Annotated in this window: 200 protein-coding genes and 3 pseudogenes (2 of these 203 cut by a window edge); 115 read left to right on the forward strand and 88 right to left on the reverse strand. The window is 71.4% G+C overall.

Annotation, left to right across the window (positions count from 1 at the left end; genetic code table 11):
• A protein-coding gene (locus tag EDC02_RS02945; RefSeq protein WP_123600622.1) for a LuxR C-terminal-related transcriptional regulator crosses the window boundary here: on the forward strand, window positions 1-1,532 show its 3' portion. 1,348 nt of this gene lie to the left of the window's left edge; 1,532 of the gene's 2,880 nt are visible here — the last part of the coding sequence; its start codon lies off the left edge, out of view; its stop codon occupies window positions 1,530-1,532.
• Window positions 1,533-1,573: 41 nt separating this feature from the next.
• Here EDC02_RS02945 and EDC02_RS02950 read toward each other — a convergent pair whose 3' ends face one another.
• Genes EDC02_RS02950 through EDC02_RS02960 form a run of 3 tightly spaced genes read right to left on the reverse strand, consistent with a single transcriptional unit; the run spans window position 1,574 to window position 4,815 of the window.
• Window positions 1,574-2,692 carry an alcohol dehydrogenase catalytic domain-containing protein gene (locus EDC02_RS02950; protein WP_123600623.1) on the reverse strand — a complete coding sequence of 373 codons (1,119 nt, stop codon included), beginning with the start codon at window positions 2,690-2,692 and terminating at the stop codon, window positions 1,574-1,576.
• On the reverse strand, window positions 2,689-4,107 hold the full coding sequence (locus EDC02_RS02955) for an aldehyde dehydrogenase family protein (RefSeq protein ID WP_123600624.1): 1,419 nt from the start codon (window positions 4,105-4,107) through the stop codon (window positions 2,689-2,691). The genes EDC02_RS02950 and EDC02_RS02955 overlap by 4 nt, the downstream gene beginning before the upstream one ends.
• A 42-nt stretch (window positions 4,108-4,149) precedes the next feature.
• On the reverse strand, window positions 4,150-4,815 hold the full coding sequence (locus EDC02_RS02960) for a TetR/AcrR family transcriptional regulator (protein WP_123600625.1): 666 nt from the start codon (window positions 4,813-4,815) through the stop codon (window positions 4,150-4,152).
• Between the two features lie 95 nt (window positions 4,816-4,910).
• Between EDC02_RS02960 and EDC02_RS02965 the strand changes: the two genes are divergently transcribed.
• From EDC02_RS02965 to EDC02_RS02985, 5 genes are read left to right on the forward strand one after another with little or no spacing between them, the layout of a single operon-like run.
• Window positions 4,911-6,080 (forward strand): acyl-CoA dehydrogenase family protein, encoded by a 1,170-nt coding sequence (locus EDC02_RS02965; RefSeq protein ID WP_123600626.1) that lies wholly within the window; start codon window positions 4,911-4,913, stop codon window positions 6,078-6,080.
• Between the two features lie 13 nt (window positions 6,081-6,093).
• A complete protein-coding gene (fabG, locus tag EDC02_RS02970) occupies window positions 6,094-6,852 on the forward strand; it encodes a 3-oxoacyl-ACP reductase FabG (RefSeq protein ID WP_123600627.1) in 759 nt (252 codons plus the stop codon).
• Between the two features lie 24 nt (window positions 6,853-6,876).
• A complete protein-coding gene (locus EDC02_RS02975) occupies window positions 6,877-8,049 on the forward strand; it encodes an acyl-CoA dehydrogenase family protein (protein ID WP_123600628.1) in 1,173 nt (390 codons plus the stop codon).
• Entirely contained in the window at window positions 8,046-8,510 is a 465-nt protein-coding gene (locus tag EDC02_RS02980) for a MaoC family dehydratase (RefSeq protein ID WP_123600629.1), read from the forward strand. The genes EDC02_RS02975 and EDC02_RS02980 overlap by 4 nt, the downstream gene beginning before the upstream one ends.
• The gene (locus tag EDC02_RS02985) at window positions 8,507-10,075 is read left to right on the forward strand and encodes an AMP-binding protein (protein WP_123600630.1); all 1,569 of its coding nucleotides are present in this window, start codon (window positions 8,507-8,509) and stop codon (window positions 10,073-10,075) included. The genes EDC02_RS02980 and EDC02_RS02985 overlap by 4 nt, the downstream gene beginning before the upstream one ends.
• Before the next feature lie 51 nt (window positions 10,076-10,126).
• Here the strand turns inward: EDC02_RS02985 and EDC02_RS02990 are convergent, their stop codons facing one another.
• On the reverse strand, window positions 10,127-10,405 hold the full coding sequence (locus tag EDC02_RS02990; RefSeq protein WP_123600631.1) for a YggT family protein: 279 nt from the start codon (window positions 10,403-10,405) through the stop codon (window positions 10,127-10,129).
• A gap of 162 nt (window positions 10,406-10,567) precedes the next feature.
• On the opposite strand from EDC02_RS02990, the gene EDC02_RS02995 reads away from it, so the two are divergent.
• The 9 genes from EDC02_RS02995 (at window position 10,568) to EDC02_RS03035 (ending at window position 19,590) form a co-directional block, all read left to right on the forward strand.
• On the forward strand, window positions 10,568-11,815 hold the full coding sequence (locus EDC02_RS02995; protein ID WP_123600632.1) for a winged helix-turn-helix domain-containing protein: 1,248 nt from the start codon (window positions 10,568-10,570) through the stop codon (window positions 11,813-11,815).
• Window positions 11,816-11,906: 91 nt separating this feature from the next.
• A complete protein-coding gene (locus EDC02_RS03000; protein WP_123600633.1) occupies window positions 11,907-12,506 on the forward strand; it encodes a DUF2752 domain-containing protein in 600 nt (199 codons plus the stop codon).
• Window positions 12,507-12,601: 95 nt separating this feature from the next.
• Window positions 12,602-13,357, forward strand: coding sequence for an FAD-dependent thymidylate synthase (thyX, locus tag EDC02_RS03005; protein WP_199757484.1), 756 nt, complete (start codon window positions 12,602-12,604; stop codon window positions 13,355-13,357).
• Window positions 13,358-13,417: 60 nt separating this feature from the next.
• A complete protein-coding gene (gene dapA / locus EDC02_RS03010) occupies window positions 13,418-14,341 on the forward strand; it encodes a 4-hydroxy-tetrahydrodipicolinate synthase (protein ID WP_123600634.1) in 924 nt (307 codons plus the stop codon).
• Entirely contained in the window at window positions 14,338-16,026 is a 1,689-nt protein-coding gene (locus EDC02_RS03015; protein ID WP_123600635.1) for a ribonuclease J, read from the forward strand. The genes dapA and EDC02_RS03015 overlap by 4 nt, the downstream gene beginning before the upstream one ends.
• 92 nt (window positions 16,027-16,118) lie before the next feature.
• On the forward strand, window positions 16,119-17,036 hold the full coding sequence (locus EDC02_RS03020; RefSeq protein ID WP_158632037.1) for a helix-turn-helix transcriptional regulator: 918 nt from the start codon (window positions 16,119-16,121) through the stop codon (window positions 17,034-17,036).
• A 90-nt stretch (window positions 17,037-17,126) separates the two neighbouring features.
• On the forward strand, window positions 17,127-17,324 hold the full coding sequence (locus EDC02_RS03025; protein WP_123600637.1) for a DUF397 domain-containing protein: 198 nt from the start codon (window positions 17,127-17,129) through the stop codon (window positions 17,322-17,324).
• A 176-nt stretch (window positions 17,325-17,500) separates the two neighbouring features.
• Window positions 17,501-19,084, forward strand: a complete 1,584-nt coding sequence (locus tag EDC02_RS03030; RefSeq protein WP_123600638.1) for a S1 family peptidase — start codon at window positions 17,501-17,503, stop codon at window positions 19,082-19,084.
• Between the two features lie 131 nt (window positions 19,085-19,215).
• Window positions 19,216-19,590, forward strand: coding sequence for a DUF2784 domain-containing protein (locus EDC02_RS03035; RefSeq protein ID WP_123600639.1), 375 nt, complete (start codon window positions 19,216-19,218; stop codon window positions 19,588-19,590).
• Here the strand turns inward: EDC02_RS03035 and EDC02_RS03040 are convergent.
• From EDC02_RS03040 to EDC02_RS03050, 3 genes are read right to left on the reverse strand one after another with little or no spacing between them, the layout of a single operon-like run.
• Complete coding sequence (locus tag EDC02_RS03040) at window positions 19,547-21,118, reverse strand: YbjN domain-containing protein (RefSeq protein ID WP_123600640.1); 1,572 nt, start codon at window positions 21,116-21,118, stop codon at window positions 19,547-19,549. The two genes, EDC02_RS03035 and EDC02_RS03040, sit on opposite strands and share 44 nt — an antisense overlap.
• Complete coding sequence (locus EDC02_RS03045) at window positions 21,115-22,941, reverse strand: HSP90 family protein (protein WP_123600641.1); 1,827 nt, start codon at window positions 22,939-22,941, stop codon at window positions 21,115-21,117. Before EDC02_RS03045 ends, EDC02_RS03040 begins: the two co-directional genes overlap by 4 nt.
• 5 nt (window positions 22,942-22,946) lie before the next feature.
• Entirely contained in the window at window positions 22,947-23,417 is a 471-nt protein-coding gene (locus tag EDC02_RS03050) for a YbjN domain-containing protein (RefSeq protein ID WP_123604438.1), read from the reverse strand.
• A 237-nt stretch (window positions 23,418-23,654) separates the two neighbouring features.
• On the opposite strand from EDC02_RS03050, the gene EDC02_RS03055 reads away from it, so the two are divergent.
• The 7 genes from EDC02_RS03055 to EDC02_RS03085 all read left to right on the forward strand — a co-directional run bounded on the left by EDC02_RS03055 (window position 23,655) and on the right by EDC02_RS03085 (window position 31,577).
• Complete coding sequence (locus tag EDC02_RS03055; RefSeq protein WP_123600642.1) at window positions 23,655-26,162, forward strand: DNA translocase FtsK; 2,508 nt, start codon at window positions 23,655-23,657, stop codon at window positions 26,160-26,162.
• An 89-nt stretch (window positions 26,163-26,251) separates the two neighbouring features.
• Window positions 26,252-27,775 (forward strand): 30S ribosomal protein S12 methylthiotransferase RimO, encoded by a 1,524-nt coding sequence (gene rimO / locus EDC02_RS03060; RefSeq protein ID WP_123604439.1) that lies wholly within the window; start codon window positions 26,252-26,254, stop codon window positions 27,773-27,775.
• A 4-nt stretch (window positions 27,776-27,779) separates the two neighbouring features.
• The gene (gene pgsA, locus EDC02_RS03065; RefSeq protein ID WP_123600643.1) at window positions 27,780-28,382 is read left to right on the forward strand and encodes a CDP-diacylglycerol--glycerol-3-phosphate 3-phosphatidyltransferase; all 603 of its coding nucleotides are present in this window, start codon (window positions 27,780-27,782) and stop codon (window positions 28,380-28,382) included.
• A gap of 83 nt (window positions 28,383-28,465) precedes the next feature.
• Complete coding sequence (locus tag EDC02_RS03070) at window positions 28,466-28,963, forward strand: CinA family protein (RefSeq protein WP_123604440.1); 498 nt, start codon at window positions 28,466-28,468, stop codon at window positions 28,961-28,963.
• A gap of 166 nt (window positions 28,964-29,129) precedes the next feature.
• Window positions 29,130-29,642, forward strand: a complete 513-nt coding sequence (locus EDC02_RS03075) for a helix-turn-helix domain-containing protein (RefSeq protein ID WP_123600644.1) — start codon at window positions 29,130-29,132, stop codon at window positions 29,640-29,642.
• Window positions 29,643-29,874: 232 nt separating this feature from the next.
• A complete protein-coding gene (locus EDC02_RS03080) occupies window positions 29,875-30,756 on the forward strand; it encodes a PspA/IM30 family protein (RefSeq protein WP_123600645.1) in 882 nt (293 codons plus the stop codon).
• A gap of 35 nt (window positions 30,757-30,791) precedes the next feature.
• Entirely contained in the window at window positions 30,792-31,577 is a 786-nt protein-coding gene (locus EDC02_RS03085; protein WP_123600646.1) for a hypothetical protein, read from the forward strand.
• Here the strand turns inward: EDC02_RS03085 and EDC02_RS03090 are convergent.
• The 4 genes from EDC02_RS03090 to EDC02_RS03105 form a co-directional block, all read right to left on the reverse strand.
• On the reverse strand, window positions 31,480-32,325 hold the full coding sequence (locus EDC02_RS03090) for a DNA-formamidopyrimidine glycosylase family protein (RefSeq protein ID WP_123600647.1): 846 nt from the start codon (window positions 32,323-32,325) through the stop codon (window positions 31,480-31,482). The two genes, EDC02_RS03085 and EDC02_RS03090, sit on opposite strands and share 98 nt — an antisense overlap.
• A gap of 98 nt (window positions 32,326-32,423) precedes the next feature.
• Window positions 32,424-33,155 (reverse strand): DUF4142 domain-containing protein, encoded by a 732-nt coding sequence (locus EDC02_RS03095; RefSeq protein WP_123600648.1) that lies wholly within the window; start codon window positions 33,153-33,155, stop codon window positions 32,424-32,426.
• Between the two features lie 337 nt (window positions 33,156-33,492).
• A complete protein-coding gene (locus EDC02_RS03100) occupies window positions 33,493-33,732 on the reverse strand; it encodes a CPCC family cysteine-rich protein (protein WP_123600649.1) in 240 nt (79 codons plus the stop codon).
• 138 nt (window positions 33,733-33,870) lie between these two features.
• Window positions 33,871-38,520 carry an ATP-dependent helicase gene (locus EDC02_RS03105; protein ID WP_233605705.1) on the reverse strand — a complete coding sequence of 1,550 codons (4,650 nt, stop codon included), beginning with the start codon at window positions 38,518-38,520 and terminating at the stop codon, window positions 33,871-33,873.
• 187 nt (window positions 38,521-38,707) lie between these two features.
• Between EDC02_RS03105 and EDC02_RS03110 the strand changes: the two genes are divergently transcribed.
• The 10 genes from EDC02_RS03110 to EDC02_RS03155 all read left to right on the forward strand — a co-directional run bounded on the left by EDC02_RS03110 (window position 38,708) and on the right by EDC02_RS03155 (window position 48,720).
• Window positions 38,708-39,055, forward strand: coding sequence for a hypothetical protein (locus EDC02_RS03110; protein ID WP_123600651.1), 348 nt, complete (start codon window positions 38,708-38,710; stop codon window positions 39,053-39,055).
• A gap of 166 nt (window positions 39,056-39,221) precedes the next feature.
• A complete protein-coding gene (locus EDC02_RS03115) occupies window positions 39,222-39,689 on the forward strand; it encodes a hypothetical protein (RefSeq protein ID WP_123600652.1) in 468 nt (155 codons plus the stop codon).
• A 182-nt stretch (window positions 39,690-39,871) separates the two neighbouring features.
• A complete protein-coding gene (locus EDC02_RS03120; protein WP_123600653.1) occupies window positions 39,872-42,820 on the forward strand; it encodes a Na+/H+ antiporter subunit A in 2,949 nt (982 codons plus the stop codon).
• 1 nt (window position 42,821) lies between these two features.
• Complete coding sequence (locus EDC02_RS03125) at window positions 42,822-43,307, forward strand: Na(+)/H(+) antiporter subunit C (RefSeq protein WP_123604441.1); 486 nt, start codon at window positions 42,822-42,824, stop codon at window positions 43,305-43,307.
• Window positions 43,304-44,950: a Na+/H+ antiporter subunit D gene (locus tag EDC02_RS03130; RefSeq protein ID WP_123600654.1), complete on the forward strand. Its 1,647-nt coding sequence runs from the start codon at window positions 43,304-43,306 to the stop codon at window positions 44,948-44,950. Before EDC02_RS03125 ends, EDC02_RS03130 begins: the two co-directional genes overlap by 4 nt.
• On the forward strand, window positions 44,947-45,549 hold the full coding sequence (locus tag EDC02_RS03135) for a Na+/H+ antiporter subunit E (RefSeq protein WP_123600655.1): 603 nt from the start codon (window positions 44,947-44,949) through the stop codon (window positions 45,547-45,549). Before EDC02_RS03130 ends, EDC02_RS03135 begins: the two co-directional genes overlap by 4 nt.
• The gene (locus EDC02_RS03140) at window positions 45,546-45,836 is read left to right on the forward strand and encodes a monovalent cation/H+ antiporter complex subunit F (RefSeq protein ID WP_123600656.1); all 291 of its coding nucleotides are present in this window, start codon (window positions 45,546-45,548) and stop codon (window positions 45,834-45,836) included. The genes EDC02_RS03135 and EDC02_RS03140 overlap by 4 nt, the downstream gene beginning before the upstream one ends.
• Window positions 45,833-46,216 carry a monovalent cation/H(+) antiporter subunit G gene (gene mnhG / locus EDC02_RS03145; RefSeq protein WP_123600657.1) on the forward strand — a complete coding sequence of 128 codons (384 nt, stop codon included), beginning with the start codon at window positions 45,833-45,835 and terminating at the stop codon, window positions 46,214-46,216. The genes EDC02_RS03140 and mnhG overlap by 4 nt, the downstream gene beginning before the upstream one ends.
• 105 nt (window positions 46,217-46,321) lie before the next feature.
• Window positions 46,322-47,659 (forward strand): hemolysin family protein, encoded by a 1,338-nt coding sequence (locus EDC02_RS03150; RefSeq protein WP_123600658.1) that lies wholly within the window; start codon window positions 46,322-46,324, stop codon window positions 47,657-47,659.
• On the forward strand, window positions 47,656-48,720 hold the full coding sequence (locus tag EDC02_RS03155) for a hemolysin family protein (protein WP_123600659.1): 1,065 nt from the start codon (window positions 47,656-47,658) through the stop codon (window positions 48,718-48,720). Before EDC02_RS03150 ends, EDC02_RS03155 begins: the two co-directional genes overlap by 4 nt.
• A gap of 68 nt (window positions 48,721-48,788) precedes the next feature.
• Here the strand turns inward: EDC02_RS03155 and leuE are convergent, their stop codons facing one another.
• Entirely contained in the window at window positions 48,789-49,463 is a 675-nt protein-coding gene (gene leuE, locus EDC02_RS03160) for a leucine efflux protein LeuE (RefSeq protein WP_123600660.1), read from the reverse strand.
• Between the two features lie 43 nt (window positions 49,464-49,506).
• Window positions 49,507-50,199, reverse strand: a complete 693-nt coding sequence (locus tag EDC02_RS03165) for a pyridoxamine 5'-phosphate oxidase family protein (protein WP_123600661.1) — start codon at window positions 50,197-50,199, stop codon at window positions 49,507-49,509.
• A 38-nt stretch (window positions 50,200-50,237) separates the two neighbouring features.
• On the opposite strand from EDC02_RS03165, the gene EDC02_RS03170 reads away from it, so the two are divergent.
• The 7 genes from EDC02_RS03170 (at window position 50,238) to rny (ending at window position 58,444) form a co-directional block, all read left to right on the forward strand.
• Window positions 50,238-51,587 (forward strand): aminotransferase class I/II-fold pyridoxal phosphate-dependent enzyme, encoded by a 1,350-nt coding sequence (locus EDC02_RS03170; protein WP_123600662.1) that lies wholly within the window; start codon window positions 50,238-50,240, stop codon window positions 51,585-51,587.
• Between the two features lie 77 nt (window positions 51,588-51,664).
• The gene (locus tag EDC02_RS03175) at window positions 51,665-52,354 is read left to right on the forward strand and encodes a UdgX family uracil-DNA binding protein (protein WP_370461511.1); all 690 of its coding nucleotides are present in this window, start codon (window positions 51,665-51,667) and stop codon (window positions 52,352-52,354) included.
• The gene (locus tag EDC02_RS03180) at window positions 52,351-53,691 is read left to right on the forward strand and encodes an MFS transporter (protein ID WP_123600664.1); all 1,341 of its coding nucleotides are present in this window, start codon (window positions 52,351-52,353) and stop codon (window positions 53,689-53,691) included. The genes EDC02_RS03175 and EDC02_RS03180 overlap by 4 nt, the downstream gene beginning before the upstream one ends.
• Before the next feature lie 9 nt (window positions 53,692-53,700).
• Window positions 53,701-53,901 carry a DUF3046 domain-containing protein gene (locus tag EDC02_RS03185; protein ID WP_123600665.1) on the forward strand — a complete coding sequence of 67 codons (201 nt, stop codon included), beginning with the start codon at window positions 53,701-53,703 and terminating at the stop codon, window positions 53,899-53,901.
• Between the two features lie 506 nt (window positions 53,902-54,407).
• Window positions 54,408-55,454, forward strand: coding sequence for a recombinase RecA (gene recA, locus EDC02_RS03190; protein ID WP_123600666.1), 1,047 nt, complete (start codon window positions 54,408-54,410; stop codon window positions 55,452-55,454).
• Between the two features lie 5 nt (window positions 55,455-55,459).
• Entirely contained in the window at window positions 55,460-56,164 is a 705-nt protein-coding gene (locus EDC02_RS03195; RefSeq protein WP_123600667.1) for a regulatory protein RecX, read from the forward strand.
• A gap of 501 nt (window positions 56,165-56,665) precedes the next feature.
• On the forward strand, window positions 56,666-58,444 hold the full coding sequence (gene rny, locus EDC02_RS03200) for a ribonuclease Y (protein WP_123600668.1): 1,779 nt from the start codon (window positions 56,666-56,668) through the stop codon (window positions 58,442-58,444).
• Between the two features lie 36 nt (window positions 58,445-58,480).
• On the opposite strand, the gene EDC02_RS03205 is transcribed toward rny, so the two are convergent.
• The 4 genes from EDC02_RS03205 to EDC02_RS03220 form a co-directional block, all read right to left on the reverse strand.
• Window positions 58,481-59,509 carry an amino acid ABC transporter permease gene (locus EDC02_RS03205; protein ID WP_123600669.1) on the reverse strand — a complete coding sequence of 343 codons (1,029 nt, stop codon included), beginning with the start codon at window positions 59,507-59,509 and terminating at the stop codon, window positions 58,481-58,483.
• Between the two features lie 49 nt (window positions 59,510-59,558).
• On the reverse strand, window positions 59,559-60,266 hold the full coding sequence (locus EDC02_RS03210; RefSeq protein WP_123600670.1) for an amino acid ABC transporter permease: 708 nt from the start codon (window positions 60,264-60,266) through the stop codon (window positions 59,559-59,561).
• 99 nt (window positions 60,267-60,365) lie between these two features.
• Window positions 60,366-61,256, reverse strand: coding sequence for a glutamate ABC transporter substrate-binding protein (locus tag EDC02_RS03215; protein WP_123600671.1), 891 nt, complete (start codon window positions 61,254-61,256; stop codon window positions 60,366-60,368).
• A gap of 101 nt (window positions 61,257-61,357) precedes the next feature.
• Window positions 61,358-62,110, reverse strand: coding sequence for an amino acid ABC transporter ATP-binding protein (locus EDC02_RS03220; protein ID WP_123600672.1), 753 nt, complete (start codon window positions 62,108-62,110; stop codon window positions 61,358-61,360).
• 164 nt (window positions 62,111-62,274) lie between these two features.
• On the opposite strand from EDC02_RS03220, the gene EDC02_RS03225 reads away from it, so the two are divergent.
• Together EDC02_RS03225 and miaB are read left to right on the forward strand one after the other, a co-directional pair.
• The gene (locus EDC02_RS03225) at window positions 62,275-62,772 is read left to right on the forward strand and encodes a hypothetical protein (protein ID WP_123600673.1); all 498 of its coding nucleotides are present in this window, start codon (window positions 62,275-62,277) and stop codon (window positions 62,770-62,772) included.
• 37 nt (window positions 62,773-62,809) lie between these two features.
• On the forward strand, window positions 62,810-64,309 hold the full coding sequence (gene miaB / locus EDC02_RS03230; RefSeq protein WP_123600674.1) for a tRNA (N6-isopentenyl adenosine(37)-C2)-methylthiotransferase MiaB: 1,500 nt from the start codon (window positions 62,810-62,812) through the stop codon (window positions 64,307-64,309).
• A 118-nt stretch (window positions 64,310-64,427) separates the two neighbouring features.
• Here miaB and EDC02_RS03235 read toward each other — a convergent pair whose 3' ends face one another.
• The gene (locus tag EDC02_RS03235; RefSeq protein ID WP_123600675.1) at window positions 64,428-65,636 is read right to left on the reverse strand and encodes a DUF349 domain-containing protein; all 1,209 of its coding nucleotides are present in this window, start codon (window positions 65,634-65,636) and stop codon (window positions 64,428-64,430) included.
• Between the two features lie 266 nt (window positions 65,637-65,902).
• On the opposite strand from EDC02_RS03235, the gene EDC02_RS03240 reads away from it, so the two are divergent.
• The 4 genes and pseudogenes from EDC02_RS03240 to EDC02_RS42635 form a co-directional block, all read left to right on the forward strand.
• Window positions 65,903-66,706, forward strand: coding sequence for a class III extradiol dioxygenase subunit B-like domain-containing protein (locus EDC02_RS03240; RefSeq protein ID WP_123604442.1), 804 nt, complete (start codon window positions 65,903-65,905; stop codon window positions 66,704-66,706).
• Window positions 66,703-67,644: a tRNA (adenosine(37)-N6)-dimethylallyltransferase MiaA gene (miaA, locus tag EDC02_RS03245; protein ID WP_123604443.1), complete on the forward strand. Its 942-nt coding sequence runs from the start codon at window positions 66,703-66,705 to the stop codon at window positions 67,642-67,644. The genes EDC02_RS03240 and miaA overlap by 4 nt, the downstream gene beginning before the upstream one ends.
• Window positions 67,645-67,770: 126 nt before the next feature.
• The gene (locus tag EDC02_RS03250; RefSeq protein ID WP_370461512.1) at window positions 67,771-69,144 is read left to right on the forward strand and encodes a transposase; all 1,374 of its coding nucleotides are present in this window, start codon (window positions 67,771-67,773) and stop codon (window positions 69,142-69,144) included.
• A pseudogene (locus EDC02_RS42635) lies at window positions 69,044-69,426 on the forward strand (transposase); the annotation flags it as partial. The gene EDC02_RS03250 and the pseudogene EDC02_RS42635, both read left to right, overlap by 101 nt.
• Before the next feature lie 90 nt (window positions 69,427-69,516).
• Here EDC02_RS42635 and EDC02_RS41240 read toward each other — a convergent pair.
• A complete protein-coding gene (locus tag EDC02_RS41240) occupies window positions 69,517-70,902 on the reverse strand; it encodes a transposase (RefSeq protein WP_233605706.1) in 1,386 nt (461 codons plus the stop codon).
• 224 nt (window positions 70,903-71,126) lie between these two features.
• Window positions 71,127-72,659, reverse strand: coding sequence for an NAD-dependent malic enzyme (locus EDC02_RS03260; protein WP_123600676.1), 1,533 nt, complete (start codon window positions 72,657-72,659; stop codon window positions 71,127-71,129).
• 384 nt (window positions 72,660-73,043) lie between these two features.
• On the opposite strand from EDC02_RS03260, the gene hflX reads away from it, so the two are divergent.
• Both hflX and EDC02_RS03270 read left to right on the forward strand, forming a co-directional pair.
• Entirely contained in the window at window positions 73,044-74,447 is a 1,404-nt protein-coding gene (gene hflX / locus EDC02_RS03265) for a GTPase HflX (protein ID WP_233606332.1), read from the forward strand.
• A 94-nt stretch (window positions 74,448-74,541) separates the two neighbouring features.
• On the forward strand, window positions 74,542-76,392 hold the full coding sequence (locus EDC02_RS03270; RefSeq protein WP_233605707.1) for a hypothetical protein: 1,851 nt from the start codon (window positions 74,542-74,544) through the stop codon (window positions 76,390-76,392).
• A 47-nt stretch (window positions 76,393-76,439) separates the two neighbouring features.
• On the opposite strand, the gene lexA is transcribed toward EDC02_RS03270, so the two are convergent.
• Window positions 76,440-77,234, reverse strand: coding sequence for a transcriptional repressor LexA (gene lexA, locus EDC02_RS03275; protein WP_370461412.1), 795 nt, complete (start codon window positions 77,232-77,234; stop codon window positions 76,440-76,442).
• Between the two features lie 429 nt (window positions 77,235-77,663).
• Here lexA and nrdR point away from each other — a divergent pair, with 429 nt between their 5' ends.
• The 3 genes from nrdR to EDC02_RS03290 all read left to right on the forward strand — a co-directional run bounded on the left by nrdR (window position 77,664) and on the right by EDC02_RS03290 (window position 85,974).
• Window positions 77,664-78,161 (forward strand): transcriptional regulator NrdR, encoded by a 498-nt coding sequence (nrdR, locus tag EDC02_RS03280; RefSeq protein WP_123600677.1) that lies wholly within the window; start codon window positions 77,664-77,666, stop codon window positions 78,159-78,161.
• A gap of 156 nt (window positions 78,162-78,317) precedes the next feature.
• A complete protein-coding gene (locus tag EDC02_RS41245; protein ID WP_370461413.1) occupies window positions 78,318-84,941 on the forward strand; it encodes an LAGLIDADG family homing endonuclease in 6,624 nt (2,207 codons plus the stop codon).
• 88 nt (window positions 84,942-85,029) lie between these two features.
• Window positions 85,030-85,974, forward strand: coding sequence for a DUF2332 family protein (locus tag EDC02_RS03290; RefSeq protein WP_370461513.1), 945 nt, complete (start codon window positions 85,030-85,032; stop codon window positions 85,972-85,974).
• A gap of 21 nt (window positions 85,975-85,995) precedes the next feature.
• Here EDC02_RS03290 and EDC02_RS03295 read toward each other — a convergent pair whose 3' ends face one another.
• Window positions 85,996-87,219 (reverse strand): MFS transporter, encoded by a 1,224-nt coding sequence (locus EDC02_RS03295; protein WP_158632038.1) that lies wholly within the window; start codon window positions 87,217-87,219, stop codon window positions 85,996-85,998.
• Between the two features lie 902 nt (window positions 87,220-88,121).
• Entirely contained in the window at window positions 88,122-89,204 is a 1,083-nt protein-coding gene (locus tag EDC02_RS03300) for a TauD/TfdA family dioxygenase (RefSeq protein WP_123600680.1), read from the reverse strand.
• 920 nt (window positions 89,205-90,124) lie between these two features.
• Between EDC02_RS03300 and EDC02_RS03305 the strand changes: the two genes are divergently transcribed.
• The 6 genes from EDC02_RS03305 (at window position 90,125) to EDC02_RS03330 (ending at window position 95,377) form a co-directional block, all read left to right on the forward strand.
• Window positions 90,125-91,090: an ABC transporter substrate-binding protein gene (locus EDC02_RS03305; protein ID WP_123600681.1), complete on the forward strand. Its 966-nt coding sequence runs from the start codon at window positions 90,125-90,127 to the stop codon at window positions 91,088-91,090.
• 55 nt (window positions 91,091-91,145) lie between these two features.
• Window positions 91,146-92,006 (forward strand): ABC transporter permease, encoded by an 861-nt coding sequence (locus EDC02_RS03310; RefSeq protein ID WP_123600682.1) that lies wholly within the window; start codon window positions 91,146-91,148, stop codon window positions 92,004-92,006.
• Complete coding sequence (locus tag EDC02_RS03315; RefSeq protein ID WP_123600683.1) at window positions 92,003-92,848, forward strand: ABC transporter permease; 846 nt, start codon at window positions 92,003-92,005, stop codon at window positions 92,846-92,848. The genes EDC02_RS03310 and EDC02_RS03315 overlap by 4 nt, the downstream gene beginning before the upstream one ends.
• A 43-nt stretch (window positions 92,849-92,891) precedes the next feature.
• Window positions 92,892-93,737, forward strand: a complete 846-nt coding sequence (locus tag EDC02_RS03320) for an ABC transporter ATP-binding protein (protein ID WP_123600684.1) — start codon at window positions 92,892-92,894, stop codon at window positions 93,735-93,737.
• A gap of 125 nt (window positions 93,738-93,862) precedes the next feature.
• Window positions 93,863-94,861 carry an RNA polymerase subunit sigma-70 gene (locus EDC02_RS03325; RefSeq protein WP_123600685.1) on the forward strand — a complete coding sequence of 333 codons (999 nt, stop codon included), beginning with the start codon at window positions 93,863-93,865 and terminating at the stop codon, window positions 94,859-94,861.
• 63 nt (window positions 94,862-94,924) lie between these two features.
• A complete protein-coding gene (locus EDC02_RS03330; protein ID WP_123600686.1) occupies window positions 94,925-95,377 on the forward strand; it encodes a DUF6069 family protein in 453 nt (150 codons plus the stop codon).
• Window positions 95,378-95,655: 278 nt separating this feature from the next.
• Here EDC02_RS03330 and EDC02_RS03340 read toward each other — a convergent pair whose 3' ends face one another.
• Window positions 95,656-96,507 (reverse strand): NAD(P)H-binding protein, encoded by an 852-nt coding sequence (locus EDC02_RS03340; RefSeq protein ID WP_123600687.1) that lies wholly within the window; start codon window positions 96,505-96,507, stop codon window positions 95,656-95,658.
• A 26-nt stretch (window positions 96,508-96,533) separates the two neighbouring features.
• Window positions 96,534-97,247, reverse strand: a complete 714-nt coding sequence (locus tag EDC02_RS03345) for an SDR family NAD(P)-dependent oxidoreductase (protein WP_123600688.1) — start codon at window positions 97,245-97,247, stop codon at window positions 96,534-96,536.
• 129 nt (window positions 97,248-97,376) lie between these two features.
• Here EDC02_RS03345 and EDC02_RS03350 point away from each other — a divergent pair, with 129 nt between their 5' ends.
• Window positions 97,377-98,222 (forward strand): helix-turn-helix domain-containing protein, encoded by an 846-nt coding sequence (locus EDC02_RS03350; protein WP_123600689.1) that lies wholly within the window; start codon window positions 97,377-97,379, stop codon window positions 98,220-98,222.
• A gap of 227 nt (window positions 98,223-98,449) precedes the next feature.
• Here EDC02_RS03350 and EDC02_RS03355 read toward each other — a convergent pair whose 3' ends face one another.
• A complete protein-coding gene (locus EDC02_RS03355) occupies window positions 98,450-100,381 on the reverse strand; it encodes an FtsX-like permease family protein (protein WP_123600690.1) in 1,932 nt (643 codons plus the stop codon).
• A complete protein-coding gene (locus tag EDC02_RS03360; RefSeq protein WP_123600691.1) occupies window positions 100,378-101,115 on the reverse strand; it encodes an ABC transporter ATP-binding protein in 738 nt (245 codons plus the stop codon). Before EDC02_RS03360 ends, EDC02_RS03355 begins: the two co-directional genes overlap by 4 nt.
• Window positions 101,116-101,223: 108 nt before the next feature.
• On the opposite strand from EDC02_RS03360, the gene EDC02_RS03365 reads away from it, so the two are divergent.
• Window positions 101,224-102,453, forward strand: a complete 1,230-nt coding sequence (locus EDC02_RS03365; protein WP_123600692.1) for a sensor histidine kinase — start codon at window positions 101,224-101,226, stop codon at window positions 102,451-102,453.
• Window positions 102,454-102,470: 17 nt separating this feature from the next.
• Window positions 102,471-103,124 (forward strand): response regulator transcription factor, encoded by a 654-nt coding sequence (locus EDC02_RS03370; protein WP_199757796.1) that lies wholly within the window; start codon window positions 102,471-102,473, stop codon window positions 103,122-103,124.
• Window positions 103,125-103,227: 103 nt separating this feature from the next.
• Here the strand turns inward: EDC02_RS03370 and EDC02_RS39445 are convergent, their stop codons facing one another.
• The 3 genes from EDC02_RS39445 to EDC02_RS03380 form a co-directional block, all read right to left on the reverse strand.
• A complete protein-coding gene (locus tag EDC02_RS39445; protein ID WP_148083315.1) occupies window positions 103,228-104,580 on the reverse strand; it encodes a hypothetical protein in 1,353 nt (450 codons plus the stop codon).
• Window positions 104,581-104,852: 272 nt separating this feature from the next.
• Complete coding sequence (locus EDC02_RS03375; RefSeq protein WP_123600693.1) at window positions 104,853-106,070, reverse strand: DUF4429 domain-containing protein; 1,218 nt, start codon at window positions 106,068-106,070, stop codon at window positions 104,853-104,855.
• A 159-nt stretch (window positions 106,071-106,229) separates the two neighbouring features.
• The gene (locus tag EDC02_RS03380; protein ID WP_148083316.1) at window positions 106,230-106,589 is read right to left on the reverse strand and encodes a hypothetical protein; all 360 of its coding nucleotides are present in this window, start codon (window positions 106,587-106,589) and stop codon (window positions 106,230-106,232) included.
• A gap of 672 nt (window positions 106,590-107,261) precedes the next feature.
• On the opposite strand from EDC02_RS03380, the gene EDC02_RS03385 reads away from it, so the two are divergent.
• Window positions 107,262-107,792, forward strand: coding sequence for a GNAT family N-acetyltransferase (locus EDC02_RS03385; RefSeq protein ID WP_233605708.1), 531 nt, complete (start codon window positions 107,262-107,264; stop codon window positions 107,790-107,792).
• Window positions 107,793-107,801: 9 nt separating this feature from the next.
• On the opposite strand, the gene EDC02_RS03390 is transcribed toward EDC02_RS03385, so the two are convergent.
• Genes EDC02_RS03390 through EDC02_RS03400 form a run of 3 tightly spaced genes read right to left on the reverse strand, consistent with a single transcriptional unit; the run spans window position 107,802 to window position 110,357 of the window.
• The gene (locus tag EDC02_RS03390) at window positions 107,802-108,551 is read right to left on the reverse strand and encodes a 5-formyltetrahydrofolate cyclo-ligase (RefSeq protein WP_123600695.1); all 750 of its coding nucleotides are present in this window, start codon (window positions 108,549-108,551) and stop codon (window positions 107,802-107,804) included.
• Complete coding sequence (locus EDC02_RS03395; RefSeq protein WP_123600696.1) at window positions 108,544-109,080, reverse strand: flavoprotein; 537 nt, start codon at window positions 109,078-109,080, stop codon at window positions 108,544-108,546. The genes EDC02_RS03390 and EDC02_RS03395 overlap by 8 nt, the downstream gene beginning before the upstream one ends.
• Window positions 109,081-109,082: 2 nt before the next feature.
• A complete protein-coding gene (locus tag EDC02_RS03400) occupies window positions 109,083-110,357 on the reverse strand; it encodes a hypothetical protein (RefSeq protein WP_148083317.1) in 1,275 nt (424 codons plus the stop codon).
• Window positions 110,358-110,770: 413 nt separating this feature from the next.
• Here EDC02_RS03400 and EDC02_RS41250 point away from each other — a divergent pair, with 413 nt between their 5' ends.
• Entirely contained in the window at window positions 110,771-111,154 is a 384-nt protein-coding gene (locus EDC02_RS41250; protein ID WP_233605709.1) for a hypothetical protein, read from the forward strand.
• The gene (locus EDC02_RS03405) at window positions 111,151-111,906 is read left to right on the forward strand and encodes a GPP34 family phosphoprotein (RefSeq protein WP_158632040.1); all 756 of its coding nucleotides are present in this window, start codon (window positions 111,151-111,153) and stop codon (window positions 111,904-111,906) included. Before EDC02_RS41250 ends, EDC02_RS03405 begins: the two co-directional genes overlap by 4 nt.
• 77 nt (window positions 111,907-111,983) lie before the next feature.
• Here EDC02_RS03405 and EDC02_RS03410 read toward each other — a convergent pair whose 3' ends face one another.
• Both EDC02_RS03410 and EDC02_RS40025 read right to left on the reverse strand, forming a co-directional pair.
• Window positions 111,984-113,126, reverse strand: coding sequence for a glycoside hydrolase family 11 protein (locus tag EDC02_RS03410; RefSeq protein WP_370461414.1), 1,143 nt, complete (start codon window positions 113,124-113,126; stop codon window positions 111,984-111,986).
• A gap of 221 nt (window positions 113,127-113,347) precedes the next feature.
• Complete coding sequence (locus EDC02_RS40025; protein ID WP_158632041.1) at window positions 113,348-113,515, reverse strand: hypothetical protein; 168 nt, start codon at window positions 113,513-113,515, stop codon at window positions 113,348-113,350.
• 410 nt (window positions 113,516-113,925) lie between these two features.
• Here EDC02_RS40025 and EDC02_RS03415 point away from each other — a divergent pair, with 410 nt between their 5' ends.
• The 5 genes from EDC02_RS03415 (at window position 113,926) to EDC02_RS03435 (ending at window position 118,292) form a co-directional block, all read left to right on the forward strand.
• Window positions 113,926-115,530 carry a ricin-type beta-trefoil lectin domain protein gene (locus EDC02_RS03415; protein ID WP_233606335.1) on the forward strand — a complete coding sequence of 535 codons (1,605 nt, stop codon included), beginning with the start codon at window positions 113,926-113,928 and terminating at the stop codon, window positions 115,528-115,530.
• A 44-nt stretch (window positions 115,531-115,574) separates the two neighbouring features.
• Window positions 115,575-116,909 (forward strand): cellulose binding domain-containing protein, encoded by a 1,335-nt coding sequence (locus EDC02_RS03420; RefSeq protein WP_123600700.1) that lies wholly within the window; start codon window positions 115,575-115,577, stop codon window positions 116,907-116,909.
• Between the two features lie 293 nt (window positions 116,910-117,202).
• The gene (locus EDC02_RS03425; RefSeq protein WP_123600701.1) at window positions 117,203-117,583 is read left to right on the forward strand and encodes a DUF2089 domain-containing protein; all 381 of its coding nucleotides are present in this window, start codon (window positions 117,203-117,205) and stop codon (window positions 117,581-117,583) included.
• A complete protein-coding gene (locus EDC02_RS03430) occupies window positions 117,580-117,840 on the forward strand; it encodes a hypothetical protein (RefSeq protein WP_123600702.1) in 261 nt (86 codons plus the stop codon). Before EDC02_RS03425 ends, EDC02_RS03430 begins: the two co-directional genes overlap by 4 nt.
• On the forward strand, window positions 117,837-118,292 hold the full coding sequence (locus EDC02_RS03435; protein WP_233605710.1) for a hypothetical protein: 456 nt from the start codon (window positions 117,837-117,839) through the stop codon (window positions 118,290-118,292). Before EDC02_RS03430 ends, EDC02_RS03435 begins: the two co-directional genes overlap by 4 nt.
• Window positions 118,293-118,349: 57 nt before the next feature.
• Here the strand turns inward: EDC02_RS03435 and EDC02_RS03440 are convergent, their stop codons facing one another.
• The 4 genes from EDC02_RS03440 to EDC02_RS03455 all read right to left on the reverse strand — a co-directional run bounded on the left by EDC02_RS03440 (window position 118,350) and on the right by EDC02_RS03455 (window position 121,168).
• Complete coding sequence (locus EDC02_RS03440; RefSeq protein ID WP_233605711.1) at window positions 118,350-119,018, reverse strand: class I SAM-dependent methyltransferase; 669 nt, start codon at window positions 119,016-119,018, stop codon at window positions 118,350-118,352.
• Window positions 119,019-119,026: 8 nt separating this feature from the next.
• Window positions 119,027-119,737, reverse strand: coding sequence for a DNA alkylation repair protein (locus tag EDC02_RS03445; RefSeq protein ID WP_123600704.1), 711 nt, complete (start codon window positions 119,735-119,737; stop codon window positions 119,027-119,029).
• 34 nt (window positions 119,738-119,771) lie between these two features.
• Window positions 119,772-120,311 carry a zinc-binding alcohol dehydrogenase family protein gene (locus EDC02_RS03450; protein ID WP_123600705.1) on the reverse strand — a complete coding sequence of 180 codons (540 nt, stop codon included), beginning with the start codon at window positions 120,309-120,311 and terminating at the stop codon, window positions 119,772-119,774.
• Window positions 120,312-120,499: 188 nt separating this feature from the next.
• The gene (locus EDC02_RS03455; protein WP_123600706.1) at window positions 120,500-121,168 is read right to left on the reverse strand and encodes an NADPH-dependent F420 reductase; all 669 of its coding nucleotides are present in this window, start codon (window positions 121,166-121,168) and stop codon (window positions 120,500-120,502) included.
• 144 nt (window positions 121,169-121,312) lie between these two features.
• On the opposite strand from EDC02_RS03455, the gene EDC02_RS03460 reads away from it, so the two are divergent.
• Both EDC02_RS03460 and EDC02_RS03465 read left to right on the forward strand, forming a co-directional pair.
• Window positions 121,313-121,885: a TetR/AcrR family transcriptional regulator gene (locus EDC02_RS03460; RefSeq protein ID WP_123600707.1), complete on the forward strand. Its 573-nt coding sequence runs from the start codon at window positions 121,313-121,315 to the stop codon at window positions 121,883-121,885.
• Window positions 121,886-122,027: 142 nt separating this feature from the next.
• Window positions 122,028-123,920, forward strand: a complete 1,893-nt coding sequence (locus EDC02_RS03465; protein WP_148083319.1) for a transglycosylase domain-containing protein — start codon at window positions 122,028-122,030, stop codon at window positions 123,918-123,920.
• 33 nt (window positions 123,921-123,953) lie between these two features.
• On the opposite strand, the gene helR is transcribed toward EDC02_RS03465, so the two are convergent.
• On the reverse strand, window positions 123,954-126,185 hold the full coding sequence (helR, locus tag EDC02_RS03470; protein ID WP_123600709.1) for an RNA polymerase recycling motor ATPase HelR: 2,232 nt from the start codon (window positions 126,183-126,185) through the stop codon (window positions 123,954-123,956).
• Between the two features lie 295 nt (window positions 126,186-126,480).
• On the opposite strand from helR, the gene EDC02_RS03475 reads away from it, so the two are divergent.
• Together EDC02_RS03475 and EDC02_RS03480 are read left to right on the forward strand one after the other, a co-directional pair.
• Window positions 126,481-126,828 (forward strand): hypothetical protein, encoded by a 348-nt coding sequence (locus EDC02_RS03475; protein WP_199757486.1) that lies wholly within the window; start codon window positions 126,481-126,483, stop codon window positions 126,826-126,828.
• A complete protein-coding gene (locus EDC02_RS03480) occupies window positions 126,810-127,244 on the forward strand; it encodes a type II toxin-antitoxin system VapC family toxin (RefSeq protein WP_123600710.1) in 435 nt (144 codons plus the stop codon). Before EDC02_RS03475 ends, EDC02_RS03480 begins: the two co-directional genes overlap by 19 nt.
• 89 nt (window positions 127,245-127,333) lie before the next feature.
• Here EDC02_RS03480 and EDC02_RS03485 read toward each other — a convergent pair whose 3' ends face one another.
• From EDC02_RS03485 to EDC02_RS03515, 7 genes are all read right to left on the reverse strand, one after another.
• Window positions 127,334-128,746, reverse strand: a complete 1,413-nt coding sequence (locus EDC02_RS03485; protein WP_123600711.1) for an MFS transporter — start codon at window positions 128,744-128,746, stop codon at window positions 127,334-127,336.
• Window positions 128,743-129,951, reverse strand: a complete 1,209-nt coding sequence (locus EDC02_RS03490; RefSeq protein WP_123600712.1) for an AMP-binding protein — start codon at window positions 129,949-129,951, stop codon at window positions 128,743-128,745. The genes EDC02_RS03485 and EDC02_RS03490 overlap by 4 nt, the downstream gene beginning before the upstream one ends.
• Entirely contained in the window at window positions 129,903-130,931 is a 1,029-nt protein-coding gene (locus EDC02_RS03495) for a RimK family alpha-L-glutamate ligase (RefSeq protein WP_123600713.1), read from the reverse strand. The genes EDC02_RS03490 and EDC02_RS03495 overlap by 49 nt, the downstream gene beginning before the upstream one ends.
• A 72-nt stretch (window positions 130,932-131,003) precedes the next feature.
• Window positions 131,004-131,828, reverse strand: a complete 825-nt coding sequence (locus EDC02_RS03500) for an alpha/beta fold hydrolase (RefSeq protein WP_123600714.1) — start codon at window positions 131,826-131,828, stop codon at window positions 131,004-131,006.
• Entirely contained in the window at window positions 131,825-133,327 is a 1,503-nt protein-coding gene (locus tag EDC02_RS03505; RefSeq protein WP_123600715.1) for a class I adenylate-forming enzyme family protein, read from the reverse strand. Before EDC02_RS03505 ends, EDC02_RS03500 begins: the two co-directional genes overlap by 4 nt.
• Window positions 133,312-133,980: a trans-aconitate 2-methyltransferase gene (locus EDC02_RS03510; RefSeq protein ID WP_199757487.1), complete on the reverse strand. Its 669-nt coding sequence runs from the start codon at window positions 133,978-133,980 to the stop codon at window positions 133,312-133,314. The genes EDC02_RS03505 and EDC02_RS03510 overlap by 16 nt, the downstream gene beginning before the upstream one ends.
• Window positions 133,981-134,245: 265 nt before the next feature.
• On the reverse strand, window positions 134,246-135,289 hold the full coding sequence (locus EDC02_RS03515) for a TRM11 family methyltransferase (RefSeq protein ID WP_123600716.1): 1,044 nt from the start codon (window positions 135,287-135,289) through the stop codon (window positions 134,246-134,248).
• A 79-nt stretch (window positions 135,290-135,368) separates the two neighbouring features.
• Here EDC02_RS03515 and EDC02_RS03520 point away from each other — a divergent pair, with 79 nt between their 5' ends.
• Together EDC02_RS03520 and EDC02_RS03525 are read left to right on the forward strand one after the other, a co-directional pair.
• Complete coding sequence (locus tag EDC02_RS03520; RefSeq protein WP_123604452.1) at window positions 135,369-135,617, forward strand: DUF5522 domain-containing protein; 249 nt, start codon at window positions 135,369-135,371, stop codon at window positions 135,615-135,617.
• 124 nt (window positions 135,618-135,741) lie between these two features.
• On the forward strand, window positions 135,742-136,353 hold the full coding sequence (locus EDC02_RS03525) for a hypothetical protein (RefSeq protein ID WP_123600717.1): 612 nt from the start codon (window positions 135,742-135,744) through the stop codon (window positions 136,351-136,353).
• Between the two features lie 78 nt (window positions 136,354-136,431).
• On the opposite strand, the gene EDC02_RS03530 is transcribed toward EDC02_RS03525, so the two are convergent.
• The gene (locus tag EDC02_RS03530; RefSeq protein WP_199757488.1) at window positions 136,432-137,157 is read right to left on the reverse strand and encodes a metal-dependent transcriptional regulator; all 726 of its coding nucleotides are present in this window, start codon (window positions 137,155-137,157) and stop codon (window positions 136,432-136,434) included.
• A 107-nt stretch (window positions 137,158-137,264) separates the two neighbouring features.
• On the opposite strand from EDC02_RS03530, the gene EDC02_RS03535 reads away from it, so the two are divergent.
• The 3 genes from EDC02_RS03535 (at window position 137,265) to EDC02_RS03545 (ending at window position 142,021) form a co-directional block, all read left to right on the forward strand.
• Window positions 137,265-138,119 carry a sulfurtransferase gene (locus EDC02_RS03535; RefSeq protein ID WP_370461514.1) on the forward strand — a complete coding sequence of 285 codons (855 nt, stop codon included), beginning with the start codon at window positions 137,265-137,267 and terminating at the stop codon, window positions 138,117-138,119.
• 105 nt (window positions 138,120-138,224) lie between these two features.
• Window positions 138,225-139,442: an acetoin utilization protein AcuC gene (locus tag EDC02_RS03540; RefSeq protein ID WP_123600718.1), complete on the forward strand. Its 1,218-nt coding sequence runs from the start codon at window positions 138,225-138,227 to the stop codon at window positions 139,440-139,442.
• Between the two features lie 2 nt (window positions 139,443-139,444).
• On the forward strand, window positions 139,445-142,021 hold the full coding sequence (locus EDC02_RS03545; RefSeq protein WP_123600719.1) for a bifunctional GNAT family N-acetyltransferase/acetate--CoA ligase family protein: 2,577 nt from the start codon (window positions 139,445-139,447) through the stop codon (window positions 142,019-142,021).
• A 116-nt stretch (window positions 142,022-142,137) separates the two neighbouring features.
• Here EDC02_RS03545 and sigB read toward each other — a convergent pair whose 3' ends face one another.
• The 3 genes from sigB to EDC02_RS03560 form a co-directional block, all read right to left on the reverse strand.
• Complete coding sequence (gene sigB / locus EDC02_RS03550; RefSeq protein WP_233606336.1) at window positions 142,138-143,115, reverse strand: RNA polymerase sigma factor SigB; 978 nt, start codon at window positions 143,113-143,115, stop codon at window positions 142,138-142,140.
• Between the two features lie 195 nt (window positions 143,116-143,310).
• On the reverse strand, window positions 143,311-143,757 hold the full coding sequence (gene dtd / locus EDC02_RS03555) for a D-aminoacyl-tRNA deacylase (protein ID WP_123600721.1): 447 nt from the start codon (window positions 143,755-143,757) through the stop codon (window positions 143,311-143,313).
• A gap of 74 nt (window positions 143,758-143,831) precedes the next feature.
• On the reverse strand, window positions 143,832-145,316 hold the full coding sequence (locus EDC02_RS03560) for a methyltransferase (protein ID WP_123604455.1): 1,485 nt from the start codon (window positions 145,314-145,316) through the stop codon (window positions 143,832-143,834).
• Between the two features lie 111 nt (window positions 145,317-145,427).
• Between EDC02_RS03560 and EDC02_RS03565 the strand changes: the two genes are divergently transcribed.
• A complete protein-coding gene (locus tag EDC02_RS03565; RefSeq protein WP_123600722.1) occupies window positions 145,428-146,003 on the forward strand; it encodes an HhH-GPD-type base excision DNA repair protein in 576 nt (191 codons plus the stop codon).
• 119 nt (window positions 146,004-146,122) lie between these two features.
• Window positions 146,123-146,485, forward strand: coding sequence for a DUF3099 domain-containing protein (locus tag EDC02_RS03570; RefSeq protein ID WP_123600723.1), 363 nt, complete (start codon window positions 146,123-146,125; stop codon window positions 146,483-146,485).
• On the opposite strand, the gene EDC02_RS03575 is transcribed toward EDC02_RS03570, so the two are convergent.
• Entirely contained in the window at window positions 146,453-147,430 is a 978-nt protein-coding gene (locus EDC02_RS03575) for a carbohydrate kinase family protein (protein ID WP_233605712.1), read from the reverse strand. The genes EDC02_RS03570 and EDC02_RS03575 overlap by 33 nt on opposite strands.
• On the reverse strand, window positions 147,427-148,428 hold the full coding sequence (locus tag EDC02_RS03580) for a pseudouridine-5'-phosphate glycosidase (RefSeq protein WP_123604456.1): 1,002 nt from the start codon (window positions 148,426-148,428) through the stop codon (window positions 147,427-147,429). Before EDC02_RS03580 ends, EDC02_RS03575 begins: the two co-directional genes overlap by 4 nt.
• A gap of 90 nt (window positions 148,429-148,518) precedes the next feature.
• On the opposite strand from EDC02_RS03580, the gene EDC02_RS03585 reads away from it, so the two are divergent.
• Both EDC02_RS03585 and EDC02_RS03590 read left to right on the forward strand, forming a co-directional pair.
• Entirely contained in the window at window positions 148,519-148,743 is a 225-nt protein-coding gene (locus tag EDC02_RS03585; protein ID WP_123600724.1) for a DUF3039 domain-containing protein, read from the forward strand.
• A gap of 91 nt (window positions 148,744-148,834) precedes the next feature.
• Complete coding sequence (locus EDC02_RS03590; protein ID WP_123600725.1) at window positions 148,835-150,559, forward strand: DEAD/DEAH box helicase; 1,725 nt, start codon at window positions 148,835-148,837, stop codon at window positions 150,557-150,559.
• 16 nt (window positions 150,560-150,575) lie between these two features.
• Here EDC02_RS03590 and EDC02_RS42640 read toward each other — a convergent pair.
• The 4 genes and pseudogenes from EDC02_RS42640 to EDC02_RS03610 all read right to left on the reverse strand — a co-directional run bounded on the left by EDC02_RS42640 (window position 150,576) and on the right by EDC02_RS03610 (window position 153,787).
• Window positions 150,576-151,081 (reverse strand): annotated as a pseudogene (locus EDC02_RS42640) (SRPBCC family protein).
• Window positions 151,078-151,458: a helix-turn-helix transcriptional regulator gene (locus tag EDC02_RS03600; protein ID WP_123600726.1), complete on the reverse strand. Its 381-nt coding sequence runs from the start codon at window positions 151,456-151,458 to the stop codon at window positions 151,078-151,080. The pseudogene EDC02_RS42640 and the gene EDC02_RS03600 overlap by 4 nt, the downstream one beginning before the upstream one ends.
• A gap of 167 nt (window positions 151,459-151,625) precedes the next feature.
• Window positions 151,626-151,856, reverse strand: a complete 231-nt coding sequence (locus EDC02_RS03605) for a hypothetical protein (protein WP_123604458.1) — start codon at window positions 151,854-151,856, stop codon at window positions 151,626-151,628.
• A 242-nt stretch (window positions 151,857-152,098) separates the two neighbouring features.
• A complete protein-coding gene (locus EDC02_RS03610; RefSeq protein WP_123600727.1) occupies window positions 152,099-153,787 on the reverse strand; it encodes an RNA polymerase sigma factor in 1,689 nt (562 codons plus the stop codon).
• Between the two features lie 362 nt (window positions 153,788-154,149).
• Here EDC02_RS03610 and EDC02_RS03615 point away from each other — a divergent pair, with 362 nt between their 5' ends.
• Window positions 154,150-154,962: an inositol monophosphatase family protein gene (locus tag EDC02_RS03615; RefSeq protein ID WP_123604459.1), complete on the forward strand. Its 813-nt coding sequence runs from the start codon at window positions 154,150-154,152 to the stop codon at window positions 154,960-154,962.
• 32 nt (window positions 154,963-154,994) lie between these two features.
• On the opposite strand, the gene EDC02_RS03620 is transcribed toward EDC02_RS03615, so the two are convergent.
• Window positions 154,995-155,513 (reverse strand): LytR C-terminal domain-containing protein, encoded by a 519-nt coding sequence (locus EDC02_RS03620; protein ID WP_199757489.1) that lies wholly within the window; start codon window positions 155,511-155,513, stop codon window positions 154,995-154,997.
• A 435-nt stretch (window positions 155,514-155,948) separates the two neighbouring features.
• On the opposite strand from EDC02_RS03620, the gene EDC02_RS03625 reads away from it, so the two are divergent.
• Window positions 155,949-156,245 (forward strand): DUF4193 domain-containing protein, encoded by a 297-nt coding sequence (locus EDC02_RS03625; RefSeq protein ID WP_123600728.1) that lies wholly within the window; start codon window positions 155,949-155,951, stop codon window positions 156,243-156,245.
• Window positions 156,246-156,340: 95 nt separating this feature from the next.
• Window positions 156,341-157,165, forward strand: a complete 825-nt coding sequence (locus EDC02_RS03630) for a hypothetical protein (protein WP_123600729.1) — start codon at window positions 156,341-156,343, stop codon at window positions 157,163-157,165.
• A gap of 10 nt (window positions 157,166-157,175) precedes the next feature.
• Here EDC02_RS03630 and EDC02_RS03635 read toward each other — a convergent pair whose 3' ends face one another.
• On the reverse strand, window positions 157,176-157,763 hold the full coding sequence (locus EDC02_RS03635) for a DUF3093 domain-containing protein (RefSeq protein ID WP_370461415.1): 588 nt from the start codon (window positions 157,761-157,763) through the stop codon (window positions 157,176-157,178).
• Between the two features lie 95 nt (window positions 157,764-157,858).
• Between EDC02_RS03635 and dut the strand changes: the two genes are divergently transcribed.
• The 4 genes from dut to EDC02_RS03655 all read left to right on the forward strand — a co-directional run bounded on the left by dut (window position 157,859) and on the right by EDC02_RS03655 (window position 160,285).
• Window positions 157,859-158,356 carry a dUTP diphosphatase gene (gene dut, locus EDC02_RS03640; RefSeq protein WP_123604462.1) on the forward strand — a complete coding sequence of 166 codons (498 nt, stop codon included), beginning with the start codon at window positions 157,859-157,861 and terminating at the stop codon, window positions 158,354-158,356.
• Between the two features lie 31 nt (window positions 158,357-158,387).
• The gene (locus tag EDC02_RS03645; protein ID WP_123600730.1) at window positions 158,388-159,026 is read left to right on the forward strand and encodes a DUF3710 domain-containing protein; all 639 of its coding nucleotides are present in this window, start codon (window positions 158,388-158,390) and stop codon (window positions 159,024-159,026) included.
• 145 nt (window positions 159,027-159,171) lie between these two features.
• Window positions 159,172-159,552, forward strand: a complete 381-nt coding sequence (locus EDC02_RS03650) for an OB-fold nucleic acid binding domain-containing protein (protein ID WP_123604463.1) — start codon at window positions 159,172-159,174, stop codon at window positions 159,550-159,552.
• 49 nt (window positions 159,553-159,601) lie between these two features.
• Window positions 159,602-160,285 carry a DUF3159 domain-containing protein gene (locus EDC02_RS03655; RefSeq protein WP_123600731.1) on the forward strand — a complete coding sequence of 228 codons (684 nt, stop codon included), beginning with the start codon at window positions 159,602-159,604 and terminating at the stop codon, window positions 160,283-160,285.
• 49 nt (window positions 160,286-160,334) lie between these two features.
• Here the strand turns inward: EDC02_RS03655 and EDC02_RS03660 are convergent, their stop codons facing one another.
• The gene (locus tag EDC02_RS03660) at window positions 160,335-161,069 is read right to left on the reverse strand and encodes a TrkA family potassium uptake protein (protein ID WP_123600732.1); all 735 of its coding nucleotides are present in this window, start codon (window positions 161,067-161,069) and stop codon (window positions 160,335-160,337) included.
• Window positions 161,069-161,734, reverse strand: a complete 666-nt coding sequence (locus EDC02_RS03665) for a TrkA family potassium uptake protein (protein WP_123600733.1) — start codon at window positions 161,732-161,734, stop codon at window positions 161,069-161,071. Before EDC02_RS03665 ends, EDC02_RS03660 begins: the two co-directional genes overlap by 1 nt.
• 174 nt (window positions 161,735-161,908) lie before the next feature.
• Here EDC02_RS03665 and EDC02_RS03670 point away from each other — a divergent pair, with 174 nt between their 5' ends.
• The 4 genes from EDC02_RS03670 to dxs are packed head-to-tail and all read left to right on the forward strand — an operon-like array spanning window position 161,909 to window position 167,565.
• A complete protein-coding gene (locus EDC02_RS03670) occupies window positions 161,909-164,035 on the forward strand; it encodes an APC family permease (protein ID WP_123600734.1) in 2,127 nt (708 codons plus the stop codon).
• A 4-nt stretch (window positions 164,036-164,039) separates the two neighbouring features.
• Window positions 164,040-165,374, forward strand: a complete 1,335-nt coding sequence (locus EDC02_RS03675; RefSeq protein WP_233605714.1) for a class I SAM-dependent RNA methyltransferase — start codon at window positions 164,040-164,042, stop codon at window positions 165,372-165,374.
• Window positions 165,371-165,526: a hypothetical protein gene (locus EDC02_RS40030; protein WP_158632042.1), complete on the forward strand. Its 156-nt coding sequence runs from the start codon at window positions 165,371-165,373 to the stop codon at window positions 165,524-165,526. The genes EDC02_RS03675 and EDC02_RS40030 overlap by 4 nt, the downstream gene beginning before the upstream one ends.
• Window positions 165,527-165,573: 47 nt before the next feature.
• Window positions 165,574-167,565, forward strand: a complete 1,992-nt coding sequence (dxs, locus tag EDC02_RS03680) for a 1-deoxy-D-xylulose-5-phosphate synthase (RefSeq protein ID WP_123600735.1) — start codon at window positions 165,574-165,576, stop codon at window positions 167,563-167,565.
• Between the two features lie 130 nt (window positions 167,566-167,695).
• Here the strand turns inward: dxs and EDC02_RS03685 are convergent.
• Together EDC02_RS03685 and EDC02_RS03690 are read right to left on the reverse strand one after the other, a co-directional pair.
• Window positions 167,696-169,402: pseudogene (locus EDC02_RS03685) on the reverse strand (IS1182 family transposase).
• Window positions 169,403-169,673: 271 nt separating this feature from the next.
• A complete protein-coding gene (locus tag EDC02_RS03690; RefSeq protein WP_233605715.1) occupies window positions 169,674-172,100 on the reverse strand; it encodes a non-reducing end alpha-L-arabinofuranosidase family hydrolase in 2,427 nt (808 codons plus the stop codon).
• Window positions 172,101-172,869: 769 nt separating this feature from the next.
• On the opposite strand from EDC02_RS03690, the gene EDC02_RS03695 reads away from it, so the two are divergent.
• The 3 genes from EDC02_RS03695 (at window position 172,870) to EDC02_RS03705 (ending at window position 175,622) form a co-directional block, all read left to right on the forward strand.
• Window positions 172,870-173,556, forward strand: a complete 687-nt coding sequence (locus EDC02_RS03695) for a response regulator transcription factor (RefSeq protein WP_123600737.1) — start codon at window positions 172,870-172,872, stop codon at window positions 173,554-173,556.
• 74 nt (window positions 173,557-173,630) lie between these two features.
• Window positions 173,631-174,800: a cell wall metabolism sensor histidine kinase WalK gene (locus tag EDC02_RS03700; protein WP_123600738.1), complete on the forward strand. Its 1,170-nt coding sequence runs from the start codon at window positions 173,631-173,633 to the stop codon at window positions 174,798-174,800.
• Window positions 174,801-175,217: 417 nt separating this feature from the next.
• Window positions 175,218-175,622, forward strand: a complete 405-nt coding sequence (locus tag EDC02_RS03705; RefSeq protein ID WP_199757490.1) for a DUF6342 family protein — start codon at window positions 175,218-175,220, stop codon at window positions 175,620-175,622.
• Here the strand turns inward: EDC02_RS03705 and EDC02_RS03710 are convergent.
• Both EDC02_RS03710 and EDC02_RS03715 read right to left on the reverse strand, forming a co-directional pair.
• The gene (locus EDC02_RS03710; RefSeq protein WP_370461416.1) at window positions 175,611-177,677 is read right to left on the reverse strand and encodes a 3-hydroxyacyl-CoA dehydrogenase NAD-binding domain-containing protein; all 2,067 of its coding nucleotides are present in this window, start codon (window positions 177,675-177,677) and stop codon (window positions 175,611-175,613) included. The two genes, EDC02_RS03705 and EDC02_RS03710, sit on opposite strands and share 12 nt — an antisense overlap.
• Entirely contained in the window at window positions 177,677-178,888 is a 1,212-nt protein-coding gene (locus EDC02_RS03715; RefSeq protein ID WP_123600739.1) for a thiolase family protein, read from the reverse strand. Before EDC02_RS03715 ends, EDC02_RS03710 begins: the two co-directional genes overlap by 1 nt.
• Before the next feature lie 262 nt (window positions 178,889-179,150).
• On the opposite strand from EDC02_RS03715, the gene galE reads away from it, so the two are divergent.
• The gene (galE, locus tag EDC02_RS03720) at window positions 179,151-180,152 is read left to right on the forward strand and encodes a UDP-glucose 4-epimerase GalE (protein ID WP_123600740.1); all 1,002 of its coding nucleotides are present in this window, start codon (window positions 179,151-179,153) and stop codon (window positions 180,150-180,152) included.
• Between the two features lie 35 nt (window positions 180,153-180,187).
• On the opposite strand, the gene EDC02_RS03725 is transcribed toward galE, so the two are convergent.
• Entirely contained in the window at window positions 180,188-181,510 is a 1,323-nt protein-coding gene (locus EDC02_RS03725) for an HRDC domain-containing protein (protein WP_123600741.1), read from the reverse strand.
• Window positions 181,511-181,739: 229 nt separating this feature from the next.
• Here EDC02_RS03725 and EDC02_RS03730 point away from each other — a divergent pair, with 229 nt between their 5' ends.
• Entirely contained in the window at window positions 181,740-182,807 is a 1,068-nt protein-coding gene (locus tag EDC02_RS03730) for a S1C family serine protease (RefSeq protein WP_123600742.1), read from the forward strand.
• 5 nt (window positions 182,808-182,812) lie between these two features.
• Here the strand turns inward: EDC02_RS03730 and EDC02_RS03735 are convergent, their stop codons facing one another.
• A complete protein-coding gene (locus EDC02_RS03735; protein WP_123600743.1) occupies window positions 182,813-183,388 on the reverse strand; it encodes a DUF3000 domain-containing protein in 576 nt (191 codons plus the stop codon).
• Between the two features lie 171 nt (window positions 183,389-183,559).
• On the opposite strand from EDC02_RS03735, the gene hemE reads away from it, so the two are divergent.
• The 4 genes from hemE to EDC02_RS03755 all read left to right on the forward strand — a co-directional run bounded on the left by hemE (window position 183,560) and on the right by EDC02_RS03755 (window position 187,428).
• Window positions 183,560-184,651, forward strand: a complete 1,092-nt coding sequence (gene hemE, locus EDC02_RS03740; protein WP_123600744.1) for a uroporphyrinogen decarboxylase — start codon at window positions 183,560-183,562, stop codon at window positions 184,649-184,651.
• A gap of 61 nt (window positions 184,652-184,712) precedes the next feature.
• Window positions 184,713-186,146 carry a protoporphyrinogen oxidase gene (gene hemG, locus EDC02_RS03745; RefSeq protein WP_123600745.1) on the forward strand — a complete coding sequence of 478 codons (1,434 nt, stop codon included), beginning with the start codon at window positions 184,713-184,715 and terminating at the stop codon, window positions 186,144-186,146.
• Window positions 186,143-186,850 (forward strand): hydrogen peroxide-dependent heme synthase, encoded by a 708-nt coding sequence (gene hemQ, locus EDC02_RS03750; RefSeq protein WP_123600746.1) that lies wholly within the window; start codon window positions 186,143-186,145, stop codon window positions 186,848-186,850. Before hemG ends, hemQ begins: the two co-directional genes overlap by 4 nt.
• A 197-nt stretch (window positions 186,851-187,047) precedes the next feature.
• Complete coding sequence (locus EDC02_RS03755; RefSeq protein WP_233605716.1) at window positions 187,048-187,428, forward strand: hypothetical protein; 381 nt, start codon at window positions 187,048-187,050, stop codon at window positions 187,426-187,428.
• A gap of 107 nt (window positions 187,429-187,535) precedes the next feature.
• On the opposite strand, the gene EDC02_RS03760 is transcribed toward EDC02_RS03755, so the two are convergent.
• From EDC02_RS03760 to msrB, 3 genes are all read right to left on the reverse strand, one after another.
• The gene (locus EDC02_RS03760) at window positions 187,536-188,024 is read right to left on the reverse strand and encodes a GNAT family N-acetyltransferase (RefSeq protein ID WP_370461417.1); all 489 of its coding nucleotides are present in this window, start codon (window positions 188,022-188,024) and stop codon (window positions 187,536-187,538) included.
• A 20-nt stretch (window positions 188,025-188,044) separates the two neighbouring features.
• Window positions 188,045-188,305, reverse strand: a complete 261-nt coding sequence (locus tag EDC02_RS03765) for a Prokaryotic metallothionein (protein ID WP_123600747.1) — start codon at window positions 188,303-188,305, stop codon at window positions 188,045-188,047.
• Window positions 188,306-188,425: 120 nt separating this feature from the next.
• The gene (gene msrB / locus EDC02_RS03770; RefSeq protein ID WP_123600748.1) at window positions 188,426-188,848 is read right to left on the reverse strand and encodes a peptide-methionine (R)-S-oxide reductase MsrB; all 423 of its coding nucleotides are present in this window, start codon (window positions 188,846-188,848) and stop codon (window positions 188,426-188,428) included.
• 69 nt (window positions 188,849-188,917) lie between these two features.
• On the opposite strand from msrB, the gene ligD reads away from it, so the two are divergent.
• Window positions 188,918-189,955, forward strand: coding sequence for a non-homologous end-joining DNA ligase (gene ligD / locus EDC02_RS03775; protein ID WP_123600749.1), 1,038 nt, complete (start codon window positions 188,918-188,920; stop codon window positions 189,953-189,955).
• A 61-nt stretch (window positions 189,956-190,016) separates the two neighbouring features.
• Here ligD and EDC02_RS03780 read toward each other — a convergent pair whose 3' ends face one another.
• The 3 genes from EDC02_RS03780 to EDC02_RS03790 form a co-directional block, all read right to left on the reverse strand.
• Window positions 190,017-191,531: an alpha/beta hydrolase gene (locus EDC02_RS03780; RefSeq protein WP_123604468.1), complete on the reverse strand. Its 1,515-nt coding sequence runs from the start codon at window positions 191,529-191,531 to the stop codon at window positions 190,017-190,019.
• Between the two features lie 62 nt (window positions 191,532-191,593).
• The gene (locus EDC02_RS03785; protein ID WP_123600750.1) at window positions 191,594-192,679 is read right to left on the reverse strand and encodes an ATP-dependent DNA ligase; all 1,086 of its coding nucleotides are present in this window, start codon (window positions 192,677-192,679) and stop codon (window positions 191,594-191,596) included.
• Complete coding sequence (locus tag EDC02_RS03790; protein ID WP_123600751.1) at window positions 192,676-193,743, reverse strand: class I SAM-dependent methyltransferase; 1,068 nt, start codon at window positions 193,741-193,743, stop codon at window positions 192,676-192,678. Before EDC02_RS03790 ends, EDC02_RS03785 begins: the two co-directional genes overlap by 4 nt.
• A 145-nt stretch (window positions 193,744-193,888) precedes the next feature.
• Here EDC02_RS03790 and EDC02_RS03795 point away from each other — a divergent pair, with 145 nt between their 5' ends.
• Window positions 193,889-194,419, forward strand: a complete 531-nt coding sequence (locus EDC02_RS03795) for a DUF1990 family protein (protein ID WP_123600752.1) — start codon at window positions 193,889-193,891, stop codon at window positions 194,417-194,419.
• Window positions 194,420-194,462: 43 nt separating this feature from the next.
• Here EDC02_RS03795 and EDC02_RS03800 read toward each other — a convergent pair whose 3' ends face one another.
• From EDC02_RS03800 to EDC02_RS03850, 11 genes are all read right to left on the reverse strand, one after another.
• Complete coding sequence (locus EDC02_RS03800) at window positions 194,463-195,443, reverse strand: DNA-3-methyladenine glycosylase (protein WP_233605718.1); 981 nt, start codon at window positions 195,441-195,443, stop codon at window positions 194,463-194,465.
• A gap of 117 nt (window positions 195,444-195,560) precedes the next feature.
• On the reverse strand, window positions 195,561-196,475 hold the full coding sequence (locus tag EDC02_RS03805; RefSeq protein WP_233605719.1) for a hypothetical protein: 915 nt from the start codon (window positions 196,473-196,475) through the stop codon (window positions 195,561-195,563).
• A gap of 275 nt (window positions 196,476-196,750) precedes the next feature.
• The gene (locus tag EDC02_RS03810) at window positions 196,751-197,461 is read right to left on the reverse strand and encodes a hypothetical protein (RefSeq protein ID WP_123600753.1); all 711 of its coding nucleotides are present in this window, start codon (window positions 197,459-197,461) and stop codon (window positions 196,751-196,753) included.
• 346 nt (window positions 197,462-197,807) lie between these two features.
• A complete protein-coding gene (locus EDC02_RS03815; protein ID WP_123600754.1) occupies window positions 197,808-198,677 on the reverse strand; it encodes a zf-HC2 domain-containing protein in 870 nt (289 codons plus the stop codon).
• The gene (locus EDC02_RS03820) at window positions 198,674-199,300 is read right to left on the reverse strand and encodes a sigma-70 family RNA polymerase sigma factor (protein ID WP_370461515.1); all 627 of its coding nucleotides are present in this window, start codon (window positions 199,298-199,300) and stop codon (window positions 198,674-198,676) included. Before EDC02_RS03820 ends, EDC02_RS03815 begins: the two co-directional genes overlap by 4 nt.
• A gap of 147 nt (window positions 199,301-199,447) precedes the next feature.
• A complete protein-coding gene (locus tag EDC02_RS03825) occupies window positions 199,448-200,305 on the reverse strand; it encodes a spermidine synthase (protein WP_123604471.1) in 858 nt (285 codons plus the stop codon).
• 16 nt (window positions 200,306-200,321) lie between these two features.
• Window positions 200,322-201,341 carry a DNA double-strand break repair nuclease NurA gene (locus tag EDC02_RS03830; RefSeq protein WP_233605720.1) on the reverse strand — a complete coding sequence of 340 codons (1,020 nt, stop codon included), beginning with the start codon at window positions 201,339-201,341 and terminating at the stop codon, window positions 200,322-200,324.
• Window positions 201,338-203,827 (reverse strand): AAA family ATPase, encoded by a 2,490-nt coding sequence (locus EDC02_RS03835; RefSeq protein ID WP_123600756.1) that lies wholly within the window; start codon window positions 203,825-203,827, stop codon window positions 201,338-201,340. The genes EDC02_RS03830 and EDC02_RS03835 overlap by 4 nt, the downstream gene beginning before the upstream one ends.
• Window positions 203,824-204,981, reverse strand: coding sequence for an exonuclease SbcCD subunit D (locus EDC02_RS03840; RefSeq protein WP_123600757.1), 1,158 nt, complete (start codon window positions 204,979-204,981; stop codon window positions 203,824-203,826). Before EDC02_RS03840 ends, EDC02_RS03835 begins: the two co-directional genes overlap by 4 nt.
• Window positions 204,982-205,016: 35 nt before the next feature.
• The gene (locus tag EDC02_RS03845) at window positions 205,017-206,813 is read right to left on the reverse strand and encodes an ATP-binding protein (protein ID WP_233605721.1); all 1,797 of its coding nucleotides are present in this window, start codon (window positions 206,811-206,813) and stop codon (window positions 205,017-205,019) included.
• A gap of 93 nt (window positions 206,814-206,906) precedes the next feature.
• Window positions 206,907-207,764: a pyrimidine reductase family protein gene (locus EDC02_RS03850; protein WP_233605722.1), complete on the reverse strand. Its 858-nt coding sequence runs from the start codon at window positions 207,762-207,764 to the stop codon at window positions 206,907-206,909.
• A 148-nt stretch (window positions 207,765-207,912) separates the two neighbouring features.
• Between EDC02_RS03850 and EDC02_RS03855 the strand changes: the two genes are divergently transcribed.
• The 10 genes from EDC02_RS03855 to EDC02_RS03900 all read left to right on the forward strand — a co-directional run bounded on the left by EDC02_RS03855 (window position 207,913) and on the right by EDC02_RS03900 (window position 221,128).
• Complete coding sequence (locus EDC02_RS03855) at window positions 207,913-208,458, forward strand: plasmid pRiA4b ORF-3 family protein (protein WP_123600758.1); 546 nt, start codon at window positions 207,913-207,915, stop codon at window positions 208,456-208,458.
• 314 nt (window positions 208,459-208,772) lie between these two features.
• Window positions 208,773-210,074, forward strand: a complete 1,302-nt coding sequence (locus EDC02_RS03860) for an ABC transporter substrate-binding protein (RefSeq protein ID WP_123600759.1) — start codon at window positions 208,773-208,775, stop codon at window positions 210,072-210,074.
• A 137-nt stretch (window positions 210,075-210,211) separates the two neighbouring features.
• On the forward strand, window positions 210,212-211,198 hold the full coding sequence (locus EDC02_RS03865) for a carbohydrate ABC transporter permease (RefSeq protein ID WP_123600760.1): 987 nt from the start codon (window positions 210,212-210,214) through the stop codon (window positions 211,196-211,198).
• Window positions 211,199-211,204: 6 nt separating this feature from the next.
• Window positions 211,205-212,104 carry a carbohydrate ABC transporter permease gene (locus EDC02_RS03870; protein ID WP_233605723.1) on the forward strand — a complete coding sequence of 300 codons (900 nt, stop codon included), beginning with the start codon at window positions 211,205-211,207 and terminating at the stop codon, window positions 212,102-212,104.
• Window positions 212,101-213,522: a GH1 family beta-glucosidase gene (locus EDC02_RS03875; RefSeq protein ID WP_123600761.1), complete on the forward strand. Its 1,422-nt coding sequence runs from the start codon at window positions 212,101-212,103 to the stop codon at window positions 213,520-213,522. The genes EDC02_RS03870 and EDC02_RS03875 overlap by 4 nt, the downstream gene beginning before the upstream one ends.
• Before the next feature lie 87 nt (window positions 213,523-213,609).
• Complete coding sequence (locus tag EDC02_RS03880; protein WP_123600762.1) at window positions 213,610-214,656, forward strand: LacI family DNA-binding transcriptional regulator; 1,047 nt, start codon at window positions 213,610-213,612, stop codon at window positions 214,654-214,656.
• 210 nt (window positions 214,657-214,866) lie between these two features.
• Window positions 214,867-215,721, forward strand: a complete 855-nt coding sequence (locus tag EDC02_RS03885; RefSeq protein WP_123600763.1) for an amino acid-binding protein — start codon at window positions 214,867-214,869, stop codon at window positions 215,719-215,721.
• A 135-nt stretch (window positions 215,722-215,856) separates the two neighbouring features.
• Window positions 215,857-216,924: a GNAT family N-acetyltransferase gene (locus EDC02_RS03890; protein WP_123600764.1), complete on the forward strand. Its 1,068-nt coding sequence runs from the start codon at window positions 215,857-215,859 to the stop codon at window positions 216,922-216,924.
• A 520-nt stretch (window positions 216,925-217,444) separates the two neighbouring features.
• Window positions 217,445-219,787 carry a glycoside hydrolase family 9 protein gene (locus tag EDC02_RS03895; RefSeq protein WP_199757797.1) on the forward strand — a complete coding sequence of 781 codons (2,343 nt, stop codon included), beginning with the start codon at window positions 217,445-217,447 and terminating at the stop codon, window positions 219,785-219,787.
• A gap of 156 nt (window positions 219,788-219,943) precedes the next feature.
• On the forward strand, window positions 219,944-221,128 hold the full coding sequence (locus EDC02_RS03900) for a low temperature requirement protein A (protein ID WP_158632043.1): 1,185 nt from the start codon (window positions 219,944-219,946) through the stop codon (window positions 221,126-221,128).
• A 106-nt stretch (window positions 221,129-221,234) separates the two neighbouring features.
• Here EDC02_RS03900 and EDC02_RS03905 read toward each other — a convergent pair whose 3' ends face one another.
• Window positions 221,235-222,029 carry a lysozyme gene (locus EDC02_RS03905; protein WP_123600767.1) on the reverse strand — a complete coding sequence of 265 codons (795 nt, stop codon included), beginning with the start codon at window positions 222,027-222,029 and terminating at the stop codon, window positions 221,235-221,237.
• Window positions 222,030-222,062: 33 nt separating this feature from the next.
• Window positions 222,063-223,250, reverse strand: a complete 1,188-nt coding sequence (locus EDC02_RS03910; protein WP_123600768.1) for a S8 family peptidase — start codon at window positions 223,248-223,250, stop codon at window positions 222,063-222,065.
• A 257-nt stretch (window positions 223,251-223,507) separates the two neighbouring features.
• Between EDC02_RS03910 and EDC02_RS03915 the strand changes: the two genes are divergently transcribed.
• Window positions 223,508-227,701: an AAA family ATPase gene (locus EDC02_RS03915; RefSeq protein WP_123600769.1), complete on the forward strand. Its 4,194-nt coding sequence runs from the start codon at window positions 223,508-223,510 to the stop codon at window positions 227,699-227,701.
• Between the two features lie 40 nt (window positions 227,702-227,741).
• Here the strand turns inward: EDC02_RS03915 and EDC02_RS41265 are convergent, their stop codons facing one another.
• Window positions 227,742-227,942, reverse strand: coding sequence for a hypothetical protein (locus tag EDC02_RS41265; RefSeq protein WP_123600770.1), 201 nt, complete (start codon window positions 227,940-227,942; stop codon window positions 227,742-227,744).
• On the reverse strand, window positions 227,939-228,934 hold the full coding sequence (bioB, locus tag EDC02_RS03925) for a biotin synthase BioB (RefSeq protein WP_123600771.1): 996 nt from the start codon (window positions 228,932-228,934) through the stop codon (window positions 227,939-227,941). Before bioB ends, EDC02_RS41265 begins: the two co-directional genes overlap by 4 nt.
• Before the next feature lie 41 nt (window positions 228,935-228,975).
• On the opposite strand from bioB, the gene EDC02_RS03930 reads away from it, so the two are divergent.
• Together EDC02_RS03930 and bioD are read left to right on the forward strand one after the other, a co-directional pair.
• Complete coding sequence (locus EDC02_RS03930) at window positions 228,976-230,115, forward strand: 8-amino-7-oxononanoate synthase (protein WP_123600772.1); 1,140 nt, start codon at window positions 228,976-228,978, stop codon at window positions 230,113-230,115.
• Window positions 230,103-230,686: the 5' portion of a dethiobiotin synthase gene (gene bioD, locus EDC02_RS03935; RefSeq protein WP_123600773.1), read on the forward strand. 151 nt of this gene lie beyond the right edge of the window; 584 of the gene's 735 nt are visible here — the first part of the coding sequence; it begins with the start codon at window positions 230,103-230,105; its stop codon lies beyond the right edge, outside the window. Before EDC02_RS03930 ends, bioD begins: the two co-directional genes overlap by 13 nt.

Here is a 230,686-nt window from a genome sequence, read left to right on the forward strand (position 1 = left end):
GGGAAGCGTCGGCCGGTCGGGCGGATCTGCTCCGCGCGGAGATCGAACTGCGGTGCGGCGCGCCGACGCGGGCGTTACCGGATCTGCTCGCGGCGGCCCACCGGCTCGCTCCGTACGACCGCGCGTCGGCCGTCGCGGCACTGTCCGGGGCGGGAGAGGCGATCGGCTACCTCGGTGACCAGTACCGCTACGTCGACCTGGCGCGCCGGGCCGAGGCGCTGACCAGAGCGGACGACCCACCCGAGGTCGAGGTGATGGCGGCCCAACTCGTCGCGACGGCGGCGACGCTGAGCGGCGCGCACGACCACGCGGTCCCCGCGTTGCGCCGGGCGGTCGACCTCGGGATCCGGCTCACCGGGCCGCAGCGGACTCCAGCCGCGTTGAACTGCGCCGCAGCCGCCGCGCACCTGCTCGCCGCCGACCGTGAGGCGCACCGGCTGGCCGACGACGCGGTCGAGGCGGCCCGTGGCCGTGGGGAGCACTCGGGTCTGCCCCGGGCGTTGGAGCTGCGGGCCTGCGCCGAGTACTGGCTCGGCCGGCACGGCGCGGCGGCCGCGAGCGCCCGCGACGGGCTGCGGACCGCGCGGTCGACCGGCCAGCGGAACTGGGCCGCGATCCACCTGGGTCTGCTGGCCGTGTTGTCGGCGGTACGCGCGGACCGGGCCGGCTGCCTGGACCGGATCCGGGAGCTGGGCGAGCTGACGGAGGGCCAGGACCCGGGCAGCCGGCCGCAGGCTCTGGCCCAGTGGGCACTGGCCGTGCTTGAGCTGACCGCCGGGCACGCCGAACCGGCCCTGGCCCGGCTGCTGGGCCTGGCCCACCCCGGCACCGGCCGGGGACAGGTGCTGGTGCAGGTGATGGCGGCCCCGTACCTGATGGAGGCGGCCGCGCAGCTGCCCGGGCAGCGTCGGACGGCCCGCAACGTGCTGGCGGTGTTCGACGCCTGGGCGGCCAGCACCGCCAACCCGGTCCGACGGGCGCTGTCCGCCCGCTGCCACGCACTGCTCGCTCCGCGCGGTGGCGAGTCCGCGCGGGACTGGTACCGCACGGCGCTGCGGCTGCACCCGGCGGGTGCCGCAACGTTCGAGCGGGCCCGTACGGAGCTGCTGTTCGGCAGGGAACTGCGCCGATCCCGGCACCCCCGGGCCGCCCGCGAACATCTGCACCGGGCCCACGACACCTTCTTCGGGCTGGGCCTGACCAGCTGGGCCGACCAGGCGGCAGCCGAGTTGCGCGCGGCGGGCGAGGGTGCCGGGCCGCCCCGGGTGTCGCCCGCGGAACCGCCCCCGGTGTCGCCGGCCGGGCCGCCCCGGGCATCCGTCGACGCGGCGGGACTGCTCACCGGGCAGCAGTTGCGGGTCGCCGAGCTGGTCGTCGAGGGGGCGACGAACCGGGAGATCGCCCGACGGCTCTTCCTGTCCACCCGGACCGTCGACCACCACCTGCGCAACGTCTACGTCCGGCTCGGCGTCCGGTCCCGTACCGAGCTGGTCCGCGCCCTGACCGTCCCGGCGCGGCCGGCACCGGCGTGATCATGGCAGGCACCGCTGCGGTCAGGGCAGGCCCTGCGCGGTCAGGGCAGGACCACGGTGCGGGCGCCCTCACCCCGGGCCATCCGGGCGAACGCCGCCGCGGCACCGTCCAGGTCGGTGCGATCGGTGATCAGGACGGCCGGGTCGAGGTCGCCGGCGAGGAGATCCCGGGCCAGCGCGGGTAGATCGCGGTCCGGGTCGGAGGAGCCGTAGACCGAGGAGCGCAGGGTACGGGCCGAATGGAAGATCTCCAGGGCGGAGAGCCCGACGGTGTCGTCGGCCGACCCCATCCCGACCACGGTGACCTGGCCACCGCGCCGGGTGGCGCGCCAGGCGGCCCGGATGGTGCCGGCCCGCCCGACGCATTCGATGGCGTGGTCGACGCCGCGGCCGTCGGTGCGGGCCCGGATCGCCCGGGTCAGCGAGGCGTCGGCGATCAGGAAGTCGGTGGCACCGGCCGCGACGGCCAGGTCCGCCTTGGCGGCGGCGAGGTCGACGGCGAGCACCGGTGCCGCGCCGGCCGCCCGGGCCGCGGCGACGACCGACAGGCCGACCCCGCCGAGGCCGATCACCGCGACCGACTCGCCGGCCCGGACCCCGGCGGTACGCCGTACCGCGCCGGTTCCGGTGAGCACGGCGCAGCCGAGCAGCGCGGCGACCTCGTACGGCAGCCCGACCGGCACCCCGACGACGGCCTGCTCGCCGACGACCACCTCCTCGGCGAGCGCCCCGAGGCCGAGGGTGACGTGCAGCTGCTCGCCGGCCGCAGTGCGTCCCCGGGGGACTGAGGCGGCACCGGCACGCTCGCACAGCCATGGTTCGTCGCGCTGGCAGTACCAGCACCGCCGGCACGGTGGTGCCCAGTTGAGCACCACCGGGTCGCCGGGCGCGACCCGGTCGACCCCCGCCGCGACCTCGAGCACCTCGCCGGCCGCCTCGTGCCCCAGTACGAGCGGGTACTCCGGCGTGATGGTGCCGTTCGTCATGGACAGGTCGGAGTGGCAGACACCGGCGGCCCGGATACCGACCCGGACCTGACCGGGGCCGACCGGCGGTAGCGTGATCCGCTCGACCCGGGGCGGCTGCCCGGGGGCCCGGGCCACCACCGCCCGTACCGGGGATCCCGACGTCGCCACGTCGCCGGCCGGACCGGCGCTCATCGCTGGATCGCCTTGGTCTGCAGGAACTCGTCCAGCCCGTAGGTGCCGAATTCGCGGCCGAGACCGGACTGCTTGTAGCCGCCGAACGGGGCGAGCGGGTTGAACGCGCCCCCGTTGATGTCGACCATGCCGGTGCGGATCCGTCGGGCGACGCGTACCGCCCGTTCCTCGTCGGCCGACCAGACCGCGCCGGCCAGCCCGTACCGGGAGTTGTTGGCGACCGCGACGGCGTGTTCGTCGTCGTCGACCGGCAGGATCGCCAGCACCGGCCCGAAGACCTCCTCCTGGGCCAGGTGGGCGTCCGGGTCGACGTCGGCGATCACGGTGGGGGCGACGAACCAGCCGCGCTCCGGCAGCGGGGCGTCCGGCCCGCCGGCGACCAGCCGGCCGCCGTCGGCGAGGCCGCGTTCGACGTGGCGGCGGACCCGGTCCCGCTGGGTCGCCGAGACGAGTGGACCCAGCCGCGTCCGGGGGTCGAACGGGTCGCCGGTCCGGTACCCGTCCGCGACCCGGGCGGCCTCGTCGACCGCCTCCGCGTACCGGTCCCGGTGCACCAGCATCCGGGACCAGGCGGTGCAGGTCTGTCCCGAGTTGAGCAGGGCGTTGCCGACTCCGACCCGGACGGCGGTCGGTAGATCGGCGTCGGGCAGGATCACGTTGGCGGACTTGCCGCCCAGTTCCAGGGTGACCCGGGCGATCCGGTCGGCGGCCAGGTGGCAGATGTGCCGGCCGACGGCGGTCGAGCCGGTGAACGAGACCACGTCCACGTCGGGATGTGCGGCGAGTGCCGCGCCGGCCTCCGGACCGGTGCCGGTGACCAGGTTGACCACCCCGGGCGGGAAGCCGGCCTCGTCGATCGCCTCGAAGAGCAGGTACGCCACCATCGGTGTCAGTTCGCTCGGCTTGAGCACCACCGGACATCCGGCGGCGAGCGCCGGGGCGAGTTTGGCCATCATCTGGTGCAGCGGGTAGTTCCACGGGGTGATCGCCCCGACCACCCCGGCCGGTTCCCGCAGCACCAGCGAGTTGCCGACCGTCTCGGGCCGGGGCGGCCGGGCGGCCAGCTCGACGTAGCCCGCGAGTACGGTCAGCGGCAGGCCGACCTGGACGCGGGCGGCGACCCGCAGTGGGGTGCCGACTTCCCGGGCGACCGTGTGCGTGATCTCCTCGGTGCGGGCGGTGAGCGCGGTGTGCAGCCGGCGCAGGCAGGTGGCCCGTGTCTGCGGTGCGGTGTCGGCCCAGCCGTCGAAGGCGGCGCGGGCGGCGGCGACGGCCCGGTCCACGTCGGCTGCCGTGCCGCCCGGCACGGTGGCGATCAGTTCCTCACTGCTGGGGTTGTGCACCGGCAGGCGTTCCCGGGTCGCGGCGGTGACCCAGCGCCCGGCGAGGTACAGGTCGGTCCGTTCCTCCACCATCGTGACCTCCGGAGCAAAAACTAGCGCTGCAAGTTTTTGACTCTAGTACGTCTCGTCGATCGGCGACAGGGGCGGCAGTGGGCCGACCGTGCGCTCGTAGGTCCGGGCGAGCCCGTCGATCAGCGCCTCCAGCCCCAGTGCGAAGGCGCCCTCGTCGACCTGCTTCTGGTGTTCGGGGAGCCGGTGGGCCTGGCCGAGATGTGGGTACTGCTCGGCGTAGAACGCGGGGTCCTCGCCGAAGCCGCGCGCGAACGAGCCGAGTGCCGAACCGGTCACGAAGTAGCGCATCAGGGCACCGATGTGGGTGGCCCGGGCCGGCGGCCAACCGGCCGCAACCAGTCCACCGTAGACCGCGTCGGCCATCGCCAGCGAGGCCGGTCGACGGCCGGGTCCCTGAGCCAGGTGCGGCACGATGTTCGGATGGGCGGCGAGCGCCGCCCGGTACGAGTACCCCCACCGGCGCAGCGCTTCCCGCCAGTCCAGCGTGCCGAAGAACGAGACATCCACCCGGGTCGTGACGTTGTCCACCACCGCGTCGATGATCTCGTCCTTGGTGGCGAAGTGGTTGTAGAGCGACGGACCGCGTACCCCCAGCGCGGCGGCGAGGCGGCGGGTGGAGAACACGGCCAGCCCGTCCGCGTCGATCAGCGCCGCTGCCGTCTCGATGATCCGTTCCCGACTCAGCAGCGCCTGCCGTGGCCGTGGCATGGGTGATCTCCTCGGGCGACGGGTTCCTGATCGACTACGAACTCTGCCACAGCGGGTCTGGACGGAATAAAACTTGCAGCGCTAGTTTAATGCCCATGGACCTTCGCCTCTCCGCCGAACAGGCCGCGCTGCGCGAACTCGCCGCGCGGTTCGCCGACCGCGAGGTGGCGCCGTACGCCGCCGACTGGGACCGCCAGGAGGCGGTCGACCCGGCGATCGTCGGCAAGCTCGGCGAGGTCGGCTTCCTCGGCCTCACCATCGACGAGTCCGATGGCGGATCCGGCGGCGACCACCTGTCGTACTGCCTGGTCCTGGAGGAACTGGGCCGGGCGGACGCTGCCGTTCGTGGCATCGTCTCGGTCACCCTCGGCCTGGTCGCCAAGACCATCGCCGGCCACGGCAGCGACGAGCAGCGGACCCGGTGGCTGCCCCGGCTGTGCGCCGGAACGGCCCTGGGCTGTTTCGCGCTGACCGAACCGGACGTCGGCTCGGACGCCGCGTCGCTGACCACCCGGGCCGTGCGCGACGGCGACGACTGGCTGCTGACCGGCAGCAAGATGTTCATCAGCAACGGCACCACCGCCGACGTCGCCCTGGTGTTCGCCCGCAGCGGTGGGGCCGGCCCGCGGGGAATCACCGCCTACCTGGTCCCCACCGATGCCCCCGGCCTGCAGCGCCGCGAGATCCACGGCAAGCTCGGCCTGCGTGGACAGGCAACCGCCGAGCTCGCCCTCGACGGGGTCCGGGTGTCCGACGCAGACCGGCTCGGCCCGGTCGGCGGCGGCTTCCGGATCGCCCTCACCGCCCTCACCAAGGGCCGGATGTCGGTCGCCGCCGGCTGCGTCGGCCTCGCCCGGGCCTGCCTGGACACGGCGGTACGTCACGCGGGCCAGCGGACCCAGTTCGGCCGGCCGATCGCCGGCCACCAGCTGGTCCAACGGCTGCTCGCCGGGATCGCGGTCCGGACCGATGCCGCCCGGCTGCTGGTCTGGCGGGTCGCCGACCTGATCGACCGGGGCGAGCCGTTCGCCACCGAGGCGTCCATGGCCAAACTGTTCGCCAGCGAGGCGGCGGTCGACGCGGCCAACGACGCGATCCAGGTGCTCGGCGGGTACGGCTACATCGACGAGTACCCGGTCGGCAGGTACCTGCGCGACGCCCGGGTCACCACCCTCTACGAGGGCACCAGCCAGATCCAGGAACTGCTCATCGGCCGCGCCCTCACCGGCGTGAACGCCTTCTCGCACCCACCGTCCACCAGCTGAACCAGGGAGCACCATGTCCAGATTCACCGACCGCACCGCCGTGGTGACCGGCGCCGCCCAGGGCATCGGCGCGGCGACCGCGCACCGGCTCGCCGGCGAAGGAGCCGCCGTGGCCGTGGTGGACCTCGTCGCCGACGGCGCCAGGACCGTCGCCGACGAGATCACCGCAGCCGGTGGCCGGGCCGTCGCGATCGGCTGCGACGTCACCGACGCCGACGCGGTGGAGGCGATGACCGCGCAGGTCGTGGAGACCTTCGGCGGCCTGCACGTGCTGGTCAACAACGCCGGGATCACCCGCGACAACCTGCTGTTCAAGATGCCGGTCGAGGAGTGGGACGCGGTGCTCGCCGCCAACCTGACCAGCATGTTCCTGTGCTGCCAGGCGGCCCAGCGGCAGATGGTCACCGCCCGGTACGGCCGGATCGTCAACCTGAGCAGCCGGTCCGCGCTCGGCAACCGGGGCCAGGCCAACTACGCGGCGGCCAAGGCCGGGGTACAGGGACTCACCGCCACCCTGGCGCTGGAACTCGGCCCGTTCGACATCGCGGTCAACGCGGTCGCGCCGGGGTACGTGGCGACCCCGATGACCGCGGCCACCGCGGTCCGCACCGGCAGCGACCCGGCCGCCCACCAGCAGCGGGCCGCCGAACAGATCCCGTTGCGCCGGGTCGCCCAGCCGGCCGAGATCGCCTCGGTCATCGCCTTTCTGGCCAGCGACGACGCCTCGTACGTCACCGGGCAGACCCTCTACGTCAACGGCGGCGCCCGCTAGACCCGGCGCAGCGAAGGAGCGGACATGGACTTCGGACTTTCCACTGAGGAACGGGCGATCCGGGACACGGCGCGTGACTTCATCACCCGGGAGGTGGTGCCGCTGGAGTCGGAGCTGCTGCGCCGCGAGCGGGCGCACCAGCCCGGGCTGCCCCGCGACGAGCTGCGCGAGCTGCAGCGCCGGGCCCGCACGTTCGGCTTCTGGGGCCTGGCCACCCCCGAGGAGTACGGCGGGATGGACCTGCCGGCCGTCATGCAGTCGCTGATCTGGACCGAGATCGGCCGGACGGTGGTGCCGTTCCGGTTCGGCGGCGAGGCGGACAACATCCTGTTCCGGGCCGACCCCGACCAGCGGCGCGAGTACCTGCTCCCGACCATCGAGGGGGAGCGCGCCAGCTGTTTCGCGATCACCGAGCCGGGCGCCGGTTCCGACGCGGCGAACATCAGGTTCCGCGCCCGCCGCGACGGCGACGACTGGGTGCTCAACGGGGAGAAGACCTTCATCACCGGGGGCAACGAGGCGGACTTCGCCATCGTCGTCGCGGTGACCGATCCCGAACGCGACGTCCGCGCCGGCGGGGCCACCGCGTTCCTGGTGGACCGGGCGATGGGGTGGCGCTCGGAGTTCATCCCCACGATGGGCGAGGGCGGCCCGGCGGCGCTGATCTTCGACGACGTGCGGGTCCCGGGCCGCAACGTGCTCGGCGCGGTCGGCGAGGGGTTCCGGCTGGGCATGGAGTGGATCGGCAAGGGGCGCTACACCATCCCCTCACACGCCGTCGGCATCGCCGAACGGGCCCTGCGGATGGCGATCGACCACGCTACCACCCGGCACACCTTCGGCCGACCGATCGGGGACAACCAGGCGATCAGCTGGATGATCGCCGACTCGGAGACCGAATTGGAGGCCGCCCGCTGGCTCATCCTGCGGGCCGCCTGGACCGTCGACGCGGGTCTCGACCCACGCCACGCCTCCTCGATGGCGAAGCTCTACGGCGCCGGAATGGTCAACCGTGTGGTGGACCGGGTGCTGCAGATCCACGGCGGCATGGGCTACACCCGTGAGCTGCCGATCGAGCGGTGGTACCGGCTGGTCCGGCTCTACCGCATCTTCGAGGGCACCGACGAGATGCAACGACTGATCATCGCCCGCGACCTGCTGCGCGGCTACACCATGTTGGGAGGGCATCTGGCATGAGGATCTTCGCCACCACCGAGGACCTGGCCGCGGCCGTGGGTGAATCGCTGGGACCGGGGGACTGGTTCCCGGTCGACCAGACCCGGGTCGACGGGTTCGCTGCCGCCACCGACGACCATCAGTGGATCCATCTCGACCCGCAACGGGCGGCCGACGGGCCGTACGGCGTCACGATCGCCCACGGCTTGCTCACCCTGTCGCTGATCCCGGCCCTGATGCGCCGGCTCTACCAGGTGGAGGGAGTGCGGACGGCCGTCAACTACGGGCTCAACAAGGTCCGGTTCCCGGCTCCGGTCCGCACCGGATCCGCCGTACGGGCCGAGGCCGTCATCGCCGCGGTCGACCCGGTGGACGGCGGCGTGCAGGTGGTCATGGCGGTGACTGTGACCGCCGACACCGCAGGCAAGCCGGTCTGCGTCGCCGAGACGGTGAGCCGGCTGCTGACCGGAGCGTCCCGGTGACCGCCCTGTCGCTGGCCGCCGTGCTGGCCGAGAGCGCGCGGCGGCACCCGGACACCGTCGCGGTGGTGGACGGGGCGTCCCGGATCACCTACGCCGAGCTGTGGCTGGAGGCCCGCTGCCACGCCGCCGCCCTTACCGAGCTGGGCGTGCGACCCGGCGACCGGATCGCGTTGTTCGCCCCCAACGTGGCCGACTTCCCCCGCGTCTACTACGCGGCGTTGGCGGCCGGCGCGGTGGTCGTGCCGGTGCACCTGCTGCTCACCCCGGCCGAGGCCGGGTACGTGCTGCGCGACAGCGGTGTCACGTTGGTGGTCTGCCACACCGCGCTGCTGGCGCTCGGTGCCGCCGCGGCCACGCTTGCCGGGGTGGAGGTGGTGACGGTCGGTCCGGCGGCGCCCGGGTCGGACCTGCGGCGGCTGGAGGACATCGGTGACGGCCTGGCACCACTGCCCTCGTACCGGACGCGGTCGGCAGAGGACCCGGCGGTGGTCCTCTACACCAGTGGGACCACCGGCACCGCCAAGGGCGCCCTGCTCACCCATCTCAACCTGGTGATGAACGCGACTGTCAACGCCTTCGACGCCAACGAGGCCCGTGCCAGCGACGTGGTCCTCGGCTGCCTGCCGCTGTTCCACAGCTTCGGCCAGACCGTCGCGATGAACGGCACCTTCCGGGTCGGCGCGACCCTGGTGCTGCTGAGCCGGTTCAGTGGTCCGGCCGCGCTCGACCTGATGGTCCGGGAACGGGTGGACGTCTTCCACGGCGTGCCGACGATGTACATCGCGTTGCTGGAGGCCGCCCGAAACCGGGAGGTGCTGCCGAGCCTGCGGTTGTGCATCAGCGGCGGGGCGGCACTGCCGACCACGGTCCTGGAACGCTTCAACACGGCGTTCCGGACGACCATCTACGAGGGGTACGGGCTCTCCGAGACCTCTCCGACCGCCACCACCAACCAGCCGTGGTCCGGCACCCGGGCGGGCAGCGTCGGGCACCCGGTCTGGGGGGTCGAGGTGGAGATCGCCCGCGCGGAGCTGGCGGACCGGATCGAACTGCTGGGCGTCGGCGAGCTCGGTGAGATCGTGATCCGGGGACACAACGTCTTCGCCGGTTACCTCGGCCGTCCCGAAGCCACCGAGGAGGCGATCGTGGACGGCTGGTTCCGCAGTGGCGACCTCGGTCGCAAGGACGCCGACGGGTTCGTCTTCATCGTTGACCGGAAGAAGGAAATCGTGATCCGGGGTGGCTTCAACGTCTACCCCCGGGAGGTCGAGGAGGTCCTGGCCCGACATCCGGCGGTTGGCCAGGTCGCGGTCGTCGGCGTACCCGACGCCCGGCACGGCGAGGAGATCTGCGCGGTGGTCGTGCCGGACAGCACCGCCGGCCCGGTGCCGACCGAGGCCGAGCTGGTCGACTGGGCGCGTGGCCACCTCGGCCGGCACAAGTATCCCCGGATCGTGCGGTACGTCGACTCGCTGCCGCTCGGACCTAGCCTCAAGGTGCGCAAACGCGAGCTGCGGGAGTCGATGCGCCAGGAGATGGCGGTCGACCGGGCGGACCAGGGCTGACCGGTACGGCGGTCCTGGTCGGCAACCGGGACCGCCGTACCGGTGGCCGGGTCACGGCAGCAGCACCCGGATCAGCGCGATGGCGACGAAGACGACGATGAAGGAGAGATCGATGGCGGCGCCGCCGACGCGCAACGGCGGCAGCACCCGCCGGACCGGGGCCAGCACCGGCTCGGTCACCGTGTGCAGGGCGGCGGTCGCGCGGGAGCGGAGCGAGTCGCGCGGGCTCGGCCCGGCCAGCACCGTGCTCCAGTCGAGGATCGCGCGGGCGACGAGCAGCAACTGGAAGACCAGCAGCAGCAGACTCAGGAGTGCGAGCAGGGGACCCATCGGGGCAGACCTCCAGGACGACCGGTGAGCGTCCCACTATGCCTGGCGTTTGTGTGTGGTCGCTGAGAATCGCCGGGGCGGACGGGCCCGATCGGCCGCCCCGGCTACGGGCCAGCCAGCACCGTCCGACGATGTCGTACCCGGGCGGTAGGTTGCCTGGCGATGCCCGTACCAGAAAGTCTCTCGCTCGCCCAGGCCCGCCGGATCGCGCTGGCCGCCCAGGGCTTCGCCGACCCCGCGCCGACCGGGGTGCCGACCCGGCGGCACCTGCGCCGGGTGCTGGACCGGGTCGGCCTGATCCAGATCGACTCGGTCAACGTCCTGCAGCGCGCCCACTACCTGCCGCTGTACAGCCGGCTCGGCCCGTACCCGACCGACCTGCTGGACCGGGCCGCCGCGCATGCTCCCCGGGAGCTGTTCGAGTACTGGGGTCACGAGGCGTCGCTGATCCCGGTCGACCTGCAGCCGGCACTGCGCTGGCGGATGGCCCGCGCCCGCGACGACGCCTGGGGCGGCATCCGGCGGATCGCCGTCGAGCAGCCTGAGCTGGTCGCCCGGGTGCTCGCCGAGGTCCGCGAGCACGGCCCGGTCACCGCCGCGCAGATCGAGCAGGACACGATGCGGCCGAGCGGCAACTGGGGGTGGAACTGGTCGGCGGTGAAGACCGCACTGGAGTACCTGTTCTGGGCCGGCGAGATCAGCTCCGCCGGGCGGACCAGCACCTTTGCCCGCCGCTACGACGTGCCGGAGCGGGTGCTGCCGCCCCGGGTCGTCGCCGCGTCGACGCCGAGTGAGGCGCAGGCGCACCGACAGCTGGTCGAGGTCGCCGCCCGGTGCCTGGGCGTGGCCGCCGAGCCGGAGCTGCGTGACTACTTCCGGCTGTCGGCGGCGGCGGTCCGGCCGGTCGTCGCTGACCTGGTCGCGGACGGCATCCTGCGCCCGGTCCGGGTGCAGGGCTGGTCGCAGCCCGCCTACCTGCACCACCGGGCCCGGCTGCCGCGCTGGATCCGGGCCGCCACGCTGCTCAGCCCGTTCGATCCGGTGGTCTGGGAGCGGGCCCGCACCGAGCGGCTGTTCGGGCTGCGGTACCGGATCGAGATCTACGTGCCGGCCGCGCAGCGGGTGCACGGCTACTACGTACTGCCGTTCCTCGACGGCGACCGGCTGACCGCGCTGGTCGACCTCAAGGCGGACCGGGCCGCCGGGGTGCTGCGGGTGCCGGCCGCCTGGCCGGTGCCGGGTGCCACCACCGATCCGGAGCAGACCGCGACCGCCCTGGCCGGCGAGCTGGCCCGGATGGCCGGCTGGCTCGGCCTGTCGCAGGTCGCGGCACCGGCCGCCGGCGACCTGGCCGGGCCGCTGACCCGGGCGTTGGGCGCCGCCGGTGCGCGCGCCGTGGTCGTCGGCTGAGCGCCGCCGGTGCGCGGCGTGGTCGTCGGGCTGAGCCGGCGGGACCGGCCGGTGTACGGTGGGGCGGTCGGCATCGAGGGAGGCGTGACGGATGGCGGGTCCAGACGGCGTGGCGGTGCAGCGGCCCGTCGGCGACGCTCCGACCCCACCGGGCGACGGTCCGGCACCGCCCGGCGACGCCTATTCGTACCCCGACGCCCACTTCCACGATCACCAGCAGTACGCGTACCAGCCGCAGGCCCAACCGGACCGGTTCACCGGCCTGGTCAACCGGCTCTGGGCGCGGTCGCCGCGCTGGCTGGCCCCGCTGGCGGTGCTCGGCTGTATCGGCGCGGCCGCCGGCTACACGGTGATCACCGATCCGACGACCAGCAGCGCGGAGGCGGCGCCCAGCTGCCTGCTGAAGCTGACCACCGGGCTGGACTGCCCGGGCTGCGGCGGGACCCGGGCGGTCTGGTACCTGCTCAACGGTGATCTCGGCGCTGCTGCCCGGCACCACCTGCTGGTGGTCTTCGCCGTTCCGTTCCTGCTCTACGTCTACCTGGCCTGGGTCGGCCAGCAGCTGTTCCGGTGGCGGCTGCCGCAGTTGTCGCTCAGCCCGACGGCGGTCGGCTGGTCGCTGGGCGTCTGGTTGGCGTTCTCGGTGCTGCGCAACCTGCCGTGGGAGCCGTTCAGCTGGTTCTACGTCTGACCACTGCGGCCGTCCTGCGGCCCGCCCAGTGGGCCGGCCCGCCCGATGGACGCCGTGTTTGCCCGTGGTGCCGGCCGGCAACTAGAGTCCGAGAAATGCCGGAAATCGTGTCGCCGCAGGTCACGCTGATCGCCTGGACCCAGTTCCAGCCGCCCGCCGACGTCGACTGGTCGACCGACGCCGACGGCGGTCAGGCCCTCGCCGAGTTCGCCGGCCGGGCCTGCTACCAGTCGTGGCGCAAACCCAACCCGGCGACCGCCACCAACGCCGGCTACCTGCGACACATCCTGGACAGCGGGCACCTGTCGGTGCTGGAGCACGGCAGTGTCACGTTCTACCTGACCGGGATCTCCCGGTCGCTGACCCACGAGCTGATCCGGCACCGGCACTTCTCCTACTCCCAGCTGTCCCAGCGGTACGTGCCGGAGCGCGACGCGGCCATGGTCGAGCCGGCGGTGATCGCCGAGGACCCCGAGCTGCACCAGCAGTTCGTCGCCGCCGCCGAGGCGAGCGTGCGGGCCTACACCGAGCTGCTGGAGGGCCTGGAGAAGCGGTTCGCCGACGAACCCAACCCGACACTGCGCCGCAAGCAGGCCCGGCAGGCGGCCCGGGCGGTGCTGCCGAACGCCACCGAGACCCGGATCGTGGTCACCGGCAACTACCGGGCCTGGCGGCACTTCATCGGGATGCGGGCCACCGAGCACGCCGACGTCGAGATCCGCGAGTTGGCGGTGGAGTGCCTGCGGCAGCTGCAGCGGGTCGCGCCGAGCGTCTTCGCCGACTTCGAGATCAGCCGGTTGCCGGACGGCAGCGAGGTCGCCGCGAGCCCGTACACCCGGCAGGGGGAGTAGTCCGCCGGCCCGTACCACCAGCGCTGAGAACGCGGTGCGGCCGTCCGATAGGTTGTCCGTATGACGCAGCACCACCTAGCCGGTCCCGGGGCGGGGACACCGACCCCGTTCGGGCGACTCCTGACCGCCATGGTCACCCCGATGAACGACGACGGCTCGCTCGACCTCGACGGCGCCGCCCGGCTGGCCAGCTACCTGGTCGACGAGCAGGCCAACGACGCCCTGGTGATCAGCGGCACCACCGGCGAGTCGCCGACCACCACCGACGTCGAGAAGGAGCAGCTGCTCCGGGTCGTCATCGACGCCGTCGGGGACCGGGCCCGGGTGGTCGCCGGTGTCGGCACCAACGACACCCGGCACACGGTCGAGTTGGCGGTCGCCGCCGAGAAGGTCGGCGCGCACGGGCTGCTGGTGGTCGCGCCGTACTACAACAAGCCGCCGCAGGCCGGGGTGGTCCGGCACTTCACCGAGGTCGCCGACGCGACCGGGCTGCCGGTGATGGCGTACGACATCCCGCACCGCACCGGCATCGCGATGAGCAGCGAGACCCTGGCCCGGCTCGGCGAGCACGAGCGGATCGTCGCGGTCAAGGACGCCAAGGGCGATCTGGCCGCCACCTCCTGGGTGACCGGCCGCACCGACCTGGCGTACTACTGCGGTGACGACGCGCTCACCCTGCCGACGCTGGCGATCGGCGGGGTCGGACTGGTCGGCACCTCGACCCACCTGACCGGTGCGCTGACCAAACAGATGATCGAGGCGTACGTCGCCGGCGAGCACGCCGCCGCGCTGGCCCTGCACCGCCGGTTGCTGCCGTTGTTCACCGGCATCTTCCGCAGCCCCGGCACGATCCTGGTCAAGGCGGCGCTCGGGGTGCTCGACCTGCCCGCCGGGCCGGTGCGTTCGCCGCTGGTCGAGGCCACCGACGCCGAGTTGGACCAGCTGCGGGCCGACTGCGCCGACGCCGGACTGGAGCTGCCGTGAGCCAGGCACACGTGGAGTTGGACCTGCCGCCGCAGTTGCCGCCGGGCGGGTTGCGGGTGATCCCGCTGGGCGGGCTCGGCGCGATCGGTCGCAACATGACGGTCTTCGAGTTCGACGGCAAGCTGCTGGTGGTGGACTGCGGGGTGCTCTTCCCGGATGTGGAGCAGCCCGGGGTCGACCTGATCCTGCCGGACTTCGCCCCGATCCTGGACCGGCTCGCCGACGTTCAGGCGATCGTGCTGACCCACGGTCACGAGGACCACATCGGCGCGGTGCCGTACCTGCTCGCCCACAAGCCGGACATCCCGTTGGTGGGCTCCCAGTTCACCCTGGCGCTGGTCGAGGCGAAGCTTGCCGAGCGGCGGATCGAGCCGTACACGTTGACCGTACGCGAGGGTCAGCGGGAGCGGATCGGGCCGTTCGAGTGCGAGTTCCTCGCGGTGAACCACTCCATCCCGGACGCGCTCGCGGTGGCGATCCGTACGCCGGCCGGGCTGGTGCTGCACACCGGTGACTTCAAGATGGACCAGCTGCCGCTGGACGGGCGGATCACCGACCTGGCTGGCTTCGCCCGGCTCGGTGCCGAAGGCGTCGACCTGCTGCTGTCCGACTCGACCAACGCCGAGACCCCCGGCTTCGTCACCCCGGAACGCGACATCGGGCCGGTGCTCGACTCGATCTTCGGCAAGGCCACCGGTCGGATCATCGTGGCGAGCTTCGCCTCCCATGTGCACCGGGTGCAGCAGGTGATCGACTCGGCGTACGAGTACGACCGCAAGGTCGCGCTGATCGGCCGGTCGATGGTGCGCAACATGGGCATCGCCCGGGACCTTGGCCTGCTGCGGATCCCGCCCGGCCTGGTGGTCGGGCTGGACGAGGCGACGGCGTTGCCGCCGGACCGGATCGTGCTGATGTCGACCGGGTCGCAGGGTGAGCCGATGAGCGCGTTGGGTCGGATGGCGACCGGTGACCACCGGCACATCACCGTCGCGTCCGGCGACACCGTGGTGCTGGCCAGCTCGCTGGTGCCGGGCAACGAGACCTCGGTCTACCGGGTGATCAATCAGCTGGCCCGGGCCGGGGCGACCGTGATCCACAAGGAGACCGCCAAGGTGCACGTCTCCGGGCACGCGCCAGCGGGGGAGCTGCTCTACCTGCTCAACGTGGTGCGGCCGAGCAACCTGCTGCCGGTGCACGGCGAGTGGCGGCACCTGCGGGCGCACGCCCGGCTCGGCATCGAGTCCGGTCTCGATCCGCAGCGGGTGGTGCTCTGCGAGGACGGCGACGTCGTCGACCTGGTGGACGGGCACGCCACCCTGGTCGGGCACGTCAAGAGCCGGTATGTCTACGTGGACGGTCTCGCGGTCGGCGACGTCGGCGAGTCGCTGCTGACCGAGCGGCGGATCCTCGGCGACGGCGGGTTCATCGCGGCGACCGTGGTGGTCGACTCGGTGACCGGCAAGGTGGTCGGTGGGCCGACCGTGTCGGCGAAGGGATTCTCCGACGATCCGGAGGCGTTCAACGCGGTCGTTCCGTTGATCACCGAGGCGTTGGGTCGGGCCGCCGCCGACGGCATCACCGATCCGCACCAGCTGCAGCAGGTGGTCCGGCGGATCGTCGGCCGTTGGGTCAACGACGCGTACCGGCGTCGGCCGATGATCGTACCGACCGTGGTGGAGGTTTGAAGACGTCCTGAGCGTCGCCGGGGCTGACCAGGAAGCCGGCTGGCGGGCATACTGGTCGGACAGTTACCCACTGTCGTGACGAGAAGGCTGGCGTGCCTGGCGATCCCGGCTCCGGCGAGTCCCCTGCGGCGGCGCGGCGCAGGCTCCGACTCGCGCTGCGCCGCGCCCGGGAGTCGGCCGGGCTGACCCAGGGCAAGGTGGCGGACGCCCTCGACTGGTCGGTCTCCAAGGTCAACCGGATCGAGAAGGGCAGCGTCTCGGTCTCCACCACCGATCTGCGGGCCCTGCTGGGGCTGTACGGCGTGGTGGACGCCGACCGGGCCGAGCGGCTGCTGCGCGACGCCCGTACCTCCCGGTTGCGGGGCTGGTGGGACGAGCCGCGCTACCGGGAGCACCTGACTCCGGCAATGCTGCAGTTGCTGCAGTTGGAGGGCGAGGCCAGCGCCATCCGGGTGTTCCAGCCGACGTTGATCCCGGGCCTGCTGCAGACCCGCGAGTACGGCGAGTTCGTGTTGAACTTCTGGCGCAGCGAGCTGCCGGAGGCCGACCGGGCGCTGCGGCTCGAGGCCCGGCTGCGTCGCCGGGACCAGGTGCTGGACCGACCCGATCCGCCGGAGTTCCACCTGGTGCTGGACGAGTCGGTGCTGTGGCGCACGATCGGTGGGCCGCGGGTGATGGCCGGGCAGTTCGCCGCCTTGCTACGGGTGGCGCGGCGACCGAACGTGCGGGTGCGGATCGTTCCGTTCGCCGACGCGGCGATCATGGCGATGCTGGCGCCGTTCACGCTGCTCGACTTCGGCGACGAGGAGAACGCGCTGCTCTACCGCGAGGGCCTCCTGCTGGACGAGATCGTCCATGCGGCGCAGCGGATCGGCCGGCACCGCGGCTACTTCGCGCACATCTGGGACTCGGCGCACGACGAGGCGACCTCGGCCCGGTTGATCACCGAGCGGACTGCGGCGTTGACCGCCGATCTGCCGGCCGCGCAGGCCCCGTCCGTCGGTGGGTGAGTCCCGGTCGCGTATCGCCCGGGCCAGGTGCCGCGTTAACCCAGGCAAATGCCGAATAATCGGCATAATGTCTGAAGCGGAGAAAAAGCTATGATGCGGACATATCGCGGCTGGTGGCGGAGCAGCCAGTGCGACACCAACGCGTGCCTGGAAGCCACCGTGACCGCCTCCGGCGACGTGGCGCTGCGCGACTCGGCCGAGCCGGACGGGCCCTGGCTGGATGTCGACCCGCAGCAGTGGCGACGGTTCCTGCGCGGGGTCAACCGAGGCGACTTCGCCGGCCGGTAGGAGGCGGGTGGAGGCCGCCTCCCACCGACTCGGCCGAGAGTTGGTACGCGGCGCGGCCCCGGGCGGTTCACCAACCCGGCTGTGACATTCGGCATCCGTACGGGTCGATCCATCGACCGGTGTCCTCCGTACCACCTGCCGGCGTCGACCCGACGCCAGCCGCAGAGGAGGTACGGATGCGACGCCGACGGATCGTCACCGCCGGAATCACCGTGGCCGCGGTCGGGCTGCTCGCCGCGGTGACCCTGCCGGCCGTGGCCGGCGACGACCCGACCGACGGCGACCCCGGCACCGCCACCGGCCAGCCGGCCGGCACCGACGGCCAGCCGGCCGCCGCGCACGACGACCTCGTCGCCGCGCTGCGTCGCGACCTCGGCGTCAGTGCGGCGGACGCCCGGACCCGGCTGGCCACCGAACGCTGGGCCACCCGTACCGTCGACGTTCTGCGGGCCGACCTCGACGCGGCGTACGCGGGCGCGTGGATCAGCCAGGACGGCGCCGACCTCGTCGTCGCGGTGACCGACCCCGCACAGGTGGACCGGGTCCGCGCCGCCGGTGCCGAGGCCCGCCTGGTGGCCCGCAGCCAGCAGCAGTTGACCGGCGTCAAGGAGAGCCTGGACCGGGTGGGCGACGCCGCCAGCCCCGACCTGGCCGGCTGGTACGTCGACCTGGCGGACAACACCGTGGTGCTGCTCGCCCGGCCCGGCGCGCAGCCCGCCGCCCGGGACTTCGCCGCCGCCGCCGGAGTGCCGGCCGACGCGGTCCGGGTGGACGCCTCCGACGAGGCACCGGTACCGCTGTTCGACGTACGCGGCGGCGACCCGTACTTCATCGGTGCCGGCGGCCGGTGCTCGGTCGGCTTCTCCGTGGTCGGCGGCTTCGTCACCGCCGGTCACTGTGGTCGTCCCGGCGACACCACCACCGGATTCAACCAGCAGGCGCAGGGCGTGTTCCAGGCGTCGTCGTTCCCCGGCGACGACTGGGCCTTCGTCGCGGTCGACGACGACTGGACACCGCAGCCGGTGGTCAACGACTTCAACGGCAACAACCTGCCGGTCGCCGGCAGCGTGGAAGCGCCGGTCGGGGCCAGCATCTGCCGCTCCGGATCGACCACCGGGACCCGGTGCGGCGTGATCCGGGCCAAGGACGTCACGGTCAACTACCCGGAGGGCGCGGTCAGCGGGCTGACCCGTACCAACGTCTGCGCCGAACCCGGCGACTCCGGCGGTGCCTGGCTCTCCGGCGACCAGGCGCAGGGTGTCACCTCGGGCGGCTCCGGCAACTGCCGCTCCGGTGGCGTCACCTTCTTCCAGCCGCTGGCCGAGATCCTGCAGGTCAACAACCTGACCCTGGTCACCACCGAGGACGGTGCGGTCCCGCCGACCGGCGCGCCGACCGCCGTACCGACGGCGTCGCCGACCCAGCCGGCGGACCCGCCGCAGAGCCCGTGCGCCGACCACACGGTGCTGCGTGACGGCGAACTGACCCGGGCCGGTGGCCGACAGATCCAGCCCGACGGACGGTTCTTCCGGGCCGGGGCCGGACGGCACAGCGCCTGCCTGCAGGCACCGGCCGGCGCCGCCTTCCGGCTTACGCTGCAACGCTTCACCGCCGACGGCTGGCGTACGGTCGCCCGGGGCGACCGCGTCGGCGCCACGGTGACCCGGTTGAGTTTCTCCGGACCCGCCGGTGCCTACCGGTACCGGGTGCAGTCCGGTCGGGGCGTGGGTGGCTACCTCCTCGGGTTCTCGGTGAACTGACCGCCACCCGCCGCGCCGTCCCCGGGGGCCGCCCTCCCCGGGGACGGCGCACACCCACGTCCCGCCGCTGAGTACGCGTACCCTGTCGGCCGCCGACCGGCGCTCGTAGCCTGGCCTACGGGGAGGTCACCATGGGCTACGAGCTGCTGACCGTCGTCATCCTGACGGCACACTTCGGGTTCCTCGCCTACCTGGCGGTCGGCGGGTTCCTGGCCTGGCGGTGGCCGCGGACGATCTGGCTGCATCTGACCGCGGCGGGCTGGGGAGTGCTGGTGGTGGCGGCCAACCTGAGCTGCCCGCTCACCGTGGCCGAGCACTGGTCCCGCCGCCGGGCCGGCCAGGCCGGCTTCGACGAGGGGTTCGTCGAGCGCTACCTGACCGGCGTGATCTACCCCGACCAGTACGCCTGGGCGGCCCGGCTGGTGCTGGCCGTGGTCGTCGCGGTCAGCTGGGCCGGGGTGCTCAGGGCAGTTCGGCGACGGCGTCGGCGAACTGCGCCCCGGTGATCACCGCCGCGTTCACCAGCGCGGCGAGCTGCGCCCCGCTGACCCCGTACGCCAGGTCGGTGCTGACGTCGCCGGCCAGGATCAGCTCGCCGGATCCGGTGTCGTGCACGTAGGCCTTCGGCAGCAGCCGGTCGTGGTTCCACGAGTTGCAGAACCGGTACGCCTCGGCCAGCCGGTCCGCCGGCAGCCGCCGGTCGGCCAGCACCCGGCTGTGCAGCACCCGCTGCTGCTCGCCGAGCCGCTCGAAGTGGATCACCGCATGTCCCCACTTGCCGCCGACCACCCCGTCGTCGTCGACGAAGTACCGGTCACCGCGCTCGTTGAGCGCCGCCGTGATGCCCTCCAGGGTCAACGGCGAGACCACGTCCGGGGTGCCGCCGGCCGGCGGTACGCCGACCTCGCCGCCGGTGGCCGGTTGATCGGCCGGCAGCTCGACAGCGTCGGTCAGCGGCTCGGCGGCCAGCCAGCCGGCGATCCGCCGCGACTGGTGGTCGGTGCCGTTGCGGGCGTCGAACCGGCCCGCCAGCTCGGTGGCGGTGGCGGCCAGCTGCGCGCCGAGCGTGGCCACCGGCAGGTCGGCGGCCGGCCGGTCGCCGTACTCCGGCCGGTGGATCGTCTCGTCGCCGTGGCCGGCGGCGGCCGCGAGCCGGCAGACCAGGGCACCGGCGGCGGCGAACTCCATCGCCGAGGCGTCGTCGTACGGCCGGTCGAACCACTCCAGATGCTCGCCGAGGATCGCCAGGCCACGTTGGTGCTGACTGACCGATGCGCAGAACCGCAGATGCTCGGCCAGGTACGGGAAGGCGTCGCGTTCGTGCCGGTGCCGCCGGTACGCCCGGACGTGCGCCTGCGCCGCGTCGGCGTACCGGCCCAGCCGCAGGTACGGCATGATCACCGCGACCAGCGCCTTCTCCGGCTGCTCGGTGCAGCCGACCGCGCCGCTGAGCACCGGTTCGGCGATCTTCAGCGCCGCCTCCCACTCACCCCAGCCGGCGAGCAGCTCGGCCTGGCGGGACGGGTCACAGCCGGCGCAGTCGCTGTTCTCGTCGCGCGGGGCGGTCCGCCACCGGTCCAGCCACTGCCGGGCCTGGGCCTCGTCGCCGACATGGTCGGCGATCTTGCAGCGTAGGTTGTACACCGCCTGCAGGCTCTGCCCGCTGGCGGTGAACCGCCGCTCCATGTCGTCCAGCGCGGCCCGGGTCTGCGCCAGTCCCACCCGGGGCGTGCCGCGCAGCGTCGCGACCGCCCACTTGTGGTACCAGCGCAGCAGCTCGGCGTCCCACGGCTCGAACAGCTCCGGGTGCCGGTCGAAGGTGTTCAGACACCAGCCGAACGCCGGCAGCATCCGCCAGCGTTCGGTGTGATGGTTGTACGTCTCGATCAGCGCCATCCGCGCGTCGAAGCCGATCCGTGCCTGCCCGGCCGCGTCGGCGTGCGCGGCGATCCGTTCCAACTCGGCGATCTTGCCGTCGCCGTCGGGCAGGTCGGTGGCCTCGTCCAGCGCCTGGACCAGCTCCTCGGCGGTCACGGTGCCTCCTCGGCGGGGGTGTCCGGCCCGGTGGCCGGATCGGTGAAGGCCCGGTCCAGCAGGGCCAGGAAGGACCGGTTGAGTGCGGCGCTGTCCACCGCCCGCAACGGATGGTGACCGGCGAGCAGCGCCTGACCGTACAGCGCCTCGACGGCATTGCGTAGCGCCGCTCCCGCCGGTTGCCCGGCGAGCCGGCGGATCAGCGGGTGCCGCCAGTTGAAGACCAGCTCCGGGCGGTGGTCGACGTTGACGTCGGCGAACGCGGACAGCACCTCCGACCACAGCTCGTCGGAGCCGGCCACCGCACGGCGCACACTGTCCTGCTCGCGGGCGGCCTGGCCGAGGACGTACAGGGCCGGCACCGTGACCGGGTCGAACTGCCGCAGCTGCGGTACGCAGTCCAGTTCGGTCAGCACCGTGCGGGCGGTGGCCAGGAAGGTCTCCGCCACCGCCAGCTGTCCGGGCGAAAGGCTCTCCAACCGGGCGGCCAGCTCGCCGGGGTCCAGCCGGCGGGTGCGGATCGCCGGGTCCAGCCGGGGAAGTCGCTGCAGGATCTCCGCGTCGTAGGCGTAGCCGGCGTTGACGATCGGCGTACCGGCGGCCGACGCGATCGCGGCCAGTGACCGGAACTCGTCGACCGTCTCCACGTACCGGATCATCGCCAGATGCTGGCGGAACAGCCGCAGCGGCATCATCCCCCGGCTGGTCTCGAACGGCAGCCACGAGTCGACCAGCCGCAGCATCTCGTCGTCGCGGACGGCGAGCGCCTTGACCCCGAGGTGGTGCACCCGCAGGAAAGCGGCGAGCCGTTCCGGCTGGCTGACCGACAGCTCCAGCAGCCAGCTGCGGATCTGCCCGCCGAGCCCGTCGCGGACCGCACCGAGCAGGTCGTCCTCGTAGAGCGCCTCCCGGCTGGCGGTCGGGCGCAGCACCGAGGTGTCGACCACGCAGCGGACGAAGAACGCCCACTCCGGCAGCAGTTTGCTGGCGTCGTCGCTGAGCAGCATCCGTTTCAGGTAGACCCGGTGGCCGCCCTGGCCGACCGTCGACGGCGACGGCAGCACGAAGCCGACGCCGACCAGCCCGGCTTCCGGCACCCGCAGGTCGATCACGTCCATCGGCCGGGCACCGAGCAGCGTCGCGCCGTAGTCCAGCAGCGCCTCCCGGCGGGCCGCCGGGTCGGCGTGGACCACCTCCCACGGGGCCTGCGGCTCGGTCAGCCGGACCGGCTCGCCTGCCGGCGGGCAGAACAGCACCGGGACGTCCAGCAGTCGGGCGTAGTCGCGGACCAGGTCACGGACCTGGTCGGCGGCCAGCCAGTGCCCGGCGTCGGCGCGGGGGCGCAGCGTGACGGTGGTGCCGACCGGTCCGCGGGCGGCGTCGTCGACCTCGGTGGTGTAGCGCCCGTCGGCGTACCCGGTCCAGCGCACCGCCGGTCCGCCCCGGGCCGACCGGGTGACCACCTCGACGGTGTCGGCGACCATGAAACACGACAGCAGGCCGATGCCGAACTGGCCGAGGAAATCCTGCCGGGCGAAGCCCAGGTCGTCTCGTTTGGAGGTACGCCCGACGCTGGCCAGGAAGGTGTGCACCTGCGGTTCGGTCAGGCCGATGCCGTCATCGTGCACCCGCAGGCCACCGTCGGCGGTGGGCTCGATCCGGACGGTGCCGCCGACCCAGTCGGGTTCGGCCTCGCGCCGGGCGGTGATCGCGTCGGTGGCGTTCTGCACCAGCTCCCGGGCGAACACCCGAGGGCTGGCGTACAGGTGGTGGCTGAGCAGGTCGACGATGCCGCGCAGGTCGACCTGGAAGCGGTGTTCCATCCGGGTCAGCCCGCCAACTCGGCGACGGCGTCGCAGACCTGGCAGCCGGTGGCGATCCCGCAGTCGAGCAGGTGGTCGAGCTGCGGGGCACTGACTCCCCGCTCCAACGCGGTGATCAGCTCACCGCAGACCCGGGCGGTGCCGTCGTCGTCGACGTGGACGAAGGTCTTGGGCCACAGCCGGTCGTGGTTCCACTCGTTGCAGAAGGCGTACAGCGCGGGCACGTCGTCCACGGTGAACAGGGTCGACGCGATGGTCCGGACCCGCAGCACCTCGCCGTTGGGTCCGAGCCGGGAGAACACGATCAGGTTGTCGTTCCACCGGCCGACCAGGTCGCCGTCGTTGTCGGCCTGGAAGTGGTAACCGCGGGCGGTGAGGGTCTCGGCGATCATCGCGGTGGTCAGCGGCCGCAGCACCTGCATCGCACCACCGCCGGAGGGCGCGTCGGGCAGGTCGTCTGGGTCCGGCGGGGGCATGCGGTGGTCCTTTCGGTACGGCACGTCGGACGGCGGGCCCCGCGCCCCGGCCGGGGCCGGCGCGCGGACGGGCCGGCGATGTCCGGACGGGGGTCCGGCGGTGGACGGCGTCGTCGTGGCCCCGGGGGGACAGTAGGGGCCGATCGGAATGGTGGCACAGCCGCGCCGCCCCGCGTGGCTCGGACACGACCCGGAAAAGCGAGGGTTTGTATGCCGGCGGGGTTACCGTGGGACTCTATGGCCGGCCGAACCTCCCAGGCGAGTCGGCGGCGCGGCGGGTCGACCAGCCGCGCCGCCGCGGCCGGCCGTGCCCGGACCCCGGCCCGCAAGCGCCCGACGGCCCGTCGGCGGCCGGCCCGCAACTCGCCGGCAGTCCTGGTCGGTCGCGCCGTCGGCGCCACCTGGATGGGGCTGGCGCACGGCGTCGGTTGGGCGGTGCGTACCGCCGGTCGCCGGGCGGCCACCGCGCGGGAGTTGAGCCCGGAGCACCGGCGCGACGGTGCCGGGCTGTTCGTGCTCGGCCTGGCCATTCTCACCTCGATGGCGATCTGGTTCGGCGCGGCCGGTCCGTTCGGGGTCCGCGTCGCGGACATGATGCGGCTGTTCGTCGGCGCGATCGCGGTCGCCGTGCCGTTGCTGCTGCTGATCGGCGCGGTCCGGCTGATGCGTGACCCACCGGAGGAGCCGGAACCCCGGGGCCGCGGGCTGGTCGGCTGGTCGGCGATGCTGGTCGCCACGGCGGGGCTGCTGCACATCGGCCAACGTCCCGACGACGATCTGCAACGTGACTACGCCGGCGGGCTGATCGGACTCGGCGTCGGTACGGCACTGGAGCACACGGTCAGCTACTGGGTCGGTGTGCCGCTGCTGATCCTGCTGCTGATCTTCGGTCTGCTGGTGGTCACCGCCACCCCGATCAACCGGATCCCGGAGCGGCTCGGCCTGCTCGCCGGGGTGGTGACCGGGCGGGACCCGGAGCCCGACCCGGTGCCGGCCGGTGCCGACACTGGGGACGACGAGACCGCCGGCGAGGAGCGGGCCCGCCGCCGACCGCCGCGCCGCCGGCAGGCCAGCCGGACGGCCGACGCCCTGCCGGAACCGTCGGCCGGCGCCGATGGTGCCCCGGCCGAGCCGCTCGATCTGCAGGAGACGATGGAGCTGCCGCGCCGGCCGGCGGCGAAGGTGCCGACCACCCGCAACCCGCCGGAGCCGCCGGAGCATTCCCCGACCCCGACCCGCGCCGAGCAGTTGGCGATCACCGGGTTGTCCGGGGACTACCGCCTGCCGCCGGCCAAGCTGCTGCGGACCGGGCCGCCGGCGAAGACCCGCAGCAAGGCCAACGACGAGGTGATCGCCGCGCTGCAGGGGGTGTTCGAGCAGTTCGACGTCGACGCGGCGGTCACCGGGTTCACCCGCGGCCCGACGGTGACCCGCTACGAGGTGGAGCTCGGCCACGGGGTCAAGGTCGAGCGGATCACCCAGCTCTCCCGCAACATCGCGTACGCGGTGAAGTCACCGGACGTGCGGATCCTCAGCCCGATCCCGGGCAAGAGCGCGGTCGGCGTGGAGATCCCGAACACCGACCGGGAGGACGTGTCGCTCGGCGACGTGCTGCGCTCCCGCGCCGCCGGTGCCGACCACCACCCGATGCTGGTGGCGCTCGGCAAGGACATCGAGGGCGGCTTCGTGGTGGCCAACCTCGCGAAGATGCCGCACATCCTGATCGCCGGGGCGACCGGCGCCGGCAAGTCGTCCTGCCTGAACTCGCTGCTCATCTCGATCCTCAGCCGGGCCACCCCGGACGAGGTACGGCTGCTGCTGATCGACCCCAAGCGGGTCGAGATGACCGGGTACGAAGGCATCCCGCACCTGGTCACCCCGATCGTGACCAACCCCAAGAAGGCGGCCGAGTCGCTGGAGTGGGTGGTGCGCGAGATGGACATGCGCTACGACGACCTGGCCGCGAACGGTGTCCGGCACATCGACGACTACAACCGCAAGGTACGGGCCGGGGAGATCACCGCTCCGCCCGGCAGCGAGCGGGAGATCCGGCCGTACCCGTACCTGCTGGTGATCGTGGACGAGCTGGCCGACCTGATGATGGTCGCCCCCCGGGACGTGGAGGACTCGGTCGTACGGATCACCCAGCTCGCCCGGGCCGCCGGCATCCACCTGGTGCTGGCCACCCAGCGGCCGTCGGTGGACGTGGTGACCGGCCTGATCAAGGCGAACGTGCCGTCCCGGCTGGCCTTCGCCACGTCGTCGCTGTCCGATTCGCGGGTCATCCTGGATCAGCCGGGCGCCGAGAAGCTGATCGGCCGGGGCGACGGCCTGTTCCTGCCGATGGGTGCGTCGAAACCGCTGCGCATCCAGGGCGCCTGGGTCAGTGAGAAGGAGATCGACGAGATCGTCGCCTTCTGCAAGAAACAGCGCGAGCCGGAGTTCCGCCCCGACGTGCTCACCACCGCCCAGGAGAACAAGAAGAAGATCGACGAGGACGTCGGCGACGACCTCGACCTGCTGGTCCAGGCGATCGAGCTGGTGGTGACCTCGCAGTTCGGGTCGACCTCGATGCTGCAGCGCAAACTGCGGGTCGGGTTCGCCAAGGCGGGCCGGTTGATGGATCTGATGGAGACCCGGGGCATTGTCGGGCCGTCCGAGGGTTCCAAGGCCCGCGACGTTCTGGTCAAGCCGGACGAGCTGGAGGAGGCGCTGGCGAGTCTGCGGGCCGTCGAGGCGAGCTGACCGCACTGGCCCGGTCGGGCTGACCGATCGGATCGTTCCGCGCCGCGCCGCCGGGCCGCTGCCCGCCGGTGGCCCGGTACCCTCGTCAGGTGTCTGCTTTTCCCCCGCCTTCTGCCCCACCGCCCGGCCGGCGCGTCGCCCTGCTCACCCTGGGGTGCGCCCGCAACGAGGTCGACTCGGAGGAGTTGGCCGCTCGGCTGGACGCCGACGGCTGGCAGGTGACCACCGACGCCGACGGCGCCGACGTGGTGCTCGTCAACACCTGCGGCTTCGTCGAGAAGGCCAAGCAGGACTCGGTGCAGACGCTGCTCGACGCCGCCGACGGCGGGGCCAAGGTGGTGGCCGCCGGCTGCATGGCCGAACGGTACGGCCGGGAGCTCGCCGAGCACCTGCCGGAGGCGCAGGCCGTCCTCGGGTTCGACGACTATCCGGACATCTCCGGCCGGCTGCGGGCGGTGCTGGCCGGCGAGCAGTTGCCCGCGCACGCGCCGCGGGACCGCCGCACGATGCTGCCGCTGACCCCGGTGTCCCGGCAGCGCTCCGGTGTCGTCGTGCCCGGTCACGCGACGGTCGACGAGCACACCCCCGCGCACCTTCGCCCGGTCCTGCGGCGTCGGCTGGCCAGCGGCCCGGTGGCGTCGCTGAAACTGGCCAGCGGCTGTGACCGTCGGTGCGCATTCTGCGCCATTCCGGCGTTCCGGGGGGCGTTCGTCTCCCGCGGTCCCGAGGAACTGCTGGCCGAGGCCGAGTGGCTGGCCGGCACCGGCGTTCGGGAACTGGTACTGGTGAGCGAGAACTCGACCTCGTACGGCAAGGATCTGGGCGATCCGCGACTGCTGGAGAAGCTGCTGCCCCAGTTGGCCGCCGTCGACGGCATCGTCCGGGTCCGGGTCAGCTACCTGCAGCCGGCGGAGACCCGTCCGGGCCTGATCGAGACGATCGCCACCACGGCCGGCGTGGCACCGTACTTCGACCTGTCCTTCCAACACGCCAGCGAGCCGGTACTGCGCCGGATGCGGCGCTTCGGCTCCACCGGGCGGTTCCTCGACCTGCTGGCCTCGGCCCGGTCACTGGCGCCGCAGGCCGGCGCGCGGAGCAACTTCATCGTCGGGTTCCCCGGCGAGACCCGGTCGGACGTCGACGAACTGGTCCGTTTCCTGTCCGCGGCCCGGTTGGACGCGATCGGGGTGTTCGACTACAGCGACGAGGACGGTACCGAGGCCGCCGGACTGCCCGAAAAGGTGCGGGCCGCCACGGTGAAGCGGCGCTACGACCGGATCTGCGCGTTGGCCGACGAGTTGTGCGCGCAGCGGGCCGAGGAACGCGTCGGCACGACGGTGGAGGTGCTGGTCGACAGCGTCGACGACGGGCTGGTGGAGGGCCGGGCCGCGCACCAGGCACCTGAGGTGGACGGTTCGACGACCCTGGTGGCTGGCGCTGCCGCCGCCACCGGTGCCGGAGCCGGAGCCGGTGTCGAGCTCGCCATGCTGCGCCCCGGCGACCTGGTCCGGGCGACGGTGACCGGGACCGAAGGGGTCGACCTGGTGGCGGTGCCGAGTGACGTGCTCTCGTCCGGTACGGCCGACCGGCCGCTGTCCGCCGCGGTCGGGTGAGCAGATGACCGAGCCGGGCGCCTCCGCCGGTCCGCGTACCGCCGTCGCCGCGGTGCCGGTGGTCAACGCGGCCAACGCGCTCACCGGGCTACGCATGGTGCTGGTGCCGGTCTTCGTGGTGTTCGTGGTTCTCTCCGGGATGACCCATCCGGGCTGGCGGGTCGCCGCCTGCCTGACGTTCGTCGTCGCGTCGGCGACCGACCTGATCGACGGCTGGATCGCCCGCCGGTACGCCTTGGTGACGTCGTTCGGCAAGGTCGCGGACCCGATCGCCGACAAGGCGCTGACCGGCACCGCGCTGGTCCTGCTGTCCTGGTACGACCTGGTGCCCTGGTGGGTGACCGGGCTGATCCTGGTGCGTGAGTGGGGGGTCACGCTGATCCGGTTCTGGGTGCTGCGTCACGGGGTGATCGCGGCGAGCCGGGGCGGCAAGGCGAAGACGGCGCTGCAGATCACGGCGATCGTCTGGTACCTGCTGCCGCTGCCGTCGGTGCTCGCCGCGGTCGCTCCGTGGATCATGGCGGCCGCGCTGCTGGTCACCGTGGCGACCGGGCTGGACTACCTGGTCCGTGCGCTGCGGCTGCGCCGTACCGGGCCGGATCGGTGACGCCGGCCGGGTCGGACCGAACTTCTCCGGCCGGCCTGCCAGCGGGCGGGCGGCTGCCGCCGCCGGACGGCGGCGATCTCGGCATGGGGCGGTCGGCCAGCGGCAGCCCGGCGGCGGCGGTCGTGCACGCCCTGGCTGAGCGGGGTGAGACGCTGGCGGTCGTCGAGTCGCTCACTGGTGGGCTGCTGGCGTCCGCCCTGGTCGAAGTCGCCGGGGCGAGCCTGGTCTTCCGCGGTGGGCTGGTCGTGTACGCCACCGACCTGAAGCGCACGCTGGCCGGGGTGCCGGAGCGGTTGCTCGCCGACCGCGGACCGGTCGACCCGGATGTCGCGGTCGCCATGGCCCGGGGTGCCCGGGTCCGGTGCGCCGCCGACTGGACGCTGGCCACCACCGGGGTGGCCGGCCCACAGCCGCAGGGCGGCAAGCCGGTCGGCCGGGTCTACGTCGCCCTGGCCGGTCCGGCTGGCGTACATCAGGTCCGGCGGTTGGACCTCGGTGGCGGTCGAGACGCGGTACGCAGGTCGAGCGTGACTGCTGCCTTGCGACTGCTGACGACGCAACTACATGCCACGCGGCCCTGAGCGGGGGACACCCGGGACGCTGAGCGGATATAACTGACATCTGACCCTGATCGCCCTGCCGGGCCCGATTCGTGCCCTCGGGTGGGGTGTCGATCGGGTGACGAACGGATAAGGTTACGGGAAGCCTCCGGCACTCGCCGGCCGGTCCCGGACAGGGGGAGGTGCGATGGTCCTGCTACGCCGCGTCATCGGTGACGCGCTGCGTGCCCGCCGGCAGGGTCAGCGCCGGACTCTGCGCGAGGTTTCCACCGCCGCCAACGTCAGCCTCGGCTACCTCTCCGAGATCGAGCGCGGCCAGAAGGAAGCCTCGAGTGAGCTGCTCGCTGCGATCTGCGACGCGCTGGGCGCTCAGTTGTCCGAGGTGCTACGTGACGTGAGTCACACCGTCGCTGTCGCCGAGCAGCGGCAGGGCCTGCTGGTTCCGTTCCCCGAACAGTCCCCGACGTCGCCCGAGCGGTCCCTGAAGGAGCGGCCGAGCCGCAGCGAGGTTCTGCGCTCCGCGTCGGACGGCGCCGTCGGTACGGCCGAGCGGAGCGACGCCGCCGTGCACCAGGTCGCCACCGAGGGCGGGGTGACCGTCTCGGTCCGTAGCGACTCGCCGCTCAAGGCGACGTTGCGGGCCTCCCGGCGGGTGCCGAACACCGGCGGTCGGGACCGTGACGTCGTCTGCGCCGCCTGAGTCACCACGGATCGGGCTGCCGCGGGCGGCCGGGTCCAGGGCTCGCCACCGCTGGATCCGGGACACTAAGGTTGACCCTCAACCGGCGTACCCTGCCGGATCCCACCGACGCCGGCTGACCCGGTGGCGACGGCCTGGGACGATGGTAGGGGCGCCGGAGCACCGTACCGCCCGGGTCGGGTCGCCGTGACCGCCTGACCGTTCGCGCCGATAGTGAGGGGATACCGCAGAGATGGCGAACCCGTTCGTCAAGGGTTGGCGCTACCTGATGGCGCTGTTCGGCGCCAAGATAGATGAGCACGCCGACCCCAAGGTGCAGATCCAGCAGGCGATCGAGGACGCCCAGCGCCAGCACCAGGCACTGGTTCAGCAGGCCGCTGCGGTGATCGGCAACCAGCGACAACTGGAGATGAAGCTGTCCCGGCAGATGAGCGAGGTCGAGCGGCTGCAGGGGATGGCCCGGCAGGCGCTGGTGCTGGCCGACAAGGCCCGCGCCGAGGGCGACGAGGCGGAGGCGAACAAGTACGAGCAGACCGCCCAGACTCTTGCCACCCAGCTGGTCTCCGGCGAGCAGTCGATGGAGGACCTCAAGGCCCTGCACGACCAGTCGTTGGCCGCCGCTGCCCAGGCCCGTCAGGCGGTGGAGAACAACCAGATGATCCTGCAGCAGAAGCTGGCCGAGCGGACCAAGCTGCTGAGCCAGCTCGAGCAGGCCAAGATGCAGGAGACCGTGGCGTCGTCGCTGGAGTCGATGTCGGCGCTCGCCGCGCCGAAGAACACGCCGTCGCTCGACGAGGTGCGGGACAAGATCGAGCAGCGCTACGCCACCGCGATGGGCCGGGCCGAGCTGGCCGGCAACTCCGTCGAGGGGCGGATGCTCGAGGTGCAGAAGTCCACCCTCGACATGGCCGGTTCGTCGCGGCTGGATCAGATCCGGGCCAGCATGGCGGGAGAGAAACTCGCCGGGGCACAGCCGGGGCCGGCGGTCGAGCAGACCCCGGCCGGCGCGGACAGCATGGCCGGCGCGGACAACGCCAGTGTCGCCCGCCTCGACCAGCTCCGTGCCTCGATGGCGAAGGACAAGAACACCGGTGACGCCTCCGCCGCCGGCTGACCATCGGGCTGGCCGAGGGGCGGGAAGGAGCAGCGGTGGTGGATCCACGGACTCGCTACTTCCGCAGGCTGCGTCGCCTGCGTCGGGGCGCCCGCCGGTGGACCGTGCTTGCTGGCGGCTTCGGTGGCGCGGCGGCGGTCCTGCTGCCGTACGCGGGGGTCAGCCCGGTCGACGCGGTGTGGGCGGCGGCGGCCGGCGCCAGCACGGCGTTGGCCTTCTGGCGCTGGTCCGATCTGCGGGCGCTGACCGCGCAACCGCCGCCCCCCGCGCCGGATCCGGCCATCGCCGCCGAGCAGGCCCGGCTCAAGCTGGTCGCCACCGTCGAGCGGATTCCGCTCGGCCGGGCCGCCGTCGGCGAGGTACGCCGACAGCAGGCGCTGCTGGCGTTGCGCGGAACGGCGGCGGCGGACGTCTGGACCCGGCTGGACCGGGCCGCGCGGACCCTCGCCGGGCTGGTGCCGCGGTTGACCGGGCCGGGCGAGTCGGCCCAGCTCGAAGCCGCGGTGGCCGAGCAGTCACTGCGTGACCTGGCGTACCGGGTGGCCAGCGTGGAGAAGGCGGTACGGCTGGCTCCGGCCGACGCCGGGCTGGCCAACTCGCACCGGGTGCTCGTCGAGCAGCTGGAAGCCGGCACCGTCGCCTACGAAGGTCTGGTCGCGGCGGCCGCCAACTACGTCGCCGAGGACGGTCGGGCGGTCGGGCAGCATCCGTCGGTGAGCCGGCTCACCGAGGCCGGTGACCTGCTGCGGGGGGTCGCCGCCGGGCTGGCGGAGCTGCGGCAGCCACCGGACCCGGCTGGCACGTCGGGCACCAGTAGGTGACCCGCCCCGCCGCCGGCTCGACCCGACGCACTGCCGTACCGCAGCGGCGGCACGGCCGCCGCCAGCGGCCGTACACGTAGCTGGCCTCCCCGGGCAGGCCGGTGATGCTGCGGCTGGCCCGCCCCCGGTTGGCGACCAGCAGCCGGCGTGCCAGCTCGACGACGGCGGCCAGGTCCGGCACCTCGCGGACCGGTGTACCGGGCGCGACACCACGCAGGAACAGCAACTCGCAGGCGTAGACGTTGCCGATTCCGGCGAGATTGCGCTGGTCGAGCAGCGCCTCGATGACGGGTGTCTCGGGCCGGGCGGCGAGCCGGCGGACCGCTTCGGCCGGGTCCCAGTCGGCACCGAGCAGATCCGGCCCCAGCCCGGCGGTGAGTTCCGGCTCCCGCTCCGTCGTCACCAGGGCCAGCTCGTGCAGGTGGTAGCCGACGGCGACGGACTCACCGGTGCGCAGCACCACGCGGATCTGGTGTGCCGGCCGGGCCGTCCAGCGTTGACCGAGCCGGTAGGTCCGCCAACTGCCGTCCATCCGCAGGTGCGAGTGCAGGGTGTACCGCCGGTCGTCCGGTGCCGCGAGCCGCAGCAGCAGGTGCTTGCCACGGCTGACGCAGTCCAGCACGGTCCGGCCGGACAGGTCGGTGGTCGCGAGCCGGGGGATCCGGAAGTCGCTGCCGGTGAGCCGCCGGCCAGCCAGCACCTCCCGCAGCCGGTGGGCGGTGTTCCAGACGGTGTCGCCTTCAGGCACGACGACAATCCTGCCGCAGGTCGCGACCGAACGGGCCCGAGTAGCCGACTGCCTGGGCCGCAGACATCCGGCCCAGGCAGTCGGGGTGACGATAACGGTCAGTACCGTCGTCGGAACACGGCGAAGGTGGCGGCAGTGCCGAGCGCCAGCGCGCCGATCAGCACCACCCAAATCGCCGTCGAGTTGACACCGTTGTTGAGCTCCGCATTGGCCTGGACCGCAGCGAAGAGGCTGTCGTCGGCCGGTGCCGGCACAGCCACCGGGGGAAGCTCGCCGTAGCGCACCAGACCGGTGCTTTCCAACAGCGACATGTGGGTCTGGACGAAGCCGTTGGCGTCCTGTGCGAGCTGCCGGACAACGTCGTTGCGGGTGCTCGCCCGGACCGCACCGATGACCGGGAAGATGTTGCCGTGGGCGGCGCGGAGCCGCTCGACGAAGATCCGGTCGAACCGGGCGCCCTCCGAGGTCTTCATCTCGTTGACCCAGCCCTGCTGGGTGGGGGTCGGGTCGGTGGGCAGCTCCACACCCAGCTTGTTCGCCGCCTCGACCACCAGCAGGTCGAGCTCGACGTGCTGTTCGGCGATCGCGGCGCCGACCTCGCGGACCCGTTGCGTGCTGCCCTTCTCCGCCGCCAGCTGACCGGCGGGAATCTCCCACAGCCCGGCGAGCCGGACCCCGTTGAGCAGCTGGATGTCGGTGGCGGCGAGCTGGGTCGCCCCGGAGGGCTGGGCGAGCGCGACGCCGGGCAGTGCGAGCAGCCCGGCGACGAGACCCACCAGGACCACTGTCAGCCGGCGTGGGGTGTGTGCCGCAGATCGTGCCCGGGCCATAGTGTCTCAACCTCCGAGTGGGGTCGACAGAGCGGTTGATGATCGATCAGAACGTTATGTCGAATACCGCCCGCGCGTCAATGCTGCTGGCTTGGAATCCGCAGAAAAAAAGAAGCATTTAATCGTTTCCTGTGGCTAATCTGACTCGACTCGCCGGCATCGTCCGTTCGGCTGATGCTCCCGGTTCAACATCGAGGTCACGGGGTTGTTCACCCAGTGCGAATCTGGCCACTTGACATACTGCGGCAGGAGTGCGGTTTGTGGCGCTGCGGTAACAGGGTGCCGACACCGTAGCAGAATGTCGGCCCATTCCTGACCCGGCGGATCACTGGAATCGCTACGGATACTCGTCGGGACGCGGAGGCCGGACGATGTCGGCGTACCGCAGATGGCTGGCCCCGTAGATCGCGAAGTTGAGCCGGGCATGGGACAGGCTCAAGTCGCCGTTCGGCCCGCCACGCACCACCTCAGCGTCGCCATCGCCCTGGCCGTCGTCGGTCCAGAAGCAGACGGGGCAGGTGGTGCATCCGGTCCGGTAACCACAGCAGGGGCATCTGTCGACGGAGTACGGGACCACCCGCTAAGCCTTCCACAGGAACGTTTCGGGCATGTGCCTGAGGTACCCCGTCGACGGTCCGCCGGCAACGCACCGCCGTCGGCGTGCGCACCCGGGCATACCCGCCGGTGCCGGCGGTGCCCGGACCGACGTCCCCGATCAGCCGCGTAACCGCAGTCCACGTGGGGTGGCCCGGAAGCCGGCGGTGGCCAGCGCCGTCCGCAGCGGGGAGCTGTGCACCCGCTCCCCGTCGGCGCGTTCGACCGAGATGGTGCCGAGCGCCCCGGAGCTCACCGCGCCGGCCAGCGCCCGGGCCGCCGCCTCGAGCCGCTGTCCGTCCTGAGTAAAGCAGAGCAGACTGCGACCGCCGCGTTCGACGTAGAGCGCCGCCGCCGCGTCGACGAGTACCACCAGCGCCCCGGCCTTGCGCCCGGGTCGGTGCCCCGCCGCCGACTCGTCGGCGCTGTCCACCGGGCGCTGCGGCCAGGGCAGTGCCGCGCCGTACGGGTTTGCCGGATCGGCTGCCGCCAGCACCACCGCCTCGGGCTGCCGGCGGTGCGGCGGATCGGAGCCGGTGAGTTCCCGCAGCCGGTCCACCGCACCGGGCACGGCGAACTGGGCCGCACCGAGCCCGTCGACAAAGTAGCCCCGGCGGGCCGCGCCGCGTTCCTCCAGTGCGGTCAGCACCGGGTACACGGCGGCGAACCCACCCGGCTGTCCCTCGGCGGCGACCGCCCCCCGGGTCACCACCCCGTGTCGTTCGAGCAGCACGTCGGCGGCGAGCGCCGCCCGCCGGGTCGGGTCGGGGTCACGCGGCGGCAGCAGCGACCACCGACCGGCCAGCTGTGGCACGGCGGTACGGGCGACGAACTCCCGACCGACCCGCCGGGCCCGACCCCGTGGCCCGGCGGCGGTGCGTACCCGTTGCGCCGGGCGTGGTCCGAGTAGGGCCCGCAGCGGCGCCAGTGTGTCGTTGGTCAGCCAGCCGGCCCACACCAGGTCCCAGATCGCCGTCTCGATCCGCCCGGCCGAATCGGCATGGTCGGTGGGCGCCCCGCCAGCGGTGTCGGCGGGGGGCACGACGCCAGCGGTGTCGGCGAGTGCCGCGCCGGCCCGGTCGGCCAGCTGCCGGAAGAACAGCGCCTGCTCGTCGGCGAGGGCGGCGAGCACCGCCTCGTGCACCGGAGTCAGTGCCAGCGCCGGGTCCGGCGGCGGCAGCAGCAGCGGTGCGGTCTCCGTGAACACCAACCGGATCCAGCCGTCACCCGAGCCGACCGCGCCGGCACCGGACCAGGTGACCTCGCCGGAGGCGCAGAGCTCGTCCAGGTACGCGGGGGAGTAGTCGGCCACCCGGGCGGGCAGGATCAGCCGTTCCACCGCGCCGGCCGGCAGGGCCGCTCCCTGCAGTTGCTCGACGGCGGCCGCCACCCCGTCCACCCCGCGACCCGGGCCGCCGACCTGCTGCCATCGGGGAAGGAACCGGACCAGGGCGGTCGCCGGCACCGGCTCGATCTCGCGGCGCAGCGCCGCGAGCGACCGGCGCCGCAGCAACCGCAGCACGTCGGCGTCGCACCATTCGGTGCCGGCCCGGTCCGGGGTGAACTCGCCGGCCACGATCCGCCCGGTCGCGGTGAGCCGGCGCAGGGTCTGTTCGACGACGAAGGCACCCAGCCCGAACCGGGCGGCGCAGGCGGCGGTGTCGAACGGCCCCCGGGTGCGGGCGTAGCGGGCGACCAGGTCGCCGAGCGGGTCGGCCACCGGGGCGAGGTACGCCGTCGCGACGCCGACCGGCAGCGCGACACCGAGCGCGTCGCGCATGCGGCCGGCGTCCTCCACCGCGATCCACCGGTCCTGCCCGGCGATTCGCACCCGCAGCGCGCGCCGGGCCTGGGACAGCTCGGCCGGCCAGCCCGGGTCGACCTGCCGGTCCTGCAACTCGGTGTCGGACAGGTCGCCGACGACCCGCAGCAGCTCGGCCAGGTCCTCGGCGTCGCGCAATCGGCGGTGCCCGTCCAGCCACTGCAGCTGCCGGTGGGTCTCGGCGAGCACCGCCGGGTCGAGCAGTTCCCGCAGCTCGACCCGGCCGAGCAGCTCGCCGAGCAACGTCGAGTCGAGGCTCAGCGCGGCGGCCCGGCGCTCGGCCAGCGGCAGGTCCCCTTCGTAGAGGAACGCTCCGACGTAGCCGAACAGCAGGGAACGGGCGAACGGCGACGGTCGGGGTGTCTCGACCTCCACCAGCCGCAGCCGCCGTGCCGCCAGGTCGCCCATCAGCCCGGCTAACGCCGGCATGTCGAAGACGTCCCGCAGGCATTCCCGCGCCGCCTCCAGGGTGATCGGGAAGTCGGCGAACTCCCGCGCCACGTCGAGCAGTTGGGCGGCGCGTTGCCGCTGCTGCCACAGCGGCTGCCGGCGGCGCGGATCCCGGCGGGGCAGCAGCAGCGCCCGGGCGGCGCATTCCCGGAACCGGGCGGCGAACAGGGCCGACCCGCCGACGGCCGCTTCGACGAGCTGGCTGATCTCGTCGCTGGCGAAGGCGACCAGGTCGGCGCCGGGTGGTGTGTCGGCCATCTCGGGCAGGCGGACCACGATGCCGTCGTCGGCGGGCAGCACCTGGGCGTCGACGCCGTACCGCTCGCTGATCCGGTGCCCGATCGCCAGTGCCCATGGGGCGTTGACCTGGGCACCGAAGACGCTGTGCACGACCAGCCGCCAGTCGCCGAGCTCGTCGTGGAACCGTTCGACGACGACCGTCCGGTCGTCCGGCAGGCTCCGGGCGGCGGCGCGCTGGTCGTCGAGGTAGCGCAGCAGGTTGTCGGTGGCCCAGTCGTCCAGACCGGACGACAGCAGGCCGGCGCGGGCGGCGGTGGGGTCCTGCCGGCCGACCTGGCGCAGCCGGGCGCCCAGCGCCCGGCCCAGCTCGACCGGGCGACCGGGTTGGTCGCCTTTCCAGAACGGCATCCGGGCTGCCTGGCCCGGGGCGGGGGTGACCAGCACCCGGTCGGGGGTGATCTCCTCGATCCGCCACGACGTGGCACCGAGTAGGAAGACGTCGCCGACCCGGGACTCGTAGACCATCTCCTCGTCGAGCTCGCCGACCCGCACGGGCCGTTCGGCGCCGGCCAGGAAGACACCGAACAGGCCGCGGTCCGGGATCGTGCCTCCACTGGTGACGGCCAGCCGCTGCGCGCCCGGTCGCCCGGTGAGCAGGTCGGCGTCGCGGTCCCAGATCAGGCGGGGCCGCAGTTCGGCGAACGCGGTCGACGGGTACCGGCCGGAGAGCATGTCCAGCACCGCGTGCAGCGCCGAGTCGGGCAGTTCGGCGTACGGGGCCGCGCGGCGTACCAGGGTCGCCAGCGCGTCCACCGGCCAGGGATCCAGCGACACCATGGCGACGATCTGCTGGGCCAGGACGTCGAGTGGGTTGCGCGGGTACCGCAGCTGCTCGATGGCGCCGCGGGCCATCCGCTCGCTGACCACCGCACAGGCCAGCAGGTCACCATGGTGCTTGGGCAGGATCACCCCGTGCGACAGCGCGCCCACCTGGTGCCCGGCCCGGCCGATCCGCTGCAGGCCGGCGGCGACGCTCGGCGGTGCCTCGATCTGTACGACGAGATCGACCGCACCCATGTCGATGCCGAGCTCCAGGCTGGAGGTGGCGATCACCGCCGGCAGCTGACCGGACTTCAACGCCTCTTCGATCTGCTGCCGTTCGGAGCGCGACACGCTGCCGTGGTGGGCGCGGGCGATCACCGCCGGAGCGCCGTGTGCGGTGTCCGACTGGGCCATGATCTCCGCCGGCATCCGGGTGCCGGACCGCCGGTCGCTACCGCTACCGCTGCTGTCGGCGCGGTGCGGGCCGGACTGCTGGTCCGTGCCGTCCGCCCGGTCTGCGGCGAGTTCGTTGAGCCGGGCGCAGAGCCGTTCCGCCGAGCGCCGGGAGTTGGTGAACACGATGGTCGACCGGTGCCGCCGGATCAGGTCGAAGACGCGTTCCTCGACCGCCGGCCAGATCGACCGGCCGGCCGGCGGCGGACCATCGGAGTCCTCCTGCGCGGCCTCGCGTTCGTCCAGCTGGTCGAGATCCGGCACCGGCACCTGGACGCTGACGTCGATGGTCTTGGCCGTGGCCGGGGCGACCACCTGCACGGGCTGACGGCCACCGAGGAACTGGGCGGTCTCCTCGATCGGCCGGACCGTGGCGGACAGGCCGATCCGCTGGGCGGGCGCCGGCAGCAGCGCGTCCAACCGCTCCAGCGACAACGCCAGGTGCGCGCCGCGTTTGGTGCCGGCGACCGCGTGCACCTCGTCGACGATGACCGTGTGCACGCCGCGCAGCGACTCCCGGGCGGACGAGGTGAGCAGCAGGAACAGCGACTCGGGAGTGGTGATGAGGATGTCCGGCGGTTGTCGGAGGAAGGCGCGTCGTTGATCGGCCGGGGTGTCGCCGGTGCGGATGCCGACGGTCACCTGCGGTGCCGGTGCACCGATGCGGGCGGCGGCCTGGCCGATGCCGACCAACGGGGTACGTAGGTTGCGGTCGACGTCGACCGCGAGTGCCTTGAGCGGGCTCAGGTAGAGCACCCGGCATCGCAGCCGCGGATCGTCCGGAGCGGGCGAGCGGGTCAGCTGGTCCAGCGACCAGAGGAACGCGGCGAGGGTCTTGCCGGATCCGGTGGGTGCGACCACCAGGGCGTGCCGGCCGTCGCTGATCGCTTCCCACGCGCCGGTCTGCGCGGCGGTCGGCGCGGCGAAGGCGGCCGAGAACCACTCCCGGGTGGCTGCCCCGAAGCGCTCCAACACCGCGGTCATCGCTGGTCCCTCCATCGGTCCGTCCGGCTGCCAGCGTGGACCATCCTGCCCGCCGGGTACGACGAAGCTGGGCCGCCCGGGCGACCCGGATCCACAAATTCGAGTGGAACCGGCAGGTCTGGCTTGCCCGACTTAGTAGTTATGGAGTAACTTTCCGTCATTATCCGATCTCTCAAGGAGTACCTCCATGCCCGTTGTCGAGCGCGGCCTCCACCACGACACGGAGGTTCTTCTCCGGAAGGTGGACGGACTGGTGGCGCTGCTGCGGCTGCGGCACCACCGGCTCGACCCGGCGGCGGTGGACCGGTTCGCCGACACCCTGCGGGCCCTGGTCGTCGACAGCGGATCGGCGAGCGCCGCCGACCGGGCGCGGGTACGCGCCACCGTGCACTACCACATGCTGCTGGCCAGCCGACGAGGTCTGCTGCCGCTCGCCGACGTGACCGCACCTGCCGGACCGGCGGCGTCGGCTCGCCCGGCGAGGCCCGCCGCGCCGGCGACGGCGACGGTTCCCACCGAACCAGCTGGCACATGACGGTAACCGTACGGTAATCACCAAATCCGCTTTGATCGCTTACCATCCAGACTCCGGAAACCGGCGACGTCCAGGCCCGGCCACCGGCCGGCGGGCCCGGCCAGCCAGGCGGCCGTCACCGGGAGACCGGTAGGCTTGGCGGGCGTCGACAGCGGAGGGGGCACGGATGGCACAGCTGCGCCACCTCCCGGATCCGCGCAGGATCGCCGTTGTGCTACTCGTCCTGCTGACCGTCACCGCCGTGCACGGTGCCGCCTCGGTCGCCGTACCAGCCGTCGCCGTCGCCGCCGGGCCGGCCTCCATCGGAGCCGCGCTGCTGCACCAGACCGTCTCGCCCGGTGGTCGCAACTGTGTCGACGACGCCGACCACCGGCAGCAGCAGAGCGTGTCGGCCCGGCCCGGCCCAGCCGGTGACGACCACGGCACCCCGACCGGTGCCGTCACCCCGCCACCCTGGTCCGCCGCGCCATCCGCCACCGGCCAGTACGCCTGGTCGTCGGCCGCCGACCCGCTCCTGCGCCGCGGCACCCGGCCCTGCTCCAGCCGGGCGCCACCCGATCGGCCGGCGGCCCTGCTGACCACCGCGGCCGCGCCGCTGACCACCGCAGCCGCACACCTGCCCATTCTCGACTGAGCCGGGCCGCCGACCCGGGCGGAGCCCAGGCCGGACGTCCCGAGCCTCCGCCACTGCCACGTCACCCCCCCCGCCACGGCCGCGACGCGCCGTCCGGCGGTCCTTTCCCACCGGGCGGGCGCGCCCGGCAACGGACCCGTGCCGACGGGCGGGCCCGCGACGACACCTACCTGGAGCCGCGCGTGCTGGTTTTGCTGATCGTCCACCTGGTGACGGCGCTCGTGGCGCCGGTGCTGGTCCGCTGGTGGGGTCCGCGTGCCTGCTACCTGCTGGCCGCCGCGCCCGGCGCCGCCGCCGGCTGGGCACTGGCCAACACCGGTGCGGTACGCGACGGTGCCACGCTCGACGAGACGTACCGGTGGGTGCCGCAGCTCGGCCTCGACCTGGCGTTTCGGGTCGGCACCCTGTCCTGGCTCATGGTGCTGCTGGTCGGCGGCGTCGGAGCCCTGGTCCTGATCTACTGTGCCCGCTACTTCGCGCCGGGTGAGCCCGGCCTCGGCCGGTTCACCGCGAACTTCGTCGGATTCGCCGGAGCCATGCTCGGTCTGGTCCTCGCCGACGACCTGATCCTGCTCTACGTCTTCTGGGAGCTGACCACCGTCTTCTCCTACCTGCTGATCGGCCACCATCCGGAGAAGCGGGCCAGCCGCCGGGCCGCCGCCCAGGCGCTGATCGTGACCACCCTGGGCGGCCTGGCGATGCTCGTCGGGTTCATCATGCTCGGCGAGCAGGCCGGCACCTACAGCTGGTCGCAGATCGCGGCCAGCCCGCCGCCGGTGGGCGGCTACCTGGCCGTCGCGCTGATGCTGGTCCTTGTCGGCGCGCTGTCCAAGTCGGCGATCTTCCCGTTCAGCTTCTGGCTGCCGTCGGCGATGGCCGCGCCCACCCCGGTCAGCGCCTACCTGCACGCCGCCGCCATGGTGAAGGCCGGCATCTACCTGGTGGCCCTGCTGTCACCGGTGTACGCGGGCAACCCCTGGTGGTACTGGTTGATCGTCACCACCGGCACCGCCACCATGCTGGTCGGCGGCTGGGCGGCGCTGCGTCAGACCGACCTCAAGCTGCTGCTGGCGTACGGGACCGTGAGCCAGCTCGGCCTACTGGTGGTGGTGACCGGCGCGGGTGAACGCGGCCCGGCGCTGGCCGGGGCGACGATGCTGCTCGCCCACGCCCTGTTCAAGGCGACCCTGTTCCTGGTGGTCGGCATCGTCGACCGGTGCGCCGGCACCCGCGACCTCACCGAGTTGAGCGGGCTGGGTCGACGGATGCCGGCGGTCGCCGTGGCCGCCACGCTCGCCGCCGCGTCGATGGCCGGAGTGCCGCCGCTGCTCGGCTTCGTCGGCAAGGAAGCGGTGCTGGAGGCGTTCGCACCGGACCCGGTCGTGTTGGCGCTGATCGTCCTCGGCTCGGTGCTCACCACCGCGTACAGCGCCCGGTTCATCTGGGGCGCGTTCGCCGGCAAGCCCGGTCGGGAGCCGACCGCCGCCGCGCCGGTCGGCCCGGTGTTCATGCTGCCGGTCGGCGTACTGGCGCTGCTCGGCCTGCTGCTCGGGCCGGCGGCCGGCGTCGTCGACACGGTGCTCACCCCGTACGCCGGGCTGTTCGGCCCGGGTGACTACCACCTGGCGCTGTGGCACGGATTCACCCCCGCGCTGGGGCTGTCCCTGGTCGCGCTCGTCGGCGGCGCCGCGCTGTTCCTGGCCAGGGAACGGGTGGCTGCCGTGCAGCGGCGGCTGCGGGCCCCGACCGACGGGGCGACCAGTTACGCCCAGGCGACCCACCTGTTGGACCGGATCTCGGTCGAGGTCACCGGCGCCACCCAGCGCGGATCGCTGCCGCAGTACCTCAGCATCATCCTGCTGGTGCTGGTCACCGTGCCCGGTGGGGCGCTGCTGGTGACCCGGCCGTGGACCGGGCAGTGGCGCTGGTACGACACGCCGGTGCAGATCGCGGTGGCCGCGGTCCTGGTGGTCGCCGCGATCGCCACGGTCCGGGCGCAACGCCGGCTGAAGGCCGTCATCCTGGCCGGGGTGACCGGGTACTGCACCGCGTTGATGTTCGTCCTGCACGGCGCGCCCGACCTGGCGCTCACCCAGTTCCTGGTCGAGACGATCACCATCGTGGTGTTCGTCTTGGTGGTCCGGCGACTGCCGATCTACTTCTCGGAACGTCCACTGCGCTCCAGCCGGTACGCGCGGATCGCCCTCGGTGTCGTCGTCGGCGTGGTGATGTCCGGCATGGCGATGGCGGCGGTCGGCAACCGGGACGCGGCACCCGTCTCGGAGGCCTTCCCCGACCAGGCGGTGGAGTACGGCGGCGGGCGCAACGTGGTGAACGTGACCCTGGTCGACATCCGGGCCTGGGACACCATGGGGGAGATTTCGGTGCTGGTCGTCACGGCGACCGGCGTGGCCAGCCTGGTGTTCCTGCGGCCGCGTACCGGGCCGGGTCCGCGCCGGGTCGGCGCCGCGACCGCAGCCGGCCACGGTGGCCGGCCGGGCGGCCCGTCCCCGCCGGCCCGGTCCCGGCGCCAGCGGATCTGGCTACGGGGTGGCGCGACCCAGACCGCGCGGGGCCGGTCGATCATCTTCGAGGTCGTCATCCGGCTGCTGTTCCACGCCATCCTGGTCTACTCGATATTCCTGCTCTTCTCCGGCCACAACGCACCCGGGGGCGGGTTCGCCGGCGGGCTGGTGGCGGGGCTGGCGCTGGCGGTGCGCTATCTCGCCGGTGGCCGCCACGAACTCAACGAGGCGGCACCGGTGGACGCCGGGCTGGTGCTCGGCGTCGGTCTGTTCCTGGCGATCGGGGCCGGGCTGAGCCCGATCCTGGTCGGCGCCGACGTGCTGCAGAGCGCCATCGTGGACCTGCACCTGCCGGTGATCGGCGACGTCCACCTGGTCACCTCGCTCTTCTTCGACGTGGGCGTCTACCTGATCGTGGTGGGTCTGGTCCTGGACATCCTGCGCAGCCTCGGTGCCGAGGTCGACCGGCAGATCGCCCGGTCCGCCGAACCGGACGTCGAGGTGGACGACACCCCGCAGGGCAAGCTCGCCGCCGCTGCCACCGCCGGCGGCACAGCCACCGCGCCGGGTGCCGGCGGCGACCGGGTCGCCGGAGGAAGGAGCTGACATGCCGCCCAACATCGTGCTCGTCCTGACCATCGGGGTGCTCTTCGCCGCCGGCGTCACGCTGCTGCTGGAGCGCAGTCTCACCCGGGTGGTGCTCGGGGTGATCCTGCTCGGCAACGGGGCCAACCTGCTGATCCTGTTGGGTGGGCGGCCCGGCGGGGCACCCATCGCCGAGGTCACCGCCGCCGAGGAGATGAGCGACCCGCTGCCGCAGGCGCTCATCCTCACCGCGATCGTGATCACGCTCGGGCTCACCGCGTTCCTGCTCGCCATGGCGTACCGCAGCTGGCTGCTCTTCGGCCACGACGAGGTCCAGGACGACCTGGAGGACCGGCTCATCGTGCAGCGCGCCCTGGCCGACCAGGGGCCCAACGCCGACGACGACGCCGAGGACAGCGACGACCGCGACACCGACCCGATCGACGCGATCGGTGCCCCCCGTACCGCCCCGGCCCGCGCCGGCGATCTCGATCGGAGCGACCCGTGAGCTTCCTGGTGCCGTTGCCGGTGATCGTCCCGCTGCTCGGCGCGGGAATCACCCTGGTGCTGGCCCGGCATCCGCGTGCCCAGCGGACCACCAGCGTCGCCGCCCTCACCGTCACCTTCGGCGTCGCGCTCGCCCTGTTGATCACCGCCCACATCGAGGGACCCCAGGTGGTACGGGTGGGCGGCTGGCCGGTGCCGTTGGGCATCGTGCTGGTCGCCGACCAACTCGCCACCCTGATGCTGGTGGTCTCCACTGCGGTGACGCTCTGCGTACTGCTGTACTCGATCGGCGAAGGCCGCGCCGACGGCCGGGAGAGCACACCGGTGGCGATCTACCACCCGACGTACCTGATTCTCACCGCCGGAGTGACCAACGCATTCCTCTCCGGGGACCTGTTCAACCTGTACGTCGGGTTCGAGATTCTGCTCGGCGCCAGCTACGTGCTGCTCACCCTGGGCGGCACCGAGGTGCGGATCCGGGCCGGCACGACGTACGTCGTGGTCAGCATCCTTTCCTCGGTCATCTTCCTCACCGCGATCGGGCTGATCTACGCCGCCACCGGCACGGTGAACCTGGCGCAGCTGGCCGACCGGCTCGACGGACTCCCCGACGACCTGCGGTTGGTGCTGCAGCTGATGCTGCTTCTCGCGTTCGGCATCAAGGCCGCCGTCTTCCCGCTGTCGGCCTGGCTGCCGGACAGCTACCCGACCGCGCCGGCTCCGGTCACCGCCGTCTTCGCCGGTCTGCTGACCAAGGTCGGCGTGTACGCGATCATCCGTACCGAGACGTTGCTGTTCCCCGGCGGCCGCACCCGCGACCTGCTGCTGGTGGTCGCGCTGCTGACCATGGTGGTCGGCATCCTCGGTGCCGTCGCGCAGTCGGACATCAAGCGGCTGCTGTCGTTCACCCTGGTCAGCCACATCGGCTACATGCTGTTCGGGATCGCGCTCGGCACCGCCGCCGGACTGGCGGCGGCGATCTTCTACGTGGTGCACCACATCACCATCCAGACCACGCTGTTCCTGGCGACCGGGCTGGTGGAGCGCCGGGGCGGCAGCACCAACCTGGAACGTCTCGGCGGGCTGGCCCGGGCCGCGCCGCTGCTCGCCGCGCTGTTCTTTCTGCCGGCGTTGAACCTGGCCGGCATACCACCGTTCTCCGGGTTCCTCGGCAAGCTCGGGTTGCTGCGGGCCGGGGTCGCCGACGGCGGCCCGCTGGTCTGGGCGGTCGTCGCCAGCGCCGTGCTGACCAGCCTGCTCACCCTGTACGCGGTGACCCGGGTGTGGAATCTCGCCTTCTGGCGCAAGACCGCCCCGCAGGCCACAGCGGGCGGTCCGGCGACGGTACCGGCACTTGCTGCGGCCGCGCAGCCGGCGACGGTGCCGTCCGCGACCCGGGCGGTGTCCGGTGTCCGGGTGCCGTCCACCGACTCGGCCTCCACCCCGCTCGCCGCCGACGGCCCAGGGTCGGTGGAACCGATGCCGCCCCTGCTGGTCGGCGCGACCACCGCACTGGTGCTGCTCGGACTGGCACTGACCGCGCTGGCCGGACCGTTGTACCAGGTCGGCACCGAGGCGGCAGCCAATCTGGTGAGCCGGACACCGTACGTCGACGCGGTGTTCCCACAGGGAGGAGCCCGATGAGTCCGGTGTCCAGGGCCGCGCGCTGGCGTACCCAGATCGTCGCGGTCGCCGCTCTGGTGGTGCTGTGGAACCTGTTCTACGGGCGGTTCTCCGTCGGCAACCTGCTCGGTGGGACGGTCGTCGCGCTGGTGGTGGTCACCGTCTTTCCGCTACCGCCGGTCGCCTTCGAGGGCCGGATCCGGCCGTTGGCGGTGCTGCGCTTCCTCGCCCGGTTCGTCGTCGACCTGTTCACCGCGAGCGCGCAGGTGGCCTGGACCGCCGTCCGGTTCGGGCACACGCCGCGCAGCGCGGTCATCGCGGTGCGGCTACGGGTCCGGACGGACCTGAACCTGACCCTCACCGCGGAGGCGTTGTCGTTGATCCCGGGCAGCCTCATCGTCGAGGCCGACCCGGCCAGCGGCACCCTCTACGTCCACGTGCTCGACGTCGTCGACCACCACGACGTCGAGCAGGCCCGGCGGAAGGTGCTGGCGTTGGAGGAGCGGATCGTCCGGGCCGTCGGTTCGGCGGACGACGTACGGCATCTCGACGACCCCCGCCCGGCCGACGACCCCCATCTGCGAAACGATCCCTGCCCAGGGAACGGAGAGAACCGATGACCTTCGTGGCTGTTGTGGTGACCGTCCTGCTGGCCGTAGCGGCTCTGCTGACCGTCGGGCGGATCATCCGTGGTCCGACGCTGCTCGACCGGGTGGTGGCCGCCGAGGTGCTGATCGCCATCATCGTCGGTGGGCTCGCCGCCGAGGCGGCGGTCAATCGGCACGCCACCACTTTGCCGGTGCTCGTGGTGTTGTCCCTGCTCGGGTTCGTGGGCTCGGTCAGCATCGTCCGGTTCGTCGCCGCCCGCCCGCCCGCGGTGGCCGCCGCCGAACGGGAGCAACGGTGAACGGGGTGCTGACCGTACTGTCCGGCACGCTGCTGATCGGCGGCGCGCTGCTCAGCCTGGCCGCCAGCATCGGCCTGCTGCGCTTCCCCGACGTCGCCGCCCGGATACACGCGGCGACCAAGCCGCAGGTTCTCGGCCTGCTGCTGGTCCTCAGTGGGCTGGCGCTGCGGCTGCAGAGCGGCACCGAGCTGGCCACTCTGCTGATGGTGGCGGTCTTCCAGATGGCGACCGCGCCGGTCGCGGCCCACATCATCGGCCGGGCCGCCTACCGGGCCGATCTGGTCCGGCGGGACCTGCTGGTCACCGACGAGGCGGACGGAATGTCGGTCGACGGCACCGGCGGCGACGGAACCGGTGGGCAGCGGCGGGCCACTATATAATCCCGCCATGACCGACGCTCCTGCCCAGGAGGGCAGCAGTAGCCAGCCGGGTAGCACCCGGCTGCCGACATTCCGGCCGCCGGTCGCCGGAGCGCTGAGCCCACGGTGCTGATCGTCTTCGGTCTCTTCTTGATCACCGTGTTGACGGTCGCGACCGGGTACTTCGTCGCCCAGGAATTCGGCTACGTTGCCGTCGACCGGGGGCGGCTCCGCGCCCTGGCCGACCGGGGCGACCCGGCCGCCGCCCGGGCGCTGCGGGTGACCAGCCGGCTGTCGTTCATGCTCTCCGGCGCTCAGCTGGGGATCACGGTCACCGCGCTGCTGGTCGGCTACGTCGCCGAGCCGTACCTTGGCGCCGGACTGTCCGAGCTGCTCGGCGGGGTCGGCGTGCCGCCGGCCGCCAGCCTGACCATCTCGGTCGGGCTCGCGCTGATCATCTCGACCGTGGTGCAGATGGTTCTCGGTGAGCTGGCTCCCAAGAACCTCGCCCTCGCCCGGGCCGAGACGTTGGCCCGGGCGCTCAGCCGGTCGACCCTGATCTACCTGGCCGTCGCCGGGCCGCTGATCAGGATGTTCGACATCGCGGCGAACCGGTTGCTGCGGCGGGTCGGCATCGAACCGATCGAGGAGCTGCCCAGTGGCGCCACCGCCGAGGACCTCGGCCAGATCATCGCCGAGTCCCGCCAGGAGGGGCACCTCGATTCGGCGATGTCGACGCTGCTCGACCGAGGGTTGCACTTCCGGCAGCTGACCGCCGGCGAGGCGATGGTGCCGCGGGTCGACGTGCACACGGTACGGGTCGACGCGCCCCTGACCGGGCTGGTGGAGCTGCTGGACACCGGGCACTCGCGGTTCCCGGTGCACGGCTCGGACGGCGTCGACGACCTGGTCGGCATCGCCAGCATCGCGGATGTGCTCACCGTAGCGCCGTCGCGGCGGGCGGTGACGACCGTCGCGGCGGTGATGGTCCCCCCGCTGCTGGTGCCGGAGACCCTGCCGCTGCCGGCGGTGCTGGACCGGCTGCGTAAGGGGCACCGGCAGCTCGCCTGCGTGGTCGACGAGTACGGCGGCTTCGCCGGGGTGATCACCCTGGAGGACATCGCCGAGGAGCTGGTCGGCCCGATCCGGGACGAGGACGATCCGCCGGAGCCGGCCCCGGCCCGCCAGCCGGACGGATCCTGGCTGGTGCCGGCCCGTTGGCGAATCGACGAGGTCGCCGACACCACCGGGGTCGAGCTGCCGACCGCCCCCGAGTACGACACCCTCTCCGGCCTGGTCATGCGGGAGCTGGGCCGGGTGCCCGAGGTCGGCGACCAGATCTCGATCAGCCTGGACGAGACGGCCGCCGGCAACGGCCACCAGCCGACCCGGCGGGCGGTGCTGCACGTGATCTCCGTCGACCGGCACGTGCCCGACTCGGTACGGCTGGAGGTGATCGGGTGAGCACCGGGTGGGCGTTGCTGACCTCACTGGTGCTGCTCGCCCTGAACGGGTTCTTCGTGGCTGCGGAGTTCGCCCTGGTCGCGAGCAAGCGGTACCGGCTGGAACAGGCCGCGGCGGGCGGCTCGCGGGCGGCCCGGGCGGCGCTGGACGGCTCCCGTGAGCTGTCACTGATGCTCGCCGGGGCGCAGCTGGGCATCACCGTCTGCACCCTCGGCCTTGGCGCGTTGGCCGAGCCGGCGGTGGAGCGGCTGGTGGCGCCGCTGCTGGAGCGGGCCGGCCTGCCGTACGCGGCCAGTCACCTGGTCGCGTTCCTGTTCGCCCTCGCCCTGGTGGTCTTCCTGCACCTGGTGGTCGGCGAGATGGCACCGAAGTCGTGGGCGATCACCCACCCGGAGCGGTCGGCGCTGCTGCTGGCGCTGCCGTTCCGGGCGTTCGCCCGGGTGTCCCGGCCGGTCCTGTCCGGGCTGAACGCGATCGCCAACGCCGTGCTGCGGGCGTTCCGGGTCGAACCGCAGGACCAGTTGGCCCAGGTGCACGGCCCGGACGAGCTGCGCATCCTGCTGGAACAGTCGCGGGAGCACGGCCTGCTGCCGGCGGACCAGCACGAGCTGCTGGCCAAGATGCTCCAGCTGGAACGCACCACCGTCCGGGACGTGATGCAGCCGGTGGACCAGGTCGTCGCGGTGGCCCGGACGGACACCGCCGAGCGGGTGGAGGAGCTGTCCCGGGGCAGCGGCCGGTCCCGCCTGGTGGTCTGCGGGGAGGCCGGCGATCTGATCGGCATCGTGCACGTACGCGACGCGGTGCGGGCGAACACCTGTGACGGCGCGCCGACCGCCGAGTCGCTGATGAGCCGGCCGTTCCTGCTGCCGGCGACGGCCACCGTCACCGAGGCGGTGGCCGCGATGCGCGCCGACCAGGTGCAGTTGGCGCTGGTCACCAACGGTGCCGGGGCCGACCGGCCGATCGGCTTCGTGGCGTTGGAGGACCTGCTGGAGGAGGTCATCGGCGAGTTCGACGACGAGACCGACACCGTCCCGAGGGGACGGCGGATGCGCTGACCGGCGCGCCGACGATGGCGGTCGCGCCGACCAGCGCTCAGGTTGCTCCGGCGGTCAGGCTCCGGCGGTCAGGCTGCTCCGGCGCTGGCGGTGGCGAGCTTGACCCCGAAGCCGAGGAACAGGGCGCCCACCCCGCTGGTGACCGTCGCGGCGAGCCGGCGCCGCTGCCGGAACTGCATCGCCAGGTACGTCCCGGTGAAGATCAGCACGGTCAGGTAGATGACGCTGAACAGCTGGGCGATCGCGCCGAGCAGCAGGAACGACAGCGCCGGGTACGGGTACGCCGGGTCGACGAACTGGATGAAGAACGACACGAAGAACAGGATCGCCTTCGGGTTCAGCAGGCTGATCACCGTCGCCCGCCGGAACGGACGACGGACCGCCGCCGGCTCGGCGGCGTCCACCAGCCGGGGCGCGGCCGGGTCGTCACGTTGTCGCCAGCGCCGCCAGGCACCACGGAACATGGTGACACCGACATAGCCGAGGTACGCCGCCCCGGCGTACTTGATCACGGTGAACACCGCCGGATGGGTGTTGAGCAGGGAGGCGACCCCGGCTGCGGAGAGCACCATCAGCACCGTGTCGCCGAGGAAGACGCCGCCGGCCGCCCGGTAGCCGTGCCGCACGCCGCGCCGGGCGGCGGTGGACAGGACGAACAACGAGTTCGGCCCGGGCAGCAGGATGATCGCCACGGTGCCCAGGACGTACGTCCAGATGTCGGTGATGCCCAGCATGGGGGACATCCTGCTACCTGGACCAGCGGCCGGGCGAGGGATATTCGGCCGGTCAGGGTGTGCGCTTCGGCACCGTGTCCGGGTATGTCGGGGCGGTGGCCGCTGGCGCCGCGGCGGTGAGGTAGCTCGGCACCGCCCGGGTGACTCCGGCGGCGGACCGCGGCGGGTCGGCGACGGTGCGCAACGGCAGCACCCCGGCCCAGTACGGCAGCGCCAGGTCGGCCTGCTCGTCGACGGGGTCACCGGCGCGGACCTTGACCGACACCTCGTCGAGAGCGACGGCGAGCACCGCTGTCTGCGCGAGTTCCCGGTTCGTCGGCGGCCGGCTGTCCGCGACCCGGCCCGGGGCCGCCTTGTCGATCAGGGCGTCGAGTGCCCGCCGCTTGTCGGCCGGGTCGCTGACCAGCCGGGCGGTGCCGTGCACGACGACTGATCGGTAGTTGGCACTGTGATGCGCCTGGGCGCGGGCGTAGACCAGCCCGTCGAGCAGGGTGACGGCCACACAGACGGCGAGCCCTTTCCGGTCGCGGGCGGCCAGCAGGGGGGTGCTCGCGGTGGAGCCGTGCAGGTACAGGGTCTCGTCGACGCGTACGTGCAGGGTGGGCAGTGCCCGAGGCGCGCCGTCGACGACGAACGCCAAGCAGCAGTGGTACGCCTCGTCGAGGATGCGGTGTGCCTCGGTGCGCTGGTAGGTGACCCGGTTGAGGTGTCGGGCGGCGGTGGTCCGGGCGGTGGCGGGATACATTTGATCTCCCGAGATTGTTCTAGTACAATTCGATAATTGTGGCAGAACAATACCAGCCGACTGGTGCGACCGCGACCGAGATCTCGGCCAGCGTCGAGACCGGTGTCCGCACTGGTGCGTTGGCACCTGGCGCCCTGCTGCCGGCGGTGCGTGCGCTCGCCGACGCACTCGAGGTCAGCCCGGCCACCGTCGCGAAGGCGTACCAGGCGCTGCGCCAGCGGGGGATCGTCGACACCGACGGCCGACGCGGCACCCGGGTCCGCGCCCGCCCGCCGGTCGCGGTGACCCGGCCCGGCCCGTCCGTGCCGGCCCCGCCGGGCACCCTGGACCTGTCCACCGGTGAGCCGGATCCACGGCTGTTGCCGCCGCTGGCGACGCATCTCGCCGCGGTCGCCCGGCAGTTGGCCGACGCCTCGTCCGGGCAGGGTTACGCCGACGCCGGCCTGCTGCCCGACCTCGCCGCGCTCGCCGCGGTCCGGTTGGCTGACGACGGCCTGCCGGCCGCCGGTCTCACCGTCACCAGTGGCGCGCTGGACGGGATCGAACGCCTGCTCGCCGGCAATCTGCGCCCCGGCGACCGGGTCGCGGTGGAGGACCCCGGCTGGGCCAACCTGCTGGACCTGATCGCGGCACTGGGCCTCACCCCGGTGCCGATGCCGGTGGACGACCGAGGCCCGACCGAACCCGGCCTGCGGGCGGCGCTGTCCGCCGGTGTGTCCGCCATCGTGGTCACCACCCGGGCGCAGAACCCGACCGGCGCCGCCCTGGACGCGGACCGGGCCGACCGGCTGCGACGGCTGCTGCGCGAGACCGACGACGTGCTGCTCATCGAGGACGACCACGCCGCCGAGCTCTCCGACGGTCCGCCGCACGTGCTGGCCGGCGCGACACCCCGATGGGCGTTCGTCCGCTCCGCCAGCAAGCCGTACGGCCCGGACCTGCGGACAGCGCTGGTGACCGGCGACGAGACCACGCTGAGCCGGGTTGCTGGTCGGATGCGTATCGGTTCCGGCTGGGTCTCCACGGTCCTGCAGCGGCTGCTCGGACAGTTGTGGCGCGACCCCTCGGTCGCCGCCACGGTGGCCGAGGCCGGCCGGGCCTACCAGCGCCGTCGGGAGGCGCTGCGGGCCGCGCTCGCCGGCCACGGCGTGGCCAGCCACGGCAGCAGCGGGATCAACGTCTGGGTGCCGGTGACGGACGAGACCCACGTGGTGACCGCGCTGCAGGCAGCCGGATTCGCCGTCTCGGCCGGAGCCCGCCACCGGCTACGCAGCGCGCCGGGTATCAGGATCACCGTCAGCGGTCTCGACGAGGACCGGGCCGGCGAGCTCGCCGCGGCGGTACGCGACGCACTGCGTCCAGCGGGACTTGCCCGGGTCGGCAGGTGAGGTACGCGGGCCGTACCCGGACCGGTCAACCCAGGCGCACCGGTCAATTCGCAACCGGGTAGGAAGGACCCGTGACCGTGCACGAAACCACCGTCGGAGCCGCTGGGTACGTCCCCACCGGTGCCCGTAGCCTCGCCGACCTGCGCGCTGCCGCCCCCGGTTGCCAGGGATGCGAACTGCATCAGCCCGCCAGCCAGGTGGTCTTCGGTCGGGGCAACCCCGATGCCCGGGTGGTGATGGTCGGCGAGCAGCCCGGGGACGTCGAGGACCGCCAGGGGCTGCCGTTCGTCGGCCCGGCCGGCCGGCTGCTGCGCCGGGCGGTGGACGACGCCGGGATCCCGGTCGACCAGATCTATCTGACCAACGCGGTGAAGCACTTCCGCTTCGTGTCGCGCGGCGGTCGACGAATTCACCAGACCCCGGACCGGGTGCACATCGTGGCCTGCCGGCCCTGGCTGGTCGCCGAGTTCGCGATGCTGCGCCCGGACGTCGTCGTGGTGCTCGGCGCGACCGCGGCCCGGGCACTGCTCGGCCCGGCGTTCCGGGTGACCCGCTCGCGTGGCGTACCGCTGCCGTGGCCGGCCTCGGCCGAACGGGCCGAGGAGTTTCCGGTGGGCCCGGCGCAGCTGGTGGCCACGATCCATCCCTCGGCGGTGCTGCGCGCCGACGACCAGCAGATCGCCTTCCGAGGGCTGGTCACCGACCTCGGCGTCGTCCGTGGACTGCTCGCCGGTCGGGGCAGCCAGGCCCCGGCGGTACGCCGATGACCGCGCTCACCGCACCGCCGTCGGTGACCGACCCGCCGCCATCCGGTGACGTCACCCGCATCCAACGCCGTACGCTGCGGCTGCTCGCCGGTACCCAGATGATCGGCGGCGTAGGCGTCACCATCGGGATCTCGGTCGGTGGCCTGCTCGCCGCCGAGCTCGGCGGGGTGACCGTCTCCGGCCTGGCGCAGAGCGCCGCGGTGGTCGGCGGGGCGCTGCTCGCCGTACCCGTGGTCCGGGTCATGAACGGGCACGGCCGCCGACCCGGCCTGGTCTTCGCCTACCTGACGGGTGCGACCGGGGCGGTGCTGGTGGTGGCCGCCGCCGCGGTGCGCTGGGTGCCGCTGCTGTTCGTCGGCATGGTCCTGTTCGGCGGGGCGACGACCGCCGGCCTGCAGGCCCGGTACGCGGCGGTCGACCTCGCCGAGCCGCGCCGTCGGGGCCGGCAGCTGTCACTGGTGGTCTGGGCGACCACGGTCGGCGCGGTGACCGCCCCCAACCTTGCCGGGCTGGCCGACCGGTCGGCCAGCGGGGTCGGGTTGCCGCCGCTGGCCGGTCCGTTCGCCGTCAGCACACTGGCGTTCCTGCTGGCCGCGCTGCTGGTGCTGGTGTTGCTGCGACCGGACCCGCTGCTGACCGCCCGGCGGATCGCCGGTCCCGCCGCGGCGAGCGCCCCGGTGCGGTCCGGCCGGGGCCTGCGGGCCGGGTCCGGCCGAGGCCTGCGGGCCGGGTCCGGCCGAGGCCTGCGGGCCGCGTTCGCTGTGGTCGCCGTCCGACCCGCCGCCCGGCTCGGTGTCTGCGCCGTCGCCGTGGGTCACCTGGTGATGGTCGGGGTGATGGCGATGACGCCGGTCCACATCGGGATGGGGCACTCCGGCGACGACCTGTTGCGCACCGTCGGGCTGGTGCTGAGCCTGCACATCGCCGGGATGTACGGGCTGTCGCCGGTGGTAGGTTGGCTCACCGACCGGGCCGGTCGCCGGCCGGTGATCCTCGGTGGGGTCGGGCTGCTGCTGGCCGCGTGCGCCGTGGCGGGCACCGCCGGCCACGACCCGGTACGCCTGGTGATCGGGCTGGTGCTGCTCGGGCTCGGCTGGTCGGGCACCATGGTCGCGGGCTCGACCCTGCTGTCGGAGTCGGTGCCGGTCGACGTCCGTCCGTCGGTCCAGGGCCTGTCGGACCTGGTGATGGGTCTGGCCGGCGCGTCCGCCGGCGCGGTCAGCGGAATCATCGTCGGGCTGTCCGGTTACGGCGTCCTGACGTTGCTGTCGGCGCTGGCCACGGTGCCGCTGCTGGGGTTGGTGCTGCGCCCGGTGCCGGCTCCGTCGAAGCGGTAGGGAGGCAGGATGCGGTTGACGGACTTCTGGGGCCGGTTGGACGAGGCGTTCGGGCCCGCGTACGCCCGCAGCATCGCCACCGATCAGGTGCTGGCCCAGTTGGGTGGACGCACCATCGCCCAGGCGCTGGCGGCGGGTGAGGAGACGGTGGTGGTCTGGCGGGCGGTCTGCGCCGCGTACCCCGACCGGGTTCCCGGCCGGTTGCGCTGACTCCTGCGCCGGTTGCGCGAGCGGACGGTGAGTGTCGGTCGAGTTGGGATTCTCGATCTGTCGATTACGGAAAGTCTCAGTCGATGTGCATCGTGTCACTGTACTGGTTCCGGGGTGCTGGTTGGGCTTGATGCCACAGGTGCATCAAGATGCACCTGTGGCATCAACCTGAAAAGCATCTCGGGGTATCCCGGGAGCCAGCCCGAGCGCGTCGCCGGCCTGTCGGTCGTACCTCTGCCTGTCGGTCGTACCTCTACTTGACGGGCGTGGGTCTGCGTAGCTGCATTTACTCTGTGCGGTCGAAGGGCTGCTTTGGGTGGTGAAATTCGTGGGCGTGTCTGGTTTTCCACTCGTACATCTGTTCGGCTATTGTCCACAGCTAGGCGCTCATCCACAGGTTGCGGCCCGTCGGCTGTTTTCTGTCGGACCCAGCGCCTAGCGTGACCCGGGTGACGAGAAGCTCGGCCAGGACGCCTGGGAAGTCGGCGAACGTAGGGGTGGCAGCAATGGCGGCAGTGCCAGACAAGGAAAAGGCGCTCGATCTGGCGCTGGCTCAGATCGACAAACAGTTCGGCAAGGGCTCGGTGATGCGGCTGGGTGAGCGGCCGGTGATCCAGACCGCGGTGATCCCCACCGGCTCCATCGCGCTCGATGTGGCACTCGGCGTCGGTGGCCTGCCCCGGGGCCGGGTGGTCGAGGTCTACGGCCCGGAGAGCAGCGGTAAGACCACGGTCGCCCTGCACGCGGTGGCCAACGCCCAGCGTGCCGGCGGCATCGCGGCGTTCATCGACGCCGAGCACGCGCTCGACCCGGACTACGCCAAGGCGCTCGGCGTGGACACCGACGCCATGCTGGTCTCCCAGCCGGACACCGGTGAGCAGGCGCTGGAGATCGCCGACATGCTGATCCGCTCCGGCGCGCTGGACATCGTCGTGATCGACTCGGTCGCGGCCCTGGTGCCACGCGCCGAGATCGAGGGCGAGATGGGGGACAGCCACGTCGGTCTGCAGGCCCGGCTGATGAGCCAGGCACTGCGCAAGATCACTGGTGTGCTGAACAGCACCGGCACCACCGCGGTCTTCATCAACCAGTTGCGGGAGAAGATCGGCGTGATGTTCGGCTCGCCGGAGACCACCACCGGTGGCCGGGCGCTGAAGTTCTATGCCTCGGTGCGGCTCGACGTGCGACGGATCGAGAGCCTCAAGGACGGCACCGACGTGGTCGGCAACCGGACCCGGGTCAAGGTCGTCAAGAACAAGGTCTCCGCGCCGTTCAAGCAGGCCGAGTTCGACATCATGTACGGCAAGGGCATCTCCCGGGAGGGTTCGCTGATCGACGTCGGCGTCGAGCAGTCGATCATCCGCAAGTCCGGCGCCTGGTACACCTACGAGGGCGACCAGCTCGGTCAGGGCAAGGAGAAGGCCCGGGAGTTCCTCCGGGAGAACCCGGACGTGGCGGCTGAGATCGAGAAGAAGATCCTGGAGAAGCTCGGCGTCGGCGCGCTCGGTGCCGACGAGGCCGGCGGGCCCGAGCTGCCGCCGGTCGACTTCTGATCCGGATGGCCGGGCGACGACGCGGCGCACGGACGGGACGGGGCTGGGATGCGGCTCCGCCCCGTCCCCGCGCCTCCCGTGCGGGCCGCGCCGCCGAGGCGGCCGGGTCCACCGACCATGCCACCGGGTCCGCCGCTGGCGGCGGTGGGCAGCCGGTAGACGAGGCGCAGCAGGCCCGGGACATTTGTCTGCGCCAGCTCGCCGTCCGCCCCCGGACCCGGGCGGAGCTCGCCGCCGTGCTGCGGCGACGCGGCATCTCCGAGGCCACGGCCAGTTCGGTCCTCGACCGGTACGACGAGGTCGGGATGATCGACGACGCGTCGTTCGCCCAGGCCTGGGTGACCAGCCGGCACCACGGCCGAGGGCTGGCCCGGCGCAGCCTCGCCGCCGAGCTGCGTCAGCGCGGCGTGGATCCGCAGATCGCCCGGGACGCGCTGGACGGGCTGGACGAGTCGACCGAGCGGGCCACCGCGGCGGAGCTCGTCGAGCGCAAGCTGCGTACCGCCCGGGGTGCTCCGGACGTGGTGTTCCGGCGGTTGGTCGCGATGCTCGCCCGCAAGGGTTACTCGGCGGGGGTGGCCGTTCCGGTGGTCCGGGAGGCGCTGGCCGCCCGGTCCGCCGAGGCGGCCGAGTTCACCGACACGGTGGATGCCGAGGTACTGATCGGCGAGGTTCCCGACCCGGATGCCGAGCAGCCCTGGTCCACCTGACGGGACGCCATCCCCTGCGGGATGTGCCAAATTTCCGACTCATCCCGACGCGTCCTGAGCGCGATATGCTGCCTGTGAGCGCGCCGATGCCCTACGTTCCGCTGTCGGTCTGATCATGACTTCTTGACCGAACGGCCCCTCGCGACCTAGCCTCGCGTTACAGACGAACAACCGACCCGTCGCAGGCTAACCGCACAACATAGATCGCATAACAGTACGGCATCACTTCGCAGCAGCAGTTCAGTAGCCAGACATGCCGCAACCGGACAGGCCGGTCCGGCGGCGACAGCACGCGCAACGGCCGCTTCGCCGTTGTCGTGCCCGCACCCACGTAGGTGCTGTCTGGTCGTTGGTCAGCCGCCACGGTCGGGCGTTCCCATAGCCGTGGCCCCGGCCGGAGCGAGAAGCCTCCGGGAAGGCCGACGGCGGACTGGAGGCGGTCGTGGCGCAGCGCAGGAAGCCGGCGGGACACGCGAGTGTCGGTAGGCCCGGAGGGTCGGCATGACCGGGCTGGAGTGGTTGCTCTTCGCCGCAGTCGTCGTGCTCGCCGGCCTGGTGCTCGCCGGCCTCGCGCTTGGCGCCCGCGCGCTGCGCCGGCTCACCACACCGGCGGCCGCGACACCGGTTGAGGAGGACCCGGCTTTCGTCGCCGCCCGCGACCGGCAGGAACGCTCCCTCGCCGCGCTGCGTACCGCAGCCGACGAGGCGTCCTCCGCCGTCGAGCAGGCCAAGGCCGCCGCCGCCGCGGCCCGTACCGACGCCGCCGCCGCCAAGGCCGAAGCGACCGCCGCCCGGGCCGAGGCCCGCCGGGTGCTCGACGCCGCCCGGGCCGAGGCGGACACCATCCTGGAGCGGGCCCACCGGCAGGCCGAAACCGAGGCCGAGCAGGTCCGGGCCGCAGCCCGGCGCAGCGGCGAACGGGAGATCGCGATGCTCTCCCGGACCGTCAAGGAGCAGTCCGCCGAGCTGGACCGGCGCGGCCAGCGGATGGACGAGCGGGAACGTCAGCACGCCGAGGAAGCCGACCGGGTCGCCGAGCGGGACCGCCGGTTGACCGCCACCGCCGCCGAACTCGCCGAACGAAAGGCCGCCCTGGCCGCCCGGGAAGCGGACCTGGCGGCCGCCGAGGAACGATGGCAGCGGGAGCTGGAACGGGTCGCCGGGCTGACCGCCGAGGCGGCCCGCGGCGAGCTCGTCGAAGCGATCGAGGGCCAGGCCAAACGGGAGGCGGCGATCCTGGTCCGCGACATCGAGGCCGACGCCCGCAACACCGCCGACCAGCGGGCCCGGCACATCGTGGTGGACGCCATCCAGCGGGTCGCCAGCGAACAGACCGCAGAGAGCGTGGTCAGCGTCCTGCATCTGCCCGGCGACGAGATGAAGGGCCGGATCATCGGGCGGGAAGGCCGCAACATCCGGGCGTTCGAATCCGTCACCGGGGTCAACCTGATCATCGACGACACACCCGAGGCGGTCCTGCTGTCCTGCTTCGACCCGGTGCGCCGGGAGACCGGCCGGCTCACCTTGGAGAAGCTGGTGCTCGACGGCCGGATCCATCCGCACCGGATCGAGGAGGTCTTCGAGACCGCCCGGCAGGAGGTGGAGCAGCTGTGCCACCGGGCGGCCGAGGAGGCGCTCGTCGACGTCGGCATCACCGAGATCCACCCTGAGCTGGCCACCCTGCTGGGCCGGCTGCGCTACCGGACCTCGTACGGCCAGAACGTGCTCAAGCATCTGGTGGAGACCGCGCACATCGCCGGGGTGATGGCCGCCGAGCTGCGCCTGGACGTGCCGCTGATCAAGCGGTGCGCCTTCCTGCACGACATCGGCAAGGCGCTGACCCACGAGGTCGAGGGCAGTCATGCGCTCATCGGTGCCGACCTGGCCCGCAAGTACGGCGAATCCGAAGAGGTGGTGCACGCCATCGAGGCGCACCACAACGAGGTGCCGCCGCAGACCGTCGAGGCGGTGCTCACCCAGGCATCCGACGCGTGCTCCGGCGGTCGTCCCGGTGCCCGGCGGGAAAGCCTGGAGGCGTACGTCAAGCGGCTGGAACGGATCGAGGAGATCGCCGCCGGCAAGATCGGCGTGGAGAAGGTCTTCGCCATGCAGGCCGGCCGGGAGATCCGGGTGATGGTCAAGCCGGACGACGTGGACGACATCGGTGCCGCGGTGCTGGCCCGTGACGTGGCCAAGCAGATCGAGGAGGAGCTGACCTACCCGGGGCAGATCCGGGTGACCGTGGTCCGAGAATCCCGGGTCACCGAGATCGCCCGCTGACCGCCCGGACGGCCGGTCAGCGGGCGGGCCGTCCGGTCAGGCGGTGTCCGACGTAGCCGTGCCGGTGGCGCTGCCGCCGGTGCCGGCGGCGGTCTGCTGGCCGGCCAACGTCGATGCCGGCGGTGGCGTCGGCGGCTGGGCTGCGGTGCTGGTCCGCCGGCCCTGGGCCAGTCGCCGCTGCACCGACTCGGCGAGCTTGGACAGCGCGTAGTTGACCGCGATGAACAGCACCCCGATCACCAGGTACACCTGGATCGGGTTACGCAGGTTCTGGATGATCGTCCGGCCGACCAGCAGCGTCTCCTGGTAGCCGATGATGAAGCCCAACGAGGTGTCCTTGAGCACCACGATCAGCTGGCTGATCAGGGCCGGCAGCATGATCCGGAACGCCTGCGGCAGCAGGATCATCCGGGTGGTCTGGAACGACGTCAACCCGATCGCGGCGGCGGACTCGCGCTGCCCCGACGGCAGACCCTCCATCCCGGAGCGCAGGATCTCGGCGATCACCACACCGTTGTAGATGGTCAGGCCCAGCACCAGGTACGGCAGCATCTCGTGGCCGAACGGGAGGACGATCTCCACCCCGAGATCCGGCAGGCCCCGGGCGACGAAGAAGATGGTGATCACCACCGGAAGGCCGCGGAACACCTCGACGCAGAACCGGGTCACCAGGTTCAGCAGCCAGCTCAGTGCCCGCAGCGCCAGCGCGAAGGAGGTGGCCAGCCCGGTGAACCGGCGGCGCAGCAACGCCTTCAGTTGGATCCGCAGCACCGCCAGCGCGGTGCCGAACAGCAACGACAGCACGATCGCCAGCCCGGCGGCGGTCAGCGTGGCGGTGACACCCTCGCCGAGCAGCGTCCAGACCTGACCGAACACCTCGTTGCCGGGGTCGATCAGCGGACCCCACTTCTCCATGGTGAACTGCTCGCGTTCGGCCAGCGGCCGGTAGACCAGGAAGTAGCCGGCGATGACGGCGGCGACGGCCGACAGCACGCTGACGATCAGCGTGACCCGCCTGGCCCGTGGTCCGGGGGCGTCGTACAGCACGCTCTGCTGCTGACTCATGGCGTGGTTCCTCCGGTGACGGCTGCGGCGCTCGCGGGGGACGGGATGGTCATCTGGCCACCGCCCGGCGGGCCTCGACCCGGTCGAGCAGCAGCCCGAGCGGCACGGTCATGATCAGGAAGCCGATCGAGATGCCGACGAAGACCGGGATGATCGGCTCGCCGAGGGCGCTGGTCAGGTTCTGCGCCGAGTTGGACAGGTCGCCGACCACCCCGAAGAAGCCGGCCAGCGCCGAATTCTTGATCATGGCGATGATGACGCTGCCCAGCGGGACGATCGCGGCCTTCCACGCCTGGGGGAGTACCACGTACCGCAGATTCTGGGTGAAGGTCAGGCCGATCGCGCGGGCGGCCTCCGCCTGGCCGGGCGGCACCGCGTTGATCCCGCTGCGGATCGCCTCGCAGACGAACGCGCCGGTGTAGACGCTCAGCGCGATGATCGCGAACCGGAAGTACGGCAGGTCGATGCCGAGCCGGCTGAACACGGTGCTCAGCCCGGGGATCCGCAGGAAGTCGGCGTTCGACCCGAGCGCCGGCAACCCGAAGGCCGAGAAGAACATCACGACGGTCAGCGGCACGTTGCGCAGCACCGTCACGTACGCCCCGCCGAGCCAGCGCAGCGGCGGCACCGGCGAGATCCGCAGGATCGCGACGAACGTGCCGATCAGCAGGGCGCCGGTCGCGGACAGCACGCACAGCTGCAGGGTGAGCCAGAAACCTCCGACGAACACGTCGAAGTGGTCGACGAGCACTCTCACACGAAAGACCCTTCTGCGAACCGTCCGCCTGGGCGACCGGCCGGCCCGGAGCTGACTGCGCCGGGCCGGCCGGGATCGATCAGGTGCGACCGTCGACGGTCAGTAGCGGTCGACCGCCGGACCGGTCGGGGTGTTGTCGTCGAACTCGCCTGCGGTGGACTCCCACGCCTGCGCGTACGAGCCGTCCTCGTAGATCTTCTCCAGGGTGTCGTTGATGAAGTCGCGGAACGCGTCGTCGCCCTTCTTCACCCCGATGCCGTACGGCTCGTCGGTGAACTTCTCACCGGCCAGCTTGAAGTCGCCCTCGTTGTCGGCGATGAAGCCGAGCAGGATCACGTTGTCCGTGGTGACCGCGTCGACCTGACCGCCGCGCAGCGCGTCCACGCACTTCTCGTAGACGTCGAAGAGCACCAGCTGCTCGCCGGCGTCGGCCAGGTACTCCTGGATGTTCTCCGCCGGGGTCGAACCCTGCGCCGAGCAGACCTTCTTGTCGCCGGCCTCGAACGATTCCGGTCCGGTGATCGAGTCGTCGTCGGTGCGGACCATGATGTGCTGGCCGGCGACGTAGTACGGGCCGGCGAAGTCGATCCGCTCCTTGCGGGCGGGGTTGATGGTGTAGGTGGCCACCACGATGTCCACCCGGTCCTGCTCCAGCAGCTCCTCGCGGACCGCGGACGGCGCCTCGACGTACTCGATGTCGTCGGCGGCGATGCCCAGCTCGGCCGCGATCAGCTTGGCGATCTCGACGTCGAAGCCGGCCGGCTCGCCGTCGAGGCCCTGCAGGCCGAAGCCGGGCTGGTCGAACTTGGTGCCGACGGTCATGGTGCCGGCCTCGCTCAGCTCGGCCATCGTGGTGCCGGCCTCGAAGCTCGGCGTCGCGACGTCGGGGTTCTCACTGCCGGTGCCGTCCCCGCCGCTGTCGCCGCAGGCCGCCATGGACACCGCCAGCGCGGCCGATGCGGCTACCGCCGCCATGCGTGAGATACGCATTGCTCAGTGTTCTCCTTTTGCGATGGGAAGCCCGCCGGGTCGCGGCCAGCTCCACGGTGGATGAAACTCGTCTCCGAGCGGGATGTCAGTGGGTCGACATGTCAGTGGGTGAGGATCTTCGACAGGAAGTCCTTCGCCCGGTCGCTGCGCGGGTTGCTGAAGAACTCGGTCGGCGGGGCGTCCTCGACCAGCTGCCCGTCGGCCATGAAGATGACCCGGTTCGCGGCGTGCCGGGCGAAGCCCATCTCATGGGTGACGACGACCATCGTCATCCCCTCGGCGGCCAGCGAGGTCATCACGTCCAGCACCTCGCCGACCATCTCCGGGTCGAGCGCGCTGGTCGGCTCGTCGAACAGCATCGCCTTGGGCTGCATCGCCAACGCCCGGGCGATCGCCGCCCGCTGCTGCTGGCCGCCGGAGAGCTGGGCCGGGAACTTGTCCGCCTGGTTGGCGATGCCGACCCGGTCGAGCAGCTGCAGCGCCCGCTCCCGGACCACCGACGCCTTCTCCCGGCGTACCTTCACCGGGCCGAGCGTGACGTTGTCCAGGATCGTCCGGTGCGCGAACAGGTTGAACGACTGGAACACCATGCCGACCTCGCTGCGCAGCCGGGCCAGGGCCCGGCCCTCCGCCGGCAGCGGCCGGCCGTCGAACAGGATGGTCCCGGAGCTGATCGGCTCCAGCCGGTTGATCGCGCGGCACAGAGTGGACTTGCCGGAGCCGGACGGCCCGATCACCACCACCACTTCACCGCGGTCGACCGAGAGGTCGACGTCGTCGAGCACGTGCAGCGGACCGAACCACTTGTTGACCCCGCTGAGCACGATCAGCGGCTCACTGGCTGTCACTGTCATGCACCGTCCCTGTCCATGCACCGACCTCGTCGTGACGATCGGTCGAGGTCACCTCACGTCCGTCCCGCCACTTTAGGCGGGGCGATGTGTCGGAAGGCAACTCGAATGGTCACGGAGCGGTAACACACCCCACGCGCCGTCGGCTGTCCGGGCAACATGATCGTATGGCGATTGCACCGTTCTGCACCACGCTGTGGAACTGGTCCGTCGACGGACCGCTCGCCCCGGGCCAGATCCGAGCCACTCTCGCGGCCATCATCGGCCGTCCGGTGGTGACGCTGGGTGGCGTTTCGACGGAGCGGTTCCCGGACGGCGTGGTCCTCTGCGACGTCTGGCGCGGGGCCGGGGATTTTCCGGTGAACGTCGACTGCTACGCCGCGCCCCTCGACCCTCCCGAGCACCGGGTGCTGGCCGCGTTCGCCCGCCGGACCGGACGTCGCTGCGTACTCGCCGACGACACGCTCGACGCGACCCGCCACCTGATGGTGTCCCCGGACGGCACGGTCCGCCCGGTGCACCTGGACATCGAACCGACCAGCGTCGGGGACCGCCGCACCAACCTGCGGCTGTGCAGCCTGACCGACCCCGGCTGCCGGGCCAGGCTGTTCTGCGGCGGCTCGCGGTGGGGTCCCGACTCGGTGGCCCCGACACTCGCCGCGTGATCCCGGTGGCGGTCGGCCGGCTACGCTGTCTGTTGTCATGACTACCAGCGCAGCAGATGCCCGCCACCCGCGTACCTATCAGGTGCGCACCTACGGCTGCCAGATGAACGTGCACGACTCTGAACGGATCTCCGGCCTGCTGGAATCGGCCGGCTACGTCCGGGCGGGGGAGGCCGACGATCCGGACGTCGTCGTCTTCAACACCTGCGCGGTGCGGGAGAACGCCGACAACCGGCTGTACGGCAACCTCGGTCACCTGCGACCGGTCAAGGAGAAGCGGCCGCAGATGCAGATCGCGGTCGGCGGCTGCCTCGCCCAGAAGGACCGGGGCGAGATCGTCCGCCGGGCCCCCTGGGTTGACGTCGTCTTCGGCACGCACAACATCGGCGCGCTGCCGACCCTGCTGGACCGGGCCAGGCACAACTCCGCCGCCGAGGTCGAGATCCTCGAATCACTGGAGGTCTTCCCCTCCACCCTGCCGACCCGGCGGGAGTCGACCTACGCCGGCTGGGTGTCGATCTCCGTCGGCTGCAACAACACCTGCACCTTCTGCATCGTGCCGTCGCTGCGCGGCCGGGAGAAGGACCGCCGACCCGGCGACGTCCTCGCCGAGGTGCGGGCCCTGGTCGACGAGGGCGTGCTGGAGGTGACCCTGCTCGGCCAGAACGTCAACTCCTACGGCGTCGAGTTCGGCGACCGGTTCGCGTTCGGCAAACTGCTGCGCGCCTGCGGCGGGATCGACGGGCTGGAACGGGTCCGGTTCACCAGCCCGCACCCGAAGGACTTCACCGACGACGTGATCGCCGCGATGGCCGAGACCGACAACGTCTGCCATTCGCTGCACATGCCGTTGCAGTCCGGTTCAGACACCGTGCTGCGGGCGATGCGCCGCTCCTACCGCGCCGACCGCTACCTCGGCATCATCGACAAGGTACGGACGGCGATGCCCGACGCGGCGATCACCACCGACATCATCGTCGGCTTCCCCGGTGAGACCGACGCCGACTTCGAACGCACCCTCGACGTGGTACGGGCCGCCCGGTTCTCCTCGGCGTTCACCTTCCAGTACTCGAAACGCCCCGGCACGCCGGCCGCCGACATGCCCGGCCAGCTGCCGAAACCGGTGGTGCAGGAGCGCTACGACCGGCTGATCGCCTGCCTGGAGGAGATCACCTGGGCGGAGAACCGTCGGCTGCTCGGCCAGACCGTCGAGGTGCTGGTCGCGGTCGGCGAGGGCCGTAAGGACGGGCGGACCGGGCGGCTGTCCGGCCGGGCCCGGGACGGTCGGTTGGTGCACTTCGACGCCGGTCGGCTCGCCGGGCGCGTCCGCCCCGGCGACCTGGTCGAGGTGGTCGTCAGCTACGCGGCACCGCACCACCTCAACGCCGACGGCGAGCCGGTCGCCCACCGCCGGACCCGGGCCGGTGACGCGTACGAGGCGGGGCAGACGCCGCGTACCGCCGGGGTGCTGCTGGGGTTGCCGACGGTGGGCGCCCCACCCCCGGCGCCGGTGGCCGCCTCGGCCTGCGACCGCTGATCCCCGTCAGCCGGCGCCTGATCCGGGACGCGCCGCCTCCCGGCCGCGCCACGCGACCGGGGCCCGGTCACCCGCGTCCGGTGCCGGGGCGGCGGACGTCCGTCCCGGCACCGGCCGGCTATCCCGCCTTCTCCGCCAGCTCCAGGAACTGCCGCTTGCCGGCGAGTGCCTTCTCCGCTTCGCGGATCCGCTTGGCGTCACCGGCCGCCCTGGCCCGCTCCAGCCGCTGCTCGGCCTCGGCGACCTGCTCGCGCATCTGGGTCAACAGGGGATTGGCCGACGGCTCGGTACGCCGCCAGGCCGAGTCCATCGTCTCGCGTACCCGGTCCTCGACCGCCCGCAGTCGACGGTCCAGGCCCGACGCCGCCTCGCGCGGCACCCGGCCGATGTCGTGCCACTGGCCCTGCACCTCACGCAGTTTCGCCTGCGCGGTACGCGGATCCGCGTCGACGTCGAGGGCCTCCAGCTCGGTCAGCAGCGCCTGCTTACGCTCCAGGTTGGCGCGCTGCTCGGCGTCGCGGGCCGAGAAGACCTCGCTGCGGCGGGTGAAGAAGGTGTCCTGCGCCGAACGGAACCGTTCCCACAGCTTCTGCTCCGCCTCCTTCGAGGCGCGTGGGGCGGCCTTCCACTCGGCCATCAGCTCCTTGAGCCGGCTCGCGGTGCTGGCCCAGTCGGTCGACTCGGCCAGCGCCTCGGCCTCGGCGACCAGTTCGTTCTTGGCCGACTGGGCCTGCTTGCGCTGCGCGTCGAGGGTGGCGAAGTGCGCGCCGCGCCGGCGGGTGAACCCGTCCCGGGCGGCCGCGAACCGCTTCCACAGCTCCCCGTCGGTCTTCTTGTCGACGCCGCGGATCGTCTTCCACTCGTCGAGGATCTCCCGGAACCGGTCGCCGGTGCTCTTCCACCCGGTCGACTCGGCCGCGAGCTGCTCGGCCTCGGCGACCAGCTCGGTCTTGCGGGCCAGCGCGGCGGTGCGGGCGGCGTCGCGGGCCGCTCTGGCCTGCGCCGCCTTCTCCTCGGCGAGAGTCGCCAGCTTGTCCAGCCGGTCGGCCAGCGAATCGAGATCGCCGACCACATGGGCCTCGGCCAGTGACCCGCGCAGTCGTCGGATCGTGCTGAGCGAATGCGTCGCGTCGGCGGCACCGGACTGCAACCGGGCCTCCGTCAAATCGACCTCGGTCACCAGGTCGGCGAACCGGCGGGCGAAGTGTGCCAGGCCTTCCTCCGGCGCTCCAGCCTGCCAGGACCCGACCGCGCGCTCCCCTTCGGCAGTCTTGACGTAGACCGTGCCGTCCGCATCAACCCGTCCGAAGGAAGTCCAGTCGCTCATGTGCCCATCCTCGTTCTCCCGGCGTCGCAGGATCGAGATGTCCCGATGGACGCCGCCACGGCGCAGTTAGGTTGCGGGTAAGTTTCCCCCGCGCATTGTCACAGGTCCAACCCTGCCGGCGTCGAGCGCCTGTCGCCGACCGTGACCATACGGTGTCCTTGTCGGTGGTTGGCCCACGAGTCGGTGCCAAAGGGGCCAAATTTCGACACTCAAGGTGATTGGCCGACTGCGTGGCGCGACTGGGGTCACGGGTTACCGTGGACGCCGTGCCCCCGCTGCGCGTCGCCTTCTGCCCACACCCGCCGGTGATCGTTCCCGAACTGGCCGGCGGGGCCGCCGCCGAGCTCGACGAGCTGCGGTACGCCGCCACCGACGCCGTCCGGTCACTGGTCGACTGCTCCGCCGAGCGGATCGTGGTCATCGGCACCGACGATCCGTCCACCGATCCCGATCCGACAGAGCGGGTCTGGCGGCCACCGTTGTCCGCCAGCTTCCGACCCTGGGGGGCAGCGGTCGACGTACCCCTGGGCGCGCCCCTGGATCCGGCGTCCCCAGCCTTCGGCGCCACGTCGACCGGGGCCGGCCGCCTGCCGCTGAGCCTGACCGTCGCGACGTGGTTGCTCACCCGCGCCGGCGTCGACCCCGCGCGTACGGCGGTCGAGATGGTCGCGGTCCCCGCCGGCACGCCGCCCGGACAGTGCCGACGGCGCGGGCGGCTGCTCGCCGGCTCCGCCGCAGCGGGCCGCCGGGCCGCCGACCGACCGTGGGCGGCTCTGGTGATGGGGGACGGCTCCGCCTGCCGGGGTCCCGCCTCGCCCGGCTACCAGGACGACCGGGCGGAACCCTTCGACGACGAGGTGGCCGCCGCCCTGGCCGCGGCCGACCACCGGACCATCGCCCGTCTCGACCCGGCCCTGACCGGTTCGCTGCGGGTCGCCGGCCGGGCCGCCTGGCAGGTGGCCGCCGGCACCGTTGCGGCCGGCGATGTGATCGACTGGACCGGCCGGCTCACTTACTACGCCGCACCGTACGGCGTCGCGTACTTTGTCGCCTCGTGGGACCGGAACTGACCAACGGCCGCGGCACCGGGCCGCGCCGACCACCGACGATCCGCCCGGACCGGGTGGTGGCGGTGATCGGCCCGACCGCGGCCGGCAAGTCCGCGCTGAGCATCGCCCTCGCCGAGCAACTCGGCGCCGAGGTGGTCAACGCCGACTCGATGCAGCTGTACCAGGGGCTGGACATCGGCACCGCCAAGCTCACCGTCGACGAACGGGCCGGTGTACCGCACCACCTGCTCGACATCTGGCCGGTCACCGCGCCGGCCAGCGTCGCCGAATACCAGCGGCTGGCCCGCGCCGCCATCGACGACATCCTGCGCCGGGGGCGGCTGCCGCTGCTGGTCGGCGGCTCCGGCCTGTACGTGCGGGCGGTGCTGGAGAAATTCGACTTCCCCGGCACCGACCCGGCGCTGCGCGACCGGCTCGAAGCCGAACTCGCCGAGGCCGGCCCGGCTCCGCTGCACGCCCGGCTGGCCGCCGCCGACCCGGCGGCCGCCGCCGCGATCCTGCCCGGGAACGGGCGACGGATCGTCCGGGCACTGGAGGTGATCGAGTTGACCGGGCAACCGTTCACCGCCGCCCTGCCGGAGCCGGTGCCGTACTACGACGCGGTACAACTCGGTGTCGACCTGCCCACCGAGCGGCTCGACGAACGGATCGCCCGCCGGGTGGACCGGATGTGGGAGCAGGGCCTGGTCGACGAGGTCCGTGCGCTGCTCGGGCAGGGCCTGCGGGACGGCCGTACGGCCAGCCGGGCGCTCGGCTACCAGCAGGTGCTCCGGATGTTCGACGGTGAGTACGACGACGAACAGGCCCGAGCGGACACGGTACGGGCGACCCGCCGGTTCGTCCGCCGGCAACGGTCCTGGTTCCGCCGCGACGCCCGGGTGCGCTGGCTCGACGGCGCCGCCCCGGACCTGGTCCGGGCGGCGCACCTCGTGTTTTGACCGTTCTGTGGACCCTGATGGCTTATTCGGCCGTGTACCCGTCTCCTTCGGTGGGTCAGTAGGGTTGTTGTGGTCATGTCGATGCAACCGAGGCCGTGGCCAGACGTTCCGGAGCAGACCGCGCGGATGGCGCGGGCGGCGTTCCGGAAAGGGAACCTGGCGACGCGGATCCGTGACGAACTCGGCCAGGTGTACGAGGACGCCCGGTTCTCGGCGGCGTTCGGGCTCCGGGGACGGCCGGGGATCTCCCCGGCACAGTTGATGACCGCCAGCGTGTTGCAGTTCTCGGAGAACCTGACCGACCGTCAGGCCGCCGACGCGGTCCGGGACCGAATCACCTGGAAATACGCCCTCGGTCTGGAACTCGACGATCCGGGTTTCGACCCCACCGTCCTGTCGGAGTTCCGGGACCGGCTGGTCGCCGGTGACCTGACCAGCCTGGCCCTGGACGCCCTGCTGCGACGCCTGGCCGGGCTCGGACTGGTCAAGGCCCGGGGCCGCCAACGCACCGATTCCACCCACGTACTCGGCGCGATCCGCGACCTCAACCGCCTCGAACTGGCCGGAGAGACACTACGGGCGGCGTTGGAAGCCCTCGCCGCGGCGGCACCGCACTGGCTCACCTCGGTCATCGACGATTCCTGGACCGGCGTCTACGGCACCCGCGTCGACAACCTACGCCTGCCCGAGAGCCAGACCAGACGTGACGAGTTGACGGTCCGCTACGGCATCGACGGCTACCACCTGCTCGACGCGGCGCACCACCCGGACGCACCGGAATGGCTGGCACAGATCCCAGCGACACAGACGTTACGCCTGATCTGGATCCAGCAGTTCTACCGCGACACCGACGGCGCCGGGCAGGAGGCGCGACGGCGGGAACACGCCCCGGACGGGGACGGTGTCCCGCCCGGCAGAGACCGCCTCATCTCCCCATACGACCCGGACGCCCGATACAGCGTCAAACGCGACACCGGCTGGGGCGGCTACAAGGTCCACTTCACCGAGACCTGCGACCCACCGACCGGCACCACCGGCCGGGAAACCGGACGCGGAGAACACCCGAACCTGATCACGAACGTGGCCACCACCACCGCGACCGTCCCGGACTCGGCCATGACCGCCATCATCCACCAGCGACTGGCCGACAAGGCACTGACTCCCGCCGAGCACCTCGTCGACTCCGGATACCCGTCCGCCGAGATCACCGCCGCCCGCCGCCCGCCGGCACGGGATCACCCTGACCTCCCCGATGCTGATCGACCCGTCCGCGCAGGCCCGCGCCGGGCGAGGCTACGACAAAGCGGCGTTCACCTTCGACTTCGACACCCGCCACGGCGTCTGTCCCCAGGGCAACACCAGCACAAGCTGGTCACCCTGCCGACAACGCGACACCGACACCATCGTGGTGTCCTGGCCGAAGAGCGTCTGCCAGCCCTGCCCCACCCGCCAGGAATGCACCCGAGGCACCCGCCGCCAGATCACCATCCACCCCCGTGACCTACACGAAGCCCTCACCGCTGCCCGCATCCAGCAGAACACCTCCGAGTGGAAGGCCCGCTACGCCGTCCGCGCCGGAGTCGAGGGCACCATGCGCCAAGCACCCATGTCACCGGGATCCGTACCGCCCGTTACCGAGGCCTGCCCAAGACCAGACTCGAACACACCCTCACGGCCACCGCGATCAACATCATCCGCCTCGACAGCTACTGGACCGGACACCCCCTCGACCGCACCCGGACAACACACCTCCAACGCCTCGACTTCACCCTCGCCGCCTGACCTACACCGAATAAGCCATCAGGGTCTCTGTGGGCAGGGTGGTCTGGCGGTGTGGTGTGGGTGTGTTCGTGGTGGTGTGGGTGAGGGCTGTTATTTGCCCTTGTGGATGGCGTTCCTACGGATGACGGGGTAGCGGGTGCGGCGTCTGCGGCGTCTGCCGGCGGGGCGTCCGGGGCCGGGGTGGCCGGGTTTCGGGTGGCCTGGTGGTTGCCAGGCGTTGCGCAGAGCGGGCGAAACCTGTCGGCGGGTCTGGCCGGGGGTCGGTGTCGTGGTGGTGGCGGGTTCCCAGGGCAGCCGGTGGTGGGTCAGGTGGGTACGGGCGCAGAACAGGTGCAGGTAGGCGTAGGAGTGCGGGCGGAGCCAGGTGGTCAGGGTGTCGGGTTGGCGGGGGTGGAAGTCCGGGGCGTGGGCGGTGGTCTTCAGGTAGCGGAGGTAGTGCTCGATGTCGAAGCGGGTCAGGTAGGTCATGACCAGGGTGAGCAGGTCACGGCGGGTACCGGAGTACCAGAGCGCGAGGTCGCCCGCGCGGCGGCTGGGGCGCAGGTGCTGGACCCGGGCGAGTAGGACGCTGCCCTCGACGATCGGCAGGGTGGGCTGGTCTTCGAAGCCTCGGCTGGCGCGGGTGAGTTTGGGGTGGACCTGGTGCCAGGCTCGGACGGTGACGGTGCCGTAGATGTCGAGTGGTCCGCTGACACCGGCGTCGGGGTTCAGGTCGGGCTGGCGCAGGGCCAGGCGGAACCCGTGCCGGCGGGGCCGGCCGCCGAGGGGGTGCGCGGCCCGGCGTTCGGGTCTGGTCCACATGGTCTGCGAGGTCGCCAGCCTGACCAGGACGTCCGCGGGAATCCCGCGTTCGCGTAGCAGATGGGTGATCCGGGCCGCGGGGTAGCCGGAGTCCAGCAGGAACAGCGACGGATCGGCCGGGCGGGCGCCGTCGGTGGCGCAGACCCGGGCGATGTGGTCCACGGTGACCTCGACCAGGTCGTCGTCGGAGGCGATCCGGTCGGCCAGGACCGGCACGACCCACGAGTCCGGGGTCAGGGTCAACCGGACGACATGCTGATACCGCCACCCGGTCTTGATCAGCGCCGCGCCGCGCGGGCCGCCCGGGGTGTACTGTGGCTGCCGGTCCGGGCTGGTGGCGGCGTTCGGCCGTGGCCACGCGGTGGTGTCGACGGCGTACACCCGGGGCAGGCCGGACCGCGCGGCGATCCGGCACGCCGCCCGCAACGCCCGGCCGGTGTCGATCTCGCCGTCGCGTAGGGCCCGGTACGCGGCGGCGTGCCCGGTGACGGTGCCCAGCGACAGATGCGCCGGACAGCCACACCGGCCCTGATCGGCGGCCAACTCGTCGACCAGTGTGAACATCGTCCGCGACCGGGACGCGAGGACACCCTCGTACAGCTCCCGCCGCCAGGAGTCCAACAAGATCCGGCCCAGCTCGCTGTCACCGGCACCGGTAGCCGTTACGCTTCTCATCGAGGACCCTGCCCATTGATGATCTTTGTGTGAGAACTCAGATCATGGACAGGGTCCTCCCCGTTCCGCTAGACCTCGACCACCACGAATCCCCCCGATGGTCAAAACACGAGCGGCGCCGCCCCGGACCTGGTCCGGGCGGCGCACGCCGCGCTGCGCGCTCCGCGGAGCTGAGCGGCGCCGGCTCTGCTGAACCCGGTCCGGGCGCCGCCGGCCGCCCAGGGTCAGTTGCCGGCCGCCGCCGACCGTTGCTGGATGGTGGGCACACCGGCCGGGGCGGTGATGGCCACGGCCGGCTGTTCGGCCACGGCCGGCTGCGCGACGACGGCCGGCTGCGCGACGACGGCCGGCTGCGCGGTCGCGTCCGAGGCCTGCGCCGCGGCTCGGACCGCAGCGGCCACCGCCGGCGCCACCCGGGAATCGAACACGCTCGGCACGATCACCGTCGGGTTGATCCGATCCTCGCCCACCACGTCGGCGATGGCCCGCGCCGCGGCCAACGCCATGTCGTCGGTGAACGTCTCCGCGTGGGCGTCCAGCATGCCCCGGAACACGCCCGGGAACGCCAGTACGTTGTTGATCTGGTTCGGCTGGTCGGACCGCCCCGTCGCGACGATGGCCGCATGCCGGCGGGCCTCGCGCGGGTCCACCTCGGGATCCGGGTTCGCCAGCGCGAACACGATCGAGTCCGGCGCCATGGTGGCGATGTCGTCACCGGTCAGCAGGTTCGGCGCGCTTACCCCGATGAACACGTCCGCGCCCCGGAGCGCGCCGGGCAGATCCCCGGCGTACCCGGTCGAGTTGGTGTGCTCGGCCAGCCACTGCCAGGTGGGGTTCAGCCCGCTCAGCCCTCGGTGCAGCGCCCCCGGCCGGTCGTAGGCGATGACGTCCCCGACGCCCTGACGCAGCAGCAGCTTGATGATGGCGGTGCCGGCCGCGCCCGCCCCGGAGACCACCACCCGTACGTCGCTGAGCTGCTTGCCGACCACCCGCAGCGCGTTGGTCAACGCGGCCAGCACGCAGATCGCCGTACCGTGCTGGTCGTCGTGGAAGACCGGGATGTCGAGCAGCTCCCGCAACTTCGACTCGATCTCGAAGCAGCGCGGTGCGGCGATGTCCTCCAGGTTGATCCCGCCGTAGCCCGGGGCGATCGCCCGGACGATCGACACGATCTCGTCCGGATCCTGGGTGTCCAGCACCACCGGCCAGGCGTCGACATCGCCGAACCGCTTGAACAGCGCCGCCTTGCCCTCCATCACCGGCAGCGCGGCCGCCGGACCGAGATTGCCCAGCCCGAGCACTGCCGAACCGTCGGTCACCACCGCCACGGTGTTGCGCTTTATGGTCAGCCGGCGCGCGTCGGCCGGATTGTCGGCGATCGCCAGGCACACCCGCGCCACCCCCGGCGTGTACGCCCGGGACAGTTCGTCCCGGTTACGCAGCGACACCTTCGGGGCCACCTCGATCTTGCCGCCCAGATGCAGCAGGAACGTCCGGTCCGACACCTTGCGGACCTCGACGCCGTCGAGCGCCTCGAGCTCCTTGACCACGTCGTCGGCGTGCGCCGCGTCGGCCGTGTCGCAGGTCAGGTCGACCACCACGCTGACCGGGTCGGAGTCGACCACGTCGAGAGCGGTGACGATGGCACCAGCCTCGCCGACACAGGTGGTCAACCGGCCGATCGCCGACGCGTCGGCGGGAATGCTGATCCGGATGGTGATGGAGAAGCCGGCACTGGGCAGGCGGGTGGTCGCCACGGGATCCCTCCGTCGTTGGTGGGGCGGCCGGACTGGGCCGCTGCACCATTCTTGCGCGTGATCCGCCCCGCGCCCGCTCCGCCCCGCGTACGGCGTGCCGTAGCCATTCAGCCGCAGGTCACGGCGGCCCTCACCCCGGCCCGGCGTCGGCTGCGAACGGGCCGGCGCAGGCGCGAACCGGCCCGGTACCGGCCGCGGGGGCAGCCCGCGTCCTGATATGTAGGTGCGGCGCGGCCGTCGGCGTGTCAGGATCGAGTCCTGAGGAGGCAGCTTTTGCGTACATCTCGTGCCGAGGAGACGGTTCACCCGCCGTTCCACCTGTCGACCGCCGCCGGCCCGGACGGCCGAACCGGCCCCAACGGCCGAACCGGCCCCAACGGCCCGATCGAGCCGACAGACGACGACACCACCGTTGGCGACCTGGAGCTGGCCGACCGGCACGCGCTGCGCCGCGTCGCCGGGCTATCCACCGAACTCGCCGACATCACCGAGGTCGAGTACCGCCAGCTGCGGCTGGAGCGCGTGGTGCTGGTGGGAGTGTGGGAAAGCGGGACGGTGACCGACGCGGAAAACTCGATCACCGAGCTCGCCGCGCTCGCCGAGACCGCCGGGTCCCAGGTCCTGGAGGGCTTGATCCAGCGCCGCGACCGGCCCGACCCGGCCACCTACGTCGGCCGGGGCAAGGTCGGCGAACTCGGCGACGTGGTGCTCGCCTCCGGGGCGGACACGGTGATCTGCGACGGCGAACTCTCCCCGTCACAGCTGCGCAACCTGGAGCAGAAAGTCAAGGTCAAGGTCATTGACCGGACCGCGCTGATCCTGGACATCTTCGCCCAGCACGCCAAGAGCAAAGAGGGCAAGGCCCAGGTCGAGCTGGCCCAGCTGGAGTACCTGCTGCCCCGGCTGCGCGGCTGGGGCGAAACGCTGTCCCGGCAGACTGGCGGTAGCGGCCGTGGCGGCGGCGCCGGCGGCGGCGTCGGCCTGCGCGGCCCCGGTGAGACCAAACTGGAAACCGACCGGCGCCGGATCCGCACCCGGATCGCCCGCCTGCGGCGGGAAATCAAAAGCATGCGGACGGTACGCGAGACCAAACGCGCCCGCCGCACCCGCAACGCGGTGCCAGCGGTGGCGATCGCCGGCTACACCAACGCCGGCAAGTCCAGCCTGCTGAACCGGATCACCGGTGCCGGGGTGCTGGTCGAGGACGCGCTGTTCGCCACCCTCGACCCGACCACCCGCCGGGCGCACGCCGCCGACGGCCGAGTCTACACCCTGTCGGACACCGTCGGTTTCGTCCGGCACCTGCCGCATCAGATCGTCGAGGCGTTCCGCTCCACCCTGGAGGAGGTCGCCGAGGCCGACCTGGTGGTGCATGTGGTCGACGGTGCCCATCCCGACCCCGAGGAACAGGTCCGCGCGGTCCGCGAGGTGCTCGCCGAGGTCGGCGCCGACCGCCGCCCCGAACTGCTGGTCGTCAACAAGATCGACGCGGCCAGCGAGGAGGAGTTGCTGCGGCTGAAACGGCTCTGGCCCGACGCGGTCTTCGTCTCCGCCCGGCGGGCCCGGGGCATCGACGACCTGCGCGCCGCGATCGAGCAACGCCTGCCGCGACCGGCCGTCCAGGTCAGCGTGATGCTGCCGTACCACCGGGGTGACCTGGTGTCCCGGGTGCACCACCGGGGTGAGGTCCTCGGCACCCGGCACACCGCCGCCGGTACCCTGCTGCAGGCGCGGGTCGACGAGGCGCTCGCCGCCGAACTCCAACCGTTCCTCACCCCGGGCGAGTGACATTCCTTCCGCAAACTCAGTGATCCGCCGAAGACTTCACGTGATTGATCACGGTGTAACAGTCGGATTCAGGCCGGCGTGCGACACTCGTCGGATGCGTCGGCTCCTGACCCCGGCCACGATCGCCGTCGGACTACTCACGATCCACCTTCTGGCTCCGGCCGGCCCGGCCATGGCCCTGCCCGCCCAGGACCCGGCCCCACCCGCTGCCCAGCAGGTGACACCGGGCGAGCCGGTCTGTGAGATCACCGACGAGCGGCTCCGGGAGCTCTCCGGTCTCGTCGCCACCGCCGACGGCTACGTCGTGGTCAACGACAGCACCGAGATCGACAGTAACGAGCGGGTGTTCTTCCTCGACTCGTCCTGCGACGTCGCCAACGCTGTCCAGTACCCGACGCCGCCGCTGGACCCGGAGGACCTGGCGATCTCCCCGGACGGGCAGACCCTCTGGATCGCCGATGTCGGGGACAACCCGACCGCCGACGAACGTCGGGCGACGATCGCGCTGTGGTCCCTGCCGGCAGACGGCTCCGCCCAGCCGGTCATCCACCGGCTCAGCTACCCGGACGGCCCGCACGACGCCGAGGCGCTGCTGATCGCCGACGACGGCACTCCGCTGATCATCACCAAGGAGACCGGCCCGTCCGGTCTGTACCGACCGGTCGAACAACTTCGCAGCGACAACACCGACCCGGTACCAATGGAGCGGGCCGGCGAACTCGAACTGCCCACCACCAGCACCCCGAACCTGTTCGCCGCCGCCGGCCGGCTCACCGTCACCGGCGCGGCCCGATCCCCGGACGGCAGCCGGATTGCCCTGCGCACCTACGCCGACGCCTTCGAGTGGGACCTGCCGGCCGACGGCGACATCGTCACGACGCTCACCACCGAACGTCCCCGGGCCACCCCGCTCACCGACCCGTTCGGCGAGTCGATCGCCTACTCGCCGGACGGCACCACCTTCCTCACCGTCTCCGACGTCGCCACTCTCGACGAGGGGACCCCGGTGGAGATCCTGCGTTACACCCCGAGCACCGAGGTCGCGGCCGAGGTCGACGACACCGGCGGCGGCAGCGGCCGGGACGGACCGTCCTGGCTCAACCGGATCAGCCTGCAGGAGATCAACCTGCTGATCGCGGCGGTCGGTGTGCTGGGCGCACTGCTGGTCGGGCTCGGCATCTTCGGCATCGTCCGGGCCCGGCGGGCGGCGCGGTCGGCGGGGGTCGGCGGACGCGGCGTGGGCCGCGCCGACCGCGACCCGGACCGGTCCGACCGCGCCCCGGGGGACCGGGACCGCGCTGCGGCCTACGCGAGCGATTCGCTGGGCAGCGGCGCGTACGCGAGCGATTCGCTGGGCAGCGGCGCCTACGCCAGCGGGACATTGGGCAGCGGCGCGCTGCCCGGTGGCGGACCGGCCCCGGCCGGCCGCAAAGCCGGCGGTGTCTACGGCGCGGCGAAACCCGCCGCCGGGTCAGCCGCCCCGGCCGGTCCAGGCGGTGGCGGTGTCTACGGCGCGGCGGCGGCAAGACCGCCCGCCGCCGGCGGCGGCACGTACGGCGCAACCAAGCCCGCCACCGGTGGCCGGGCCGGCGTGTACGGGGCCGCGGCACCGCCGCCGGACACCGGCGGTTACCGCCCGGCCGGCGGGGTCGACTCCGGAGCGGTGTACGGGGCGGCGAAACCGGTGCCACCGGCCCGGCCCGGTGCGGCCGGCGTCTACGGCGGCGCCGGGCACTCCGGCCGATCACCCGATCGCGGAGACGCGCGCGACCCGGGCGGTTCCTGGGACCTCGGCGGCGACTACCCGGGCGACGGCTACCCGGCCGACCGATACGACCAGCCGCGAGCCGGCAGCGGGCCGCGCCCACCCGCCGGGCGCGGCGAGCGGGAACCCGGCGTCTACGGCCGGTCCGCCCCCGAGCACCCGGACGAGTGGCGCGGCTGACACCCCGCTGCTGTGCTGACACCCTGCCGAGGTCTGCTGTCAGCCGGTCAGACCCGGCGCAGCACCGCCACCACCCGACCCATGATGGTGGCCTCGTCACCGGGGATCGGGTCGAACGCGGCGTTGTGCGGCATCAACCAGACGTGCCCGTCACGCCGTCGGTAGGTCTTCACCGTGGCCTCGCCGTCGATCATCGCGGCGACGATCTCCCCGGAGTCGGCGGTCGGCTGCTGACGTACCACCACCCAGTCGCCGTCGCAGATCGCCGCGTCGATCATCGAATCGCCCTTGACCTGCAGCATGAACACCTCACCCTCGCCGACCAGCTCGCGGGGCAGCGGGAAGACGTCCTCCACCGCCTGCTCGGCCAGGATCGGCCCACCAGCGGCGATCCGGCCCAGCATCGGCACGTACGCCGGAGTCGGCCGCAGCGCCCGCTCGGCCTCGTCGTCGGCGGCGTCGTGCGGCGGACGCACGTCGACCGCCCGGGGACGGTTCGGATCCCGGCGCAGGAAGCCTTTGCGCTCCAGCTCCTTGAGCTGGTAGGCGACGCTGGACGGGGAGACCAGTCCGACCGCCTCGCCGATCTCCCGCACGCTCGGCGGGTAGCCGTGCCGGTCCACCCAGCTGCGGATGAACTCCAGGATCCGGCGCTGCCGGGCGGTCAACTCGCCGTTGACCGGGTCGGGAAAGGCGCTCACCACCGGCGTCACGGCGCGCACCCGGGACTCGCCGGAGCGGCTGCCCCGCCGTCCACGTACCGACGCGCCGGCGTTGACCGTTGCCGCGCCGCCGTTGCCGCTACTCTGCTGAGGCGGGCCCGCCCTGTCGTCGCTCGACACATCCGTCCTCTCCCCGGCCGTCAGATCGCGTCCTGATCGGCACCATTGGTGTCGACCAAGACGGTAACCAGAGATCCGGTCAGGTTCAAACATCTGTACGAGATGTTGTCGCGTGTCGTCCTGGAAGTAGTTTATCGTACGGATGTTCGATCGAACTTCGGTAGTGGCATGGGCGGTAACCCTCGGGCAGGGATCGGTGTTGGCAGAGTGACGACGCGCCGAAGGGTGCCGGTCAACTTGACCGAGCCGGGCTTGCGGCCTACCGTCGACCCCAACATCTAGTAGTTACAAGGGCGTAAGTTGTCCACAGGTTGGGTCTCCTGACTGAGAGCAACGTCTCCAGCAGGCCGGCCCGGCGTACCCGTGGTAACCCGCGGTGACCACTGCGCGCCCTTTTCGACCTCGCGGCTCGACGGAAGGGACATCGGCATGCGCTGCCCGTACTGCCGGCACGCCGACTCGCGCGTGGTCGACTCGCGGGAAGCCGACGACGGCCAGCTCATCCGCCGCCGCCGGTCCTGCCCGGAGTGCGGCAAACGGTTCACCACCGTCGAGGAGGCGGTGCTCGCCGTGGTCAAACGCAGCGGCGTCACCGAGCCGTTCAGCCGATCCAAGATCATGGGCGGGGTGCGCAAGGCATGCCAGGGCCGACCGGTGGACGACGACGCCATCGCCCTGCTGGCCCAGAAGGTCGAGGAGACCGTCCGGGCCAAGGGCGCGGCCGAGATCCCCAGCCACGACGTCGGGCTGGCGATCCTCGGGCCGCTGCGCGAGCTGGACGAGGTGGCGTACCTGCGGTTCGCCAGCGTCTACCGGTCCTTCGACTCGCTGGACGACTTCGAACGCGAGATCGAGACGCTGCGGGCCGCAGCCGGGGCGCGGGAGGCCGCGACGACCCCGGCGGCGGCCGGGGCCGGGCCCGGCTGACCGGCCCGCGACGACCCGGAAACAGCAAGGCGTACGGCCGACCGCCGGTCCCGGCGGGTACGGCCGGAGAAAAAAGCTGAACGGCAAGACGGAAACGACCGCGTGGCACGACGCTGCGCGAGAGCCTGAGGGGGCGATCAGATGGCGGGGGAAGGTGTGACCGCGAAGACAGGCGGTAGCGGTAGCGGCGGCACGGCGAAGGCCAACGGCGCGGCGGGTTCGGCCAACGGCACGGCGAAGGCCAACGGCAAGGCCGGATCGGCGAACGGCAAGGCCGGGTCGGCGAACGGCAAGGCCGGGTCGGCCGCGGGCTCCAACGCGCGGGTACGGGCCAAGGCCGGCGCGGGTGGCCTGACCGTCGAGCGGGTGTGGACCAGCGAGGGTGTGCACCCGTACGACGAGGTGACCTGGCAGCGCCGCGACGTGGTGATGACCAACTGGCGCGACGGCACGGTCAACTTCGAGCAGCGCGGCGTGGAGTTCCCGGAGTCGTGGAGCGTCAACGCGGCCAACATCGTCACCACCAAGTACTTCCGTGGGGCGGTGGGGACCCCGCAGCGGGAATGGTCGCTCAAGCAGCTGATCGACCGGGTGGTGAAGACCTACCGGGCGGCGGGGGAGCAGCACGGCTACTTCGCCACCCCGGGCGACGCCGAGATCTTCGAGCACGAGCTGACCTGGATGCTGCTGCACCAGGTGTTCAGCTTCAACTCGCCGGTCTGGTTCAACGTCGGCACCGCATCCCCCCAGCAGGTATCAGCGTGCCAGCCGTACCACTCGCTCGTGAGCACGCCGGCCGGCCTCGTCCCGATCGGCAAGCTGGTCGAGGAAAACGCCGTCGGAGCCAAGGTCTACGACGCACACGGGCTGACCCGAATTCTCGCGGTCCAGGCCAATGGCATCAAGGACGTATTGCGCCTGCACACCAAAGCCGGCTACACCCTGGACGTCACCGCAGACCACCTGGTCTGGAAATCGACCGGCGAGGGCACCGGTCGGTTCGTCGAAGCCGGCACCTTGGTCGCTGGCGACACTCTCGAATGGCACCGGCGGGGCAGCGACGGCGAGGCGGAGTTCCACCCCGGCGACGTCCACGAGGCCGCGCTGGCCGGTTGGCTGCAGTCAGACGGCTTCGTCGGCCAGTACGATCAGGGCACCAACCGGTCGCTGACGATCGAGGCGATGACCGTCAACGACGACGAACTCAGCTGGGTCGTCGCCGCGATCGACCAGGTCTTCCCTGGCGCGCACCGCCATGAACGCCGCGTCGTCACCCAGGACGTCACCCTCGACTGCCGGCGGACCCGGTTGTACGGGAAGAATCTGCGCCCGTTCATCGACAAGTGGGGCCTGCTTGCCCGGGGCACCGAGATGGAGGTGCCGGCAACGCTGTTCACCGCGCCGCTGCCGGTCGTCGCCGCCTATCTGAAGAGCATCTTCCAGGCAGAGGGCTATGTCTCGGCGCGTGAGGCGTCCACCTTGGTCGGCGTGGACATGATCGGCGAGCGGTTGATTCGCGGGCTGCAGCGGCTGCTGCTGCGCTTCGGGATCTTCGCCCGGGTCGGTTTCAAGGCCGACCCGCGACCGAACCGGCACGGCACCTGGTCGTTGCGCATCCAGAACCACGGCGACCGGGACACCTTCGCCGCAGAAATCGGGTTCGTCGACGCCCGCAAGTCCGGCAAGCTGGAGGAGAGCTTTGCCAAGGTGGGCCGGTCCGCCAAGGCGACGAAACGCCTCGTCATCGACCGGGTCGAACCGCTCGGGGCGATGGAGGTCTACGACATCCAGACCGAGTCGGGGGAGTACCTCTCCGACAACCTGCGAGTGCACAACTGCTTCATCCTTGCCGTCGACGACTCGATGGATTCCATCCTCGATTGGTACAAAGAGGAAGGGCTGATCTTCAAGGGCGGCTCCGGGTCCGGGGTGAACCTGTCCCGGATCCGCTCCTCCAAGGAGCTGCTGTCCAGCGGTGGCACCGCCTCCGGCCCGGTCAGCTTCATGCGCGGCGCCGACGCCTCGGCCGGCACCATCAAGTCGGGCGGCGCCACCCGCCGGGCCGCCAAGATGGTCATCCTCGACGTGGACCACCCCGACATCGAGGAGTTCGTGCAGACCAAGGCCCGCGAGGAGGACAAGATCCGGGCGCTGCGCGACGCCGGGTTCGACATGGACCTCGGCGGTGCCGACATCGTCAGCGTCCAGTACCAGAACGCCAACAACTCGGTCCGGGTCTCCGACGAGTTCATGCGGGCGTACGAGGACGGCGGCAACTTCGACCTGCGGGCCCGGCTCGACGGCTCGGTGATCGACACCGTCGACGCCAAGAAGCTGTTCGGCACCATCGCTCAGGCCGCCTGGGAATGCGCCGACCCGGGTCTGCAGTACGACGACACGATCAACGACTGGCACACCTGCCCGGAGAGCGGACGCATCACTGCGTCTAATCCCTGCTTCACCGGCGACACCCTGGTCCACACCGACAAGGGCCTGATCCGGTTCGACGCACTCATCGACCGGAGCCGGCAGGGCGAATCGTTCGGTGTCTACACCCACGACGCCACCAACCCGGACGCCCCCGCCGACCAGGTCGTGCTGACCAGCCCCGAAGCGGTCATGATCACCGGGACGAACGAGATCACCCGGCTCGAGTTCAGCAACGGCATGGTGCTGCGCTGCACCCCGAACCACCGGATCTGGACCACCAACCGGGGGTACGTCGAGGCCAAGGACCTCACCCCGGACGACCAGATCCTGCCGCTCAACCAGCCCACCCCGGCGACCGCCGCGTCCTGGGAGTTCCGCATGCGCGCGGACGCCCGGGTGTCACCCGGTGACGTCGTGCCGACCAAGTGGCAGCGGGAGTCCCGGCTGCCGGAGAAGTGGACCGAGGACTTCGCGCACCTGCTCGGCTGGCTGGTCGGCGACGGCTCGGTTCGCCACGGCACCCCGGGCGTACGCGGTGACAACCCCGGCGCCAGCTGGATCTACAGCCAGTCCGATCCGGAGGCCATCCTCCAGCGGCACCAGACGGTGCTGGAAAGCATCGTCGGCCTGCGATTCGACCCGGTCCAGATGCCCAACGGCACCGTGCAGCTGCGCAGCAACCGCACTGCCGTCGTCGACTTCCTGACCGGGCTCGGCGTGAGCACTGCCCGCGCCGTGGACAAGCGACTGCCGTCGTCGGTGCTGGAGGCGCCGCCCGAGATCCAGGCGGCGTTCCTGCGCGGGCTGTTCGACGCGGACGGCTGCGCCGCCGAGACCGCCAACGGCACCCGTTACGTTGGGCTCGGCGCGGTCTCGATCGAACTGCTCCGCGAGGCACAGCGTCTGCTGAGCGGGTTCGGCATCGGCAGCCGGATCTACGCCACCCGCAAGGCCGGTGACACCACCTTCCGGTACACCACGAACGGTGGCGACGAGCGCGAGTACCACGGTAAGCAGCTCTACGACCTGCGGATCAGTGGGGAGAACATCCGCCTGTTCGCCAGCCGGATCGGGTTCGACCACCAGGCCAAGGCGCAGCGGGTGGCCTGTTGGCTCGAACAGCACCGGTTCTACCGGACGGATCAGACGGCGAAGTTGGTCAGCCGCGAGTTCGACGGTTTTGAGACCACCTACAATCTGTCCGAACCGCGCAACCACTCGTACATCGCCAACGGCGTGGTCGTCCGGAACTGCTCGGAATACCTGCACCTTGACAATTCGTCGTGCAATCTTGCGTCGCTGAATCTGATGAAATTCCTGCGGGCCGACGGCGGCTTCGAGGTGGAGAAGTTCGTCCGCTCCGTCGAGTTCGTCATCACGGCGATGGACATCTCCATCTGCTTCGCCGACTTCCCGACGCAGAAGATCGGCGAGACCACCCGGGCGTACCGGCAGCTCGGCATCGGCTACGCCAACCTCGGTGCCCTGCTGATGGCCTCCGGTCTGCCGTACGACTCGGAAGCCGGCCGGTCCTACGCCGCCGCCATCACCTCGGTGATGACCGGTACGGCGTACCGCCGCTCGGCCGAACTTGCCGGCGTGGTCGGCGCTTACGACGGCTACGCCCGCAACGCCGAGGGTCACAAGCGGGTGATGCGCAAGCACGCCGCTGCCAGCGACGAGATCCGCCCGACCGGACCGACCGCCACCGCCCTGGCCCGGGAAGCCGCCCGGCAATGGGAGATCGGCAACAAAATCGGCGAAAAGAACGGCTGGCGCAATTCCCAGGCAAGTGTATTGGCGCCCACCGGTTGCCTCACCCCGGACACGATGGTGACCACCGACCGTGGGCTGATGCGACTCGGTGAGATTGGCGACGTCTACGGCGACCGCTGGCAGGACCTCGACATGATGGTGTCGACCGACGAGGGAGCCCGCCAGGCGACGAAGTTCTTCGTCAACGGTGAGGAGCCCACTCGCCGGGTGGTCACCAACGGCGGTTACCAGATTCAGGGCACCCTGGCCCACCGGGTCAAGGTGGTGGAACCGGCGACCGGCGAATGGGTCTGGAAGCGGATGGCCGAGGTTGCCCCCGGCGACCTGGTACCGGTGCAGCTCGGCACCCTGGTCGGCGAGCCACGTCGGGTGCCGCTGCCGGTGCTCGACCAGGCGTACTACGCTGGCGACCGGCGACTGTACGTGCCGGACGCGGTCGACGCCGAGCTGGCCGAACTGGTCGGCTACTTCATGGGTGACGGCAGCCTGCACGCCAAGGGGCTGCGGTTCGCCGTAGCCGACACCGACCTCGACGTGGTGGAACGGCTGCGGGTGCTCGGCAAGGGCCTGTTCGGGCTGGAACCGGAGGTCGCGGCGCGCACCGGCTACCAGGAGGTCGTCTTCTCCTCGGTGCGGCTGGCTCGCTGGTGGCAGGCAGCCGGGTTCGCCAAGACGCTGCCGCACCCGGAACACACCGGCAAGGGCTGGTCGCCCCGGGTGCCGTCGGCGATCCTGGAGACCAACGACGTCACCGTCTACACCGCGTTCCTGCGCGGCCTGTTCGAGGCCGACGGGACGGTGATCGAGGGAGTGCCGTCCGTGTCGACGTCCACCGAGTCGTTCGCCGCGGAGATCCGTACCCTGCTGCTGACCCTCGGGATGGCGACCACCACCCGGCGGACCCGCAGCGGCATGGGCAGCGACATCTGGCAGGTGCGGCTGCGCAATACCGACCATGCGATCCGGTACGAGGAGACGATCGGCTTCATCGGCGCCCGCAAGGCGGAGCAGATCGTCGCCGCGCCGCAGCAGACCGGCAACCGGGACCGTATCCACCTGCCGCGTGAGCTGTGGGATCTGCTGGTTCCGGCCGGACACCCGATGCGCGGTGCGGTCATGCAGTCGCTGGCCCGAACCGGCGGGGTCTCGCGGACGCTGGCCGGCGAGATCTACGGCGAGGTACTGGACGACCGCCTCGGGCACGCGCTCGGCTACCTGTACGAGACCGTGACGGCGAACGAGGACGGTGGCGTGCAGCCGACGTACGACCTGTCGGTGCCAGCCAACGTCACCTACGTCGCCGGCGGGTTCGTCAGTCACAACACCATCGGTCTGATGATGGATTGCGATACCACCGGCGTCGAGCCGGATTTGGCGCTGGTCAAATTCAAGAAACTGGTCGGCGGCGGTTCGATGCAGATCGTCAACCAGACGGTGCCGCGCGCGCTGCGCAGCCTCGGCTACCCGGAGGAGCAGGTCGAGGCGATCGTCGAGCACATCGCCGACCATGGGCACGTGGTCGACGCGCCGAGCCTGCGGACCGAGCACTACCCGGTGTTCGACTGCGCGATGGGGGAGCGGTCGATCGCGCCGATGGGGCACGTGCGGATGATGGCGGCGGTGCAGCCGTTCATCTCCGGGGCGATCTCCAAGACGGTCAACATGCCGGAGTCGGCGAGCGTCGCCGACGTCGAGCGGATCTACTTCGAGGGCTGGAAGCTGGGCCTGAAGGCGCTGGCGATCTACCGGGACAACTGCAAGGTGGGCCAGCCGCTGTCGGCGGCCAAGTCGGACAAGGCCAAGGAGACCGCCGCCGAGCAGGCCAAGGTGATCGAGAAGGTCGTCGAAAAGGTCGTCGAGTACCGCCCGGTGCGTAAGCGGCTGCCGAAGAAGCGCCCGTCGGAGACGGTGTCGTTCTCGGTCGGCGGTGCCGAGGGCTACCTGACCGCCTCGTCGTACCCGGACGACGGCCTCGGCGAGGTCTTCCTCAAGATGTCGAAGCAGGGTTCGACGTTGGCCGGGGTGATGGACGCCTTCTCGGTGGCCATCTCGATCGGCCTGCAGTACGGCGTACCGCTGGAGACGTTCGTCGCGAAGTTCACCAACATGCGCTTCGAACCGGCCGGCATGACCGACGACCCGGACGTGCGGATGGCCGCGTCGGTGATGGACTACATTTTCCGTCGCCTGGCGTTGGACTTCCTGCCGTACGACCGGCGGGCCGAGCTGGGCATCTTCACCGCCGCCGAGCGGACCGCGCAGATGCGGGCCGAGGCGGAGGCGGAGAACGCGGCGTCGGAGCTGTCGGAGATGGCGATGTCCGCGCCGGTCGAGCCGAAGCATCCGGAGGCGTCGGCGCCGTCGTCGGCCGACTCCGGCAGCGGTACGGCGACCGAGCCGGCCGCCGCGAGTACGCCGGCTCCGGCGTCGGTGCACTCGTCGACGGAGCTGCTGGAGGCGGTGATCGGCAAGGCGGCCGACGCGCCGCTCTGCTTCACCTGCGGCACCAAGATGCGCCCGGCCGGCAGCTGCTACGTCTGCGAGGGCTGCGGCTCCACCTCCGGCTGCAGCTGATCGAACACGTGTCACGGGGAGCCGGATGTGATCCGGCTCCCCGTTCGCGGTCTGGCTGATGACGGCACCGCCTCGGCGGGGCGATCATCTGGCGGTGGGGACCGCCGAGGTGTACGTCGACTTCGCCCGCCGGCAGGCGTCCGGGGTGTCGCCCAGCTACGAGCGGCTGGCGTACGCGGTGTCCCGCGACGACGATCTCCTGGCGCTGCTCGACTCGTTGCCGCCACCGACCCGGCAGCCGAACCTGCTGTTCGGTGTGGTCCGGCTGCTCGGCGGGCCGGTCGACGACCCGGCCGCGTTCCACGACTTCACGGTGGCGCGCTGGCCGGAGGTCGAGGCGCAGATGCGTCGCCGGCTCACCCAGACCAACGAGGCCGGGCGGTGCGCCGTACTGCTGCCGGTGCTGGCGGCGTTGCCGCAGCCGCTGGCGCTTCTCGAAGTTGGCGCGTCGGCGGGCCTGTGTCTCTACCCGGACCGGTACGCCTACCGCTACGACGGCGGACCGACCGTGGGGGACGGCGAGCCGGTGCTCGACTGCGCGACGACCGGGTTGACGCCGCCGCGTACCCGGCCGGAGGTGGTGTGGCGGGCCGGGCTGGACCTGACCCCGCTGGACGTCACCGACGCCGACGACGTCGCCTGGCTGGACGCGCTGATCTGGCCGGAGCAGGAGCACCGGCGGGCCCGGCTGGCGGCCGCGGCGGCCGTCGCGGCGGCCGATCCGCCGCTGCTGGTCCGGGGCGACCTGGTCGACGACCTGCCGGCGCTGGCCGCGTCGGCACCGCCGGCCGCGACGCTGGTGGTGTTCCACACCGCCGTGCTCTACCACGTGCCGGCACCGCGCCGGTCGGCCTTCGTCGACCTGGTACGCGGCCTGCCCGGCCACTGGCTGGCGAACGAGGGGCCGGACATCCTGCGCCACGACGCGTTGCCGCCGCCACCGGACGACACGCTGCACAACGTGCTGGCCCTGGACGGCCGCCCGCTGGCCTGGACCCGGCCACACGGCCAGAGCCTGACCTGGTTCGGCTGAGGGTTCGGCTGACGGTCCGCCTCAGGGTTGTTCGGTGAGCGTTTCCGGTCTCGGGGCCTGCCTGATCTGCCGGCTCGTCGTCGACGCCGCCGCGACGACGGCGAGCCATGCCGCCAGCGCGGCGAAGGTCGGCACCGCACCCAGGGTCTCCAGCGCTATGCCGCCGAGGAGGGCACCCACGGGGCGGGCACCCCAGCCGATCATCCGGGAGGCTCCGTTGACCCGGCCCTGGAGGCGGTCGGGGGTCAGGGCGTACCGGTAGGCGGCGTTGGTGGTGTTGAAGATCGGGCCCACCAGCGCGCCGACCGTGTAGACCGCGCCCAGCGCGAACACCGTCGGGGCCAGGGCCAACGCCGTCATCTGCGCGACCCACCACCAGAGCGCGCCGATCATGATCACGTTCGGGGCGACGAGACGCTGCACCGGCGGGGCCACCAGGGCACCGGCGATCGCGCCCACGCCGAAGAGACCGAGGAGGACACCGACGCCGGTCGGGGATGCGCCGAGGTCGGTGGCGCGCACGATGACAGCCAGGCTGAGGGCGCTGAAGGCCAGGTTGCCGGCCGACGCGATCGCCACGAGAGCGCGCAGCAGGTGCTGGCGCCACAGCCAGCGGACGCCTTCGGAGATTTCTGCCAGTAGGTGGCGGTGCTGCGCTACCCGGGTCTCCTCCAAGGGCCGCCGGATCGGGGCGACCAGGGAGAGCCCCAGCACGTACGACACGGCGTCGGCGGCGAACGGCACCGCGTGGCCCAGCCCGAACAGCAGCCCGCCCAACGGCTGGCCGGCCAGGTCGGCACCCTGGTCGCGGGCCTGGTTCTGGGCGATCGCCGTCGGCAGTTGGGGTTTCGGCACCACGTGCGGCAGGGCGGCGGTCTCGGCGAGCAGGAAGAAGACGTACAGCGTCCCCTCGACGAAGGCCACGACCATGAGGTGACCGATCGTGATCCGTCCGAGCGCGACGGCCACCGCGACCGACGCCAGGGCCACCGCCCGGCCGGCGTCGGCGGCGAGCATGATCCGCTTGCGGGGCCAGCGGTCGACCAGGGCACCCGCCGGCAGGAACCAGATCAGGAACGGGGCCGCCTGTGCGGCCGCCACCAGGCCGGCCTGCGCCGGTGAGCCGGTGACGGCCAGCACCAGCAGCGGGTACGCGAGGCCGCTGATCCGGGTGCCGAGCGTCGATACGACCTGGCTCGTCCACAGGAGAAGGAAGTCGCGGTTTCGCCAGAGGGAGACCGGCACCGGACCAGTCTGGCAACCGGCCGAGGTTAGGCACAACCAAGATCATTGATGCTCTGCTGGGATCGTGTCGGCGTGTCGGCCGGTTCTTCGCCAAGTGATCATGGCTGGCCGGGCTGGTGCAGCCAGATCCGCAGGGTGCCGATCGGGGCGAAGCCGTGCGCGCGGGCGCGGGCAGCCCCGCCGGCCGGTGGATCCACTCGGCGGTGAACAGCTCGACGAAGCCGTCCGGGGTGAGGTCCAGGGTGGCGAAGCTGTCCTTGACCGAGCATCCCGGCGACGTCGTGTCGATCCGGTCGAGAATGTCGGCGGGTGTCGCGTCGGGGCGCCGGGTTGCGGGCCGCCGCGCTACGCATCGCAGCCGTGGAGCTCGGACCCATGTGGACAGTCCGTCACGCGGGCGTCCGGCACCTGACCGACGCGTCCGGGTGACTGTTCACGACGACGTCGCGTCACGCGGTGGCCGATACTCCGGGGCAGGCACGCCCTGGCCAAGGCGCAGGTGGTGCCGGTGCACTACGGAGGCCGGGTCACTTCACCGAGGGCCGCGCGATGGTCGAGACCGCGTTCACCGCCGCCCCGGATCCGGTACGGCGCAACCTGCACTGGCTTACCCCGGGCGCGGCCACACCCCTGCCGGTCTGACCGCGCTCCCGGTGCCGGTGGCACTTCCACCGGCACCGGGAGCGGGCGTGCCACTGCCGGTCGCCAAGATCAGTTGACGTAAAATCGGGCGGCACGCCGACCAGCGCCCGCATTCTCGTCATCTGATCTTGCGGCTGCGATCGGCTTCCGCCGCAGCGGGCCCGCCGGTACGCGGGGCCCACCTTCCGCCGACCGGCAGGACCGGACCGGCGGGCAGGACGACGCCAGTACGCGCGAACTGGTGCGCCGCTACCCGAGTATCAGACGCCCCAGTCCCGTCGGGGGATCGCCGCCTTCGTGATCGTGAAGTGTCCCGAACTGCTCGATTCCGCGTCGCCCCGGGTCTCGGTACGGTCCATCACCACGTGCCGTCCGAAGTTCGGCACGAGTGGGCGGCCGGTCTCCCGCTTGAGCCACAGCCGGAGCAGGTGGCGTTGCCGTCCCGGCTCGGGGTGGTCGACGAACTCGGTCCGCGAGTGCAGTGCGGCGTAGTTCAGCAGCCACTGGATGTCGCCGGGCTGGAAGTCCATGTCGAGGGCGACGCCGGGCTCCTGGCTGATGTCGTCGAGCAGGGTCAGCACCTCAAGCTGCTCCGGGGTCAACGGCGGTACGTCCGGGTAGTCCTGGGCGGCCTTGATCATGCCGCTGCCCGCGTACATGCTGAACACGCCCTCGGTCCAGCTGACGATGGGCGAGGTGTACCAGTCGGCCGGCGCGTCGGGGTCCTGCCGGCGCCAGTCGAAGTACCACGGCTCCAGCAGCAGCGGAGCCAGGGCGGGGCGCCGACGCAGCACCTCGTTGAACAGGGTGGCCCCGCTGACCAGGCTGCTCGCGCCGCCTTCCTTCGCGGGCCGCAGGCACATCAGCGCGACCACGTCGGAGCTGTCGGAGTGGAAGGGCAGCCGGTCCCGCACGCGCGACGGTAGGGCGCTGCGGTCCTGCAGGGTCTTGTCGGACGTGGCGATCACGTGGTCGACGAGGTCGCCGAGCTCGTTCTGCCGCATCGGCACGCCGAGGTGCAGGCCCATCAGGTAGAAGATCGCCCCGGCGAGGGTGTCGTCGTAGTCGTCCATCCGCAGTCCTCGGACCAGGACGAAGCCCCGGCCGGAGTCCATCTCCCGGCCGAACCCGGTGATCGCGTCGGCGGTGACCGGGAGCGGGTATTCGGCTGCGGTGACGGTGCGCAGATCGGGATCGTCGGCCACGAAACGGCGACCGACCTGCTCAAGCTCATTGATCTGTGCGCCGTTCAGGTAATATATCCACTCTCGACTGGCGGAGAGCTGGTCGCCCCGCCAGGCGCACGGGGCGGTGACGGGGCTGAGTATGGGGACAGTGGTCATCGTCAGGTGTGTCCTTTCCGATGTCCGGACGTGTCGGTTGCCCGGACAGGTGCTCCGCCGAGGCCGGCCGCCGTGCGCTGGGGTACGAGCATCGCTTCAGCTGCCCGGCTGGGGTGCGGGAGTGAAGTCGAGCTCGTGCGTCAGGGCCGTCTCGGACTGGAGGAGACAGGGATGGGAGTTGCCGCGTCACGCGGGCCTTCGGCCACCACCGATGAACAGGTCGCTACCCGCGGATGAGCCGAACGCCATCGCGCCACGCCACCGTGCCCGATTTTGGGCATAGTGGTGCCAGTGGGCGAGGTCGCGGCCTAAAAGGGTACGAGGGCCTTGCCGGCACCGGTGCCGGGGCGGATCGCGGGGAACTCTGGGCCTTTCCAGTGTCCGATCGGCGCACGGGTGATGGCTGGTACGGCCGCGACGGGCTTCTCCCAGCTCATGTCCACTCCCGGGGTCGACGGATTCACCGCGCAATCTGTTGGCGAAGCTAGCCGCCGCCGCACGTCTTGTCAACGGGATGGCGTATCGCCATGTGACACGAGTGATAACTGATGACACTGGTTCTCTCGAGCCTGTGGACCCCACTACGCGAGATCGCATCCCGCATCTTGACATGGGATTTGTCGGCCCGTACCTTCGCTGCAAGTCGGTGAGAGCGTCAGGCGCTGCTGGGGTGCAGCCGGACGCCAGGCCGGACCGAGTGACGGCCACGCCAGCTCGGCGATGCCATGAACTACCTGCCAGACCAATCTCGTCGGCAGAGCCGGCGAGACGGATCTTCCGGGCACACCGAGCGGATCCGCCCGCGACGGTGAGACCCGCGAACACCCCATAAACCATCTGCTTCCTTCGCTGCATCAGCCCTGTCACCGGTTTCGGTGTCAGGCGACCTCAGCTGCATACACAAGATCAGGAGTGGTGACATGAGCACACGACGCTTGGGCGCGGTGGCGGTCTCCGCCGCGCTGCTCCTCATGAGCGCCTGCGGTGGCAACGACGACTCCGCCGGCACCGCCGGTGGCGACACCAAGGTTTCCGTCACCAGTTTCGGGTGCGAGATCTGGAACACCTGGGCGATAGACAAGGGCATCTACGCCAAGCACGGACTGGAGGTCGAACTGGTCCGGGCCGGCGGCGGTTCGGCGGCGGTGGCCGCCGTGCTCTCCGGGGCAGCCGATTTCGGCTACGTCAACGGCTACACGGCGATCAACGCCTACAACACCGGTTTCCCGATCCAGATGGTCTCCGGTGCGAACGTCAACGCACTGCCGCCGGCCGAGCCCGCGCAGGGCGTCTTCGTCGGCAACGACTCACCGATCGAGGCTCCCGCCGATCTCATCGGCAAGAAGATCGCCGTCAACGAGATCAACGGCATCAACCAGATCGTGACCTCGAACTGGTTGAAGGCCAACGGGGTGGAGCCGGACAGCGTCAGCTTCGTGGCGTTGCCGTTCGCCGAGCAGATCCCGGCGGTGCTCAACGGCCGGGTGGACGCGGCGCAGCTGGGCTACTCGCTGCTGGGCGACAACAACGACACCGTACGGAGCCTGGCCGACCCCTTCGCCAGCATCGAGAAGACCTACATCGCCACGTACGTGTCCGCGAACGAATTCGTGGCAGACAGCGACGCGGCCAAGCGCTTCCACGAAGCCCTGACCGAGACCATGCAGCAGCTGGAGGACCCGGCCAACACCGACGAATCGTTCCAGCTGCTGTCGGAGTGCCAGAAGGTCCCGGCGGAGACCCTGGCCGCGCAACCACAGAACAAGCTGGAGCCGGCGGTCGACATGGCCGCCCTGGAGCAGATGGCCCAGCAGATGGTCGACCTCAAGCTGATGCCGGAGACGCCCGACCTCGAGTCCTTGGTCGCCGACTTCGCCCGCTCCTGAGCCGACTTGAGCCGGCTTCCAGACAAGGACGCAACGTGCGGAAGGGAGACGTGACATGGCGACTGGCGTCGGTGTGACCCAGACAGTCGAGTCGACGGTCCGTCCTACGCCGCCCTCCGGCGGGCCGACCCCGGCCCGCCGGAGGCGCCCCGTACCCGACTGGGTCATCGGGCTGGCCGGCGTGGCGACGATGCTCGTGCTGTGGGACCTGGTGGTCCGCAGCGGTGCGGTGTCCCCGGACTCCCTGCCGTACCCCGGCACCACCCTGCTGCGGGTCGGCGAGCTCCTCGTCGACCCCACCTTCCTGACGGAGGTGGGGCACACCCTGTGGGCCTGGCTGATCGCCATGGTCGCCGCCAGCGCCGTCGGGATCCCGCTGGGTCTGACCCTCGGCTACTTCTCCGCCCTGAACCGGCCCGCGTCCTCGGTCGTGCACGCCGGCAGGTCGATCCCCTCCTCGGCGTTCCTCCCGATCGCCATCCTGCTGTTCGGGCTGGGTACGCAGATGAAGGTCGCGCTGGCGATCTACGCGATCTTCTGGCCGATTCTGCTGAACGCCATGTACGGCGTCCGGGACACCGAACCGCTGATGCTGGCCACCGGTCGCAGCATGGGCTGGGGACGGCTGCGGCTGCTGCGCCGGGTGGTGCTGCCGTCGGCGGCCCCCTCCATCGCCACCGGCCTGCGGGTCGCCAGCTCGACGGCGCTGATCGTGGTGCTCTCGGCCGAGCTGCTCGGCGCCACCAGCGGCGTGGGAAACGTGATCACCACCTATCAGCAGGCGCAACGCCCGGACTTCGTCTACGCGGGGATTCTCCTCGTAGGAGTGCTCGGAATGCTGCTCTACTACGGCTTCAACCTGGCCGAACGCCTCGTGGTGCCGTGGGGCCAGGCGCAACGGGAGGGCGGGAAATGAGCACCAACGACGTGACGCGGCCGAGCCTGGTCGGTTCGGCACTGGCGGTGGGGCGTGGCGTACGGTCGCTGTGGCTGCTCGCCCTGCTCCTGGTGGTCTGGGAGGTCGCCGCCCGACTCGCCGGTTCCCTGTTCATCCCACCGGTGTCGCAGATCTTCGTCGCCTTCGTCGACACCTGGCTCTCCTCCTCGCCCACGTCGCTGTTCCTCAGTGAACAGTTCCGGACCGACGTGCTGCCCAGCCTGGTGCGACTCGGCCTCGGCTACGGCACGGCCGCCACGGTCGGCATCTGCGCCGGCATCCTGATCGGCGTGTGGCGGCCCGCCGGCGCGTTCTTCAACCCGCTGATCCGGCTCGGCATGTCGGTGCCGGTGACCGCGCTGCTGCCCATCGCGATCGTGGTCTTCGGCATCACCAGCGGCATGAACGTCTTCCTGATCGGGCTCGGCTGCCTGTGGCCGATCCTCATCAACACCTACGACGGGGTCCGCGGATTGGACCGCACCGCGGTCACCGCCGCGAAGAGCCTGCGGTTGACCCGGCGTCGCTACTTCCTGCAGGTGCTGCTGCCCGGCGCCAGCCCAGCGATCTTCGCGGGCCTGCGGATCAGCATCGGTATCGCGCTGGTCCTCATGGTGGTCTCCGAGCTCTACGCCGCGACCGCCGGGCTCGGCTTCTACATCGTCAACCAGCAGCGGCTGTTCCGGTTCCCGGAACTGTGGTCGGCGATCGTGCTCCTGGCGCTGTTGGGAATCCTCTTCAACGCCGTCTTCGCCCTGGTCGAACGCCTGCTGCTCAGCTGGCACCGCAACGTGCGGCCGGACGGCGCGGAACGCCACTGACCGGTCGGTCGACCACACCAGGCACAACGCAGAGGAGGACCGGATGGAACCGGTGACGATCCCGCACCACCAGCAGGACCCGGGCAGCGCGACGCCCGTGCTCGACGTCCGCGAGCTGGGCAAGTCCTACCCCTCGCGCAAGGGGGACGTGCTGGCCGTACGCAGCATCGAGTTCGCGGTGCACGCCGGCCAGTTCGTCTCGGTCGTCGGCCCGTCCGGCTGCGGCAAGACGACACTGATGATGTGCATCGCCGGGCTGCTGCCCATCTCCACCGGGGAGGTCGTCTTCCGGGGGGAGACGATGTCGGGCCCTCAGGACGGCGTCGCGGTCGTCTTCCAGGACTACAGCCGGTCGCTGTTTCCCTGGTTGACGGTCGAGAAGAACGTCACTCTTCCGCTGCGGGACCGGCGGCTGCCCCGTGCCGAGATCCGCGACCGGGTACGGCAGTCGCTGGAGATGGTCGGTCTGGCCCACGCCGCCGGCCTGTATCCGTGGCAGCTCTCCGGCGGCATGCAGCAGCGGGTGGCGATCGCGCGCGGACTCGCCGTACGGCCCGAAATGCTGATCATGGACGAGCCGTTCGCCTCGGTGGACGCCCAGACCCGGGCGAGCCTGGAGGATCTGCTCCTCACCATCTGGGCGGAGACCGGGACGACGGTGCTCTTCGTTACCCACGACATCGACGAGGCCGTGTACCTGTCCGACCGGGTGATCGTCCTGTCCCAAGGTCCGTCCACCGTCGTCGCCGACCTGCCGGTCCCACTCGACCGGCCCCGCGACCAGATCGCGACCAAACAGACGGCGACCTTCGGCGAACTCCGGGAAGAGGTCTACTCGCTCGTCATGTCGTCCCAACGGCGCACCTCCCTGTCGGCCGAACCGACCTGACCGCCCGTCGCGCTGGCCGGGCAAGCGGTACGCGCACACGCTGCGGTCGGCTCGTCGGTGATGAGTTTCCGCTCCCGCACCCGTCATACCTGCGAGAAGACACGACGAGGCGGAAGGATGACGGGATGGGTGCGGACACGCGGCTGGCGGAGCTGGGCGGCAGCGGACTGGGCGAGGTCGACGAACCGGCGTTCGCGAAGCTGACGCAGCGGCACCGGCGGGAGCTGCACGTGCACTGCTACCGGATGCTCGGGTCGTTCGAGGATGCCGAGGACACGGTGCAGGAGACGTTCCTGCGGGCCTGGCGGCGATGGGAGACCTTCGAGGGGCGGTCGACGGTGCGGGCCTGGTTGTACCGGATCGCGACCAACGCCTGCCTGGATCTGCTGGCCAAGCGCCGTCCGGAGCCGGCGACCGGTGGTGAGGTGCCGTGGCTGCAGCCGTACCCGGACCGGCTGCTCGACGAGCTGCCCGCAGGCGACGCCGACGAGCCGGAGGCGGTCGCTGTCGCGCGGGAGACGATCGAGCTGGCGTACCTGGTCGCGGTCCAGCACCTCGCGCCGCGTCCACGGGCCGTGCTGATTCTGCGGGACGTGCTGGGCTGGCCGGCGAAGGACGTCGCGGAGTTGCTCGGTGACTCGGTCAATTCCGTGAACAGCGCGCTGCAGCGGGCCCGCGCTGGCATGCGGGGCCACCTGCCCGTCGAGCGGCAGGACTGGACCGGCGGCGCGGAGGACGCCGGTACGCGCGAGCTGGTGCGCCGCTACACCGACGCCAGCGTGGCCACGGACATCCCCGCGCTCACTTCGCTGCTGCGTGACGACGTCCGCTGCTCGATGCCGCCGACGCCGGGTCTGCAGGTCGGCCGCGACACGGTCGTGGACAGCTGGATCGAGGACGGCTTCGAGGACCTGGGCCGCCTGCGCGCCGTCCGGACGTCGGTGAACCGGCAGCCCGCCATCGGGTTCTACCTCTGGCGGGAAGAAGAAGGTGTGTACCTGCCGCTGACGATCGACGTTCTGCGGGTCATCGGCGGGGCGATCACCGAGATCGTCACCTTCCACGACGACCAGTTCCTGCGGCTCGGGCTGCCGGAGCGTCTGCCGGCAGACGGCACGCAGTAGTTCCGGGCGCCTGTCGACACAGCACGGACTCCAGTTGCCGGAACCGAATGACGGAGAAGCGACATGAACGACACCGGGGTACCCGCACGTCCGGCCGCCGCCCGCAGCGGTACCAGCACTGGTCGACGACTCCGCCGGCTCGCCGGCACCGGCCTCGCCGCAACGTTCGCAGCCGTGCTGGTCACCACGGTCGCCGCCGCGGTGGCCCGGGTGGTCGGTGTCGACTTCGAGGTCTCCGCTGATGGCGAGGCGATCCCGTTGGCCGGGTTCGCTGTGGTGACCGGCTTCTTCTCGATCATTGGCGTCGTTCTCGCCGCCGCGATTCTTCTGTGGAGCGCCCGCCCCGCCGAGCGGTTCGTCTGGACGGCAGCCTCGCTGACCGTGGTCTCACTCGTCCCGCCGTTCCTCGTCGAGGCGGACGTCGCCACCACCGTCGCCCTGCTCGGGCTGCACATCGTCCCCGCTGCGGTGATGATCCCGGCTCTTGCGTGGAGCCTGCGTACCCGGACCGATTGAAGTTCCCGCACCTCGATCACCGGTGACACCGGTCCTCTACCCCGGGGCCGGCAGGTGGCGCAGCGGCTCACCGTCCGCACGATGGTGCTGCACCTCGGGGCGGTGCGGTTCGGCCTGACCGGGCCGCTGCGGTACACGATGACCGCCGCCGGCCTTGCTGTCCTTGCCTCGGGTGAGGCAAGGACAGCAGGTCCATACATTTGTCGTGTCGCCAAGACGATGCGGGCGGCGAAAATTCTGCGTGATGTCCAGGGGTCCTGTCGCACGGGGGTCTTGCATCAGCGCAATGCGTCAGCGTTGCGTTCGCACCAGTCGCGGAACGTCCCGGGTGCCCGGCCCGTGAGGTTCTGCACATCGTCGGTGACGTAGGCGGCGCGACCCTTACGGAACACCGTGTTCAGATGCTCCAATGCCTGCGCCTGCTCAGCGGGCACACCGTTGGCGATCTGCGCCTGGGCGAACTCGTGCGGAGTGACTTCCTGGAAGTCGATCGTCTGGCCGGTCACCTCGGCGATGGCGGCCACCTGCTCGCGAGAGGTGATTGCTTCTGGCCCGGTCAGGGTGTAGCCCTTGCCGACGTGCCCGTCTTCGGTGAGCACGACGGCGGCGCAGCGGGCGACGTCCTCGGGGTCGATGACCGCCAGGCGGCCATCCCCGGTGGGGTCGACGACCTTGCCAGCGCGGATGCCGTCCAGCCACCACCGGGCATTGGATGCGAAGCCGTTGGGGCGCAGGTAGGTGACGCCCAGCCCGGACTCGCGCATGAGGTCCTCGCGCGCCGCGAGGGCTCCGCCGATGACGGGATTGTCGCTGATTGGCATCAGCCGTGCACCGACCGAGGACAGCAGGACGATCCTGGTGTTGCGGGCGTTGCGCACGGCGTCGATCATGATCTTGGTCTGGTCGGTTCCGCCGCCCACATGCATCAGAAAGACGGCGTCCACGCCCTTGACGGCGTTGGCCACGTCGCCGGGGTTGTCGAGATCGCCGACGGCGCGCTCGATCTCGGCCGGCAGGTCGGCCGCTCGGGCAGGGTCGCGCACCAGGACTCGGACCGGGTGGCCCTGTTCGTGCAGCTGCCGTGCAAGCGGGCCGCCGATGTTGCCTGTTGCTCCGGTGATGAGATACATGTGCGTTCCTTTCAGGGTGGTGGTGATTACCAGGGCAGTTCGCCGTCGCGATCGGCGAAGGTGCCGCTCGGGCCGCCGGGTGCGCCGAGAGCGAAGGCGAGGATGGCGTCGGTGCCGTCGTGGACCGAGTGACCGTCGCCGCCGGTGAGATCGGTTGCGGTCATGCCGGGGTCCGCGACGTTGATGCGGATGTGGGGCAGGAGCCGGGCCAGGCGAGCGGTCAGCATGTTGATTGCTGCCTTCGACGCCGCGTAGAGCGGCGTGCCCGCCCGCGACTCGATGCGAGTCATGTCGTGGAAGAGCCCGAACGATCCCAGACCGCTGCCGACGTTGACGATCCGCGGGGCGTCGCTCTTCTCGAGTAGCGGCAGGTAGGCATGGATGAGGCGGACGTAGCCGACGACGTTGGTGAGCAGCACCTCGGTCATGTCGTCGGCGGTGTAGTCGTGAGGGTCACGCACCCGACCGGTGATACCGGCGTTGTTGACCAGCACGTCGAGGTGCCCGTCGGCCTGATCGACAACGGCGACGGCGCGACGGACCGACGCGTCGGAAGTCACGTCGAGTTCGAGGAAGTGTGCGCCGACGGCTTCGGCGGCGGCCTGTCCCCGTTGCTTGCTGCGGGCGCCCAGATAGACGCGGTACCCGGCTTCGACCAGGCGCCGGACCGTCTCCAGGCCGATGCCCTTGTTGGCGCCGGTGACCAGCGCGACGGGTGCGTTCTGCGGTGTAGTGCTCATCTGGGTCCCTCCCTTCGGCCGTGTTTCGGCGATGGGTCGACCTTGGCACCGGTTCGGGGTGGCAGCCTGGCCCACTTCGGGCCCCCCACGCAGTGACCGAAGGCCGGGCAGGAGGCCGACAATGGGGTGATGAACGGCGCACCGAATTTTGCGGCGCTGCTGCGCTCCTGGCGTACCCGCCTGCAGCCGGCGGACGTGGGCCTGCCCTTCAGGCCAGGCACGCGCAGGACGGCGGGATTGCGCCGCGAGGAGGTCGCCTGGCTCGCTGGCGTTTCACCGGACTACATCAAACGCCTCGAACAGGGCCGCGCGCATCCCAGCGTCGCCATCGTGCGCGCGCTCGCACGAACGCTGCGCCTGTCCGACGCCGAGTACGAACTGGCCTGCCGCCTGGCGGGGCACGCGTCCCAACCGGGCGGACTGGTGCCCCGGCACATCGGCCCCGGCGTGCAGCGCGTGCTCGACCGTCTCGCCGACACCCCGGTCGCAGTCTTCGACGCGGCCTGGACCCTCATCGAGCACAACGATGTGTGGGCCGCGCTGACCGGCGACGACTGGCACGGCCGCGACCTCCGGTCGGCGAACATCGTGTGGCGAACCTTCCACGACGACACGGGACGCGTGCGGCACCCAGACCCGCAGGTGCACAAGGCGTCGCTCGTGGCCGACCTGCGCGACGTGGCGACGCGCTACCCCGCCGACCGCGAACTGACGGACATGATCGGCACGCTGCGGACATCGAGCCCCGAATTCGCGCGACTGTGGGAAGGCTCCGCTGTCGCGCACCACAGGAGCGAGCGGAAGACCGTCGACCATCCGCACGTCGGCGAAGTCGAACTCGACTGCGATGTGCTGTCGGCGCACGGCGCCGACCTGCGCATCGTCGTCTACACAGCGGCACCTGGCAGCGAAGCAGCCGACAAGTTGCGACTGCTGACCGTCCTCGGCACCGAAATCATGACCCGTCGCCACTGATGTGCTCCAACTGGCGCGGTCGGCGTGGGGAACGTGATCACCACCCACCGTCGTCGCCGACCTGCCGGTCCCACTCGACCGGCCCCGGGACCAGATCGCGACCAAACAGACGGCGATCTTCGGCGAACTCCGGGAAGAGGTCTACTCGCTCGTCATGTCGTCCCAGCGGCGCACCTCCCTGTCGGCAGAACCAACCTGACCGCCCGTGCCACTGTGGGTCGCCAAGATCAGGCCGGGTCGTCGGCAAGGTGCGGTGGCTTTCGCGTACGGATGCCGGCTGTCGCCGCCGCGGCGGCGAGCAGCAGGCAGGTGACGCCGATGCCGAGCAGCGGGAGCCATGGGATGGTGATGGGCGCGGCGATGCCGGCCAGATCTGCCATGGTGGCGCGGCGTACGAGCCAGCCCATCAGCGCCATGGTGCCGCCGCCCAGCAGCAGACCGGTGCCGCAGACGAGAGCCGCCTGCCAGATGGCGGCTCGTCTGACCTGGTCGGGGCTCGCACCGATAAGTTGGATCAGGTCGCGCTGCCGGCGCCGTTGGGACGCGCCGATGAGAGTGGCGTTGACCATCGCGATGGCGGCGTACAGGCCGGCCGGGCCGAGCAGGATGATCAGGCCGACATTGTTGGACTCGCGGGTCCGCGCCGCGATGGCGTCGACCCAGTCGCCGGAGTCGACGATCCGGCTCCCGGTGCCGGCGAGCGTACGCCGCAGGGATTCCCGCGTCGCGGCAGCGTCGCCGCGCGGGACGACGAAGACCGTCCCGGTGATCCGGATGCTGTCCGGCGGGATCAGCTCGGCCGGGACGACGAGTTCCACGTACAGACCGGGTGCGTCGGGGAGGACGGCGACGACCCGCAACGGGATCCGCTCGCCGTCGATCCAGACCGGAAGGGTGCCGCCCAGGCCGACGCCGCCGTCGGTGACCCAGGTGGCGGTGACCGCGACCGCGCGTCCGTGGAAGTCGTCGAGGGTGCCACGCATGGCGGCCAGCCCCCGGGCGACCGACGCGGTGGCGAGGTCGACGACCTCGACCCGGTCGGGTTCGCCAGGGCCGCCGTCGTCGTCGTGCGCAAGCATCGCCAGCCGGCGTACGTCGGCAGTCGCGACGGTCCGGTCGGCCGCAACCGACGCGGCCGCGGCAGGGCTGCCCACCTCGACGACCAGCGGCGCGTGCAGCCGGGCCCGGTTCTGCGCGGTCGCCCAGTCGACGCTCAAACTGAGGGTCAGCAGCAGCGACCCCGCGATAGCGGAGATGGCCAGCACCGGGGCGGCGACCGCAGCGGTGGTGCGGGCGGCGGCGCGTACCTCGTCGCGGGCCATCCGGGCCGTCACGTCCCAGCCGACGAACGGACGGGCCAGCAGGGCGGCGAGCCGTGGGATGACGGCGGGTCCGATGCACATCAGGCCGATCACGACCACCTCGGGCAGCAGGATGGAGGCGAGCATCGACAACAGCGGCGGCTGGTCGGCGGCGGCCACGACGGTGGCCACCAGGCCACCGAAGCAGAGCGTCGCGACGACGAACTGGACGACGCTGGGCCGGGTCCGCTGGACCGCGGCCTCCCGTAGCGCGGCAACGGGGGTGATCCGGGCTGCCCGGCGCGAGGACTGCCAGGCCCCGAGGAGCGCGACCACCGCGCCGGTGGGTGCGGCGACGACCCAGGCGATCCACGGGCTCGGGGCCTGCAGGTCGAGGGTGGTGATCCCGACCGCCCGGACCAGCCGGAGAACGGCCGGAGCCGATACCGTGCCGAGTAGACAGCCCACCGTGGTGGCCGCGGCCGCGACGACGACGGACTCGCCCAGCAGGAGCCGGCGTACCTGTCGTGGTGTCGCACCGACCAGCCGCAGCAGGCCGAGCTCACGGCGGCGGCCGGCCACGACGAAGCCGAACGTGCTGCCGACCACGAACAGCGCCATGAACGCCGAGATCGTCGACATCATCGCGAACATCGCGGCCAGGCCGTCGAGTTGGGCACGCTCGTCGGCGCTCGTGCCGGGCCGGCCGTCGGTGGCGTCGATGCTCCCGATGAGCGTCACAGTGACGGAGATCAGCACGACCCCGAACAGCAGGGCGACGAACGCCCCCAGGTAGCCGCGCCAGGAGTGGTGGACGGTCTGCCGGGCCAGGGCCAGCATCGTCGGGCCGCGCATCATCGCCGCTCCAGGTCGTTCATGGTCTCGGCGATCTGGCCGGCGTCGGCGCGGGCGAGGTGACCGACGATCTGCCCGTCGGCGAGGAACAACACCCCGTCCGCGTACGAGGCGGCCAGCGGGTCGTGGGTCACCATGACGACGGTCTGGCCGCCGTCGGCCAGCGACCGCAGCAGCCCGAGCACGTCGCGTCCGGTGCCGCGATCCAGTGCGCCGGTGGGCTCGTCGGCGAACAGCACCTCGGGCCGGCCGTGCAGCGCCCGGGCGATCGCGACCCGCTGCTGCTGACCGCCGGACAGCTCCGACGGCCGGCGTCGGGCATGCTCGGCGAGGCCGACGTGGGCCAGCGCCGTCCGTACCGTGGTCGGATCGGCACGGCGCCCGGCCAGCCGGGCCGGAAGTGCGACGTTGTCGAACGCGGTGAGCGCGTCGAGCAGGTTGTACGACTGGAAGACGAACGCCATCGCCGTACGCCGGAAGCGGGTCAACTCGGTCTCGGTCAGCTTGTCGAGCCGGGTGTCGCCGACGGTCACCCGTCCACCGGTCGGCCGGTCGAGACCGGCGGCGAGCTGGAGCAGGGTGGACTTGCCGGAGCCGGACGGCCCCATGATCGCGGTGAACGTGCCGCGCTGGAACACGTGGGTCACACCGCGCAGCGCATGCACCGAGCCGGCACGGGAGCGGTAGGTACGGCTGAGACCGTCGAGGGTGACGGCCGCCGGAGTTGCCTGGTTCATGCCCTCAGTGGACCCGGCGGGCACAGCCAGCACACGGGCTCGGACGCGACTTGCGGGGTAGCGCGTGCGCCACCCCGCGCGGCCGACGCGATCCGTAGGGTCTGACCCGTGAGCGACGCCTGGACCGCCGTACGCGGACACCCCGCACGGTTCCTGGCGTCGGTGTGGCCGTGGCGCTCACTGGCGTACCTGGCCACGACCGTACCGATCGGCCTGGCCTGGCTGACCGTCCTGGTCGTGGTGGTCGCGGTGGGTGCGGCCACTGTCGTGCTGATCGCGGGACTTCTCGTGCTGGCCGGGATTCCGGTGCTGGTCCACCTGGCCGCCGCCGGTGAGCGGCGCCGGATCCGGCTGATCTACCCCGGGCGGCCGGTGCACCAGCCACCAGCGCTACGCGACCCGGAGCGTGGCGGCCGGGCGTCCTGGCCGGAGACGGGCGTCACGGTCCTGCTCACGACGGTGTTCTGGATCGTGGACGCCGTGCTGCTGATCCTGCTGACGGTCCCGGTGCTGCTGCTCATCGCCCCGCTGCTGGTCCGTTCCGGCACCATCGACATCGCCGGGTGGCGGGTCGACACCACCGGTGAGGCATGGGCCGTGGCACCCGCCGGCCTCGTCACCTTGGTCCTGCTGATCTACGCGGCCACCGTGCTGGCCTGCGGCCAGGCGGCACTGGTCCGGCACCTGCTGGACCCGCCCGAGGCACAGCTGGCCGAAGCGGTCCAGCAGCTGCGCAGGTCCCGCACCGGGCTGGTCGACGCGTTCGAAACCGAACGCCGCCGGATCGAGCGCGATCTCCACGACGGCGTCCAGCAGCGCCTCGTCGCCCTGACCATGACGCTGGGCAGCGCCGAACTGGACCTGCCCGCCGGCCCCGGCCTCGATCTCGTCCGCGAAGCGCACCAGCAGGCCGAGCAGGCCCTCGCCGACCTGCGCACCACGATCCGGGGCATCCATCCCCGGGTACTGACCGACCACGGGCTCGCCGCCGCCGTGCACGAGATCGCCGGCCGGTCACCCGTCCCGGTCCACCTCCAGCTCGCCGTCGAGGGCCGGCTCCCGCCCCCGGTCGAGGCCGCGGCCTACTTCTTCGTCAGCGAGAACCTCACCAACGTCGCCCGCCATGCCCGCGCCCGATCGGCGCAGGTGCACGCGTGGATCGAGGACCACACGCTGATCGTCTCGGTCGTCGACGATGGCGTCGGCGGCGCCGACCCACGGGCCGGCACCGGTCTCGCCGGACTGCACGCCCGGCTCGACGCCCTCGACGGCGAACTCGACATCACCAGCCCCACCGGGGGCCCGACCCAGGTCAGGATGACGTGCCCGATCCACTGACACCGCCACAGAACGCGCTGCGGATCGTGGTCGCCGAGGACGCGGCCCTGCTCCGGGAAGGGCTGGTGCGGATCCTCGAACGCGCCGGCCACGAGGTCGTCGCGGCCGTCGCCGATGCGCACGCCCTGCTCACGTACGCCGGAAACTGCCACCCCGACCTCGTCGTCACCGACATCCGGATGCCACCCACCCACACCGACGAGGGACTGCGGGCGGCGGCGGCGATCCGGGCCGCTCAACCCGGCATCGCGATCATGCTGCTGTCGGCCTACGTCGCCGACGCCTACGTCGGCGAGCTGCTCGACTCGACCCCCGGCGGGGGGATCGGCTACCTGCTCAAGGACCGGGTCGGCCACGTACGCGACTTTCTGGACAGCATCGACCGGGTCGCCGCCGGCGGCACGGTCGTCGACGCCGGGGTCGTCCGCCAGCTCGTCAGACTGCGGCGGGCCGACGGCCCACTCGCCGGCCTCACCGAACGCGAACGCGAAGTGCTCGCGCTCATGGCCGAAGGCCACACCAACCACGGGATCGCCGGCAAACTGTTCGTCAGCGAGGCAGCGGTACGCAAACACATCGGCAACATTTTCGCGAAGCTCCCGCTCGACCCGCATTCGGATCGCCGGGTCTCCGCCGTCCTCACCTACCTGCGCGGCTCACCCAGCACGTGAGATCCCCGACTACGACTTGGCATTGCTCGCGGAATCCTTGGGAAGGATGTCTACACCTTCAACGAGTACTTGAACCGAATTCCTGTCACTTACTAGGGCTGCTTCATTCGCCATGGAGCGCCAGCGTTTTCTCATGTTCGGCGTGTCTGAGTCTCTTACGGCAAGGTAGATGGCGCGCCGTACTCGTTGGCTGTTCATGTAAACGGGCGTCTGAGTCTGAAGACCATTGAGTCTGAAGACCATGCCAAAATTTGCCACTAGTCAACCTCTTCATCTCCACGATTACCCGCATGCGTCGGTCGCCGCTGAAAGTAAAGTCAACTGGACCCCTTCCGGTTTCGACCTCTCGGTCCACCTGTATGCCGGCCATCTCGCAATAGCTATCAATGACCGCAAGGAAAAGAAGCTGCATTGAAGGCTCTGGAATGGCATTTATGTAGGTTGCGTCTTGCCAAAAGACTCGCCATCCACCTTTTTCTTCCGCCCAATGGCGGAACTTCTCGACTCCGAACCGAACGAACTCAATGAGGTCGTCCTCTGTTCGGACTGGCGGGAAGCCGGTGAACGGCTCGGCGGCCAAAGCCTGGGTGGCGGCGCGTCGCCATTTGACGAGCAACTTTGGGTCATGCAGAACGTCGTACGGATCGGGGACTGTGGAAGATGCCTTGCTTCTGATCCAAGCACGTAGTGCCTGAGGATTTTTTCTGGCAAGTGCAACGATATCTGACTTTCTGATGTTCCGCGCAATATCGATGTTCAGGTCATCGCGTATGGAGTCTTCATCTACCCAGTCCCAGCCATTTAAGGTGGGCAGTTCGCGGAGGAAACGCTTCGGGACCAAAATGATTGCCTTGTTTTTCTGGTCTGTCGGCAGTAAGTGTGTCGAGGACATCCACCGCCGGCGTCCTTCGTCGAACTTGCTGTGCGGAACTTCTACTTCGCGCATCGCGATGCCGAGACTGTGGCAGATGTGTTGCGTGTACTCAATGAACTCGGGCTTTAAGAGATTGCACGTTAGGTCTGAAATTCGGTCTTTGTCGATTCCTTCTACGAGTATGCCCAGCTCCTCAAAGTGCTCGATCTCGCTCAGGCCGCGCTTGATGGCCTCACCCATCGCCTCTACTATCTGTGAGGCCAGCCACTTCCCGGAGCCACTACCATCGACTCCCTTTTTGGTCGCAAACCCGAGCCGAAACTCCTTCGGCTCCTTAGACTCCATGAGGATAAGGACCCGCTTGTAGTACTGATGCTGTCGATTCATCCCGGTCTGGGCGAGTAGCTCAAACGCATCCTGAAAATGTTCAATGAGGCGATCATGCGACTTGCGCCACTTCTCCTCAGTGTCGCTAAAGAGAAGGAACGGATCGACGAAGAGCAGGGTGTCGCGCTCTAATGTAGGATCAAACCAATCGTGTTCGTCCGGGTTCTCGATTCCGAAGTAGTCGCTGAAGTACATCCAGACCTCGCTTTCGGTGCGAGTGAGATCGTTTTAAGCGATTCTCGCCGCTTGCGCCGCCATCCCAGTAGGCCATATCAAGGGAGGTTTACGCGGGCGGGTTGGATAGGTGTCTCTATTCTGTGCGATTCGGGTGTATCGGACGGTGTGTCGGTTAATGGATGTGGCGGTTCCGCAACGAGTTATGGAGTCTGCCCGGTATCCGTCTGACGTCACTATATAGGAAATCATCGATTTCTGAGCGCGATTCTCGACGGGCTGCAACCTCCCTGTCATCGACGGTGATTGACGTACAGGACCCGGCCGATTGCAAAGACAGCGAGGCCAGTGAGTAGGTTCGCCACAATAGAAGTTCCAGCAGTTTGGTAATCCCAGCCGTCTGTGACTGTCGCGGCCACCACGACCACCTCAAGGAACACCGCGAAGAGCCCGAGCGCCCAGAGTAGAGCACGGCCGAACGGCGCCCAAGCAGTCTCCTTGTCCGGTGATGCGCGTACGCCCCCCACAGGACTGCCGATGGCCGCCTCGATCCCCTCGCGGATCTGCTGCATCTGATTGTTTACAGCCCTGGCGAATGAGATCGATGCTCCGTCTTCCATCGGAGGCCGTCCAGCGCCCGGCCCGAACCGGACAATCGGCACCGGCTGAACCCCCTTCTGGATCACCTGCAGATACCCGTAATGCAAGCTCGTTGCGGGCTTGAACGCCACTCCGGCGAGCTGACTGACGTGCAACCGCCGTTCGCCTTTGAGGGCCTGTCCAAATCCGTCCTTTCCGATGACGACCCACTGACCATCGAACGCCGCATAACCGAGGACGCCGCGCGCTTGCACGACCGGAGTGAGGGCTTCGCTAGCCACTTCTTCCTCTTTGACGGGCACTGGGAGCACCTGCGCTTCGGCTATGACCAACGATCCCTCGCCCATTCCAAGCTTGCGTGGACGTTGCGGCGACGGTCCGCTTACCACATGATGGTAGACGTACTCGTACAACTCATCAACGGTGATTCGGCCGTCGCGATTCAGATCCGCAGAGCCGGTCTCAATTCCGGCGATCACCGCCTCTGTGAAGTAGGACGGTAGCACCACCGCTGAATGGATGTCCTCGAAGCTGACTTCCCGCTCGCCGGAAGCGGTCAGCACCGCGACGCCACTGCCTTCTGGTAGACCTCTAACGAGTATGTCGATGTCGGCCTCGGCTCCGGACCGCGCCTGCATACCCGAAATGAAGCCACCGCTGAAGCAGCAGTCGACCAGCACAACCGTGGACTTCGAACGGCTCTCATAGATGCGATCGCGTACCCATTCTGCGGCTACAGCAGTCGAGCTTAAATACTCCTTCTCTGTATCGGAGAAAGCGAAGTAAAGCTTGCCCTGCCGATCGGGTAGCCCGTGTGATGAAAAATAGATCAGGTTCAGCGCGTCGTCGATGCGCGCCTGCAACAGAAAAGCCTCCACGGCGCGTTGTGCTTCCCGGGCGGTGCAATCAATTTCTGCTGCTACCTGCTACCTGCTGCCCGTACCCGGTATCTTGCAATACTCGACTTAGCTTCTCGACATCGCAACGCGGGGATCTGAGCTGCGTCAACGAGGGATCGCCGAAGGTGCCACAGCCGACCAATAGTGCTCTGCGCCGTCGTGGTGTTTCTGTCACGATTTGATCTCCAAACGCCGCAGATACGCCGCGACGAGCTTATCCCGCTGTGTCTTGGAGACTTGTCCTTCAAATCGGTGTCCGTCTACCTCGATCACTACGTCGTTCGGTTGGCGACTCAGCCACGAGGCGATGACGCTCATCAAGCTATCCACCACGGTGGGGGATAGCGTGACGACGAGTGCGCCGATGGCGACCGGGACATCGGACTTTGCCCCACCTGGAGCCTTGCCTGCAGTCGCCGGTTCGACACTGTCGATATCAGCCTCAAGGATCTCTCGGCGCAACTTGGTAGTCAGGTCCGCCACGCCGTCGGCGTCCAGGTTGGGGCAGGTCACCAACAGTGAGATCTGCACCTTATTCATTAAATGCCCCAATTCGGTCTACTGGCAAACTGTGTGGGATGGCACACACTGACGGCTTCCAGTGGCAGACGCCTTAGTCGGTCGGCTGGAGGCCAGGTCTAGGGTCGAAGCGCAACTACGTTGCCGGAGGATGGTGCCCATGATGGCCCCGATTGCCCGTGTGCCTGCACGCCGCTGAGCGTGTACGTCAGACCTAGCGACACTCTCCGTCATCGTGCGGACTGATGCGAACTGCTTCCTGCGGGGTGTGACGGAGAATGCGGTGTCGGATGTATGACGAGTCACTGGCGCTCCAGATTGACGGCGTAGTCCAGGTGATCAGGTGCAAGTGCTCCTTCTGGGGCTCGACATCCCATGTTTACCCGCACAAGATCGTGAACCTCGTGAATCTTACCGCCTTGCCTGTGCGGGGCAGCGGTCGGCACTGCTCACTCGGTAGGTTCCTTTGGGAACACCGACACGCGGGGTTCTGGTGGCCGAGGCGTTCCCCGTTTCAAACCGGTTGTAGGCTCGGCTGTTAGACGAGAGCGGGGGCGGAGGGAACTGAGCAGCTCACCGCAGAGACAGGGCAGGGTCTGTTGTCCTCGCGGAGCAGACCGCCACGAACCGCTCCGCACCGGTCGCCGAGCTGCTTCTGGAGATTGATACGGCATCATCGACTACGTGAGGAATCGACACTCAACGCTTGCCGACGGGTTTGCCCTGCTTGAACGCGGCGTGCAGCACCCGGACGTGGTGCTCCTGCTGCGCTGCTTCTACGAGGAGCAGGTTGGTCGGTACGGCTTCGCTGAACCGGCCACGCTTGACTCGGCGGCGTACATCGCCCCGCACGGTGCCTTCGTCGTCGCCTACGGTCCGGGCGGCCCGATCGGCTGCGGCGGCTTCCGGTGGTACGAGCCGGAGACCGGAACGGTCGAGATCAAGAAGACATTCCTCCTCCCAGGGGCGCGGGGCCTCGGGGTCGGCCGCGCGCTGTTGAGCCGCCTCGAAGATCAGGCGGCTGGGTGGGGCGCGCGGCGGGCAGTCCTCGAAACAGGGGTCCGCAACACCGTTGCGCTCACCTTCTTCGTCGAGCTCGGCTATCAGCCGATCGATTCTTACGTCGCCGGCCGCGATCCAGCCATCAACAGGGCATTCATGAAGCGCCTGTCTCCGGTTCGCGAGCCTGTGGTCGAGCGGACCACCTCTCGTTAGCGTACTGCTCTACCGAGCGCTGCGGCCTTCCGATTCAACCCGGAGAGCCAGGAGCGGGATCGACGCAATCTTGTCTGCTGACAGGTTGTTCCAGAGCAATCCGGGTGGGCGAACAGCCGGTGGGCAGGAGATGATCTCGTCTGGGGTGACGACGAAGTCCACGCGGAAGTCATGTTCGGCTTCTGGTAGATCGTCGTCCACGATCTGCAGCGCGTGGACGGTGGTCACGATGGCGGTGTGCGGACCGATCAGGCCCTCTTCGGCGAGTAGTGCGAGTTCGATGTCGGAATAGCCGGCACCTTTGCCGATCCTGGCACCGGAAGGATTGACGACAACGCTGCCGCAGACGACGAGGTCAATTTGCGGCATGTCATCAGGTGACACGGTCGGCGCGAACGTTGCGGCGGCCTGATGGGCGGCGGCTTGGGCCGGAGGCAGGGGAAGTATGGCCGGGTCAAGAACGTAGAACGGCTGAACAGCGGCGAGGTTGGGTACGGCCATGTAGATGGTCTTGCCTGCGGTGAGCGCCATCGCGCGTACGGGCAACTGCGCTCGATCCGGGTTCGCCTGCAAGATCGCGGCTGCCCGCCAGGCGGGCAGCTCCGTCAGGCGGGCCGCAGCAGCCTCTGCGCCGATGAACGCCGGGATGTGCCCCGCGACTCCCGGCTCGACCGCCTCGTGGCGCTCCAGCGCAGCCCATACCTGCTCACGAATGCGCTGCTTGTCCGGCCCTGTTCGCCACGGGACGTTTCTATCCATGGGAGCGCCTGGTCGTACGAAGCGCTTCGGTAATGACATCCCAGCGGAACTGCCTGCCTTCATGCTCAGGTTTGAGGGCCTCGGTCTCGGTGAAGTGCACGCCGAGGCTCAATAGAGTCTGGACGGAGGCTCGGTAGGCGGGATGTTGGGTGAGGGCCGGCTTGGCGTACGGCGAAACGATCATCGGCAGCCCGGCACCAAGCGTCTCGTTTAGGATGCCCAAGGCCAGGTTGTCGCTGATCCCGCTGGCCCACTTGTTGATCGTGTTGAAGGACGCCGGTGCTACCACGACGGCGTCGGCGTGCGGCAGCGTTCCCGGCTCGTCAGGGGTGCGAAGTCGTGACGCGACCGGAAAACCTGTCTGGGATGCGAGCTTGTCCGTGTCGATCCAGGTCGCCGCAGTAGGCGTGACGACCAGGCATACCGACCATCCATCGGCTTGCAGCAGAGCGACGCACTCGTCGATGTTGCGAATCGGAGGAGCGCCGGAGGAGACCAGGTACAGCGTCGGATTTTCGATGCCGGCCATGATCAGTCGGCATCGATCCTGGCGCGCACCGCCAAGGCGCGTAGGCCGGGTGTGGCAGCGCGACGTTCCCTGGCGAGCATGGTGGTGACCAGCGTGCGAGTCTGATCGTGCACCTGGAAGATCTGAGGTGCAGTGCGCTCGGCCGCCAGAAGGTGAAGCAGCGCTGATGGGTCGCCGCCCGGCTGCGCGGTGAACGCCGCAGCCAGGTCGATGTGGACCTGAGCCCGCCGGCTCACCAGCGATGGCGGGAGGGTCGACGTGTCGATGCGTTCTCCGAGCTCGACCGCAGCGTTGAACTGGCGAACGTTGACGGCGGTGGTCACCCGGTGGATCAGCACGTTCGTCGGACCGAACCCGGTCCAGAAGTAGTTCCGGTCTTTCCCCAACTGGTCGGCCAGAACCGCTGCGTCGTCCAGGTGACCGAGCGCGATCTTCGTCTTGCCGCGCCGTGCGGCGACGAGCGCCAGCAGCAACGTCAATGATCCGCTCACCGACAAGGCTGCAGGGCTGGACCGGTCAGGTATCCGGGCGAGTCCCTCAGCCGCTGCGTCTGCTGCGTCTGCGACGTGCCCCGGGGAGGCCAGCAGAGCGCACGCCACCGAATAGGCGGCGGCTGCTGCGAGGTTGTCGGCACCGGCCTGTTGCGCACTGCGTAGCGCCCGGTCGGCCGCTACCCAGGCGAGGGCGGGATCACCGAGCTTGAGGGCCAGCTTGGACACCGCCAGATGGGCTGCCCCGAGGATGCCGAGTGCGCGGTGCTGCTCCGCACCACGCCGGGCGGCACCGTCCGCTCGGTGAACGAGATCAGGCAGCAGTCTCACCAGGTCGGCATACTCCGCCCGTTGGTAGGCCAGGTGCGCCGCGCCGACAGCGTTCCGCAACTGCGCAAGATCCACTCCGGCGCTACCCGCCGCTTCAGCGGCGGTGAACATTTGTCGCCGTCGCAGCTCAGCTGCCAGCTGGCTGGTGGGTGTGGAGTACGCCGCCGGGCCACACGATCCCGCTGCTGATGTGCTGCCACTGTTCCGCAATCGGCGATGCGGGCGAAAGCCCAGCTCCTCGTCACTGTTGACCTTGAGCACGCTCCGCAAAGCGCGTCTCAGCTCGTTGTCCGGGTAACGCACTCTGCCGGTCTCGATCTTTCCCACATGGTTGGCGTCAAAAGCCGCCCGAGCGGCCCGCTCAGGATCGCCGTGCCGAACAACGTTGACGGCATCGGCAAGCTCCCGGCGCGACAGCCCTTGCCGTTCCCTCGCGGCGCGGAACAACTCGTTCATCGGCGTACCCCCGTCCGGACGATCGGCCCACGGCCCAGCGTAGAGGCATTGACCCGATCCGTCACGGCCAGCCGAGCGTACTTCCCCCTGACCGAGGCTCACGGCCCGGGTGGGAATCCCTCTTCCCAATTCTCTTCCCGGGAACGCGTATCAGTTCCCCTCCTTTACCGCTTCTGCCGGGGCAACCGCGACGTCCACTGTATTCAGGGTTCGATCGGCGTCCGCCCAGCGCCACGAACCGCTTGCCGCCGCCGGTGTCCCCCCGTCGCTGGCGGCGGCAAGCCCAAGTCCGTACGGAGATTGGAGAACTTCTTGTGCCTCCTCCTCACAACAGTGGTCGGTGTGCTGGCTGGGCTTGTCGGCGTGGTGGGTGGGTTCGTGTTGTGTCGGTGTCGGCACCGGTGGTGTCCGGTGTGCGGGCAGACGTTGACCTGCCCGGACTGCACCGCGCCGATCGAGCGGACCTGGGGCACCACGCCAGCCCTACCGCCGTCGCAGTCGAGCGTGCGCGGGCGGCGGCACCGCAACCAGGCCGGGGCGCAGCACCGGTGACCGGGCTGGATGACGTGCTGCACGTGCCCGTACGGCCGGTGTGGTCCTGTTCGGGGTGCGGGCCGCAGGTCGACTGGCCGTGCGAGTACGCGCGGGCCGAGTTGACCGCGAACCTGGACCCGATCTCGCGCAGCATGTACGCGGCAGAACGGATGGTCGAGGCGATCGCCGACCTGCCCGACGAGGCGACCCCGGGGGACCTGTTCACCCGGTTCCTGGCCTGGACGAGGCGGGCCGCCCGGTGACCGTCTACCGCACCCGCACCCGCGACTGGTCCACCACATCACCCGCAGCGACACCGCTGGCGGAACCGGCCGTACCGCTGCCGCCGACCGGTTGGCTCGCCGACGAACTGTTCCTGATCGCCCACGACGACGTCACCGGCCGACTGCGCGTGCCGGCCCGGACCGTCGGGCGTGGGCTGGCCGCCGCGATGCTCGCCGACCTGGCCTACGTCGGCGCGGTCACGGTCGCCGCGACCGGCAAGGTCGTCACCGGTACGGCCGCGCCGGGTGCCGTCGACCCGTGGGGCCGCACGGTGCTTCGCTGGATCGACACCGACACACCGCACCCGCCGGCCGCCTGGATCGACCGGCTCGCCGGGCACGCGTACCGCAGCGTCGCCGACCGGCTCACCGTCGCCGGGACGGTGCGACCCCGCACGGTCCGCCGCTGGCTGCGTCGACACACCGGCTACCCGCCGGTCGACACGAACGTCGCGGCCTGGCCGTGGGCGCGGCTGACGATGCGGGTACGCCGCCGCACCCGCCTCAACACACACGACAGCACGCTGGCCCGACTCTGCCTGGCGACCGGACTCGGCGGCCACATCCTCGGCGGGGACACGCTGACCGCCCGACGGCAACTGCGGCAACTGCTCACCCCCGTACCGCCGGGGGTCAACGAGCTGTTGCGGCATCTTGCCGCCGCCGACGGAAGCAGCCGGCACAGTCAGCACGACCGACCGAGCCGGCACGGCCGACGGAGCCGGCGGTGACCGCGACCGCCCGCCCCGCCGGCCCAGGCACCTGCCTCGGGGCCAGACTCGTCAGTGCCTGGCCCCGAGGCGAGGGGTCAGTTCCGCAGGCTCCACTGCTGGTTCGACCCACTCCAGCAGCTGTACAGCTGGATCATTGCCCCGTTACCGCTGCCACCGGCATCGAGGCACAACCCTGACTGCGCGCTGGTGATGGTGCCGTTGGACACGTTCCACTGCTGGTTCGCGCCGCCGTGGCAGTCATAGATGATCACGGGTGTGCCGTTGCTGGTTCCTCCACCTGAGGCGTCCAGGCACTTGCCGTTCACCGTCAGCTGCCTGCTTGAGGTCTGGGTGAACCGCTGGTTGGCGCCACCCCAGCAGTCGTACAGCTGCAGCTGGGTGCCGTTGGTGGTGCTCGCGTTCGGGACGTCGAGACACCGGCCGGACTGCTGACCGACGATCATCTGCCCGGAACCGGACGGTGGGTTGGACGGGTTGCCGGGGTTGCCGCTGCCGCCTTCCCAGACGGTGATGTCGGAGCTTCCCTGGCTCTGGTAGCCCTCGGTCGCCATGACCTGGTAGGCCCAGCTGCTGCCGAGGTTGAGACCAGCCCGGGCCCAGGCGTCGAAGTGGTTGGCAGTGGTGATGGTGCCGCCGGTGCGCTTCTGCTGCCGGACGCTCCAGTACTGCCAGAACGTCTGGGTGCCGTCGATCGACGGCGCGTTGACCCGCTGGCTGCGCAGGATGTCGTAGGTGCCGCCGTCGGTGGTGACCGAGCCCATCCGCTGCGCGCCGCTGCTCGGGTTGTAGCTGCCGAAGTTCTCGACCACGTAGTACTCGATGAGCGGGTTGCGGGTCCATCCGTACAGAGCGAGGTAGGTGTTGTTGTTGCCCGGGTTGTAGCTGCCCGAGTAGCTGATGGTCCGGCGGCTGCCGGTGGCCCAGCCCTTGCCGCCGACCCAGTTGTTGGTGCTTCTGCCCCACGAACTGGAGTACCGGCCGTCCTCGCGCAGCACCATGCAGGCGTCGCCGCTGTCTTTCCAGAACGAGAAGTAGAACCCGTTGTGGGTGCCGGTGGTGTTCGAGCAGACCTGCCGGTCGGCTTCGGCGTGGGCGGGGCTGGCCAGGAGTGCGGCGGTGCCGGTCGTGACCAACGCTACGGCGCAGGCACCGCTGATGAGCATTCTGCGGAGCCGGCCGCGTCGGCGGCTCTCAAGTTGCGGGGGGACGTTTTTCATCTTCGCGTGCTTCTCCCTGTGCGAGGCGGCGCGAAGCAGCCGGCGGGGTGGGTGCGGTCGAGGGACGACCGCCACCACACGCCGGTGCCGCGCCAGGGTGGACGGAACTGCCAGACCGCTGGCTGTGGGTGCGCCACTGCTGCTGCACGTCGTCGTGGCGGCCTCGGAGCCAAGTAAGCATCGATATTTACCAACATCGTTATCTGGCCGTACGGCATCAGTCAAGACTTCTCGCCCGACCGGCGCCACCGACCAGCCAGACCGACGTCGGCACCTGGTACGTGCGGGCAGTGGGTTAGTGCGGCGAACAGCGGCGGGGTGATCAACGAGTACGGCGTCGGGCTCGCCGACGACGCGGCGGGGTTCGTCACCGCCTGATCATCGGTCATCGTGGCAAATGTGATCGCTAACCACGATACGGCTGCCGGGCCCAGGCGGCACGTCGCGCGGGCCGGCGCACCGGGCGGAAACAGTTCGACGAAGGTGCGAATCGGTTCGAAGCGACGCCGGCGGCGACAACTCATTTACACTGACCGATGTCAGCGTTAACATTGCTGACACCTTCGTGACGTCGCCCGGCATCCGTACCACGGGAGCCGACCGGACCCGCCCGACGGGACGGCCTGCAGGTCACCGGCCGCACCACCGGCCGAACGCCGGTGACGGCCGTCCCGCCTCCGGTGCCGGCTGCCCGACCGCCGTAGCGATGTCCATCCGCCACCGGTCGACACCGGTAGACAAGGAGATGCACGTGTGGAAACCCAAGAAGTGGCTGACTGCGGTCCTGGGCGTGCTCGCGATGACGCTCGCGACGACCGTGGCGAGTGAAGGCGTAGCCCCCACCCCGGCACAGGCGCTGGACAACGGGGTCGCCCGCACCCCACCGATGGGCTGGAACACCTGGAACACGTTCGGCTGCAACATCAACGAGACGCTGATCCGCCAGATGGCCGACGCCATCGTCAACCACGGCCTGCGCGACCTCGGCTACAAGTACGTCGTCGTCGACGACTGCTGGTTCAACCCGAACCGGGACGCGCAGGGCAACCTGCAGGCCCACCCGGAGCGGTTCCCCAGCGGCATGAAGGCCCTCGGCGACTACCTGCACTCCCGTGGCCTGCTGTTCGGCATCTACCAGGTGCCGTTGGACCGGACCTGTGCCCAGTACTTCGGATCGTTCCCCGGCGCCACCGGCAGCCTCAACCACGAGTACCAGGACGCCCGGCAGTTCGCCGCCTGGGGCGTCGACTACCTGAAGTACGACTGGTGCTCGCCGACCGGCACTATCAATGACCAGGTGGCCCGGTTCAGCATCATGCGGGACGCGCTGGCGGCCACCGGCCGGCCGATCGTCTACAGCATCAACTCCAACAGCATCCACGAGAAGACCGGGCCGCAGCGCAACTGGAGCGACGTGGCGAACCTCTGGCGGACCACCGAGGACATCACCAACACCTGGGACAGCGGCCAGACCAACGGCTACCCGATGGGCGTCAAGAACATCGTCGACGTCAACGTGCCGTTGGCCGGGTACGCCGGACCCGGCGGGTTCAACGACCCGGACATGATGGAGATCGGCAACGGCGGCATGACCGACACCGAGATGCGCAGCCACTTCGCGCTCTGGGCGATCATGGCCGCGCCGTTGATGATGGGCAACGACCTGCGATCGGCCAGCACGGCGACACTGAACATCCTGCGCAACCAGAATCTGATCGCGATCAACCAGGACTCCCTCGGGCTGCAGGCGGTCCAGATCTCCCACGACGGCACCCGCCGGGTGCTGGCCAAGCGGCTGGCCAACGGCGACGTCGCCGTCGCCCTGTTCAACCAGGGCAACTCGACCACGACGGTCTCCACCACGGCGGCGGCGATCGGCAAGTCCGGCTCCTCGTTCACCCTGCTGGACGCCTGGACCAACGGCACCTCGACCACCTCCGGCAACATCTCGGCGAGTGTCCCGGCGCACGGCACGGTGGTCTACCGGGTCAGCGGCGGCGGCACCGTCGACCCGCCGACCCCGACCACGTTCCGGCTGCGCAGCGAGTCGTCCGGCCGCTGGCTCGACCTGGACAACTCCAACACCGCCAACGGCACCGGCGCGCTGATCTGGGACTGCCACGGCAACCCCAACCAGCAGATCACCCAGGACGGCCAGACCCTGCGCGTGCTGGGCAAGTGCCTGGACATCCCGAGCAACGCGACCAACGGCTCCCGGGTCGTGGTCTGGGACTGCCACGGCGGCGCCAACCAGCAGTGGACCCTCAACGGCAACGGGACGGTGAGCAACGTCCAGTTCCCGTCGCTGTGTCTCGACGTCAACGGCAATGCGACCGCCAACGGCACGGCGGTGATCGTCTGGTCCTGCCACGGCAACGCCAACCAGCGCTGGGCCCGTGCGTAGCCGACGGACCGGTACCCACTCACCGCGTCGTTGGGAGATTTGTCATGCGTAGACCGAGATCCTTGTTCCGACCGGTCGGTGTCGCGGCGCTGCTGGTCGCGGCGCTCGCCGTCACCACCGTAGGTGCGGCGGCTGCCGCCGCCCCCCGCACGTCCGCCGCCGGCCCTGTCGGTATCACCGTCGCGTCCGGCGACGCCGTCGGCATCACCGCCGGGACGGCCGGTTGCGGCCGCGCGCCGGGGCTGGCCAGCGGCACCCGTACGGTCCAGAGCGGCGGCCGGACCCGCAGCTACATCCTGCGGCTGCCGGACAACTACCAGCAGAATCAGCCGTACCGCCTGGTCCTGGGTTTCCACTGGTGGGGCGGTACGGCGGTCGACGTCGACACCGGACAGACCGTGCAGCGCGACGTCTGGTCCTACTACGGGCTGCGTCGGCTGGCCGACAACAGCACGATTTTCGTCGCCCCGCAGGGCATCGACAACGGCTGGGCCAACACCGGCGGCATGGACGTCACCTTCGTCGACGACCTGCTGCGCCAACTCGACGCCAACCTGTGCATCGAGACGACGCAGCGGTTCGCCCTCGGCTTCAGCTACGGCGCTGCGATGAGCTACGCCCTGGCCTGCGCACGGGCCGACGTGTTCCGCGCGGTGGCGCTGTACGGTCCGCCCCGGGAACTCAGCGGATGCAGTGGCGGCACCCAGCCGATCGCGTACTTCGGGGCGCACGGCGTCAGTGACGTCATCGCCAGCGGTCGGTCGATGCGGGACCGGTTCGTCCGCAACAACGGCTGTACGCCGCAGAATCCGCCGGAGCCGGCGGTCGGCAGCCTGACCCACCGCACCACCGCGTACTCGGGTTGCCGCGCCGGCTACCCCGTGGTGTGGGCGGCGTTCGACGGTGGCCACATCGCCGCGCCGCAGGACGGTGCTCCCGGTGACAGTGGCACCCGGACCTGGCTGCCGGGGGAGACCTGGGACTTCTTCACCCAGTTCGGTGCCCCGCCGGGTCCGGACCCGACCACACCACCGCCGAGTCCGACGACTCCGCCGCCGGGGCCGACGACTTCGCCGCCCGCGACCGGTGCGTGCACCGCGACGTACCAGACCATCGGCTCGTGGCCGGGTGGGTTCCAGGGTGAGGTGACCGTCCGGGCCGGCAGCTCGGCGATCAATGGCTGGACCACCCGGTGGACCCTCGCCGGTGGTCAGGGCATCAGCCAGAGCTGGAACGGTGCGCTGAGCGTCAGCGGGTCGACCGTGACCGTCCGCAACGTCGACTACAACGGCTCGCTGCCGGCCGGCGGTACGGCGACCTTCGGGTTCATCGGCACCGGCTCGGCGTCGAGCCCGGCGGTGAGCTGCTCCAGCCCGTAACCGTTTGGGGTCTTCGACCCGCTGCCCGCGACTGGCGGCGGATCCCTCACCTGTCGACGCGTCCTGCGCGTCCGACCGGTGGGTGGGTCCGCCGCCAGTCGCATGTGTGGGGCTGCGACAACCCTTCGACGGCACCGCCCACCGCCGACGCGGGTCGATCAGGTCGATGAGCTGGCAAAATAAGAAAAATCAAGATCAACATCAAGAAAATCAAGATCAAGTCATGGTGTGGACGAGAAAAGTGAGGTACAAATGAGTGGCGAGCACATCGCCGAGAGCAGGGGAGCCGAGCAGTGGACTGGCAGGAGTTGACCGACCTGACGCGCGGGCAACCGTTCGTGGTCGAGCGGGTGCGGCTGGCCGGCAGCGGCGTCGCCGTCGAGGGCCAGTTCGAGCCGCCGCAGCTGGCCCAGCTCAGCGTCGACGACCAGGTCTTCGTCGCCGCGTTCGTCCGGTCGCACGGGTCGATCAAGGAGATGGAGCGGATCTTCGGGGTGAGCTACCCGACGGTCAAGTCCCGGCTCAACCGGATCGCCGAGCAGCTCGATTTCGTCGAGCAGCTCGACATCGCCGACACCGGCCCGGTGTCGGCCAGCGCCGAGATCGTCGACCGGCTGCGCCGTGGCGAGATCGACGTCCGGCAGGCGTTGGCCGAGCTGGAAGGGCCCCGATGATGCCGCAGCTGGTGACGGTGCGTTGGCGTCAGGGCGACGGCCGAAGGCGGCGACTGTACGTCCCGGTCCTGCTGGTGCTGCTGGTGCTGTCGCCGCTGCTGCTGGTGGCCCTGCTGGGCGGCCTGGTCGCCTGCCTGGTCTACCGGGTCAGCCCGACCGGTGCGCTGCGCGCCGCCGGAGGTCTGCTGTGGGCGCTGCCCGGCGCCCGCGTCGAGTTCGCACAGGGCCGCACGGCCCTGCTGGTGAGTGTCAGATGACAGCGAAGGAGAAGCACGAGATGAACGAACAACGCCGCCAGATCCTGGAGATGCTGGCCGAAGGGAAGATCACCGCAGCCGAGGCCGAGCAGCTGATGGACGCCCTCGACCGGGAGCAGCCCGAGCCGTCGCCTGCCGGCGCAACCCGTCCGAAGACCCGACCGAAGTACCTGCGCGTCGTCGTGGACTCGGCCGAGGGCTCCGGCGGTGACGGGCCGGGCCGGATCAACGTCCGGGTCCCGTTGCAGCTGCTGCGCGCCGGGGTCCGGCTCACCAGCCTGATCCCGCCGCAGGCACTCGCCCACGTCAACGCCGAGCTGGGCAAGTCAGGGGTGCCGATCGACCTGACCCAGCTCAAGCCGCAGCACATCGAGGACCTGGTCGAGCAGCTCGACGACCTCACCGTCGACGTCGACCAGCCCGACGCCAAGGTGAAGGTCTTCTGCGAGTGACGCCGCGACAGCGTCGGCTGCCCGCTCGGACCACGGGGCCGGGCGGGCAGCCGGGGGTCACCGCACCGTTGCCAGCATGACCGCCTGGTCGTCGCGTTCGGCACCCCGGGCGCGACGAACCAGGCGGCACACCTCGCGCAGCCCGGCCGCCTCGATCCAGGCGGCCACCCGGTCCGCGGTGACGAGGTGCCGCTCCAGCACGATCTCGTGGCCGAACCGGCGGTACGTCGCGGCGACGTCGCGCGTACCGTGTCCGGCCTGGAATCCGACGAGCAGGTGGCCGCCCGGGCGCAGCACCCGGGCGGCCTCGGCGAAGACGCGGCCCTGACCGGCCGGTGGCGTGTGGATCGTCGAATACCACAGCAGTACGCCCGCGAACCGGGAGCCCGGGAACGGAAGGTCGGCCAGCGAGCCGACGGCGAACAGCAGGTCCCGGTGATCGCGGCGGGCCATAGTGATCATGCCCGGTGACAGGTCGAGCCCGACGACCTGGCAGCCCTGGTCGGCGAGGTAGCGGCCCATCCGCCCCGCACCGCAGCCCGCGTCGAGCACCAGCGGGTCGTCACCCGACCCGACCCGCACCGCCTCGGCGAAGGCGTCGACCATGGCGAGGTCCAGCGGTGCCTCGGCGTGGGTGTCCGGCATGCGGGTCGCGTAGTCCCGGGCCACGGTGTCGTAGGCGAGCCGTACGCCCTGGAAGTCGGGCCGGGCAGGTGAGGTGGACACAGGCGTGCTCAGGCCGTGCCGGCGAGGTACGCCGCGCGGCGCTGCGGCTCGAACTTTTTGATCGCGTACCGCAGCATCACCCTCGGCATGTCCCGTTGGTGCCGGGTCAGGAACTGCTCGGCCACCGTACGGTCGCGGTTGCCGACCTCGCGCAGCATCCAGCCGACGGCCTTGTGGATCAGGTCGTGCGGGTCGTGCAGCAGCTGTCGCGCCAGCCGCAACGTCCAGTCGAAGTCCCCGGCCCGGATGAAGGCGAACGTCGCCATGATCGCGATCCGTCGGTCCCAGACCAGCTCCGACGCGGCCAGCCGGTCCAGCACGGCGCGGTCGGCGTCGAGCAGCCACGGCCCGACGATGTACGGGGCGCACGAGTCGACCAGGTCCCAGTTGTCGATCCGGTCGGTGTGGGCCAGCACGGTGTCGAAGATTGCGGCCCGCTGCCGCTGCCTGCCCTTGTCGAACATGCGCACCAGGATGAAGATCGCGGTCAGCCGTTCCTCGTGCACCTCGCTGGTCAGCAGCCGCGTCGTCTCGGCCAGGGACAGGTCACGCCAGTACCGGCCGGCCACCCGACGCTGGTCCGGCACCGGTACGCCGATCGCCCGGCCGCCCTCGCCGTACCCGCCGGGTCGGATCTGCAGGAACCGGCGGGTCTGCTCGGCGCGACCCGGGTCGGCGAGGGCGGCGAGCGCCCGGCGGACATCGTCACAGGTGGCCATCGACCGCCGAATCTACCGCCGGTCGGCGGCGGTCTCACCCGTCGGGGGTGAACACGATCCGGGTGCTGCTGTCAGCGGGCAGCGGCCAGGTCTGCTCGACCCGGTGCAGCGGTACGACGGTGGCGGGTACGGCGAAGGTGCCGCGGGCGATCTCGGCGGCCACGGCGGGCAGATCGGCGGCTATCTCGGCGGTGCTCAGCGACCCTTGACCGCTGCCGATCAGCTCCAGCCGCGACGATCGCAGGAGCCCGGCTGGCACCGGCGTCTCGTGTCCGGCCATCTCACCGAGGTTGATCCAGGTGAGGGTCTTGCCGGGCGTGTCGGTGCGCCCGGCGGCGAGGGCAGCCATCGTGGTGGTTGCCGGGGCTCCCCGGAGGAAGTCGAGGACGACGTCGACCTCGGCGCCGACGCGGCGAATCTGCTCGGGGTCGTCGAGCAGCACGGTGGCGGTGGCACCGGGGATGGCGGCCAGGCGTCCGGCGTCCCGGCCGACGGCGATCACCTGGTCCGCGCCGAACAGCCGGGCCACCTGGACCGCCATCTGCCCGGTGCCCCCGGTGGCGCCGACGACCATGACGTTGCGGCCCTGGCGAAAGGTGATCCGTCGGCCCAGCGCGAGCCAGGACGCGATGGCACAGTTCAGCGTGCCAGCTCGTGTTCGCCGGGCACTCGTGGTTCGTCGTGGTCCTGATAGCGCGGTGGCGCGTTGTAGCTGGTGACGACTGCTGCTTTCATCGGGGCTCCGTAGCGGCTGGTGGCCGGTCAGTTGCTGTCGAGGAGTGCGGCGATCCGGGCGGCGTCGGCCGGCCGGCCGGGGGCGGCGAACATGCCGTCCGGGTCGAGGTAGGCGTGGTGGGCCGGCGTACCGGGGCCGAACCGGCGGCTGTCGGCGAGGGCGCCCGCGTCGTGGACGTCGTAGCCGAGGGTGTCGATGAGGGCGGCGGCCGTGGCCTTCGCGGTGGGGTCGTCACCGGCGATCGCGATGGCGCTGCGGTCGGCGGCGCCGGCAGGCCGGCCGAGCGTGGCCAGGTGTTTGAAGAAGATGTTGCTGAACGCCTTCACGACGAACGACTCGGGCAGGTGGGCCTGGAGCAGTTCGCCGGTGGTGGTACGGCCGGCGTCGAGCTCGGGAAAGTGGCCGTCGCGTTGCGGGTAGTAGTTGATGGTGTCGATGACCACCGTGCCGTGTAGCGGCGCGACGGGGACGTCGCGGTAGGCCTTGAGTGGGGTCGTCACCACGACGACGTCGCCGGCCCGGGCGGCCTCGCCGGGCGTGGCGGCGCGCGCCTGCGGCCCGAGCTGGGCGGCCAGGCCGCGCAGGGTGTCCGGGCCCCGGCTGTTGCTGAGGACGACGTCGTGTCCGGCGTCCACGGCGAGCCGGGCGAGCGTGCCGCCGATCTTGCCGCTGCCGATGAAACCGATCGTGCTCATCGTGGCTCCTGACTGTCGGGGAGCTGCGGGGTCGGGTGACCGCCGCTGGCTAGAGTGGGAACAGCCCCGCGTACCGAAGGGGTTCCTTGACTTTAGCGCAGGGATTCCTGCGTTTCGCTACTGCGTACCGCCGAAGGGACTGTGATGGCCGCCACCGGGTCCGAGCCGCGCATGACCGTGCGCCGGCCGCAGCGGGCCGACGCGCGCCGCAACTTCGACGCCCTCCTGGCGGCCGCCCGCGAGGCGTTCGCCACCGACGGCTCCGGCGCCTCCCTGGAGGGCATCGCCCGACGCGCCGGCGTCAACATCGCCACCCTCTACCGCAACTTCCCGACCCGCCAGCACCTGTTCGAGGCCGCGTACCTCGACGAGGTGCAGACCCTGGCCCGGACCGCCGCCGACCTCGCGCACCTTGACCCCTGGGCGGCGCTGGAGAGCTGGCTGCGCCAGTTCGTCAGCTACGCCACGACCAAGAAGGCCGTGTACGACGCGATCGCCCACAACGAGGCGATGTTCGTCTCCGGCCGGGAGATCATCCACACCGCCGGTCGTCCGCTGCTCGAACGCGCCCAGCGCGCCGGAGCGGCCCGCGCCGACGTCACCTTCGACGACGTGCTGTTCCTGGTCAACGGGGTCAGCGGAGCAAACTTCGTGCAGGAGGCCCAGCGCGACCGAGTCCTGACCATGGCCCTGGACGGCATCAGAGCCCGGACCTGACGTACCCCAGGATCTCGATCAAGGTGCGTCGGCGACGTGGGGCATCGCCGTCTTTATCGGTGTGGACGATCAGTCATGCGACGAAAAGGACGCCAGCCCTTCCGCATCCTGGACCGGCCGCCACCGCCGGGCCGGGCGCGGCGTGCCGATCAGGCGTCAGCTGACCCGACTGTGGCGGCGGCACACGTGGTGGCGGGCGCTGTGCCGGACCACCGGGGTGCTGGTGACCGGGGCGATCGCCGCCGGCATCGCCGTAGCGGTCTACGTACAGTCGGTCGATCTGCCCGCCGACCCGGTCGAGCCGCAGGCGTCGACGCTCTACTACAGCGACGGGCGGACGGTACTGGCCCGGATCGGGGTCACCAGCCGTACCGATGCCTCCCTCGACGAGGTGCCCGAGCCGGTACGACAGATCGTGCTGGCCGCCGAGGACCGCGGCTTCTACGCGCATTCCGGCGTCTCGATCCGCGGCGTGCTGCGCGCGCTGGTGGCGAACGTCAAGGGCCAGCGTGAGGGAGCCTCGACGATCACCCAGCAGTACGCCCGGAACGCGTTCCTGACCCAGGAGGTGTCGCTGGACCGCAAGGCCCGCGAGTTCGCCATGGCCATCAAGTTGGAGCGCCGGCTCAGCAAGGACGAGATCCTCGAGCGGTACCTCAACACGATCTACTTCGGGCGGGGTGCGTACGGGATCACCGCCGCCGCGCACGCCTACTTCCGGGTGCCGACCCGGAAACTGACCGCCGCCCAGGGCGCGGTACTCGCCGCGGTGATCAAGGATCCGTACGGCTTCGACCCGGCCAACGACGCCGAGGCCGCCCGAGACCGCTGGACGTGGGTGGTCGGGGCTGCCCGCGACGCCGGATGGCTCGCCGAGACGCCGGAGTATCCGCAGGTCAGCCCGCCGTCGGCGCTGAACACCGGACCCAACGGCCTCGTGCTCGACCGGGTGGAACAGGAACTGTCCCGCCGGGGCATCGCGGCGGAGTCGCTGTACACGGCGGGTCTGTCCGTCGTGACCACGTTGGACGCCACCGCCCAGCCGGCGGCGCTCGCCCAGATCGAGACCCACCTGGACGGCCAGCCGGAAGACCTGCGGGCGGCGCTGGTGGCGGTGGATCCGGGCAGCGGCGCGGTGCGCGCCTACTACGGCGCAGAGGAGCAGGGCCAGTACGACTTCGCCGTCGCCCCACGCCCGCCAGCGGCGACCTTTGCGCCGATCGTGCTGGCAACGGCGCTATATAACGGCATCGACCTCTTCCACACCTGGGACGGCACCTCGCCGCAGAACTTCCCGGGCCGACTCGGCGTGCCACTGTACAACCGGGACGACATCCAGTGCCCAGACTGCACCTTGGAGCAGGCCATGATGCAGTCGCTGAGCACCCCGTTCTACGCCGTGGCCGAGCAGATCGGCGCGGAGCAGGTGCGGGAGTTGGCGTACCAGCTCGGCATCCCTCGGCAGTACGTCGACCAGCAAGCGCTGGTCGACGTCGAGGGCGAACCCCGCCCGGGGCAGACCCGTTCGGACATCTCGATCGGCCGCTATCCGGTCGCGCCGGCGGATCTCGCCACCGTCTACGGCACCTTCGCCAGCGGCGGGTTTCGGCACGAGCGCTACTTCATCGAATCGGTCACGGCGGCGAACGGCGCGAGCGTGCTGGCGACCAGCGTGCCCGAGGGCGATGAGGTGCTGACGCCGTACGAGGCCGGGATGGTCAACCGGATCCTCTCTGTCACGGTGGGGTACAACGGCCACTCGCCGGGCCGGCCCGCCGCCGGCAAGTCCGGCAGCCAGCAGTGGGCCGACACCAGCGACTACCAGGACGCCTGGATGGCGGGCTACACCGCCGAACTCGCCAGCGTGGTCTGGATCGGCGGGGCCGAACCCGGGCCGCTGCGCGACCGCGACGACAACCGGATCGAAGGTGCCTCGATGCCGGCCGCCGTCTGGCGCGACTTCACCAGCGACGCCCTCGCCGGCCGCCCCACACAACAACTGCCGGGGTTGCGTCCATTCGGTGGCCCAGAGTAGGCCGCAGCTCCGAAGAAGCAACCAGGTCCGCTGTCATCGGTCGTGGTCGGCCAGCACGACGAGTCGCCCGGTGGCTCGGGTCATCGCCACGTACCGGTCGACCGCGCCGGTGACGCCGTCGCCGAACGACGCCGGGTCGACCACGACCACCAGATCGAACTCCAGCCCTTTGGCCAGCTCCGGAGTCAGCGACCGGACCCGGGGAGTCGCCGGCAGGGCGTCGGTGTCGACCGGCGCCACGCCGATCACGCAGGCCGTGCCGTCGGCGTGCTCAGCCAGCCAGGTCTCCAGGACCTCGCGCAGCGCCGCGACGGGCCGATGCGCGACCGGGACGCCGCCGTGCCGGATCGAGGTCGGCACGTTGGCGTCCGGCAACGCGGCGCGGATCACCGGTTCGGCGTACGCCATGATCTCGGCCGGGGTCCGGTAGTTGACGGTCAACGTGGCGACCTCGACCCGGTTTAGGCCGATCCGCCGCAGCCGGTCCGGCCACGACTCGGTGAAGCCGTGCCGGGCTTGGGCGCGGTCACCGACGATGGCGAAACTGCGCGACGGACAGCGGCGCAGCAGCATCTGCCACTGCGCGTCGGTCAACTCCTGCGCCTCGTCGACCACGATGTGCGCGAACGGGCCGGCCAGCGCGTCCGGGTCGGCGTCCGGCCGGCCCGCCTCGTCGATCAGCGTCTCCTGCAGATCCTGGTGGCGCAGCATCGCCAGGACGCCTTCGCCGTCGTCGTAGCTGTGCGCGTCGAGCAGATCGTCGATCACCCGGGCCCGGTGGACCCGTTCGACGGCCACCGCCGCCCGGTGCCGCCGCTCGCGGTCGGACGCCTGCGCGTCGCCGAGGCGCAGCCGGGCCGCGTCCAGCAGCGGCAGGTCGTCGACCGACCAGGCCCGTGCGTCGGCGCGCTGCAGCGTACGGATTTCGGCCGGGTCGAGCCAGGGCGCGCATCGGCGCAGGTAGGCGGGGACCGACCACAGGTCGGCGACGATGTCGGCTGGGTCGAGCAGCGGCCAGGCCCGGTTGACCGCCGTACGCAGCGCGCGGTTCTGTTCCAGCGCGGCGCGCACCTGGTCGTCCGGTTCGTCGCCGTCGTGGCGGCCGACCAGGATGGTCAGCAGTTCGTTCACGATCTGCTCACGGGCCTCGTTGTGCGGCACACCCGGCCCGGGTGCGGCGAACGCGTCCGCCCAGTCGTCCGGGGTGAGGGCCAGTTCGGTCCAACCGGTAGCCACCGTCGTCGCGGTCTGCGGCGGCTCCTCGTAGAACCGGACCGCCGCCTCGACCGCCGCCTCCCACCGTGCCGACGACTTGAGCCGGGCCACCTCAGGGTCCGGTTCGGCCGCTGCGGTGGCACCCTCGGCGACCAGGTCTGACAGGGTGCTGGTCTGCACGTCGTCCTCACCGAGGTTGGGCAGCACGTCGGCGACGTACGCCAGATAGGGCTGGTGCGGGCCGACGAACAGCACGCCGCCGCGACGCTGGCCCAGCCGGGGGTCGTGGTAGCGCAGGTACGCGGTGCGGTGCAGGGCGACGACGGTCTTGCCGGTGCCGGGTCCGCCGTCGACGACGAGGGCACCCGCCGAGCCGGCGCGGATGATGGCGTCCTGGTCGGTGGCGATGGTGGCGAGCACGTCGCGCATCCGGTCCGACCGGTGCCCGCCGAGGCTGGCGATAAAGGCGGACTGGTCGTCGAGGGCGGCGTGCCCGTCGAGTGCGTCGGCGGCGAACACCTCGTCCCAGTAGTCGCTGATCCGGCCCAGCGTCCAGCGGTAGCGCCGACGGCTGGCCAGGCCCATCGGGTCGGCGTGGGTGGCGCCGAAGAACGGCTCGGCGGCGGGGGAGCGCCAGTCGAGCAGCAGTTGACGGCCGGCGTCGTCGGTCAGGCCCTGCCGTCCGACGTACACCGGCCCGCCGCTGCCGCCGCTGCCGCCGCTGCCGCCGTCGTTGGCGCCGCGACCGGCGTCGGGGACCATCCGGCCGAGGCACAGGTCGAGGCCGAACCGGCGCAGTGCCCGCAGCCGTACGGTGAGCCGGCGGACCTCCTGGTCGCGGTCCACCGCCCGCTGGCCCTTGCCGGCCGGTGCCTTACGGGCCGCGTCGAGCCGTTCCGACAGGTCGGTGGTCAGTTGGTTGAGGCGGTGCGCGACGGCCGCGAAATGCCGCTCGTCGTCGGCGATCAGTTTCGGGTCGGCCTTGGCGTGCAGCCGGTCGGGGAGATCGAAAGCGCTGGTGGTCAGCGGGCGCACCTCGATCAACTCCATTCTCGGGTCGGATGAAAAGCGTCGGATGAAAAGCGCAGCGTCCAGCGGTCGGCGAAAAATGCCGGAGAACTGGCGTAGGAACGCGATTGTGCGCTGCGACCCGGGTCTTGCCGCAAGACCCCCTATGCGTTATACGTTGATAGTGGCGGTAATAGAGGCAAGCCCAACCGCTACCCCTGATCCTCGTCCGCATCGATGGTGACGGCGCAAGGTTCCTACCGCTGGTAGCATCGGCCGTATGGCTGTCGGACCGCTCCCGCCGGGCGCGGGTGACCCTGCGGATCGCCTACGTCTGATGCTCCCGGAGATCCTGGAGGCGATTCGTGACCCTGGGGCGGCGTCGCCCGACCTGCTGGCTGAGTTGGAAGCAGCCGTCGTGGGCGAGGCGTCCGGCGCTGGCCGCAGGCTCCGGTTGGTCGGCCGCGCACGCAAGGTGAGTGTGTCGATGCCGGAAGACTTGACTATCGCCGTGCAGCAGCGGGTGGGCCGGGGGGAGTTCAGCCAGTACGTGACCGATGCGGTCGCTCGACAGCTTGAGTTGGATCTCATCGGGGAGCTTTCGGATCTTCTTCGCTCGGAGCATGGCCCTGTGCCACCTGACGCGTTGGACGAGGCGAGGGCGTCATGGCCAGACGGGCGGTAGGAACAGGTGGCACGCTGGTACTCGACAGCGAAGGCCTCGTCAAGCTCGCACAGGGCGACAACAAGTCGAGAGCCTTCCTGGAAGCGGCCCGGGAACGCGGCGCCAAGGTCGTAGCGAGTGCTGTCACGCTGACGGAGGTCCTCCGAGGTGGGCCGCGTGATGCCCGCCTCCACCGGGTGCTGTCGAGGATCGTGGTGCAGCCGGTGAGCCCGCAGATCGGCAGGCGGGCAGGTGAACTTCTCGGAGCGACCGGGCTGTCGGGGCACCGTTGTGCCATCGACGCGGTGGTTGCCGTTACCGCTCTGGAGATGCCGCGTCCCGTCGTGCTGCTGACCAGCGACCCGGACGACATGAACCGCCTCGTCGAGGAGCTGGACCGGCCGAAGGAGCAGCGGGTCGTGGTGGTCCACGTCTGACGGGTCACGTCGCGCCGAGGCGTCACCGGGCCGCGAAGTCACCGGGCCGCGAAGTCAGTGGGCCACGGTCAGGTCGGGGACGACCGCCGTCACGGTTGCGATGTCGTCCTGGTCAGGTTTGGGCCGGCGACCAGGCAGGCGATACCGCCCAGCACGGCCACCCCGGCCAGCAGCAGCATCGCCGCGCGGGCCGCCCCGACGGTGACGACCTCGCCGATCTGGCTGTGCAGCAGGGTGCCGACGGCCGCGGCACCCAGCATCGAACCGATCTGCAACGAGGTGATCAGCACCCCGGACGCGGCGCCGGCCTGCTGCTGCTCGACATCGGACAACGCGACCACCGCCAGCGGAGTGAACAGGAACGCGTTACCGACACCGATGACGCACATCGGGGCGACGAACGCCGTCCACGTCGCACCGTCGCGCATCTCGATCGCGGCCCACGCCATGCCGGCGACGGTGGCCGCAGCCCCGGCCAGCAGCAGGTAGCGGCCCTGAACCCGGTCGGCGAGTCTGCCGGCCACCGGGTCGAGCAGGGTGGAGAACAGCGACGCCGGCACGATCATCAGCCCGGCGGCCCAGGCGTCGAGGCCGAGCACCTGCTGGAAGTACAGCGACAGCACCAGCACCAGGCCGATGACGGTGCCGGAGGTGGTCAGCGAGAAGCCGTTCATCAGCGGGAAGTTGCGTCGCCGGAACAGCGTGAACGGCACCAGCGGCTCCCGGTTCTGACGGCGGCGCTGCTGCGCGAGGAAGGCCACCACGAACAGCCCGGACCCGCCGAGCGTCGCCCAGATGCCGCCGTTCCAGCCGTACCGTTCGCCCTGGCTGATGCCGAAGGCCAGGCAGAACAGCGCCGCCGAGGCCAGCACCACACCGGTCACGTCGAGCCGGCGGCGGACCCGGTCGGCGACCTCGGGCAACACCAGCCGGCCGACCACGAGCATCAGCAACCCGAGCGGTACGTTCAGCCAGAAGATCCACCGCCAGTCGAGGGTGCTGACCAGTACCCCGCCGGCGGCCGGTCCGCTGATCGCGGCGATCCCGCCGACCGCGCCCCGGATGCCGAACGCCGTGCCCCGCCGGTCCGGGGGAAATGCCTCCATCAGCAGGGCGAGGGTCTGCGGGGTGAGCAGCGCCGCGCCGAGACCCTGCACCGCGCGGGCGGCGATCAGCTGGCCGGGCCCCTGCGCCAGCCCGGCCGCGACACTGGCGGCGGTGAAGACGGCGACCCCGATCAGGAAGATCCGCCGGCGGCCGTACAGGTCACCGAGCCGGCCGGCGGTGATCAGGGCCATCGCCAGCAGGAAGATGTAGGCGCTCAGCGACCACACCACCTGGTCGGCCGACGCGTCGAGATCGGCCATGATGCTGGGTACCGCGACGGCCAGCACCGCCACGTCGAGCTGGGTGAGGAAGTACGCCAACGACAGGACGGCCAGCACCGCCCACGGGTTGCCGCGCAGTTTCGTCAGCAGCTTCGGCTCGCTCACGGTCGTCATTCGCTCGGCTCCAGCCAGATCATCGGCGGGATCTTGTTGGTGCGGTCCACCCGGCGCAGCTGCGGCACCTGTTCGACGGCGATCGCCGCCGGGTGGTGCTGGGCGACGACGCCCAGGTCGTAGAACTGGTGCAGCAGCCGGGTGCGTACCGCCGCCGGGTCGGCGTCTCCGGTGTAGTGCACGGTCACCGCGCCGACCGAGTGACGTTCACCGGTGGCCCGCCGCAGCTGCAGTTGGGCGTCGCGTACCCCTGGTGCGGCGCGGACGATCTCCAGCACCGCGCCGATGCCGACCAGCGCGCCGTGCAGCTTGATCGCGTCGTCGGCGCGGCCCAGCACCCGCAGCCCGTCCGGCCCGCCGCAGGCGCAGGTCGCCGCCGCGAGCCGGTCGCCGAGCCGGTACCGCACGGTCGGCACGGTCCAGCCGTCACCCACTCTGGACAGCAGGGCGCCGTCGTCGTCGGGCTCGAGCACCTGGTCGGGCATCAGGTGCAGCACCGAGGTGTCGCAGGTCGGGGTGTTCGTGGCGATGACGTACGTTTCGACTGAGCCGTAGTTGCCCCAGAGCTGGACCTGAGGGAACGCCTTCCGCACGATGGTCACCTTCTCCTCGGTCCACGGCTCGGCCATCCAGATGATCTTCTGGACCGGGGTGGTCGCGCCCGCGTCCAGCACACCCCGGGCCAGGTCGGCCAGGGCCGTCGGGGTGCCGGCGACCGCGTTGACGCCGAGCCGGCGCAGGGTCGGCAGCCAGCCGTCGACCTCCTCCGGGGTGATCGGGCCGAACGGTGCCACGTCGGCGCCGCAGCGTTGCGCCAGGGCCTGCATGTAGTAGTGCGACGCCCACAGCCGGCCGGGGGTGAACAGGTTGAGCAGCAGGTCGCCGGTGACCAGCGGTCGCCACTGCCGCAGCAGCCGGTCGAGGGCCTGGTGGTACGCCACGTAGGTGAGCTTGGGCTGCCCGGTGGTGCCGCCGCTGGACAGCAGCAGGCCACCGGTCTGCCGGGTCACCACGTGGGAGACGGCGAAGATCTCGTCCGGTCCGGTGACCGGCAGGTCGGCGAGTCCGGTCGCGGTGTCCGGCACGGCGCCGCCGCCGACGGCGGCGGCATTGCATCGGGCCTGGTCGCGCAGCTCGTCCCAGGGCACCGCGCCGATCATCCGTGCCGCCGCATCGCCGGCTCCGCCCGCGGTCGGACCTGCCACCGGGCGAACCCGGCCAGGTACGCCTCGAACCGGGCCCGCACGATCGCCCGGGCGGCGGCGTCCTGGTCGGGGATGCCGTTGAACGCGACCGCGCCGTCGAGTTCGATCTCCGACACCCAGTGCCGCTCGCCGTCGAAGAGGAAATCCAGCGTGAAGTACGGCGTGGGCAGCCGTTCGGCGACGTACGCGACGGTGTTGGCGAGCTCCGGCGGCAGGGCCGAGTAGCCGCGTTCGTGCCGGCCGCCGCTGGCCTTGGTGACCGACAGGCAGTAGCCGTCCTTGTAGCCGTACAGCACGGTGTGTGCCTGCCCGTCGACGACGTACACCCGCTGTTCGCGTACCACCTTGAGGTAGGGCTGGGCGACCAGCGCGGTGTCCGAGCCACCGGCCAGTCCGATGAGGCCCTTCAGGTCGTTCATGTTGTGCACCACCGAGATGCCCAGGCCCATGCCCCAGTAGGCGGGTTTGACGATCAACGGGAACGGCAGCGCGGCGAGCGCGGCGTCGCTGCGCCCGGCCATCGCCTCCCGGCCGCTGCCCACCCGGATCGTCGGCAGCAGCGGGATCGGACTGCCGGCCAGGTGCACCACGCTGGCCAGCTTGTCCTCGCCGATGTAGGACAGCGCCGGTGGGATCGGCAGGTAGAAGCCGAGCCGTTCCAGAATGGTGAACAGGAACACCTGGTTGCATACGTCCTGGGTCTGGTGCGGCAGGGAGTACAGCGAGGTGACGAAGATGGTGTCGGCCGGGGTGACCGGCGCACCGTCGAGGTAGACCTTGGGCTGGCCCGGGTCGGTCGCGTCGACCGCGACCTCCTCGGGCTTGTTCACCGTGAACTCCAGGCCCAGGTCGGCGGCGATCGCCTGGTACGGCCCCCAGACCGCCTCCTGCTCGGCCTGCCGTAGCCAGGCGGTGCCCCGATCGGGGTAGATCCAGCTGAGGCGCCGCGCCGTACTGGGCGCGGCCGTGCGATCGGTCAAGGCCCTCTCCCTTGCGGTCTGGTGCGGGTTTTCGGCCGGTGGGCCGCTTCGGCGGGGTCCCGGGCGGGTGGCTCAGGTAGCCGCCGGGTGGTCGACGAAGGCCGACACGAGGTCCGCGAACCGGTCAGGTTCCTCGATGAACGGCAGATGGCCGCTGCCGGTGAACACCTCCAGCCGGGCCGCCGGTATCGCCGAGCGCAGCCACCGGCCGACGTCACCGGGGTAGACCTGGCTGTGCGCTCCGTGGACGAGCAGGGTCGGTACGGTGATCCGGCGCAGTCGGTCGCGCCAGTCCACGGTGAGTGCCTCGGCGAGCAGCGCCCGTACGGCGTCCGGGCCGCACCGGCGGGTCTCGTCGACGAGGCCGGCCAGCGTCGTCGGGTCGGGGTCGGTGCCGGCAGCGAACGAGCCGTGCACCAGCCCGGCGGCGAAGGCGGGGTAGTCGTCGGTCACGCTGGCCAGGACGGCGTCGGCCCCGGCGGCATCAAGGTTGCCGAAGGCCGCGTACGGCCAGTCGTCGTCGCGCAGCAGCCGTGGGGTCTGTTCGACCGACACCAGGGCACGGGTCCGGGCGGCCCCGAACTGCTCCAGGTAGCCGTAGGCCACGGTCGCGCCGAGCGACCAGCCCAGCAGGGTGACGTCGGTCAGGTCGAGCTTCTCGATGGTGGTGTGCAGGTCCTCGGCGGCGCGGGTGAGGCTGGCTGGCCGGTCGGCTGTGGCGTTGTCGCCGTGTCCGGGCAGTTCGACGACCACCACCCGGTGCCGGGTGGCGAGCCGGGTCACCGCGGCGGAGAAGAACGCGGCGGTGGCGGCCAGCCCGGGCACCATGACCAGGGCCGGTCCGTGACCGCGCGTGACCGGGGCCGGTCCGGGACCGTGGTCCAGGTGCCGGGTCATCGGCTGCCCCCGGCCAGCCCGAGTCGCGTGCGGAGCAACGGTTTGTCGATCTTGCCGACCGGGGTACGGGGAATCGCGGCGACGGGGTGCACCGAACCGGTCAGCCCGTGCCCGGCGAGCAACTCCTCGACGGCCTTGACGGCCTCGTCGCCGGAGTGCCCGTCGGCGGCGACGACGGCCACGGCGACCGCCTCGCGGTAGTCGCCGGGATGCACGGCCAGACTGACGGCCTGCGCCACCGCCTCGGCCGTGGCGAGTTCGGTGTCGAGTACCGGCGCCGGCAGCGGCCCGGCCGGGGTGGCCAGCGTCTCGGACACCCGGCCCAGGATCCGGTAGCCGCCCTGCGGGGTGCGTTCGGCGACGTCCCCGGTCCAGAACTCGGGCCTGCGGAAGGTACGCGCGTTGGCCTGCGGCGCGTCGACGTACCCCTCGCTGGTGCAGTCCGAATAGAGCACCAGCTCCCCGACGTCGGGGTGACCGGGCACGAAGGCTTCCAGCCGGGTGCCGACGCCACGGACCGGGACCATGGCGGTGTCGGTCTGCGGTACGTCGTCCATGTTGCCCAGCGCCAGGCCGAACTCGGTCGAGCCGTAGATCTGCCGGATGTGCACGCCGAGCACGTCGGCGGCGTCCCGGATGATCGCCGGGCTGAGATAGGCACCGCCGCACAGGGGGCGGCGCAGCGCCGGCAGCGGGAACCGGCCCTGGCCCCGGGCGGCGGCCACCAGATCGGCGTAGTGCTGCGGCAGGGCGCTGGTCACGGTCGCCCGGTGGGCGGCCAGTTGGGCCAGCAGCGTGCCGGCCGGCGCGTGCGGGTCGGCGAGCACCAGTTGTGCGCCGGACAGCAGCGCCGCGAACACGTGCAGGTCGGTGGCGTGTGCCACGTCGAGGGTGTGGCGGCAGAAGAAGACGTCGTCGGGGCGGATCCCGGTGTCGGCCAGCCAGCGGCGTCGTTCGGTGACGAAGCGGTCCTGCCGCCAGGCCATCATCTTCGGGAAGCCGGTCGAGCCCGAGGTCCACAGCAGCCGGAAGATGGCGGTGGCCGCTGCGGCGGTGGAGCCTGCGGCGTGGTCCGCGGTGGGCTCCGGCCGGGGCGTCGCGGCGGTCAGCGTGTCGAGGTCGACCGTTGCCGGGCCGTCGGCGGGCGTCCGGCGGTGTCCGTCGGTGACCAGCAGTGCGGGGCGGGCCCGGTCGAGAGCCGTCCGTACCCCGGCGTCGTCGAAGTTCGCCATCAGCGGTACGTAGCGGGCACCGAGGCGAGCCACCGCCAGGATCAGGCAGACGTAGCCGATGCTGTTGCGCAGCACCACGGCGACGGTGTCGCCGGCAGCGACGCCGTGCGCGGCGAGGCCGGCGGCGACCCGGTCGGTCGACTCGACGAGTTCGCGGTACGTCACGGAAGCGCCCTCGGTGGTGCGTACCGCCACGGCGCCGGGTCGACGGCCGGCCACGTCGCGGACGGCCTGGTAGAGCCCGACAGCGGTCACGGTGCCAGCCATCCGGCGTAGGTGGCGAATCGCCAGTCCTTGGCCAGGCAGTCCACCGTGTCGAAGCCGGCGTCGCGGAGCCAGCCGAGTTGGGTTCCGACGTCGATGCAGATGTCGTGCTTCATCCGTTCGCGGCCGGCCGCCCATTCGTCGGCGGGCGTTCCTGCGGCGTGTACGTGGCTTTCGTGCTGCCGGTCGTACATCTCCTCCAGTCGCGGCGCGGGCGCGAGGACCTGCTCGACGTTGACGAAGATCCCACCCGGTCGCAGAATGGCGGGAAGGCGACCGAACAGCGTTTGTTTGTCGTGGTGTTCGAGGTGGTGGATCGCCAGGCCGGAAACGACTGCGTCGTACGGTCCCGTCGGTAACGGATCCATCAGGCCCTGAACAGCGAAAATGGCCCGGCCGTCACCGTCGAACCGTTGTCTGGCCTGTGCGAGCATCCGTTCGGAATGGTCGACGAGAGTGATGGTCGCATCCGGGATGCGGGCGAGCAGGGCGGCGCTGAGCAGCCCGGTCCCCGCGCCCAGATCCAGGATCTGTGGCCGGTCCGGCACCGACATCTGCACTGCGCTGGACGCGCTGCCGTACAGCAGGTCGAACGACGGGATGAGCTGGCGCCGCAGCGCGTCGTAGGTGGTGGGATTCCACAGCTCGAAAGTCACGATAATCCCCCGTGGGTCACCGGGCGGCGCTTCTGTGGCGCTGGCGTCGGATGCTGGACAAACTGTGGTTTGCTGAGCCGACACTTTGTCAGATGGTGATTCCGGTGGTGCGCGCTCTGCTTGCCGGCAAGTGCTATTCAGAAAATAGCAAGGAGCGGCAGGGCAATGAAGAGAGCTGTCGATATCGAAGTGTGATCTTGGTCACATTGCCGATCATGTTGTCCGTTTTTGACAAACTGTCGATCGTGTCAGGAATTGGCGTTTGTCAGGCTCTTTGGGCCACGATCAGGTCCCGGACGATCGCCTGGTCGACCCGGTGGGCGAAACCGCCGTACCCCGGACCGTCGGCCACTTCCAGGCCTGCCTTGACCAGCAGCGCGGCCAGATCGTCGCGGGCTGCGACCAGGGTGTTCCAGGAGATGCCGAGGGCCCCGCCCGGGCGCAGCAGCGCCACCCAACCCGGCAGCGCCTCGGCCAGCAGACCCAGCGGATCGCGGGTCAACCGGTCCGCCTGACCGCGGGTGCCGTGCTGCACTCCGTACGGCGCGTCGGTGACGATCGCGTCGAAGCCGCCGGCCCGGAACACGTCCCGGCTGCGGCGGGTGTCGGCGTGCACCATCGTCAGGTCGACGGTCCGCCCGGCCCGGTGGTCCTCCTTGCTGGCCGCGAGGGTGACCGCCAGCCGTCGGCCCAGCACGGCCCGGTTGCGCCGCACCGGGGCGATCTCGGCCGAGTGCTTGAGCCGCTTGTGCTTCAACCAGGTACGGATGAAGTTGGCGTACACCTCGAAGTCCTTGCCGTCGATCTCCACCCCGGAGGCGTGCCAGCCGTACATCATCGCCTGGTTGAGGGTGGTGCCCCGGCCGCACATCGGATCGAGGACCCGCAGCGGCGGCGAGTCCGGGCCGAGTGGGCCGGCCCGGTCAGTCGTGGCCAGCACGGTCACGTTCAACAGCAGCCTGGTGAACTGCTCGTTGGTCTTGCCGGCGTACTTCGGGATGGTGATCAGGTCGCTGTCGAAACGGTCCCGGCCGGTCACCTCCAGCGGCCGCAGCAGGTCGCCGTCGCGGGCGAAGAACGCGTACCGGGCGGACAGGTTGGCCAGCACGGACAGGTCCCGGTCGGTCAGGTCGGGGCTGGTGAAGGTGACGTACGGCAGCCCGCCGATCGCGGTGACCGCGACGTCGCCCACCCGGCCGCCGAGCGCCCGGTCGCCGAAGACGGCCAGCTCGGCGGCGGCCAGCCCGACCGCCGACTCGGCGTACACCCGGTTCGCCGACGGGTGGATCAGCAGGGCGTACGCGGTCATCAGCGGTCCATTCAGTCAGGCAGGCGTGGGTGGGACCCACGAGTGTTACCACACCGACGGCCTGCGTAAGGTCACCGGCATGGCACGGCAGCGGGGGCGGCGTCTGCCACTGGCGGACCGCCCGCTCACCGAACCGCATCCGGCGCGGCTGCCGGCCGACCACCCGCACCGGGCGGCGGTGCTGGCCGTACACGCGGCGGCGCTCGACGCCGACGAGGCCGGCTACCTGGACCCGGGCACCGGGCTGTTCGTGCTGACCGCGGCGTTCCTGGCCCGCCGGGGCACCTGCTGTGACCAGGGTTGCCGGCACTGCCCGTATCTGGGGTGATTCCGGGGATTTCCCACGCGGCGCGGTCGGTGCGGATGGCGGGCTTTCGCGGCGGCCGCGGAAGCCGTACGGTGTGCGACGAACAATCCGCCTTTTTCGACCGGCCTGACCGTGGGAGGTCACTGTGGGCGTTCGGCTGCGTCTGTCCGGCGCCGGGCTGATCCTGCTGCTGTTCGCCGCCGGCTGCTCCGACCGGGCGGTGGCCACCGAGAACCCCGCCCCGGACGACCCGGCCCAGGCCAGTCCGTCGCCGAGCCCGGTCGAGCCGTACCCGGAGGTGCCCCGTCCGCCGGCCGCCGAGTCCGGCGGGGCGTGCACGGTGTTCGACTTCGACGTGGTCGAGCAGACCGTCGGGTTCCGGTTCGAGGTGGCGGCGGCCAACAAGCACGACAAGACGCAGTCGTGTGTGCTGCGGCCGGCCGAGGAGCCGCTGCCCGACCTGATGGTCTCCATCTCGGACACCAAAGCGAGCGCGTCGGTCTTCGCCGACGACGTCGCCCCGGTCGGTGCCAAGGAGATCAAGGATCTCGGCAAGGCCGCCTACTGGATCCCGGTCAAGCCGGACCCGGACACCGGGTACGGGGCGGCGCTGGAGGTCAACTGGATCACCGGGGACCCGAAGCTGATCAGCCTGCGCTGGACGTTCGCCCCAGGTGACGACGAGCTGTCTGCCGTGGAGCTGGCGCCCAAGATGGTCGAGCTGGCCCGGGTGGTGCACGACAACCGCAAGAAGTGACCGGCCGGGGGTGCGTGGCGCACCGCCGGCCGGTTGGTGCTCAGTCGGCCGGTTGGTGCTCAGTCGGCCGGTTGGTGCTCAGGCGGCCGCGCCGGCCAGCGACCGTCCGTGGTCGGCGGCCGCGACGAACACCCGGGACGCGACCTCGCGCGGCAGGTGGATCTTGTCGCCGGACCGGTCGATGGTCACCCCGTCGCGTTCCTGCGCCACGGTGACCGTCGCCCCCGGGTCCACCCCGGCGGCGTGCAACTGGCGCAGCACGTCGGCGTTGGTCTGCACGCTCTCGCAGATCCGACGGACCACGACCGTGCCGGTCAGGCCGGGGAACGCCAGGTTGCGCTCGGTGTCCGGGCTGATGTCCGGATTTGCCAGCTCCGTCGGGCCGTCACCCAGCGCGTCCAGGCCCGGGATCGGGTTGCCGTACGGCGACCGGGTCGGTCGGTTGAGCAGGTCGTAGACCTTCTTCTCGACCGCGTCGCTCATCACGTGCTCCCAGCGGCAGGCCTCCTCGTGGGCCTCCTCGTAGGGCATGCCGATGACGTTGACCAGTAGCAACTCGGCGAGCCGGTGCTTGCGCATCACCGAGACCGCTTGGGCCCGGCCCAGCTCGGTGAGTCGCAGGTTACGGTCGTCCTCGATGGTGAGCAGCCCGTCGCGCTCCATCCGGGCGACCGTCTGGCTGACGGTGGGGCCGCTCTGGTGCAGCCGCTCGGCGATCCTGGCACGCAGCGGCGGCACCGACTCTTCTTCGAGCTCAAGTATGGTGCGCAGATACATTTCTGTGGTATCGACAAGATCATTCACGGTCAGCTGCCCTCCAGTGTTCAATCCTACCTTGCAGCGCCGATAACCAGCCGGAACGGACGATCGGCAGGGGACAGGCGTAGCCCCGCATGGTGTTGACTGGGATGGTGTTCGATACCGCAGACCCTACCGTCGCCGTCACCGTGCTCGCCGCCGCGCTGGCCAGCGGGCGACCGCCGACCCTGCTGGACGTGCGCTGGCGGCTCATCGGCCCGCCGGGCCGCGACGACTACGTCGCCGCCCACCTGCCCGGCGCGGTCTTCGTCGACCTGGACGCGGACCTGTGCGGCCCGCCGGGCACCGGCGGCCGGCACCCGCTGCCCGACCCGGCGTCGCTGCAGCGGGCACTGCGCCGGGCCGGGGTGCGCACCGGGTGGCCGGTCGTCGTATACGACGGTGGCGACGGCCTCGCCGCCGCCCGCGCCTGGTGGACGCTGCGCTGGGCCGGGCACCGGCCGACCTGGGTGCTCGACGGCGGCTACCCCGCCTGGCTGGCGGGCGGCCAACCGGTCACCACCGACGTGCCGGCACCGCCGCCGGGCGACCTGACCGTACGCCTGGGAGGTATGCCGGTGCTCGACGCCGACGCCGCCGGCCGGCTACCCCGGCAGGGCGGACTGCTGATCGACGTCCGCGCCGACGCCCGGTACCGGGGCGAGCACGAGCCGGTCGACCCGGTCGCCGGGCACATCCCCGGCGCGGTCAACCTGCCGACCACGCTGCACCTCGACGACGCCGGGCTGCTGCGTGACGCCGGGACGCTGCGGGACCGGTTCACCGGCGCCGGGCTGCGCCCGCAGGCCCCGGTCGCGGCGTACTGCGGATCGGGGGTGACCGCCGCGCACACGGTGCTCGCCCTGCACCGCGCCGGCCGCACCGACGCGGCGCTGTATCCCGGATCGTGGAGCGAGTGGACCACCGACCCGGCCCGGCCGGTCGCCACCGGGCCGGAGCCCGGCTGACCCGCGGACCGCTGCCGGCCGGGCTGTCCATCCGGCCCAGGGCGGCCGGGCGCGGGGCCGGCGGGTGCGTGCGACGATGGCCAGATGTCGTACGGGACGAGTCAGATGCCGGACGGGACGAGCCAGGCACGGGCGGCGGGCGGTACCGACGCGACGCTGGTGGTCTGGGACGAGCGCCTGCTGGCGTACGACCTCGGTGACCATCCGCTGGACCCGGTACGGGTCGAGCTGACCATCGCGCTGGCCCGCGAGTACGGCCTGCTGGACCGCCCCGGGGTGCGGCTGCTCGCCCCGGAGCCGGCCGACGACGCGGCGCTCACCCGGGTGCACCGGGCCGACTACCTCGACGCCGTCCGGGTCGCCCACGACGACCCGTTCTTCTCCGGGTACGGCCTCGGCACCCCGGACAATCCGACGTTTGCCGGGATGCACGACGCCAGCGCGCTGGTCGCCGGTGCCACGATGGCCGCCGCCGAGGCGGTCTGGCGCGGTGACGTGCGGCGAGCGGTGAACGTCTCCGGCGGGCTGCACCACGCGATGCCCGGCCGGGCCGCCGGGTTCTGCGTCTACAACGACCCGGCGGTGGCGATCGCCCGGCTGCTCGACCTCGGCGCCGAACGCATCGCGTACGTCGACATCGACGTGCATCACGGCGACGGGGTGCAGGAGATCTTCTACGACGATCCGCGGGTGCTCACCGTCAGCCTGCACGAGACGCCGCTGGCGCTGTTCCCCGGCACCGGATTCCCCGACGAGGTGGGCGGCCCCGCCGCGCAGGGCAGCGCGGTGAACGTCGCGTTGCCGTCCGGCACCGCCGACCGGGGCTGGCTGCGCGCGTTCCACGCCGTGGTGCCGTCGCTGCTGCGCGCCTTCCGGCCGCAGCTGCTCGTCACCCAGTGCGGGGCGGACGCACACCGGCTCGACCCGCTGGCCGACCTGGGGCTCAGCGTCGACGGCCAGCGGGCCGCGTACCTGGCGCTGCGGGCCCTCGCCGACGAGCACTGCGGCGGCCGCTGGGTCGCCACCGGCGGCGGCGGGTACGCCCTGGTCGAGGTGGTGCCCCGGGCCTGGACCCATCTGCTGGCGATCGCCACCGGCGCGCCGATCGACCCGGCCACGCTGACCCCACCCCGGTGGCGGGAGCTGGCCGCCGCCCGCTGCCCCGGCCGACAGGTCCCGCTGCGGATGACCGACGAGGCCGACCTGGACTTCCAGCCGTGGCAGCCGGCCGGTGAACCGGACCCGATCGACCGGGCGATCATGGCGACCCGCCGGGCGGTCTTCCCCCTGCACGGACTCGATCCGCACGACCCCCGGGACTGACCATGGACCGATCGGCTGACGTGCTGCTGCGCGACGGCACCACCGTCCACCTGCGGCAGATCCGCCCGGACGACGCCGACGCGATCGTCGCGATGCACGCCCGGTTCTCCGACCGCACCCGCTACCTGCGGTACTTCTCCCCGTACCCGCGGATCCCCGACCGCGACCTGGACCGCTTCGTCAACGTCGACCACCACGACCGGGAGGCGTTCGTGGTGGTCTCCGGTGACCGGATCTTCGCGGTCGGCCGCTACGACCGGATGGGTCCGGGCTCGCCCGAAGCCGAGGTCGCCTTCGTCGTCGAGGACGCCCACCAGGGCCGGGGCGTCGGCTCGGTGCTGCTGGAGCACCTCGCCGCCGCTGCCCGTTCCGAAGGCGTCACCTCCTTCGTCGCCGAGGTGCTGCCGGTCAACGCGCCGATGCTGCGGGTCTTCGCCGACGCCGGCTTCCAGGTCCGCCGCCGGTACGCCGACGGCGTGGTCCACCTGAGCTTCCCGATCGCCCCGACGGAGGCGTCCCTGCAGGTGCAGTGGAGCCGCGAACACAGCGCCGAGGCCCGGTCCATCGCCCGGCTGCTGACCCCGCGGGGGATCGCCGTCTACGGCGCCAGCGCCACCGGCCAGGGGGTCGGCGCGGCCGTCCTCGGGCACCTGCGCGACGGCGGGTTCACCGGGGACGTGGTCCCGGTGCATCCGGCGGTGGACCGCATCGGCGGGCTGCCCGCGTACCGTCGGGCGGCCGACGCCGGCCACCCGGTCGACCTGGCGGTCGTCGCGGTGGCGCCGGACGCGGTGCCGGCCGTGGTCGCCGACGCCGCCGCGGCCGGCGCCCACGGCGTCGTGGTCATCTCGGCCGGGTTCGCCGAGTCCGGCCCGGCCGGCGCCGCCGCCCAGCGGGAACTGATCCGTACGGCGCACGTGGCCGGGCTGCGGGTGGTCGGCCCGAACTGTCTCGGCGTGGCCAACACCGACCCTCGGATCCGGCTCAACGCGACGCTGGCGCCGCAGCTGCCGCCGGCCGGCCGGGTCGGCTTCTTCAGCCAGTCCGGTGCGCTCGGCGTGGCGTTGCTCGCCGAGGCGGACCGGCGTGGGCTCGGGTTGTCGACGTTCGTGTCGGCCGGCAACCGGGCCGACGTCTCCGGCAACGACCTACTGCAGTACTGGCAGGACGACCCCGGCACCGACGTGATCCTGCTGTACCTGGAGACGTTCGGCAATCCCCGCAAGTTCGCCCGGCTGACCCGCCGGATCGGGCGCACCAAGCCGGTGGTGGCGCTGGCCTCCGGTGTCGGCGCTGGAGGTGCCTCCAGCGCCGACACCGGGGCGGGGCGGGGCGTCACGGCCGGGCCGGACGCCGCCGCATTGACCCGGCTGTTCGCCCGGTCCGGGGTGATCCGGGTCGACACGGTCGCGGAGATGTTCGACGTCGGCACCCTGCTGGCCAACCAGCCGCTGCCGGTGGGCCGGCGGGTGGCCGTGGTCGGCAACTCGTCGGCGTTGACCATGCTGGCCGCGGCGGCCTGCCGGGCGCAGCGGCTCACCGTGGCGGCCGGCTACCCGCGTACCGTCGCGCCCGAAGCCGGCGCGCACGAGTTCGCCGACGTGCTCGCCGACGCCGCCATCGACGCTGCCGTCGACGCCCTGGTGGTGGTGTTCGCGCCGCCGCTGCCCAACCAGTTGGCGGACGAGGACGCCGACTTCACTTCGGCGTTGGCCAGCGTGGCGCTCGCCGGTGACAAGCCGACGGTCGCGACGCTGCTGGTCGGCCAGCCGCCGGCCGGGGTGCCGACCTACCCGTCGGTGGAGGAGTCGGTCCGGGCGCTGGCCCGGGTCGCCGACTACGCCGACTGGCTGCGCGAGCCACCCGGCACGGTGCCGGAGCTGGCCGGGATCGACCCGGCCGCGGCCGGTGCCGCGCTGACCGTCGACCCGGTCGACCCGGTCGGGCTGCTCGCCGGGTACGGCATCGAGGTGCTCGACTCGCTCCCGGCCGCCTCGGTCGACCAGGCGGTGGCCGCCGCGCGGCGGCTCGGCCTGCCGGTGGTGGTCAAGGCCGCCGCGGACGGCCTGCGACACCGGCTGGACCTCGGCGCGGTACGGCTGGATCTGGCCACCGTGGACGCGGTGCAACGGGCCTACCGCGACGTCGCGGCCCAGTTCGGCGCACAGGTGCTGATCCAACGGATGGTGCCGCCCGGCGTCGCCTGCGTGGTCGAGTCGACCACCGATCCCACCTTCGGCCCGGTGGTCGGTTTCGGGTTGGGCGGCGTGGCGACCGATCTGCTGGGTGACCGGGCCTGGCGGGCCGCGCCGCTGACCGACCGGGACGCGGCCGGGCTGGTCGACGAACCCCGGGCGGCGCCGCTGCTGTCCGGGTACCGGGGCGCCGGTCCGGTGGACCGGGTCGCCCTGGTCGATCTGCTGCTGCGGGTGGGGCGGCTCGCCGACGAGCAGCCGGCGGTTCACCGGTTGCGGCTCAACCCGGTGCTGGCCCGGCCGGACGGGCTGGCGGTGCTGCACGCCAGCGTCGTGCTCGGTCCGCCGGACGCCCGCCCGGACACCGGCCCGCGCCGGCTCTGACCGCGCCGGCTCTGATTGGCCACCTTGACTTCGATCGACCGCCTTGACGTCGCGCGGCCGGCCGGAGCCTCTGCTCCGACCGGCCGCCGCCCCCGATGAGCCGGCCGTCCCCCCGGTCAGCCGGCGTACGTCTCCAGCCGCTGCGCCCGCGACGGGTGCCGCAGCTTGAGCAGCGTGACCTTCTCGATCTGCCGGATTCGCTCCCGGGACAGGCCGAACTCCCGGCCCACCTCGTCGAGAGTGCGCTGCCGGCCGTCGTCCAGACCGAACCGCAGCCGGATCACCGCCTGCTCCCGCTGGGACAGGGTGGACAGGACGATCTCCACCTCGTTGCGTAGCTTGCCCTCGGACGCGGACTCCCCGCCCTGCTCGCGCGGATCGGCGGCGGCGACGAAATCGCCGAGGGCGCTCTCGCCGTCCTCGCCGACGGTCTGGTCCAGGCTGACCGGCTCCCGGTCGTAGGAGATGAGCTCGATCACCTGGAACTCGGGCACCGACATGGCGGCGGCGATCTCGCCGATCGTCGGCTCCCGCCCCAGCGTCGCCGACAGGTCACGACGGGCCCGTACCATCCGGTTGACCTGCTCGACCATGTGCACCGGGATGCGGATGGTGCGGGCCTGGTCGGCCATGGCACGGGTGATGGCCTGGCGGATCCACCAGGTGGCGTAGGTGGAGAACTTGTAGCCCTTGGTGTAGTCGAATTTCTCGACGGCGCGGATCAGGCCGAGGTTGCCCTCCTGGATCAGGTCGAGGAAGGCCATCCCCCGACCGGTGTACCGCTTGGCCAGCGAGACCACCAGCCGCAGGTTCGCCTCCAACAGGTGGTCCTTGGCGGCGCGGCCCTCGGCGGCGACGACGGCCAGGTCGGCGCGCAGCTGCGCGGACAGCCGGCCGGGGCCGGCGAGCTTCTCCTCGGCGAACAGCCCGGCCTCGATCCGCTTGGCCAGCAGCACCTCCTGGACGGCGGTGAGCAGCTTGGTGCGTCCGATCCCGTTCAGGTATGCGCGGACCAGATCGGCCGAAGCGCCGCGGTCGTCGGTGGCGTCAAGGTCGTGCTGACCGTCGGTGGTGACCTGGACGGTGGTGTCGATGTCGTCTTCGATGGTACGTGTGACCACTCTCAGTCGCCTCCCCGCGTCGACAAGTGGTGAGCCAGCAGCGGAGTGCCGCTGGTGACAACCAGCTTGCCGGGTAGGGCGTGAAGTCACGGTTAGCCGGGGGCCAGGTGGCATGAATTCGGGACCTGACCGTTGCCGTACACCGGCTGGCGGTTGCTGACAGTGACGTCACAGTTCCAGCAGGATGGTCTGCGGTCCGATGTTGACGCTCTCCACCTGCATGTGCGCCCGGAACCGTCCGGTGCGTACCGTCGCGCCCCGCGCGGCCAGTGCCTCGACCACCGCCGTCACCAGTGGCTCGGCCAGCTCCGCCGGGGCGGCGGCGGACCAGCTCGGCCGTCGTCCGCGGCGCGCGTCGCCGTACAAGGTGAACTGGCTGACCACCAGGACCGGCGCGGCCAGCTGCGCGGCAGAGCGCTCGGCGGTGCCGCCACCGTCCGGATCCGGCGGGAAGATCCGCAGCTCGTAGATCTTGCGGGCCATCTCGGCGGCGGTCGTGCCGGTGTCGGTGTGGGTCACCCCGAGCAGCACCAGTAGCCCGGGGCCGATCGCCGCGACCACCTCGCCGTCGACCGTCACCGAGGCCCGACCGACCGTCTGCACCACCGCCCGCACACCGGCCAGCCTGCCACACCGGCCGGTCAGCCCGTGATGTCGGCCGGCCGGTCAGCCGACCACACCGCCGCCGGTCACCCCGGCAGCAGGATGCCGCGTTCGACCAGCCGGGCCAGGACCGGCGTAGCGGCCTCGGCGAGCTCCTGTTCGGGTACGTCGTGCGCGAGCGCCAGCAGCGACAACTGCTCGCGCATCGGCAACCGGCCGTCGCACCCGCCGACCACCGCCAGCACCAGCGGATCGATCTCCTCGGTCCAGCGCAGCCCACCGGTCAACGTGACGGTCTGCCGGTCGACCGCCCAGCCGTCGTCCCCGATGCCGGCCTCCTGCTGCAGCCGCAGCCCGTCGGCGGCCCGGTAACGGGCGTCGAGCAGACCGGCGGCGTCGCGGGCGCGCAGCCAGTCCTGCCGGGCGAACCACTCGTCGACCCGGTCACCCAGCGGTGGTGTCACCTGCTGGCGCAGCTCCTCGACCCGGACCACCGGATCGGCGTGTCCGCTGCGGCGCAGGGTGACCAGGCCGAAGCCGACCGCCTCGACCTTCTGCGCGTCGAACCAGTCGAGCCAGGCGGCCGCCCGGTGCGCGTCCGGACCCTCGCTGGCGTCGGCCAGCCACAGATTGACGTAGGAGACCGGGTCGGCCACCTCCCGCTGGATCACCCACCCGTCCAGCCCGGTGCCGGCCAACCAGCCCGCGACCCGTTCGGTCCAGTCCTCCCCGGCGACGTGCATCCAGTTCGCCAGGTAGTGCATGGTGCCGCCGTCGGTGAGCAGGTCCGGGGCGGCGGCCGCGAGCTCGGCGCAGATGCCGTCGCCGATCCGGCCCGAGTCGCGGTAGGTGTGGGTGGCGGTGCCCGGCCCGACCACGAACGGCGGGTTGCTGACCACGAGGTCGAACCGGCGACCGGCGACCGGTGCGGTCAGGTCACCGTGCAGCAGCTCCCACCGTTGGCCGTTGAGCGCGGCGGTGGTGGCGGCGAACCGCAGCGCCCGGGCCGACAGGTCGGTGGCGGTGACGCTGGCGGCGTGACCGGCCAGGTGCAGCGCCTGTACGCCGCAGCCGGTGCCGAGATCCAGCGCCGCGCCGACCGGCCGCCGGTGCACCGCACCGGCCAGGGTGGTCGACGAGCCACCGATGCCGAGGACATGATCGGCGGCGAGCGGCTGACCCGCCCGCAGGTGCGACGGCACGTCCGAGATCACCCACCAGGCGTCGCCGTACGGCTCCAGGTCGACGCCCTGCCGCAGTCCGGGTCCGTCCGGTGACTGCTCCACCAGTCCGGCGGCGAGCGCGTCGGCCAGCGGCAGCGGCGCCAGTGCGGCGGCGACCGTGTCGGCCGGCTCGGTCTGGGCGCAGACGAACAGGCGGATCAGCGTGGCGAGCGGATCACCGTCGGCGGTGCGCCGCAGCGCGGCCCGGTGATCGTTGCGGGCCACCGCGGAGGTGGCCTGCGGCCCCAGCCGCTCGGCGATCCCGGTCGAGGTGAACCGGGCCGCGGTCAGCGCGGTCCGCAACTGGTCGATCCCGGCCGCGTCGAGCAGCGCGGGATAATCGGTCATGTCGTCGGTCACGTTGCCATCCTGCCCGGTCGCCTGACTAATCCTGGCCCATCCTGCCCGGCGGGGCGGGTCGTCGCCGGACGATCTGCTCCGATCCGGCAGGATACGCGGATGAGCCTTTCGCTGCCCATCGACGCGGACGCCAACGAGTTGCTGCGGCGCAGCCCGCTGGCGCTGGTCGTCGCGATGGTCCTGGATCAGCAGGTGCCGCTGGAGCGCGCCTTTTCCGCGCCGTACGACCTGGGTCTGCGGTTGGGGCACCAGCCGGACGCCCGCGAACTCGCCGAGTACGACCCCGATGAGCTGATCGAGGTCTTCGCCCAGCGGCCGGCGCTGCACCGGTTCCCGAAGGCGATGGCCGCGCGGGTGCAGCAGGTCTGTCGGATCGTCGTCGACCGGTACGACAACGACCCGGCCCGGATCTGGACCGACGCCCCGGACGGGGCGACCGCGTTGGCCCGGATCAGCGAGCTGCCCGGCTTCGGCAAGCAGAAGGCGCAGATCTTCCTGGCGCTGCTCGGCAAGCGGTACGGCGTACAGCCGACGGGCTGGCGGGAAGCGGCCGGCGAGTTCGGCCGGGACGGGGTGCACGTCTCGGTGGCCGACATCGTCGACGAGGACTCCCTGGTCCGGGTACGGGAACACAAGCAGCAGATGAAGGCGGCGGCGAAGGCGGCCAAGGGCTGACCCGCCGCGTCCCGCCAGGCATGTCCGCCGGCCGGTAGGTCGGTCACGTCTGTGGCTGGGCGTTCGGCGACGTGCGCCGGCAGGTGCGACGATGGCGGTACGCGACACGAGGAGGCACGGTGCGACGGACCGCTGGGCAACCGACCGTGATCACCGACGCCGAACCGAGCCCGGGCGACCAACTGCGCGGCCGGCAACGTCGGTACGTGCTGATGATGTCGATCCGGGGCGTCTGTCTGATCGTCGGCGCGGTCCTGGTGACCAGCGAGGCGCCGCTGCTCTGGCTGTGGCTGCCGATCTGCGCGGTCGGGATGATCCTGGTGCCGTGGCTGGCCGTGCTGCTCGCCAACGACCGGCCGCCGAAGGACCGGCACCGGATGCGCGACCAGCGGCACCAACCGGCTTCCCGGAGCGGCCCAGCGCAGGTCGGCGCGGTGCCGACCACGCCGTCACCGGTCCGCGTCATCGACGTCGAGCCCTGACCCGACGCGGCGAACCGGCCGGGCACCGACCACCCCGACCGCCGTCGCGCCCGCCCGTCCGGCGGCGGCCAGCGCGGTCACCGGATCATCGCCGGCGAGCCAGGCGGCGAGTAGCCCAGCGGCGAAGGCGTCACCGGCGCCGGTGGGGTCGACCACCGGCACGGTCGGTGCCGCCGCTGACACCACCGCCGCTGACACCACCGTTGCCGGCTCGTGCCAGACGGCTCCGCCGGAGCCACGTTTGACCACCAGCCGCCGGACCGGCGCTGGCGTCGGCAGTCCGTCGGCCAGCCCCAGCGCCGTGGCTTCGTCCAGGTTGGCCAGCAGCAGGTCGGTCCCGCGTACCCAGTCGAGGAACCTCGCCGGTCCGGCGGCCAGCAGCGGAGCCGCCGACGCCGCGTCGACGCTGGTCGACATGCCGCGCGACCGGGCCGCGACCAGCGCGTGGCGGCCGGCCTGCCGGCTGCGCGGGTGCAGCAGCGGGTAGCCGGACAGGTGCAGGTGTGTCGCGTCGGGGAACAGCGCCACGGCGTCGTCGACGTCACCGGCCCGCAGCGACAGGTTGGCGCCCCGGTCGGCGACCATCGAGCGCTGCTCACCGTGGGCGAGCACGATCACCGTGCCGGTCGCCGTGTCCGGGCAGCGCCGTACCGCGAGGTCGACCCCGGCTGCGGCCAACTCGGCCAGCCGGATGTCCCCGAGGTCGTCGTCGCCCGCCGCCGCCACCAACGTCACGGGTACGCCGTGCGCGGCCAGCCAGGCCGCGGTGTTGGCGGCCTGGCCGCCGCCGGTGAACCGGATCCCGCCCGCCGTGTCCGAACCGGCCGCCAACGGTGCGGTGAGCACGGCCACCACGTCGGTGACCAGGTCGCCGACGACCAGGACCCGGCCCGGGCGCGGCCGGCCAGGGGCCGGGCCGCCGCCGGTCAGCCTGCGGCCGGTCACCCCGCCGTGCCGGTCGGCTCTGCGGCGGCGGCGAACTCGGCCGCGTGGGCGGCCTCCGCCACCGCCGCCGCCGCGGCGATCCGCCCGGCGAGGTCGGCGTTGCGCAGGATGATCCGGATGTTCACCGCCAGGCTGGCCCCTGCGGTGGCCGAGTGGAAGTGCGCCAGCAGGAACGGGGTGACCTCTTTGCCGGTGACGCCCGCCTCGGCCATCCGGGCCAGCCCGGTGGCCAGCGTGGTGTCGTGCAGACCCGGATCCAGTTGTTCCTGTGGCGGCAGCGGGTTCGCCACCACCAGCGCACCCCCGCCGAGGCCGTGCCGGCGCCGGGCCCGGATCACCTCGGCGACGTGTTCCGGCGAGTCGAGCGACCAGTGCAGGTCGTGGCCGCTGTCGGTGACGAAGAATCCGGGGAACCGCCGGCTGCGGTAGCCGGCGACCGCCACGCCGAGGGTCTCCAGCCGCTCCAGGGTGGCTGCCACGTCCAGGATCGATTTCACCCCGGCGCAGACCACGGTGATCGGCGTACCGGCCAGGGTGACCAGGTCGGCCGACTCGTCGAAGGTCTGCGCCGCCTCCCGGTGCACCCCGCCGAGCCCGCCGGTGGCGAACACGCCGATGCCGGCCGCCGCCGCGACCACGCTGGTGGCGGCGACCGTCGTCGCCCCGTCCACGCCGCTCGCCGCGGCCAGCGGCAGGTCCCGGGCGGAGAGCTTGGCGATGGTGTCGGAGCCGGCCAGCCGGGTGAGCTCGGCATCGTCCAGGCCGACCACCAGCCGCCCGCCGAGCATGCCGATGGTGGCCGGTACCGCGCCGGTGGCCCGTACCGCGGCCTCGATCTCGCGGGCGACCCGCAGATTGTCGGGTCGCGGCAGGCCGTGTGCGATGATGGTGCTTTCCAGGGCGACGATGGCCCGTCCGTCCCGGCGGGCGTCGGCCACCTCGGCGCCGTACTGGATGTCGTAGTGCAACGGCCCGGTGCGGCCTGCGGATTCTGCCATGATCACCACGGTACGGGGCGGGGGTCGCGCCGGACGTTGGACCCGTACGCCACAAACTGCCAAACTCTCAGCCTGGAGGTGGGAGACGACGTGACTACCGAGGTTCTTGAGCGTCCCGAGGTCAAGGATGCCGACGCCGACAACGGCCCGGAGATGTTCCACTACGTCCGCAAGGACAAGATCGCCGAGAGCGCCGTCATGGGCACCTTCGTGATCGCACTGTGCGGCGAACGCTTCCCGGTGACCCGTACGCCGAAACCCGGATCACCCGTCTGCCCCCGGTGCAAGGAGATCTACGAGTCGATGACCGGCTGAGCCGGACTCCGATCGGCCTTCGCGTCCACCGGCCGCGAGGGCCTTTTCGTGGCCGTCGACCGGATTCCGGTCACGGGGGAAAGGGGTATGCGTGCCGACCACCACGCCGACGGTCGACACGTTCCCGACGCTGCGCGGTTGGCAGCGTCGGGCACTGGTGGAGTATCTGCGCCGGCGCAGCGAGGACTTCCTCGCCGTCGCCACGCCGGGTGCTGGTAAGACCACGTTCGCGCTGCGGATCGCGGCCGAGTTGCTGGCCGACGGCACCGTCGAGGCGGTCACCGTGGTCGCGCCGACCGAGCACCTGAAGACCCAGTGGGCGGCGGCGGCCGGCCGGGTCGGCATTCAGCTCGACGCCGCGTTCCGCAACGCCGACCTGCACTCGGCCGCCGACTTTCACGGCGCGGTGGTCACCTACGCCCAGGTCGGCATGGCCCCCCAGGTGCACCGGCGGCGCACGATGACCCGGCGGACGCTGGTCATCCTCGACGAGATCCACCACGCCGGTGACTCCCGGTCCTGGGGCGACGGGATCAAGGCCGCGTTCGAGCCGGCGGTCCGCCGGCTGATGCTCACCGGTACGCCGTTCCGCTCGGACGACAACCCGATCCCGTTCGTGCGTTACGAAGCGGGCGGCGACGGCCTGCCGAGGTCCCGGGCGGACAGCATCTACGGCTACTCCGACGCGTTGCGCGACGCGGTGGTCCGGCCGGTGCTGTTCCTGGCGTACTCGGGGGAGACCCGGTGGCGGACCAGCGCCGGGGACGAACTCGCCGCCCGGCTGGGCGAGCCGATGACCCAGGACCTCGTCGCCCAGGCCTGGCGGACCGCGCTGGATCCGGCCGGCGACTGGATGCCGGCCGTGCTGCGCGCGGCCGACGCCCGGCTGACCTTCCTGCGTGACGGCGGCATGTCCGACGCCGGTGGTCTGGTCATCGCCAGCGATCAGGCGGCGGCCCGCTCGTACGCCCGGCTGCTGGAGCGGCTCACCGGGGAGAAGGCCGCGGTGGTGCTCTCCGACGACGCTGGCGCGTCAGCCCGGATCGCCGCGTTCGCCCGGTCCGAGCAGCGCTGGATGGTGGCGGTCCGGATGGTCTCCGAAGGAGTGGACATCCCCCGGCTGGCCGTCGGCGTGTACGCGACCAGCGCCTCGACGCCGCTGTACTTCGCCCAGGCGATCGGCCGGTTCGTCCGGGCCCGCCGGCCGGGGGAGTCGGCGACGGTGTTCCTGCCCAGCGTGCCGCACCTGCTCGGGCTGGCCAGCGAGATGGAGGCCGAGCGGGACCACGTGATCGGGGCGGCCAAGAAGCGGGAGGGCTTCGACGACGATCTGCTGGAGCGCGCCCAGCGTAACGAGCAGGCCAGCGGGGAGCTGGAGAAGCGGTTCGAGGCGCTGTCCGCCACCGCCGAGCTGGACCAGGTGATCTTCGACGGCGCCTCGTTCGGTACCGGCGCCCAGGCCGGCACCCTGGAGGAGGAGGAGTACCTCGGTCTGCCCGGCCTGCTCACCCCCGATCAGGTCACGGTGCTGCTGAACCGTAGGCAGGCCGAGCAGATCGCGGCGCAGCGGCGGGCCCGGTCGACGGATCAACCGGTGCCCGCCGCCCGGCCGGCGGAGCGTTTACCGACGGCCGGGGAACGGCGGATCGCCCTGCGTCGTCAGCTGAACGCCCTGGTCGCCGCGCATCACCACCGCACCGGGCTGCCGCACGGCAAGATCCATGCCGAGTTGCGGCGGCGGTGCGGTGGTCCCCCGAGCGCGCAGGCCACCATCGAGCAGCTGGAGGAGCGGATCGCGATGGTGCAGACGCTGTGACCCGGGTAGGTCCCGGTCAGCCGGTCGCCAGCAGTTGGTCCAGCTTCTCGTACCCTTCGCGGACGCCGTGCTCCATCCCGCTGGCCAGTATCTGGTCGCGGGCGACCAGGTTCTCGACCAGCGAGAGTACGGTGACCCGAGTGCCGCCGTCCGGCAGGTCCTCGAAGGTGGCGGTCTCCAGGCTGACCCCGTCGGGCACCCCGTCGTAGGTGAAGGTCTGTACCAGCCGCTCGTCGGGCGTACCTCGTGGAAGGAACCGTAGAACCCGGCGATCTGTTCGCCGTCGCGCCAGTTCGCGTAGCGGTAGCTGCCGCCGGTGCGGCCGTCCCAGTGTTCGATCCGCAGCTCCAGGTCCTTCGGGCCGAGCCACCGGGTGACCAGGTCGGGGTCGATCCAGGCGCGGAACACCCGGGCCCGGGGCGCGGCGAAGTCGCGGATGATCCGGATCCAGGGCAGGTCGGGGTGCGCCTCGACGCGGGTACGGGTGGTCGGGTCGTCGTCGGTCGTGGTCGTGGCTTTCACGCTGCTCCTTGCTGCTCAGGGTCGATTCCGTGGGTGCTTTCCCGGTCGGTCCGCTCGTCATCCAGTGTCGCCAGTACGGCGTCCAGCCGGCTGAACCGCTCCTCCGCCCGTTGGCGGTACCGGTCGAGCCACCGGGACATCAGGTCGAATACCTCGGCTTCCAGGTGGCAGGGTCGCCGCTGGGCGTCCCGGCTGCGACTGACCAGGCCGGCGTCCTCGAGCACCTTGATGTGCCGGGAGACCGCCTGCACCGAGATGTCGTAGGGCGCGGCCAGTTGATTGACGGTGGCGTCGCCGTCGGTCAGCCGGGTGACGATGTCCCGGCGGGTCGGATCGGCCAGCGCCGCGAACACCCGCGACAACTGGTCCTCGCTCACCCGGCACCTCCCTCTTGTTCAACCTTCTGGTTGAACAAGAGGTTATGCTGATCCCGGGCAGCTTCGCAACAACTTGGTTGAATAAGCAGCTGGCGCGGGCAAAAAGAAGGGCTGGGCCCCACCGTCCGGTGGGGCCCAGCCGTCGCTGTCCAGGTGGTCTCGTCGTGTCAGTTGGCCATCAGATCGGCGCCACGCCAAGTGAACTCAGGGTCGGCCTTGAACTGCACCGCGATCTTGACGAGATCGTCGGCGTACTTGTTGGCGTGATGCCCACAGAACACCAGCTCGCTGCCGCCCGCCAAGGTCACCCGTAGTTTGCCGGCCGCGTTGCACCGGTCGCACCGTTCATCGGCGCCTAGGGCATCCACCGTCTCCGGAGGCGTGAGAGTCGGGGTCATCGCCTTCCTCCTCTGGTCGTCACCGATGAACACACTCTTCGGTCTGTCACCCATCGTCCAACACCGGCGGGGGTTCCCGCCTTCCCGATGTGCCCCCGGGGGACCGGGCTCACACCTGGTAGGCACAGTGTGCCGTGAACCAAGGGTGCCACGTCAACGATCACCGCCGGGTAACGCCGGGATGACCTGGGTTTGGTAGACGCCAAGTGACCAAAGTTACACATTGGGTTGTCCTGAACCGGTCAGTCCAGGTAGTCCCGGAGCACCTGCGAACGTGACGGGTGTCGCAACTTGGACATCGTCTTGGACTCGATCTGGCGGATCCGTTCCCGGGTGACCCCGTAGACCTGTCCGATCTCGTCCAGCGTCCGCGGCTGCCCGTCGGTGAGACCGAACCGCAACCTGACCACCCCGGCCTCGCGTTCCGACAGGGTCTGCAGCACCTGCTGCAGCTGGTCCTGCAGCAACGAGAAGGAGACCGCGTCCACCGCTACCACGGCTTCGGAGTCCTCGATGAAGTCACCGAGCTGGCTGTCGCCCTCGTCGCCGATGGTCTGGTCCAGCGAGATGGGCTCCCGGGCGTACTGCTGGATCTCCAGCACCTTCTCCGGTGTGATGTCCATCTCCTTGGCCAGCTCCTCCGGCGTGGGCTCACGGCCCAGGTCCTGCAGCAGCTCGCGTTGGATACGACCCAGCTTGTTGATCACCTCGACCATGTGCACCGGGATCCGGATGGTGCGGGCCTGGTCGGCCATGGCGCGGGTGATGGCCTGGCGGATCCACCAGGTGGCGTAGGTGGAGAACTTGTAGCCCTTGGTGTAGTCGAATTTCTCGACCGCGCGGATCAGGCCGAGGTTGCCCTCCTGGATCAGGTCGAGGAAGGCCATCCCCCGACCGGTGTACCGCTTGGCCAGCGAGACCACCAGCCGCAGGTTCGCCTCCAGCAGGTGGTTCTTGGCCCGCTCCCCGTCCCGGGAGATCCAGCCCAGGTCCCGGGTCAGCTGGGTGGGCATCTTCTGGTCGCTCTCGTCGGCGGCCCGCAGTCGCTCCGCCGCGTACAGCCCGGCCTCGATCCGCTTGGCCAGCTCGACTTCCTGCTCGGCGTTGAGCAGTGGCACCTTGCCGATCTGCTTCAGGTACGCCCGGACCGAGTCGGCCGAGGCGGTGAGCTCGGCGTCCCGGCGGGCCTGCTTGAGCGCCTCGGACTCCTCGTCGTCCCACTCGAAGTCGTTGTCCCGGGTGGCGTCGGCCTCGGCCGCCTGGGCGAGCTCGGCCGGCTCCTCCACCACGACATCCTCGATCTCTGCCGCCAGGGTCTCCGGATCGATCTCCTCGTCCGGCGTGTCCGGGTTGCCGCCGTCCTTCGCGGTGGCCTTGCCCGCCTTGGCCGGGGCCTTGCCGGCCGGCGTGGCACCGGCGGCCTTGGCCGGAGCGGCGCCACCGGCCACCTTGGCGGCCCGGGTCCGGGCGCTCTTCGGCGCGGGCTTCGCGGCGGGCTTGGCCGCCGGCTCCTCGGCCGGGGTGCCGTTCTGCGCTGCGGCCGGCACCGCCGCCGTGGTGGCCTTGCGGGTGGTGGCCTTCTTCGCCGGCACGGCCACCGCCGGGGCCGGCTCGTCGGGGCCCGGCGCCTGCTTCGGGGCGGTCGGGGCCCGACGGGTGGTCTTGGCCGTGGTGGCCTTGGACGCCGGGGTGGCGGACCGGGCAGCGGCGACTCGGCGGCGGGTGCTGGCCGAGCCGTCCACGACGACCGTGACGCCGGCGTCGGCGAGCGCGCGGAGAATCTTCTTGGCTTGGGCCGGAGTCACTTCGGCGGACTCAACCGTCCGTGCGACCTCGGCCGACGTTAGCTGACCACCGGCCTGTTCGGCATGGGCGATCAGGGTGTCGGTTAGCGAGCGTACGTCGGCGCCGGTGTGGCGGAGTTCTGTCACGAATGACCTTCCGGAGGCGATGAACGAGCACGGCCGGACCGGCCACCGCAGCGCGGAGCGACGTGCCGGTTGTGATTGTGTCCCCCCCCGCGACCGCTCCACCGGCCGAACCGGTTGACCGTGACACGAGGGCAGGCGTGAATTGTAACGCCGTTTGTGGGGATCATCCCGCCACGCGCGAGCCAGCCGCCGGTCGGGGGCCACCGACATGGGACGAACGTGGACTTTGACAGGATGTTACCCCTGCCGTACGGGTGATTCTCGCTGACCACCCGGCCGAGGTGGCCACCCGGTCCCCGGCCGGCCCCTCGCAGGTCCCCAGCGGGGTCGGCGACCGGGCGTACGGCGGAGAAGGGGAGACGATGGCGGAGCGGACACCCGAACCGGACCACCTGTTGGAGATCGCGGTCGACGTCGCCCGGGCGGCGGCGCGTACCGCGGCGGAGATGCGGCGGGCCGGAGTCTCCGGGCTGGCCACCAAGAGCACCGCGACCGACGTGGTCACCGCCGCGGACCGGGCGGTCGAACGTCAGGCGGTCGCGGCGCTGCGCGAGCGGCGCCCGACCGACTCCGTGCTGGGCGAGGAGTACGGCGACTCCGCCCCGGCCGGGGGCCGGGTGCGCTGGATCCTCGACCCGATCGACGGCACGGTGAACTACCTGTACGGGCTGCCGAACTACGCCGTGTCGCTCGCCGCTGAGGTCGACGGCCAGGTGGTCGCGGGAGTGGTACGCAACGCCGCCACCGGGGCCGAGTGGACCGCCGTGCGCGGCGGCGGCGCCTACCGCGACGGGCAGCGGCTGGCCGGCTCCGATCAGTCGGAGTTGGCCCAGGCGCTGGTCGCCACCGGGTTCGGCTACCACTCGGCGCGTCGGGTGCACCAGGCGCAGGTGCTCGTCGGCCTGATACCGCACGTGCGGGACATCCGCCGGTTCGGCGCGGCGGCGATCGACCTGTGCCTGGCCGCTGAGGGCCAGGTCGACGCGTACTTCGAGAAAGGGCTCAACCCCTGGGACCACGCGGCGGGGGGCCTGGTGGCGGAGGAGGCGGGTCTGCTGGTCGCTGGACTGGCCGGGGCTCCGGTCGGCCCGCAGATGGTGGTGGCCGCCCCGCCGGCGTTGTTCCCGGCGCTGCAGGGACACCTGATCCGGCTGGACGCCGCCGGCGGACCGTGACGGCCGCGAACGGTCAGTCCGGCCGCGATCGGTCAGTCCTCGGGTGCGGCGCAGGTCTGCGGCGGCAGTACCGGCTTGCCCAGTGCCGCCAGTGACTGGTTCACCTCGGTGGTGGTCGCCAGTTGCCGGAACGCGTTGCCGATGACCACGTCCACGATGTCGTCCTCGCGGGCCGGGTCGTACTCGGTCCTGGCCTGGTCGAGGAAGTAGGCGCGCATCAGGTGGGCGGAGCCGACCGCCTCGGGGCCGTACCGCAGCACGGCCACGTCATCGATCCGCCGGCCCTCCGGGTCGTTGGCCGCCTCCTCGATCTGGAAGTTGCGGTTGCTCAGATCATCGGCGATGTTGGTGGCGAGCCCGCTGGTGTCGGTCGCATTGTAGACATTGAGCCGGACGTCCTTGGCCTCCCGCAGTTGGACGTCGGCCAGGGCCCAGCCGTCCGGGCAGGTGGTCGCGGTGGCCTCGCCCCCCTGGCTGTCGCGGACCATCGCGACGATGACGAAGACCAGGGCGAACACGACAAGTCCGCCGATGACGACAAGCGCTCGCACGCGCGCAAAGCTCATGGATCTGGCCCCCTGCGAGGTGTGGCGGTACCGGGTGTCGGCCCGCCGCACCGGTGAGTACCGAGTATGCCCGCCGAGGTTAGCGGTTGTCCGGACGGCACGGTAAACAGCTCGCCGTCCGGCCGGCGTGCCGGCGCCGATCGGCCGGCGGGTACCCCTATCTTCGTGTCGCCTGAGTCACACTGGGAACAACTTTCGGTGTCTGGGCGTACATCAGTCCCACAAGGGCGGTATACATGCGTCGGCCAGAGAGGGGTAAGGTACCGCGCTCGCGGGGGGAGTTTCCTGCGGCAACCGCAAAACGGCGCAAAACGGTACGTTTCGCCGGGATGCGGTCCCACCAGGGCCCGCATGGGAACCGAAATACCGTCGTCCGGCGTTATCACCGGAAGCGACTGAACGATACGGGAGAGTGAACCGATGGCCACCGACTACGACGCTCCGCGTCGCGACGAGGTCGACCTCGGCGAGGACAGCCTGGAGGAGCTCAAGGCACGGCGCGTCGACTCACAGTCGGGCGCCGTCGATGTGGACGAAGCCGAGGTGGCCGAGAGCTTCGAGCTGCCTGGCGCCGACCTGGCGGACGAGGAACTGACGGTGAAGGTGCTGCCGATGCAGTCGGACGAGTTCCGCTGCGCGCGCTGCTTCCTGGTCCACCACCGCAGCCAACTCGCCGTCGAGCGCAACAACGAGCTGATCTGTCGCGAGTGCACCTGACGACACTCGGGGGGAAGAGGAGGACACGCGGCGACCTCGACACGAGGTCGCCGCAGTCGCCGTGACCGCGTCCGGCCGTCGGCCCGGGAGGCAGCATGACCGATCCTGACCGTTCCGCGCCGGACGGCGACCGGGCCGGTACGGACCGGTTGGCGGCCACAGTGGCCGAACTGACCGGGGACGCGACCCCGCCGGTCGACCGGCGACGCCTGCTCGGGCGGCTCGTCGAACAACTGCGTCGACGCGGCGTGACCGAGCTGTTCAAGCCGGCGGCGGCGGGCCGGTGGCTGGTCCAGGCGGTGACCGACGTTGCCCCGTACCTCCCGGTCCGCGACCTGGCCACCTTGCGCCGGCACCATCCGGGCCTCGACGACGAGGAGTTGGCCGAGCGGCTGATCCGCAACGCCGGCCGGGCCAGCGCCGGGATCGGCGCGGCGGGTGGCGGCGTCTCGGCGGTCCAGTGGACCGCCACCCCGACCCTGCTGTCCGCGCCGGTACTGCTGGCGGCCGAGACGGTCGCCGTCGTGGCCGTGGAGCTCAAACTGGTCGGCGAGCTGCACCAGGTGTACGGCGTGCCGGTGCCCGGCGCCGGCACGGAGCGCGCCGTCAACATGATCCACGCCTGGGCCAACCAGCGGGGCGTCAACCCGATGGTGCCCGGTGTCGGAGTGGGCGCGGTGCTCGGCACCGCCGCCCGTCGCGAGCTGGGCGATCTGCTGCTTCGCCGGTTCGGCCGCAACCTCACCACCCTCGGCCCGTTCCTGACCGGCGCGGCGGTGGCCAGCTACCTCAACCGTCGAGCGACCCGGGCACTCGCCGACCGCGTACGCGCCGACCTGGGTAGCCAGCGGCGGGCGCTCGGTCTGATGCATCCGCCGGCTCCACCGGCGATCGGGGGCGTGCGCCCACGGCCCGAATGACCCGGGCGTCTCAGCTGTTCGGCGGGTCGGCGGTGGTGCCGCCATCCGTCGCGCCGTCACTGGTCGGGCGGTCACCGGTCGCACCGCCATCGGTCGCACCGGCTGCCTGGCTCTGCTGGGCGGCGCGGATCTCGCCGGCCAACCGGACCGGGTCCCGGGTGCTCACCACCCAGTACGGCGTGGGATCCGCCGGATCGTCCAGCACGACCTGTACGGCGCTGGCGATCCACGGCCGTTGGATGACGAACGCCAGCGGATCGGCGCCTACCCCGAGCAGTTCCCGGCGCCCGTCCCCGTCCAGGGCGACGACCTCGGCGACGTACCGCAGGGGAAGTCGGGCGTCGTCGACCTGGAGCTCGTCCGCGGTGACCCGGATCGGGATCCGCCCCAGCCACCACAGGCCGGCGACGGTCGACGGCAGCAGCACGCTGAACGGCAGCCAGGCCCGGACCCCGGAGGTGCCCATCCAGACCTCGGCCGCCAGAAAGGCGGCGAGCGCCGATCCACCCACCCAGAGCCACCACGGCAGGCGGAGTCGCTCCCGGTAGTGCACCACGGCCCGGTACGGTGTGTCGGGTTCGGCGGAAGCGGTTGCCACGTCGTCCGAGGGTACGGGCCCAGCAGCGGGGTGTGTTCGGCGGCCTGTGGCGCGCAGGAGTCGTCCCGGTCGGCGGTGGCGGAGAGGTGGGGTTCATGTCTGACACGGTGCGGGTGGCGGTCCGCCGGCTCGATCCGGGTCTGCCGGTGCCGGGCTACGCCCATCCCGGCGACGCCGGGGCCGACCTGTTCGCCGCCGAGGACGCCGACCTGGATCCCGGCGCGCGGGCGCTGGTGCGTACCGGGGTGGCGGTCGCGTTGCCGGCCGGGTACGTCGGGCTGGTCCACCCCCGCTCCGGCCTCGCCGCGCGGCTGGGCGTCACCGTGCTGAACGCCCCCGGTACGGTCGACGCGGGCTACCGCGGTGAGATCCTGGTGAACCTGATCAACCACGATCCGTCCCGGTCGGCCCGGATCTGCCGAGGTGACCGGATAGCGCAACTTGTGATACAACGCGTCGAAACAGCAGAATTCTCTGTCGTCGACGAGTTGCCCGACTCGGCGCGAGGTTCCGCCGGACACGGCTCGACCGGCGGCCATGCCGGCCTGTCCGTCGTGGCCCAGCCGACCCCGGCCGAACCGGCAACCCGCTGACCAGCGACAGCGCATACGGAAGGTTGGCATCGTGGTCTTCTCCCGCGGCCGCGGGCGCGGCCGGCACGCCCAGGACGGACCCGTCGGTCCCGAGACCGACGACCTGGCGCCCGGCAACCCGACGCAGGGCCCGTACGACGTGACCGAGGCACCGACCGGCGTCCGCCGGCTCGACCTGGGCAGCCTGCAGATCCCCGCGATCGAAGGGGTCGAGGTCCGGGTCCAGGCCAACCCGGACGGGGCGATCCAGCAGGTGGTGCTCGCCAACCGGGGCAGCGCGCTGCAGCTCGGGGTCTTCGCCGCGCCGCGAACCGAGGGCATCTGGGACGAGGTGCGCGTCGAGATCACCGAGTCGCTGCGCCGCGACGGGGCGAGCATCCGGGAGGCCACCGGCGAGTACGGCCCCGAACTGGTGGCCCAGGTGCGTACCCCGGACGGCGGCACCGACCTGCGGTTCGTCGGCATCGACGGACCGCGCTGGATGGTACGGGCGCTGTTCCAGGGCCCGGCCGCCGTGGACCCGGCGGCCGCCGCGACGCTCACCGAGGTGCTGCACGGTCTGGTCGTCGACCGTGGCCAGGAGGCCAAGCCGGTACGCGAACCGCTGCCGCTGCGGCTGCCCCGCGAGCTCGCCGAGCAGTCGCGGCAGTCGCCGCCGGCCACGGCGTAGCGCACCCGGCCGCGCCGTAGCGGCACCGATGGGCCGGGCGTACCGGCCAGTTGGCCGGTACCGGTCGCGGCGTACCCTGGTGGGGCGGTCCGCACCCGACGCGGATCCGCGCCGCGTCGGCGACGCCGAGGAGGGGCAGACGGTCATGGCGATCGATGAACGCCGCCCGTCGCTGCGCCGGTTCCTACGCCGGCTCGCCGCCACCGAAGCCGAGCTGGACGCCGAACAGCTACAGCGGGAGAGCGCCGAGTGCGGAGCCACCCCTGCCGGGCAGTGTCACCGCGGCGAGGTGGTCTCGGTCTCCGGCCGGCTCCGTACCGTGGTCTACTGCCCCCGGACCAACCTGCCGACCCTGGAGGCCGACCTCTACGACGGTAGCGACGTCGTCACCCTGGTCTGGCTGGGTCGGCGACGGATTGCCGGCATCGAACCGGGCCGCCAGCTCACCGCCCGCGGCCGGGTCGCGGTCCGCGACGACCGTAAGGTGATCTACAACCCGTACTACGAGTTGGAATCCCCCCGGTGAGCCGGCCGGTCACGTCCGGTGCCGCCACCAACGACGGAAGGCGGTGCCAATGACCTCTGGACAGCAACCCCCGGCAGTCGGCAAGGACGACGAGGAACGCCTGCCGAGTATCACCGAGCAGATGGCCGAGCAGCTCGGTGGCTGGCGCGGGCTCGTCGAGTCGAGCGTGCCGATCGCCGTCTTCGTGGTCTGCAACGTCATCTGGGACCTGTCGGTGGCGCTGATCGCCGCGGTGAGTGTCGCGGTCGGTATCGCTGTGGTCCGGCTGCTGCAGCGCCGTCCGATCCGGCACGCGGTCAACGGGCTGTTCGGCATCGGCATCGGTGCTCTGCTCGCCTGGCGGACCGGCGAGGAACGCGACTTCTACCTGCCGGGCATCCTGTACGGCATCGGCTACGGGCTGGCCCTGCTCGGCTCGGTGGTGATCCGCCAGCCGCTGGTCGGCTGGATCTGGTCGGTGCTCGCGGCAGGTGGCCGGTCCGAGTGGCGCGCCGACCCGGTGCTGATCCGCACCTTCAACCGGCTGACCGTGCTCTGGGGCGTCGTCTGGCTGCTCAAGGTCGGCGTGCAGGCCGGCTTCTACCTGGCCTCGATGGAGACCGCGTTGGGCGTGTCCCGGCTGCTGCTCGGCTATCCGCCGTACGCGGTGCTGCTGGCGATCACCATCTGGGTGGTCCGTCGGGTCAATCGTGAGCGCCACGACGCCGGACCGGTGCTGGCCGCCTCGAACTGACGGCCGCCTGTCCGTTGGCCCGGCCGCCTGTCCGTTGGCCCGGCCGGGTTCAGTCCTGCGGTGCCGGTTGCTCGCTGCGGACCGGCGGTGGCGGCTGCTCGCCGCGCCGGGTGCGGGCCACGCTGTCCGCCCCGAGGACCACCGCCCGGACGTCGTCCTCCACCTCAGCGGTGCAGACGAAGACGAGCTCGTCACCGGGTTCGAGCGGGTCGTCCGGGCCGGGGGTCAGTACCCGCTTGCCCCGGACGATCGCCACCAGGGCGGAGTCGCGGGGCAGCGGCACGGTGCGGACGGCGTGTCCGACGTACGGGGCGTCGGTCGGCAGGGTGATCTCCACCAGGTTCGCCTCGCCCTGCCGGAAGGTCATCAGCCGGACCAGGTCGCCGACGGTCACCGCCTCCTCGACCAGCGCCGCCATCACCCGTGGCTTGCTGACCGCCACGTCGACGCCCCACTGCTCGGTGAACAGCCACTCGTTCTCGGCCCGGTTCACCCGCGCGACCACCCGGGGGACGCTGAACTCCGTCTTGGCCAGCAGCGAGACCACCAGGTTCACCTTGTCGTCACCGGTGGCCGCGACGACCACGTCGTACGTGCTCAGCTCGACGTCCTCCAGGCTGGCCACCTCGCACGCGTCGGCCAACACCCAGTCGGCCGCCGGCACCCGGTCCGGCAGGAACAGCGCGGGATTACGTTCGACGAGGGTCACCTGATGGCCGTTGCCGATCAGTTCCTGGGCGATGGACCGGCCGACGTTGCCGGCACCCGCGATGGCCACCCGCATCACCGCGCTCCTTCCGGCAGGCTGCTGGCGGTCAACGTGACGGCGTCGGCGATGTCGTCGGTGACCAGCATGAAGACCTGGTCACCCTCCTGCAGCACGGTGGACGGGGTCGGCAGCGTGCCGATACCGAACCGCATCAGGTACGCCGCCCGGGTGCCGGCCGCCCGCTCCAGCGCCTGCAGCGGCCGGCCGATCCACTCCCGGTGCAGCGGCACCTCGACGATCGACACCGTGCTGGTCGGGTCCCGGAAGATCTCCAGGTGCCCTTCGGGGACCAGGTGGCGCAGCATCCGGTCGGCGGTCCACCGTACGGTCGCCACCGTCGGGATGCCGAGCCGTTCGTAGACCTCGGCCCGCCGCTGGTCGTAGATGCGGGCGGCGACCCGGGACACGCCGAACGTCTCGCGGGCCAGCCGGGCCGAAATGATGTTGGAGTTGTCGCCGCTGGAGACGGCGGCGAAGGCATCGGCCTGCTCGATCCCGGCCGACTGCAGCACGTCGCGGTCGTAGCCGGAGCCGGTGACCCGGGTGCCGGCGAAGTCGTTGGGCAGCCGACGGAACGCGGTGGCGTCCTTGTCGATCACCGCGACCGAGTGGCCGCGGTCCTCCAGGTTGTGTGCCAGGGTCGAGCCGACCCGGCCGCAACCCATGATCACGACGTGCACCTGAGACCTCCCGTAGGGCGATCTGTCGAACGCTGGCCGGAGCGGACCCACGTTCACCTGCCAGCCTGCCACGCGGCGGCCGGATGACGCGCCGACCGTACCGTGCCGGCGGGCGGGCCGCGTGATCAGCCACCCGGATTCGTCGGGAGCCGGACGGCCGTACCCTTAGCGCTTGTGGCCAGTCCGACCTCCCTGATCAAACGGCTGCTGCTGGGCCGGCCGTTCCGGTCCGACCGGCTCCAGCACACCCTGCTGCCCAAGCGGGTGGCGCTGCCGGTCTTCTCGTCCGACGCGCTCTCCTCGGTGGCGTACGCGCCGGACGAGATCCTGCTGACCCTGTCCATCGCCGGGGCGGCCGCGTTCGTCTACTCGCCGTGGGTCACTTTGGCGGTGGCGGTGGTGATGGTCACCGTGGTGGCCAGCTACCGGCAGAACGTGCACGCCTACCCGTCGGGCGGCGGCGACTACGAGGTGGCCAGCGTCAACCTCGGCCCTCGGTTCGGCGTCGGGGTGGCCAGCGCCCTGCTGATCGACTACGTACTCACCGTCGCCGTCTCGGTCGCCTCCGGGGTGGCCAACCTCGGCTCGGTGCTGCCGTTCGTGGCCGAGCACAAGGTGCCGGTGGCGGTGGCCGCCATCGTGGCGCTCACCGCCCTCAACCTGCGCGGAGTGCGCGAGTCCGGGCGGATGTTCGCCGTCCCGACGTACGGCTTCGTCATCGTGATCACCGCGGTGATCGCCACCGGCCTGATCCGGATCTTCATCCTCGGTCACGACCTGCGCGCGCCCAGCGCGGACCTGGTCATCGCCGCCGAGTGGGTCGACCTGACCGGCTTCGCCATGGCCTTCCTGCTGCTGAGGGCCTTCTCGTCGGGCTGCGCGGCGTTGACCGGGGTGGAGGCGATCTCCAACGGGGTGCCGGCGTTTCGCCCACCGAAGAGCCGCAACGCCGCCACCACCCTGGTGCTGCTCGGCGCGCTGTCGGTGACCATGATCGCCGGGATCATCTGGCTGGCCCGACTCACCGGGCTGCAGTTCGTGGAGAACCCGGCGCTGCAGATCGAGTCCGGCCCGGACGGCTACGTGCAGAAGACGGTGGTGGCCCAGCTGGCCGAGACCGTCTTCGGCTCCGGTGTGCTGCTCTTCCTCGCCGCCGGGGTGACCGCGCTGATCCTCTTCCTCGCCGCGAACACCGCGTTCAGCGGTTTCCCGGTGCTCGGCTCGATTCTCGCCCAGGACCGGTACCTGCCCCGTCAGCTGCACACCCGGGGCGACCGGCTGGCGTTCAGCAACGGCATCCTGTTCCTCGCCGGCTTCGCGATCGTGCTGACCGTGGTGCTGCAGGCCGAGGTGACCCGGCTGATCCAGCTCTACATCGTCGGGGTGTTCGTCTCGTTCACCCTGTCCCAGGCCGGCATGCTGCGGCACTGGAACCGGCGGCTGCGCACCGAGCGGGACACGGCGGCACGCCGTCGGATGCACCGGGCGCGGGCGATCAACGGGTTCGGCATGACGCTGACCGGTGCCGTCCTGGTCGTGGTTCTGGTCACCAAGTTCGCCCTCGGCGCGTGGATCGCCATCGCCGCGATGGCCGGCGTGTACGCGCTGATGCTGGGTATCCGCCGGCACTACGACACGGTGGCCCGGGAACTCACCCCGGCCGAGGGCCGTCCGGTGCTGCCCGCCCGCAACCACGCCGTTGTGCTGGTCAGCAAGGTCCACCTGCCGACGCTGCGGGCGGTCGCGTACGCCCAGGCCACCCGCCCGGACTCGCTGGCCGCGCTCACCGTACGGGTGGACGACGCGGACACCCGCGCGGTGCAGGCCGAGTGGGACCGCCGTGAGCTGCCGGTGCCGCTGACCGTGGTCGACTCGCCGTACCGGGAGATCACCCGGCCGATCATCGACTACGTCAAGTCGGTGCGCCGCGACGCGCCGCGCGACGTGGTCACCGTGTTCATTCCCGAGTACGTGGTCGGCCACTGGTGGGAGAACCTGCTGCACAACCAGAGCGCGCTGCGGCTCAAGGGCCGGCTGCTGTTCGAACCGGGGGTGATGGTGACCAGCGTCCCATGGCAGCTGGCATCGAGCATCGGCCGGGACCTGGACCGGTACGACGAGTCGCTCAGCCGCGGCCCGGCGCGCGGTCCGCGCCCGATGCCCACTGATCCGATCGACCCGATCGACCCGGACGATCTGGCTGTCGCGTCCGATCCGGCCGGGCCGACGGTGCCGGCGGATCCCGCCGGGTCAAGCGGCCAACGGCCGGCGTCGGAGGGGCAGGTACGCGGTGACCGGTGACGCGGTGAGTTCAGCACGGGCGGTGAGTCCAGCACAGGCCGACCTGGCGGAAGGCGACCGGACGACGGTACGGGTGGGCGCCGTGGCACACGGCGGGCACTGCGTCGCCCGGGTCGACGGCCAGGTGGTCTTCGTCCGGCACGCCCTGCCGGGCGAACTGGTCACCGTCGAGATCACCGAGACACACCGGGGCTACCTGCGCGGTGACGCGGTGACCGTGCACGAACCGGCCCCGGACCGGGTCGAGCCACCCTGCCGGTACGCCGGCCCCGGCCGGTGCGGCGGCTGTGACCTGCAGCACGTCACCGTGGCCGGGCAGCTGGCCTGGAAGGAGGCGGTGGTCCGGGAGCAACTGCTGCGACTCGGTGGGCTGACCGGGGCCGAGGTCGACGGGTTGGCGCCGCGGGTCCGGCCGCTGCCGGGCGGACCACTCGGCTGGCGGACCCGGGTGCGCTACACCGTGGACGCCGCCGACCGGGCCGGCCTGCTCAAACACCGGTCACACGAGGTGGTGCCGGTGGACCGCTGTCTGATCGCCCACCCGGCCGTGCAGGGGGCACCGGTGTTGCCGGCCAGCGGACGTCGGTGGCCGGTCGTCGACGCGGTCGAGGTGGTCGCGTCGGCTGCCGGCGAGGTCGTCGTCATCCCGGCCGGCGGGTCGTCTCGGTCGGCGGGGGCGTCCGGCGCCGGGGCCGGGGCGCCGTCGGGACTGCCCGAGGCGCTGCCCGAGGCGCTGCCCGAGGCGCTGCCCGGTTCAGTGACGCAGGTCACCGAATCCGCTGCCGGCCGCCGCTGGCGGCTGCCGGCCGGGGCGTTCTGGCAGGTGCACCCGGCGGCCGCCGACACCCTGGTCACCTCGGTGCTGGACCTGCTGGGTCCCCGTCCCGGCGAGTCAGCGTGGGACCTCTACGGCGGTGCCGGTCTGTTCGCCGCCGCGGTGGCCGGCCGGACCGGGCCGCACGGGCGGGTCACGATGGTCGAATCGTCGCCCGCCGGGGTGGCTGCGGCCCGACTCAACCTGGCCGACCTGCCCCGGATCGAGGTGGTCGCGGCCCGGGTGGAGACGGCGTTGACCCGCCGCCGGATCACCGGACCGGTCGACCTGGTGGTGCTCGATCCACCCCGGGCCGGAGCGGGCGCCCGGGTAGTCGCCGGGGTCGCAGCGGCCACCCGGCGGGCCATCGCCTACGTCGCCTGCGATCCGGCCGCGCTCGCCCGGGACGTGCGCACCTTCCGCGACCTCGGCTGGTCGTTGACGGCGTTGCACGGCTACGACTGCTTCCCGATGACCCGGCACGTCGAGTGCGTCGCCCTGCTCACCCCAGCCGCCGGCCGATGACCCTGGCCGGACTCGCCGACGGGCCGTACCCGGCCTCAGGCAGGCCGCACGTCGACCGGTCGGCGGCGCTGCGCAGCGGCGCGATCCCGATAGACTCTGCGGTCATGGGCGGACGCCGTACGCGGGCCGGAGCGTACGCCGCCGCCGGGTAGCCGCCCAGCGCCGCACATCGGCGCGCGCCGGGCAGTTGGGAGCGAAATTGAGCCAGGTAGAGGCAGGATCCGACGGCCGCTTGCTGGCCACCGTCCGCACACCTCAGGACGTCAAGCGGCTCTCCGCCGACGAGTTGGCGGTGCTGTCCGCCGAGATCCGTGACTTCCTGGTCGCCAAGGTGTCCCGCACCGGCGGGCACCTGGGACCCAACCTCGGTGTGGTGGAGCTGACCATCGCCATGCACCGGGTCTTCGACTCACCTCGGGACCGGTTCCTGTTCGACACCGGTCACCAGGCGTACGTGCACAAGATTCTGACCGGCCGGCAGGCCGCCTTCGACCAGCTCCGCCAGCGCGGTGGCCTGTCCGGCTATCCGAGTCAGGCCGAGAGCGAGCACGACCTGATCGAGAACTCGCACGCCTCCACCGCGTTGTCCTATGCGGATGGTCTGGCCAAGGCGTACGCGTTGCGCGGCGAGGCGCGCAGCGTGGTCGCCGTCGTCGGCGACGGGGCGCTGACCGGCGGCATGTGCTGGGAGGCGCTGAACAACATCGCCGGTGCCCGCAACCCGCTGGTCATCGTGGTCAACGACAACGGCCGGTCGTACGCGCCGACCATCGGTGGTCTGGCCGACCACCTGGCGGCGCTGCGGCTCAACCCGGGCTACGAGAAGGTCCTCGACCTGGTCAAGGACACTCTCGGTGCCACCCCGATGGTCGGCCGACCGATGTACGAGGTGCTGCACGCGGTCAAGAAGGGCATCAAGGACGCGGTCGCGCCGCAGACCATGTTCGAGGATCTCGGCATCAAGTACGTCGGCCCGATCGACGGGCACGATCTGGCCGCCGTCGAGTCGGCGCTGCACCGGGCCAAGACCTTCGGCGCGCCGGTGATCGTGCACGTCGTCACCCGCAAGGGGTACGGCTACCGCCCGGCCGAGGACGACGAGGCCGACTGCCTGCACGGTCCGAGCAGCGCTTTCGATGTGGAGACCGGCAAGCTGCTGGCCGCCCCGGCGGTGAAATGGACCCATGTCTTCGCCGACGAGTTGGTGTCGGTCGCCGACGAGCGGCCCGACATCGTCGGGATCACCGCCGCGATGGCCGAGCCGACCGGCATCGCGTCGCTGGCCCGCAAGTACCCGCACCGGGTGTACGACGTCGGTATCGCCGAGCAGCACGCCACCACCTCGGCCGCCGGGCTGGCGATGGGTGGACTGCACCCGGTCGTCGCGGTCTACGCGACCTTCCTCAACCGGGCGTTCGACCAGGTGCTGCTGGACGTGGCGATGCACAAGCTGCCGGTGACATTCGTGCTGGACCGGGCCGGGGTGACCGGCCCGGACGGGCCCAGCCACTACGGCATCTGGGACATGTCGGTCTTCGGGGTGGTGCCGGGGCTGCGGATCGCCGCCCCCCGGGACGCGGCGACCCTGCGTGAGGAGCTGCGCGAGGCGGTGGCGGTCGACGACGGCCCGACCCTGGTGCGCTTCCCGACCGGTTCGGTCGCCGCCGACCTGCCGGCGGTGCGCCGGGTCGGCGGGGTGGACGTGCTGGTCGAGTCCGGCCGGCGCGACGTGCTGCTGGTCGCCGTCGGCGCGTTTGGACACCTCGGTGTCGACGTGGCGGCCCGGGTCGCCGAGCAGGGCTACGGGGTGACCGTTGCCGACCCACGCTGGGTCCGTCCGGTCGCCGCCGAGCTGGTCGAGCTCGCCGCCGCACACCGCCTGGTGGTCACCGTCGAGGACGGGGTACGCACCGGCGGTGTCGGGGACGCCGTCGCCAAGGCGCTGCGCGATGCCGACGTGCCGGTGCCGCTGCGTGATCTCGGCGTACCGACCGACTGGCATCCGCACGGCAGCCGGGCGCAGATCCTCGCCGATCTGCGGCTGACCGCGCAGGACGTGGCGCGCGACGTGACCGGCTGGATCTCCGGGCTGGACGATCCGGACAACGATCCGCCGGCCAGCACGGGCTTCGTCGGTGACGTTTCCGTCGAGCGGTCCGCGACCCGTCGTGGTGCCGGCCGGCGCGGCTGAGCGTCGAGCCGCTCGCGCACCGGTTCTCGCGAGCTCGGTCTGACGAAGCATGACGGCGAGGGAACCCGCATGACCCTCACCCGGCCGGTTTTGACGGTCATGCGGACCCTGATGGCTTATTCGGTGTAGGTCAGGCGGCGAGGGTGAAGTCGAGGCGTTGGAGGTGTGTTGTCCGGGTGCGGTCGAGGGGGTGTCCGGTCCAGTAGCTGTCGAGGCGGATGATGTTGATCGCGGTGGCCGTGAGGGTGTGTTCGAGTCTGGTCTTGGGCAGGCCTCGGTAACGGGCGGTACGGATCCCGGTGACATGGGTGCTTGGCGCATGGTGCCCTCGACTCCGGCGCGGACGGCGTAGCGGGCCTTCCACTCGGAGGTGTTCTGCTGGATGCGGGCAGCGGTGAGGGCTTCGTGTAGGTCACGGGGGTGGATGGTGATCTGGCGGCGGGTGCCTCGGGTGCATTCCTGGCGGGTGGGGCAGGGCTGGCAGACGCTCTTCGGCCAGGACACCACGATGGTGTCGGTGTCGCGTTGTCGGCAGGGTGACCAGCTTGTGCTGGTGTTGCCCTGGGGACAGACGCCGTGGCGGGTGTCGAAGTCGAAGGTGAACGCCGCTTTGTCGTAGCCTCGCCCGGCGCGGGCCTGCGCGGACGGGTCGATCAGCATCGGGGAGGTCAGGGTGATCCCGTGCCGGCGGGCGGCGGGCGGCGGTGATCTCGGCGGACGGGTATCCGGAGTCGACGAGGTGCTCGGCGGGAGTCAGTGCCTTGTCGGCCAGTCGCTGGTGGATGATGGCGGTCATGGCCGAGTCCGGGACGGTCGCGGTGGTGGTGGCCACGTTCGTGATCAGGTTCGGGTGTTCTCCGCGTCCGGTTTCCCGGCCGGTGGTGCCGGTCGGTGGGTCGCAGGTCTCGGTGAAGTGGACCTTGTAGCCGCCCCAGCCGGTGTCGCGTTTGACGCTGTATCGGGCGTCCGGGTCGTATGGGGAGATGAGGCGGTCTCTGCCGGGCGGGACACCGTCCCCGTCCGGGGCGTGTTCCCGCCGTCGCGCCTCCTGTCCGGCGCCGTCGGTGTCGCGGTAGAACTGCTGGATCCAGATCAGGCGTAACGTCTGTGTCGCTGGGATCTGTGCCAGCCATTCCGGTGCGTCCGGGTGGTGCGCCGCGTCGAGCAGGTGGTAGCCGTCGATGCCGTAGCGGACCGTCAACTCGTCACGTCTGGTCTGGCTCTCGGGCAGGCGTAGGTTGTCGACGCGGGTGCCGTAGACGCCGGTCCAGGAATCGTCGATGACCGAGGTGAGCCAGTGCGGTGCCGCCGCGGCGAGGGCTTCCAACGCCGCCCGTAGTGTCTCTCCGGCCAGTTCGAGGCGGTTGAGGTCGCGGATCGCGCCGAGTACGTGGGTGGAATCGGTGCGTTGGCGGCCCCGGGCCTTGACCAGTCCGAGCCCGGCCAGGCGTCGCAGCAGGGCGTCCAGGGCCAGGCTGGTCAGGTCACCGGCGACCAGCCGGTCCCGGAACTCCGACAGGACGGTGGGGTCGAAACCCGGATCGTCGAGTTCCAGACCGAGGGCGTATTTCCAGGTGATTCGGTCCCGGACCGCGTCGGCGGCCTGACGGTCGGTCAGGTTCTCCGAGAACTGCAACACGCTGGCGGTCATCAACTGTGCCGGGGAGATCCCCGGCCGTCCCCGGAGCCCGAACGCCGCCGAGAACCGGGCGTCCTCGTACACCTGGCCGAGTTCGTCACGGATCCGCGTCGCCAGGTTCCCTTTCCGGAACGCCGCCCGCGCCATCCGCGCGGTCTGCTCCGGAACGTCTGGCCACGGCCTCGGTTGCATCGACATGACCACAACAACCCTACTGACCCACCGAAGGAGACGGGTACACGGCCGAATAAGCCATCAGGGTCCATGCGGGTTCCCTCGACAGCCGCGCCTGCGGATCCCAGCGACCGGCTGTCGTTCGGGGCTGATCCGCTTCGCCTCATCGACTCGACACGCCGACGCCGAGTCAGCTGACCCGTATCCGATTACGCCCACCGTGCGGCATGACGGGCGGGCCCGGCGTGGATGCCGGGCCCGCCCGTCATGCTGTGGTGTGGTGTGGTGTGGTGGGTCAGCGTTGCAGGGTGAGGACGCCGGGGCGGTAGGGCAGGAGGCCGTAGTCGCCGCCGGAGTTGGGGGAGCGTCCTTGGTAGAGGAGTTGGAGGTTGCAGGGGTCGATGGTCATGGTCTGGTCGGCGTTGGTGCGGATGAGTTCGCCGTGGCTGATGTCGTTGGTCCAGGTGGCGCCGCTGTTGGCGCGGCCGGCGAAGGGGTTGTTTTCGCTGGTGGCTTGGGGGGTCCAGGTGCCGCCGAGGTTGGTGGCGGTGAAGGAGCGGAAGTAGCGGCCCTGGGAGCCGATGGCTTCGACGATCATGAGGTAGCGCTGTTGGCCTTGGAGTTTGTAGACCTGGACGCCTTCGAAGAGGTTGTTGGTGGTGTCGGTCATGATGGTGGTGTAGTTGGAGCCGAAGCTGGCGGGGAAGTTGCCGATGGGCATGCTGGCGCGGTAGATGCGGCCGTTGTCGCCGGCGAAGAAGAGGTACATGTTCTGGTCGTCGCCGATGAGTGCCTGGTCGATGGGTCCGGTGCCGGAGTTGCTGATGCTGCCGGTGAAGAGGGTCTGGTGGGCGGACCAGCTGTTGACGTCGGCCGGGTTGGTGGAGGTGCGGTAGGAGAAGGCGGGGCCGCCCCATTGGTAGGCGAGGATCCAGATGTTGCGGGGGGCGAAGTAGAACAGCGACGGTGCGACGGCGGAGAAGGGCATGGCGTTCTGGCTGGCGGAGCCCATCTGGTTCCAGTTGGAGAAGAGGCCGAAGTTCATGGAGCCCCAGCTGGTGCCGTAGTCGTGGTTGGTGGCGTAGACGAGGTGTTGGCCGTTGTAGGGGGCGTGGGTGAAGTCCTTCAACGACACCCAGCCGGAGCGGGGTTGGGCGAGTGCTCCGGTGGAGGTCCAGCGGTACGTCGACGGCAGATTGCAGGTCGGCGGTGCGGTGGTCGGTGGCGGGGTCGTCGGCGGCGCGGTGGTCGGCGGAGCGGTGGTCGGGTTGGGGTTCGGATTGCCGCCGACCCGGATCAACTGCCACTGCTGATTGGCGCCGCCCCAGTCGTCGTACTGCACCACGGCGCCACCGTCGGCGGTCGACGCGCCCTGTACCTCGAGGGCCTTGTTGCTGTGTCGGCTGATCAGCCGGATGTAGCCGCCATCGGAGTTGGCTACCCGCCACTGCTGGTTGGTGCCGTTGAGGTCGCTCCACTGCACGATGGCCGCGCCGTTGGCGGTCGACCAGTTGTAGACGTCGAGCACCTTGCCTGAATGCCGGGCACGTAGCCGGTAGTAGCCACCGCCGGAGTCGACGAACTGCCACTGCTGGTTGTTCCCACCCGACCTGGCGTACTGCTGAATGCAGGCGTTGTCAGCGGTGGACACCCCGCAGACGTCCAGCGCCTTGCCGCTGTTGCGGTTCACCACCTCGTAGTACGCGCTCGGGTCGATCGGTCCGTTCGGTGGTGGCGTGGTCGGCGGTGCGGTGGTCGGCGGTGCGGTGGTCGGTACCGGGGTGGCGCTGTTCAGTGCGGAGAGGGTGGCGTCGTACGCCTGCTTTTTGTTGCCGTTGTTGTCGAACAGTAGTGGGGTGCCGTAGCTGCGCCAGGAGTCGCTGTCGCGGATGCCCCAGACGGTGATGCCGGTGCAGCGGGCGATGGCGAGGCAGTCGTTGACGACGCCGCGGAAGGCGTTGGCCTGGCTGCTGCCGGAGCCTTCGATGTCGAGTTCGGTGATCTGTACGTCGACGCCGAGGGCGGCGAAGCTGGACAGGGTGGTGCGGTAGTTCGAGGGGTAGGGGGACTGGGAGTTGAAGTGTGACTGCAGGCCGACGCAGTCGATGGGTACGCCGCGTTGTTTGAAGTCGCGGACGAGGTTGTAGGCGGCCTGGGTCTTGGCCCAGGACCAGTTGTCGATGTTGTAGTCGTTGTAGCAGAGTTTGGCGTCGGGGTCGGCGGCGCGGGCGGCGCGGAAGGCGGCTTCGATCCAGTCGTTGCCGGTGCGTTGGAGGTTGGAGTTGCGGCGGGCGCCGGAGTTGCCGTCTTCGAAGGCTTCGTTGACGACGTCCCAGGAGTGGATCTTGCCTCGGTAGTAGGAGGCGACGCGGGTGACGTGGTTGAGCATGGCCTGGCGGAGGGCGTTGCCTTCCATGCTCTGCATCCAGCCGGGTTGCTGGGAGTGCCAGGCGAGGGTGTGGCCGCGGACGGCCATGCCGCGGGAGAGGGCGTGGTTGACGATCCGGTCGCCGTTGGTGAAGTTGAACTGGTTCTGTTGTGGTTCGGTGGCGTCGAGTTTCATCTCGTTTTCGGCGGTGACGCTGTTGAACTCCCGGTTGAGGATGTTCACGTAGGTCGAGTCGCCGAGTTTGTTGGCGGCGACGGCGGTGCCGAAGTAGCGGCCGGACTGGGCCGCGGCCGCCCCCAGGGTGCTTTCGGCCGCGCTGGCGAGATTCGGCATCAACGACACGGTCAGGACTACGACAAGTGCGGCGATGCCGGATGCCCAGAGCGTTCGGAACCGACGTCGGGCAGGACGGGTCTGGGAGATCATGCTGATCCTCCGACAGGGAAGTAGGACAATGTGTCACTCCTCAGGTACGAGCTGGCCAGCGGCGATGCGTATCCGTGGCCAGCAGGGGACGGTTGGTGACGCTGATTGGACGGCCGGCCACCCCGGTAGCGACGGAGAGTGCCGACCTCTGCCGGCGTCGGGCACCTGAGCACGTTGGTGAGTCGGCGCGGGCGTTCGGGCGCCTCGGTGCTGAGGCGCCAAGCCGATGAATCGGGCATATCCGCATTCTTTTGAACATGTCCTCCAAGGGCAGATGGGTGTTAGCGTTAACACACCAATCGATGTATCTAGATTTTCAGAAACTTCCGGTGTTGGCAAGCGGTAGTTTCCGGCCGTGACTGCTCGTGGTCGCGGTGGACAGTCGGTGGCCGTTCGAGATGGCGGCGGAGGTGGCCGGCTCGTCTCGCGGCCCCGTTATCGCCGATACGTCGCCGACCCAACCGTCGTCTCGCGAGTCCAACGCACCTTGACGAACCACTCGAGTTACCGGAAATGTTGCGGACAGTGCTTTCATGGTGACCGGTGGGTCGTGGGTGCCGGGATCGGTGCCCAGCGTCGACGGGCGACTCGACTAGTTTGTGATTCATCCCGCCGCTTCACGCAGGCTTAACGCGGGCCTGCGCAGGGTGGGACCGGACGGGTACAGGAGGTCGCGGTGCGGGTACTGGTGGTCGAGGACGAGCGCAACCTCGCCGACGCGATCGTCCGTGGGTTGCGTCGGCAGGGCATGGCGGTCGACGTGGCGTACGACGGCTCCGCCGGACACGAGATGGCCTTCGTGACCCGCTACGACGTGGTGGTGCTCGACCGCGACCTGCCCGGCGTGCACGGTGACCAGATCTGCGCGGACCTGGTCAGTTCCGGCGCTCTCACCCGGGTGCTGATGCTGACCGCCAGCGGCACCGTCGCCGACCGGGTCGAAGGTCTGCAGTTGGGCGCCGACGACTACCTGCCGAAGCCGTTCGCGTTCACCGAGCTCGTCGCCCGGGTGCAGGCCCTCGGCCGGCGGGCCACCCCGGCGGCCCCGCCGGTGCTGACCGTCGCCGACCTGACCGTCGACCCCGCCCGCCGGGTGGCCACCCGGGACGGCCAGCCGGTCGATCTCACCCGCAAGGAGTTCGGCGTGTTGGAGGAGCTGGTCAAGGCGCGCGGCGCGGTGGTGTCCAGCGAGGAGCTGCTGGAGCGGGTCTGGGACGCCAACACCGATCCGTTCACCACCACCGTACGGGTGACGGTGATGACGCTGCGCCGCAAGCTCGGGGAACCCCCGCTGATCGAGACCGTGGTCGGGGCCGGGTACCGCGTGACCGGGCCGGAGCCGCGTGACGAGGCGTACCAGTGAACCGGCTGCCCGGATCTGCTGCCCCGGCGGCGTCGGCGGTGGACCCGAGGCGTCGACGCTGGCCGACGCTGCGTATGCCCCGGCCGACCCTGCGGCTGCGGCTCACTCTGTTCAACGCCGTCCTGCTGGTCGGCTCGCTGGCCGTCTTCATACTGCTCGCCTGGCTGCTGGTCACCGACGCGCTGCGACCGGCGGACCAGCTCGTGCCGGGGACCACCGTGGTGCTCGCCGACGGTCGCGAGATGGACGCGGCAGCCTGGCAGGACGGGATCGTCGAGCGGGCGTCCCGTGAGCTGCTGGCCAAGGCGTTGGTCGCGCTGCTGGCGATCAGCGTGGTCGGGGTGGTCGGTGCGTACGCCGTCGTCGGCCGGGCGCTGCGTCCACTGCAGCAGGTGACGTCGACCGCCCGGCGGCTCGGCGAACAGACCCTGGACCAGCGGATCGGCTACTCCGGCACCGGTGACGAGGTGGCTGAGCTCGCCGCGACCTTCGACGACATGCTGGACCGGCTCAGCGCGTCGTTCGAGGCCCAGAAGCGGTTCGTCGCCAACGCCTCGCACGAGCTGCGTACCCCGCTGGCGGTGATGCGCACCGAGATCGACGTGACGATGGCCGACGATACCGCCGATCTGGCCGAGTACCGGCGGATGGCGACGGTGGTCCGGGACGCCTCGGAGCGGGCCAACGGGCTGTTCGACGCGTTGCTGGTGCTGGCCAGCAGCGAGGCGCAGTCCGGGCGGCGGCTGGTCCGTAAGGTGCCCCGGGACCTGGCCGAGGGGGTCTGTGCGGCGTTGTCGGCCGTGCAGGCCGAGACCCGCCGGCTGAAGCTGGACGTCCGTACCGCCCTGGACCCGGCGGTGGTGATCGGCGACCCCAGCCTGCTGGACCGGTTGGCCGGCAATCTGATCGAGAACGCGGTGCGCTACAACCACCTGCACGGTCGGCTGTGGGCGCGGACCGGCAGCCACGGGTCGCACGTCTACCTGCTGGTCGGCAACACCGGCTTCGAGGTGGACCAGGCCGACGTGCCGGGCCTGTTCGAGCCGTTCCGCCGGGGTGGCCGGGAACGGACCGGGGCGCGCGGCTCCGGCCTGGGCCTGTCGATCGTACGGGCGGTGGCCGACGCGCACGGCGGTACGGTGTCCGCCGTGTCCCAACCCGGGGGCGGCCTTGAAGTCACCTTGATGTTGCCCGCTGCTGACACGCCACTGCCGGTGGCCGCCTCGCCGGTACGTCGGAACTGACTGCCCACTGCGCCCTGACCTTCCGGGCCCACCCGCGAGGCGGGGTGTCAGCAATGTTTCATTTGACCACCATCGGTTTGACTTTGGTCCCGATAACTAGGTTTTGCCGGAACCGATTATATGAATCATCCTCTCGAATTAACAGGTGTTGCGAGGCTGGCCAGTCATTTTGGGGCGAAGTGGTCGGTTCGTGGGGGTTGGGTGTCGTGGAAATTGCATTAAGGTGAAGGTGTTGGTCGGCTTTGCTGACAAATTTTGTGTCTAGCCAACGGGGTTGTGGTTGTCATACCATTGAATTGGCGCCGGATCGGGTGGGGGAAATTGGTCGCGTCGATGGCTGAGGTGCATCGACTCCGATGCGGTTGTCCAGTTGGGTTGACCTACCGGAGGGATTCCGGGCAAACGAAAGGAGATCCGATGCCCGACGTCGATCTTGGACTCGCAACGGATTGGGACGAGGGTGACACCCCCGGGCGCATCCGGCTCCGGCAGAACCAGGTCTACGATCACTCGCCCAAAAAGGATGTCGTGATCAGTTCGCCGGTCAGTATCGAGCTCTCGGTCAACACGAACTATTCGACCTCGCAGGAAGCGGACAAGATCTTCTTCACCACCCATTACGGAAGTGAAAAGAAGATCATCGCAGTTCTCGACTCGCGGGGGGGACCTGTACATCGCCGGCCGGGTGATCGAGGGTCAGACGAACTTGTCCTACAAGTAGGTCTGGAATCTGTCCTGCATGTAGGCAAGCCTGAGGCGAAAAACGGGATGTCGAGCCGAACTTCGGCCTCGACATCCCGTTCCGTTTTGTCAATCGGCTGAGCCGCTGGCCACCCCGGCGGGCAGGAACCGGCGGCCGGTGACCCGCTGCGAGGTGCCGGTCCGGTCCAGGTACGGGGTGATCCCGCCGAGGTGGAACGGCCATCCCGCGCCGAGGATCAGGCACAGGTCGATGTCCTGCGGTTCGGCGACCACACCCTCGTCGAGCATCAGCCGGGCCTCCTGCGCCAACGCGTCGAGGGCCCGTTGCCGGACCTGCTCGTCGGTCAACGGCTGCGACCCGACTTCCAGCAGCTTGCCGATCTCGGGGTTGATCTCGTCGTCCACCATCAGCGGCAGCCCGGACTCGGCGATCCGCCGCAGGTTGTCGCTGACCGTGAACCGGTCCGGGTACGCGGCGTGCAACGTACCGCCGACATGGTGGGCCACCGGCGGGCCGACCAGCTGCAGCAGGGCCAGCGGCCGCATCGGCAGGCCGAGCGGATCCAGCGCGGCGTCGGCGACCTCCGGCGGGGTGCCGGCGTCCACCGCCGCGAAGATCTCGCCGAGGAACCGGGTCAGCAGCCGGTTTACCACGAAGGCCGGGGCGTCCGACACCAGCACGCAGGATTTGCGCAGCTGCTTGCCGACGGCGAACGCGGTGGCCAGGGCCGCATCGTCGGTCCGCTCCCCGCGGACGATCTCCAGCAGCGGCAGGACGGCGACCGGGTTGAAGAAGTGAAAGCCGACCACCCGTTCGGGGTGGGCCAGGTCAGCGGCCATGTCGGAGACCGACAGCGACGAGGTGTTGGTGGCCAGGATCGTCTCGGGGCCGACGATCGCCTCGACCTCGGCCCACACCTGCTTCTTGACCTTGAGGTCCTCGAAGACGGCCTCGATGACGAAATCGGCGTCGGCGAAGGCGCTCTTGTCGACCGACCCGCTCACCAGCGCCAGCAGCTTCGCCGCCGTGCCGGTGTCCATCCGGCCCTTGCCGACCTGCTTCTCGATCTCGGAGTGCACGTAGCTCAGCCCGGCGTCCACCCGGGCCTGGTCCAGGTCGGTGAGCACCACCGGCACCTGCAGCCGGCGGGCGAACAGCAGCGCCAACTGGGAAGCCATCAGCCCGGCCCCGACGACGCCGACCTTGGTGACCGGCCGGGCCAGGTCCGCCGAGGGGGCGCCGGCCGGCCGCTTGGCGCGCCGTTGGACCAGGTCGAACGCGTACAGCCCGCTGCGCAGCTCCTCGGACAGGATCAGGTCGGCGAGGGCCTCGTCCTCGGCGGCCGTGCCATCGGCGAACGGGGTCTCCTTGGCCAGCGTGAGCAGGTCGAGGGCCCGGTAGGCGGCCGGTACCGCGCCGTGCAACCGCTGGTCGAGCAGTTGGCGGGCGAAGTAGAGCACCCCGTCCCACATGTCCCGGTCGACCTCCGGGCGGTCGACGGTGACCTCGCCGGTGACCACACCGGCCGCCCACTGCAGGGACCGCTCCAGGAAGTCGGCCGGTTCGAGCAGCACGTCGGCGATGCCCATCTCTGCGGCCTGCTTCGGCTTGAGCATCTTGTTCTGGGTCAACGGGTTCTGGATGATCACCTGTGCGGCGGCCGGGATGCCGATCAGGTTCGGCAGCAACTGGGTGCCTCCCCAGCCCGGCACCAGACCGAGGGACACCTCCGGCAGGGCCAGCGGACCGGCTCCGCCGGACAGCGTCCGGTAGTGGCAGTGCAGGGCGAGTTCCAGCCCGCCACCCATCGCGGCACCGTTGACGAACGCGAAGGTCGGCATCGCGCTGTCGCGCAGCCGGGCGAAGATCCGGTGGCCCGTCCGGCCGATCTCCAGCGCCTGCTCACGGTCGACGAGCTGCGGCATCGCGGTGAGGTCGGCGCCGACGCAGAAGACGTACGGCTTGCCGGTGACCGCCACGAAGGCCGGCTCGCCAGCCAGCGCCTCGGTGATCGCCGCGTCCAGGCCGGCCAGCCCGGCCGGCCCGAGGGTGTTGGGTTTGCGGTGGTCCAGGCCGTTGTCCAGGGTGATCAGCGCGGCGGGCCGGTCCAGTCCGGGTACGTTCACCTGCCGGACCAGCGCCCGGGTGACCACCTCGTCGGGGTTGTGCAGCATCAGTTCTCGTCTCCCTGCTGTGCCGGGCCGGTCCAGGCCGGGTTCTCCCAGATGACCGAGCCGCCCATGCCGATGCCGATGCACATCGCGGTCAGCCCGTAGCGCACCTCGGGATGTTCGGCGAACTGCCGGGCCAGCTGGGTCATCAGCCGTACGCCGGAGGAGGCCAGCGGGTGCCCGATGGCGATGGCGCCACCCCACGGGTTGACCCGCGGGTAGTCGGCGTCGATGCCGAAGTGGTCGAGGAAGGCCAACACCTGGACGGCGAACGCCTCGTTCAGCTCGAACAGGCCGATGTCGTCGATGCCCAGCCCGGCCAGCCGCAGCGCCTTCTCGGTGGCCGGGATCGGGCCGACGCCCATCACCTCCGGTTCGACGCCGACGAAGCCGTACGAGACCAGCCGCATCGCCACCGGCAGACCCAGGTCGCGGGCCACGTCCTCGGCGGCGATCACGCTGGCGGTCGCGCCGTCGTTGAGCCCGGCGGCGTTGCCGGCGGTGACCCGGCCGTGTGGCCGGAACGGGGTCTTGAGGGTGGCCAGCTTCTCCAGCGAGGTCTCCCGGGGGGCCTCGTCGACGACTGCCAGCCCCCAGCCGGTCTCCGGGTCGCGGACCGCGACCGGGACCAGGTCGGGCTGCAGCTTGCCGTTGGCGTACGCCTTGGCGGTCTTGACCTGGGAGGCGAGGGCGAAGGCGTCGGCGCGTGCCTTGGTGATGCCGGGCAGCCGGTCGTGCAGGTTCTCCGCGGTCGCGCCCATGATCAGCGCGGACGGGTCGACCAGCTTCTCGGCCAGGATGCGTGGGTTGGGGTCGACGCCTTCGCCCATCGGGTGCCGGCCCATGTGTTCGACGCCGCCGGCGATGGCCACGTCGTAGGCGCCCATCGCGACGCCGCCGGCTACCGAGGTGACCGCGGTCATCGCGCCGGCGCACATCCGGTCGATGGCGAAGCCGGGCACCGTCTTGGGTAGCCCGGCCAGCAGCGCGGCGGTGCGACCGATGGTGAGCCCCTGGTCCCCGGTCTGGGTGGTCGCCGCGATGGCTACCTCCTCGACCCGGTCGGGGGGCAGTTGCGGATTGCGCCGCAGCAGTTCGCGGATGCAGCGGATGACGAGGTCGTCGGCACGGGTGTGGGCGTACATCCCGCCGGCCTTGCCGAACGGGGTACGGACGCCGTCGACAAAGACGACGTCCCGGACTTCACGCGGCACGATAGGGCCTCCTTGCCGGCCTGGGTACGCGGGGCAGACCTTCATGCTACTTGTCGGTAACAATTGTCGGCCGGTGGCCCTGGTGTGGCCCGGGACACACCAGGGCCACCGGCGGGGGTCGCCTCCGCCGGTTCGGTGCGATCCGGCTCCGGTACCGTGACTGTCAATCGTGCGCCACCGCCCGCACCGGACATTCGCGACCCGCCGGACGGGCGACCGACGACCAACCCCAGACGGACGACAACCCAACAGAGGAGACACGGTGAAGGTTCTGATCGCCGGAGGCGCGGGCTTCATCGGCAGTACGATCGCCTCCGCCTGCCTCGACGACGGCATCGAGCCGGTGGTGCTGGACAACCTGAGCACCGGGCGGATCGAGTTCACCCGCGACCGGATCTTCTACCAGGGCGACATCGCCGACGGCGCACTGATCGACCGGATCTTCGCCGAACACCCGGACATCAGCGCGGTGGTGCACGCCGCGGCGCTGATCGTGGTGCCCGAATCGGTCGCCGAACCGCTGCGCTACTACCGGGAGAACGTCGCGAAGTCGATCGACTTCATCGACCACGTGGCCCGCAACGGAGCCGAGCGGTACCTGTTCAGCTCCTCGGCGTCGATCTACCGGCCGGGTGAGGACTTCTCCGTCGACGAGTCCTCGCCGCTCGAGCCGACCAGCCCGTACGCGCGGACCAAGGCGGTGATGGAGATGCTGCTCGCCGACTGCGCCGCCGCCATGCCGCTGCGGGCACTGTCGCTGCGCTACTTCAACCCGATCGGCGCCGACCCGCAGCTGCGTACCGGCCTGCAGATCCGCCAGCCCACCCACGTCCTCGGCAAGCTGATCACCGCCGTGCAGACCGGGGCCGAGTTCACCATCACCGGGGTCGACTGGCCCACCCGCGACGGCTCGGGAATCCGCGACTACATCCACGTCTGGGACCTGGCCCGGGCGCACGTGCAGGCGCTGCGCCACTTCGACGAGATCCTGCCGGTCGGCGCCGACCGTCGCTACGAGGTGCTCAACCTCGGCACCGGCGACGGCACCACGGTGCGTGAGTTCGTCGAGGCCTTCCGCTCGGTGGTCGACCAGCCGCTGCGGGTCCGGGACACCGGGCCCCGCCCCGGTGACGCCGCCGGCTCGTACACCCGCAGCGTCCGGGCGCGTCGGCTACTCGACTGGAAGCCCGAGCTGTCCATCGCCGACGGGATCCGGCACTCGCTGGCCTGGTCGGCGCGGCGGGACCAGGTGCTCGACGACTGAGCGAGCGACCCGCCGCGGCGGCCTACTGCGGCGGCCTACTGCGGCGGGTCCCGCAGCGCGGCGCTCAGCTCCGCCACGATCAACGACACCTGCCAGGTGCGGGCACCGAACCCCTGCAACGTCGCCGCCACCGACTCGTCGGTGATCTCCTCGGGCGGAGTCCAGGCGAGTCGGCGGACCGAGTCCGGCGCGATCAGGTTCTCCGGTGGCAGCAGGTTCGCCGCGGCCGTCCGGATCACCACCTCCCGGCAACGGGCCAGCCGTGCCGCGGCCGCCGGGTCCCGTTCCGCCCAGCGGTGCGGCGGGGGAGGGCCGTCGACCGGGGGCGTGGTCGGCAGGGCGTCGTCGGGCAGGGCGCGGGCGATGTCCAGTGCGTCCAGCCAGATTCGCGCCAACCGCCGGACCGAGCGTCCGTTGAAACCAGGCAACGCCAGCAGGGCCCGCTCGTCCCGGGGGTCGAGTTCGGCCGCCGCGATGACCGCCGAATCCGGCAGCACCCGGCCCGGTGCCGAATCGCGGCGGGCGGCGACGTCGTCTCGGGCCTGCCACAGCGCGCGTACCCGGGCCTGGGCCCGCGCTCCGCGTACCCGATGGATGCCGGAGGTCCGCCGCCACGGCTCCGGCCGCACCCGGGTCGGCTGGCTGCCCCAGGCGACCAGGGCGGCGAACTCCTCAGCCGCCCACTGCTGCTTGCCCTGGCGTTCCAACTCCAGAGCGAGTACGTCCCGCAGCTCGACCAGCAGTTCGACGTCGAGCGCCGCATAGGTCAGCCACGACTCCGGTAGCGGGCGGGTCGACCAGTCGGCGGCGGAGTGATGCTTCTCCAGCGAGAAGCCGAGCAGCGCCTCGGTCAGCGCGGCCAGCCCCACCCGCTCGTAGCCGGCCAGCCGGGCGGCCAACTCGGTGTCGAACAACCGGCGTGGGCGCAGCCCGACATCGGCCAGGCAGGGCAGATCCTGGCTGGCGGCGTGCAGCACCCATTCGGCATCGGCGATCGCGGCGTCGAGCGTGCCCAGCTCCGGCAGCGGCAGCGGGTCGATCAACGCCGTACCGGCACCCGCCCGGCGCAACTGCACCAGATAGGCACGTTGGGTGTAGCGGTATCCGGAGGCGCGTTCGGCGTCGATGGCGACCGGACCGGAGCCGGCAGCGAACCGGGCGACGGCCTCGGCGAGAGCGTCGTCGTCGGCCACCGGTGCAGGGGTGCCGTCGCGGGGAGCGGTCAGCGCAACGGGCCCGCCGGGCGGGGAGTCGGACCCCACGACATCGGACGCCGGCGGCTGCGCCAGCGGGTGGTGCGGCTCGCTCCCTGCTGGGCGTTGCGCGGTCCGACGGCGCAGGGGGGATTCGTCGGTCACCTGACAACCCTAGTGCCCGGCCTGCCGCCGGCCGCACGAGGTGTCACCGGCGCGTCGGCTGCGGGCCGGTCGAGTTGACCGGCGACACCCCGGTGATGTGTCCAACGGGTGGCAATCGTGTGATCACCGGGCGAGAGGTGACGACAAACACCGTACTGCCCGGTACGGTCGTTACGCCGCTCAGCGGCAGGTGGGCCGGCTGCCGCGTTGAAGGAGAGGCTGCCACGAGATGACCAGTGGGTACGACGATCCGCGCTCCGTCGCTGTGCCGGACATCCCCGGTCCGCGGCACGCCGCACCGGAGGCGCAGGCGCTGCCGGCGGCCGGCGCCGCCGACAACGCTTACGCCGCCGAGGACGCTTACGCCGCCGAGGACGCTTACCCGGCCGAGGAAGCTCATGCCGTCAGCGAGCCGCCCCCTGCTCCCGACCTGTCGACGTCCTGGTCGCCGGCCAAGGCGACCTCGGACCGTCCGGGCTCGTGGGCGCCGCCGGCCGACCAACTCCGCCGGGTCACCCCGGTCCGGCGGGGATGGCCAGGGGCGACCGCGCTGCTGCTGGTCCTGCTCCTGGCCGGCCTGGCGGGTTTCCAGACGTACCAGATCCGCCAGTTGACCACCCGACTGGCCGAGGTCGACCAGCGGCTGGCCCGGGCGCAGGGCGCCGACGCCGACCGCTTCGAGTTGGTCGAGGCGCGCGCCGCCGAGTTGGAACGGCAGGTCGGTGCGGCCTTCGACCCGGAGGCGATCGCCACGGCGGTGCTGCCCAGCGTCTTCCGGGTCAGTGCCGGACGGTTCACCGGCACGGCCTTCGCGGTGGGCGAGTCAGCCGGCGGCGGCACCGACCTGCTGACCAACTACCACGTCGTCGAGCCCAGCTATCTGGCCGGCAATCGGCGCGTCTTTCTGGAGCGCGACGGTGAACGGATCGAGGCGGCGGTCGTCGCGGTGGACGAGGACAGCGACGTGGCGCAGCTGCGGACCGACCGTTCCTTCCCCGGCCTGCCGCCAGCTCCCGACGAGGTCAAGTCCGGCCAGCAGATCGTAGTCGTCGGGGCACCGCTCGGGCTCGTCGACTCGGTGACCACCGGGGTGGTCAGCGCGTTGCGGGACGCCGACGACAGCGCCGGCCCGGTCATCCAGTTCGACGCTCCGATCAACCCCGGCAACTCCGGCGGGCCGGTGATCAACAGCAGCAAGCAGGTGGTGGGCATCGCCACCGCGAAGGCGCGCGACGCCGAGGGGATCGGGTTGGCTGTGCCGATCCGTACCGCCTGCGACGTGTTCGAGATCTGCTGATCGCGTCAGGCGGTGCCGGCCGGCCGCCGCCCGCCCGGCAGCACCGTCACCCCCGGCGGTGGCAGGCCGGCGGTCGACGCCAGCAGGTCACACCAGGCCCTCAGGTGCGCGTCGAGCCCGGTGGTCGACGGCGTCCACGAGGCACGGATCTCGATGTCGCCGCCCGCAGGCGGGCCGGCCAGCTCGCCGAACCGGGTGGAGCAGGTCTGGGTCACCGTGCCGCCCAGCGCGCCGTAGGCGGCCCCGTGGGCGTCCAACGCATCGGTCAACCAGGTCCAGCCGACGGTCGGCAGCAGCGGGTCCGCGACCAGGTCGACCTCCAGGTCGGCGGTGACGTAGGTGACCAGGCGCAGGGTGCCCTGCCAGGCGTCGTGTCCGTCCGGGTCGTGCAGCAGGACCAACCGGCCGGTGGCCACCTCGTCCGAGCCGCGCAGCACCGTGGCGCTCAACGCGAACGCGTACGGGGCCAGCCGCTGGGGGGCGCCGACCTCCTCGATCTGGATCTCCTCCCGAGGGGTCACCGCGCGCAGTCCGGCGACGGCGCGGTGGAACGCCTCGGGCAACGCGGTAAGGGGGGCCATGGCCAAAAGCCTAGGCCGCGCTCCCACCAGATGGGGATCGGCGCGCCGGGGCCCAGTGGCGGTGACCGCGACGACAGCGCTTCGCCGGGCCCCGGATCGGCAGCCGCCGCCCCGATCCGATCGGGGCGGCGGCTGCCGACCTGCCGGGCAGCCGTGGCACCATTGGCGCCGATGACCACGACGACGCCGGGCAACGCCGCCCACGACGCGACACCCGACACACCCGTCCCGGCCCCGCTGGCCACCTCCGCATTCGTCCGGGCCTGTCGCCGGGAACCGGTGCCGCACACGCCGGTGTGGTTCATGCGCCAGGCCGGTCGATCGCTGCCCGAGTACCGCCAGCTGCGCAGCGGCATCGGCATGCTGGAGTCCTGCCGGCGGCCGGACCTGGTCGCCGAGATCACCATGCAGCCGGTGCGCCGGCACGGCGTGGACGCCGCGATTCTGTTCAGCGACATCGTCGTTCCGGTGGCGGCGGCCGGCGTCGAGTTGGACATCGTCGCCGGCACCGGGCCGGTCATCGCCGAACCGGTTCGCAGCGCCGCCGATGTCGGTCGGCTCCGCCGGATCACCCCCGACGACGTCGGCTTCGTCGACGAGGCGGTCCGGCTGCTGGTCGCCGCGCTCGGCGCGACCCCGCTGATCGGGTTCGCGGGTGCGCCGTTCACCCTGGCCAGCTACCTGGTCGAAGGCGGACCGTCGCGAACCCACGGGCGGACCAAGGCCCTGATGCACGGCGATCCGCAGACCTGGCACGCGCTCTGCGCCCGGCTCGCCGAGATCACCCTGGAGTTCCTCCGGGTGCAGGTCGCGGCGGGTGTCGCCGCGGTCCAGCTGTTCGACTCCTGGGCCGGGACGCTCTCCGAGGCCGACTACCGCCGGCATGTACTGCCGCACTCCGCAGCGGTGCTGCACGGCCTGGCCGACGCCGGCGTGCCCCGGATCCATTTCGGAGTGGGGACCGCCGAACTGCTCGGTGCGATGGGCGAGGCCGGCGCGGACGTGGTGGGGGTGGACTGGCGTACCCCGCTGGACGCCGCGACCGTGCGGATCGGTCCGGACCGCGCCGTGCAGGGCAACCTCGACCCGTGTCTGCTGCTCGCGCCGTGGCCGGTGGTGCAGTCCGAGGTCCGGCGGGTGCTGGCCGACGGACTCGCCGCCCCGGGACACGTGTTCAACCTCGGTCACGGGGTGCTGCCGGAGACCGACCCGGACGTGCTGACCAGGGTCGTCGAGCTGGTGCACGAGACGTCGCAGCGCTGACCGCGTCACACCCGACCGGGCCGGCCGGCCGACCGGACTGCCCGGGTGGCAAGGTGACGGTATGCAGCAACCGTGGCGAATCGCCGTGGTGGGTGGCGGGATCGCCGGGCTGGCCGCGGCGTCGCGGCTGCGCGACCGGGCACCCGCCGGGACCCGGATCACGGTCTTCGAGCAGTCCGACGAGCTGGGCGGCAAGCTGCGTACCGGGGAATTCGCCGGGCTGCCGGTGGAACGCGGCGCCGAGGCGTTCCTGATGCGGGATCCGGCCGGCGGCGACTCCGCAGCGGTCACGCTGGCCCGCCGGGTCGGCCTCGGCGACCAGCTGCGTCACCCGGCAGTCAGCCAGGCCGCCTTGGCCCGGGGCGGACAGTTCGTCCCGCTACCCGCCGGGACGCTGATCGGCGTGCCCGGCGACCTCGCGGCGGTGGCCCGGGTGGCCCGCGCCGAACCGGAGCGCGATGCCGACCAGGGCCGGCCGTTGCTGCAGCCGGACGAGGACGTCGCCGTCGGTGAGCTGGTCCGTCGCCGGCTGGGTGACGAGGTCGTCGAGCAACTGGTCGACCCGATGCTCGGCGGGGTGTACGCGGGCCGGGCCGACACCTTGTCGTTGGCCACCACCATCCCGGGGCTGGCGACGGCGGCCCGCACGGAACACACCCTGGTCGCGGCGGTCCGGGCGGCGCTGGCCGCCCGGCCACCGGCGGCGGCCGGCGCGCCGGTTTTCGCCGCCGTCGACGGCGGGCTGAGTCGGCTGGTCGCGGCGGTCCGGGCCGCGCTGTCGGCCGCCGACGGCGCAGCCGAGGTCCGGTTGCGAACCTCGGCGGTGGTACGGGAGTTGGCCGCCTCGGCGGCCGGCTGGCGGTTGACCGTCGGGCCGACCCGCAGCGCCGAGCGGGTCGACGTCGACGCGGTGGTGCTGGCGGTGCCGGCCCGGCCGGCGGCCCGGCTGCTCGCCGCGGTCGACTCCGCCGCAGCGGTCCGGGTCGGCGCGCTCGAGTACGCCAGCATCGCCCTGGTCACCCTGGCGGTGCCGCAGCCGCAACTGCCGGAGATCTCCGGCTTCCTGGTGCCGGCGACCGAGCGGACCATGACCAAGGCCGTCACCCTGTTCAGCACCAAGTGGGCCCAGCTGCGACGGTCGGACGGGCTGGCCGTGGTCCGTGCCTCGGTCGGCCGCCACGGCGACGAGCGGCTGCTGCAACGCTCCGACGACGAGCTGGTCGACGCGGTGCGTACCGAGCTGACCCGGCTCACCGGCGTCCGGCAGCCGGCCGCCGTGCAGTCGCACGTGCAGCGGTGGGGTGGCGCGCTGCCGCAGTATCCGCCGGGGCACCTGAGCCGGGTGGCGGCGGCCCGCCGGTCGCTGCGGGCCGCCGGGCACCGGCTGGCGTTGGCCGGCGCGGCCTACGACGGCATCGGCATCCCGGTGTGCGTGCGGTCCGGGGAGAACGCCGCCGATGAGATCCTGACAAACCTGGAAGGGGTACGCCGATGAGTGGCGACGAGCAGACCAACGCGGCGCGGTTGCGTGAGCTGAATTCGACGATCCGGTACACCATGTGGTCGGTGTTCCGGGTCGCCGAGCGGCTGCCGGCGCTGCGTGACGACATGATCGGTGAGGTCGAGTCGCTGATCGGCGAGCTGGCAGCCAAGGACGTCACCGTCCGGGGCACCTACGACGTCGCCGGGCTGCGGGCCGACGCCGACATCATGATCTGGTGGCACGCGGCGGACAGCGACGAACTGCAGGACGCGTACGGGCGGTTGCGCCGGACGGCGTTGGGCCGGCACCTTGCCCCGGTCTGGTCCCAGCTGGCGCTGCACCGCCCGGCCGAGTTCAACAAGAGCCATGTGCCGGCGTTCCTGGCCGGCGAGCCGGCCCGGGCGTACATCTGCGTGTACCCGTTCGTCCGCTCGTACGAGTGGTACCTGCTGCCGGAGGCGGAGCGCCGGGCGATGCTGGCCGAGCACGGGCAGATGGCCCGGCCGTATCCGGACGTCCGGGCGAACACCGTCGCATCCTTCGCGCTCGGCGACTACGAGTGGATGCTCGCCTTCGAAGCGGACGAACTGCACCGGATCGTCGATCTGATGCGCGACCTGCGGGCCTCGTCGGCGCGCCGACACGTCCGCGCGGAGGTGCCGTTCTTCACCGGACGGCACCGTACCGTCGCCGACCTGGTCGGAAATCTGCCCTGATGACGCCTCGGCGGTGAGCGCGCGCGTCGCTCACCGCCGCGCGCAGTCGCCGGTGGGACCCGGACCGGTCCGACCGGCGCGGTTTCCGCAGGTGCCGGCCCGGGTACCCATCCACTGCCCCCCGAGGTTGACCGGTCAGCCCGACCGGGTCGACCGGACCGGAGAAGGACCACTCATCTGATCCGGAGGAGGGTGTGATGAGTACGCAAGCTCCGACCCGCAACACCACCGCCGTGAACCGGCCGATGGCCGGGCAGCCGATGGCGGACGGTCAGGCACACCAGATGGACATGAACGCCGGGATGCGTCCGGCGATCACCCCGGGCACCGAGACGAAGTCGGCGTTCCGGAGCACCGAGTTCTATGTCTACCTGATCGCGGTCGCCGGCGTACTGCTGGCCTCCCAGGTGATCAACCCGGACATCGACGGCGTGCAGGGTACCGCTGGTGGCGGGGATCCCTTCCCGGCCAGCACCGCATGGCTGTACGTCGCGCTGCTGACCATCGGTTACGTAGTCAGCCGAGGGCTGGCCAAGGCCGGCAGCGCCTGGCGGAACTCGGGTGAGCGACAGCGCTGACCCGTGAAAGGGCCGCTGACCCGGTGACGGGTACGGCGGACCGGGCCGGCGGCCGCGATGGACACGTCCATCCGGTCGCCGGTCTTTGGCGCGGACCGTCCGGTCAATCAGGTCCCGCTGAGTACGCCGTCCGGATCTGCCGGACGGCGCATCGGCGCGTGCGAGATGCCGTCCTCGAGGTACTCCGGCCCGACGACGACGAACCCGTACCGCGCGTACAGCCCGGTCAGGTGAGCCTGAGCGTCGAGCACGCAAGGCCGTCCCGCAGCGAGCCGCAACGCTGCCTCGACGAGCCGACCTGCGTGACCCCGGCCGCGTTCGGCGGCGGCGACGGCCACCCGGCCGATCCTGGCCGTGGGTGCCGCGCCGCCGCCCCCTTCGTCGAGCAGCCGAAGACAGGCCACCACCGTGTCACCCCGGGACAGCCACAGTTGGCGGGCACCCGGCTCGACGTCGCGGCCGTCCAGTTCCGGGTACGCGCACCGCTGCTCCACCACGAACACGTCCACCCGCAGTTTGAGCAGCTGGTACAGCACCAACGGTGGCAGCTCGGCGGTGTGCGCGACGTGCGGCGTCAGGCCAGTTTCGGGGGGCACGCTGACGGATGATACGCGGCTCAGCCCGGCCGGCTGCCGACCGCGTCGCGGACCGCGGCCCCCTGCTCCTGGTCGACGGTGCGGGCGCAGTGGGCGCAGCAGAAGAACCGTCCGGACACCTCGACCCCGTGCCCGACGATCTTGCACTGGCAGTGTTCGCAGATCGGCGCGAGCAGCTGGATCGCGCACTCGAACGAGTCGAAGGTGTAGGTGTCCCCGCTGACCGTGCGGATGTCGAACGCCAGCCAGTAGTCGTTGCCGCAGACCTCACAGGTCGCCATGGTGCTTCTCCCAACGTCAGCCTCATTCGCAGGGTGCGGCATCGGCGCGGGCCGGGACGGGCGAATCGCCGAAATGCTGCGACCGAAATGCTGGGAAATGCGCGAAACCGGTGCGGGCCGTCAGCCCTGGGCGGTGTCGGTTGCCGGCTCCAGTCGCAGCGCCACCGAGTTCATGCAGTAGCGGGCGTTGCGAGGGGTGTACCGCTCGCCGTCGAACCGGTGCCCGAGGTGCGAGTCGCAGGTGGCGCAACGCACCTCGGTGCGGACCATGCCGTGCGACCGGTCCTCGATGTAGCGCACCGACCCGGGCATCGCCTCGTCGAAGCTCGGCCAGCCACAGTGCGAGTCGAACTTGGTGTCACTGGTGAACAGCGGCGCGTCGCAGGCCCGGCAGTGGTACGTGCCGACCGTCGTGGTCTCGACGTACTCGCCGGACCAGGGCGCCTCGGTGCCGGCCTGACGCAGCACCCGGAACTCCTCCGGGTTGAGCCGCGCCCGCCACTGTTCGTCGGTGCGGGGCAGGGACGCCTTGTCGTCTGTCATGGCCCCTACGGTACGGCGGTCCGGTGCCGCCGGCCGCCGATCACCGGCCGGCTGGCCTAAGGTCGAAGGGTGACAGGGCAGAGCCGGAGTTCCCGGGCCGCGACCACCGTCGAGGTGGCCGGCCACCAGGTGCGGCTGAGCAGCCCGGACCGGGTGTGCTTCCCCGGGCCGGGGTACACCAAGCGGGACGTGTTCGACTACTACCTGGCCGTCGGCGACGGCATCCTGCGCGCGTTGCGCGACCGCCCCACCACGCTGCAGCGGTTCCCGGACGGCGTCGACGGCGAGATGTTCTTCCAGAAGCGGGTGCCGGCCCGGGGCGTGCCGCCGTGGCTGCGTACCGCCGAGATCAAGTTTCCCAGCGGCCGCACCGCCGACGAACTCTGCCCGGCGGACCTGGCCCACGTCGCCTGGGCCGCGCAGATGGGCACCGTGGTGTTCCATCCCTGGCCGGTGCGGGCCGGCGACGTGGACCGGCCGGACGAGCTGCGGATCGACCTGGACCCGCAGCCGGGCACCGACTTCGCCGACGCGGTGGCGGCGGCGGGCGAGGTCCGGGCGATCCTCGACGAGCTCGGTGCCACCGGCTACCCGAAGACCTCCGGCGGCCGCGGGGTGCACGTCTACCTGCGGATCCAGCCGCGTTGGCTGTTCACCGAGGTACGCCGGGCGGTGATCGCGTTCGCCCGCGAGGTGCAGCGCCGCCGGCCCGACCTGGTCACCACGTCCTGGTGGAAGGAGGAGCGGGGGCGGAAGGTCTTCATCGACTACAACCAGATGGCCCGGGACCGGACCATCGCCTGTGCCTACTCACTGCGGGCGAACGCCCGCGCCACCGTCTCCACCCCGGTCACCTGGGACGAGTTGACCCGGGTCGAGCCGGACGACTTCGACCTGCGCACCGTACCGCCCCGGTTGGCCGCCGTCGGCGACCCGCATGCCGGGATCGACGACACGCCGTGGGACATCACCCCGCTGCTGGAGTGGGCTGCCCGGGACGACCGCGACGGCGCCGGTGACATGCCGTACCCGCCGGACCATCCGAAGATGCCCGGCGAACCGATGCGGGTGCAGCCGTCCCGGGCCCGCCCGGTGACCGGCGACTGACCCGCTCGGGCCCAGGCGCCGTCCACCGGCGACGGCGACCGGCGCCGTCCACCGGGCCGGGTCAGGACGGGCAGGTCAGGCCGTCGTCGGGCACCGTCAGATCGATCAGGTACGCGTCCACCACGTCGGCCACGCAGGCCACGTGCGGATACGCCGTGTGCCCGTCGCCCTGGTGGGTCACCAGCACCCCGGTGCCGAGCGACTCGGCCAGCCGGGGTGCCTGCTCGTACGGGGTGGCCGGATCCCCGGTGGTGCCGACGACGAGGATCGGCGCGGCGCCGAGCGCCGGCCCGACCGGGTACGGGTCGGCTGCGGCCGGCCAGTTGGCGCAGGCGAGCAGGCCGACGGCGAGCGCCGGACCGAACGTCGGATGCTGCCGGCGCCACCGCTGCTGCAGCTGCCGGATCTCGTCGGCGTCCAGCGGCACCTCGGCGTCGGCGCAGTTGACCGCCAGGTTCGCGGCGAACAGGTTGCCGTACCGGCCGTCGTCGCCGCGACCGGTGTAGCCGTCGGCGAGGTCGAACACCGGGCCTGGGTCGCCGTCGCCCAGTTCGGCCAGCGCCCGGCCCAGCCGTGGCCAGCCGCTGCGGTCGTACAGCGAGGCGACCACGGCGTAGAAGATCCAGCCGGCGGTGGCCGCCCGGCCGGTCGCCCCGGTGACCGGGGCCTGCCGGGCCCGGTCCATCGCCTCGGCGAGGGTGCCGGAAGGGTCGGTGCTGATCGGGCAGTCCGCCGGGTCGCCGGAACACCACCGCCCGAAAGCGGCGAACGCCCGTTCGAAGCCGGCGGCCTGGCTCAGCGACCCGGCGACCGGGTCCTGCCCCGGGTCGACCGCGCCGTCCAGCACCAGCGCGCGGACCCGGTGCGGGAACAGGTGCGCGTAGGTGGCTCCCAGCAGACTCCCGTACGAGTAGCCGAGAAAGGTCAGCTGGTCGTCGCCGACCGCCGCCCGCACCGCGTCCAGGTCCCGGGCGGTCTGATGGGTGGAGTACGCGGTGAGCCGCTCACCGTAGCGCGCCGCACAGCCGGCCGCGATCCGCTGGCTGAGCGCGGCGGCCTCGGCGAAGGCGGCCGGGTCACGGGGATCCGGGTCCGCCCCGAAGGTGGCGTCCCAGTCGCTGTCGGCGACGCAGTCGACGGCAGCGGAGCGGCCCACCCCGCGTGGGTCGAAGCCGACCACGTCGAACCGGCGCAGCACCGTCTCCGGCAGGCCGCCGAGCCGTTCGCCCAGGGCCAACCGGGCGGCGGCGTCCACCCCGGAGACGCCGGGCCCACCCGGGTTGACCACCAGGGTGCCGATGCGGTCCTGCTGCCGGCCCGACCGGGCCCGGATCAGCGCGACCGCAAGGGTGCCGGCGGCGGGACCGGCGGCCCAGTCGACCGGTACGTCGATCGTGGCGCAGTCGTAGCGCAGCCCGTCGGGTGGTGGTCCGTACCGCTGCGTGGTCGACTCCGGGCAGGGCTGCCAGTGCGGCGGTGAGTCGGGCCCGCCGGTCGCTCCGGGGTCGGGCCGCGCCGCCGCGCACCCGGTCAGGCCGAGCAGCGAACCGACCACGACGGCCGCGACAGCGGCCAGCCAGCGGCGCCGGCTATCTGCCTGCCAGCGGCGCCGGCTCGCGGGGATCCGGCGGCGTCGGCTCACCGCGTGCTGGTCGGGTCGCCGGCCAGCACCCGGTCCACGTCGAAGCGGACCGGCCGGTCCAGCTGGTCGTACCGGCAGGAGGCCGGCTCCCGATCGGTACGCCAGCGCTGGAACCGTGCGGTGTGCCGGAACCGGTCGCCCTCCATCGCGTCGTAGGCGACCTCGGCGACCAGTTCGGGTCGCAGCGGCTGCCACTCGAGGTTCTTGCCGCCGCTCCACCGGCTCGGCGCGCCCGGAATGCGTTGGCCGGAGCCGTCGTCACCCGACCCCCACGGGTGGTCGGCGGCAGTGGTGCGCAACGGCGCCAACTCGTCGACGAGCTCCGCGCGTCGGGCGGCGGTGAACGACGCGCACACGCCGACGTGGTGCAGCACCCCAGCGTCATCGAAGAGCCCGAGCAGCAGCGATCCGACCACCGGGCCGGACTTGTGCCAGCGGAAGCCGGCGACGACCACGTCGGCGGTCCGCCCGTGCTTGACCTTGAACATCGTCCGCTTACCCGGCTCGTAGCGCAGCTCCGCCGGTTTCGCGATGACGCCGTCGAGGCCGGCGCCTTCGAAGATCTCGAACCAGCGACGGGCGGTGTCCGGGTCGGTGGTCACCGGGGTCAGGTGCACCGGTGCGGTGACCGCCGCCAGCGTGTCGGCCAGCCGGGCCCGACGGGTGGTGAACGGCTCGTCGAGCAGGACCTCGTCGCCCAGCGCCAGCAGGTCGAAGGCGACGAAGGAGGCGGGGATCTGTTCGGCGAGCAGCCGTACCCGGGAGGCCGCCGGATGGATCCGTTGGCCGAGCAGGTCGAAGTCGAGCCGGGACCGCCCGGTCTCCGCCCGAATCACCACCAACTCGCCGTCCACCACGATCCGGGGCGGCAACTGCTGCCGGGCCTGCTCGATGACCTCGGGGAAGTACCTGGTCAGCGTCTTGCCGCCGCGGCTGGCGAGCTCGACCTGGTCACCGTCGCGGAAAATGACGCAGCGGTAGCCGTCCCACTTGGGCTCGTAGCTCATCCCCGGGGCGACCGGCAGTGTCGCGACCGGTTTCGCCAGCATCGGCTCGATCGGTAGGGCGATCGGGAAAGTCACCCACCCAGTGAACCATCCCGGTCCGACGATCCGCGGGACCGCCGGACCACGGCACGGACCCGGCGGAACACCGGCCGGACAGGGCGGGCCAGCCACGGCAGCCGGCGTGCCGCGCGTCGGTACAACGGCTGGGCCGCCGCCCGTAGCTGCTGGCGGGTCGCGGCGAGCTGGCGGTGCGTGGTGTCGAGCTGGCGGTGGGTGGTGTCGAGCTCCGCCCGGGCGGAGCGCAGTTGCTGTTCGAGCTCGGCGAGCCGGGCCGCGGTGATCGTCGCCATCAACTCGTGACCGGTGACCGGCTCGCTGCGGCCGTCCTCGCCGCGTACCAGCCAGGGGCGGTCGCCGTAGACGTCGATCTGATGGCCGGCCAGCGGTACGTCGGCTTTCTCCAGCCCGTCCGGGAACTGCTCGGCGAACATCGCCCGGCAGTGTTTCGCCTGGTCCGCCGAGGTGGCCAGGATCAGCTTGTTGGGCACCAACACGGCGGGCACCAGACTGCCGCCGTCGCCGAGGTAGCTGAACAGGCCGGTGATCACGCCGAGCCAGTGCCGGTTGAGGACGTCGTCGAGTACCACCAGCCCGTCGTCGATCACGGTCCGCTCGGCGATTCGCAGGTCGTTCACCGTGATCAGATCGGTGTGGCCGCCGTCGATGGAGAAGATCCGGAAGCGGCGCCCGGCGGCGACGAAGCCGGCCTGCTCCAGGTCGAGACTCGACGACTGCACGATGTCGACGTTGTCGCCGGCACCGTAGGTCGCGAGGTTCTGCTCGAAGATCTCCCGGTCACCGCGTCCGGACTGGTCGAGGTTGGCGGCTTGGTCGTCGAAGACGTCGATGGCGACCGCCCGCTGATCCGCTGGCAGATTCAGGGCGAGGCACAGGAACGACTTGCCGTGGTGGATGCCGATCTCGGCCACGTCGCCGTTCACCCCGGCCCCGCGCTGAGCGGCCTGCACGCCGCTGAGGTACACCGCGGTCGAGACGTTCAGCCAGCCCTTGACCTGGTGCAGACCGGTCCGCAGGTAGCTGGCGGTCAGCTCGGGCAGGACCGGTGTGAACGCTGTCATGGTGGCAGACCATACCGCTGATTACCGCAGCGACAAACGGTCGATCGGAGGACAATCCAGGTGACCGGACCGGCTGTCCTGGCCGGTGTCCTGCTCCGCTCGTCGGCGCCGCCGCCGCGGTGACCGTACGGGGAAGGCGGAACGCATGCCCAGCTTCACCTACCCGCAGGCCGGTGCCACCGCCGTGCTGCGCGACCAGGCCGGATCGGTCCGGCAGGCCGTACCGCCGCTGCCCGCCGGCTACCGTCACCTGCGGTCCCGTACCCGACTGCGGCCGGGCAGCTTCCCGGCGGCGGCCGAGGCGGTACTCACCTGGCGGATGCACCGGGCCGCCGGTGCCCGGGTGACGGCGTCGGCTCCCCGGGCCGAGGCCGGTGTGCTGGTGACGGTCGGCCTCGGCGTCGGACCGCTGCGGATCGCCGCGCCGTGCGCGGTGGTGTGGGCGGTCGACGAGCCGGACCTCGCCGGATTCGCGTACGGCACCCTGCCCGGCCATCCGGCCAGCGGCGAGGAGGCGTTCCTGGTGCACCGCGACGGCGACCGGGTGTGGCTGTCGGTGGTGGCGTTCAGCCGACCGGTGGCGCCGATCATGCGGCTGGCCGGCCCACTGGGTGCGCTGGCACAGCGGGCCTACGCCCACCGGCTGGGCACCGCGCTGCGCCGGCTGACCCGCTGAGACCGCCGACGCGCCGACCGGCGGCGGCTCGGTAGGCGGCGGGTCAGTAGCCGGCGAAGGAGCGGACCGGGGCCCGGGGCCCGAACCGGGGCGCCCGTACCCCGGCCAGCTCCAGCAGCAGGCAGACCCGACCGCGGTGCCCCCGGAACGGCTCCAGTAGTTCGAGCATCCGGGTGTCGGTCCCGCGGGCCTCGCCGGCCAGCGCCCAGGCCACCGTGTTCGGCAGGTGGTAGTCGCCGACGCTCACCGCGTCGGCCGCGCCGAACGCCACTCGGACCACCTCGGCGGCGGTCCACGGGCCGATCCCGGGCAGCGCGGTCAACCGCCGGGTGGCCGTCTGCGGGTCGGCGCTGTCCGACAGCCGGTCGGCGACCGCCGCCGCGCCGCACAGGGCCTGCGCCCGTCGTTGCTCGATGCCCAGCGGATGCAGCGACCAGTACGGCGCGGCGGCGAGGGCGGTCGGCTCCGGGGCGACCCAGAGATCGGCGACCGGGCCGGGAGCGGGTACGCCGAACCGGCGGACTGTCGCGGCGTACCCGCGGTACGCCTCCGCGCCGGTGACCTTTTGTTCCAGCACGGCCCGCAGCAGCCGGGCGAACACCTGCCCGGTGGCCGGGAGCCGGACGCCGGCGTGGCGGCGGACCACCGCCGCGACGACCGGATGCCGGCGGGCCAGGGGCAGGAAATCGGTCACGTCATCGCGGAGCCCGGCGACCGCGTCGGCGATGTCGCAGATCTGGCTGGCGCCGGGTCCGTAGCCGGCGGCGACGAGTTCGCCGCCGTGTCGGCGTAGCGCCAGGGTCGCTGGGCCGGCCGGGGTACGGGCGGTCCACCAGAAGGTGTCCGCCAGCCACCGGGCGCACGGGTCGTGCCGTCCCATCGCCAGCGGCCGCACCGAGCCGGCCAACTGGTAGCCGTCCGGCGGCCGCAGCACCCGGACCCGTGCCGGTGCGGCACCGGTCAGCTCCGGCGCGGCCCCGGCCGGCTCCGGCGTGCCCTCGGACGCCCATCTCTGCACGACCATGCCGGTCACTGTGCCAGCAACGGCGGACAACATCGACGCCGGGACGAGCCCGCTGCTCGTCCCGGCGTCGGATCGCCGTACCAGGTCACCGGCGGCGACCGCCGGTGCCGGCCGACCTCATCGGGTGACGACCACCCGGACCACGTCGAAGGCGGGGATCTGGTTGGCCCGCTGCATCATCGGTACCCGGTGGGAACCGTCGCCGGCCCACGACGCGCACTGGGCGATGCCTGGTCCGGGCAGGCCGGGCACCTCGACGGTGACCACGTCGGCGCCGGCACCACCCCGACCGTCCTCGGTGGCCACGAAGAACGCCGGCACCGGGCCAGGCTCGGGAGCGGTGCGCTTACTGGTCAGCATTCGGCATGCGGTGTGGAAGTGACCCCGGGTCAGGCCGTCCTCGGTGAGGAACGAGCTTTCCAGGTAGTAGCCGCCCTGGCCGGCCGGCAGGAACCGGTCGCGTACCAGGTTGCGGGTGCTGATCCGCAGGGTGAACGGTTTGTTCGCGCGTACCCGGTTGGGCGACGAGATGATCATCAGCTGTGGGTTGGTGTCCGCGTCGCCGACCTCGCCGAACGCCGTACTGACACACCGCTCACCGTCCTGGAAACCCTCGTGCGGGGCCAACGAGCTGTCGGTGCAGTCGTCGCCGAGGATCTCCAACCCGGCCGGCGGATCAGCCGGCGCGTCGGTCTCTTCGCCGGGGGCGGGGGAGTCCTGGCACTGGTCCGGGCCGCGCTGTCCGTCGCCCCAGTGGTGCCGTACGCCGTTGCTGTCCACGGTGGTCCCGGTGTCGGCCGGGTCGACCGACTCGCTCGGGCTTACGCAGACGGCGGCGGCTCGGTCGCGACCACGGTCCCGGTCCCGGTCGCCGCGGGTCCCGGCGGACGAGATCTGGGTCACCGCTACCACGCCGCCGAAGACCGCCAACATCGTGGTCACCGCGATGACGCGGTTGCGGGTGCTGCCCGCCGATCTGCCCCGGCGTGCCGGCTGGTCGCTGGTACGCCTGCGGCGCTGTGAGCTGTTCACGTGGTGCCACCTCTTTCGTCGAACGCCAATTGGTCGTCCGGGTGCAACGCAGTTGGTGATGGCTGTGGTTCGCCACTGCCGTCGACCGTATGGATGTCACTCCACAACAGTCAACAATCCTTGGAGCAACTACGGAACACTTAGGAGGCACTTAATGCGGGCTTCAAGAACCGGATCGAGGCGCCGGTGACGGATCCACCGGAAAACGTGGCGGCGGCCGGCCGCGCCCTCCCTGGCAACGACCGGCCGCCGCGATTCACGGGCGCCTGAAAGAGTCAGTAGTCGTAGTCGCCCGAGTCCTCAGAGTCACTGCCGAAGCTGTCCGAGTCCTCGCTCTGCGAGTCCTTGCTGTCGTCGAGGCCCTTGATGTTGTCGCGGCCGTCGCCGTCCGGCACCGCGATCGGCTTCGGGGTGCCCTCCGGCAGACACTCCAGGTTCTTCGTGCCGTCCGGCTGCACGACGTACCAGGTGCCGCCGACACCCTGGCCCTTCCAGTCACCGGGCTTCTCGTCACCGGCGTAGTAGTAGATCGGCCAGCCGTCGATGGTCAGCTGCCGGGTGCCGTCCGGCCGGTTCACCGTGCCGACCAGCTCCTCGTCCACCCCGGACAGAATGGGGTCACCGTCGGTCAGCGCCGGCGGCCAGATCTTGGCGCAGTCACCCTCGCAGTTCGAGGTCGCCGGGTTGTTGGAGTCCTCCTCGAAGCGGTAGAGCAGCCAGCCGTCCTCGTCGGTGACCACGTCACCCATCTTGTCGACGGCCTTGCCGACCAGCTCCTTGGTGAGGTCCTCGTCGGCGACCTCGACCGCGATGTCCTCGGTATCCACCGGCTCGGGCGCGGCCGACGCCGCGTTCGCCGCGTTGACGACCGGCTGGGCCTGAGCGCCGCCAAAGTCGTCCGGGTTGTAACCTGCCGGGGCGCAACCCGGCAACACGAGTGCCGCCAGCGCGCCTGCGACTATGACGGTCCGCTTTCCCAGTGCCACGTGCCCTCCCTCATTCGTCCACATCGGGCTTCATCAAGGAGTACGCAGCACATCTTGGATTGGATCGGTATTGCTGAGTGCACAATTTCACAGCCCGGCGTTGAACCGGGTCGTCGTGTGCTGCGTGCGGCCAGCCGCTGTCGTGCCGATCAGCAGCAGAATGCGCGCCGGTCACGGGCAGAGACAGGCGCGCAACGACGATCAGAGACAGAACAGCCCGTGGGTGTCCGTAAACTCGGAAACCCACGGGCTGCACGTACGTCGGATCTGCTGGCGCAGATTTCGCGACGCCCGTTCGTGGCGCACGTCAGGAATGGACGTCGACCTCCGTTCAGACCGGTACTGCTCAGACCGGTACGGTGACGATCGCGGTAGCGACCCCGGACTGGTCGACCGCCTGGAACTGGATCCGTTCGATGTCGTCCCGGGGTGCCGCCGTCGACGTGCTCAGCAGCAACGGCGCGGGCTGCTCCGCGGTGCCGTACCCGGCGTCGGGCACCTTCCAGGTGGAGATCACCTCGGCGGTGCCGGAAGCCCGCAGCACCACGATCCGGCACTGCATCGGGCCCGGTACGCGGCGCAGCGCGAACGACACCTGGGTGCCCCAGGCGGCTTCCTCCAGCACCACGTCCGCCTCCACTCCGGTGGTGGGGTCGACCGCGTTGAACTTTTCGCCGGTGACCTCCGGACCACCGACCCCGGACTGCGGATCGACCGGTGACGGGCTGGCCGAGACCGACGTCTGCGGCCCGGCCTGCGGTGTCGCCGACCCGCCGGACCAGGCCGATCCGGCGAAGAACGAGAAACCGGTGAGCGTCGCCATCAGCACGAACCCGGCGGCGATCTGCAGCGGGCGGCCGGCGAACAGCCGTCGGGACCTACCGGCGCGGCCGAGCGGACGGACCTGACCGGGGCCGCGAAGCTGGTCGACGTCGGACCGCACGGTCTGCCGGATCGGCACCGGCGCGCCGCCGTCGCTGTCGTCCGCCCCACCAGCCCGGTTCACACCGGTGGGGCCGGACTGAGGGAGGACGGGGCTGTCCTCCAACTGGTCGATGTCGACGGTGGACATCAACCCGACGATCGGAATGAGTGACTCCAGCTCCGCCGCGCAGGCCCAGCAGCCGGCGAGATGCTCCTCGAACAGTTCGACGTCGTCGGCGTCGAGCGCACCGATCGCGTACGCTCCGACGTCCCAGTGGGCGGACCGTGTCATTCTGTAACCCCCCGCTGTTGCAGCGCCGTCCGTAGCGCTCGTAGCGCGTAGTAGACCCGCGACTTGGCGGTACCCAGTGGCAGCCCCAGCTCCGCTGCCGCCTCCGGCACCGTGCGGCCGCGGAAGTACGTCTCGACCAGGATCTCCCGGTGCGGCTGGCTGAGCGTGCGCAACGCGTCGGCGACAGTCATCTGCCGTAGCACCTGATCGGTGCCGTCGGACTCGGCGAAGCTCTCCAGGTCCCGGTCGTACTCCTCGGTCGGGCGGGCCTTCTCGCTGCGGTGGTCGTCGATCGCGATGCGTCGGGCGACGGTCACCAGCCACGGTCGCAGCGACGCCTGGCCCTGCGCGCCGAGCCGGTGGGCGTTGCGCCACGCCCGCAGCAGTGTCTCCTGAACGATGTCCTCGGCTCGTTGCCGGTCCCCCCCGGTGAGCCGTAACACGAATCCCAGCAGCGGCCGGGCGTGCTCTGCGTACAGTGTGCGGACGAGATCGTCCCCGTGGCTGGACTCCGCCGTCCCGGCCTGTTGCCGGCTTCCTGCGGTCCGTGGCGTCACCGGCTCATCATCGCGCTCGGCCGCCCTCCCGTCGATGCTCTGCCAACGTTGCGTGCTGCGGGCCATGGCCGAACCATTGCCGGTCAGACCCGGCCGGATCCTCTCCGCCTGCCAGCCGCTGGCGACCGCGTACATCGCAGGACCTCCATCCGACGTCGACATGGCCCGCGGCTGGGGGCCCACCCCGAGGTACGGAGCCGGCCGGCGGACGGATCAACGCCCGCCGGGAAAAATTCCGTCCGGTGGCGGCGGCGACGGCTGCGCGGTCGCGTCGGCGATCGGCGACGCCGTCGCGATCAACCGGTCCAGCGCCGCACCGTGCAGCACCCGGCTGGGAAACCAGTCACCGGCGGCCCGCCGGGCCAGCTCCCCGACGGCCGGTACGGCGCGTCCGGCGACCACCACCAGATTGCCGTACCGGCGTTGGCGCAGCACCGCCGCGTCGGCGATCAGGCAGATGCCGGGCAGCACCTGCCGTACCGACGCCAGATGCCGGCGAGCCCAGCCCAGCGGCGGGCCGTCCGCCACGTTGGACAGCAGTTGGCCGTCGGGCGCGAGCACCCGGGCGACCTCGGCGACGAACTCGACCGAGGTCAGCCGCGCCGGGGTGCGGGCATCGGCGAACACGTCCGCGACCACCAGGTCGTAGCTGTCCGTCCGGGCCTGCTCGACGGCGGCCCGCGCGTCACCGACCCGGACCCGCAGATTGCGGTCGGCCGGCCAGGGCAGTTCGCGGCGGACCAGCTCGGTCAACGCGGCGTCGATCTCCACCACCCGCTGGCTCGACCCGGGCCGGGTGGCGGCCAGGTAGCGGGGCAGGGTCAGCGCACCGCCGCCGAGGTGCAACACCCGCAGCGGGGCACCGGCCGGGGCGGCCAGATCGATCGCCGCGGCCATCCGGCGGACGTACTCGAACTCCAGGTGCGTCGGATCGTCGAGATCGACGTGCGACTGCTGGGTGCCGTCCAACAGCAGGGTGTACGCCCGCCGCCGGTCCGGGTCCGGGACGAGCCGCGCGGTGCCGGTGTCTACCTGGACCGCGGGCGGCGCTGTCCTGCGGATACGGCCCACCGGCACAGTATGCCGGTCACCGCCACGCCGTACTCTCCTGCCCGGCCGCCGAGAGGCTGAGCGCCCGGTGCAGCAGCCGGGCGTCGCCGAGCATCGCCCGCAGCCGTCGCTCCAGCCCGGCGATCGGCACCAGGTTCTGCGGTGCCCGGGGGTCCTTGTACGGAGCGGAGGCGAACCGGGGCAGCGTCGCCAGCGAGAGGTCGGCCAGCGCGATCGCCGCCTGCGGCGTCAGGTCGGGCCGGCACTCCACCCGGACGATGCCCGCCCACGGCGCGCCGCGTGGCCCCGGCAGCCGCAGATACCACGAGTAGCTGCGCCACCGGGTGCCGTGCCGGAACACCGGGCTACGCTCGGCCGGTCGTAGCCCGGTCACCACCGGAAGCAAGTTGGCCGGCAGGTACGTCCTACTGACCGACTTGATGTAGCCGACGGTGTTCGGCAGCTGACGGCCGCGCAGCGGACCGTCCACCACCAGCAGATCCGCCGGGTCGTCCGGGCCGTCGGCGCGGGCCTGCTCGGAGACGGCGATTTCCAGCGCGGCCAGCGCCGGCTGCACCACCTGCGGCAACGTCGCTGGATCCGGGTGGTCGACCCGCCGCGCCGGGTAGCGGATCTGCCCGACGGTCAGGTCGGTCGCGGCGGCGCTCGGGGTGAACAGCCCTCGCTCCGGGCGAGCTCCGGCCAACGTCGCCGCCCCCCGCCGCAGGTCGCAGCGGACCACACCGGCCGCGTACGAGGCGGCAATCGCCGGATAGGACACCCCGTCCGGTTCGTCGCTCCACAACGAGGCGTCGATCCGACGCACCCCGTCGACCAGCAGCACCACGTCCGGAGCCCGCACCTCGGCCGGCTGCCGCAACGCCTGCCAAGCGGCCGGATCCAGCTCCACGGCGAGATCGGTGCCGTCCGACCCGTCGTCGTTCCCGCCCGGCGCACCCGCTTCGGGTGCTTCGAACGACGTGCCGTAGCCGGGCTGCCAGCCCTCGACGAACCAGCGGACCCCGGTGGCCGGCCGGCCCGTCACGGTCGCGGTCACAGCCCGCTCCGCCGGACCCGGGCCGTACGGGCGTCCTTGCTGACCTCGAACCGGACCGGCACCCGCTCGGCCAACGCCGGGACGTGGGTCACCAGGCCGACCATCCGGTCGCCCCGGGCGGCGAGCCCTTCCAGGGTCGCGGCGACGGTGTCCAGAGTGGCCGCGTCCAGTGAGCCGAAGCCCTCGTCCAGCACGATCGACTCCAAACTGGCGGCGCTGGCCGACATCCCGGCCAGTTGCTCCGACAACGACAGGGCGAGCGCCAGCGACGCCTGGAAGGTCTCCCCCCCGGACAGGGTGCGTACCCCGCGGCGCAGTCCGGCGTCGTGGTGGTCGACGACGAAGAACTCACCGGCGTCGTGCACCAGCTCGTACTGACCGGAGGAGAGCTCCCGCAGGATCCGCGACGCGCCGTCGACCAGCAGATCCAGCGCCTCGACCAGCAGCCACCGCTCGAAGTTGTTGGCCCGCAGGTGCCCGGCCAACGTCCGGGCCAGCTGGGCCTGCCGCTCCTGGTCGGCCCGCCTGCCGCGCAGCTCACCTGCCTGGGCGAACCGTTCGGTGACCCGTTCGTGGTCGGTCTGCGCCCGCTGGACCACCAGCGCGGCCGCCTGCCGGTAGCCGGCCGGATCGGCACCGGCCGGCGGTGACATCCCGGCGGCGACGAACAGTTCGTCGATGTCGGTGGCGACGCCGCTGGCCGCGTCCCGGGCCGAAGCCAGCCGACCGTCCGCCTCCGCCCGCGCCGTACGGCGCTCGGCGAGCAACTGGTGCGCCCAGTCGGTCAGCAGCGCCCACGCCGCGGCCAGATCGGTGCGGTCGGCGGCCGGTGGTGCCAGCCGGGCGACGGCGTCCCGACCGGCGTCGAACTCCCGCCAGCCGGCCTGCAGCCGCTGTTCGCCGGTCACGGCGGCGCGCTGCGCCTGACGGGCCGCCTCCCGGGCCCGGCGGACCTGGCCACCGGCGTCGTCGAGGGCGCGCTGCAACCGGTCGACCGTGCCCAGGTCGGTGCGCAACGCGTCGGCGCCGGGCGAGTCGGACAACCGGGCGTCGAGCTGCGCCAACCGGGTGGTCAGCTGCTCGGCCCGCACCCTGGCCCGGTCGACGGCCCGATCCACCCCGCGCAGCGACTGCTCGGCGTCGGCGACCGCCTGGCGGGCCTGATCGGCGGCGGCCCGGGCGGCCTGACCGGCGGACTTCGCCTCGGCGACCCGGGACCCGGCCGGCACCGGCGGCACCGTGCTCACCGGCTGGGCGCAGACCGGACAGTCCGCCCCGGCGACGAGATCGTGGCGTAACGCGGCGGCCAGGTCGGCGGACTGCGCCTCCTGGTACGCCTGCCGGGCACGGTCCAACTCGAGGTCCGCCGCCTCGGCGGCGGACCGGGCCGACCGCAGCGCCGCCTGGCTGGCGACCTGCTCGGCCTGCGCGGCGGCGAGCGCCGGAGCCAGCTCGGCCGATTCGGTGGCGACCCGGTCCCGTTCGGCGTGTGTCTGCAGCAGCAGCCGCCGGTCGGCCGGGTCACCGATGGCGGCCAGCTCGGCGCGGACCTTCTCCTCGCGTTCCTCGGCGTCGGCGACGGCCCGGTCCGCGTCGGCGGCGGCGACCCGGGCGGCCGCCGCCTGATCGGCCAGCCGGGCGGCGGCCGCCGGGGCGGCGACGCCGGCCAACAGCCCGATCTCGTCGTCCAGGGCCGTCACCTGGTCGGCCGCGGTCGCCACCGCCTGCTGGGCCTGCGTCAACCGGGGCAGCGTGGCGTCGACCGAGGTCGCCAACGCCCGCATCGCGTCGACCTGACCCGCCGCGGCCGCCACCGCCGCTTCGTCGGCGTCGGAGAGCCCGCCGAGCAACTGGTCCACCGCCGCCACCGCCGCCTCGGCGGCCCCCGCCCGGGCGGTGGCCCGCTCCCGGACCCGTTCGTAGACGTGCAGCCCGAGCAGGTTGACCAGGATCTGCTGCCGGGTGGCCGGCTTGGCGTGCAGGAAGTCGGCGAACCGGCCCTGCGGCAGCAGTACGCAGGTGGTGAACTGCTCGTACGGCAGCCCAACCGCGTCCAGCACGGCCTGCTCCATCTCTGCGGGCGTGCCGGCCAGCACCTCGCCGAGATCGTCCGGGCTCATCCCGGTGTCCAGCCGGGTCACGTCGAACCCGGGCGGCATCAACTGCAGGCCTGCGTTGCCGGTCTTGACCGCGCCCCGCGCGTCGCGACGGATCACCCGGGTGGCGACGTAGCGGCTGCCGGCGCTCTCGAACACCAGCCGTACCCGGGCCTCGGTGGCCGACGGCGCCAGCGCGGATGCGATCCCCCGGCTGCTGCCCCAACGCGGCACCACGCCGTACAGGGCGAAACAGATCGCGTCGAGGACGCTGGACTTGCCCGACCCGGTAGGCCCGACGAGGGCGAAGAAGTCGGCGTCGGTGAAGTCGACCGTGGTCTCCACTCGGAACACGGTGAATCCGGCCAGGTCCAGCCGCAGCGGCCTCACGACGAGGTCACCTCCTCGTACAGCGTGTCGAACAGGGTCCGTACGTCGTCGTCGCCGTGCCCGCGCGCGTCGAGGTAGTCGGCGAACAGCTGCCCGGGTGCCCGGCCGGCCCGCTGCGGGGTGTGCGTCGCGCCGGCGGCGGACGCGGACCGGGTGAACTCCGGGTCGATGCGCACGTCCAACGCCCGGGGCAGCAGCGCCTGCACCTCTTCGCGCAGCCCGGCCCGGGGTGCCTCCCGGATGAACACCCGCAGCCAGGCGTCGCCGTACTCGCCGGCGGCCAGTTCGTCGAGGGTGCCGCGGACGGTGCGCAGCGGGGTGGCCGCGTCCACCGGCACCTCGCGTACCCGGGCGGCGGTGCCGGCGGTGACGTCGACGATGCTGACCGACCCGACGTTGTCCTCCTCGCCGAAGTCGATGGGCAGCGGACTGCCGCTGTAGCGTACCGGGCAGGGCGCCTCAAGCTGCTGGGCGCGGTGCAGGTGGCCGAGCGCCACGTAGTGCGCCCCGGTCGGGAAGACGGTGGCCGGTACGGCGTACCCGAGAACGGTGTGCACCTCCCGCTCGCCGCCGCCGGACCGCCCGCCGACCACGGTCAGGTGGGCGGTGATCAGGTCGACCACACCCGGCTCACCGAACCCTTCGGTGAGCCGGGCCAGCACCCGTCCGATGTGGTCGGCGTACGTCTGGTTGGCTTCGGCCGCGGTCAGCTGGTACATCTCGGTGGCCCGGACGGCGTACCGCTGGGACAGGAACGGCAGCGCGACCAGCCGCCACCGTTCGCCGTCGCCGGTGTTGCCGGTGATCACGTGCTCGTCCGGGTTGTCGCGGACCGTGCCGCGCAGGGTGATGCCGGCGGCGTCGGCCCACGGCCGCAGCGCGTCCAGTGCGGCCCCGTTGTCGTGGTTGCCGCCGATCGCCACCACGTCGGCACCGGTGCCGCGCAGCGCGGTCAACGCCCGGGTGACCACCCGGGTGGCGTCCGGTCCGGGAGCGGAGGTGTCGTACAGGTCACCGGCGACGATCACCAGGTCCGGGCGTTCGGTACGGGCAATCTCGACCACCCGGGCGAGCACCTGGATCTGCTCGGGCAACCGGGCCTGTCCCTTGAGGATCTTGCCGACGTGCCAGTCGGAGGTGTGCAGGATCCGCATCCGGGGGAACCTCCTCGACCTCGGGGTCAGAACGGTCAGAACGGGATGTCGTCGTCGGCGGTGGACCGGCCGCCGACCACCGCGAACGGGTCGGCGGCCTGCACGATGGAGCGCAGCGTGCCCGACGGCGCGTCGCCGGCCTCCGACGAGCGGGTGGCCCAGGCCGGGAACGGGAACTCCAGGCAGAGCGGGACCGGGATGTCCGGCTGGTTGACGAACATCGTGCCCGGCTTGGCCAGCAGCACCCGCTGCCGCTGCACCGCCGGCAGGAAGCCGTACTCCGGCCGGGACGCCTCGGCCGGGTCCAGCCGGCCGACCACCCGGACCGCCGAGTTGGTGACGATCCGCCGCTCCACCTCGCTGGCGGTCTGCTGGGCACCGATCAGGATCACCCCGAGCGACCGGCCCCGCTCGGCGATGTCGAGCAGCACCTCCTTGATCGGTGACGAGCCGTCCCGGGGCGCGTACTTGTTGAGCTCGTCGAGCACGACGAACAGCAACGGCTTGGCGGTGCCGGCCCGCTCCTTGCGCTCGAACTCGCCCTTGAGGGTCACGCCGACCACGAACCGCTGCGCCCGGTCCGGCAGGTTGTGCAGGTCGACGACGGTGACCTGGGCGCTCTCGGCGGTGTTGATCTGGTGCGGGCGGCGGGTGGCCAGGTCGCCGCGGATCAGCCGGGCCAGGTCGCGTTTGCTGCTGATCAGCCGGCGGGCGAAGGCGTTCACCGTGCCCATGCCGACCGCCGAGCCGGCCCACGCCGCCCGGGTCTCCTCGTCGCCGAGCTGGTCGACGATGTGGTCGACCAGGTCGGGGTAGGAGTGCACGCGCCGACCGTCCAGGCTGATGCCGCCGTCGGCCGGCTGGGCGTGCCGGTGCAGGTACGCGGTGACCGCATGCACCACCATCGTGTACTGCTGGCGCTCGTCGTCGGCGTCGGCGAACACGTACGGCAGCAGCCGCTGGTCGCAGAACTCGGCGACCGTCCAGTAGAAGCTGTCCACGCCGGTGAGCCGGCTGGTCACGTCGGGGGTGCCGGAGGCGTCGCCGGCGCGCGGCGGGGCGTACACCCGCACGTCCGGGAAGGCGCCGGCAGGCAGGCCGAGTTTGGCGTACGCGGCGGTCGTCGCCTCATCGAGCCGGACGTTGGGATGGTCGAGGAAGAGCAAATCCTCGCCCTTGACGTTGAAGATCAGCGCCTTGGCGTTGACCGCGTCGCCGCCGAGCGTGCCGGAGCGGAACACCGAGTAGAGCAGAAAGGTGGCGAAGCTGGTCTTGGTGGCGACGCCGGAGATGCCGGAGATGGACACGTGCGCGCCGCGCTGACCGTCGAGGAAGTCCGCGTTGAGGTAGACCGGCACCCCGTCGCGGCCGGTGCCCATCGGGATCCGGCGTTCCATCCGGTCGAAGTGCAGGGCTCGGGCGCGCGCGTCGCCTTCGGCCCGCCACACCGGGGCACCCGGCTCCGGCGGTACGTAGATCTCCGGGTCGACCCGGGTGGCGGTGACCTCGGCGGCCTCCTGCACCTGGGCGGGCAGGGTGCCGTCGGCGATGGCGAACACGTCGGAGTCGAACTGCGCCCCTTCGTGGCGGGCGCGTACCTGGGTGACCACCCCGGCGATGGTCACCGGCTCGGCGCCCGGCAGCTCGCGGCGGGTCACCACGACGTCGTCCAGTTGCAGGTAGCTGCCGGGGCCGACCGCGGTCCAGAACTGCAGTGGGGTGGCGTCGGCGGTACCCAGCACCCGGCCCACCGGCGTACCTTCCGGTGTTGTGTCACTCACAGTGATGTCTTGGTCGCTGAAGTCCGGTTGCGTCGTGCCCACGGGTTGCATCCTGCCCCACGGGTACGACCAGTACGGCATCCGACTCGGCCCGGCCGGCCGAATTCCCCGGTGGTGGGTTTCGGTCGACCGGATCCGCCGCCTTCAGGTGATCGTGTCCTTACTTGTGGTGACCGTCGATGGTGGTCGGGTCGGCCCGGGCGTAGCGGCCCGGGTGTAGCGGAGCAGCAGCGTGCCGTCGTCGGCGACCAGCACCTGGCCCAGCCGTAGCTGCCGCACCGGGCTGGCCGGACCCGCGCTGATCCGGCCGGCACCGGCGCCGGCGAGCAGTGGGGAGACCGTCAGACAGAGCTCGTCGACCAGGTCGGCGGCGGTCAGCGAACCGAGCAGCACCGGGCCGCCCTCGCAGAGCAGCCGACGGTGGCCGCGGGCACGCAGCTGGCTCAGCCCGGCGGTCAGGTCGAGGGCGCGCTCGCCGGCCGGGACGATCTCCGCGACCCGGGCCAGTCGACGTCGCCGGTCGGCCGGCGCGTCGGTCGTGGTGAGCACGATCGGCCGCGCCGGTGCGTCGGCCAGGGCCGGTTGGTCCGGGTCGAGATCGAGCGAGGCGGAGACGACGACCAGGGTGGGGTGGGTGGGTAGACCGTGCTGCCGGCGCCAGCGGCGGCGCCGGTCGTCCAGCCGCAGCGCCCGGTACTGCTCCTGGCGCAGGGTGCCGGCACCGACCAGCAGCGCGTCGCAGAGCATCCGCAGTACGCCGAAGACCCGCTTGTCCGCGCGTCCGGACAACCCGGCGGACCGGCCGGCCACCGCGACCGCCCCGTCCACGCTGGTCACGAAGTTCACCCTGAGGTGATCGTGGGCCGCGACGGCGTACGCCTCGATCAGGGCTGGGTCGTCCAGCGCGGACCCGGCCGGCTGTGGCCCGAACCTGCGGACCGGCGGGTCCGGTGCCGACGGGTCCAGAGCCGGCATGTCCGGGGCCGGTGGGTGGTCGGTCACTCGCCGGCCGGACCGGTGACCGGTGGGGTCGGAGCGGGGGTACGGTGCTGGCAGTCGCGCCAGTTACCACCCCGACACCCATCGTGCTGGCCTCTCCGGCACGCAGCGCAGATCATGGGTTCGAGCCTAGGTCAGAGAAAGGGCGGCCATGCCCCGTCAGATCTTCCACCTGCTGGTCACCCTGTCCGACATCGCGCCGCCGGTATGGCGCCGCGTCCAGGTGCCGGGCGGGTACACGCTCGACCGGGTGCACCGGGTGATTCAGCACGCGATGGGCTGGCGCGACTGCCACCTGCACTCGTTCGAGATCAACGGAGCACAGTACGGCGAGCCGGATCCGGCCGGCGAACTGCTGCTGCGTGACGAACTGGACACCCGGTTGGACGCCGTGGCCACCAAGGGGGCCCGGTTCCGCTACACGTACGACTTCGGTGACTGGTGGGAGCACGACGTCGTCGTCGAGGACGTCACCGCGCCCGAACCGGACGTGCGCTATCCGCTCTGTGCCGACGGGGACCAGGCGTGCCCCCCGGAGGACGTCGGTGGTGCCTTCGGGTACACCGAGTTCCGGGCGGCGATCGCCGATCCGGCGCATCCGCGGCACGCCGAGATGGCCGACTGGGTGAGCGCGACGTTCGATCGGTTCGGGTTCGACCCGGCGCGGGTCACCACCCTGCTGCGCCGGCTGACCTGACCACCAGGCGGCCTGACCACCCGGTCGGCCGGGCCGACCCGAATCTGACCCGGGAGCACCCGGGATCCGGCAGTAACGAAATGGGAACGCTCCCATCGGCCCCTTGACACCTCCGAAACCTCCCGGCAATCTCATGGGAGCGCTCCCGGCCGGGGTGAGTGAGATCCACGTCACTTGCTTGACCAACCGCGGAGCGCGGTCGTGCAGTGCCCGCTCCCCGGCGACGGACCCCTTTCGCCAACGCAGTTCCCGTTGTCGCGGCGGACACCACACGGTCACCCCCCACCACGAAAGCGACCTTGAGAGGGGTCAGGATGAGCGTCACGCTCCGGCGGTACGCCGCAGTCGCACTCGCCTCCGCTGTCATGTTGACGGCCACGGCCTGCGGCTCCGACGACGCCGATTCAGATCCGGACGGCCCGATCACCCTGGTCGTCGACATCTTCGGCGACGCAGGCTTCGGATACGACGAGTTGATCGAGCAGTACGAGGCCGACAACCCGAACGTCACTGTCCAGCAGCGAGGCGTGGGCCTCGGCCTCGGCGACTACAACACCCGACTCACCCAGCAGATCACCGCCGGCTCCGGCGCCGGGGACGTGGTGGCGATCGAAGAGGGCACGATGTCGCAGTTCTTCGCCCAGGCCGACAAGTTCGTCGACCTCGGTGAGCACGGCGCCAACGAGCTCGAGGGCAACTTCCTGCCGTGGAAGTGGGAAGCCGGCGTGCTGCCCGACGGCAAGGTGCTCGGCCTCGGCACCGACGTCGGCGGGATGGCGCTGTGCTACCGCTCGGACCTGTTCGAGGCGGCGGGTCTGCCGACCGACCGGGAAGAGGTCGGCGCGCTCTGGTCGAGCTGGGACGACTTCATCGAGGTCGGCCAGGAGTTCAAGGAGGCCACGCCGGACAAGGCGTTCGTCGACTCGGCGACCAGCTTCTACAACCTGGTGCTGAGCCAGATCGCCGGTGCGGGCACCGGGTACACCTACTACGACACGGGCAACCAGTTCGTGATGGAGAGCAACCCGGACGTGAAGGCGGCGTTCGACCTCACCACCGACATGATCGAGGCCGGGCTGTCGAACAACCTGCAGTCGTTCTCCAACGAGTGGAACGCCGGCTTCAAGAACGCGACCTTCGCCACCATCGCCTGCCCGGCCTGGATGACCGGTGTCATCGAGGGCCAGGCCGGCCCGGAGGCCGCCGGCAAGTGGGACATCGCCAAGGCGCCGGGTAACGGCGGCAACTGGGGCGGTTCGTTCCTGGCGGTGCCGACCTCCAGCAAGTACCAGGCCGCCGCCGCCGAGTTGGTCAAGTACCTGACCAGCCCGGATGGCCACATCGCCGCCTTCGAAGCGGTCGGCAACCTGCCGTCCTCGCCGCAGGCGCTGGCCGACCCGAAGGTCGCCGAGGCGGTCAACGAGTACTTCTCCGACGCCCCGACCGGCGAGATCTTCGCCGCCGGTGCCAGTGAGCTCAAGCCGGTCTACCTCGGCCCGAAGAACCAGGCGGTCCGTACCGCGGTGGAGAACGCACTGCGGGCGGTCGAGCAGGGCCAGTCGCCGGACGAGGGGTGGCAGGACGCCATCACGAACGGCACGGCCGCCGGCCGGTAAAGCGGTGTGACAAACGGGTGAGATGGCGCCGGCAGGACCTGCCGGCGCCATCTCACCCGCCGCGTCGCGGTGCCAGCGGCGCGTTGACCTCCCTGGCCGACGTCGGCCGGCCGCCGTACAACTGAAGGACTTTCCCGATGAGCCTGGAGCTAGACACCCCCGCGTCGGCGCAGCCGCGCGGCCACCGGGCGGGTCCGGCCGGCGGTGGGGCGGCCCGGCGCCGCTCGCTGACCCGACTGGACCTCAGACTTTCCCCCTACCTCTACGTCCTGCCGTTCTTCGTGATCTTCGCGATCTTCGGCGTCTACCCGATCGTCTACACCGTCTGGATCGCGCTGACCGACCGGTCGCCGCTCAACGCCGAGATCACCTTCGTCGGCCTGGACAACTTCGTCCGGCTGATCACCGACGACCCGCAGTTCTGGAACGCCGTCTACAACACGTTCGGCATGTTCCTGATGTCCACCGTCCCGCAGTTGCTGATCGCGCTGATGCTGGCCAACGCGCTGAACCGGCGAATCAAGGGACAGACATTCTTCCGGCTGGCCATCGCCATGCCGATCATCACCTCGACCGCGGTCGTCGCGCTGATCTTCTCCATGATCTACGCGCGGGACTTCGGCCTGGTCAACTGGTTGCTGTCGCTGTTCGGCGTCGAACCGGTCGACTTCCGGGCGAGCAAGCTCGGGTCCTGGTTCGCCATCTCCACCATGGTCGACTGGCGGTGGATCGGCTACAACGCGCTGATCTACCTGGCCGCGATGCAGGCGATCTCGAAGGACATGTACGAGGCCGCCGCGCTCGACGGTGCCTCGCGGACCCGGCAGTTCTGGTCGATCACCGTGCCGCAGCTGCGACCCACCATCATCTTCACCCTGATCATCTCGACGATCGGCGGACTGCAGCTGTTCACCGAGCCGCTGCTGTTCACCAGCGGACCCGGCGGCATCTCCGGCGGTTCCCAGGGTCAGTTCCAGACGATCACCATGTATCTGCTCGACGTCATGAACCAGCGGTTCCAGTGGGGCTACGCGGGCGCCGTATCGCTGCTGCTCTTCCTGCTCATCGCGTTCATGTCGCTGGTCAACTATCTGCTGGCCCGCCGGATCAGCTCGGACAAGTGAGGCGCGATGACCACCGCAACCCTGCAACCCGTGGCCAACAAGCCCAAGCGCGGCAAGGGCCCGTCGTCGACCTCGGAGCGGCTGTTCAAGGCGAGCCCGTTGACCTGGTTCGGCCTGATCCTGGGCGTGCTCCTGTCGTTCTTCCCGTTCTACTGGATGATCGTCATCGCGTCGCGGACCAACGACGCCGCCAACGCCTGGCCGCCGCCGTTCCTGCCCGGCGGCAACCTCGGTGAGAACATCGGCCGGGTGCTCGCCAATCAGGACGCCAACATCCTCAAAGGGCTGATGAACTCGGTCCTGGTGTCCGGCACCATCACCGTGGCGACCGTCTTCTTCGGCTCGCTCGCCGGCTTCGCCTTCGCCAAACTGCGCTTCCGGGGCAAGAACGCGCTGCTGCTCGTCGTGCTCGCCTCGATGATGATCCCGATCCAGCTCGGCGTTCTCCCGCTCTACATCCTGATGTCCGAGCTCGGCTGGCTGAACCGCATGCCGTCGGTGATCGTGCCGTTCCTGATCGGCGGCTTCGGGATCTTCATGATGCGGCAGTACGCCGAACAGGCGGTGCCCAACGAGTTGATCGAGGCGGCCCGGGTGGACGGCTGTTCCACCTGGCGGATCTTCTGGCATGTGGTCGTGCCGGCGCTGCGCCCGGCGGCGGCGGTGCTCGGTCTGCTGACCTTCATGGAGCAGTGGAACCAGTTCTTCTGGCCGTTCGTGGTCCTCGCCGACCCGACCAACCCGACGGTGCAGATCTCCCTGCGCAGCCTGAACTCGGCGTACTTCGCCGACAATTCCCAGATTTTCGCGGGAACGCTGATCGCGACGCTCCCGCTGTTCGTTGTATTCATCCTCTTCGGCCGCCAGATCATCGGCGGCATCATGGAAGGCGCCGTCAAGTCGTGACCAAAGCAGCAAGTCCGCAGACCGCCGAGTTCCGCGAAGGCTCCGGGCAGCTACTCTTTCCACCCGGTTTCCTCTGGGGTGCCGCCACCGCGGCGTACCAGATCGAGGGCGCAGCGAACATCGACGGCCGCAAGCCGTCCATCTGGGACACCTTCAGCCACACTCCGGGCAAGGTGCTCGGCGGGGACAGCGGGGACGTGGCCTGCGACCACTACCACCGTTACCGCGAGGACGTCGGGATGATGGCCGAGCTCGGCCTCAGGTCGTACCGGTTCTCGGTGTCCTGGCCACGGGTGCAGCCCGACGGGTCCGGCGCGGCCAACCAGGCCGGGCTGGACTTCTACCGTCGGCTGGTCGACGAGCTGCTGGCCCAGGGCATCGAGCCGTGGCTGACCCTCTACCACTGGGATCTGCCGCAGCCGCTGGAGGACGCCGGCGGGTGGCCGGCCCGGGACACCGCGGCCCGGTTCGCCGACTACGCGGAGCTGGTGCACGGGGCGCTAGGTGACCGGGTGCGGTACTGGACCACGCTCAACGAGCCGTGGTGCTCGTCCTTCCTGGGGTACGGCTCGGGCGTGCACGCCCCCGGGATCACCGACGGTGCCGACTCGGTCCGGGCCGCCCACCACCTGATGCTCGGCCACGGTCTGGCGGTGCAGGCGATGCGCGCGGCCCGGCCGGACCACGACTTCGGCGTCACGCTCAACCTGTACGCGGTGTCGCCGGAGACGGACTCGGCGGTCGACGTCGACGCGGCCCGGCGCATCGACGGTCTGGCCAACCGGATCTTCCTGGACCCGATCCTGCTCGGGCGGTACCCGCAGGACGTGGTGGCGGACCTGGAACCGGTGACCGATCTGGCCCACGTCCGCGAGGGCGACCTGGACGTCATCGCCACCCCGCTGAACGTGCTCGGCATCAACTACTACAGCCGGCACGTGGTCAGCGGCGCGCCGGCGCCGGACGGGGCCGACGAGCCGTCCTGCTGGCCGGGTAGCGAGCGGATCCGATTTGTCACCCGGGGGCTCCCGGTGACCGACATGGGGTGGGAGGTCGACGCCCCCGGCCTGGTGGAGGTGCTGCGCCGGGTCAACGGCGAGTACCCCGAGGTGCCGATCTACATCACGGAGAACGGCTCGGCCTACGTGGACGACGTCGTCAACGACAAAGTCGATGATCCGGACAGGTTGGCCTATTTCGACGCTCACCTGCGCGCCTGTCACGAGGCAATCTCCCACGGAGTGCCGGTGCGGGGCTACTTCGCATGGTCTTTGATGGATAATTTCGAATGGGCCTGGGGCTATTCGAAGCGCTTCGGCATGATCCACGTCGACTACGACACCCAGCTTCGAATCCCCAAGTCGAGCGCCAGGTGGTACGCCGATGTGATCCGACGTAACGGTCTGGCCGCACAATAGGCGTGGTCAGCCAGCAATAACGGGCCGCGCGGCGCCGGTTCCCCGCCGGGACCGGCGCCGGCGGCCCAAGGGTCGGAGGAACAGACGATGACAACCCAGCGCACCCGGTCACTCGGGCGGCCCACCCTCGACGCGGTCGCCGCGCGTGCCGGGGTAGGCCGGGGCACGGTGTCCCGTGTCGTCAACGGTTCGCCGCAGGTCAGCCCCGAGGCGCGGGCAGCGGTGCAGCAGGCGATCGCCGAGCTGGGGTACGTGCCGAACCGGGCAGCCCGGGCGCTGGTCACCCAACGGACCGACTCGGTCGCGCTGGTGGTCTCCGAATCCGAGGAGCGGGTCTTCGGTGAACCCTTCTTCGCCGGGATCGTCCGGGGCATCAGCTCCGGGCTGCTCGACACCCCGATGCAGCTCTGGCTGGCCATGGCCCAGTCACCCGCCGAACGGGAGCGGGTCGAGCACCATCTGACCAACCAGCACGTCGACGGCGTGCTGCTGCTGTCGCTGCACGACGCGGATCCGCTGCCGACCCTGCTCGAACAGCGCGGTCTGCCCAGCGTTCTGGGCGGGCGGCCGGCCCGGATGCTGCATCCGGACGCGCGTCCGGCCTACTTCGTCGACGTCGACAACGCCGGTGGCGCCCGGTTGGCGGTCGAGTACCTGCTGGCCGGCGGCCGGCGGCGGGTCGCCACCATCGCCGGCCCGCAGGACATGGGGGTCGGCGTCGCCCGGTTGACCGGCTACCACGAGGCGATTCGGCACAGCGGCCCACCGGGTGGCGAATCCCTGGTGGCGTACGGCGACTTCAGCGAGGGCAGCGGCACCGCGGCGATGCGCCAGCTGCTGGAGCGCCATCCCGATCTGGACGCGGTGTTCGTCGCGTCCGACCTGATGGCCTGCGGCGCTCTGCGGGCGTTGCGTGAGGCCGGCCGCCGGGTGCCCGACGACGTGGCGGTGGTCGGTTTCGAGGACGCCCCGATCGCCCGGCAGTCCGATCCGCCGTTGACCACCGTCTTTCAGCCGGTGGAGGAGATGGGCCGGCAGATGGCCCGACTGTTGCTGTCCCGGATCCGGCACGACGAGCTGCAGGTCCCGTACGTCCTGCTGGAGACTCACATGGTGGCCCGCGACTCGGCCTGATCGTGCGTCGGCCTGATCGTGCGTCGGCCTGTCAGCGACTCCGCCCGACCGGGTGAAGATCATCCGAACGGGTGATGGTGCAGCGTGTCCAACCCTGTTCTCCAGCGGTTTTCCTGCCGAGTCATGTCATCGCAACAGGGATGAAATGGTCATCGGGCAGGCTGGTTCTCGACCGGGGGAGGGGCCGGCCTGCGCTACGGGAGGACTGACATGTTGCTGAGGGTTCGCGTGACCCTGCCGGACCGGCCCGGTGCACTCGGCCAGGTGGCCCGCACGCTCGGTGTCGCGGGCGCCGATATCGTCCAGGTGACCGTCCTGGAGCGGCTGGGCGGTCGGGCGGTGGACGACTTCACCGTGGTGTGGCCGGGCGCCGCCCGGGTCGACCGGCTGCTCGCTGGACTGGCCGCGATTCCCGGCGTACAGGTCGACGGCGTCTGGCGGGCGATCGGTACTCCGGTGACCGGAGGTCAGGACGCCGAACTGCTCGCCCAGGTCGCCGCCAACCCGGTTGACGGCCTGGCCACGCTGGTTGACGCGGTGCCAGGGCTGCTGGCAGCCGACTGGGCGGCCGCGGCCGTGGTGCCGGCCGACTGGGCGATCCGCAGTGCGTCCCGGCCGCCGGCCGGCGCCGCCACGGCGCAGTCCGCCGGGCTGGCCGGGCCGGCTCCGACGCCCGGTGCGGAGTCGCGGTTCGACGGTGGCCAACTGCCCGACGATGACTTCATGACCGGCCTGACCGTGCCGGTGGACGAGCCTCCTACGGGCGGCGAACCGGCCGTCGCCTACGCGAGTTGGCGGGCGCCGGTGCCGCTGCGGCTGCCTGAGGTCACTCCGTTGCGGGCCCGGCCGATGGATGGCCCGGACGGGGTGCGGTACGCCTCGGTGCCGTTCGGCCGGGCCGGTCTGGTGCTGATCGTGTCCCGGGTCGACGGGGACGGCCTGCCGGCGGCCGCGTTCCACGTCACCGAGGTGGACCGGATCGCGCAGCTGGTCCGGGCGGCGACGGTGATCCTGGGCGACCGGTTGGATCTGGTGACCGCCGATCCGGTCGCCGCCAGAAGGTGAGACGCAGGTCGCAGACGGCACCGCGAGAAGTCACCGCCGGGCAACCTGAGGGAAACAGCGCGGCGGCAAGGTAGGAAACGGGCGCAGTGCGGCGCTGACCAAGCGGGCACCGAGCACCTGGGGAGAGGAGCAGCCATGGCGCTGTGGCGGATCAGAGCGACGGTCGACGACCGGCCGGGCTACCTGGCCGTGCTGACCGCCAGCCTGGCCTTGCGCGCGGTCAACATCCTCGCCGTCCAGGTGCACACCACCGAGGCCGGTGCGGTCGACGATTTTCTCGTCGACGCGCCCGACGCGATGACCGAAAAAGATCTCGTCGCCGCCGTGGAGCGTGGCCGGGGCCGGGACGCCTGGGCCGCCCGAGCCGAGGCCCGGGGCCTGGCCGACCAGCCCACCCGGGCGCTCGCCCTGGCCAACCGGCTGGTCCGCGATCCGGAGGCGCTCGGTGACGTGCTGCGTACCCTGCTCGGTGCCGGCTCGGTGACCTGGCGGCCGGCGCCAGCTTCGCAGGTGGCCGCCCGGTCGACGGACACGATGCGGCTGCCGGATCCGGCCGGTGGCTGCTACGACGTCGTCCGGCGGGAGCCGAGCTTCACCCCGGCCGAGTTCGCCCGGGCGCAGGCCCTGGTCGAGTTGGCGGCGGCGGTCAACCGGCGGACCGGCGATCAGGTGACGCTGATGATGCCGGACGGTGCCGAGTTGCTGCTGCGACCGGCGGTCTCCGACGATCTCAACGCGCTGCACGCGATGGTGGACCGGTGCTCGCCGGAGAGCCGTACGCCCGGTCTTCTCGGCCGACCGCCCGAGGTCGTCGCCGCCCGGCTGCGGCGGATGCTGGAACAGCCCCGGGGGGTGCTGCTGGTCGCGGTCGACTCCAGCGCGGCGGCGGACCGGATCGTCGGTGCCGGGCAACTGATCGTCGAGGGTGCGCTCGGCGAGGTCGGCCTGCTGGTCGAGGACGGGTGGCGTCGGCGTGGCGTCGGCACGGCGCTGCTGCGCCGGCTGGCCGGCCACGCCGGTCGGACCGGGCAGGCGGCGTTGGTGGCACACGTCGCCGCCAATGATCTCGGCATGCTGCGTACCCTGGCCCGGCTGCACCGGCCGGGTCCGGTCGAGCGCGACGGGGAAATGATGAGCGTCACGGTGCCGTTGGTCGATCGGCCGGTCGACATCTCGGCACCGACTCCCGCCACCACGACCTAAGCGGTTGCCCCGACGTCCCGGTCCTGGTGCGGGTCCGGTGCGTTGGACGCGAGGTCCCGGGTGGCACGGCGGGGTCTCCTCCTGTAGGACGGCAGGAGGAGACCCCGCCCCTTTGCCTGTGTCGGTTGGTCGTGGATACGGGCTTCCCAAAGCCGGGCCGAGGCGGTTAAATCAGCGGTACGCGTGACGATCGCTCCTTGTCGATGGGAGCGCTCCCATCGCGTCGGTGCCGACTGGCGCCGTGACCCCGGTGAACCATCAGCCCAGAAGAAACCATCAGCCCAGAACCATCAACCGCCATCTACCGGCTGGCCCCGCACCCCACCGGCAGGGCCGGCCGCTGACCGCCGCGACCGCGCGACCGGTATGAGGCGAGGGGCGGATGCGCCCACATCCGCCCCTCGGTGTCCTCCACGACGCGTTGCCGCGCGCGGCTCCACGGACAGGAGCGAGTGTAGTGCGCGCAGACAATCGGCCGGCCGGCCGGACCCGTTGGCGGCGCAGGCTGGCGGCCACCGGCATGGCCATCCTGCTCACCGCCGCAGCCGCGACGGCCGCAGTCCCGCGGCCCGGCGCCGCTGCGGCGCCACCGTTCAACTACGGGGAGGCGCTGCAGAAGTCGCTGCTGTTCTACGAGGCGCAGCAGTCCGGGCCGCTGCCGCAGTGGAACCGGGTCTCCTGGCGGGCGGACTCGGCACTCGACGACGGGGCGGACGTCGGCCTCGACCTCACCGGCGGCTGGTACGACGCCGGGGACCATGTCAAGTTCGGTTTCCCGATGGCCTTCACCACCACCATGCTGGCCTGGGGTGCGGTCGAGTACCGGGCCGGCTACACCAGCTCCGGGCAGCTGCCGCACCTGCTGAACAATCTACGGTTCGTCAACGACTACTTCATCAAGGCGCATCCGTCGCCCAACGTGCTCTACGGCCAGGTCGGCAAGGGCGACGACGACCACAAGTGGTGGGGTCCGGCCGAGGTGATGCCGATGGCGCGTCCGGCGTACAAGATCGATGCCAGCTGTGGCGGTTCGGACCTGGCGGCTGAGACGGCGGCCGCGATGGCCGCGTCGTCGATGGTCTTCCGACCCACCGACCCGGCGTACGCCGACATCCTGGTCGGTCACGCCCGGCAGCTCTACACCTTCGCCGACACCGTGCGCAAGGCGTACCACGAGTGCATCACCGACGCGACCAGCTTCTACCGGTCGTGGAGCGGATACCAGGACGAACTGGTCTGGGGCGCCATCTGGCTGCACCGGGCCACCGGCGAGGCGTCCTACCTGGCCAAGGCCGAGGCCGAGTACGACGACCTGGGCACCGAGCCGCAAACCGACACCCGGGCCTACAAGTGGACCCTCGCCTGGGACAACAAGCAGTTCGGCGGGTACGTGCTGCTGGCCAACCTGACCGGCAAGCAGAAGTACGTCGACGACGCCAACCGGTGGCTGGACTACTGGACCGTCGGGGTCAACGGCGAGAAGGTGCGTACCTCACCGGGCGGGATGGCGGTCCTCGACACCTGGGGCGCGCTGCGCTACGCCGCGAACACCGCCTTCGCCGCGCTGGTCTACAGCGACAACATCACCGACCCGACCCGCCGGACCCGCTACCACGACTTCGCCGTCCGGCAGATCGACTACGCGCTCGGCGACAACCCGCGCAACTCCAGCTACGTGATCGGGTTCGGCGACAACTCGCCGCGTAACCCGCACCACCGCACCGCACACGGCTCCTGGTGGGACAGCATGCAGGTGCCCGAGCAGACCCGGCACGTGCTGTACGGGGCGTTGGTGGGCGGTCCGTCCGCGCCGGACGACGCCTACACCGACCGCCGCGACGACTACGTCATGAACGAAGTCGCCACCGACTACAACGCCGGCTTCACCTCCGCGCTGGCCCGGCTGCACCAGGAGTACGGCGGCACGCCGTTGCCGGACTTCCCGCAGCCGGAGACGCCGGACATCGACGAGATCTCCGTCGAGACGACGATCATGCAGAACGAGACCCGGTCGACCGGGGTCAAGGTGATGATCTACAACAAGTCGGCGTTCCCCGCCCGGGCGTTGACCGGCGCGACGTTGCGGTACTACTTCGTCCGGGACGGTGCGGGTGCGCTGCAGGTGAGCAGCCCGTACAGCCAGGGGTGCCCGAAACCCACCGAGGCCCGGCAGCACTCGGGTGACCTGTGGTACGTCGAGGTCGACTGCTCCGGCCACACCATCGCGCCGGCCGGTCAGTCGGCGCACCGGATGGAGGTGCAGTTGAAGATCGGGGTGGCCGAGGGCGGCACCTGGGACCCGGCGAACGACCCGTCCTACCAGGCTGCCGCCGGGCCGAACCGGGCGGTCCCGCTCTACGAAGCGGGCACGCTGATCTGGGGACAGGAGCCGGATGGTCCGTCACCGTCGCCCACCCCCACGCCGTCGGTCTCGCCGTCCCCGTCCCCGTCCCTCTCGCCCACCCCGTCGCCGTCGGTCCCGCCGACTCCGAGTCCGACTCCGACCGGGTCACCGTCGCCCACTCCGACCGGCGGCCCGCCGGTGCTCGGCTGCCGGGTCGACTACACCACCAACGACTGGTCCACCGGGTTCACCGGATCGGTGACGATCACCAACACCGGTGCGTCGACGATCGACGGGTGGACGCTGCGGTTCGCGTTCCCGGGCAGCCAGCAGGTGACCCAGGGCTGGTCGGCCAGTTGGTCGCAGAGCGGCAACCAGGTCAGTGCCGGCAACGCGGCCTGGAACGGCAGCCTGGCGCCGGGCGCGAGCACCAGCATCGGCTTCAACGGCACCCACTCCGGCAGTAACCCCCGGCCGACCTCGTTCACGGTGAACGGCCTGGCCTGTACGGCCGGTTGATCTCGGCTGGTTGACCTGCGGTGACCGGCCCAGACACGGCAGGGCCGGTCACCGCGATCGGGTCGGTGACGGCAGACCGAAGCCGTACGATAAGACCGATATGTCGCTCAATTGGTCTGTCGGTGCCGGCCGGTCGGCCCGTTACCCGGTGCGGTCGTGACGGCGGCCGGTGACCCGCGCAGCCTGCTCCGTGGCGAGCAGGCACCGCGGCGCGCCACCTTCCTGGAGCTGTACTTCGACCTGGCCTTCGTGGTCGCACTCGCCCTGCTGTCGGAGACCCTGGCGGAGCACCTGAGTCCGCTGGGCGTCGTCGAGGCGGCGATCCTTTTGCTGGCCGTCTGGTGGGTGTGGGTGGTGACCACCCTGGTCACCGACCTCTACAACCCGCAGAGCCGGGCCATCAGGGTGGTCACGGTCGGGATCATGTTCGGCGTCCTGCTGATGGCGGCGGCTCTGCCGGCAGCGTTCGAGGACCGCGCGGCCATCTTCGCCGGCGCGTACGTGGCGATCCATCTGGGCCGTGGCCTGTTCTTCTTCGTCGCGCTGCACGACCAGATGGCCCGGCAGCGCGCGGTGCGGATCTGGGGCTGGTTCGCCGTCTCGGCGGTTCCCTGGCTGGCCGGTGCGCTGGCCGACGGGACCGCCCGGGTGGCGCTCTGGGGTGTCGGGCTGGCCATCGACTACACGGTCTTCGCGCTCGGCTATCCCGCACCCCGCCGAGGGCGAATCCCGGCAGCCCAGTTCAACCCGACCGCCGAGCACCTGGCCGAGCGGTACCACCAGTTCTTCATCATCGCCCTGGGCGACATCATCCTGGTGGCCGGGCTGGCGTCGAGCCGTAGCGAGGTCACCCCGGTCAGCGCCGCCGGGTTCGTCGTGGCCTTCGCCAGCGCGACCATCCTGTTCCGGATCTACGTGCACTGCGCCGGGGCGCGGCTGACCGACGCGATCGAGGCCGCCCGCGACCCGGGGCGGTTCACCCGTTCCGCGCCGTACACCCATCTGCTGATGATCGCCGGCGTGGTGGCCACCGCGACCAGCGCGAAGTTCATCATCGAACACCCGACCGACCCGGTTCCGGTCAACTGGCTGACCATCATGATCGGTGGACCGGTCATCTTCCTGCTGGGCCGCAGCAGGCTCGAGTACGAGGTGTTCGGCCGGGTCGCCTGGCCGCTGCTGGCGGGTGTGCTCCTGCTGGCGTTGACCGTGCCGGCGCTGCTGGCCGGACCGGCGTTGCTGGTCGCGATCTGCGCCAACCTGGTGCTGTCGGTGATCATCCTGTTCGACCTGGCGCTGCGCGGTCGGCGCAACCCGGTGCCGCCCGCTCCGCCGCTGTGACCACCGGCGCCGCCCCGGGTGACGGCCGCCCCGCCGGGGGTGCCGGGCCGGGCAGGTCGCTGGCCCCGGCCGGACCGGATGGTCCAGCCGGGGCCAGCGAGCAGGGTCAGCCGTTGTTGGCCAGCGCCACCAACCGGGCGCGGGTGCCGTTCCAGTGGTTGCGGTCGACCGCGCCGGAGACGCCGGGGACGCTACCGCTGGCGGTGTACTGCCAGAACGACCAGTACGGCGCGCCGGCCGGCAGGGTGCCAGGGCTGCTCGCCCACCGGGCCAGCCACAACGGGTGGTTGCTCCACGGTCCGGTCCAGTTGCCGGTGCAACTGCTCCACCAACTGGTGGTGGTGTAGATGACGGCGTACCGCCCGGTGCGCGACCGGTAGGTGTTCAGGAAGCTGCTTATCCAGTTCCGCATCGCCGACTGGCTCAGCCCGTAGCACATCGCGCCGTACGGGTTGTGCTCGATGTCCAGCGCGGCCGGCAGGGTCCGACTGTCCGCCGACCAGGCGCCGCCGTTGCTGGCCAGGTAGTTGGCCTGGACCGAACCGGAGGACCGGTCCGGCAGCGCGAAGTGGTACGCACCCCGGATCACCCCCGCGTTGTACGCGGCGACGTAGTTGGTGTTGAACCGGGGATCCTTGTAGCTGGTGCCCTCGGTGGCCTTGATGTAGGCGAACTCGATGCCGCTGTTGCGCACGCTGGTCCAGTTGATCGATCCCTGCCAGTGCGAGACGTCGATGCCCGGGGTGGTGGCCGCCTGCGCCGGTGCCGCGGTGCCGGCGACCAGCGCGGCGGTGGTCAGGATCAGCGTCAGGCCGGTGGCCAGCAGCCGGCGGCCGGTGCCGCGGCGGTCGGTGGTGTTGCCGGTACGGGTGTGCGGGTGCGCGCTGAGGGTCGTTGCCATCGTCTGTTTCCTTCTCACGGGTCGGTCCGGCGGTCAGCCGGCGCAGTAGACGAGACGGTTCGGGCTGCCCGCCCCGGGGTCGGTGATGACACCGGTGGTGGCGTTGCGGACCAGGTAGTTTCCGACCTGCGCCGCGCTCCACGAGGGGTTCCTGGCGGCGACCAGTGCCGCGCAGCCGGTGACGTGCGCGGTCGCCATCGAGCTGCCGCTGAGTACCCGGATCGCCGAGTTGTCGGTGTGCCAGGTCGAGGTGATGCTCGCCCCGGGTGCGAACAGGTCCAGGCAGGAGCCGTAGCTCGACGAACTCATCCTGGCGTCGGTGATCGTCGTACCGGCGACGGTCAGTGCCTCCGGCACCCGAGCCGGTGAGGTGTTGCAGGCACTGGTGTTGGAGCCGCCGGCCGCCACCGCGTACGTCACGCCGGATTGGATCGAGTTGACGACTGCGGCATCCAGCGTGCTGCTGGCACCGCCGCCGATCGACATGTTGGCGACCGCGGGTTTGATCGCGTTGGCGGTCACCCAGTCGATTCCGGCGATCACCCCGGAGATCGACCCCGAGCCGCTGCAGCTGAGTACCCGTACCGGCACCAGTTGGACGGCCTTCGCGACGCCGTACGCCTTGCCGCCGATCGTTCCCGCGACGTGCGTGCCGTGGCCGTTGCAGTCGTCGGCCGGTCCACCGTCGATCACGTCGAAACCGGTGCTGACCCGGCCGAAGAGGTCGCTGTGGGTTCGGTGGATACCGGTGTCGATGACGTAGGCGTGGACGTTGGGTGCGGTGGTGGGATAGGCGTAGCGGTTGTCCAGCGGCAGATTGCGCTGGTCGATCCGGTCCAGTCCCCAGGACGGCGGGTTCAGTTGGACGCCGGCGGTCAACGGCGCGACGGTGTGGTCCTGCTCGACGTAGGCGACGGCCGGGTGGGCGGCCAGCCGGCGGGCGGCGGTGGCGCTCATCCGGGCGGTGAAGCCCTCGACGGCGGTGTCGAACACATGCTGCACGTCAGCGCCGTACCGGTCGGCGAGCCGCCGGGCCGTCGGCGCGGTGGCCGCGGCGTCGTCCAGCACCACGATGTAGCTGTCCGGGATGGCGGTGGTGCCACCGGCCCGGCGGATCTCGCCGAGTGGTCCGGCGGCCTGGGCCGCTGCCGGCCAACTGACCAGCGCCAGCAGCGCGGCCAGCCCAGCGGTGAGAGTTTTCCGGGTTGCGGAAATGGTCACAGGACGTCCCCTTCGACAGGTCTGGCCCGCCCCGCCCGCCTCGACGGCGGGTGGGCCGAGCTTCACCCCCTACTCTCTTGCTAGGAGTAGTCGTCTAGATACCCATCATCATGGATATCTAGTTGACGTTATGGTGCCGTCGGGATGCATGACGCGGCGGGTCGCGGTCGGCGACTGCCGCGTTGCGGCGCGTCTTCGCCGCTCGTCGGCCCGGCTGCTGTTCACTGTGCAACGACGCATGGGCGAGGAGGACGGGCATGGCCGATCAGGACGGTGCCGCTGCGGGCGACGCCGACGGTGCCGGCTCGGGCTATGCCGGACGGGACGGCGACGCCACGGCGCGGGCCCGACGCGGAATCCGTGACTGGGTCCGCGCCGCCGCACGGCGTTCCGGGGCAGGACTGAGCGACGCCACCCCGTACGGCATCCTCGCCTTCCTCACCGCCTCGGCGCTGGCGCCGATCGCCGCCGGGATCGGCTCCAACGGACTGCTCGCCGCAGCCGTCGAACAGCTCGGCCAGATCGGCGGCGGCTACCTGTCCGACGCACTGGTCGACACCGCCGACCGGATGCGCGGCCGGCGGGCCACCGAGGCACAGTGGCGCGAGGCGCTGGCCGAGGAGCTCCTGGACAGACTCGCCGACGAAGGGGAACAGTCCCAGGCGATCCGCGCCGAACTCGGTGAGCTGCTGCGGGGTATCGACGCGGTCGAAGTGGCGCTGGCCACCGCGGCCGAGACCGACGCGCAGCTGCGCGACGACCTCGCCGCCACGTTCCAGGCCCTCGGCCACGACGTCGGCGCGCTGCGGTGGATGCTGACCGACGTCCACCGCGTGCTCGGCGAGATCCGCCGCGAACTGGCGAAACGCAGCCATGAGCAGCGCGTCGAGATGGACCGGGTACGCCGGCAACTGCTCACCATCACCCAGCTGAGCAGCCGGGTGCAGGCACCCGCCGAACCGCAGGTGGAACCGGACCGGTCAGCCCCTGGGCCGGACGCGACCGACGACCAGGTGTGCCCGTTCCCCGGCCTGGCCGCCTTCGAGCCGGAGGACGCGCCCTGGTTCCACGGCCGGCAGGAGCAGACCGCGCAGGTGCTCAGCCGCCTCGCCGAGCAGGCGGTGGGCGGTCCACCGCTGATCGTCACCGGGGTGTCCGGGGTCGGCAAGTCGTCGGTACTGCGCGCCGGGGTGCTGCCGGCGATCGCCGCCGGTGCGCTCGGTCCGGCGGACCGGTGGCCATGGCTGCTGATGACACCTGGCGCCCGGCCGTTGGACGAGCTGGTCGACCGTACGCTCGTCGCCGCCGGCGCGGACGCCGCGGACCTGCCGGCGTCGCGGGTGCACGCGGCCCCGGAGCTGTTCGGTGCGCTCGCCGCCCGGGCCGCGCCCGCCGACGGTCGGCTGGTGATCGTGGTGGACCAGTTCGAGGAGCTGTTCACCGAGTGCGCCGACCCGGCCCACCGGCTGGCCTTCGTGACCGCGCTGGCCGCCGCCGCCCCGGCCGTCGTGGTGATCGCGGTCCGCGCCGACTTCTACGCCGACTGCGCCGAACTGCCGCCGCTGGCACATGCACTGGCCGCCGGACATCTGGTCCTCGGTCGAATGGACGCCGACCAACTGCGTCGCGCGGTGACCGAGCCGGCGACGCGGGCCGGCCTGGAGATCGAACCCGGGCTGGTCGAGCTGCTGCTCACCGACTTGAACGCGACGGCACCGGCCGGCTACGACCCGGGGGCGCTGCCGCTGCTGGGCCACGCGCTGCGGGCGACCTGGCAGCGGCGCGACGGGCGGCGGCTGACCGTGGCCGGCTACCGGGCCACCGGCGGGATTCGCCGCGCCGTCGCCGAATCGGCCGAACGGATCCACCTCGACCTGCAACCCGCCGGCCGCGCCGCGCTGCGGACCGCGATGCTGCGCCTGGTCACCGTCACCGACACCGGGGCGGTGGCCCGCCGTCGGGGCGCCAGCCGGCTGTTCGACGCCGACCTGCTGTCCCGGCTGGTCCGGGCCAGGCTGGTCACCGTCGCCGCCGACACCGTCGAGATCAGCCACGAGGCGCTGCTGACCAACTGGCCGCGCCTGGACAGCTGGCTCGCCGAGGCACGGGACGAACTGATCCGGCGGCAGCGGCTGACCGTCGCCGCCGAGGACTGGCGGACCGCCGGCCGCGATCCCGACCTGCTGTTGCGCGGCACCCGGCTGGCGCTGGTGCGGGACCAGGTCGACCGCGACGACCTGTCCGCGACGGAGGTCGACTTCCTGTCCGCGAGCGTGGCCGCCACCGAGGCCGCCGAACTGGCCCGGCTGCGCGGCGTACGGCGGCTGCGCCGGCTGACCGTGGGTCTCGCGGCGGCGCTGCTGCTCGCCGTCGCCGGCGGGCTGGTCGCGGTGAACCGGCAGGCCGCCGCCGAGGACCAACGCCGGCAGGCGACTTCCCGACAGCTGGCCGCCGAGTCGCAGATCGCCGCGGCCGCCGACGACGACCTGCTCGCCGTAGGCAGGGCGCTGGACGCCTGGGACCAGGCACCCACCGTCGAGGCGTACGGTGCGCTGCTGTCCGCGCAGGCGGCGGGGACGATCGGGCCGTTGGGCACCGGGCCCGGCGGGCTGTCCACCGCGGTCAGCCCGGACGGCACGGTGGCGGCGGTGGGACACCAGGACGGTCTGGTCCGGCTCTGGGACGTCGCCACCCTGCGCCAGCGCGACGTCGAACTGCGACACGCCACCGACGCCGGCGTGGTGTCCCTGGCCTTCTCCCCGGACGGCCGGTTCCTCGCCTCCGGCTCGTTCAGTAGGGACGGCGTCCGGATCTGGGACGTGACGACCGGTCAGCTGCGGCACACCCTGCCGGCGGTCGGCGCGCTCGGCTGGCTGCCCACCGGCGCCACCGTCGTCGCCGGACGACTCGGCGCCGACCTGTCGCCCGAGCTGCAGATCGGCGGCTGGTCGGCGACCACCGGCGAACTGCGGTGGTCGCTGCCGACCGGGATGCTCGGCTACGACCTGACCGTCAACGCCGACGGTACGCTGCTGGCCGTCGCCAACCCCACCGACGGTGACACCCAGGTCTGGCGGCTGACCGGCCGGACCCTGATCCGGACCTTGCCCGCCGCCCAGCAGGTGGCCTTCGGTCCGGACGACGTACTGGTGACCAGCGGACCCGACGGGGCTTTGAACAGCTGGTCGGTGACGTCCGGCGAGCGCACCGCCCTGCAAGCCGGGCCGTTTCGCGCCGCGGTGCCGCTCGCCGTCACCCCGGACGGCTCGCTGCTGACCACCGGTGGGTGGCGCACCGGTCGGATCGACAGTTGGGCGTTGAGTACGGGGGTGGTCTCCTCGGCCTTCACCGGCTACGTCGGCCGGGTCGTCGCCGACGTGGCGGTGGCCGCCGACGGCCGGACCGTCGCCGTCACCGGACCGGACGCCCCGACCGTGCTGTTCCGGCGCACCGGGGTGCTGCTGCGGCATCCGCAGTCGGTTCAGTTCGTCGCGGTCGACCCGGCGGCGGACCGGGCGGTCACCGCCGCCGGCGACGACGTGGTGCGGATCTGGGATCTGGGCACCCGCGCGGTGCGGGCGACCGTCCGCGCCTCTGACACCGTCACCGGGGTCGCGGTCGCCGGTGACGGCACGTTCGCCGTCAGCACCGCCGGCAGCGGTATGCTGCGTTACACCGTCGCCGGTGAGCTGGTCGCGCACGGCACCGCCGCCGGGCGGGACGGCTGGACGACCAGACATCCGGCGTACTCGCCGGACGGACGGCTGCTCGCCGTCGCCGTACTCGACCCGGCGGGCGAGCACGACGGGGTGCTGGTCTGGCGGCTGGACCGGGACGCCGAGCCGACCTTCCTGCCGACCGGTGGCGCGGTGAGCGCGCTGGGCTTCGGCGCTGACGGGAGCACGCTGCTGGCGACCGCCAACCAGGGTGTGGTGAGCAGCGACGAGGCGGTGACCGGGGCCGAGCTCAGATCGTGGCACGCCGCCGACCTGTCCGGCAGGGACCGGGCGGTCATCGCGGACCTTCAGCTCACCGGCCTCGCGGTCAGCCCGGACGGAGACCTGGTCGCGGTGGCCCGCAGCAACGGTCAGGTCGAGCTGCGGACCGTCGCCGGACTCGACCTGGTCGGCACAGTGGACATCCCCACCACCAGGCTGTCCGGGGTGGCCTTCAGCCCAGACGGCGAACGGCTGGTCACCACCGCCGTTAGCGACGACCTGGTCCGGGTGTGGCAGGTCGACGGCGGCACGTTGACGGCGGTGCTCGTCGGGCACGTCGACAACGTCAACGCGATCACGTTCACCCGCGACGGGCTGCTGGTCAGCGGTTCGACCGACACCTCGGGCCAGGTGTGGGACCTCGACCCGGACCGGGTCGCGGCCCGACTTTGCGAGGTGGCGACGCCGGCGGCCAGCGCGGTCGGCGACGAGCCGCCGCGTCGGTGCCGCTGACGGGTACGGCCCAGCCGCCGGGGCGGCCCAGCCGGGCCGGTCAGCTCGGCCGGACCTCGCCGTGCTCGACGCACCGCGCCGACCAACCGGCCGGCAGCACCTGCACCTTCATCCGCCGTCGGCACCTGGTACAGAAGCGGGGCGGCTCCCAGGCCCGCGCCGCCGCGCAGCCGTCGTGGTTGCCGGTGCCCGTCCCGGCACCGCACCGGTCGCACCAGATCGCCTCCACGCCGACTCTCAGATCGTCGCGGACAGCGCCTTGACCGGCATCTTCAGGTCGTCCAGCAGCGCCAGGTCCTCCGTCGCCGGGCGCCCCAGAGTCGTCAGATAGTTGCCGACGATCACCGCGTTGATGCCGCCGAGCAGCCCGTCCCGGGTGCCCAGATCGCCGAGAGTGATCTCCCGGCCGCCGGCGTACCGCAGAATTGTTCGTGGCATCGCCAGCCGGAAGCCGGCGATTGCGCGCAACGCGTCCCGGGCGTCGACCACCGGACGGTCGCCCAGCGGCGTACCGGGCCGTGGGTTGAGGAAGTTCAGCGGCACCTCGTGCGGGTCGAGGGCGGCCAGCTGCGCGGCGAACTCGGCCCGCTGCTCGATCGTCTCACCCAACCCGAGGATGCCGCCACAGCACACCTCCATACCGGAGTCGCGCACCATCCGCAGCGTCTCCCACCGCTCCTCGAAGCTGTGCGTGGTCACCACGTTCGGAAAGTAGGAGCGGCAGGTCTCCAGGTTGTGGTTGTACCGGTGCACCCCCATGTCGACCAGTTCGTCGACCTGCTCCCGGGTCAGCATCCCGAGCGACGCCGCGACCTGGATGTCCACCTCGGCCCGGATCGCGGCGACACCCTGCCGCATCTGCCGCATCAGCCGGGCGTCCGGCCCCCGCACCGCCGCCACGATGCAGAACTCGGTGGCCCCGGTCGCCGCCGTCTGCCTCGCCGCCTCGACCAGCGACGGGATGTCCAGCCACACCGCCCGTACCGGCGAGGTGAACAGGCCGGACTGGGAGCAGAAGTGGCAGTCCTCCGGACAGCCGCCGGTCTTGAGCGAGACGATCCCCTCCACCTCGACCTCCGGCCCGCACCAGCGCATCCGCACCTCGTGGGCGAGTTGCAGCGCGGCCGGGACCTGCTCGTCGGGCAGCCGCAGCACGGCGAGGACCCCGGCCTCGTCCAGGCCGACGCCACGCTCCAGGACTTGGGCGCGGGCTAGGTCGAGGATGTCGGACATGGTCGTACCCTACAAGGCGGCGCGAACGACGAGGGGGACCCGTGGCGGACTGGTTGGACGGCCTGCGGCGGCGGGCCGAGCTGCGGGCCAAGGCCGGGCTGGCCCGCGAGCTGCACCCCCGTACCGCCGACGACCCGCTGACCGATCTGGCCGGCAACGACTACCTCGGGCTGGCCACCCACGCCGAGGTGGTCGCGGCGGCGACGGACGCCCTACGCCGGTACGGCCTCGGCGCGACCGGCTCGCGGCTGGTCCGTGGCTCCACCGACGCGCACGCCGCGCTGGAGACCGACCTGGCCGACTGGCTCGGCACCGACCGGGCGCTGGTCTTCTCCTCCGGCTACCTGGCCAATCTCGGCGCGGTCCGGGCGCTGGTCCGGCCCCGTACCCTGCTGGTCTGCGACGCGCACAACCACGCCTCGCTGATCGACGGCGGCCGGCTCGCCGGCGCGCAGACCGAGGTCGTCGCGCACGCCGACCCGGCCGCCGTGGACGCGGTGCTGACCGCCCACCCCGGGCGGCCCGCAGTGGTCGTCACCGAGTCGGTCTTCTCCGTCGACGGCGACCTGGCGCCGCTGGCCGCGTTGCACGCGGTCGTCCGCCGGCACGGTGCGCTGCTACTGGTCGACGACGCGCACGCGCTCGGTGTCATCGGGCCGGCCGGTACCGGCGGCGTCGCCGCCGCCGGGCTCGCCGGCCAACCCGACGTGGTGGTCACCGCCACGTTGTCCAAGGCGCTCAGCGGTGCCGGGGGAGTGCTGGCCGGGCCGCAGCCGCTGATCCGGCACGTGGTCGACACCGGGCGTACCTTCATCTTCGACACCGCGCTCGCCCCGGCGGTCGCCGCCGGGACGCACGCCGCGCTGACGCTGGCCCGCGACGGGGCGCGGCTGCGGGCCGAGCTGACCGGCCGGGTCGCCGCCGCCGTGGGCCGGTTCACCAGTGCCGGTCTCGACGTCGGCGGGCCACCGGCCGGCGGGGTGGTGTCGATCGGCGCGCCCGGCCCGGAGACCGCGCTCGCCTGGGCCCGGGACTGCCGCGACCGGGGAGTCGCGGTCGGCTGCTTCCGGCCACCGTCCACCCCGGACCAGCGGTCCCGGCTGCGGATCACCGTCAACGTCGGGATCCCCCGGGCCGACTTCGACCGGGCGCTCGACGTGATCGTGGAGTGCGCGCCGTGACCGGCTGGCACGGTGCGGTGGTCGTCACCGGCACCGACACCGGCGTCGGTAAGACCGTGGTGACCGCGGCGATCGCCGCCGCCGCCCAGGCCGCCGGCCTGCGGGTGGCGATGGTCAAACCAGGCCAGACCGGCGCGGCGACCGGCGAGCCGTCGGACGCCGACGTGGTGACCCGGCTGGCCGACCCGGCAACCGTACGCACCATCGCCAGCTACCCCGAGCCGCTGGCCCCGCTGGCCGCCGCCCGGGTCGCCGCGGCCGAGCCCCTGGAGCTGTACGCGGCCGTCGACGCGGTACGCGAGGAGGCCGACAAGCACGACCTGGTGCTCGTCGAAGGGGCGGGCGGGCTGCTGGTGCCGATGGGGCTGCGACCCTCCGGTGAGCCGTGGACCATCGCCGACCTGGCGGTGTCGCTCGGCGCGCCGGCGGTGGTGGTGTCCCGGGCCGGGCTGGGCACCCTCAACCACACCGCGTTGACCCTGGAGGCGCTGGACCGCCGGGCGGTCCCCGCCGGCGTGGTGCTCGGTGCCTGGCCGGCCGAGCCCGAACTGGTGCACTGGGCGAACCTGAG

Origin of the sequence: Micromonospora sp. Llam0 (genome assembly GCF_003751085.1) — a bacterium.
In the GTDB taxonomy this organism is placed as follows: Bacteria; Actinomycetota; Actinomycetes; order Mycobacteriales; family Micromonosporaceae; genus Micromonospora_E.

Bases quoted from the DNA above. Each gene is read 5' to 3' on its own strand.
- hemE (WP_123600744.1), top strand. From the start codon at position 183,560: ATGACCACGACGACGCCGGGCAACGCCGCCCACGACGCGACACCCGAC.
- EDC02_RS03420 (WP_123600700.1), top strand. From the start codon at position 115,575: ATGCGTAGACCGAGATCCTTGTTCCGACCGGTCGGTGTCGCGGCGCTG.
- EDC02_RS03545 (WP_123600719.1), top strand. From the start codon at position 139,445: ATGGACCGATCGGCTGACGTGCTGCTGCGCGACGGCACCACCGTCCAC.
- EDC02_RS03350 (WP_123600689.1), top strand. From the start codon at position 97,377: ATGAACGGCGCACCGAATTTTGCGGCGCTGCTGCGCTCCTGGCGTACC.
- EDC02_RS03125 (WP_123604441.1), top strand. From the start codon at position 42,822: ATGCCGCCCAACATCGTGCTCGTCCTGACCATCGGGGTGCTCTTCGCC.
- EDC02_RS03650 (WP_123604463.1), top strand. From the start codon at position 159,172: ATGGCGATCGATGAACGCCGCCCGTCGCTGCGCCGGTTCCTACGCCGG.
- EDC02_RS03225 (WP_123600673.1), top strand. From the start codon at position 62,275: ATGGCGATTGCACCGTTCTGCACCACGCTGTGGAACTGGTCCGTCGAC.
- EDC02_RS40030 (WP_158632042.1), top strand. From the start codon at position 165,371: ATGACCCTGGCCGGACTCGCCGACGGGCCGTACCCGGCCTCAGGCAGG.
- EDC02_RS03045 (WP_123600641.1), bottom strand. From the start codon at position 22,941: ATGGAACACCGCTTCCAGGTCGACCTGCGCGGCATCGTCGACCTGCTC.
- EDC02_RS03095 (WP_123600648.1), bottom strand. From the start codon at position 33,155: ATGGCCCGGGCACGATCTGCGGCACACACCCCACGCCGGCTGACAGTG.
- EDC02_RS02950 (WP_123600623.1), bottom strand. From the start codon at position 2,692: ATGAGCGCCGGTCCGGCCGGCGACGTGGCGACGTCGGGATCCCCGGTA.
- EDC02_RS02955 (WP_123600624.1), bottom strand. From the start codon at position 4,107: ATGGTGGAGGAACGGACCGACCTGTACCTCGCCGGGCGCTGGGTCACC.
- EDC02_RS03330 (WP_123600686.1), top strand. From the start codon at position 94,925: ATGAACGACACCGGGGTACCCGCACGTCCGGCCGCCGCCCGCAGCGGT.
- EDC02_RS02980 (WP_123600629.1), top strand. From the start codon at position 8,046: ATGAGGATCTTCGCCACCACCGAGGACCTGGCCGCGGCCGTGGGTGAA.
- EDC02_RS03340 (WP_123600687.1), bottom strand. From the start codon at position 96,507: ATGTATCTCATCACCGGAGCAACAGGCAACATCGGCGGCCCGCTTGCA.
- hemQ (WP_123600746.1), top strand. From the start codon at position 186,143: ATGAGTGGCGACGAGCAGACCAACGCGGCGCGGTTGCGTGAGCTGAAT.
- EDC02_RS03325 (WP_123600685.1), top strand. From the start codon at position 93,863: ATGGGTGCGGACACGCGGCTGGCGGAGCTGGGCGGCAGCGGACTGGGC.
- EDC02_RS03430 (WP_123600702.1), top strand. From the start codon at position 117,580: ATGATGCCGCAGCTGGTGACGGTGCGTTGGCGTCAGGGCGACGGCCGA.
- EDC02_RS03710 (WP_370461416.1), bottom strand. From the start codon at position 177,677: ATGCTGCACAACCCCGACGAGGTGGTCACCCGGGCGCTGGTCCGGCAG.
- EDC02_RS03755 (WP_233605716.1), top strand. From the start codon at position 187,048: ATGAGTACGCAAGCTCCGACCCGCAACACCACCGCCGTGAACCGGCCG.
- leuE (WP_123600660.1), bottom strand. From the start codon at position 49,463: ATGTCCCCCATGCTGGGCATCACCGACATCTGGACGTACGTCCTGGGC.
- EDC02_RS02995 (WP_123600632.1), top strand. From the start codon at position 10,568: ATGCCCGTACCAGAAAGTCTCTCGCTCGCCCAGGCCCGCCGGATCGCG.
- EDC02_RS03165 (WP_123600661.1), bottom strand. From the start codon at position 50,199: ATGTATCCCGCCACCGCCCGGACCACCGCCGCCCGACACCTCAACCGG.
- EDC02_RS03660 (WP_123600732.1), bottom strand. From the start codon at position 161,069: ATGCGGGTGGCCATCGCGGGTGCCGGCAACGTCGGCCGGTCCATCGCC.
- EDC02_RS03110 (WP_123600651.1), top strand. From the start codon at position 38,708: ATGCCCGTTGTCGAGCGCGGCCTCCACCACGACACGGAGGTTCTTCTC.
- EDC02_RS03485 (WP_123600711.1), bottom strand. From the start codon at position 128,746: ATGACGACCGTGAGCGAGCCGAAGCTGCTGACGAAACTGCGCGGCAAC.
- EDC02_RS03415 (WP_233606335.1), top strand. From the start codon at position 113,926: ATGACGCTCGCGACGACCGTGGCGAGTGAAGGCGTAGCCCCCACCCCG.
- EDC02_RS03180 (WP_123600664.1), top strand. From the start codon at position 52,351: ATGACCGCGCTCACCGCACCGCCGTCGGTGACCGACCCGCCGCCATCC.
- recA (WP_123600666.1), top strand. From the start codon at position 54,408: ATGGCGGCAGTGCCAGACAAGGAAAAGGCGCTCGATCTGGCGCTGGCT.
- EDC02_RS03895 (WP_199757797.1), top strand. From the start codon at position 217,445: ATGGCCATCCTGCTCACCGCCGCAGCCGCGACGGCCGCAGTCCCGCGG.
- EDC02_RS03790 (WP_123600751.1), bottom strand. From the start codon at position 193,743: ATGACAGCGTTCACACCGGTCCTGCCCGAGCTGACCGCCAGCTACCTG.
- hemG (WP_123600745.1), top strand. From the start codon at position 184,713: ATGCAGCAACCGTGGCGAATCGCCGTGGTGGGTGGCGGGATCGCCGGG.
- EDC02_RS03500 (WP_123600714.1), bottom strand. From the start codon at position 131,828: ATGACCCGGCACCTGGACCACGGTCCCGGACCGGCCCCGGTCACGCGC.
- EDC02_RS03315 (WP_123600683.1), top strand. From the start codon at position 92,003: ATGAGCACCAACGACGTGACGCGGCCGAGCCTGGTCGGTTCGGCACTG.
- EDC02_RS03615 (WP_123604459.1), top strand. From the start codon at position 154,150: ATGGCGGAGCGGACACCCGAACCGGACCACCTGTTGGAGATCGCGGTC.
- EDC02_RS03310 (WP_123600682.1), top strand. From the start codon at position 91,146: ATGGCGACTGGCGTCGGTGTGACCCAGACAGTCGAGTCGACGGTCCGT.
- EDC02_RS03865 (WP_123600760.1), top strand. From the start codon at position 210,212: ATGAGCCTGGAGCTAGACACCCCCGCGTCGGCGCAGCCGCGCGGCCAC.
- EDC02_RS03000 (WP_123600633.1), top strand. From the start codon at position 11,907: ATGGCGGGTCCAGACGGCGTGGCGGTGCAGCGGCCCGTCGGCGACGCT.
- EDC02_RS03070 (WP_123604440.1), top strand. From the start codon at position 28,466: ATGGGGCGGTCGGCCAGCGGCAGCCCGGCGGCGGCGGTCGTGCACGCC.
- EDC02_RS03345 (WP_123600688.1), bottom strand. From the start codon at position 97,247: ATGAGCACTACACCGCAGAACGCACCCGTCGCGCTGGTCACCGGCGCC.
- EDC02_RS03195 (WP_123600667.1), top strand. From the start codon at position 55,460: ATGGCCGGGCGACGACGCGGCGCACGGACGGGACGGGGCTGGGATGCG.
- EDC02_RS03480 (WP_123600710.1), top strand. From the start codon at position 126,810: ATGGCCAGACGGGCGGTAGGAACAGGTGGCACGCTGGTACTCGACAGC.
- EDC02_RS03105 (WP_233605705.1), bottom strand. From the start codon at position 38,520: ATGACCGCGGTGTTGGAGCGCTTCGGGGCAGCCACCCGGGAGTGGTTC.
- EDC02_RS03605 (WP_123604458.1), bottom strand. From the start codon at position 151,856: ATGACCCCGACTCTCACGCCTCCGGAGACGGTGGATGCCCTAGGCGCC.
- EDC02_RS02965 (WP_123600626.1), top strand. From the start codon at position 4,911: ATGGACCTTCGCCTCTCCGCCGAACAGGCCGCGCTGCGCGAACTCGCC.
- EDC02_RS03705 (WP_199757490.1), top strand. From the start codon at position 175,218: ATGCCCGACGTCGATCTTGGACTCGCAACGGATTGGGACGAGGGTGAC.
- EDC02_RS03080 (WP_123600645.1), top strand. From the start codon at position 29,875: ATGGCGAACCCGTTCGTCAAGGGTTGGCGCTACCTGATGGCGCTGTTC.
- EDC02_RS02960 (WP_123600625.1), bottom strand. From the start codon at position 4,815: ATGCCACGGCCACGGCAGGCGCTGCTGAGTCGGGAACGGATCATCGAG.
- EDC02_RS03700 (WP_123600738.1), top strand. From the start codon at position 173,631: ATGCCCCGGCCGACCCTGCGGCTGCGGCTCACTCTGTTCAACGCCGTC.
- EDC02_RS03870 (WP_233605723.1), top strand. From the start codon at position 211,205: ATGACCACCGCAACCCTGCAACCCGTGGCCAACAAGCCCAAGCGCGGC.
- EDC02_RS03730 (WP_123600742.1), top strand. From the start codon at position 181,740: ATGACCAGTGGGTACGACGATCCGCGCTCCGTCGCTGTGCCGGACATC.
- EDC02_RS03270 (WP_233605707.1), top strand. From the start codon at position 74,542: ATGCGTCGGCTCCTGACCCCGGCCACGATCGCCGTCGGACTACTCACG.
- EDC02_RS03055 (WP_123600642.1), top strand. From the start codon at position 23,655: ATGGCCGGCCGAACCTCCCAGGCGAGTCGGCGGCGCGGCGGGTCGACC.
- EDC02_RS03880 (WP_123600762.1), top strand. From the start codon at position 213,610: ATGACAACCCAGCGCACCCGGTCACTCGGGCGGCCCACCCTCGACGCG.
- EDC02_RS03765 (WP_123600747.1), bottom strand. From the start codon at position 188,305: ATGGCGACCTGTGAGGTCTGCGGCAACGACTACTGGCTGGCGTTCGAC.
- EDC02_RS03455 (WP_123600706.1), bottom strand. From the start codon at position 121,168: ATGAGCACGATCGGTTTCATCGGCAGCGGCAAGATCGGCGGCACGCTC.
- EDC02_RS03435 (WP_233605710.1), top strand. From the start codon at position 117,837: ATGACAGCGAAGGAGAAGCACGAGATGAACGAACAACGCCGCCAGATC.
- EDC02_RS03450 (WP_123600705.1), bottom strand. From the start codon at position 120,311: ATGGTCGTCGGCGCCACCGGGGGCACCGGGCAGATGGCGGTCCAGGTG.
- EDC02_RS03905 (WP_123600767.1), bottom strand. From the start codon at position 222,029: ATGGCAACGACCCTCAGCGCGCACCCGCACACCCGTACCGGCAACACC.
- EDC02_RS03800 (WP_233605718.1), bottom strand. From the start codon at position 195,443: ATGGTCGTGCAGAGATGGGCGTCCGAGGGCACGCCGGAGCCGGCCGGG.
- EDC02_RS03235 (WP_123600675.1), bottom strand. From the start codon at position 65,636: ATGAGCGACTGGACTTCCTTCGGACGGGTTGATGCGGACGGCACGGTC.
- EDC02_RS03075 (WP_123600644.1), top strand. From the start codon at position 29,130: ATGGTCCTGCTACGCCGCGTCATCGGTGACGCGCTGCGTGCCCGCCGG.
- EDC02_RS03515 (WP_123600716.1), bottom strand. From the start codon at position 135,289: ATGACCGCGTACGCCCTGCTGATCCACCCGTCGGCGAACCGGGTGTAC.
- bioB (WP_123600771.1), bottom strand. From the start codon at position 228,934: ATGTCCGACATCCTCGACCTAGCCCGCGCCCAAGTCCTGGAGCGTGGC.
- EDC02_RS03820 (WP_370461515.1), bottom strand. From the start codon at position 199,300: ATGGCCCGCAGCACGCAACGTTGGCAGAGCATCGACGGGAGGGCGGCC.
- EDC02_RS03305 (WP_123600681.1), top strand. From the start codon at position 90,125: ATGAGCACACGACGCTTGGGCGCGGTGGCGGTCTCCGCCGCGCTGCTC.
- EDC02_RS03035 (WP_123600639.1), top strand. From the start codon at position 19,216: ATGGGCTACGAGCTGCTGACCGTCGTCATCCTGACGGCACACTTCGGG.
- EDC02_RS03115 (WP_123600652.1), top strand. From the start codon at position 39,222: ATGGCACAGCTGCGCCACCTCCCGGATCCGCGCAGGATCGCCGTTGTG.
- miaB (WP_123600674.1), top strand. From the start codon at position 62,810: ATGACTACCAGCGCAGCAGATGCCCGCCACCCGCGTACCTATCAGGTG.
- EDC02_RS03185 (WP_123600665.1), top strand. From the start codon at position 53,701: ATGCGGTTGACGGACTTCTGGGGCCGGTTGGACGAGGCGTTCGGGCCC.
- EDC02_RS03890 (WP_123600764.1), top strand. From the start codon at position 215,857: ATGGCGCTGTGGCGGATCAGAGCGACGGTCGACGACCGGCCGGGCTAC.
- EDC02_RS03860 (WP_123600759.1), top strand. From the start codon at position 208,773: ATGAGCGTCACGCTCCGGCGGTACGCCGCAGTCGCACTCGCCTCCGCT.
- EDC02_RS03735 (WP_123600743.1), bottom strand. From the start codon at position 183,388: ATGGCCCCCCTTACCGCGTTGCCCGAGGCGTTCCACCGCGCCGTCGCC.
- EDC02_RS03565 (WP_123600722.1), top strand. From the start codon at position 145,428: ATGAGCCTTTCGCTGCCCATCGACGCGGACGCCAACGAGTTGCTGCGG.
- EDC02_RS03360 (WP_123600691.1), bottom strand. From the start codon at position 101,115: ATGAACCAGGCAACTCCGGCGGCCGTCACCCTCGACGGTCTCAGCCGT.
- EDC02_RS03915 (WP_123600769.1), top strand. From the start codon at position 223,508: ATGGCCGATCAGGACGGTGCCGCTGCGGGCGACGCCGACGGTGCCGGC.
- nrdR (WP_123600677.1), top strand. From the start codon at position 77,664: ATGCGCTGCCCGTACTGCCGGCACGCCGACTCGCGCGTGGTCGACTCG.
- EDC02_RS02975 (WP_123600628.1), top strand. From the start codon at position 6,877: ATGGACTTCGGACTTTCCACTGAGGAACGGGCGATCCGGGACACGGCG.
- EDC02_RS03505 (WP_123600715.1), bottom strand. From the start codon at position 133,327: ATGGCTGGCACCGTGACCGCTGTCGGGCTCTACCAGGCCGTCCGCGAC.
- helR (WP_123600709.1), bottom strand. From the start codon at position 126,185: ATGGAGTTGATCGAGGTGCGCCCGCTGACCACCAGCGCTTTCGATCTC.
- EDC02_RS03135 (WP_123600655.1), top strand. From the start codon at position 44,947: ATGAGTCCGGTGTCCAGGGCCGCGCGCTGGCGTACCCAGATCGTCGCG.
- EDC02_RS03390 (WP_123600695.1), bottom strand. From the start codon at position 108,551: ATGGATAGAAACGTCCCGTGGCGAACAGGGCCGGACAAGCAGCGCATT.
- EDC02_RS03690 (WP_233605715.1), bottom strand. From the start codon at position 172,100: ATGCCGAATCTCGCCAGCGCGGCCGAAAGCACCCTGGGGGCGGCCGCG.
- EDC02_RS40025 (WP_158632041.1), bottom strand. From the start codon at position 113,515: ATGACCGATGATCAGGCGGTGACGAACCCCGCCGCGTCGTCGGCGAGC.
- EDC02_RS03030 (WP_123600638.1), top strand. From the start codon at position 17,501: ATGCGACGCCGACGGATCGTCACCGCCGGAATCACCGTGGCCGCGGTC.
- EDC02_RS03855 (WP_123600758.1), top strand. From the start codon at position 207,913: ATGCCCCGTCAGATCTTCCACCTGCTGGTCACCCTGTCCGACATCGCG.
- dapA (WP_123600634.1), top strand. From the start codon at position 13,418: ATGACGCAGCACCACCTAGCCGGTCCCGGGGCGGGGACACCGACCCCG.
- EDC02_RS03025 (WP_123600637.1), top strand. From the start codon at position 17,127: ATGATGCGGACATATCGCGGCTGGTGGCGGAGCAGCCAGTGCGACACC.
- EDC02_RS39445 (WP_148083315.1), bottom strand. From the start codon at position 104,580: ATGTACTTCAGCGACTACTTCGGAATCGAGAACCCGGACGAACACGAT.
- dut (WP_123604462.1), top strand. From the start codon at position 157,859: ATGTCTGACACGGTGCGGGTGGCGGTCCGCCGGCTCGATCCGGGTCTG.
- EDC02_RS03400 (WP_148083317.1), bottom strand. From the start codon at position 110,357: ATGAACGAGTTGTTCCGCGCCGCGAGGGAACGGCAAGGGCTGTCGCGC.
- EDC02_RS03625 (WP_123600728.1), top strand. From the start codon at position 155,949: ATGGCCACCGACTACGACGCTCCGCGTCGCGACGAGGTCGACCTCGGC.
- msrB (WP_123600748.1), bottom strand. From the start codon at position 188,848: ATGACAGACGACAAGGCGTCCCTGCCCCGCACCGACGAACAGTGGCGG.
- EDC02_RS03560 (WP_123604455.1), bottom strand. From the start codon at position 145,316: ATGACCGATTATCCCGCGCTGCTCGACGCGGCCGGGATCGACCAGTTG.
- EDC02_RS03655 (WP_123600731.1), top strand. From the start codon at position 159,602: ATGACCTCTGGACAGCAACCCCCGGCAGTCGGCAAGGACGACGAGGAA.
- EDC02_RS03540 (WP_123600718.1), top strand. From the start codon at position 138,225: ATGCCGGACGGGACGAGCCAGGCACGGGCGGCGGGCGGTACCGACGCG.
- EDC02_RS03885 (WP_123600763.1), top strand. From the start codon at position 214,867: ATGTTGCTGAGGGTTCGCGTGACCCTGCCGGACCGGCCCGGTGCACTC.
- EDC02_RS03320 (WP_123600684.1), top strand. From the start codon at position 92,892: ATGGAACCGGTGACGATCCCGCACCACCAGCAGGACCCGGGCAGCGCG.
- EDC02_RS03355 (WP_123600690.1), bottom strand. From the start codon at position 100,381: ATGATGCGCGGCCCGACGATGCTGGCCCTGGCCCGGCAGACCGTCCAC.
- EDC02_RS03205 (WP_123600669.1), bottom strand. From the start codon at position 59,509: ATGAGTCAGCAGCAGAGCGTGCTGTACGACGCCCCCGGACCACGGGCC.
- EDC02_RS03250 (WP_370461512.1), top strand. From the start codon at position 67,771: ATGGCGCGGGCGGCGTTCCGGAAAGGGAACCTGGCGACGCGGATCCGT.
- EDC02_RS03520 (WP_123604452.1), top strand. From the start codon at position 135,369: ATGGCACGGCAGCGGGGGCGGCGTCTGCCACTGGCGGACCGCCCGCTC.
- EDC02_RS02990 (WP_123600631.1), bottom strand. From the start codon at position 10,405: ATGGGTCCCCTGCTCGCACTCCTGAGTCTGCTGCTGCTGGTCTTCCAG.
- EDC02_RS03410 (WP_370461414.1), bottom strand. From the start codon at position 113,126: ATGAAAAACGTCCCCCCGCAACTTGAGAGCCGCCGACGCGGCCGGCTC.
- fabG (WP_123600627.1), top strand. From the start codon at position 6,094: ATGTCCAGATTCACCGACCGCACCGCCGTGGTGACCGGCGCCGCCCAG.
- EDC02_RS03840 (WP_123600757.1), bottom strand. From the start codon at position 204,981: ATGCGGATCCTGCACACCTCCGACTGGCACGTCGGCAAGATCCTCAAG.
- EDC02_RS03460 (WP_123600707.1), top strand. From the start codon at position 121,313: ATGGCCGCCACCGGGTCCGAGCCGCGCATGACCGTGCGCCGGCCGCAG.
- EDC02_RS03630 (WP_123600729.1), top strand. From the start codon at position 156,341: ATGACCGATCCTGACCGTTCCGCGCCGGACGGCGACCGGGCCGGTACG.
- EDC02_RS03795 (WP_123600752.1), top strand. From the start codon at position 193,889: ATGCCCAGCTTCACCTACCCGCAGGCCGGTGCCACCGCCGTGCTGCGC.
- EDC02_RS03845 (WP_233605721.1), bottom strand. From the start codon at position 206,813: ATGCAACCCGTGGGCACGACGCAACCGGACTTCAGCGACCAAGACATC.
- EDC02_RS03140 (WP_123600656.1), top strand. From the start codon at position 45,546: ATGACCTTCGTGGCTGTTGTGGTGACCGTCCTGCTGGCCGTAGCGGCT.
- pgsA (WP_123600643.1), top strand. From the start codon at position 27,780: ATGACCGAGCCGGGCGCCTCCGCCGGTCCGCGTACCGCCGTCGCCGCG.
- thyX (WP_199757484.1), top strand. From the start codon at position 12,602: ATGCCGGAAATCGTGTCGCCGCAGGTCACGCTGATCGCCTGGACCCAG.
- EDC02_RS03220 (WP_123600672.1), bottom strand. From the start codon at position 62,110: ATGACAGTGACAGCCAGTGAGCCGCTGATCGTGCTCAGCGGGGTCAAC.
- rny (WP_123600668.1), top strand. From the start codon at position 56,666: ATGACCGGGCTGGAGTGGTTGCTCTTCGCCGCAGTCGTCGTGCTCGCC.
- EDC02_RS03215 (WP_123600671.1), bottom strand. From the start codon at position 61,256: ATGCGTATCTCACGCATGGCGGCGGTAGCCGCATCGGCCGCGCTGGCG.
- EDC02_RS03300 (WP_123600680.1), bottom strand. From the start codon at position 89,204: ATGACCACTGTCCCCATACTCAGCCCCGTCACCGCCCCGTGCGCCTGG.
- EDC02_RS41240 (WP_233605706.1), bottom strand. From the start codon at position 70,902: ATGAGAAGCGTAACGGCTACCGGTGCCGGTGACAGCGAGCTGGGCCGG.
- EDC02_RS03395 (WP_123600696.1), bottom strand. From the start codon at position 109,080: ATGGCCGGCATCGAAAATCCGACGCTGTACCTGGTCTCCTCCGGCGCT.
- EDC02_RS03815 (WP_123600754.1), bottom strand. From the start codon at position 198,677: ATGACACGGTCCGCCCACTGGGACGTCGGAGCGTACGCGATCGGTGCG.
- EDC02_RS03445 (WP_123600704.1), bottom strand. From the start codon at position 119,737: ATGGCCACCTGTGACGATGTCCGCCGGGCGCTCGCCGCCCTCGCCGAC.
- EDC02_RS03050 (WP_123604438.1), bottom strand. From the start codon at position 23,417: ATGCCCCCGCCGGACCCAGACGACCTGCCCGACGCGCCCTCCGGCGGT.
- EDC02_RS03475 (WP_199757486.1), top strand. From the start codon at position 126,481: ATGCTCCCGGAGATCCTGGAGGCGATTCGTGACCCTGGGGCGGCGTCG.
- EDC02_RS03580 (WP_123604456.1), bottom strand. From the start codon at position 148,428: ATGGCAGAATCCGCAGGCCGCACCGGGCCGTTGCACTACGACATCCAG.